Source organism: Corynebacterium mastitidis DSM 44356 (assembly GCF_000375365.1).
Taxonomy (GTDB): Bacteria; Actinomycetota; Actinomycetes; order Mycobacteriales; family Mycobacteriaceae; genus Corynebacterium; species Corynebacterium mastitidis.
This window is the reverse complement of record NZ_AQXB01000005.1, coordinates 1-225854: the sequence shown is the minus strand read 5'-3', so window position 1 is coordinate 225854 and position 225854 is coordinate 1. Positions and strand designations below refer to the sequence as shown.

The 225854-nt window shown below is 70.1% G+C and carries 214 protein-coding genes, 5 tRNA genes, 2 pseudogenes and 1 riboswitch (1 of these 222 running past the window's edge); of the genes and pseudogenes, 155 read left to right on the top strand and 66 right to left on the bottom strand.

Annotated features, from left to right (window positions below; translation table 11 throughout):
* The 5 genes in view from B140_RS0107640 to B140_RS0107620 are tightly spaced (at most 51 nt apart) and all read right to left on the bottom strand, a layout consistent with a single transcriptional unit that may run on beyond the window.
* A protein-coding gene (locus B140_RS0107640) for an ABC-2 family transporter permease (protein ID WP_018118771.1) crosses the window boundary here: on the bottom strand, positions 1-1048 show its 5' portion. Its footprint begins 410 nt before the window's first position; only the first 1048 of its 1458 coding nucleotides appear in the window; its start codon is at positions 1046-1048; the stop codon falls past the left edge of the window.
* Positions 1048-1785: an ABC transporter ATP-binding protein gene (locus B140_RS0107635; protein WP_018118770.1), complete on the bottom strand. Its 738-nt coding sequence runs from the start codon at positions 1783-1785 to the stop codon at positions 1048-1050. The genes B140_RS0107640 and B140_RS0107635 overlap by 1 nt, the downstream gene beginning before the upstream one ends.
* A 51-nt stretch (positions 1786-1836) precedes the next feature.
* Positions 1837-2529, bottom strand: coding sequence for a response regulator (locus B140_RS0107630; protein WP_018118769.1), 693 nt, complete (start codon positions 2527-2529; stop codon positions 1837-1839).
* The gene (locus tag B140_RS0107625) at positions 2526-3701 is read right to left on the bottom strand and encodes a sensor histidine kinase (RefSeq protein WP_018118768.1); all 1176 of its coding nucleotides are present in this window, start codon (positions 3699-3701) and stop codon (positions 2526-2528) included. The genes B140_RS0107630 and B140_RS0107625 overlap by 4 nt, the downstream gene beginning before the upstream one ends.
* A gap of 19 nt (positions 3702-3720) precedes the next feature.
* Positions 3721-6054, bottom strand: coding sequence for an ATP-binding cassette domain-containing protein (locus B140_RS0107620; RefSeq protein ID WP_018118767.1), 2334 nt, complete (start codon positions 6052-6054; stop codon positions 3721-3723).
* A gap of 44 nt (positions 6055-6098) precedes the next feature.
* Here B140_RS0107620 and B140_RS0107615 point away from each other — a divergent pair, with 44 nt between their 5' ends.
* The gene (locus tag B140_RS0107615; RefSeq protein WP_211208152.1) at positions 6099-8030 is read left to right on the top strand and encodes a BCCT family transporter; all 1932 of its coding nucleotides are present in this window, start codon (positions 6099-6101) and stop codon (positions 8028-8030) included.
* A 37-nt stretch (positions 8031-8067) separates the two neighbouring features.
* Here the strand turns inward: B140_RS0107615 and B140_RS0107610 are convergent, their stop codons facing one another.
* On the bottom strand, positions 8068-8955 hold the full coding sequence (locus B140_RS0107610) for a patatin-like phospholipase family protein (protein WP_026166131.1): 888 nt from the start codon (positions 8953-8955) through the stop codon (positions 8068-8070).
* A 69-nt stretch (positions 8956-9024) separates the two neighbouring features.
* On the opposite strand from B140_RS0107610, the gene B140_RS0107605 reads away from it, so the two are divergent.
* The 10 genes from B140_RS0107605 to B140_RS14560 all read left to right on the top strand — a co-directional run bounded on the left by B140_RS0107605 (position 9025) and on the right by B140_RS14560 (position 18286).
* The gene (locus B140_RS0107605; RefSeq protein ID WP_018118764.1) at positions 9025-9375 is read left to right on the top strand and encodes a DUF2218 domain-containing protein; all 351 of its coding nucleotides are present in this window, start codon (positions 9025-9027) and stop codon (positions 9373-9375) included.
* Positions 9376-9391: 16 nt separating this feature from the next.
* Positions 9392-9506, top strand: a riboswitch (TPP riboswitch).
* Positions 9506-10099, top strand: a complete 594-nt coding sequence (locus B140_RS0107600; RefSeq protein ID WP_018118763.1) for an ECF transporter S component — start codon at positions 9506-9508, stop codon at positions 10097-10099. (Overlaps the previous riboswitch by 1 nt.)
* 74 nt (positions 10100-10173) lie before the next feature.
* A complete protein-coding gene (locus tag B140_RS0107595) occupies positions 10174-11550 on the top strand; it encodes an ABC transporter ATP-binding protein (protein WP_018118762.1) in 1377 nt (458 codons plus the stop codon).
* Positions 11547-12308 (top strand): energy-coupling factor transporter transmembrane component T family protein, encoded by a 762-nt coding sequence (locus B140_RS0107590; RefSeq protein ID WP_018118761.1) that lies wholly within the window; start codon positions 11547-11549, stop codon positions 12306-12308. The genes B140_RS0107595 and B140_RS0107590 overlap by 4 nt, the downstream gene beginning before the upstream one ends.
* Entirely contained in the window at positions 12305-12832 is a 528-nt protein-coding gene (locus B140_RS0107585) for a nucleoside/nucleotide kinase family protein (protein WP_018118760.1), read from the top strand. The genes B140_RS0107590 and B140_RS0107585 overlap by 4 nt, the downstream gene beginning before the upstream one ends.
* Positions 12777-13247: an NUDIX hydrolase gene (locus tag B140_RS0107580; RefSeq protein ID WP_018118759.1), complete on the top strand. Its 471-nt coding sequence runs from the start codon at positions 12777-12779 to the stop codon at positions 13245-13247. The genes B140_RS0107585 and B140_RS0107580 overlap by 56 nt, the downstream gene beginning before the upstream one ends.
* A gap of 54 nt (positions 13248-13301) precedes the next feature.
* A complete protein-coding gene (locus B140_RS0107575; RefSeq protein ID WP_040426225.1) occupies positions 13302-14873 on the top strand; it encodes a peptide ABC transporter substrate-binding protein in 1572 nt (523 codons plus the stop codon).
* Positions 14870-15796, top strand: a complete 927-nt coding sequence (locus B140_RS0107570; RefSeq protein WP_018118757.1) for an ABC transporter permease — start codon at positions 14870-14872, stop codon at positions 15794-15796. The genes B140_RS0107575 and B140_RS0107570 overlap by 4 nt, the downstream gene beginning before the upstream one ends.
* Complete coding sequence (locus B140_RS0107565; RefSeq protein ID WP_018118756.1) at positions 15789-16727, top strand: ABC transporter permease; 939 nt, start codon at positions 15789-15791, stop codon at positions 16725-16727. Before B140_RS0107570 ends, B140_RS0107565 begins: the two co-directional genes overlap by 8 nt.
* Entirely contained in the window at positions 16724-18286 is a 1563-nt protein-coding gene (locus B140_RS14560) for a dipeptide ABC transporter ATP-binding protein (RefSeq protein WP_018118755.1), read from the top strand. The genes B140_RS0107565 and B140_RS14560 overlap by 4 nt, the downstream gene beginning before the upstream one ends.
* A gap of 11 nt (positions 18287-18297) precedes the next feature.
* On the opposite strand, the gene B140_RS0107555 is transcribed toward B140_RS14560, so the two are convergent.
* The gene (locus tag B140_RS0107555; RefSeq protein WP_018118754.1) at positions 18298-18693 is read right to left on the bottom strand and encodes a hypothetical protein; all 396 of its coding nucleotides are present in this window, start codon (positions 18691-18693) and stop codon (positions 18298-18300) included.
* Positions 18694-18915: 222 nt separating this feature from the next.
* Between B140_RS0107555 and B140_RS0107550 the strand changes: the two genes are divergently transcribed.
* A complete protein-coding gene (locus B140_RS0107550) occupies positions 18916-19518 on the top strand; it encodes a cation efflux transmembrane domain-containing protein (protein ID WP_018118753.1) in 603 nt (200 codons plus the stop codon).
* 112 nt (positions 19519-19630) lie between these two features.
* Here B140_RS0107550 and glcB read toward each other — a convergent pair whose 3' ends face one another.
* A complete protein-coding gene (gene glcB, locus B140_RS0107545) occupies positions 19631-21832 on the bottom strand; it encodes a malate synthase G (protein ID WP_018118752.1) in 2202 nt (733 codons plus the stop codon).
* Between the two features lie 514 nt (positions 21833-22346).
* Between glcB and aceA the strand changes: the two genes are divergently transcribed.
* Positions 22347-23642: an isocitrate lyase gene (gene aceA, locus B140_RS0107540; RefSeq protein WP_018118751.1), complete on the top strand. Its 1296-nt coding sequence runs from the start codon at positions 22347-22349 to the stop codon at positions 23640-23642.
* A 158-nt stretch (positions 23643-23800) separates the two neighbouring features.
* On the top strand, positions 23801-24307 hold the full coding sequence (rraA, locus tag B140_RS0107535; protein ID WP_018118750.1) for a ribonuclease E activity regulator RraA: 507 nt from the start codon (positions 23801-23803) through the stop codon (positions 24305-24307).
* Here rraA and B140_RS0107530 read toward each other — a convergent pair.
* Positions 24288-24839 carry a ribonuclease FAU-1 family protein gene (locus B140_RS0107530; RefSeq protein WP_018118749.1) on the bottom strand — a complete coding sequence of 184 codons (552 nt, stop codon included), beginning with the start codon at positions 24837-24839 and terminating at the stop codon, positions 24288-24290. The two genes, rraA and B140_RS0107530, sit on opposite strands and share 20 nt — an antisense overlap.
* Positions 24829-25512 (bottom strand): Rv1157c family protein, encoded by a 684-nt coding sequence (locus B140_RS12250; protein ID WP_018118748.1) that lies wholly within the window; start codon positions 25510-25512, stop codon positions 24829-24831. The genes B140_RS0107530 and B140_RS12250 overlap by 11 nt, the downstream gene beginning before the upstream one ends.
* Positions 25513-25816: 304 nt before the next feature.
* Between B140_RS12250 and typA the strand changes: the two genes are divergently transcribed.
* The 7 genes from typA to B140_RS0107490 all read left to right on the top strand — a co-directional run bounded on the left by typA (position 25817) and on the right by B140_RS0107490 (position 32920).
* A complete protein-coding gene (gene typA / locus B140_RS0107520) occupies positions 25817-27730 on the top strand; it encodes a translational GTPase TypA (RefSeq protein ID WP_018118747.1) in 1914 nt (637 codons plus the stop codon).
* A gap of 66 nt (positions 27731-27796) precedes the next feature.
* Positions 27797-29398, top strand: coding sequence for an ABC transporter family substrate-binding protein (locus B140_RS0107515; RefSeq protein ID WP_018118746.1), 1602 nt, complete (start codon positions 27797-27799; stop codon positions 29396-29398).
* Positions 29395-30282: an N-acetyl-1-D-myo-inositol-2-amino-2-deoxy-alpha-D-glucopyranoside deacetylase gene (mshB, locus tag B140_RS0107510; RefSeq protein ID WP_026166127.1), complete on the top strand. Its 888-nt coding sequence runs from the start codon at positions 29395-29397 to the stop codon at positions 30280-30282. The genes B140_RS0107515 and mshB overlap by 4 nt, the downstream gene beginning before the upstream one ends.
* Positions 30275-30682 carry a hypothetical protein gene (locus tag B140_RS0107505; RefSeq protein WP_018118744.1) on the top strand — a complete coding sequence of 136 codons (408 nt, stop codon included), beginning with the start codon at positions 30275-30277 and terminating at the stop codon, positions 30680-30682. Before mshB ends, B140_RS0107505 begins: the two co-directional genes overlap by 8 nt.
* Positions 30683-30798: 116 nt before the next feature.
* Positions 30799-31122 (top strand): ferredoxin, encoded by a 324-nt coding sequence (gene fdxA, locus B140_RS0107500; protein WP_026166126.1) that lies wholly within the window; start codon positions 30799-30801, stop codon positions 31120-31122.
* 21 nt (positions 31123-31143) lie between these two features.
* Positions 31144-32253 carry a succinyldiaminopimelate transaminase gene (gene dapC, locus B140_RS0107495; protein ID WP_018118742.1) on the top strand — a complete coding sequence of 370 codons (1110 nt, stop codon included), beginning with the start codon at positions 31144-31146 and terminating at the stop codon, positions 32251-32253.
* A gap of 73 nt (positions 32254-32326) precedes the next feature.
* Complete coding sequence (locus tag B140_RS0107490; RefSeq protein WP_026166125.1) at positions 32327-32920, top strand: GtrA family protein; 594 nt, start codon at positions 32327-32329, stop codon at positions 32918-32920.
* Here B140_RS0107490 and B140_RS0107485 read toward each other — a convergent pair.
* The 5 genes from B140_RS0107485 to B140_RS0107465 all read right to left on the bottom strand — a co-directional run bounded on the left by B140_RS0107485 (position 32917) and on the right by B140_RS0107465 (position 37555).
* Positions 32917-33384 (bottom strand): hypothetical protein, encoded by a 468-nt coding sequence (locus tag B140_RS0107485; RefSeq protein ID WP_018118740.1) that lies wholly within the window; start codon positions 33382-33384, stop codon positions 32917-32919. The genes B140_RS0107490 and B140_RS0107485 overlap by 4 nt on opposite strands.
* Positions 33381-33611, bottom strand: coding sequence for a helix-turn-helix transcriptional regulator (locus B140_RS0107480; RefSeq protein WP_018118739.1), 231 nt, complete (start codon positions 33609-33611; stop codon positions 33381-33383). Before B140_RS0107480 ends, B140_RS0107485 begins: the two co-directional genes overlap by 4 nt.
* 193 nt (positions 33612-33804) lie before the next feature.
* Positions 33805-34773 carry a 2,3,4,5-tetrahydropyridine-2,6-dicarboxylate N-succinyltransferase gene (gene dapD, locus B140_RS0107475; RefSeq protein ID WP_026166124.1) on the bottom strand — a complete coding sequence of 323 codons (969 nt, stop codon included), beginning with the start codon at positions 34771-34773 and terminating at the stop codon, positions 33805-33807.
* A complete protein-coding gene (locus B140_RS0107470) occupies positions 34770-36155 on the bottom strand; it encodes an amino acid permease (protein ID WP_018118737.1) in 1386 nt (461 codons plus the stop codon). Before B140_RS0107470 ends, dapD begins: the two co-directional genes overlap by 4 nt.
* The gene (locus tag B140_RS0107465; RefSeq protein ID WP_018118736.1) at positions 36152-37555 is read right to left on the bottom strand and encodes an amino acid permease; all 1404 of its coding nucleotides are present in this window, start codon (positions 37553-37555) and stop codon (positions 36152-36154) included. Before B140_RS0107465 ends, B140_RS0107470 begins: the two co-directional genes overlap by 4 nt.
* Positions 37556-37668: 113 nt before the next feature.
* Here B140_RS0107465 and dapE point away from each other — a divergent pair, with 113 nt between their 5' ends.
* The 7 genes from dapE to B140_RS0107430 all read left to right on the top strand — a co-directional run bounded on the left by dapE (position 37669) and on the right by B140_RS0107430 (position 42795).
* Complete coding sequence (gene dapE / locus B140_RS0107460) at positions 37669-38823, top strand: succinyl-diaminopimelate desuccinylase (protein ID WP_040426219.1); 1155 nt, start codon at positions 37669-37671, stop codon at positions 38821-38823.
* Between the two features lie 73 nt (positions 38824-38896).
* Complete coding sequence (locus B140_RS12245; RefSeq protein ID WP_018118734.1) at positions 38897-39721, top strand: LOG family protein; 825 nt, start codon at positions 38897-38899, stop codon at positions 39719-39721.
* A complete protein-coding gene (gene folP / locus B140_RS0107450) occupies positions 39718-40572 on the top strand; it encodes a dihydropteroate synthase (RefSeq protein ID WP_244874404.1) in 855 nt (284 codons plus the stop codon). The genes B140_RS12245 and folP overlap by 4 nt, the downstream gene beginning before the upstream one ends.
* A complete protein-coding gene (locus B140_RS0107445) occupies positions 40569-41327 on the top strand; it encodes a glucosyl-3-phosphoglycerate synthase (RefSeq protein ID WP_040426217.1) in 759 nt (252 codons plus the stop codon). Before folP ends, B140_RS0107445 begins: the two co-directional genes overlap by 4 nt.
* Positions 41328-41345: 18 nt before the next feature.
* Complete coding sequence (locus B140_RS0107440) at positions 41346-41645, top strand: DivIVA domain-containing protein (protein ID WP_040426274.1); 300 nt, start codon at positions 41346-41348, stop codon at positions 41643-41645.
* 45 nt (positions 41646-41690) lie between these two features.
* On the top strand, positions 41691-41867 hold the full coding sequence (locus B140_RS13365; protein ID WP_083912272.1) for a DUF3117 domain-containing protein: 177 nt from the start codon (positions 41691-41693) through the stop codon (positions 41865-41867).
* A 61-nt stretch (positions 41868-41928) separates the two neighbouring features.
* A complete protein-coding gene (locus B140_RS0107430; protein WP_018118729.1) occupies positions 41929-42795 on the top strand; it encodes a methyltransferase domain-containing protein in 867 nt (288 codons plus the stop codon).
* 55 nt (positions 42796-42850) lie between these two features.
* Here the strand turns inward: B140_RS0107430 and B140_RS0107425 are convergent, their stop codons facing one another.
* Genes B140_RS0107425 through B140_RS0107415 form a run of 3 tightly spaced genes read right to left on the bottom strand, consistent with a single transcriptional unit; the run spans position 42851 to position 45838 of the window.
* Positions 42851-44347, bottom strand: a complete 1497-nt coding sequence (locus B140_RS0107425; protein ID WP_018118728.1) for a GH32 C-terminal domain-containing protein — start codon at positions 44345-44347, stop codon at positions 42851-42853.
* Between the two features lie 18 nt (positions 44348-44365).
* Positions 44366-45106 carry an acetolactate decarboxylase gene (budA, locus tag B140_RS0107420; RefSeq protein ID WP_018118727.1) on the bottom strand — a complete coding sequence of 247 codons (741 nt, stop codon included), beginning with the start codon at positions 45104-45106 and terminating at the stop codon, positions 44366-44368.
* Positions 45107-45160: 54 nt separating this feature from the next.
* Positions 45161-45838, bottom strand: a complete 678-nt coding sequence (locus tag B140_RS0107415; protein ID WP_018118726.1) for an O-methyltransferase — start codon at positions 45836-45838, stop codon at positions 45161-45163.
* Between the two features lie 127 nt (positions 45839-45965).
* Between B140_RS0107415 and sigE the strand changes: the two genes are divergently transcribed.
* Genes sigE through tatB form a run of 3 tightly spaced genes read left to right on the top strand, consistent with a single transcriptional unit; the run spans position 45966 to position 47526 of the window.
* Positions 45966-46607: an RNA polymerase sigma factor SigE gene (gene sigE / locus B140_RS0107410; protein ID WP_018118725.1), complete on the top strand. Its 642-nt coding sequence runs from the start codon at positions 45966-45968 to the stop codon at positions 46605-46607.
* A gap of 29 nt (positions 46608-46636) precedes the next feature.
* Positions 46637-47032, top strand: a complete 396-nt coding sequence (locus B140_RS0107405; protein ID WP_040426272.1) for an anti-sigma factor — start codon at positions 46637-46639, stop codon at positions 47030-47032.
* A 17-nt stretch (positions 47033-47049) separates the two neighbouring features.
* A complete protein-coding gene (gene tatB / locus B140_RS0107400; RefSeq protein ID WP_026166123.1) occupies positions 47050-47526 on the top strand; it encodes a Sec-independent protein translocase subunit TatB in 477 nt (158 codons plus the stop codon).
* Positions 47527-47547: 21 nt separating this feature from the next.
* Here the strand turns inward: tatB and B140_RS0107395 are convergent, their stop codons facing one another.
* Genes B140_RS0107395 through B140_RS0107385 form a run of 3 tightly spaced genes read right to left on the bottom strand, consistent with a single transcriptional unit; the run spans position 47548 to position 50579 of the window.
* Positions 47548-48684 carry an Mrp/NBP35 family ATP-binding protein gene (locus B140_RS0107395; RefSeq protein WP_018118722.1) on the bottom strand — a complete coding sequence of 379 codons (1137 nt, stop codon included), beginning with the start codon at positions 48682-48684 and terminating at the stop codon, positions 47548-47550.
* A 20-nt stretch (positions 48685-48704) separates the two neighbouring features.
* Positions 48705-49274 (bottom strand): DUF1003 domain-containing protein, encoded by a 570-nt coding sequence (locus B140_RS0107390; RefSeq protein ID WP_018118721.1) that lies wholly within the window; start codon positions 49272-49274, stop codon positions 48705-48707.
* Positions 49275-49298: 24 nt separating this feature from the next.
* Entirely contained in the window at positions 49299-50579 is a 1281-nt protein-coding gene (locus B140_RS0107385; protein WP_026166122.1) for a magnesium transporter MgtE N-terminal domain-containing protein, read from the bottom strand.
* 91 nt (positions 50580-50670) lie between these two features.
* Here B140_RS0107385 and B140_RS0107380 point away from each other — a divergent pair, with 91 nt between their 5' ends.
* Entirely contained in the window at positions 50671-51171 is a 501-nt protein-coding gene (locus B140_RS0107380; RefSeq protein ID WP_018118719.1) for a YflT domain-containing protein, read from the top strand.
* An 11-nt stretch (positions 51172-51182) separates the two neighbouring features.
* Positions 51183-51866 (top strand): hypothetical protein, encoded by a 684-nt coding sequence (locus B140_RS0107375; protein ID WP_018118718.1) that lies wholly within the window; start codon positions 51183-51185, stop codon positions 51864-51866.
* A 179-nt stretch (positions 51867-52045) separates the two neighbouring features.
* Here B140_RS0107375 and B140_RS0107370 read toward each other — a convergent pair whose 3' ends face one another.
* The 3 genes from B140_RS0107370 to B140_RS0107360 form a co-directional block, all read right to left on the bottom strand.
* Positions 52046-55741, bottom strand: a complete 3696-nt coding sequence (locus tag B140_RS0107370; RefSeq protein WP_026166121.1) for a multifunctional oxoglutarate decarboxylase/oxoglutarate dehydrogenase thiamine pyrophosphate-binding subunit/dihydrolipoyllysine-residue succinyltransferase subunit — start codon at positions 55739-55741, stop codon at positions 52046-52048.
* A gap of 160 nt (positions 55742-55901) precedes the next feature.
* Complete coding sequence (locus B140_RS0107365; RefSeq protein WP_018118716.1) at positions 55902-56570, bottom strand: hypothetical protein; 669 nt, start codon at positions 56568-56570, stop codon at positions 55902-55904.
* Positions 56570-57385 (bottom strand): shikimate 5-dehydrogenase, encoded by an 816-nt coding sequence (locus B140_RS0107360; RefSeq protein ID WP_018118715.1) that lies wholly within the window; start codon positions 57383-57385, stop codon positions 56570-56572. Before B140_RS0107360 ends, B140_RS0107365 begins: the two co-directional genes overlap by 1 nt.
* A gap of 131 nt (positions 57386-57516) precedes the next feature.
* Here B140_RS0107360 and B140_RS0107355 point away from each other — a divergent pair, with 131 nt between their 5' ends.
* From B140_RS0107355 to B140_RS13360, 5 genes are all read left to right on the top strand, one after another.
* On the top strand, positions 57517-58308 hold the full coding sequence (locus tag B140_RS0107355) for a hypothetical protein (RefSeq protein WP_018118714.1): 792 nt from the start codon (positions 57517-57519) through the stop codon (positions 58306-58308).
* Positions 58305-59243, top strand: coding sequence for a nucleoside hydrolase (locus tag B140_RS0107350; RefSeq protein ID WP_026166120.1), 939 nt, complete (start codon positions 58305-58307; stop codon positions 59241-59243). Before B140_RS0107355 ends, B140_RS0107350 begins: the two co-directional genes overlap by 4 nt.
* Before the next feature lie 112 nt (positions 59244-59355).
* On the top strand, positions 59356-60093 hold the full coding sequence (locus tag B140_RS0107345; protein ID WP_018118712.1) for a hypothetical protein: 738 nt from the start codon (positions 59356-59358) through the stop codon (positions 60091-60093).
* A gap of 22 nt (positions 60094-60115) precedes the next feature.
* Entirely contained in the window at positions 60116-60808 is a 693-nt protein-coding gene (locus B140_RS13760; RefSeq protein ID WP_018118711.1) for an energy-coupling factor transporter transmembrane component T family protein, read from the top strand.
* Complete coding sequence (locus tag B140_RS13360; RefSeq protein ID WP_018118710.1) at positions 60805-61989, top strand: ATP-binding cassette domain-containing protein; 1185 nt, start codon at positions 60805-60807, stop codon at positions 61987-61989. The genes B140_RS13760 and B140_RS13360 overlap by 4 nt, the downstream gene beginning before the upstream one ends.
* 14 nt (positions 61990-62003) lie before the next feature.
* On the opposite strand, the gene B140_RS0107330 is transcribed toward B140_RS13360, so the two are convergent.
* Entirely contained in the window at positions 62004-62498 is a 495-nt protein-coding gene (locus tag B140_RS0107330) for a hypothetical protein (RefSeq protein WP_018118709.1), read from the bottom strand.
* Positions 62499-62788: 290 nt separating this feature from the next.
* On the opposite strand from B140_RS0107330, the gene B140_RS0107325 reads away from it, so the two are divergent.
* Positions 62789-64747, top strand: coding sequence for a DEAD/DEAH box helicase (locus B140_RS0107325; protein WP_026166119.1), 1959 nt, complete (start codon positions 62789-62791; stop codon positions 64745-64747).
* An 88-nt stretch (positions 64748-64835) separates the two neighbouring features.
* On the opposite strand, the gene B140_RS0107320 is transcribed toward B140_RS0107325, so the two are convergent.
* From B140_RS0107320 to putP, 3 genes are read right to left on the bottom strand one after another with little or no spacing between them, the layout of a single operon-like run.
* Complete coding sequence (locus B140_RS0107320) at positions 64836-65318, bottom strand: hypothetical protein (protein ID WP_018118707.1); 483 nt, start codon at positions 65316-65318, stop codon at positions 64836-64838.
* Positions 65319-65351: 33 nt separating this feature from the next.
* Positions 65352-66017, bottom strand: a complete 666-nt coding sequence (locus tag B140_RS0107315; protein ID WP_018118706.1) for an HNH endonuclease family protein — start codon at positions 66015-66017, stop codon at positions 65352-65354.
* A 35-nt stretch (positions 66018-66052) separates the two neighbouring features.
* A complete protein-coding gene (gene putP, locus B140_RS12235) occupies positions 66053-67567 on the bottom strand; it encodes a sodium/proline symporter PutP (RefSeq protein ID WP_040426213.1) in 1515 nt (504 codons plus the stop codon).
* 244 nt (positions 67568-67811) lie between these two features.
* On the opposite strand from putP, the gene B140_RS0107305 reads away from it, so the two are divergent.
* The 4 genes from B140_RS0107305 (at position 67812) to B140_RS14640 (ending at position 75485) form a co-directional block, all read left to right on the top strand.
* On the top strand, positions 67812-70889 hold the full coding sequence (locus B140_RS0107305) for a DEAD/DEAH box helicase (RefSeq protein WP_018118704.1): 3078 nt from the start codon (positions 67812-67814) through the stop codon (positions 70887-70889).
* Positions 70890-70962: 73 nt separating this feature from the next.
* Positions 70963-71751 carry an SWIM zinc finger family protein gene (locus B140_RS0107300; protein ID WP_018118703.1) on the top strand — a complete coding sequence of 263 codons (789 nt, stop codon included), beginning with the start codon at positions 70963-70965 and terminating at the stop codon, positions 71749-71751.
* 10 nt (positions 71752-71761) lie between these two features.
* Positions 71762-72910, top strand: a complete 1149-nt coding sequence (locus tag B140_RS0107295; protein ID WP_018118702.1) for a metallophosphoesterase family protein — start codon at positions 71762-71764, stop codon at positions 72908-72910.
* A 1-nt stretch (position 72911) separates the two neighbouring features.
* Positions 72912-75485 (top strand): AAA family ATPase, encoded by a 2574-nt coding sequence (locus tag B140_RS14640; RefSeq protein WP_018118701.1) that lies wholly within the window; start codon positions 72912-72914, stop codon positions 75483-75485.
* Here B140_RS14640 and B140_RS0107285 read toward each other — a convergent pair.
* Positions 75472-76011, bottom strand: a complete 540-nt coding sequence (locus B140_RS0107285) for a YceI family protein (protein ID WP_018118700.1) — start codon at positions 76009-76011, stop codon at positions 75472-75474. The two genes, B140_RS14640 and B140_RS0107285, sit on opposite strands and share 14 nt — an antisense overlap.
* A gap of 157 nt (positions 76012-76168) precedes the next feature.
* Here B140_RS0107285 and B140_RS0107280 point away from each other — a divergent pair, with 157 nt between their 5' ends.
* A complete protein-coding gene (locus B140_RS0107280) occupies positions 76169-76681 on the top strand; it encodes a MarR family winged helix-turn-helix transcriptional regulator (RefSeq protein ID WP_026166118.1) in 513 nt (170 codons plus the stop codon).
* A gap of 47 nt (positions 76682-76728) precedes the next feature.
* On the opposite strand, the gene panD is transcribed toward B140_RS0107280, so the two are convergent.
* From panD to B140_RS0107250, 6 genes are all read right to left on the bottom strand, one after another.
* Entirely contained in the window at positions 76729-77151 is a 423-nt protein-coding gene (gene panD / locus B140_RS0107275; RefSeq protein WP_018118698.1) for an aspartate 1-decarboxylase, read from the bottom strand.
* A gap of 38 nt (positions 77152-77189) precedes the next feature.
* A complete protein-coding gene (locus B140_RS14555) occupies positions 77190-77777 on the bottom strand; it encodes a YdhK family protein (protein WP_018118697.1) in 588 nt (195 codons plus the stop codon).
* A gap of 27 nt (positions 77778-77804) precedes the next feature.
* Positions 77805-78092: a hypothetical protein gene (locus B140_RS0107265; protein WP_018118696.1), complete on the bottom strand. Its 288-nt coding sequence runs from the start codon at positions 78090-78092 to the stop codon at positions 77805-77807.
* A gap of 74 nt (positions 78093-78166) precedes the next feature.
* Positions 78167-78242 (bottom strand) — tRNA-Arg (locus B140_RS0107260).
* Positions 78243-78298: 56 nt separating this feature from the next.
* Positions 78299-79060 (bottom strand): AAA family ATPase, encoded by a 762-nt coding sequence (locus B140_RS0107255; protein ID WP_018118695.1) that lies wholly within the window; start codon positions 79058-79060, stop codon positions 78299-78301.
* The gene (locus tag B140_RS0107250) at positions 79053-79769 is read right to left on the bottom strand and encodes an AAA family ATPase (RefSeq protein ID WP_018118694.1); all 717 of its coding nucleotides are present in this window, start codon (positions 79767-79769) and stop codon (positions 79053-79055) included. The genes B140_RS0107255 and B140_RS0107250 overlap by 8 nt, the downstream gene beginning before the upstream one ends.
* Positions 79770-79877: 108 nt before the next feature.
* Between B140_RS0107250 and B140_RS0107245 the strand changes: the two genes are divergently transcribed.
* The 6 genes from B140_RS0107245 (at position 79878) to thrB (ending at position 87773) form a co-directional block, all read left to right on the top strand.
* Positions 79878-81443 carry an L-lactate permease gene (locus B140_RS0107245; protein WP_342341592.1) on the top strand — a complete coding sequence of 522 codons (1566 nt, stop codon included), beginning with the start codon at positions 79878-79880 and terminating at the stop codon, positions 81441-81443.
* A gap of 76 nt (positions 81444-81519) precedes the next feature.
* Entirely contained in the window at positions 81520-83175 is a 1656-nt protein-coding gene (gene argS, locus B140_RS0107240) for an arginine--tRNA ligase (RefSeq protein WP_026166115.1), read from the top strand.
* Positions 83176-83352: 177 nt separating this feature from the next.
* The gene (gene lysA / locus B140_RS0107235; RefSeq protein WP_018118691.1) at positions 83353-84723 is read left to right on the top strand and encodes a diaminopimelate decarboxylase; all 1371 of its coding nucleotides are present in this window, start codon (positions 83353-83355) and stop codon (positions 84721-84723) included.
* A 13-nt stretch (positions 84724-84736) separates the two neighbouring features.
* Entirely contained in the window at positions 84737-85258 is a 522-nt protein-coding gene (locus B140_RS0107230; RefSeq protein ID WP_018118690.1) for a DUF1707 SHOCT-like domain-containing protein, read from the top strand.
* Between the two features lie 195 nt (positions 85259-85453).
* Positions 85454-86788, top strand: a complete 1335-nt coding sequence (locus tag B140_RS0107225) for a homoserine dehydrogenase (RefSeq protein WP_018118689.1) — start codon at positions 85454-85456, stop codon at positions 86786-86788.
* A 55-nt stretch (positions 86789-86843) separates the two neighbouring features.
* A complete protein-coding gene (thrB, locus tag B140_RS0107220; RefSeq protein ID WP_018118688.1) occupies positions 86844-87773 on the top strand; it encodes a homoserine kinase in 930 nt (309 codons plus the stop codon).
* Positions 87774-87781: 8 nt separating this feature from the next.
* Here thrB and B140_RS14550 read toward each other — a convergent pair whose 3' ends face one another.
* Both B140_RS14550 and B140_RS0107210 read right to left on the bottom strand, forming a co-directional pair.
* On the bottom strand, positions 87782-88459 hold the full coding sequence (locus tag B140_RS14550) for a helix-turn-helix transcriptional regulator (protein WP_051069269.1): 678 nt from the start codon (positions 88457-88459) through the stop codon (positions 87782-87784).
* Positions 88460-88519: 60 nt separating this feature from the next.
* Complete coding sequence (locus B140_RS0107210; RefSeq protein ID WP_018118686.1) at positions 88520-90193, bottom strand: long-chain fatty-acid--CoA ligase; 1674 nt, start codon at positions 90191-90193, stop codon at positions 88520-88522.
* A 412-nt stretch (positions 90194-90605) separates the two neighbouring features.
* Between B140_RS0107210 and rho the strand changes: the two genes are divergently transcribed.
* The 27 genes from rho to B140_RS12220 all read left to right on the top strand — a co-directional run bounded on the left by rho (position 90606) and on the right by B140_RS12220 (position 116369).
* A complete protein-coding gene (gene rho, locus B140_RS0107205; protein WP_425304662.1) occupies positions 90606-92396 on the top strand; it encodes a transcription termination factor Rho in 1791 nt (596 codons plus the stop codon).
* Position 92397: 1 nt separating this feature from the next.
* Positions 92398-93471 carry a peptide chain release factor 1 gene (prfA, locus tag B140_RS0107200; RefSeq protein WP_018118684.1) on the top strand — a complete coding sequence of 358 codons (1074 nt, stop codon included), beginning with the start codon at positions 92398-92400 and terminating at the stop codon, positions 93469-93471.
* Positions 93468-94298 carry a peptide chain release factor N(5)-glutamine methyltransferase gene (gene prmC, locus B140_RS0107195; RefSeq protein WP_018118683.1) on the top strand — a complete coding sequence of 277 codons (831 nt, stop codon included), beginning with the start codon at positions 93468-93470 and terminating at the stop codon, positions 94296-94298. Before prfA ends, prmC begins: the two co-directional genes overlap by 4 nt.
* A 34-nt stretch (positions 94299-94332) precedes the next feature.
* Positions 94333-95007: an L-threonylcarbamoyladenylate synthase gene (locus tag B140_RS0107190; RefSeq protein ID WP_040426210.1), complete on the top strand. Its 675-nt coding sequence runs from the start codon at positions 94333-94335 to the stop codon at positions 95005-95007.
* On the top strand, positions 95008-96183 hold the full coding sequence (locus B140_RS0107185; protein ID WP_018118681.1) for an MraY family glycosyltransferase: 1176 nt from the start codon (positions 95008-95010) through the stop codon (positions 96181-96183). It begins immediately after the preceding gene.
* Positions 96184-96203: 20 nt separating this feature from the next.
* Entirely contained in the window at positions 96204-96620 is a 417-nt protein-coding gene (locus B140_RS0107180; protein ID WP_018118680.1) for a Cg1360 family ATP-synthase-associated protein, read from the top strand.
* Positions 96621-97072: 452 nt separating this feature from the next.
* Entirely contained in the window at positions 97073-97891 is an 819-nt protein-coding gene (atpB, locus tag B140_RS0107175) for a F0F1 ATP synthase subunit A (RefSeq protein WP_026166111.1), read from the top strand.
* 116 nt (positions 97892-98007) lie between these two features.
* The gene (locus tag B140_RS0107170; RefSeq protein WP_018118678.1) at positions 98008-98250 is read left to right on the top strand and encodes an ATP synthase F0 subunit C; all 243 of its coding nucleotides are present in this window, start codon (positions 98008-98010) and stop codon (positions 98248-98250) included.
* 33 nt (positions 98251-98283) lie between these two features.
* On the top strand, positions 98284-98856 hold the full coding sequence (locus tag B140_RS0107165) for a F0F1 ATP synthase subunit B (protein WP_026166110.1): 573 nt from the start codon (positions 98284-98286) through the stop codon (positions 98854-98856).
* 5 nt (positions 98857-98861) lie between these two features.
* Positions 98862-99674: a F0F1 ATP synthase subunit delta gene (locus tag B140_RS0107160; protein ID WP_026166109.1), complete on the top strand. Its 813-nt coding sequence runs from the start codon at positions 98862-98864 to the stop codon at positions 99672-99674.
* Between the two features lie 60 nt (positions 99675-99734).
* Positions 99735-101375 carry a F0F1 ATP synthase subunit alpha gene (gene atpA, locus B140_RS0107155; RefSeq protein ID WP_018118675.1) on the top strand — a complete coding sequence of 547 codons (1641 nt, stop codon included), beginning with the start codon at positions 99735-99737 and terminating at the stop codon, positions 101373-101375.
* Between the two features lie 61 nt (positions 101376-101436).
* Positions 101437-102399, top strand: coding sequence for a F0F1 ATP synthase subunit gamma (locus B140_RS0107150; RefSeq protein ID WP_018118674.1), 963 nt, complete (start codon positions 101437-101439; stop codon positions 102397-102399).
* Between the two features lie 2 nt (positions 102400-102401).
* Positions 102402-103853 (top strand): F0F1 ATP synthase subunit beta, encoded by a 1452-nt coding sequence (gene atpD / locus B140_RS0107145; protein ID WP_026166108.1) that lies wholly within the window; start codon positions 102402-102404, stop codon positions 103851-103853.
* A gap of 7 nt (positions 103854-103860) precedes the next feature.
* Positions 103861-104232, top strand: coding sequence for a F0F1 ATP synthase subunit epsilon (locus tag B140_RS0107140; protein WP_018118672.1), 372 nt, complete (start codon positions 103861-103863; stop codon positions 104230-104232).
* Between the two features lie 119 nt (positions 104233-104351).
* The gene (locus B140_RS0107135; protein WP_018118671.1) at positions 104352-104819 is read left to right on the top strand and encodes a DUF2550 domain-containing protein; all 468 of its coding nucleotides are present in this window, start codon (positions 104352-104354) and stop codon (positions 104817-104819) included.
* Positions 104820-104841: 22 nt separating this feature from the next.
* Entirely contained in the window at positions 104842-105534 is a 693-nt protein-coding gene (gene nucS, locus B140_RS0107130) for an endonuclease NucS (protein ID WP_026166107.1), read from the top strand.
* A complete protein-coding gene (locus tag B140_RS12225) occupies positions 105534-105809 on the top strand; it encodes a hypothetical protein (RefSeq protein WP_040426208.1) in 276 nt (91 codons plus the stop codon). Before nucS ends, B140_RS12225 begins: the two co-directional genes overlap by 1 nt.
* Positions 105810-105834: 25 nt before the next feature.
* The gene (locus B140_RS0107120) at positions 105835-106143 is read left to right on the top strand and encodes an MTH1187 family thiamine-binding protein (protein ID WP_018118668.1); all 309 of its coding nucleotides are present in this window, start codon (positions 105835-105837) and stop codon (positions 106141-106143) included.
* Positions 106144-106983, top strand: coding sequence for a tetratricopeptide repeat protein (locus B140_RS0107115; protein WP_018118667.1), 840 nt, complete (start codon positions 106144-106146; stop codon positions 106981-106983).
* Between the two features lie 34 nt (positions 106984-107017).
* The gene (locus B140_RS0107110) at positions 107018-107851 is read left to right on the top strand and encodes an ABC transporter ATP-binding protein (protein WP_026166105.1); all 834 of its coding nucleotides are present in this window, start codon (positions 107018-107020) and stop codon (positions 107849-107851) included.
* A gap of 22 nt (positions 107852-107873) precedes the next feature.
* Complete coding sequence (locus B140_RS0107105) at positions 107874-108641, top strand: NUDIX hydrolase (RefSeq protein WP_018118665.1); 768 nt, start codon at positions 107874-107876, stop codon at positions 108639-108641.
* Positions 108642-108650: 9 nt separating this feature from the next.
* A complete protein-coding gene (locus B140_RS0107100; protein WP_018118664.1) occupies positions 108651-109793 on the top strand; it encodes a THUMP-like domain-containing protein in 1143 nt (380 codons plus the stop codon).
* 69 nt (positions 109794-109862) lie between these two features.
* Positions 109863-110651 (top strand): electron transfer flavoprotein subunit beta/FixA family protein, encoded by a 789-nt coding sequence (locus B140_RS0107095; protein WP_026166104.1) that lies wholly within the window; start codon positions 109863-109865, stop codon positions 110649-110651.
* 31 nt (positions 110652-110682) lie between these two features.
* Entirely contained in the window at positions 110683-111618 is a 936-nt protein-coding gene (locus tag B140_RS0107090; protein WP_026166103.1) for an electron transfer flavoprotein subunit alpha/FixB family protein, read from the top strand.
* A complete protein-coding gene (locus B140_RS0107085; RefSeq protein ID WP_018118661.1) occupies positions 111615-112742 on the top strand; it encodes a cysteine desulfurase family protein in 1128 nt (375 codons plus the stop codon). The genes B140_RS0107090 and B140_RS0107085 overlap by 4 nt, the downstream gene beginning before the upstream one ends.
* A 34-nt stretch (positions 112743-112776) precedes the next feature.
* Positions 112777-113967 (top strand): alpha/beta hydrolase, encoded by a 1191-nt coding sequence (locus B140_RS0107080; protein ID WP_026166102.1) that lies wholly within the window; start codon positions 112777-112779, stop codon positions 113965-113967.
* Complete coding sequence (locus tag B140_RS12220; RefSeq protein ID WP_156801689.1) at positions 113964-116369, top strand: bifunctional lysylphosphatidylglycerol flippase/synthetase MprF; 2406 nt, start codon at positions 113964-113966, stop codon at positions 116367-116369. The genes B140_RS0107080 and B140_RS12220 overlap by 4 nt, the downstream gene beginning before the upstream one ends.
* Here B140_RS12220 and B140_RS0107070 read toward each other — a convergent pair.
* Entirely contained in the window at positions 116314-118329 is a 2016-nt protein-coding gene (locus B140_RS0107070) for a PTS sugar transporter subunit IIABC (protein WP_018118658.1), read from the bottom strand. The genes B140_RS12220 and B140_RS0107070 overlap by 56 nt on opposite strands.
* 57 nt (positions 118330-118386) lie before the next feature.
* The gene (locus tag B140_RS0107065) at positions 118387-119235 is read right to left on the bottom strand and encodes a spermidine synthase (protein ID WP_018118657.1); all 849 of its coding nucleotides are present in this window, start codon (positions 119233-119235) and stop codon (positions 118387-118389) included.
* 95 nt (positions 119236-119330) lie between these two features.
* Here B140_RS0107065 and mnmA point away from each other — a divergent pair, with 95 nt between their 5' ends.
* Both mnmA and B140_RS12215 read left to right on the top strand, forming a co-directional pair.
* Positions 119331-120413, top strand: a complete 1083-nt coding sequence (gene mnmA, locus B140_RS0107060; RefSeq protein WP_026166100.1) for a tRNA 2-thiouridine(34) synthase MnmA — start codon at positions 119331-119333, stop codon at positions 120411-120413.
* Positions 120413-121306 (top strand): uroporphyrinogen decarboxylase/cobalamine-independent methonine synthase family protein, encoded by an 894-nt coding sequence (locus tag B140_RS12215; RefSeq protein ID WP_018118655.1) that lies wholly within the window; start codon positions 120413-120415, stop codon positions 121304-121306. The genes mnmA and B140_RS12215 overlap by 1 nt, the downstream gene beginning before the upstream one ends.
* On the opposite strand, the gene B140_RS0107050 is transcribed toward B140_RS12215, so the two are convergent.
* From B140_RS0107050 to B140_RS0107040, 3 genes are all read right to left on the bottom strand, one after another.
* Complete coding sequence (locus tag B140_RS0107050; RefSeq protein ID WP_018118654.1) at positions 121276-121509, bottom strand: heavy-metal-associated domain-containing protein; 234 nt, start codon at positions 121507-121509, stop codon at positions 121276-121278. The two genes, B140_RS12215 and B140_RS0107050, sit on opposite strands and share 31 nt — an antisense overlap.
* A gap of 96 nt (positions 121510-121605) precedes the next feature.
* On the bottom strand, positions 121606-121986 hold the full coding sequence (locus B140_RS12210) for a hypothetical protein (protein ID WP_018118653.1): 381 nt from the start codon (positions 121984-121986) through the stop codon (positions 121606-121608).
* A 95-nt stretch (positions 121987-122081) separates the two neighbouring features.
* Entirely contained in the window at positions 122082-122762 is a 681-nt protein-coding gene (locus B140_RS0107040; protein WP_018118652.1) for a 3'-5' exonuclease, read from the bottom strand.
* Positions 122763-122827: 65 nt separating this feature from the next.
* On the opposite strand from B140_RS0107040, the gene ligA reads away from it, so the two are divergent.
* Together ligA and B140_RS12205 are read left to right on the top strand one after the other, a co-directional pair.
* Positions 122828-124882 carry an NAD-dependent DNA ligase LigA gene (gene ligA / locus B140_RS0107035; RefSeq protein ID WP_018118651.1) on the top strand — a complete coding sequence of 685 codons (2055 nt, stop codon included), beginning with the start codon at positions 122828-122830 and terminating at the stop codon, positions 124880-124882.
* A gap of 444 nt (positions 124883-125326) precedes the next feature.
* Positions 125327-125605 (top strand): hypothetical protein, encoded by a 279-nt coding sequence (locus B140_RS12205; RefSeq protein ID WP_018118650.1) that lies wholly within the window; start codon positions 125327-125329, stop codon positions 125603-125605.
* On the opposite strand, the gene B140_RS0107025 is transcribed toward B140_RS12205, so the two are convergent.
* A complete protein-coding gene (locus tag B140_RS0107025) occupies positions 125602-126270 on the bottom strand; it encodes an ACT domain-containing protein (protein ID WP_018118649.1) in 669 nt (222 codons plus the stop codon). The genes B140_RS12205 and B140_RS0107025 overlap by 4 nt on opposite strands.
* A 171-nt stretch (positions 126271-126441) precedes the next feature.
* On the opposite strand from B140_RS0107025, the gene gatC reads away from it, so the two are divergent.
* Together gatC and gatA are read left to right on the top strand one after the other, a co-directional pair.
* Entirely contained in the window at positions 126442-126735 is a 294-nt protein-coding gene (gatC, locus tag B140_RS0107020) for an Asp-tRNA(Asn)/Glu-tRNA(Gln) amidotransferase subunit GatC (protein ID WP_026166097.1), read from the top strand.
* Between the two features lie 4 nt (positions 126736-126739).
* A complete protein-coding gene (gatA, locus tag B140_RS0107015) occupies positions 126740-128224 on the top strand; it encodes an Asp-tRNA(Asn)/Glu-tRNA(Gln) amidotransferase subunit GatA (RefSeq protein WP_018118647.1) in 1485 nt (494 codons plus the stop codon).
* Between the two features lie 43 nt (positions 128225-128267).
* Here the strand turns inward: gatA and B140_RS0107010 are convergent, their stop codons facing one another.
* Positions 128268-128594, bottom strand: a complete 327-nt coding sequence (locus tag B140_RS0107010; RefSeq protein WP_026166096.1) for a hypothetical protein — start codon at positions 128592-128594, stop codon at positions 128268-128270.
* Between the two features lie 104 nt (positions 128595-128698).
* Between B140_RS0107010 and B140_RS0107005 the strand changes: the two genes are divergently transcribed.
* Both B140_RS0107005 and B140_RS0107000 read left to right on the top strand, forming a co-directional pair.
* The gene (locus B140_RS0107005) at positions 128699-129730 is read left to right on the top strand and encodes a 6-phosphofructokinase (RefSeq protein WP_026166095.1); all 1032 of its coding nucleotides are present in this window, start codon (positions 128699-128701) and stop codon (positions 129728-129730) included.
* A 62-nt stretch (positions 129731-129792) separates the two neighbouring features.
* Complete coding sequence (locus B140_RS0107000; RefSeq protein ID WP_018118644.1) at positions 129793-130731, top strand: bile acid:sodium symporter family protein; 939 nt, start codon at positions 129793-129795, stop codon at positions 130729-130731.
* A 5-nt stretch (positions 130732-130736) separates the two neighbouring features.
* On the opposite strand, the gene B140_RS0106995 is transcribed toward B140_RS0107000, so the two are convergent.
* A complete protein-coding gene (locus B140_RS0106995; RefSeq protein ID WP_018118643.1) occupies positions 130737-131180 on the bottom strand; it encodes a CAP domain-containing protein in 444 nt (147 codons plus the stop codon).
* A 279-nt stretch (positions 131181-131459) separates the two neighbouring features.
* Here B140_RS0106995 and gatB point away from each other — a divergent pair, with 279 nt between their 5' ends.
* The 3 genes from gatB to mgrA all read left to right on the top strand — a co-directional run bounded on the left by gatB (position 131460) and on the right by mgrA (position 135489).
* Positions 131460-132968 carry an Asp-tRNA(Asn)/Glu-tRNA(Gln) amidotransferase subunit GatB gene (gene gatB / locus B140_RS0106985; RefSeq protein ID WP_026166094.1) on the top strand — a complete coding sequence of 503 codons (1509 nt, stop codon included), beginning with the start codon at positions 131460-131462 and terminating at the stop codon, positions 132966-132968.
* A 147-nt stretch (positions 132969-133115) separates the two neighbouring features.
* Entirely contained in the window at positions 133116-134408 is a 1293-nt protein-coding gene (locus B140_RS0106980; RefSeq protein WP_083912268.1) for a YkvI family membrane protein, read from the top strand.
* Between the two features lie 13 nt (positions 134409-134421).
* Positions 134422-135489 carry an L-glyceraldehyde 3-phosphate reductase gene (gene mgrA / locus B140_RS0106975; RefSeq protein ID WP_018118640.1) on the top strand — a complete coding sequence of 356 codons (1068 nt, stop codon included), beginning with the start codon at positions 134422-134424 and terminating at the stop codon, positions 135487-135489.
* Here the strand turns inward: mgrA and B140_RS0106970 are convergent, their stop codons facing one another.
* Positions 135490-136164 (bottom strand): LysE/ArgO family amino acid transporter, encoded by a 675-nt coding sequence (locus tag B140_RS0106970; protein ID WP_018118639.1) that lies wholly within the window; start codon positions 136162-136164, stop codon positions 135490-135492.
* 133 nt (positions 136165-136297) lie between these two features.
* On the opposite strand from B140_RS0106970, the gene B140_RS0106965 reads away from it, so the two are divergent.
* From B140_RS0106965 to B140_RS12980, 3 genes are read left to right on the top strand one after another with little or no spacing between them, the layout of a single operon-like run.
* Complete coding sequence (locus B140_RS0106965) at positions 136298-137170, top strand: LysR family transcriptional regulator ArgP (protein ID WP_026166093.1); 873 nt, start codon at positions 136298-136300, stop codon at positions 137168-137170.
* 43 nt (positions 137171-137213) lie between these two features.
* Positions 137214-137936 (top strand): HNH endonuclease family protein, encoded by a 723-nt coding sequence (locus tag B140_RS0106960; protein ID WP_156801687.1) that lies wholly within the window; start codon positions 137214-137216, stop codon positions 137934-137936.
* Between the two features lie 55 nt (positions 137937-137991).
* On the top strand, positions 137992-139137 hold the full coding sequence (locus tag B140_RS12980; RefSeq protein ID WP_018118636.1) for a DoxX family protein: 1146 nt from the start codon (positions 137992-137994) through the stop codon (positions 139135-139137).
* Here the strand turns inward: B140_RS12980 and B140_RS0106950 are convergent.
* From B140_RS0106950 to B140_RS0106940, 3 genes are read right to left on the bottom strand one after another with little or no spacing between them, the layout of a single operon-like run.
* On the bottom strand, positions 139121-140377 hold the full coding sequence (locus B140_RS0106950) for a glycosyltransferase family 87 protein (RefSeq protein WP_018118635.1): 1257 nt from the start codon (positions 140375-140377) through the stop codon (positions 139121-139123). The two genes, B140_RS12980 and B140_RS0106950, sit on opposite strands and share 17 nt — an antisense overlap.
* Positions 140378-140403: 26 nt before the next feature.
* A complete protein-coding gene (gene ilvD, locus B140_RS0106945) occupies positions 140404-142245 on the bottom strand; it encodes a dihydroxy-acid dehydratase (RefSeq protein WP_018118634.1) in 1842 nt (613 codons plus the stop codon).
* A gap of 38 nt (positions 142246-142283) precedes the next feature.
* On the bottom strand, positions 142284-142778 hold the full coding sequence (locus B140_RS0106940; protein WP_026166092.1) for a PH domain-containing protein: 495 nt from the start codon (positions 142776-142778) through the stop codon (positions 142284-142286).
* Between the two features lie 421 nt (positions 142779-143199).
* Between B140_RS0106940 and B140_RS12195 the strand changes: the two genes are divergently transcribed.
* The 10 genes and pseudogenes from B140_RS12195 to B140_RS14635 form a co-directional block, all read left to right on the top strand.
* Entirely contained in the window at positions 143200-145026 is a 1827-nt protein-coding gene (locus tag B140_RS12195; protein ID WP_040426247.1) for an acetolactate synthase large subunit, read from the top strand.
* Positions 145026-145550 (top strand): acetolactate synthase small subunit, encoded by a 525-nt coding sequence (gene ilvN / locus B140_RS0106930; RefSeq protein ID WP_018118631.1) that lies wholly within the window; start codon positions 145026-145028, stop codon positions 145548-145550. Before B140_RS12195 ends, ilvN begins: the two co-directional genes overlap by 1 nt.
* Positions 145551-145669: 119 nt before the next feature.
* Positions 145670-146683 (top strand): ketol-acid reductoisomerase, encoded by a 1014-nt coding sequence (gene ilvC / locus B140_RS0106925; RefSeq protein WP_018118630.1) that lies wholly within the window; start codon positions 145670-145672, stop codon positions 146681-146683.
* 55 nt (positions 146684-146738) lie between these two features.
* The gene (locus B140_RS0106920) at positions 146739-147626 is read left to right on the top strand and encodes a cation diffusion facilitator family transporter (protein ID WP_018118629.1); all 888 of its coding nucleotides are present in this window, start codon (positions 146739-146741) and stop codon (positions 147624-147626) included.
* 24 nt (positions 147627-147650) lie between these two features.
* Positions 147651-149423, top strand: coding sequence for a DUF262 domain-containing protein (locus B140_RS12190; RefSeq protein WP_051069270.1), 1773 nt, complete (start codon positions 147651-147653; stop codon positions 149421-149423).
* Complete coding sequence (locus tag B140_RS0106910) at positions 149420-151147, top strand: hypothetical protein (protein ID WP_018118627.1); 1728 nt, start codon at positions 149420-149422, stop codon at positions 151145-151147. Before B140_RS12190 ends, B140_RS0106910 begins: the two co-directional genes overlap by 4 nt.
* An 83-nt stretch (positions 151148-151230) precedes the next feature.
* Positions 151231-152817 carry a phosphoglycerate dehydrogenase gene (gene serA / locus B140_RS0106905; RefSeq protein ID WP_026166090.1) on the top strand — a complete coding sequence of 529 codons (1587 nt, stop codon included), beginning with the start codon at positions 151231-151233 and terminating at the stop codon, positions 152815-152817.
* A gap of 17 nt (positions 152818-152834) precedes the next feature.
* The gene (locus tag B140_RS0106900; protein ID WP_156801686.1) at positions 152835-153542 is read left to right on the top strand and encodes a type III secretion system chaperone family protein; all 708 of its coding nucleotides are present in this window, start codon (positions 152835-152837) and stop codon (positions 153540-153542) included.
* A 40-nt stretch (positions 153543-153582) separates the two neighbouring features.
* Positions 153583-154593 (top strand): 3-isopropylmalate dehydrogenase, encoded by a 1011-nt coding sequence (locus B140_RS0106895; RefSeq protein ID WP_026166089.1) that lies wholly within the window; start codon positions 153583-153585, stop codon positions 154591-154593.
* Between the two features lie 468 nt (positions 154594-155061).
* Positions 155062-155358 (top strand): annotated as a pseudogene (locus B140_RS14635) (hypothetical protein); the annotation flags it as partial.
* 1 nt (position 155359) lies between these two features.
* Here the strand turns inward: B140_RS14635 and B140_RS0106890 are convergent.
* Together B140_RS0106890 and B140_RS13355 are read right to left on the bottom strand one after the other, a co-directional pair.
* Entirely contained in the window at positions 155360-155731 is a 372-nt protein-coding gene (locus B140_RS0106890; protein ID WP_018118623.1) for a hypothetical protein, read from the bottom strand.
* The gene (locus tag B140_RS13355) at positions 155728-155922 is read right to left on the bottom strand and encodes a hypothetical protein (RefSeq protein ID WP_083912266.1); all 195 of its coding nucleotides are present in this window, start codon (positions 155920-155922) and stop codon (positions 155728-155730) included. Before B140_RS13355 ends, B140_RS0106890 begins: the two co-directional genes overlap by 4 nt.
* Positions 155923-156293: 371 nt before the next feature.
* Between B140_RS13355 and B140_RS14630 the strand changes: the two genes are divergently transcribed.
* From B140_RS14630 to B140_RS13350, 3 genes are all read left to right on the top strand, one after another.
* Positions 156294-156527, top strand: a complete 234-nt coding sequence (locus tag B140_RS14630; RefSeq protein WP_425304661.1) for a DUF6973 domain-containing protein — start codon at positions 156294-156296, stop codon at positions 156525-156527.
* 4 nt (positions 156528-156531) lie between these two features.
* Positions 156532-157026: a hypothetical protein gene (locus B140_RS13755; RefSeq protein ID WP_156801685.1), complete on the top strand. Its 495-nt coding sequence runs from the start codon at positions 156532-156534 to the stop codon at positions 157024-157026.
* A gap of 179 nt (positions 157027-157205) precedes the next feature.
* Positions 157206-157415 carry a DUF2283 domain-containing protein gene (locus B140_RS13350; RefSeq protein WP_083912265.1) on the top strand — a complete coding sequence of 70 codons (210 nt, stop codon included), beginning with the start codon at positions 157206-157208 and terminating at the stop codon, positions 157413-157415.
* 997 nt (positions 157416-158412) lie between these two features.
* Here B140_RS13350 and B140_RS0106885 read toward each other — a convergent pair.
* Positions 158413-159951, bottom strand: a complete 1539-nt coding sequence (locus tag B140_RS0106885) for a cation:proton antiporter (RefSeq protein WP_018118622.1) — start codon at positions 159949-159951, stop codon at positions 158413-158415.
* Between the two features lie 90 nt (positions 159952-160041).
* Here B140_RS0106885 and B140_RS0106880 point away from each other — a divergent pair, with 90 nt between their 5' ends.
* Positions 160042-160827, top strand: coding sequence for a fumarylacetoacetate hydrolase family protein (locus B140_RS0106880; protein WP_026166088.1), 786 nt, complete (start codon positions 160042-160044; stop codon positions 160825-160827).
* 69 nt (positions 160828-160896) lie between these two features.
* On the opposite strand, the gene B140_RS0106875 is transcribed toward B140_RS0106880, so the two are convergent.
* Positions 160897-162081: an alpha/beta fold hydrolase gene (locus tag B140_RS0106875; protein WP_018118620.1), complete on the bottom strand. Its 1185-nt coding sequence runs from the start codon at positions 162079-162081 to the stop codon at positions 160897-160899.
* A gap of 97 nt (positions 162082-162178) precedes the next feature.
* Between B140_RS0106875 and gltX the strand changes: the two genes are divergently transcribed.
* The 7 genes from gltX to B140_RS12180 all read left to right on the top strand — a co-directional run bounded on the left by gltX (position 162179) and on the right by B140_RS12180 (position 166526).
* Positions 162179-163654, top strand: a complete 1476-nt coding sequence (gltX, locus tag B140_RS0106870) for a glutamate--tRNA ligase (RefSeq protein WP_051069266.1) — start codon at positions 162179-162181, stop codon at positions 163652-163654.
* A 96-nt stretch (positions 163655-163750) separates the two neighbouring features.
* Positions 163751-163822: transfer RNA gene (locus tag B140_RS0106865), tRNA-Gln, on the top strand.
* A 19-nt stretch (positions 163823-163841) separates the two neighbouring features.
* Positions 163842-163917, top strand: a tRNA-Glu gene (locus B140_RS0106860).
* A gap of 144 nt (positions 163918-164061) precedes the next feature.
* Positions 164062-164601: a YagU family protein gene (locus B140_RS0106855; protein ID WP_018118618.1), complete on the top strand. Its 540-nt coding sequence runs from the start codon at positions 164062-164064 to the stop codon at positions 164599-164601.
* A gap of 90 nt (positions 164602-164691) precedes the next feature.
* Positions 164692-164764 (top strand) — tRNA-Glu (locus B140_RS0106850).
* A gap of 191 nt (positions 164765-164955) precedes the next feature.
* On the top strand, positions 164956-165573 hold the full coding sequence (locus B140_RS0106845; RefSeq protein ID WP_018118617.1) for an NAD(P)H-dependent oxidoreductase: 618 nt from the start codon (positions 164956-164958) through the stop codon (positions 165571-165573).
* 77 nt (positions 165574-165650) lie between these two features.
* The gene (locus B140_RS12180) at positions 165651-166526 is read left to right on the top strand and encodes a CE1 family esterase (RefSeq protein WP_018118616.1); all 876 of its coding nucleotides are present in this window, start codon (positions 165651-165653) and stop codon (positions 166524-166526) included.
* Here B140_RS12180 and B140_RS0106835 read toward each other — a convergent pair.
* The gene (locus B140_RS0106835; protein ID WP_018118615.1) at positions 166523-167230 is read right to left on the bottom strand and encodes an IclR family transcriptional regulator; all 708 of its coding nucleotides are present in this window, start codon (positions 167228-167230) and stop codon (positions 166523-166525) included. The genes B140_RS12180 and B140_RS0106835 overlap by 4 nt on opposite strands.
* A 126-nt stretch (positions 167231-167356) precedes the next feature.
* Here B140_RS0106835 and leuC point away from each other — a divergent pair, with 126 nt between their 5' ends.
* Both leuC and leuD read left to right on the top strand, forming a co-directional pair.
* Positions 167357-168781, top strand: a complete 1425-nt coding sequence (gene leuC, locus B140_RS0106830; protein ID WP_018118614.1) for a 3-isopropylmalate dehydratase large subunit — start codon at positions 167357-167359, stop codon at positions 168779-168781.
* 14 nt (positions 168782-168795) lie between these two features.
* Positions 168796-169401, top strand: a complete 606-nt coding sequence (gene leuD, locus B140_RS0106825; protein ID WP_018118613.1) for a 3-isopropylmalate dehydratase small subunit — start codon at positions 168796-168798, stop codon at positions 169399-169401.
* On the opposite strand, the gene B140_RS0106820 is transcribed toward leuD, so the two are convergent.
* Positions 169379-170341 (bottom strand): NUDIX hydrolase, encoded by a 963-nt coding sequence (locus tag B140_RS0106820; protein ID WP_018118612.1) that lies wholly within the window; start codon positions 170339-170341, stop codon positions 169379-169381. The genes leuD and B140_RS0106820 overlap by 23 nt on opposite strands.
* A 147-nt stretch (positions 170342-170488) precedes the next feature.
* On the opposite strand from B140_RS0106820, the gene B140_RS0106815 reads away from it, so the two are divergent.
* Together B140_RS0106815 and B140_RS0106810 are read left to right on the top strand one after the other, a co-directional pair.
* Positions 170489-171484, top strand: a complete 996-nt coding sequence (locus B140_RS0106815; RefSeq protein ID WP_018118611.1) for an NAD(P)H-dependent glycerol-3-phosphate dehydrogenase — start codon at positions 170489-170491, stop codon at positions 171482-171484.
* 8 nt (positions 171485-171492) lie between these two features.
* Complete coding sequence (locus B140_RS0106810) at positions 171493-172551, top strand: D-alanine--D-alanine ligase family protein (protein WP_018118610.1); 1059 nt, start codon at positions 171493-171495, stop codon at positions 172549-172551.
* Here the strand turns inward: B140_RS0106810 and B140_RS12175 are convergent.
* Entirely contained in the window at positions 172538-173443 is a 906-nt protein-coding gene (locus tag B140_RS12175) for a DUF3515 domain-containing protein (RefSeq protein WP_018118609.1), read from the bottom strand. The genes B140_RS0106810 and B140_RS12175 overlap by 14 nt on opposite strands.
* A 30-nt stretch (positions 173444-173473) precedes the next feature.
* Between B140_RS12175 and B140_RS0106800 the strand changes: the two genes are divergently transcribed.
* Genes B140_RS0106800 through coaD form a run of 6 tightly spaced genes read left to right on the top strand, consistent with a single transcriptional unit; the run spans position 173474 to position 179529 of the window.
* Entirely contained in the window at positions 173474-174430 is a 957-nt protein-coding gene (locus B140_RS0106800) for a thiamine-phosphate kinase (RefSeq protein ID WP_018118608.1), read from the top strand.
* Between the two features lie 3 nt (positions 174431-174433).
* The gene (locus B140_RS0106795; protein ID WP_026166085.1) at positions 174434-175093 is read left to right on the top strand and encodes a uracil-DNA glycosylase; all 660 of its coding nucleotides are present in this window, start codon (positions 174434-174436) and stop codon (positions 175091-175093) included.
* Between the two features lie 11 nt (positions 175094-175104).
* On the top strand, positions 175105-176421 hold the full coding sequence (locus B140_RS0106790; RefSeq protein WP_018118606.1) for a DAK2 domain-containing protein: 1317 nt from the start codon (positions 175105-175107) through the stop codon (positions 176419-176421).
* A complete protein-coding gene (locus B140_RS0106785; protein WP_018118605.1) occupies positions 176421-178478 on the top strand; it encodes an ATP-dependent DNA helicase RecG in 2058 nt (685 codons plus the stop codon). Before B140_RS0106790 ends, B140_RS0106785 begins: the two co-directional genes overlap by 1 nt.
* Positions 178479-178489: 11 nt before the next feature.
* Positions 178490-179059 (top strand): RsmD family RNA methyltransferase, encoded by a 570-nt coding sequence (locus tag B140_RS0106780; protein ID WP_018118604.1) that lies wholly within the window; start codon positions 178490-178492, stop codon positions 179057-179059.
* Complete coding sequence (gene coaD / locus B140_RS0106775; protein WP_026166084.1) at positions 179056-179529, top strand: pantetheine-phosphate adenylyltransferase; 474 nt, start codon at positions 179056-179058, stop codon at positions 179527-179529. Before B140_RS0106780 ends, coaD begins: the two co-directional genes overlap by 4 nt.
* 184 nt (positions 179530-179713) lie before the next feature.
* On the opposite strand, the gene B140_RS0106770 is transcribed toward coaD, so the two are convergent.
* From B140_RS0106770 to B140_RS0106740, 7 genes are all read right to left on the bottom strand, one after another.
* Positions 179714-180481 carry an amino acid ABC transporter ATP-binding protein gene (locus B140_RS0106770; RefSeq protein WP_018118602.1) on the bottom strand — a complete coding sequence of 256 codons (768 nt, stop codon included), beginning with the start codon at positions 180479-180481 and terminating at the stop codon, positions 179714-179716.
* A 1-nt stretch (position 180482) separates the two neighbouring features.
* On the bottom strand, positions 180483-181415 hold the full coding sequence (locus B140_RS0106765) for an amino acid ABC transporter permease (RefSeq protein ID WP_018118601.1): 933 nt from the start codon (positions 181413-181415) through the stop codon (positions 180483-180485).
* Positions 181408-182301 (bottom strand): ABC transporter substrate-binding protein, encoded by an 894-nt coding sequence (locus tag B140_RS0106760; RefSeq protein WP_018118600.1) that lies wholly within the window; start codon positions 182299-182301, stop codon positions 181408-181410. The genes B140_RS0106765 and B140_RS0106760 overlap by 8 nt, the downstream gene beginning before the upstream one ends.
* Positions 182298-183152, bottom strand: a complete 855-nt coding sequence (locus B140_RS0106755; RefSeq protein ID WP_018118599.1) for a DUF368 domain-containing protein — start codon at positions 183150-183152, stop codon at positions 182298-182300. Before B140_RS0106755 ends, B140_RS0106760 begins: the two co-directional genes overlap by 4 nt.
* A gap of 226 nt (positions 183153-183378) precedes the next feature.
* The gene (locus B140_RS0106750; RefSeq protein WP_018118598.1) at positions 183379-183894 is read right to left on the bottom strand and encodes a hypothetical protein; all 516 of its coding nucleotides are present in this window, start codon (positions 183892-183894) and stop codon (positions 183379-183381) included.
* A 207-nt stretch (positions 183895-184101) separates the two neighbouring features.
* The gene (locus B140_RS12975; protein ID WP_018118597.1) at positions 184102-184581 is read right to left on the bottom strand and encodes a hypothetical protein; all 480 of its coding nucleotides are present in this window, start codon (positions 184579-184581) and stop codon (positions 184102-184104) included.
* A gap of 295 nt (positions 184582-184876) precedes the next feature.
* Positions 184877-184950: transfer RNA gene (locus B140_RS0106740), tRNA-Leu, on the bottom strand.
* 81 nt (positions 184951-185031) lie between these two features.
* Between B140_RS0106740 and polA the strand changes: the two genes are divergently transcribed.
* The 8 genes from polA (at position 185032) to B140_RS0106700 (ending at position 195537) form a co-directional block, all read left to right on the top strand.
* Complete coding sequence (gene polA / locus B140_RS0106735; RefSeq protein ID WP_018118596.1) at positions 185032-187602, top strand: DNA polymerase I; 2571 nt, start codon at positions 185032-185034, stop codon at positions 187600-187602.
* Between the two features lie 207 nt (positions 187603-187809).
* Positions 187810-189261 carry a 30S ribosomal protein S1 gene (gene rpsA / locus B140_RS0106730; RefSeq protein WP_018118595.1) on the top strand — a complete coding sequence of 484 codons (1452 nt, stop codon included), beginning with the start codon at positions 187810-187812 and terminating at the stop codon, positions 189259-189261.
* 116 nt (positions 189262-189377) lie between these two features.
* A complete protein-coding gene (locus B140_RS0106725; RefSeq protein ID WP_040426203.1) occupies positions 189378-191417 on the top strand; it encodes a glucose PTS transporter subunit IIA in 2040 nt (679 codons plus the stop codon).
* Entirely contained in the window at positions 191417-192019 is a 603-nt protein-coding gene (gene coaE, locus B140_RS0106720; RefSeq protein WP_018118593.1) for a dephospho-CoA kinase, read from the top strand. The genes B140_RS0106725 and coaE overlap by 1 nt, the downstream gene beginning before the upstream one ends.
* Positions 192020-192036: 17 nt before the next feature.
* The gene (locus B140_RS0106715) at positions 192037-192462 is read left to right on the top strand and encodes a VOC family protein (protein WP_018118592.1); all 426 of its coding nucleotides are present in this window, start codon (positions 192037-192039) and stop codon (positions 192460-192462) included.
* A gap of 9 nt (positions 192463-192471) precedes the next feature.
* A complete protein-coding gene (gene uvrB / locus B140_RS0106710) occupies positions 192472-194556 on the top strand; it encodes an excinuclease ABC subunit UvrB (RefSeq protein WP_026166083.1) in 2085 nt (694 codons plus the stop codon).
* Positions 194557-194586: 30 nt separating this feature from the next.
* Complete coding sequence (locus tag B140_RS0106705; protein ID WP_018118590.1) at positions 194587-195054, top strand: universal stress protein; 468 nt, start codon at positions 194587-194589, stop codon at positions 195052-195054.
* Between the two features lie 39 nt (positions 195055-195093).
* Complete coding sequence (locus B140_RS0106700) at positions 195094-195537, top strand: universal stress protein (protein ID WP_018118589.1); 444 nt, start codon at positions 195094-195096, stop codon at positions 195535-195537.
* A gap of 1 nt (position 195538) precedes the next feature.
* Here the strand turns inward: B140_RS0106700 and B140_RS0106695 are convergent, their stop codons facing one another.
* The 3 genes from B140_RS0106695 to B140_RS0106685 all read right to left on the bottom strand — a co-directional run bounded on the left by B140_RS0106695 (position 195539) and on the right by B140_RS0106685 (position 199136).
* Complete coding sequence (locus tag B140_RS0106695) at positions 195539-197674, bottom strand: HelD family protein (RefSeq protein ID WP_018118588.1); 2136 nt, start codon at positions 197672-197674, stop codon at positions 195539-195541.
* An 80-nt stretch (positions 197675-197754) separates the two neighbouring features.
* On the bottom strand, positions 197755-198480 hold the full coding sequence (locus B140_RS0106690) for a DoxX family protein (RefSeq protein ID WP_018118587.1): 726 nt from the start codon (positions 198478-198480) through the stop codon (positions 197755-197757).
* Between the two features lie 56 nt (positions 198481-198536).
* The gene (locus tag B140_RS0106685) at positions 198537-199136 is read right to left on the bottom strand and encodes an MBL fold metallo-hydrolase (protein WP_040426233.1); all 600 of its coding nucleotides are present in this window, start codon (positions 199134-199136) and stop codon (positions 198537-198539) included.
* Between the two features lie 104 nt (positions 199137-199240).
* On the opposite strand from B140_RS0106685, the gene uvrA reads away from it, so the two are divergent.
* The 25 genes and pseudogenes from uvrA to galK all read left to right on the top strand — a co-directional run bounded on the left by uvrA (position 199241) and on the right by galK (position 225430).
* Positions 199241-202093, top strand: a complete 2853-nt coding sequence (gene uvrA / locus B140_RS0106680; protein WP_018118585.1) for an excinuclease ABC subunit UvrA — start codon at positions 199241-199243, stop codon at positions 202091-202093.
* Between the two features lie 33 nt (positions 202094-202126).
* Entirely contained in the window at positions 202127-203032 is a 906-nt protein-coding gene (locus B140_RS12165) for a serine hydrolase (RefSeq protein ID WP_018118584.1), read from the top strand.
* Positions 203033-203301: 269 nt separating this feature from the next.
* On the top strand, positions 203302-203805 hold the full coding sequence (gene infC, locus B140_RS0106670; RefSeq protein ID WP_236881075.1) for a translation initiation factor IF-3: 504 nt from the start codon (positions 203302-203304) through the stop codon (positions 203803-203805).
* 37 nt (positions 203806-203842) lie between these two features.
* On the top strand, positions 203843-204037 hold the full coding sequence (gene rpmI / locus B140_RS0106665; RefSeq protein WP_018118582.1) for a 50S ribosomal protein L35: 195 nt from the start codon (positions 203843-203845) through the stop codon (positions 204035-204037).
* Positions 204038-204089: 52 nt separating this feature from the next.
* Positions 204090-204479, top strand: a complete 390-nt coding sequence (gene rplT, locus B140_RS0106660; RefSeq protein WP_018118581.1) for a 50S ribosomal protein L20 — start codon at positions 204090-204092, stop codon at positions 204477-204479.
* Between the two features lie 71 nt (positions 204480-204550).
* Positions 204551-204883: a TM2 domain-containing protein gene (locus B140_RS0106655; protein ID WP_018118580.1), complete on the top strand. Its 333-nt coding sequence runs from the start codon at positions 204551-204553 to the stop codon at positions 204881-204883.
* 33 nt (positions 204884-204916) lie between these two features.
* Positions 204917-205735 (top strand): TrmH family RNA methyltransferase, encoded by an 819-nt coding sequence (locus tag B140_RS0106650; RefSeq protein ID WP_026166080.1) that lies wholly within the window; start codon positions 204917-204919, stop codon positions 205733-205735.
* Between the two features lie 46 nt (positions 205736-205781).
* Positions 205782-206834: a phenylalanine--tRNA ligase subunit alpha gene (gene pheS, locus B140_RS0106645; protein ID WP_018118578.1), complete on the top strand. Its 1053-nt coding sequence runs from the start codon at positions 205782-205784 to the stop codon at positions 206832-206834.
* Positions 206835-206851: 17 nt separating this feature from the next.
* A complete protein-coding gene (gene pheT / locus B140_RS0106640) occupies positions 206852-209326 on the top strand; it encodes a phenylalanine--tRNA ligase subunit beta (protein ID WP_018118577.1) in 2475 nt (824 codons plus the stop codon).
* An 87-nt stretch (positions 209327-209413) separates the two neighbouring features.
* Positions 209414-211002, top strand: a pseudogene (locus B140_RS14605) (ATP-binding cassette domain-containing protein).
* An 8-nt stretch (positions 211003-211010) separates the two neighbouring features.
* Complete coding sequence (locus B140_RS0106630; protein ID WP_018118576.1) at positions 211011-211595, top strand: TetR/AcrR family transcriptional regulator; 585 nt, start codon at positions 211011-211013, stop codon at positions 211593-211595.
* 35 nt (positions 211596-211630) lie between these two features.
* Positions 211631-212668, top strand: a complete 1038-nt coding sequence (argC, locus tag B140_RS0106625) for an N-acetyl-gamma-glutamyl-phosphate reductase (protein WP_018118575.1) — start codon at positions 211631-211633, stop codon at positions 212666-212668.
* Between the two features lie 20 nt (positions 212669-212688).
* A complete protein-coding gene (gene argJ / locus B140_RS0106620) occupies positions 212689-213837 on the top strand; it encodes a bifunctional glutamate N-acetyltransferase/amino-acid acetyltransferase ArgJ (RefSeq protein ID WP_018118574.1) in 1149 nt (382 codons plus the stop codon).
* 10 nt (positions 213838-213847) lie between these two features.
* Positions 213848-214759, top strand: coding sequence for an acetylglutamate kinase (gene argB / locus B140_RS0106615; RefSeq protein WP_018118573.1), 912 nt, complete (start codon positions 213848-213850; stop codon positions 214757-214759).
* Positions 214743-215924 carry an acetylornithine transaminase gene (locus B140_RS0106610; protein WP_018118572.1) on the top strand — a complete coding sequence of 394 codons (1182 nt, stop codon included), beginning with the start codon at positions 214743-214745 and terminating at the stop codon, positions 215922-215924. Before argB ends, B140_RS0106610 begins: the two co-directional genes overlap by 17 nt.
* A gap of 9 nt (positions 215925-215933) precedes the next feature.
* Complete coding sequence (locus B140_RS0106605) at positions 215934-216413, top strand: arginine repressor (RefSeq protein ID WP_026166079.1); 480 nt, start codon at positions 215934-215936, stop codon at positions 216411-216413.
* 29 nt (positions 216414-216442) lie between these two features.
* Entirely contained in the window at positions 216443-217639 is a 1197-nt protein-coding gene (locus B140_RS0106600; protein ID WP_018118570.1) for an argininosuccinate synthase, read from the top strand.
* A complete protein-coding gene (gene argH / locus B140_RS0106595; protein ID WP_018118569.1) occupies positions 217640-219061 on the top strand; it encodes an argininosuccinate lyase in 1422 nt (473 codons plus the stop codon).
* A gap of 10 nt (positions 219062-219071) precedes the next feature.
* Positions 219072-219254, top strand: coding sequence for a Trm112 family protein (locus B140_RS0106590; RefSeq protein WP_018118568.1), 183 nt, complete (start codon positions 219072-219074; stop codon positions 219252-219254).
* Positions 219251-220513 (top strand): tyrosine--tRNA ligase, encoded by a 1263-nt coding sequence (gene tyrS, locus B140_RS0106585; protein ID WP_018118567.1) that lies wholly within the window; start codon positions 219251-219253, stop codon positions 220511-220513. Before B140_RS0106590 ends, tyrS begins: the two co-directional genes overlap by 4 nt.
* Entirely contained in the window at positions 220510-221376 is an 867-nt protein-coding gene (locus B140_RS12155) for an aldose epimerase family protein (RefSeq protein WP_018118566.1), read from the top strand. Before tyrS ends, B140_RS12155 begins: the two co-directional genes overlap by 4 nt.
* Positions 221351-222997, top strand: coding sequence for a sodium:solute symporter family protein (locus tag B140_RS0106575; protein ID WP_040426200.1), 1647 nt, complete (start codon positions 221351-221353; stop codon positions 222995-222997). The genes B140_RS12155 and B140_RS0106575 overlap by 26 nt, the downstream gene beginning before the upstream one ends.
* 12 nt (positions 222998-223009) lie before the next feature.
* Entirely contained in the window at positions 223010-223237 is a 228-nt protein-coding gene (locus tag B140_RS0106570; RefSeq protein ID WP_026166078.1) for a hypothetical protein, read from the top strand.
* The gene (gene galT, locus B140_RS0106565; RefSeq protein WP_018118563.1) at positions 223230-224309 is read left to right on the top strand and encodes a galactose-1-phosphate uridylyltransferase; all 1080 of its coding nucleotides are present in this window, start codon (positions 223230-223232) and stop codon (positions 224307-224309) included. Before B140_RS0106570 ends, galT begins: the two co-directional genes overlap by 8 nt.
* Positions 224306-225430: a galactokinase gene (gene galK / locus B140_RS0106560; protein WP_018118562.1), complete on the top strand. Its 1125-nt coding sequence runs from the start codon at positions 224306-224308 to the stop codon at positions 225428-225430. Before galT ends, galK begins: the two co-directional genes overlap by 4 nt.
* Positions 225431-225854: the final 424 nt, after the last annotated feature.

Genomic DNA, 225854 nt, shown 5'->3' with positions numbered 1-225854 from the left:
CCGGGCGGCGCGGCACCGCGATGCGCCACGCGGGGGCGAGCCCGCCCCACGCCATCATCGGCAGTATCGCGGTGCCCAGGGGGAGGACGAGGAACGTGGTAAGCCCGGTGACCACGAACGGCGGGTACACGGCGGCGGCGTAGGCGAGCACCGCGAGCGTGGCGAGGAGCAGCGGGTAGACGCCGCGACGTCGGGCGGCCAGCACGGGGACGCACAGCAGGCCCAGCCGCGTGGGGCGGGCGGCGGAGCCGCCGGGGGAGTAGGCGATTCCGGCCGAGGCGTCCCCGCTTTGGTGGCCACGCCCCGGCGCCCTCCACCACGAGCGCGGGGCGCAGGCGACGGCGGCCGCGAGGGCCACCGCGTTCAGGAGCGTGCAGGCGGCCAGGACCGGCCACGGGTGGGGGATCGGCTCGCCGGGGGAGAAGGGGACGAGGCTGGCGTGCGTGCCCAGAAGCGGCAGTTCGAGGCGCACGGGCCAGGCCGGGGGAACCGCCCACCAGTGCGGCCACTCCGCGCAGAGCAGCCCGGCGGCCTGCCAGGCCACGGCACACAGCAGGGGCGCGACGGCGCCGGTGGACCGGCCCAGCAGTAGGAAAACGCAGAGCACGCCCACCTGGCCCCACCAGGAGGCCAGCCCGGCGAGGAGGATCGCGCCCGCCCCGTCGTAGCCCCGAAGCAGGGCCGCGCACCAGGACGGCCCGAAGGTCAGCGCCGTGAAGGCGCCCAGCAGGCCCGCGAGCACCAGCACCCGCGCGGCGCGCTGGGCCGCCGGGGAGAAGGGGCGCCACTGCGTGCCCCCGCAGCGGGCGGCGCGCTCGCGCCTTTCCGCGAGCACGCAGAACAACGCGGTCAGCGGCGCGGCCATGCCAGTGATGTACATGCTCTGCCAGGAGAGCAGGACGGCGGCGTCGCGTCGGTCGGAGGCCACGGCGGGGAGAACGGCGCTCAGCCCGCCGATGAGGAGGCCGAGCAGCGGCAGCCACGCGACCGCGCTGCGCCGGGTGCGCAGCAGCTCCGCGCGCAGGGCGCGGGGAAGGGATTGGAGCATCAGTTCCGCCCCTCCCGCGCGTGGGCGGATGCGTCCGCGCCGGAGGTCAGGGTGAGGAACCGCTCCTCCAGCCGCTCCGGCGGGGCGAAGTCGGTCAGCGTTCCGGCGTATTGGGTGCGCCCGTGGGCGAGCACCGTGAGGTCGTCGGCCATGTGGGTGACCTCCCCGAGCTGGTGGGAACTCAGGAGCACCGCGCCGCCGCGGCGCGCCCACTGGAGCAGGAAGCCGCGCAGCTCCACGATGCCCTGGGGATCGAGGCCGTTGTGGGGCTCGTCGAGCAGCAGGACCTTGGGATCGCCCAGCGTGGCGATCGCCAGGGCCAGCCGGGCCTTCATGCCGGTGCTGAAGGCCGAGGCGCGCTTGCGGGTATCGGGCAGGCCCACCGCGCGCAGCGCCCGCAGCGCCTCGGAGCGGGGCAGCCCCAGCAGGTGGCAGTGGATCGCGAGGTTCTCCACGGCGCTTAAGTGCGGGTAGAGCGCGGGGCCGTTGATGCTGGCGCCGATGTGGCGCAGGCTCTCGCGGGTGCGCGGAGCGCCGAGGACGGTGACCTCGCCCGCATCGAGCCGCAGCAGCCCCAGGATGGCCCTGTAGGCGGTGGACTTGCCCGCCCCGTTGCGCCCGATCAGGGCGTGGACGCGGCCGGGGCGAACGGTGAGGTTGAAGTGGTCGAGAATGCGCTGCCCACCGAGGCTGACGCGCAGGCCACGGCAGGTAAGGGAGGGAACATCGGTAGTCATGACCGCTACTATCGCCCGCGCGCGGCGCGGCGTGATCCCCGCGCGGGGTGATTATGGGGAGGGAGATTCTCCCCCGTCGGGGGGAGGGGCCAGGCCCGCGCGGTGCGCGAGCAGCACCAGGGCCACCCGGTCCCGGCAGTGCAGCTTGGCGAGGAGGTGGGAGACGTGGGTCTTCACGGTGGCGGCCCCGATGGTCAGCTCGGCGGCGATCTCGGCGTTCGTGTGGCCCGCCGCGATGAGGGAAAGGATCTCGAGCTCGCGCGCGGTGAGCAGGCTCAGCCCCTGGCGCTGGTGGGCTGGCAGGACGCTCGCGCCCGCCACGGCACGCCGGTAGGCGCGCAGCACGTGCCCGGTCACCCCGGCGCTGAGCACGGATTGCCCCCGGTGCACGCTGTGCACCGCCCGGACCAGCTCGGCCGGGTCCGCGTCCTTGAGCAGGAACCCGGAGGCGCCCGCGCCGATGGCCTCGCGGATCAGGGAGTCCTCGTTGAAGGTGGTCAGCATGAGCACGGCCACGCCGTGCGGGGCCAGGGCGCGCGCGGCCTCGATCCCGCCGACCCTGGGCATGCGGATGTCCAGCACCGCCACGTCCACCCGGTGCTCCCGGGCGGCGCGCAGCGCCTCCTCGCCGTCGTGGCACACGGCCACCACGGCGATGTCCTCCTCGGCGGACAGGATCGTGGCGAGCGCCGAGGCGAGCAGCGGTTGATCGTCAGCCAGCAGCACGCGGATGGGCGGGGTCATCGGGGTTCTCCTAACGGAAGTTCGGCGCGCACGAGCCAGCCGCGCTCCGTGGGGCCGGCGCGCAGCGTGCCGCCGAGCGCCGCGGCGCGCTCGCGCATGCCCACCAGGCCGGTACCGCACCCGGCGGGCATGCCCGGGCCGGAGGGCGCGGAGGTGAGCGAGCGCGGCGCCCCGACGCTCTCCACCGTCAGGGCCAGGCCGGAGGCCTCCTCGGTCAGGCGGTAATCCACGGCCGTGCCCGCCCGCTGGTGGCGCAGCACGTTGGTGAGGGCCTCGGCGGTGATGCGGCACACCGCCAGGGCGTGCTGGGCGGGCAGGCGGGAGAGGAGATCGGCGGGATAGTCCGCGCGCACGGCCAGGCCCAGCCCGCGAAAGCCCTCCACGATCTCCGCGAGGGTGGCGGGCCCCTCCGGCGCGGCTGCGGGCGCGCCGGGGGAGCGCAGGGCGGCGACGATCCCGCGCACCTGCGCCAGGGCCTCCGCGCTGACGTCTCGCACGGTGCCCAGCGCCGCCACGGCCGCCTGGGGGTCGGTGCGCGCGCCGATGATCCCGGCGGAGGACTGCACGTTGATGAGGGTGAGGTTGTGGGCGAGGACGTCGTGAATCTCCCGGGCGATGAGGAGGCGCTCGCTTTCCCGCGCCGCCTCGCGCTCCCGCTCGCGCCGCCGCTGCTCGGCGCGCCAGTGCAGCGCCCACAGGAAGGCCACGCCCAGCAACGCCCAGTGCAGCGCGAGGAAGCCGAGGAGGGAATCCCCGGAGCGATAGTGAAGATCGTCCGGGCCCCGCAGCTCCCACATGAGCGGGCTGGCGGGCGCGGCCGCCGCGCAGGCGAGGAGCGCTCCCCAGGCGAGGCGGCGATCCGGGGCGTGGCGGGTCAGGGAATAGACCGCCATCGGCGCGGCCATGAGGTACGGGGGAAAGCCCGTGTTGGCGGGCGTGGCGGCGATGAACGCGAGGCACCAGGCCGCGAGCAGCCCCAGCAGGGCCCCGGCGGCGGGGATGACCCGGGTGCGCCACAGCGCTAGGGCGGGGACGAAGCCGAGGGAGAGCGCCGCCTGCGCGCACAGCACCGGGGTGGGGTGTGCGGCGGCGATGCTCACGTACATCGCGGCGAGGACGCAGCCAAGGAGCGCCGCGACGGCGTCGCCGCGCCGGAGCCGCAGTCTCCGCATGCCTTTCATGGCCGCCTCCCTAGCCCACAAACTCCGCCAGGTACCGCCCCGTGGTGGTGCCGGAGGCGGCGAGGTCGGCGGGGCTGCCGCTGAACACCACCCGGCCGCCCTCGGAGCCCGCGCCCGGGCCGAGGTCGATCACGTGGTCGGCGCGCGCGATCACCGAGAGCGAGTGCTCCACCACGATCACGCTGGACCCCGCGTCCACCAGGCGATCCAGCACGGAGATCAGGTTCTCCACGTCCGCCAGGTGCAGGCCGCGCGAGGGCTCGTCCAGCATGTAGCGGGTGGCGTTCTCCGCCATGTGGGTGGCGAGCTTGAGGCGCTGGCGCTCGCCCCCGGACAGCTCCGTGAGCGGCTGGCCCAGGGTGATGTAGCCCAGGCCCACGTCCCGCAGCCTGCCGCAGATCTTTGCGGCGGCGGGCACCCGGGAGTCCTTGGCGGCAAAGAAGTCCGCCGCCTGGGCGGCGGTGAGCTCCAGCACGTCCGCGATGGTCAGGCCGCCCAGGGTGTACTCCAGCACGGATGGGCCAAAGCGGCGCCCCTCGCACACCTCGCAGGGGGTGGCGATGCCGGACATGATGCCGAGGTCCACGTAGATCACCCCGGCGCCCTTGCAGTGCGGGCAGGCGCCGTCGGAGTTGGGGGAGAACAGCCCGGGCTTGACACCCCCGGCCTTGGCGAAGGCCTTGCGGATGGGGTCGAGCGCCCCGGTGTAGGTGCCGGGGTTGGAGCGGCGCGAGCCCTTGATGGCGCCCTGGTCGATGTACACGGTGGACTCGTCGCGCGGCAGGGCGCGCACCAGGGAGGACTTGCCCGAGCCCGCCACGCCGGTGATGGCGGTGAGCACGCCCAGGGGGACGTCCACGTCCACGTCGCGCAGGTTGTTGTGGCGCGCCCCGCGTACCTTCAGCGCGCCCGTGGGCCTGCGGACCTCGGCCTTGAGGCTGCCCTTGTCCCGCAGGTGCGCGCCGGTGACGGTGCCGGAGGACTCCAGGCCGGACACCGGCCCGGAGTAGCACACGGTGCCGCCCTCGGAGCCCGCGCCGGGGCCCATGTCCACCACGTGATCGGCGGCCAGGATGGTCTGCGGGTTGTGCTCCACCACCAGCACGGTGTTGGAGTTATCGCGCAGGCTCGCCAGCAGGCCGTTCATCTTGTCCACGTCGTGGGGGTGCAGCCCGGCGGTGGGCTCGTCAAAGACGTAGGTGATGTCCGTGAGCGGGGAGCCCAGGTGCCGGATCATCTTGGCGCGCTGCGCCTCGCCGCCGGAGAGCGTGGAAGTGGGGCGGTCCAGGGTGAGGTAGCCCAGGCCCACGGCGATGAAGTTATCGAGGGTGGCGCGCAGGGCGTCGAGAAGCGGCGCGAGGTTGGGGTGCTCCAGGCGGGCGGCCCACTCGCGCAGCTCGGTGATCTCCATGGAGCAGAGCTGGGCGATGTTGGCGCCGTCGATGGTGGATTCCAGGGCGTGCGGGGCCAGCCGCGTGCCGCCGCAGGCGGGGCAGGGGATGAAGGTGACGGCGCGGTCCACGAACGCCCGGATGTGCTTTTGCATGCCCTCGCGCTCCTTGGACAGCATGGAGCGGCGCAGCCGGGGCAGCAGCCCCTCGTAGGTCATGTTGATGCCCGCGATCTCCCTCTTGGTGGCCTCCTTGTCCAGGAAGTCCGCGCGCTGCTGCGGCGTGAAGTCCGCGATGGGCACGTCCGCCGGGAACAGCCCGGACTCCGCGTACATGCGGTAGGACCACCCGCCGGTCTTGTAGCCCGGCACCTTCAGCGCGCCCTCCTGCAGGCTCAGCGCGGGATCAAAGACCTCGTCGAGGTCGAAGTCCGTGACGCGCCCGGTGCCCTCGCACTCCGGGCACATGCCGCCGGTGCGGTGGAAGTCCTGCCGCTCCTTCTTGCCCCCGTTGACGGACATCGCCCCGGAGGCGCTCACCGAGGGGACGTTGAAGGAGTAGGCTCCCGGCCCGCCCGCGCTGGGAGAGCCCATGCGGGAAAAGGCGATGCGCAGCATCGCGGTGGCGTCGGTAGCCGTGCCCACCGTGGAGCGCGGGTTGGCCCCCAGGGGCTCCTGGTCCACCACGATGGCGGTGGTGATGCCCTGCAGCAGGTCCACGTCCGGCCGGGGCAGCGAGGGCATGAAGCCCTGCACGAAGGACGAATACGTCTCGTTGATGAGCCGCTGGGACTCCGCGGCGATGGTGGAAAAGACCAGGGAGGACTTCCCGGAACCGGACACCCCGGTGACCACCGTCAGGGAGCGTTTGGGCAGCTCAAGGCTGACGTCGCGGAGGTTGTGCTCGCGCGCGCCAAAGACGCGGATGGTGTCATGCAGGTCGCTCGTGGTCATGCCCGCGATCCTACTAGGGGCCCGGGACGGTTATGTTCGAATGTATGTCTGTTACTCACGACGCCCCCGAGGGCCAGCCGGAAAGCCAACCCGACAACCCCGAAAGACCCGCGCGCGGCGGACGCGCCCGCGCCTTTCTGCGGGAGGTGACCTACCCGCACAGCATTCACCCCGCGCTGGTGCCCGGCGTGAGCGTGGAGGACCAGCGCATCCGCTACCGGATCGACCGCCCCATCACGCTGATGGTGGGCGGTCTGATCCTCGCGTTCGTGGCCTGGGGGATCATCGCCCCCGCCCAGGTGCTCGACGTCTCCACCGTGGCCCTGGACTGGGTGATGGTCAACCTCGGCTGGGTGTTTACCACCCTCGCCATCGGGCTGGTGGCGGTGCTGCTGGCGCTGGCGTTCTCCCGCTACGGGCGCATACCGCTGGGCCTGGACGGCGAGGAGCCGGAATACTCCACCCTCTCCTGGGCGGCCATGCTCTTTGCCGCCGGCATCGGCATCGCCATCATCTTCTTCGGCCCCTTCGAGCCTATGAGCTTTTACCTCAGCCCCCGGCCCGGCGCCTACGAGGCCGCCTCCCAGGAGGCGGTGCTGGGCGCGCTGGCGCAGTCCGCGCTGCACTGGGGGATGAACGCCTGGGCCATCTACGCGGTGGTGGGCCTGTCCGTGGGCTACGTCTCCTACCGGCGCGGGCGCGTGCCGCTGATGAGCTCCATCCTCATGCCGCTGCTGGGCAACCGCCCCACCACGTCCGCCCCGGCGCGGATCATCGACTCCCTGGCGATCATCGCCACGCTCTTTGGAACGGCGGCCTCCCTAGGCATCGGTGCGCTGCAGATCGGCACCGGAGTGGAGGTGGTCACCGGGTGGTCGCGCGAGGGCAACGCCCTGGCCATCGGGGTGATCGTGGTGCTGACCATCGGCACCATCGCCTCCGCCGTCTCCGGGGTGGCCCGGGGCATCCGCTGGCTCTCCAACATCAACCTCGTGCTGGCCATCGGCCTGGCGCTGTTCTTCTTCGTGGCCGGACCCACGGCCTTCCTTATCAACATGCTGCCCGGCGTGCTGGTCACCTACCTGGGCTCCATGCCGGATATGCTGGCGGCCAACATGGGGCAGGGGGAGGAGATGCGGCGGTTCCTCTCCGGCTGGACCACCTTCTACTGGGCCTGGTGGGTCTCCTGGTCTCCCTTCGTGGGCGTGTTCGTGGCCAAGATCTCGCGCGGGCGCACCATCCGGCAGTTCGTGCTGGGCGTGCTGTTCATCCCCTCCACCATCATCATCCTGGCGTTTAGCATCCTCGGCGGCACCGCGATCTGGCTGCAGCGCCGCGACGGCGACATCGCCCCCGGCGACGACCCCGCGGCGCTGCCCGACCCCGAGCACATCTTCTTCGTGGTCCTCGACCACCTCCCCGGGGCGCAGGTGGTGGCGCCCATCGTGATCGTGATGCTCGCCGTGTTCTTCATCACCACGGCGGACTCCGCCTCCCTGGTCAACTCCCAGCTCTCGCAGCAGGGCAACCCCCAGTCCCGGCGCCGCGTGACGGCCTTCTGGGAGCTGTGCATGGCGGGCATCGCGGTGGTGATCCTGCTCGCGGGCGGGGACAACGCGCTTAAGGGGCTACAGAACCTCATCACCATCACGGCCCTGCCCTTTGCGGTGATCCTGGTGGGCATGGTGGTGGCGCTGCTCAGGGAGCTGCGGCACGACCCCGCCGTGATCCGCCAGGACTACCAACACCGGGCCGTGGCCAACGCCGTGGTGCACGGGGTGCGCGAGTACGGGGACAACTTTGCGCTGGCGGTGGAGCCCAGCGAGGCCGGGGAGTACGCCACCGGCGCGGACTTCGACTCCGCGGCCGAGGAGGTCGTGGAGTGGTACGCGCGCACCGACGAGGAGGGCAACCGCGTGGGGTATGACTACGAGACCGGGGAATACCTGGAGGAGCCCAACGACGGCCCGGCGTAGGCTCAGCGGCGGCGAGGCGGCGCTGAGCCTACGCTCGCTACGCCCCCTCCGCCTCGAGGAACCGCCGCCACTGCGGCCACTCGCGGGCCGACTGCAGGGCCCCTCGGTCGAAGGACCCCTTGAGCTTGTCCCCGTTGAGCTCGGTGGAGGCCACGAGCCTGCCGGTGGGGTAGAAGAGGTAGGCCCTGCCCTGGCGCTCGTACTCGAGCAGCCGTGCCATCGTGCGGTTGTACCGGGTGTGGCGGGTGATGAGCCGCTCGGCCACCACCGGATAGTTGTTGAGGAGGCTGCGCAGCAGCCCGGGGCGTCGGATGGGGGTCTTGGTGTAGCCGCGCGGGTGGGTCAGCACCACGAAGAAGCGGGTGTAGCCGTCCGCCTCGGCGGCATCCAGGGGAATCCCGCCGGAGGGCCCCAGCGCGCCGTCCACGTAGGAGACGCCGTCGATCTCCGGGAGGGGCATGAGCAGCGGCAGCGTGGAGGAGGCGCGCACGCGGGCCAGGAGGGCCTCGGAGCTGTCCACGTCCGAGCGACCCCAGTACACCGACCGGCCGGTGTGCGCCTCCACCGCGCCGATGCGGTACTCGGTGGGGGATTGGGCGATGGCCTCGTAGTCCAGCGGGCCGGGGAGGTTGAGCGTGGGGGCGCGGCCGTAGATGTATTCGGCGTTGAAGTAGCCGCGCCCGCGCAGCAGGGAGGTAACGCCCCCGAATTGGGGATCTGCGGCGAAGTCCACAAAGTTGTGCCGAGTGCGTTCGCGCTCACCAGAAAGGTAGTTCACGGTGTGGGTGGCCCCGGCGGAGATTCCGCCGACCCATCCGAACTTCACGCCTTCTGCCAGTAATTTATCCACGACGGCCGCCGTGTAGGAGGCGCGCATTCCCCCGCCTTCGAGGACGAGCGCGGTGTTGGGCGCATCGATCGTCATGGTGCCACGGTACCCGTTCGGCGCCCCGCTCGCGGCCCGACGAGGGGCGCGAAAGGTACATTGCCAGGTATGACCTCCTCCACAGCCCGGGTGAGCACGCAGCGTCCCTCTCGCTACGCCAAGCAGTTGGCCGAGCACTTTGGCCGCAAGATCACCGCGGACTGGGACGCGCAGGCGGGGCGCGGATCCCTGATCTTCGATCACCCGGAGCGCCCGGTGCGCGGGGAGGTGTCGCTGGTCGCGGGCGAGGGGGTGCTGCTGATGCACCTGGAATGCCCCACAGAGGGCGAGTGCGAGGAGCTGGAGCGCGTGGTGGCCCTGCACCTGGTGCGCTTTGGCGCCAGGGACGAGCTGCGGGTGCGGTGGCGCCGCGCGGGCGGCGCGGAGGGCAGCGCCTGGGGCGTGGAGGACCTGGATTAGCCTATAATCTTGCGCAAAGACATAACACGGGTGCCCGGCCGAGCGCTGGGCTGAGATGCCGCGCTGCGCGGCAAACCGTATGAACCTGATCCGGTTAGTACCGGCGCTAGGGAGGATGAATATGGGTGGGATGGGTGTGCGCGTCACGCCGTGGCGCGTGGTGGACATCGTGGTGGCCGCCGTGCTGGGCCTGGCCTGCGGGCTGATCTTTGTGACGTGGAACTTCCTGGGGTCGCTGTGGCTCAACGCGATGGACGCGCTCACCCCGGGCCTGGGCGGGCTGGCCACGGGGATCTGGCTGATCGGCGGGGTCCTCGGCGGGCTGGTGATCCGCAAGCCCGGCGCGGCGCTGTTCGTGGAGGTCCTCGCGGCGATCGCCTCCATGCTCCTGGGCAGCCAGTGGGGGGTGAGTACCATCTATTCGGGCATCGCCCAGGGACTCGGGGCGGAGCTGGTGTTCGCGCTGACGCTGTATCGCTCCTTCCGGCTGCCCACCGCCGCGCTGGCGGGGGTGGGGGCTGCGGCGGGGGCCTTCCTCCTGGAGCTGTTCACCGCCTCGAACCTCGCCAAGAGCCTGGAATACAACCTCATCTACCTCTCCTGCCTGCTGGTCTCCGGGGCGCTGCTGGCGGGGGTGCTCGGCCACGCCCTGGTCGGGGCCCTGGCGCGCACGGGCGCGCTGGATCGCTTCGCCGCCGGGCGCGAGGCGCGCGGGGTCGCATGACGCGGGGCAGGCAGGGGGCACGCAGGCGGGGGGCGCGGACCCCGCGTCCGGCCCATCACCCGCGCGGGGCGGGGGTGGAACCGGGGGCCATCCGCGCGCGCGGCTTCGGCTGGCGCCACGCCACCCGCGCCCGGGCGGCCCTGGCGGGCATCGACCTCGACGTGGCCCCCGGCGAGCGGATCGTGCTCACCGGGGACTCCGGGGCCGGAAAGTCCACGCTGCTGGGGGCGCTCGCGGGCGTGCTCGGCGGGCAGGACGAGGGGGAGCGCTCGGGCACCCTGGACGTCGGCGGCGTGGTGGGCCTGGTGCTGCAGGACCCGGACTCCCAGGTCATCGCCAGCCGCGTGGGGGACGACGCCGCCTTCGGCTGCGAGAACCTCGGCGTGCCGCGCGCGGAGATCTGGCCGCGCGTGCGCCGCGCGCTGGACCTCGTGGGCCTCGACCTGCCCCTGGACGCCCCCACCCGGTACCTTTCTGGGGGGCAGAAGCAGCGCCTGGCGCTCGCCGGGGTGGTGGCGATGGGCGCGGACGTGGTGCTGCTGGACGAGCCCACGGCCAACCTCGACCCCGAGGGGCGTCGAGAGGTGCGCGGGGCCGTGGACGCCCTGGTGGCGCGCACCGGGGCCACGGTCATCGTGGTGGAGCACCGCCCGGAGCCGTGGGGCGACCTGGCCACGCGCTTTCTCCACCTGGGCGCGGACGGCCTGCGCGAGATCACCGCGCGGGAGCTGCCGAGGCGCCCCCACCTGCCCCCGGCCCGCCCGGAGCTGGCCCGGGGCGAGGACCTGCTGCGGGCCGAGCGGGTGCGCACGGCGGCGGGGCGGGAGCACTCGCTGCGCCTGCCGCGCGGGGCCTCCACGGTGATCACCGGCCCCAACGGGGCGGGCAAGACGCAGCTCGCGATGGTGCTCGGCGGGCTGGTGGCCCCGCGCGCGGGGCGGCTGCTCCTGCACCCGGACCTCGCCCGGGGCCTGAGCGCCCCGCCGCACCGCTGGCGCTCCCGGGACCTCGCGCGGCGCATCGGCACCGTGTTCCAGAACCCGGAGCACCAGTTCGTGGCCCGCACCGTGGAGGAGGACCTGCTGGTGGGCGGACCCGCCGCGCGCGCCGAGGAGCTGATGGAGCGCCTGCGGCTGACCCGCCTGCGCGGGGCCAACCCCTACACGCTCTCGGGGGGAGAGAAGCGCCGCCTCTCCGTGGCCACGGCCCTGATGGGTGATCCCGCCCTGGTGGTGCTGGACGAGCCCACCTTCGGCCAGGACGACGCCACCTTCGCGGAGCTGGTCGGCCTGCTGCGGGGGCTGACCGAGCGGGGCACCACGGTGGTATCCATCACCCACGACGAGGAATTCGTGCGCGCCCTGGGCGATCAGCACCTGCACATACCCGGGCGGAGCGAGGGCCACGGCAACGACGGAGGCCACGGCGCGCCGGGAGGGGAGCGGCCATGAGGCTCATGCGCGGGGTCAACCCCGTGACTCGGCTGGCGGCCATGATGGCGTCCACCACGCCGCTGCTGCTGAGCCTGGACTGGCTCTCTGCCCTCGTGGCCATCGCCCTGACCGTCGCGCTGGCCCCTGCGTGCGGCCTGCCGCTGCGCGCGCTGGTGCGGCGCGCCCTCCCGCTGCTGGCGATCGCCCCGGTCACGGGCCTGTCCATGCTGCTCTACGGGCGTCCCGGCGGCCGGGAGCACTTCTCCTTCCTCACCGTTCACGTCACGGATAACTCCCTCTCGCTCGCCCTGGCGGTGGTGCTGCGCGTGCTCGCGCTGGGCCTGCCGGTGATGGTGCTCTCCGCCCGCGTGGACCCCACGGACCTGGGCGACGGCCTGGCCCAGGTGGCGCGCCTGCCCGCGCGCTTCGTCATCGCCTCCGTGGCGGCGGCGCGGCTGGTGACCCTGGTGCGCGACGACGCCGCTTCGCTGCGCCGGGCGCGCCGGGCCCGCGGTGTGGCGGATGGGGGTCGGGTGCGCGGCGCGCTGGGTCTGCTGTTCGGCCTGCTGGTCTCCTCGCTGCGCCGGGGCGCCAAACTCTCCGTGGCGATGGAGGCGCGCGGCTTCGGGCACACCGATACCGCCCGCACCTGGGCGCGGGCCGCCACCGTGGGCCGCCGCGACGCGCTGGCCCTGGCGGTGTGGGCGCTGCTCCCGGCGATCGCCCTGGGCTGCGCCTGGGCGGCGGGCACGTTCCGGCTGCTGGGGGTGGCATGATCCGCACCTGGCTGATCGACGGCCCCTCGGGCTCCGGCAAGACCACCCACGCCGCCGCGCTGGGTGCGCGCCTGGGGCACCGGGTGGTGCACATGGACGATCTCTATCCGGGGTGGTGGGGCCTGGCGGAGGGCTCGCGGATCGTGGCCGAGGAGGTGCTGCGCGTGAGGGCGCCGGGCTACCATCGCTGGGACTGGGAGCGCGACCGGCCCGGGGAGTGGGTGGCGCTGCCCGAGGGGGAGCCGCTGATCGTGGAGGGGGTGGGCGCGATGACGCCCGCGACCGTGGCGGCGGCGCGGCGGCGCGGGGCGGTGCGCACGGTGCTGGTGACCGCCCCGGAGGGGCTGCGGCGGCGTCGGGCCCTGGCGCGCGATCCGTATTATGAGCCGTGGTGGGAGACGTGGGCGCGGCAGGAGCGCGCCCATTTTGCCGCCGTGGCGGGCCTGGAACCGGACGAGAGGATCGACAATGGCGAGGACGGCGGCCCCGGGAGCGTCGGGGGAACCGGCGGAGCCGGGGGATGAGCGGCGCGGGCCGATCCGCGTCGCGGCGGTGATCCTGCGCAACGCGGTGGGGGAGGTGCTCACGGTGCGCAAGCGCCACACGGGGTCCTTCATGTTTCCGGGCGGGAAGCGGGAGCCCGGCGAGGAGGCGGTGGAGACGGCCCGCCGCGAGATAGCCGAGGAACTGGGCCTGAACCTGCGCGCGGAGGACCTGACGCCGCTGGGTGCGATGTCCGCCCCGGCGGCCAACGAGCCCGGGCGGCGCGTGGAGTGCGAGGTCTTTGAGTGGGGCGGGCGGCTAGACCGGCTACCCGGGGTGCGCGCGGAGATCGCCCAGGCGCGCTTTTACCCGGTGGGCTCCGCCGCCGCGGAGCTGGCGCCGCTGACGCGCGACGTGGTCTTCCCATTGTTGTTAGGTACCTACCAGGAAGATTAGGCCTATAGCAGGCTTCACAGACTATGCTGTCTGAAAAAGTGTGAAGGAGACAGCATGGTGTGGAAAAGGGTGATCGCCGTTGCTGCGGCGGTCGGAATATCGGCGGGGGGATTGGTAGCCTGCGGCGCGGAGGACCCCACGGACTACATCACGGCCAACGGCTTGGAGCCGCAGAACCCGCTGATCCCGGCCATGACCAACGAGAACGGCGGGGGCAGGGTCATCGAGCTGCTGTATTCCGGGCTCGTCTCCTACGACGCCGAGGGCAACCCCTACAACGAGCTGGCGGAGTCCATCGACTCGCCGGACGGGAAGAACTACACCATCCGGATCAAGCCCAGCTCCTTTGCCGACGGCACCCCGGTGCGCGCCCAGAACTTCGTGCGCGCCTGGAACTACGCGGTGGAGCACTCCCAGACCCTGGAGTACGCCTTCGAGGGCATCGAGGGCTACGCGGAGGGGGTGGCCGAGCTCAGCGGCCTGAACGTGGTGGACGATTACACCTTCACCGTGGCGCTCAAGGACGTGCAGACGGACTTTGCCACCCAGCTCGGCTACCAGGCCTACTTTCCGCTCCCGGACTCCGCCTTCGAGGACATGGAGGCCTTCGGCCAAAAGCCGGTGGGCAACGGCCCCTACGCGGTCAAGGAGTGGACGCACTACGACAGCATCCGCCTGGTGCCCAACGAGCACTACGAGGGCTCCAAGCGGGTGCACAACGACGGCGTGAAGTTCCTCTTCTACGCCACCCTGGACGCGGCCTACGCGGACCTGCTGGCCAACAACCTCGACGTCCTCGACACCCTCCCGGACACCGCCTTTGCCACCTACCAGGAGGAGCTGGAGGGACGGTCGGTGAACCAGCCGTCGGCGGTGTTCCAGGGCTTCATCGTGCCCGAGCGCCTGGAGCACTTCTCCGGGGAGGAGGGCAGGCTGCGCCGCCACGCTTTGTCCCGGGCGATCAACCGCGAGCAGATCACGGACCTCATATTCGAGGGCACCCGGACCCCGGCCACGGACTTTACCTCCCCCTCGGTCCCCGGGCACGCGGACGATCTTCCCGGGGTGGAGGCGGTGGACTACGACCCGGAGGAGGCGCGCCGCCTGTGGGCCCAGGCGGACGCCCTTTCCCCGTGGAGCGGGGAGTTCACCATCGCCTACAACGCCGACGGCGGCCACCAGGCCTGGGTGGACGCGGTGACCAACCAGATCCGCAACGCGCTGGGCATCGAGGCGGTGGGCAAGCCCTACCCGGACTTCAAGTCCCTGCGCGACGACGTCAAACAGCGCGCCACCAGCGGCGCCTTCCGCTCCGGGTGGCAGGCCGACGTCCCCGTGCTCAGCGACTTCCTCCAGGCCACCTTTGCCACCAACGGCAGCGGCAACGATAGCGACTACTCCAACCCCGTGGTGGACGAGCAGCTCGCCCTGGGCAAGGCCTCTGCCACGGCGGAGGAGGCCAACGAGCACTACAACCTGGCCCAGGAGCAGTTGTTCAAGGACCTGACCACCATCCCGCTGTGGTACGCCAACACCGTGGGCGGGCACAGCGAGGACGCCGAGTCCGTGGTGTTCGCCTGGAACGGCCTGGCGATGCTCAACGACGTCAGGAGGGTCCAGCGATGATGCGCTATGTGGGCCGCCGCCTGCTTCAGATGCTCCCCGTGTTCTTCGGGGCCACCTTCCTCCTGTACTCCCTGGTGTTCCTCATGCCGGGCGACCCGGTGGCCGCCCTGGGCGGCGATCGGGGCCTCTCCGAGGCCGCGCGCCAGGCCATCGAGGAGGAATACCACCTGGACAAGCCCTTCCTGGTGCAGTACCTGCTGTACATCAAGGGGATCTTCGCCCTGGACTTTGGCACCACCTTCTCCGGGCAGCCCGTCTCCGAGGTCATGGCGCGGGCCTTCCCGGTGACCATCGTGCTGGCCGTGATGGCGCTGATCTTCGAGGCCGTCTTTGGCGTGCTCTTCGGCGTGATCGCCGGGGTGCGCAAGGGCGGGATCTTCGACTCCACCGTGCTGGTGCTCTCCCTGCTCGTCATCGCCGTGCCCTCCTTCGTCATCGGCTTCGTCCTGCAGTTCCTGGTGGGCGTCAAGTGGGAGCTGCTGCCCGCCACGGTGGGCAGCAACGAGTCCCTCGCGGCGCTCATCCTCCCCGCGGTGGTGCTCGGGGCCCTCTCCTTCGCCTACGTGTTGCGGCTCACCCGCCAGTCCGTCAGCGAGAACCTCCAGGCGGATTACGTGCGCACCGCCCGGGCCAAGGGCCTTTCCTCCCGCCGCGTGATGACGCACCACGTGCTGCGCAACTCCCTCATCCCGGTGGTCACCTTCCTCGGCGCGGACCTGGGCGCGCTCATGGGCGGGGCCATCGTCACCGAGGGCATCTTTGGCATCAACGGCGTGGGAGGGGCGATCTACCAGGCGATCCTCAAGGGGGAGCCGAGCACCGTGGTCTCCATCGCCACCGTGCTGGTGATCGTGTACATCCTGGCCAACCTGCTCGTGGACATCATCTACGCCGTGCTCGACCCGAGGATTCGCTATGCCTAACTACCCCCACCAAGAGCATTTCGTCGCGGACGTCAATCCCCCCGCACAGGATCGCGCCACCGCGCAGGCCCCGGCCGCGCCCCTTTCCCAGTGGGCGGTGGCGTGGTCCTACCTGCGGCGCCGCCCGCTGTTTTGGGTCAGCGCCGCCCTGATCCTCCTGGCGGTGCTCGTGGCCGCCTTCCCGCAGCTCTTTAGCTCGGGCGACCCGCGCGCCTGCGACCTGGCCCGCTCGCTCGCCGGGCCGGAGTCCGGACACCCCTTCGGGTTTGACCGCCAGGGCTGCGACATCTACGCCCGCACCGTCTACGGGGCCCGGGCCTCGGTGGCGGTGGGCGTGCTCACCACGGCCCTCGTGGTGCTCATCGGCACCCTCGTGGGCGCCGTGGCGGGGTACTTCGGGGGCGTGGCGGACGCCGTCCTCTCCCGCCTCACGGACGTGTTCTTCGCGGTGCCCCTGGTGCTCGCGGCGGTCGTGGTCATGCAGATGTTCCGCGACCACCGCACCATCCTGACCGTGGTGCTCGTGCTGGGGATCTTCGGCTGGACCAGCATCGCGCGCATCACGCGCGGCACGGTGATGAGCGTGAAGAACGAGGAGTATGTCACGGCGGCCCGCGCGATGGGCCAGCCGGGGTGGAAGACCCTGGCCACCCACATCGTGCCCAACTCCGCCGCCCCCATCGTGGTCTACGCCACGGTGGCCCTGGGCACCTTCATCGTCGCGGAGGCCACCTTGTCCTTCCTGGGCATCGGGCTGCCCTCCACCGTGGTGTCCTGGGGCGGGGACATCTCCGCCGCCAGGAGCAGCCTGCGCACCAAGCCGATGGTGCTGTTCTACCCCTCGGCGGCCCTGGCCCTGACCGTTTTAAGTTTCATCATGATGGGCGACGTGGTGCGTGACGCCCTCGATCCGAAGGCGAGGAAGCGATGAGCGCGACCGACGCAACGCAAGAAGTTCAGCCGCTGCTGCAGATCAGCGACCTCCACATCACCTTCGACGCCGCCGGGCCGGTGCACGCCGTCAAGGGCGCCAACCTCACGGTCTACCCGGGGCAGTCCGTGGCCATCGTGGGGGAGTCCGGCTCCGGCAAGTCCACCACCGCGATGTCCGCGATGGGGCTGCTGCCCCCGAGCGCCCGCGTCACCGGCGGCTCGGTGCTTTTCGACGGCCGCGACGTCACCCGCTACACCGAGAAGCAGTGGCAGGAGGTGCGCGGCCGCCAGATCGGCCTCGTGCCGCAGGACCCCATGAGCAACCTCAACCCCGTGTGGCGCGTGGGCTACCAGATTGCGGAGGCCCCCGGCGACGAGGACGTGGTGGCCCTGCTGGAGGAGGCCGGCCTGGAGGACGCCGCCCGGCGTGCCCGGCAGTTCCCCCACGAGTACTCCGGCGGCATGCGGCAGCGCGCGCTCATCGCCATGGGCCTGGCCGCCCGCCCCAAGCTGCTCATCGCGGACGAGCCCACCTCCGCCCTGGACGTGACGGTGCAGAAGCTCATCCTGGACAACCTCGAGGCCCTGACCCGCGAGCTGGGCACCGCCGTGCTTTTTATCACCCACGACCTCGGCCTGGCCGCCCAGCGCGCCGAGCACCTGGTGGTGATGAGCCAGGGCCGCGTGGTGGAGTCCGGACCCAGCCGCGAGATCCTCTCCGACCCCCAGCACCCCTACACCCGCCGCCTGGTGCAGGCCGCCCCGGCCGTGGGCACCCCCGGCGCGCCCCGGCGCCGCCCCGGGGAGGAGAAGGTCATCAGCGTGGAGAACCTGACCAAGGACTTTGGCAAGAATCGCGCGGTGGACGACGTCTCCTTCTACGTGCGCACCGGCACCACCACGGCGGTGGTGGGGGAGTCCGGTTCCGGCAAGTCCACGGTGGCCAACATGATCCTCGGGTTGCTGCAGCCCACCTCCGGGATCGTGCGCTACAAGGGCAGGAACCTCGACGAGCTCTCGCGCCGGGAGAAGTTCGAGATGCGCCGCCGCATGCAGGTGGTGTTCCAGAACCCCTACGGCTCGCTCGATCCCCTGTACTCCATCCAGCGCTGTATCGAGGAACCCATGCGGATCCACGGGATCGGCCGCAAGGAGCGGGAGCGGCGGGTGGGCGAGCTGCTGGAGATGGTGGCCATGCCCGCCGCGACGGCCCGGCGCTACCCCAACGAGCTCTCCGGCGGGCAGCGCCAGCGCATCGCGATCGCCCGCGCGCTGGCCCTGGACCCGGAGGTGATCGTGCTCGACGAGGCGGTTTCCGCCCTGGACGTGGTGGTGCAGGACCAGGTGCTGAGCCTGCTGGGCCAGCTCCAGGAGGACCTGGGCCTTTCCTACCTCTTTATCACCCACGACCTCGCGGTGGTGCGCCACACCGCGGACGACGTGGTGGTGATGCGCGGCGGCAGGATCGTGGAGCGCGGGGACACCGAGCAGATCTTCCGCAACCCCGCCGAGGAATACACCCGCAACCTCATCGACTCCGTGCCGGGGTGGGGGTAGGCGGCACCGGTTTATTGTTCCCGCGCGGTGTCGGCGTTTTCGGGGTAAAAGAGATTCTTTACCTCCCTTACCCCGTACCGCTGAAACTTGACCTTCTCGATCTCTATGGTGATCGGCTCCTCGGGGTCGATCTTCCTATAGGCGTCCCCCGCGGAGGGGCAGGAGTTGATGCGGGTGGGGGAGAACCACTCCACGAGGGGCTCCTTTTCCTCGTCGCGGAATTTCACGCCTATGCCGGTGTTCGTTTCCCATGCCATATAGTTTCTGTCGATGCTGTAGAAGCTCTTGCGATCAAACCCCAGTTCCTCCCCGCGTTCCTCGTTGGCGTAGGTGCAAAACACGTAGGCCTCCGCGATGGGCTCCTCGAATACCTGGCTCAGGCTAAAACTCTCCTGCGTGCTGAGCACGGTATCCGTGATCTTTCCGCCCGTGCTGGGGGAGCACCCCGTGAGAAGGGGGAGTAACGCTAAAGCCGCGTATCTTTTGATATGTCCCGGTGCGTCTGGCCGCATGATGATCTCCGTGTTTTTTCGTGTTCTGGTGCGGGTGGTGGGCATGGCGCATGCGGCGGGAATGGGCCGTGGATGATTCCTTCCGAGGAGCCGGGAGGCCCGGTATAAGATCCTTCGATGATGCTCTCCTCCTCTTCCCTTGATAACAAATCTCGGCGCAGCGTGGCGGTGGTGGCCGGGCTGAACGGCGCCGGTTTCCTCCTGGATATGGCGATGGCCTTCCTCATCGGATCGGCGGCGCTCTTTGCGGACGCCGCCGATTTCCTTGAGGACTTTCTGATTAACGTTCTGGTGCTCAGCGCCCTGGGGTGGGCGGTGAGCAAGCGCCGCAGGGCCAGCTATGCGCTGGCCGGGCTGATCCTGATTCCGGGTATCGCCGGGTTTGCCACGGCGGCCTGGAGGATCTTCTCCGGGCAGCCGCCGGAGCCCGCCGCGCTCTCGTGGACCGCCCTGGCCGCCGCCGCGATCAACCTGGCCTGCGCCCTGCTGTTGGCCCGCCTGCGCGGGACACACAGCGCCCTGGTGCGCGGCGCGTGGCTGGCCGCGCGCAATGACGTGGCGGCCAACGCCTTGATTCTGCTCGCGGGGCTGCTCACGGCGTGGTGGTGGAGCGCGTGGCCGGACGCGATCGCGGGCGTGGTGATCGGCCTTATCAATCTTTTTGCGGCCAAGGAGGTATTCGAGCAGGCGCGGGCGGAGGACCCGGAGCTGGAGGAATAGAATCCACCGTCTCGCCCGGCAGCCAAAGGCACCCCGCCGAACCGTGAGAACATGCGGTCGGCGGGGTGCCCTCTGCGCGGCGCTTCTGGATCAGGCGAGGATGAGGTCCGGATCAGGCGATGCCCTCGCGCTCCTTGAACTCGCGGCGGCGGGCGTGCAGGATCGGCTCCGTGTAGCCAGCGGGGGACTCGGTGCCCTTGAGGATCAGGTCCTTGGCGGCCTGGAAGGCGATGGAGTAGTCAAAGTCGCGGGACATGGGCAGGTAGGCGGCGTCGCCCTCGTTCTGCTTATCCACCACCGCGGCCATGCGCTGCAGGGAGTCGATCACCTGCTCCTGGGTGATCACGCCGTGGCGCAGCCAGTTGGCCAGGAGCTGCGAGGAGATGCGCAGCGTGGCGCGGTCCTCCATGAGGTCGATGTTGTGGATGTCCGGCACCTTGGAGCAGCCGATGCCCTGTTCCACCCAGCGCACCACGTAGCCCAGGATGGACTGGCAGTTGTTGTCCACCTCCTCCTTGATCTCCTCGGGCGTCCAGGAGACTTCCCCGGCCACCGGGACGGTGAGCAGGTCCGCGAAGGTGTCGCGGCGTCCGGCCTCGCGGAGCTGGCGCTGCACCTCGGCCACGTCCACCTTGTGGTAGTGCGTGGCGTGCAGGGTGGCCGCCGTGGGGGAGGGCACCCACGCGGTGTTGGCGCCCTCGCGGAGCTGGCCGATCTTCTGGTCCACCATCTCCGCCATCAGCTCGGTCTTGGCCCACATGCCCTTGCCGATCTGCGCGCGGCCGGAGAGTCCGCGTTCCAGGCCCGCGTCCACGTTGTTGTCCTCGTAGGCCTGCTTCCAGGGGGCGGTCTGCATGTCCGCCTTGCGCACCATCGCGCCGGCCTCCATGGAGGTGTGGATCTCGTCTCCCGTGCGGTCGAGGAAGCCGGTGTTAATGAAGGCCAGGCGGTGGCTGACGGCCTGGATGCAGGCGTCCAGGTTGGCGGAGGTGCGGCGCTCCTCGTCCATCACGCCCACCTTCAGGGTGTTGGGCTCCAGGCCCAGCAGCTTTTCCACGCGGCCGAACAGCTCGTCGGTGAAGGCCACCTCCTGCGGCCCGTGCTGCTTGGGCTTGACGATGTAGATGGAGCCGGTCACGGAGTTGCGCAGCGGGTTGTCCTCGCGGGTGCCGGGGATGGCGCAGGCGGCGGTGATCACGGCGTCCATGATGCCCTCGTAGATCTCCTCGTCGTCGATGAGGATGGCGGGGTTGGTCATCAGGTGGCCCACGTTGCGCACCAGCAGGGTGGAGCGCCCCTTGAGCACGGTCTGGGAGCCGGTGCGGGCGATGTAGGTGCGATCCGGGTTCAGCTCGCGGGTGAACGTCTTATCGCCCTTGGTCACCTCCTCCTTGAGGGTGCCGGTGTTGAGGCCAAACCAGTTGCGGTAGCCCAGGGTCTTGTCCGTGGCGTCCACCGCGGCCACGGAGTCCTCGAAGTCGATGATGGTGGAGGTGGCGGCCTCTAAGAAGATGTCCTCCACGCCCGCGCGGTCCGTCTTGCCCACGGGGGAGGTGGGGTTGATGCGGATGTCGATGTGCAGGCCGTTGTTGTACAGGATGATGGAGGAGGGATCCCCGAAGTCGCCCACGAAGCCCTTGTAGGCCTTGGGGTTCTTCAGCGGGATGCACTCGCCGTCCACGCGGGCGCACAGGCTGCCGCGCACCACGCTGTAGCTTTCCACCTCGGCGTGGCTCGCGCCGTCGAGGGGCACCACCTCGTCGAGGAAGGCCCGGCCCCAGGCGATGACCTTGGCGCCGCGCACCGGGTTGTAGGGCCCGGAGCGGTGCGCGCCGTTGTCCTCGGGGATGACGTCCGTGCCGTAGAGGGCGTCGTAGAGCGAGCCCCAGCGGGCGTTGGTGGCGTTGAGGGCAAAGCGGGCGTTGAGAACCGGCACCACGAGCTGGGGGCCGGCGATCTCGGAGAACTCGGGATCGGTGTTCTCGGTGCGGATCTCGGCCTTGTCCGGGGTGGGCTCGAGGTAGCCGATGGAGCGCAGGAACTCCTCGTGCTGCTGGGGGTCGGGGCGGCCGGGGTTGGCCCGGAAGTAGTCGTCGAGCTGGCGCTGCAGCTCCTCGCGCTTGGCCAGCAGCTCCTTGTTGCGCGGGGTCAGGTCCGCCACGATGTCTGCGAATCCCTGCCAGAACTGAGCCGCGTCCACGCCGATCTCGGGCAGTACCTCCTCGACAAGGAAGTCGTGGAGGACACGGGCAACGTCCATTCCGGCGACCTGGACGCGGTCGTCCTGGGGGCTGGGGGCCGTGGTCGTAGGCATCGGGGATCTCCTCAATGATGTGGCGAACGATGAAAGCGCGACGTGACTGTCGCTTGGTGGCTCATCGTAAGTGGGTGGCATCACTATGAAAAGTATTTCGCCCAATTTCCCTTCGGGCTACCCCCGGTCCGATCGGGGGTTGGCCGGGACGGGTGCGGGGGTAGCAAAAGAGGTTTTGAATAGGATAGTAGGGTGCGTGACGAGCGGTTTTGTGTGGCGCGTCACGGGGTGGGGCGGGGGTAATTTGCGGGGGAAGAACTAACATCTCGCTAATTTCTTCCGCCCGTTCTTCTACCCCCGTTGGGAAAAATATTCGGGAGATTCATTGACGTGGGCCGCCATTGCTGCCATTCTGTGAATCACGCCACCGGATGTGGTGTGACGAGGGTTCCACCCCGAGGCGACTATCGCCCCGAACGCCCAGGGCGCGCGGCGGCGCAGGGCCGCCGAGGCACGGCAGGAGCCCGGCAGTACCCCATTTTTCAAGTCCGACCTTAAGGAAGTTGGTGCGATTATGACCGCTACCGGCAAAGCCCGTACAGCCGAGGAAATTCAGAAGGATTGGGATGAAAACCCGAGGTGGTCCGCCATTCAGCGCGACTACACGGCTGAGCAGGTAGCCAAGCTCCAGGGCACCGTGGTGGAGGAGCACACCCTGGCGCGTCGCGGTGCCGAGATCCTCTGGGAGGGCATCAACAAGGGCGGCGGCGAGTACATCAACGCCCTCGGCGCCCTCACCGGCAACCAGGCCGTGCAGCAGGTGCGCGCGGGCCTGAAGGCGGTGTACCTTTCCGGCTGGCAGGTCGCGGGCGACGCGAACCTCTCCGGCCACACCTACCCGGACCAGTCCCTCTACCCGGCCAACTCCGTTCCCCAGGTGGTGCGCCGCATCAACAACGCGCTCCTGCGCGCCGACGAGATCGCCCGCGTGGAGGGCGATGACTCGGTGGACAACTGGCTCGTCCCCGTGGTGGCGGACGCCGAGGCCGGCTTCGGCGGCGCCCTCAACGTCTACGAGCTGCAGAAGGCCATGATCGCCGCGGGCGCGGGCGGCACCCACTGGGAGGATCAGCTCGCCTCCGAGAAGAAGTGCGGCCACCTGGGCGGCAAGGTGCTCATCCCCACCCAGCAGCACATCCGCACCCTCTCCTCGGCCCGCCTGGCGGCCGACGTCGCCAACGTGCCCACCGTGATCGTGGCCCGCACCGACGCCGAGGCGGCCACCCTGCTGACCTCCGACGTGGACGAGCGCGATCACGAGTTCCTCACCGGCGAGCGCTCCGCCGAGGGTTACTACTACGTCAAGAACGGCCTGGAGCCCTGCATCGCCCGCGCCAAGAGCTTCGCCCCCTACGCGGACCTGATCTGGATGGAGACGGGCACCCCGGACCTGGAGCTGGCCAAGAAGTTCGCCGAGGGCGTGCGCTCCGAGTACCCGGATCAGCTCCTGGCCTACAACTGCTCGCCCTCCTTCAACTGGTCCGCGCACCTGGAGGCGGACGAGATCGCCAAGTTCCAGAAGGAGCTGGGCGCGATGGGCTTCGTGTTCCAGTTCATCACCCTGGCGGGCTTCCATGCCCTCAACTACTCCATGTTCGACCTGGCCCACGGCTACGCCCGCAACGGCATGACCTCCTTCGTGGACCTGCAGAACCGTGAGTTCCAGGCGGCCAAGGAGCGCGGCTTCACCGCCGTCAAGCACCAGCGCGAGGTGGGCGCCGGTTACTTCGACGCCATCGCCACCACCGTGGACCCCAACTCCTCCACCACCGCCCTGAAGGGCTCCACCGAGGAGGGCCAGTTCCACTAGGAACCAGCCGCTGAGCCGCCCCGGGCGGCCCGTCGGCACGCCGATATCGCCCCGCGCCGAGAGGCGCCGGGCGATGTCTGCTATCGGGACCCCGCCGACCGCACCGCCGGAGGCGGGCCCGGCGGGGTGGCCCAAGCAACGAGTTAGGAGACAGGAACATGACGCAAAGCGTGCAGTTTATCCCCACGGCGGACCTGGTGGACATCATCGGGGAGTCCGTGCGTAGCTGCGACACCCAGCTGCGCACCATCGGTGGCCGGACGCAATTCTGCGGCAGGATCACCACCATCCGCTGCTTCCAGGACAACGCCCTGGTCAAGCAGACCCTCCACGAGGAGGGCGGGGGCGGGGTGCTGGTGATCGACGGCGACGCCTCGGTGCACACCGCGCTGGTGGGCGACCTCATCGCCGCCGCCGGGCGGGACCACCACTGGTCCGGGGTGATCGTCAACGGCGCGGTGCGCGATTCCGCCGTGATCGCGGAGCTGGACTTCGGCTGCAAGGCGCTGGGCACCAACCCCCGCAAGTCCGGCAAGGAGGGCACGGGGGAGCGCGACGTCACCGTGCACTTCGGCGGCGTGGACTTCGTGCCCGGGCACTACCTCTACGCGGACGCGGACGGCGTGGTGGTCACCGAGAACCCGATCACGCCTCCGGCGGAATGAGAGTCACCTCGTCCGCCCAGGTGAGGACCACCCCGTGCGCGGCCAGCCACGCCTGGGGATCCTCGCCGTAGCGGGCGCTTCCCGCCACGGCGGTAACCGTGGCGGACAGGGCCAGCTCGGCCTCCGGGGCGTCGATCAGCCCTGCGGAGGTGGCGGCGGCCAGCTCGTCGAGATCGAGCACCTGGAGCGGGGCCGGGGGATTGCTCACCAGGTCCACGTAGAGATCCCGGGTGTGCCAGCGGTCCCCCTCGCGGGAGATCGCCGCGACGTCGATGTAGAGGTGCTGGCGCACCGCCACGCCGGGGCGGAAGTGGAAGATGTTGGCCCGCAGGTGCCACTCCGGCAGCAGCCAGGATTCCAGGTAGCCAAAGCGGGGGTGGTTGGCCCCGCGCGCCATGTAGAGGCCAAAGTCGGTGACCTCGAAGCGGTCCACCGCGCGCACGAAGCCCTTGGGGTCCGTGTTGGTCATGGCCTGCGGGTCGAAGGTCTCCCGCTTGACCGGGTGCAGGTCCGCCACGGGGTCAGCGGGCATTATTAACGATACCCGCGGTGGGCAGATAGGTGCAGGTGCCCTCCTTGGTGTTGACCGCCCCGGTGATCACGGCCACGATGGTGCCCGCGCCGGTGTCCACCGTGGCGGAGAGCGTGGCCGGGCCCTGGGGGTTAATGCCGTTGTTGCGCAGGGGCGCGGTGCCGGAGGCCAGGGTGTTGAGGTTGAACCAGTGCACGCTCATGGAGTCCTGCTCCTCGGCGGCCGCGGCGGTGCCCAGGCCGGTGAACAGGAAGGCGGTCTGCCCCTCGGCGGCGCCGGGGGCGGGGATGCGCGCGGGGCCGGGGACGCCGATGGCGGTGCCCACGGAGTTGAGCTGCCCGCCGATGCAGTTGCCCGCCACGGTGGGCCAGTAGAACTGGGCGAAGTGCGGGGCGTTCTCCGGCAGCTCCACGGCGCCCTCGGAATCCCCGTTGCCCTCGTAGAAGTCCGCGGCGGCGCGGATCGCGGCGGCGAAGTCCTTGGGAACCCAGGGCTGCCCGGCGAAGGCGCGGGCCTGGTCCACCTGCTCCTTGGAGGGCAGGTAGAGGGGGCCCTCGGGCAGCGGGGGAACCGGCAGGCTCACGGCGCCTGCGGTGGGGGCGCCCACGGCGAGGGCGAGCGCGGTGGCCAGGCCGGTGAGCCCGGTGGCGAGGCGGCGTCGAGAGGGCAGCACGAGGCGTCAACCTTCCGTTGGGAAAAGCATTCGGGAAAATATCAGGTGCCACTCTAGTACCGCGGCCGCGATTTGTCGCCCCCGCGCCCTCATGGGGGCCTCGCTGCGTTCTCGCGGCCCTCGCGCGCTCCCCGGGGCGCCGGACGCCCCGCCCGCCGCGGCGGGCGATAGGCGGCGGGGCAGGGGCGAGGGCGCGGGGGAGAAATGAGGCACGCAAGGCGCCTCCTCAACGTGCGCCGGTGCCGCTCGCGGAGTAACCTTTTTTCAGTTCGCATATCCCCGTTGTGCTAGGAGTACCCCCGTAGTGAGCCACCCAGAGTTCCGTAACGTCGCCATCGTCGCGCACGTTGACCACGGCAAGACCACCCTTGTTAACGCCATGCTGGAGCAGTCCGGCGTCTTTGGCGACCACGAGGAGGTGGCCGATCGCGTGATGGACTCCGGCGACCTGGAAAAGGAAAAGGGCATCACCATCCTGGCCAAGAACACGGCGATCCGCCGCAAGGGCCTGGGCAAGGACGGCAACGACCTCATCATTAACGTCATCGACACCCCCGGCCACGCGGACTTCGGCGGCGAGGTGGAGCGCGCGCTGTCCATGGTGGACGGCGTGGTGCTGCTGGTGGACGCCTCCGAGGGGCCGCTGCCGCAGACGCGCTTCGTGCTGGGCAAGGCCCTGGCCGCCAAGATGCCGGTCATCATCCTGGTCAACAAGACCGACCGCCCGGATGCGCGCATCGACGCCGTGGTGGAGGAGTCCCAGGACCTCCTGCTGGAGCTGGCCTCCGGCCTGGACGACCCGGAGGCCTCCGAGGCCGCCGAGCAGCTCCTCGACCTGCCCGTGCTCTACGCCTCCGGGCGCGAGGGCAAGGCCTCCACCGAGAACCCCGGCGACGGCAACGTGCCGGAGGCCGAGGACCTCCAGGCGCTGTTCGACGTGATCTACGACGTGCTCCCCGAGCCCACCGCCACCCTGGACGGCCCGCTGCAGGCGCACGTGACCAACCTGGACTCCTCCTCCTTCCTGGGTCGCATCGGCCTGGTGCGCATCCACTCCGGCGCCCTGAAGAAGGGCCAGCACGTGGCCTGGATTCACTACGACGAGGAGGGCAACCAGCACGTCAAGGACGTCAAGATCGCGGAGCTGCTGCGCACCGAGGGCGTGAACCGCGTGCCCACCGACCAGGTGATCGCGGGCGACATCGCCGCGGTGTCCGGCATCGACGAGATCATGATCGGTGACACCCTGGCGGACCTGGAGAACCCGGTGGCGCTGCCGCGCATCACCGTGGACGAGCCGGCCATCTCCATGACCATCGGCGTGAACACCTCGCCCATGGCGGGCCGGGGCGGCGGCGATAAGCTCACCGCCCGCCTGGTCAAGGCGCGCCTGGATCAGGAGCTGATCGGTAACGTGTCCATCCGCGTGCTGCCCACCGAGCGCCCCGACGCCTGGGAGGTGCAGGGGCGCGGCGAGATGGCGCTCTCCGTGCTGGTGGAGACCATGCGCCGCGAGGGCTTCGAGCTGACCGTGGGCAAGCCCCAGGTGGTCACGCAGACCATCGACGGCAAGCTGCACGAGCCCTACGAGATCATGGTGATCGACATCCCCGCCGAGCACCAGGGCGCGGTCACGCAGCTCATGGCCGCCCGCAAGGGGCAGATGCAGGCGATGGACACCACCCCGGGCTCCGACTGGATCCGCATGGAGTACCGCGTGCCCGCGCGCGGCCTCATCGGCTTCCGCACCACCTTCATGACGGAGACGCGTGGCACCGGCATCGCCAACTCCTACTCCGACGGCATGGACGTGTGGGCCGGGGAGATCAAGGATCGCCCCAACGGCTCGCTCGTGGCGGATCGCTCCGGCCAGGTCACCGCCTACGCGCTCACGCAGCTCGCGGATCGCGGCGACTTTTTCGTGGAGCCCGGCGCGGAGACCTACGAGGGCATGGTCGTGGGCGCCAACAACCGCGACGAGGACATGGACATCAACATCACCAAGGAGAAGAAGCTGACGAACATGCGCTCGGCCACCGCCGACGCCACCGTCACGCTGGCCAAGGCCCGCACCCTCTCCCTGGACGAGGCGATGGAGTTCTGCGGGAACGACGAGTGCGTGGAGGTCACCCCCGACGTGCTGCGCGTGCGCAAGGTGGTGCTGGGGGCGACCGAGCGCGGCCGGGCGCGCGCCCGCGAGAAGGCCCGCAACAAGTAGGCCCCAGCGGTAAGGCCCGAGCGCGCCTCGGCGGGGTGGGCCCGCCGTGCGCTAGCCTTTTCTAGCGTGTACCCCGTAACCAACACAGCGCGCGCCGTAGCGCTGAGGCTGCTGGCGGCCTCGGCGGTGGTCGTGGCGGGTTGCTCCGCCAACCCCAGCCCGCCGCCGGTGGAGGAGAACCCGCCGCACACCAGCGCGGAGACCACCACGGCGCCCCCGCGCTCCGCGCGGGAGGAACCCGTGCGCACGTCGCTCAGCATCGGGATCGACCCGCTGCGCAACGGCTTCAACCCGCACCTGGCGCGGGACTCCACTGCCTTTGTGGACTCCCTGGCGGACCTCGTCCTGCCCTCGGCCTTCGTGGCCGGGGAGATGAACGCGGACCTGCTGGTCTCCGCGGAGCCCATCGAGACCCCGGGGCCGCAGGTGGCCCAGACGGTGCGCTACGTCCTCAACCCCGAGGCCCAGTGGTCCGACGGCACGCCGGTCAGCGGCAACGACTTCGTGTACCTGTGGCAGTCCATGCGCGATACCCCGGGGGTGCGCGGGGAGGCGGCCTACCGCGCCATCGCGGACGTGCGCACCACGGGCGGGGGCAAGACCGTGGAGGTGGACTTCCACCAGCCGGTGGCGCAGTGGCACGAGCTGTTTTCCCATCTCCTGCCCGCCCACGTGATGCAGGGGACGGGCTTTGCCGAGGGGCTGCGGGAGACGATCCCGGCCTCGGCGGGGCGGTACATGGTGCGCTCGGTGGATCGCGCGCGCGGCACGGTGGAGCTCAGCCGCAACGACCGCTTCTGGGGGCAGAACCCGGCGGTCACCGAGCTGCTGGTGTTCCGCCCGGTGCGCGGCACCACGGAGGGCACCGATCAGCTACGCAGCCACCAGCTCAGCTACCTGGACATCACGCCCGCCGAGACCTCCGAGCAGGCGTTCTCCCTGGTGCCGGAGAGCCGCCTGCGCCAGGTCACCACCGGGCGGGAGCTGGCGCTGACCCTTTCGGTGACCTCGCCCGTGCTCTCCGACGCCGCGCTGCGGGAGGCCCTGGCCGGGCTGATCGACGCCCCCGCCCTGGCCCGCCTGGCGGCCGGGCGTAGCGCGGACGTGACGGTGCCGGAGCGTGCGGCGGCGGAACCGGACGAGGGGGCGCTGGCGGCGCTGCGCGAGCGGGCCGCCGCCCAGCCGCTGCGCATCGCCGCCGACCCCGCCGACGCCGCGGCCTCGGCGGCGGTGCGGGGCGCGGTGGACAGCCTCACGCGCGCGGGCGTTCCCGCCCAGGTGGTGCCCACGGACCTCGGGGACCTCACCGCGCGCGGGCTCGCGGAGGGGGAGGCGGACGCCGTGGTGGCCTGGCGCGAGGGGGAGCCTTCCGCCGCGCAGGCCGCCGGGCGCTACCTCTGCCCGCAGGGGCCGACGCGGGGGAGTAACCTCTCGGGGTATTGCGCCCCGGAGACGGACGCCGTGGCCGGGGAGGTCCTGGCCGGTGCCACGCCCCCGGAGGCGCTGCACGAGGTGGAATCGCGCGAGCACCTGAGCGTGCCGCTGCTGCGGGAGACGCGCCTGATGGTGGCGGGCCCGGAGGTGGTCGGCCTGCCCGAGGACCCGGAGCAGTGGCAGGGGCTTTCCAGCGTGGCCCAGTGGGAGAAGCGAGGAGAAGAGCAACGATGAATCTAGCGGGAGCCCGCGTGGTGGCCGTGCACGCCCACCCGGACGACGAGGCCATCTGGACGGGCGGCGCGCTGGCCCGGCTGAGCGCGCTGGGCGCCCAGGTCACGGTGGTCACCTGCACCCTGGGCGAGCAGGGCGAGGTCATCGGCGGCACCTACGCGCACCTGGTGGCCGAGGAGGCCGACCAGCTCGGCGGGTTCCGGGTGGGGGAGCTGCGCTCCTCCCTGGCCCACCTGGGCGCACGCGGGAGGTTCCTGGGCGGGGCCGGGCGCTACCGGGACTCCGGCATGGCGGGCAGCCCGTCCGCGAGCCACCCCCGGGCGTTTGCCGCCTCCGGGGAGGGTGCCGTGGCGGACCTCGCGGAGATCCTGGGGGAGATCGGACCGGACCTGCTCATCACCTACGGGCCGGACGGCGGCTACGGGCACCCGGACCACGTGCGGGCCCACGAGATCGCCCACGCGGCGGCGCGGCGCGTGGCCGTGCCCGGCATCCTCTGGGCGGTCACCCTCGAATCGGAGCTGGACGCGGGCCTGGCGGCCATCGAGTCCGTGCCGGAGGGCTGGCGGCGCCCGGAGCCGGGGGAGATAGCCTGCGTGCCGGAGGCGGACCTCGCCGTGGAGATGACGCAGGCCGAGATGGCGGCCAAGACGGCCGCCATGCGCGCGCACGCCACCCAGTTGTGGATCGCGGACGGCTCGGTCAGCGCCACCAACCCGCGCGCGGCGTATGCCGCGCTGCGCCACCCGGGCCCCGCCGCGCACGCCTTTGCCCTGTCCAACCTCATCGCCCAGCCGCTGACGTGGCGGGAGCACTACGCGGTGGGCGCGGGCACGCCCCTGATCCGGGGCGTGCGGTGGTGGGAGGAGCGGCCCCGTGGCTGAGCGGCAGGAGGACGCCCCCATCGTGCGCACGGACTTCTCCCGGGGCGAGGCCGCGCTGGGCCTGCTGTGGCTGGCCATCGCGGCCCTGGTCTCCGTGCTGCTGGAGGTGGTGTACGTGGGAACCTGGATCACGCTGCCCGGCGGGGCCAAGATCCCCTTCCCGTACATGATCGCCGTGGCCTTCGCCTTCAACCGGGTGCTCAGCCGCACGGCCCTGCTGTGGACCCGCCACGCGGGCGTGGCGGGGATACCGCTGTGGACCTGGCTGGCGGGCTACGTGGCCCTGACCGTGGGGGTCGCCATCAGCGGGGACCAGTTGGTGGGCAATAATATTCGCAGCGTAGCGCTGCTCATCGCGGGCATGATCGGAGGCGGTTGGCCGCTGGTGATAAGAAGGTGACATACTATCCGGTGTCACTGCGCCAGTGCGCGCCACCGTGCGGCTGCGCCGCAGCCACGCACTGTGACCGCGCAGACCGCGCATGAGTTTCCCGTAATTGGAGTACCCGATACACGATGACTTATACAATCGCACAGCCCTGTGTGGATGTTATGGACCGCGCCTGCGTGGAGGAATGCCCCGTGGATTGCATCTACGAGGGCAAGCGCTCCCTGTACATTCACCCCGACGAATGCGTCGATTGCGGTGCCTGCGAGCCTGCCTGCCCGGTGGAGGCGATCTTCTACGAGGACGACGTCCCCGACGAGTGGCTGGAGTACAACGACGCCAACGCGGCCTTCTTTGACGACCTCGGCTCCCCGGGCGGGGCGCAGAAGCTGGGCCCGCAGGACTTCGACCCGCCGATGATCGCCAACCTCCCGCCGCAAAACACCGACTAACGCCCGAGAGGGGCCAACCTCATGACTCGCACTCCGCTGGGACGCAGCCTGCCCGACTTCCCCTGGGACTCCCTCGCACCCGCCAAGCGGCGGGCCGCCGAGCACCCGGAGGGGATCGTCAACCTCTCCGTGGGGTCCCCCGTGGACGAGGTGGCCCCCGGTATTCAGCTCGCCCTGGCGGAGGCGGCGGCGCACCCCGGATACCCGCAGACCATCGGCACGCCGCAGTTGAGGCGCGCCATCGTGGACGCGGCGCAGCGCCGCTTCGGCATCGCCGGCCTGGACGAGTCCGCCGTGCTGCCGGTGGTGGGCACCAAGGAGGCCATCGCGTGGCTGCCCACCGCGCTGGGCCTGGGCGGGGGAGACGCGGTGGTCATCCCCGAGCTGGCCTACCCCACCTACGAGGTGGGCGCCCGCCTCGCGGGCTGTCAGACCGTGCGCACGGATTCCACCGTGGCACTCGGACCGCGCCGCCCCGCACTGTTCTTCCTGAACTCCCCGTCTAACCCCACGGGCCGGGTGCTCGGGGTGGAGCACCTGCGCAAGGTGGTGGAGTGGGCCCGCGAGCGCGACGTCATCGTCGCCTCCGACGAGTGCTACCTCGGCCTGGGCTGGGACGACGCCCGCCGCCCCCTCTCCCTGCTCCACCCCAAGGTCTGCGGCGGGGACCACCGCAACCTCCTGGTCATCCACTCGCTGTCCAAGACCTCCAACCTCGCCGGGTACCGGGCGGGCTTCCTCGCGGGCGACCCCGCCCTGATCGCGGAGCTGACCCTCGTGCGCAAGCACGCCGGGCTGATGGTGCCCTATCCCATCCAGGCCGCCATGACCGCCGCCCTGGAGGAGGACTCCCAGGAGCAGGTGCAAAGGCTGCGCTACGCCACCCGCCGCGCCACGCTGCTGCGCGCCCTGACGGGGGCGGGGTTCACCGTGGAGCACTCCGAGGCCGGGCTGTACCTCTGGGCCACCCGGGGGGAGGGCTGCTGGGACACCGTGGAGTGGTTCGCCCAGCGCGGCATCCTCGTGGCCCCGGGCGAGTTCTACGGCCCGGCGGGCGCGCGCCACGTGCGCGTCTCGCTCACCGCCACGGACGAGCGCATCGACGCCGCAGCCACCAGGCTAGGAGACTAGGGGGCCGTGCGGCTAAAATAGATCGGTCAGCCCACCGAGCCACCCCCTGTTCTCTCCTGGAAGTCGAGGCCCGATCGCAGTGCACCCTGGTAGTTCCTCCGCGCGACTCTCGCGCAACCTCCGGCAATTCCTCTCCTTTGGAATCATCGGTGGCTCCGGAACCGCGGTGAACCTGCTGGTCACGGCGCTGTCCAAGAAGATCGCCGGATGGACCGCGGGCATCTCGGAGCACGACGCCTTCCTCAACCTCCTGGGCACGCAGTTTCACATCCGCTGGTACCACGTGTTCATGGTGATCGGCTTCCTCTTTGCCAACACCTGGAACTACCAGCTCAACCGGGCGTGGACGTTTAGGGGGATGAGCATACGCAGTTGGTGGCGGGGCTTCTTCCCCTTCCTCTTCACCGGGCTCGGAGCCCTGGTGGTCAGCAGCATCGCGGCCACCTTCCTGATGAACCCCACCTCGGTGATCGCGCTGCCCTCCGACATCCTCGACGACTCCTCGGGGCTGCGCACCAAGCTCTACTGGGCCACCGCCATCTCCATCGTGGTGGCCATGCCGGTGAACTTCGTGCTCAACAAGCTGTGGACCTTCCGCAGGCGCAAGGCCCCGCTGACCGTGGTGGCCGACGTCGCCCCGGCGGCGCCGGGGGAGGGCCGCGCCTAGTCCTCCGCCTGCTCCGCGTCGAGCGCCCGCCGGTCGGCCTCGCGGCGCGCCCCGGAGCGCCGGTAGGCGTAGTAGCTGCCGGTTAATCCGCCCAGGAGGGGGAGGAAGGAGAACGGATCCTTGGGCCAGCCGAGGTTATGGTAAAGCCCCACGGCGATGATCGCCATGGCGGCCACCATGCCCAGGAACTCCCCCTTGGAGGGCACCGCGTACCGGGGAAGCGGGACGGTGCGGCGCATCCACTGGATGCCCAAGAATCGGGAGAAGCTTAGGGGGACGATGGCGATGAGCCCGGCGAGCGCGTAGTTTCCGGGCAGCAGCCAGACGAGGGCGGCGCAGGCGGCCAGGATGAGCCAGTCGTTATAGGACAGCGCCACGGTGGCGGACTTGTGCAGCATGGCGCGCTCGAACTCGTCGTCCACCAGGCGTTCCTGGCGGCGGATCACATAGTCTCCGTAGCTCATTGCGGGGGCTCCTTTGCGGTGGGTTCTTCCGATCCAAAGATGTGTTCCACGGTGTGGTGCAGCTCGCGGCAGAGGGCCAGGGCCAGGTGCACGGAGGGGGAGTAGTTACCGCGCTCGATGTTGGCGATGGTCTGCCGGGAGACTCCCACCCGCTGCGCCAGCTCCGCCTGGGACAGCTCGTGCCAGCGGCGGTACTTGCGCACGAGGTTGGGGGGCGGCTGTTCCATAGCGTTCCTTTCCTGCCGGGCGGGCGGTGTCGCGGCTACATGGCATAGTGTAAAAGAAACTTGTCATTTTGTCGAGGATGCTGCCTCCCGGGGCGTCCGTGGCGGAGGCGCAGGAAGGCACGAAAAGCCGGGCCCCTCCTCCCCGCGAGGAACCGCGAGGCGGGAGGGGCCCGGCTTGTGGGGAATAGAGCGCCTAGTTGGCGTGCAGCTCCTCGTTCAGGGAGACCGAAGAGGTGTAGGGGGTGGCCTCCACGGCGCCGGAGACGGAGTTGCGGCGGAAGAGAACCCCGGACGCCCCGGAGAGGGCGGAGGCCTTGACGGCCGCGCCCTCCTCCACGCCCGCGGCCTGCGCCACCGCCCCAAAGACGGACACCTTGGTGCCCGCCGTGACGTAGAGGCCCGCCTCCACCACGCAGTCGTCCCCCAGGGAGATGCCCACGCCTGCGTTGGCGCCGAGCAGGCAGCGCTCCCCGATGGAGATGACCTCCTTGCCGCCGCCGGACAGGGTGCCCATGATGGAGGCCCCGCCGCCCACGTCGGAGCCGTCGCCCACCACCACGCCGGCGGAGATGCGGCCCTCAACCATGGAGCTGCCCAGGGTGCCGGCGTTGAAGTTCACGAAGCCCTCGTGCATCACGGTGGTGCCCTCCGCGAGGTGCGCGCCGAGGCGCACGCGGTCGGCGTCCCCGATGCGCACGCCGGTGGGCACCACGTAGTCCACCATGCGGGGGAACTTGTCCACGGAGTACACCGTGACGGGGCCGCGCGCGGAGAGGCGGGCGCGGACCATCTGGAAATCGGCGGGGGTGCAGGGGCCGTAGTTGGTCCAGACCACGTTGGCCAGCAGGCCGAAGATGCCGTCCATGTTCTGCCCGTGCGGGCGCACCAGGCGGTGCGAGAGCAGGTGCAGGCGCAGGTAGGCGTCGTAGGCGTCCGCCGGGGCGTCCTCCAGGGAGGCGATGCGGGTCTCCACCGCCACCCGGGCCACGCCGCGATCCTCGTCCGGGCCGGTCAGCGGGGCCAGGTGGGCGGGGGCCTGCTCGAGGCGATCGGTGCCGGGGGTCAGGGGGCCGTCGTGCAGCTTCGGGGCCGGGAACCAGACGTCCAGCACGGTGCCGTCGTGGGTGAGGGTTGCTATTCCTTGCGCTGATGCAGAAGTCATGCCCTTGAACCTACCTGAGAGGAACGGCGGTTCGTGACAAAGGACAGGGCCACGAGGACGGCCATGACGATGAGCACAGAGAAGATCTGGGACCGGGAGGCGTCGTCGAAGAGCATGAGGGCCACGAAGGCCACGAGCGCCGCGATGGTGGCCCAGCCCACCCAGGGGTAGCCCCACACGCGCACCGTGGTGATCTCGCCGTTGCGCTCCAGGCGCGGGTGCAGCTTGAGGTAGCTGGCGGCCACCATGATCCAGATGACGATGAGGATGCCGCCCACGGCGTTGAGCAGGAAGTCCAGCAGCCCCGTGGGGTTCCACCACTGCAGGCCCACGGAGGCGAAGGCAAAGACCATCGAGAGCAGCACCGCGTTGAAGGGCACGTTGTCCTTGCTGAGCCTGCCCAGGGCGGCGGGGGCGTTGCCCTCGGCGGCCAGGGAGTACGCCATGCGCGAGCTGGCGTAGATCTGCGCGTTGAACGCGGAGAGGAGGGAGACCACGATGACGGCCTCCATGAATCCCACCACGCCGGGGATGTCCGCGATCTTGAGCACCTGGGTGAAGGGGGATTCCGCCGCGGTCTCGGCGTCGTGGATCTGCGCGGTGGGGAGCATGAAGGTGATGACCAGGACGGAGCCGACGTAGAACAGGCCGATGCGCCACAGCGCGGAGCGGATGGCGGTCTTGATGGCGTCCTGTGGGTTCTCGGACTCCGCGGCGGCGATGGTCACGATCTCGATGCCGCCGAAGGCGAAGGCCACGGCTAGCAGGCCTGCGGCGAGCCCGGGCAGGCCGTGGGGCATGAACCCGCCCTCCCCGAGGAAGTTGTCGGTGCCCACGAACTCGTGGCCGGGAAGCAGGCCAAAGACCAGGAGGATGCCGAGGATCAGGAACAGCACGATGACGCCCACCTTGATGAAGGCGAACCAGAACTCGAACTCCCCGAAGCCGCTGACCTTCGCCAGGTTCACCACGGCGAAGAACACCACGCAGACCAGGGCGGGTATCCACGGGTCCACCCCGAACCACGAGGCCATGATCGCGGCGGCGCCGGTCATCTCCGCGCCGAGCACCATGATCATCATGAACCAGAAGAGCCAGCCCAGGGTGAAGCCCGCCCACGGGCCGAAGGCCGCGCGCGCGTAGGTGGCAAAGGAGCCGGGGGCGGGGCGGGCCGCCGCCATCTCGCCCAGCATGTACATCACGGCCATGACCACGGCCCCCGCGATGACGTAGGCGATGAGGATGGAGGGCCCGGCGGTGCGGATGCCCACGCCGGTGCCCAGGAAGAGCCCCGCGCCCACGGCGGAGCCGAGCCCCATCATGGTGAGGTGGCGGGTTTTAAGCCCGCTGCCCAGTTGAGTTGCGTCGTTTTTATTGGTCATTCCTGATCCTTGTGCTGCGATACTTTCGTTCCGACTAATCTATCCGCTCGGTGCGTCAAAGACGCTATCGCGAGGATCACCGCGCAGATGAGCACCACCGCGTACACCTGGGTGCGGGCGGCGGGATCGGAGATCATCAGCGCCACGATGACGGCCACGCCGAGGAGCGTGGCCCAGGCGGCCCACGGGTAGCCCCACATGCGCACCCCGGCGATCTCGCCGGAGCGCTCGAGGCGCGGGTGCAGGCGGAGGTAGGAGGCGATGATGGAGACCCAGATCACCACGAGGCAGCCGCCCACGGCGTTGAGCAGGAAGTCCAGCAGCCCCGTGGGGTTCCACCACTGCAAACCCACGGAGGCGAAGGCGAAGAACACCGAGAGTACGAGGGCCGCGGTGGGCACCTGGTTGTCCCCGGTGCGGGCGAAGATCGAGGGGGCGTCTCCCCGCGTGGCCAGCGAGTAGCACAGGCGGGAGGAACCGTAGAGCTGGGCGTTGAAGGCGGAGAGCAGGGCCACCACGATCACGGCCTCCATGAATCCCACCACGCCGGGGATGCGCGCCTGCTCGAGCACCAGGGTGTAGGGGGAGTCCGCCGCGCTGTTCGCCCCGCCCAGGGTGTCGAAGGGCAGGAGGAAGGCGATCACGAGCACCGAGCCGATATAAAAGACGCCGATGCGCCAGATCACGGAGTTGACCGCCGTGGTGATGGAGCGCTGCGGGTCCTCGGACTCCGCCGCCGCGATGGTCACCATCTCGATGCCGCCGAAGGCGAAGGCCACGGCCAGCAGCCCCGCGGCCACCCCGGACCACCCGTGCGGCATGAAACCGTGGTCGCCCAGGAAGTGCCGGGTGCCCACGAACTCGTGGCCGGGCAGCCAGCCGAGGATGAGCAGCCCGCCGATGACCAGGAAGGCGATGATGACCGCGACCTTGATGAAGGCGAACCAGAACTCGAACTCCCCGAAGCCGCGCACGGAGAGGAGATTGATGGCGGCCAGCACGCTCACGCAGGCCAGCGCCGGAATCCAGGAGGGGACCCCGAACCACGCGCCCATGATCGCGGCGGCGCCGGTCATCTCCGCGCCCATGATCATCACCATCATGAACCAGTAGAGCCAGCCGACGCTGAAGCCCGCCCAGCGGCCGTAGGCCTGCTCGGCGTAGTCGGAGAAGGTCCCGGCGGAGGGGCGGGCCGCGACCATCTCCCCGAGCATGCGCATGATGAGCACGGTGATGACGCCCGTGACAAAGTAGGCGATGAGGACGGCGGGCCCGGCCGCGCGGATACCGACCCCGGTGCCAAGGAACAGCCCCGCGCCAATGGCGGAGCCCAATCCCATCATCGTGAGGTGCCGGGTGCGCAGGCCGTGGCCCAGTCCGGTGTTTGTCGAGGTGGACATGCGTAAAACTGTATAACCGCCCTGTGCCCGGTCGATACCGGGTACCCCCATCTGTTCGACTCGCTACCGCCGACGGCCCCGCGCGTCCCGCCCGCCCTCTACCCTCGGAGGGCATGAATCCTTCCCACGCATCCCTGAACCTGTTGGCCGATCCGGTGGAGCTGACCGCCGCGCTGATGGACATCCCCAGCCCCTCCCACGAGGAGAAGGACATCGCGGACGCGCTCGAGGCGGCGCTGCGCGGCGCGGTCTCCGCCGAGGTGGAGGTGCTGCGCTACCGCAATAACGTGCTGGCGCGCACCCGCCGCGGGCTGGGCTCGCGGGTGATCCTGGCGGGGCACGTGGACACCGTGCCGCTGGCGGACAACGTGCCGCATACCCGTGGCGTGGATGCCGAGGGGCGCGACGCCATCTTCGGCTGCGGGGCGGTGGACATGAAGTCCGGCCTGGCGGTGTACGCGCACGCCTTTGCCCGGCTGGCGGACTCCGCGGACCTGCGCCACGACCTCACCTTCCTCGCCTACGAGGGCGAGGAGGTGGCCACGGAGTTTAACGGACTGGGGCATATCCAGGAGGAACACCCGGAGTGGCTGCGCGGGGACGTCGCGCTGCTGGGGGAGCCCTCCGGGGGAGTGATCGAGGCCGGGTGCCAGGGCTCGATCCGCCTGCGCGTGCGGGCCACCGGCACCCGGGCGCACTCCGCGCGCGCCTGGCTGGGGGCCAACGCCATTCACCGCCTCACCCCGGTGCTCGAGCGGGTGGCCCGCTACACCCCGCGCGAGGCCGTGGAGATAGACGGCTGCGTCTACCGGGAGGGCCTCAACGCGGTGCGCATGGAGGCCGGGGTGGCCAACAACACGATCCCGGACGAGGCCTGGTTCTTCGTCAACTTCCGCTTCGCCCCGGACCGCACCTGCGAGGAGGCGATGGAGCACCTGCTGGGGGTGCTCGCCCTGGACGGGGAGGAACACCTGAGCTACGAGGTGGACGACGTGGCCGCCCCCGCGGCCCCCGGCCTGAGCGTCCCGGCGGCGCGGGACCTGGTGGCGGCGCTGGGGGGACGGGTCCGCGCCAAGTACGGCTGGACGGACGTGTCCCGCTTTGGGCAGCTCGGCATTCCCGCCGTGAACCTGGGGTGCGGAGATCCGGGCTTTGCGCATAAGAAGGACGAGCAGTGCCCCGTGGCACAGATCGAGGAGGTCTCCGCCGCCCTGCACCGCTACCTCACCGGGACCACGGGGGAGGCGGCGCAGGGCGGGGGCCGGTAGCGCCCGGGGCCGAGGAGCGCGGCCCGGCGGCACGCGCGGCGCGGACACCCACCATCGGCTAGGTTCGGAGATCATGGCGGAACAGAAAGCAGAACAGAAAACGGGCTCCCCGGCGAACAACGGCGAGCGGCAGCACAGGACCCTCCGGGGGCCGCTGCTGCTGAGGTCGCCGGGGGACCAGGAATCCACCTACGATCAGCGGCTGCTGGAGCTGCGCGCCGATCACGACTGGATGCACGCGGACCCCTGGCGCATCCTGCGCATCCAGTCCGAGTTCGTGTCCGGCTTCGACGCGCTGGCGGACCTCCCGCCCGCCGTGAGCGTCTTTGGGTCCGCACGCGTGGCCCCCGAGCACCCCTACTACGCGCTGGGCATGGAGCTGGGGCGCGCCCTGGCGGAGGCGAACTACGCGGTGGTCACCGGGGGCGGCCCCGGCCTCATGGAGGCCCCGAACAGGGGCGCGCGGGAGGCGGGCGGGCTCTCCGTGGGCCTGGGCATCGAGCTGCCGCACGAGCAGCGCCTCAACGAGTGGGTGGACGTGGGCCTGAACTTCCGCTATTTCTTCGTGCGCAAGGTGATGTTCCTCAAGTACTCCCAGGGCTTCGTCTGCCTGCCCGGGGGCATGGGCACGCTCGACGAGCTGTTCGAGGTGCTCTGCATGGTCCAGACGGGGAAGATGAGCGATTACCCCATCGTGCTGCTGGGCACCGAGTACTGGGGCGGGCTGATCCGCTGGCTGCGGGAGCGCCTGGTGGCGGAGAAGATGATGTCCCCGCAGGACGCGGAGCTGTTCCTGGTCACCGACTCCGTGGCGGAGGCCGTGGCGCACATCAAGGCGGCGTCGCGCCCGCGCGGCCCGCAGCGGGAGCGCACTGCGGACGGGGGCGCCGGGGAATGAGCGCTGCGCAGGGCGGCGGCGCAGGGCTGCCCCGGATCATGGCGATCGTCAACTGCACCCCGGACTCCTTTTACGACCGGGGCGCCACGTATCGCCACGAGGAGGCCCTGAGCCGGGCCGAGGAGATGCTGGCCCAGGGGGCGTCGATCATCGACGTCGGCGGTGTAAAGGCGGGCCCCGGGCCCACGGTGGACGCGCGGGAGGAGATCGAGCGCGTGGTCCCCGTGATCGCCCAGCTTCACCGCGACCACCCCGAGGCGCTTATCTCCGTGGACACCTGGCGCGCGGAGGTGGCCCAGGAGGCGATCGCCGCGGGGGCGGGCCTGGTTAACGACACCTGGGCGGGGGCGGACCCGGAGCTGGTGGAGGTGGCCGGGGCGCACCGGGTCGGGTACGTGTGCTCGCACACCGGCGGGGCGACCCCGCGCACCCGCCCGCACCGGGTGCACTACGACGACGTGGTGGCCGACGTCATCGCGGAGACCACGGCCCTGGCCGAGCGCGCGGTGGCCTGCGGGGTGCCGGGGGAGAAGATCTTTATCGACCCCACGCACGACTTCGGCAAGAACTCCTTTCACGGCCTGGAGCTGCTGCGCCGGGTGGACGAGCTGGTGTCCACCGGGTGGCCGGTGCTCATGGCGCTGTCCAACAAGGACTTCGTGGGGGAGACCCTGGATCGCCCCCTGCGCGAGCGCGTGGCGGGCACGCTGGCGGCCACCGCCTGGGCGGCGGCGCGCGGCGTGGCGGCCTTTCGGGTACACGAGGTGGCGCAGACCGCGGACGTGGTGCGCATGACCGCCGCCATCCAGGGCACGATGGCCCCGCTGGCCACGATCCGGGGCCTGGTATGACGGCACGGTGCTCGGTCAGCGTGGTCATCCCCGCTCTGAACGAGGAGGCCACGGTGGCCCGGGTGGTGCGGGCGGCGCTGAGCGACGAGCCCGCCGAGGTGGTGGTGATCGACGCGGACTCGCGCGACGCCACCGCCGCCCGCGCCCGCGAGGCCGGGGCCCGGGTGCTCAACTGGCGCGAGGCCCTCCCCGGGGTAGAGCCGGTGCCGGGCAAGGGGGAGTCCCTGTGGCGCGGCGTGGCGGCCACCACCGGGGAGGTGGTGGTGTTCCTCGACGCCGACCTCACCGCCCCCGCCTCGGGCATGGTGCGCGCCCTGAGCGAGCCCTTTGGCGATCCCGCCGTGGCCCTGGTCAAGGCGGACTACGCGCGGCTGTTGGACGGGCGGCGCGGGGCCGGGGGTCGCGTGACGGAGCTGACCGCCAAGCCGCTGCTGCGGGCGCTGTTCCCGCAGCTCGCTCACGTGCGCCAGCCCCTGGGCGGGGAATACGCGATCCGGCGCGGCGTGGCCGTAGAATTGCCCTTTGTGGCGGGATACGGAGTGGAGGCGGGCCTGCTGATCGACGTCGCCCTGTGCCACGGCGCGGGGGCCATCGCCCAGGTGGACCTCGGCGCGCGGCGGCACCGCAACCGCCCCCTGGAGGAGCTGGGGCCGATGGCCGACGTCGTGGCGGCGACGATCCTGGATCGCGCCGGGGTGGGCGGGGCCTCGGTGCCACAGCGTCCCCCGCTGTCCGGCCGGTGGAAGTCCGAGTAAGGAGTACAGGGAGCAGTGATGGTTTTGATGTGGGTGCTCTTGGTCGTGGTGCTGTGCGCCCTGACCGTGGTGGGCACCTGGGCCTGGGGCCGGATCTTCGGGCGCGGCGAGGTGGAGGCCCCGATGGAGGAGAGCCCGCGCGTGCGGGAGAAGAACCGGGAGGCGCTGGCCCGGGGCGACCTCGACGACGTGCGCTTTGACCTGGTGATTCGGGGCTACCGCCCGGATCAGGTGGACGCCGTGATCGAGGAGCTGTGGCGGCGCGTGGAGGAGCTGGAGGCGCAGGCGGCCCAGCGACGCGCCGCCCAAAGTGACTAGGCTGGGTTCACGTACCTGTAGAAACACCCAAGGAGCCTTGTTCAAATGGCAGCGATGAAGCCCCGCACCGGCGGCGGACCGATGGAAGCCGTGGTGGAAAACCGCAAGATCGTCATGCGCATTCCCTCCGACGGGGGCGGGAGGCTCGTGGTGGAGATGTCTCACGAGGAGGCCGCGGAGCTTAGCGAGCTGCTGAGCCAGGCCGCTGATGCGGGCCACTAGGCCCACCCGATATTCTGTGGGAGGAATCACCCACGCGCACCGACAGGAGTAGCCGCCCCCTATGCTTCACGATGTCATCGACGTTTTGGCCGACCCGATCGACGGCACCCCGCTGCGGGGCGAGGACGATTACCGCCGCCTCGTCTCCGAATCCGGCCACAGCTATGACATTGCCCGCCAGGGCTACGTCACGCTCGCCGGGGGCGCCGGGCTGCGGCACTCCGGGGACGACGTGGAGATGATCCGCAACCGCGAGACCTTCCTAAGCCGGGGACACTTTGCACCCTTTGTGGAGGCGGTCACCCACGCGGTGGACGACGCCCTGGAGGACGCGGGCGTGCCCGACGACGCCCACCCGGTGATCTGCGAGGTGGGCGCGGGAACCGGCTACTACCTCGCGCACACGCTGGACACCGTGGTGGGCGCGCGGGGCGTGGGCCTGGACGTCTCCGTGCCCGCCGCCCGCCACCTGGCCAAGTGCCACCCGCGCGTGGGCGCGGTGGTGGCGGACGCCTGGTCGCGCCTGCCGCTGCGCGACTCCTCCGTGGACGTGCTCACCGTGATCTTCGCGCCGCGCAACGCCGAGGAGTTCGCCCGCGTGCTCACCCCCGGCGGCGAGGTCGTGGTGCTCACCGCGGACGCGGGGCACCTCTCCGAGCTGCGCGAGCCGCTGGGGATCATCGACGTGGAAAAGGGCAAGGTGGATCGCCTGATCGAGCAGGCCGCCGGTCACCTCGCCGTGACGCAGGAGCCCCGCACGATCGAGTTCCCCATGACCCTGGACCAGGCCTCCATCGGCGCGCAGATCGGCATGAGCCCGTCCGCCCGCCACATCGAGCCCGCCGAGCTGCGGCGCCGGATCGAGGCGCTGCCCCCCACCATGACGGTCACGGCGCGCGCCACCATCACCCGCCTGGGCCGCGCCTAGTCGCCCCCCCGCTGGCCGCCGCGCCCGGACCAGGTATTCCCGGGCCCAAGGGCCCTTAAAACTCGGCGTCGAGCTCCTCCTCCGCCCAGTCCGGCAGCCGGGAGGAATCCAGGGACCCGGCGGAGCGCGCAAAGCTGCGCTCCACGCTCGCCTCGCCGCGCTCGGTCACGCGGATCTCCGCGCACCCGCCCTCGATGTACACGCGGCTCGCCATGGACACGGCCCCGCCGTCGGCAAAGACCTCCACGGTGGAGCCGTCCGCGATGATGGTCAGGGAATCGGAGTCCCCCTCCGCCAGCTCGGCGGTGGCGGGGGCGTCCCCGGCGTGGTGGGGGTTCATCGAGCGGTCCAGCTCGAGCACGCCGCCCCGGTGGGCCACCCGGGCGGCGGTGGCGCCGGCGGCGTCGATCAGCTCGACCATGACCTCCGAGCCATCGGGCACCTCGCACAGCCCGGTCCAGGACTGCGCGCTGCGCGTGTGCGTGATCTGCTCCACGAGCCCCGCGGCGGGGGTCTGGAACAGCACCCCGCCCTGCAGCGTGGTCACGCGCGGGATGGACATGGCGTTGGCCCAGCCCTCCGCCGCCAGGCTGCGGTGCGCGGTGGGATCGTCCAGGCGGCCCACGCCGTTGAGCAGCCCCACCACGGCGGCGCGGTCAAAGCGCTCGTCCTCCTCGATGGTGCCGGGGGTGAAGGTGGTGTTGCGCGGCCGGGTGAAGTCGTGCCCGTAGTCCATGCGGCGGAAGGGGCGGCCCACGGTGAACACCGCCTGGTGCAGGCGGCCCACCAGGTAGCCGGAGACGTCGATGCCCTCGCTTTCCAGGGTCACCAGCAAAACGTCGTGGATCTTGCCGTCCACCTCGTCGCGCAGGCGCAGGATGCGGGGGGAGACGATGCGGGCCTCGGGGTCGATGCCGGTGGCGCCCTCGAAGCGCAGGGGGCCCTGCAGCGTCCAGTCCACCCCGTTGGAGGAGTGCAGCATGGCCAGGTCGGGCCGCTCCATGGTGCCGGTGACCGCCAGCATGAGCCAGCCCGCGTGGCCCTCGTCCCGGTCCTCGTGGGTGACCCAGTCCGGCACCACGCAGGGGGAGCGGAAGTTGGTGATCCCGGCGCTCGCCCCCAGGTCGTCGCCCACCACGCTCCCGAGGCGGCGCACCTGGGGGTCCAGGGCCAGGGGGTCCTCGGAGAGGTCGGCGGTGGTGGCCGGGAGGTTCTCGATGCGGGCCAGGTGGATCTCCGTGGTCTGGTGGGTGTCCTGCTGCTGGGCCACGGAGGTGAAGTACAGGCTCAGCCCGCCGTCGATCGCGGCCACGGAGCCCGCGCGCACCTTGGCCTCCTCCTCGCCGGGGGCCAGGACGTCGTCGCACTCCTCCCACTCGTAGGGGGTGTCCTCCGAGAACTGGTGCCCCCACCGGGCCGGGGCCTGCGGGTGCGGGCGGTACTGGTGAAAGACGTGCCAGGTATCGCCGTCGAGGAGCACGGCGGCGGGGGCGTCGAGCACGCCCACCTCGGCGGTGAGGTGAAGCTCGGGGCGGTACTGATCGATGCTCATGGGGGCGCCTTTCTGGGGTTACTTTTTAATCTCGGTGGTGTGGATTTGGTGGTCGAGGTCCTCGGGGGCCAGCGCCGCCCGGGAGAAGTCGCTGGTCAGGGGCAGCCGCAGGGAGAGGTCCGTGCCGGGGCACAGCTCCACCGCGCCGGAGCCCAGGGTGAAGTCCAGGACGTGCCCGCCCTTGGTGCGCGCGGAGTCGATGAAGTGCGCGTGGCAGCCGGGCACCCCGATGCCCTTCTCATAGACCGGGGTGCGAAAGCCCGCGACGGTGCCCTCCACGTCGCGGAAGCACAGCTCGGCGTCGTCCCCGGTGGCCTCCACCATGGGGCGGTAGGGCTTGGACTGCCGGGTCACCGTGCGCACGCGCACCTCGCTGAACCGGCCGGTGATCCGCACCGCGTACATGTAGTTCTCGCTGGGTTGCAGCTCGTCGATGAACCCGGCCAGCTCCTCGCGGCGCAGCCCGGGCGGAGGGGTGGCGGCGATGTGGGGAACAAAGTTCGTCATCACCGTGAACGGGGAGCGCTGCTCCAAGGCCGCCCGGGCGGCGCTGCCGTCGCCGCGCACCTGGTAGCAGACCCCGTCGAGAACGATCATCTCCCCATCCAGGGCGTCGAAGGTGCCGATGCCGAAGTTCCCGTGGCCCAGCAGCTCGCCCACCGTCATCTCGCCGTCGTAAATGCCATCCAGCAGCGCGGTCATGAGGGAGTTTTGGAAGATGGTGTGCCGCTGGGTGGGGAAAGATCGTTGCGTTCCCATGCCGCCCGAGGATAGTCACGTCGGCGGCTTCCTGCATGAGGGCCCGAGGGGGACCTACGGCAGCCTCGTGACCAGCGTCATTCCGGCCCCGAGCGGGAGGTGAGACACCACGGCGCGCCCCTCAAAGGTGCGCAGGTGTTCCTGGGCGGCGCGGGCGGCGGAGGTGGACTGATCCTTGCGGGAGGCGTCGGCCACCGTGGCGTCCAGCAGGGCGTCGGCCAGCACCAGCGTGCCGCCGGGGGTCAGCAGCGGCCAGGCGGCGTCGATCACCGCGCGCAGGTCCACCGGGTCCACCTCCGCGTACACCAGGTGATAGCTGGCCGGGGCCATGCGGGAGAGCACGTCCACCGGGCGGGAGGGCAGGAAGCGGCCGCGCGAGGGGCCAAAGCCCGCCGCGCGGAAGGCCTCCCTGGCCTGGCGCTGGTGCTCGGCCTCCGGGTCGATGCAGGTCACCGTGCCCTGATTCGGCATGCCGCGCAGCAGGTAGAGCCCGACCACCGCCAGCGAGGGGGTCAGGGCGATGGCGCCCGTGGGCTTGGGGCCCCCGGCGGCGGCCGCGAGCGTGCTCAGGAGCATGCCGGTGAGATGGTCGGGGGCGGCAAGCCCGTACTCCTCGGCGTCGCGCCGCGCCGTGGTGATGGCCTCATCGATGCTCGCTTCCGGCCCCTCGCCGTGGGCGGCGGGGAGGGAATTGATGAAATCTCGGAGGGAATCGAAGGCTGTTTCAGTCACGCCCCTTAGTGTAGGGCGGCGACCGCGCCGCCAGCGGCAGGGCGCGCGCGGGAGGGCCGCCGGGTTCACAGAGATCTCTACGCGGGCTCAATGGCCTTTGGGAGGCGTCCTTGGCAAGATAGAGCCCATGATGACCCACGACGGCGATGAGCTGGCCGCGCCCGGCACGGGCACCCACGAGGACGAGGCGCTCACCGGCACCGCGGCCTTCGACGCCGGAACGGGGGACATGCCCTCCTGGGGGGAGCTGGTGGCCGAGCACGCGGACAGCGTCTACCGCCTGGCCTACCGGCTCAGCGGCGACCAGCACGACGCGGAGGACCTCACGCAGGAGACCTTCATGCGCGTCTTTCGCTCCCTCAAGCACTACCAGCCGGGCACCTTCCGGGGGTGGCTGCACCGCATCACCACCAACCTCTTCCTGGACATGGTGCGCCACCGCAACAAGATCCGCATGGAGGCGCTGCCCGAGGACTACGAGCGGGTGCCCGGCACGGACATGACCCCGGAGCAGGCCTACCACGTCAACCACCTCAACCCCGTGCTGCAGGAGGCCCTGGACCAGCTCGCCCCGGACTTCCGGGTGGCCGTGGTGCTCTGCGACGTGGTGGGAATGAGCTACGAGGAGATCGCGGACACCCTGGGCGTCAAGATGGGTACCGTGCGCTCCCGCATCCACCGGGGACGCTCGCAGTTGCGCGCCAGCCTGGAAAGCGCCGCCGAGGGCAGCGAGGACGCCCGCCTGCTGCTGCCGAGCGTGCAGCGCTAGGCGCCGGGAGAGGGGTAGCGTTGGGCACCATGAGCTTCGAGACGCACGGGTGGGAGCGCCGGGCGCGGCGGCCCCGTGTCTTTGCCTCCGTGGATCACCTCAACCCGGAGGCCGTGGCGGCCTTCGTGGACGGCGAGATGTGCGACGGCGCGCTCCACCGCGCCCGCGCCCACCTCGTGCACTGCGGCGAGTGCCGCCGCGAGGTGCACCGCCAGCGCCTGGCCGCTAAGGCCCTGCACGAGGCGAACTGGACCGCCGACGTCCGCGCCCCCAGCGAGCTGCTGGGGCGGCTGCACGACATCGCCAAGGGGGCGTGCGCGCCCGGTCCCGGTGCGGAGGAGATTCCCACCCCGCGCCCGGAGACCATGCTGGACAAGGTGGAGGTGTTCATGCGCACCGTGCGGAAGAACACCGGTTTGCGTTGATCCCTTAAGGTTGAAGAGTGTTCTCAAGCATTGGGTGGACGGAAGTCTTTGCGATCCTCGTACTGGGGTTGATCGTGATCGGTCCCGAGCGCCTGCCCGGGCTCATCCAGGACGTGCGCGCCGCCGTCTACGCCGCGCGCAAGGCCATCAACAACGCCAAGGCCGAGCTGAGCGGCGACCTGGGGGAGGAGTTCGAGGAGTTCCGCAAGCCCCTCTCCGAGGTGGCCAAGTGGCAGCGCATGGGGCCGCGCGCGGCGCTGACCAAGGCGCTGTTCGACGGCGACGAGGAGTTCATGGACTCCTTCGACCCCAAGAAGATCATGGCGCAGGACACCGCCGGGCAGGCCCACCGCCGCAAGCAGCGGGCCGAGGATCGCGCCAAGGAGGCCCCCTCCGGCACCGGCGGCACCCCTGCAGCCCCCGCGCGGCCGACGGCCCCCCGCGCGGAGGGAGCCGGGAACGACGGCGGCTTCGACTGGGCGGACATCATGTGAGCGCGGGCGCTAGCGCGGGTCCTAGGGCCTCCGCTGCACGCCCAGCCCCAGGGGCTTTCCCGCCAGCGAGTGGCGGCGCACCGCGATCTTCTCCGCCAGCGCCGCGCAGGCCCGCCCGGCGGGGGAGTCCGGCTCGCTGATCGCCACCGGGGTGCCGGTGTCCCCGTGCACCCGCAGCGCGGGGTCGAGGGGGATCTGCCCGAGCAGCGGCACCGTGGCGCCGGTCAGCGCGCTCAGGCGCTCCGCCACGCGCTCGCCGCCGCCGGAGCCAAAGACCTCCATGGTGCTGCCGTCCGGCATCACCATCGCGGACATGTTCTCCACCACGCCCGCCACCCGCTGCCGGGTCTGCTGGCTGATCGAGCCCGCCCGCTCGGCCACCTCGGCGGCGGCGGCCTGCGGCGTGGTGACGATGAGCAGCTCCGCGTTGGGCACCAACTGCGCCACGGAGATGGCCACGTCGCCGGTGCCGGGGGGCAGGTCGAGCAGGAGGACGTCCAGATCCCCCCAGAACACGTCGGTGAGGAACTGCTGGATGGCGCGGTGCAGCATGGGGCCGCGCCACACCACCGGGGCGTTGCCCTCCACGAACTGCCCGATGGAGATGAACTTGACGTCGTGGGCGATGGGCGGCAGGATCATGTCCTCCTCCATCACCGTGGGGGGCTGCTCGGAGCCCATGAGGTGCGGCACCGAGTGCCCGTAGATGTCCGCGTCCACGATGCCCACGCGCAGCCCGCGCGCGGCCAGGGCGGTGGCGAGGTTGACCGTCACGGAGGACTTGCCCACCCCGCCCTTGCCCGAGGCCACCGCGAACACGCGGGTGGTGGAGTCCGGCTGGGCGAAGGGGATGACCGGCTCGGCGCCGGAGCCGCGAAGCCGGGTGCGCAGCTCCCGGCGCTGCTCGTCGCTCATCACGTCCGTGGTCACCGTCACGGACTCCACGCCGTCCAGCTCCGCCACGGCGGCGCGGGTGTTGGTCTGGAGGGTGTCGCGCATGGGGCAGCCCGCGATGGTCAGGTAGATCTCCACGGCCACCGCGCCGCCCTCGATGGAGATGGACTTGACCATCCCCAGCTCCGTAATGGGCCTGCCCAGCTCGGGGTCCTCCACCCGGGACAGGGCCTTGCGTACATCAGATTCGCTCAGGGTAGACATCACGTTTATCCTACTCCCCGCTAGGGACGAGGCTCCTCGCTCAGGTCGCCCTGCGTGGGCTCCCGCAGCTCCAGCGGGGACTCCATGGCCTGCGCGGCGGCGTCGTCCAGCTTGGCCTCGATGCGCTCGAGCAGGGCGTGGACGTCCTCCAGCTCGTGGCGCAGGTAGTCGCGGGAGACCATGTCGCCCACCGCCAGGCGCACGCCCGCCAGCTCCCTGACCAGGAACTCGGTGTCCGCCTTGGTCTGCTCGGCCCGGCGGCGGTCGTTGTTCAGCGCCACCTTGTCCCGGTCCTCCTGGCGGTTCTGGGCCAGCAGGATCAGCGGGGCGGCGTAGGCGGCCTGGGTGGAAAAGGCCAGGTTCAGCAGGATGAAGGGGTAGGGGTCCCAGTTCCACCAGAACGCGCCCACGTTGAGGGCGATCCACACGATCACCACCACGGTCTGCCACATGAGGTAGCGGCCCGTGCCAAAGAAGCGGGCCACCTTCTCCGCCATGGCGCCCACGGCGTCGTCATTGATGGTGATGAGCCTTCGCCTGGTGCCCGCCACCGGGGTATCCAGGAAGTGCGTGCGCTCGCGCTCGGCCATGATGGTTCTCCTCAGCTCGGGTGGTTAGGGGGCGGGGTTCTCCGGGCGCAGGCCGTGCTCGCGCCAGTTCTCCGGCAGCAGGTGATCGAGCAGGTCGTCCACCGCCACCGCGCCGAGCAGGTGCTGGTCCTCGTCGATGACCGGGCCGCACACCAGGTTGTAGGTGGCAAAGTAGCGCGCGGCGGTCTCCTGATCGTCGTCCGCGTACAGCGGCGGGAGATCTGGGTCGAGGATGCCGGAGATGAGGGTGGACGGGGGCTCGCGCAGCAGCTTCTGGAGGTGCACGCAGCCCAGGTAGCGCCCGGTGGGGGTGGCCGTGGGCGGGCGCACCACGAACACGAGGGAGGCCAGCGAGGTGGGCAGCTCCGGGTTGCGGGCCAGGGCCAGGGCCTCCGCCACGGTGGTCTGCGGGGAGAGGATGAGCGGCTCCGGGGTCATCAGCGCGCCCACGGTGTCCGGGGAGAAGCTCATCAGGCGGCGCACGGGGGCGGACTCCTCGGGGTCCATCAGCTCGAGGAGCACCTCGGCGGTGTTATCGGGCAGCTCCTGGAGGATGTCGGCGGCGTCGTCCGGGTCCATCTCCTCGAGCACGTCGGCGGCGCGCTCGATGTCGAGGGTCTCGAGCAGCTCGGCCTGGCGCTCGTCGGGCATCTCCTGGAGGATGTCCGCCAGGCGGTCGTCGTCGAGCTCGTTGGCGAGCTGGTTGCGCTGGGAGGAGGGCAGGGAGTGGAGGTAGTTGGCCACGTCCGCCGGGCGCATGTCCTCGAAGGCCGCGATGGTATCGGCCAGCGTGCTGGACCGGCCCACGCCCGCCGCCGTGATGCCGTGCACGTACTGCCAGTCCACGGTGAACAGCTCGCGGGAGCGGAAGCCCTGCCGCGCGCCGAACACCGCCACGCGGGAGAGCACCCAGTCGCGGGTGCGGGTGCGCTCCAACTCCACGTCCGCGATCTCCACGGCCCGGCCGTGCAGGTGCTCCAGCTCCGGCTCGTCCGTGTGCACCTTGGAGCCCACCAGGTCGCCCATGATGGTGAGCTCCCCGGCGCGGGGCTGGAAGGACCGCATGGACACGGAGCCGGTGGCCAGCGTGATGTCTCCGGGCTCGATGGCGGCGATGCGCAGCATGGGCACGAAGATGCGCCGCTTGTTCACCAGCTCCACCACCAGACCCAGGGCTCGGGAGACGTGCCCCTCGGGGCGGATGGTGACCACGACGTCGCGCACGCGCCCGATGGCGTCCATATCGGGGCCGCGCACCACCATGCCGGAGAGCCTGCCGGAATAGACGCGGGTGACTGCACTCATGGGGCCACAGTTTAGCAGCGGGGGAACTTTTGTTCCCCTGGCGGCGTTCACCATAGAGCATGATCACCGATTCGAGCGAAGGATGATCCCCATGACGACGCCCCCGCGCGGCCGCAACCCCCTCCTCCGCGAGCGCCCCTCCGGCTGGCCGGTGGGCAGCTTTGAGAGCTACGCCCGGGCGCAGCGGGCGGTGGACACCCTCTCCGATCAGAACTTCCCCGTGGACAAGCTCACCATCGTGGGCGTGGACCTCATGGAGGTGGAATCGGTCACGGGCCGGTTGACCTGGGGCCGCGTGCTCGGCGGGGGAGCGATGTCCGGTGCCTGGATGGGCGTGTTCATCGGCCTGCTCCTGGGCATCTTCAACTCCACCTACGCCGCGCCGATCCTCACCGGCATCGTCATGGGCGCGGTCTTTGGCGTGGTCATGGCCGCCGTGCCCTACGCGCTGAGCCGGGGACAGCGGGACTTCACCTCCGCGACCACCATCGTGGCCGGGCGCTACGACGTCCTCTGCGAGCCGGACCTGGCCCCGCGGGCGCGCGACGCCATCGCCCGGATGAACCTGGGTGGGGCCGGCGCGGGGGAGTAGGCTTAGCGGGCATGAACAGCCGCCGGTCCCTCCCGTTTTCCTTCGTGGCCGCACCAGCGATTCTCGCCGTGGCGCTGACGTCGTGTACCTCGGCGGAGCCGGAAAGCCCCGACGTCACGGACGTGCCCGCGGGCATCCGCATCGCGGCGGCCACGGATTCCCCGGAGCAGCAGGCGCTGGCGCACCTGTACCGCATGGCGATGGCGGAGGAAAACGTGGCCGCCACCGTGGAGGTGCGGGACTACCCCGGCAAGGACCGGCTGCAGTGGCTGCTCGACCCCGAGGTGGACATGGTGGTGGGGTGCACCGGGGAGCTGCTCTCCCACTCCTCCCCGCACCAGGCGGAGGAGCTGAGGGAGGAGATGGGGGGAGACGACAGCAACCCGAACTCCCAGGAGGGGCTCGAGCGGACCTACGAGACCCTGATGGGCACCCTGGGCTACGAGTACGGGGTGCCCGACCCCTCCCCGGCCCAGGGCTGCGCGGACGAGGTCCCGGAGGACGACGTGCTGCCGCAGAGCATCCTGCCGGTGTTCCGCAAGCTCAGCGTGGGACGGGAGGGGCTCAAGGAGATGAACCGCCTGACCCGCCTCATCACCACGCACGACGTGGAGACCCTGGTGGAGGAGGTGCGGGAGTCCGGGGACGTGCGGGCCACGGCGGAGCAGTGGTACCGGGACAACGCCTCCGTCTAGGCGCCCGGGGCCGGGGTGTCTGGGGAGTGGGCGGAGGGTGCGCGCGGCCCGTCGCGCCGTGGGGCCGGGAACCCCCTCGACGAAGCCCCTGCGAGCGCGGAACACAGGCACGGGGCATAGACGAGGCGGGAGCGAGCCGGACACCGACTCGCTCCCGCCTTATCCTCGCGCGGCCGCGCCTAGCGCTTGAATACCTCGTTGAGCAGTTGCTCCTGCTCCGCCTGGTGCACCTTGGCGATGCCGGTGGCGGTGGAGGACTGCGCGCGGCGAGACACGCGGCGCAGCGGCAGCAGATCCGGGATCAGCTCCGGCAGGTGCTCGTGCAGGAAGGGCCACGGGCCCTGGTTGGCGGGCTCATCCTGGCAGAACACGATCTCCTCGGCGTTCGGGTAGCACGCGAAGGCCTCGCTCAGGCGGTTGAAGGGGATCGGGTGCAGCATCTCCACGCGCACGATCGCCACGTCCTCGCGCCCCTCCTTGGCCCGGCGCTTCTCCAGCTCCCAGTAGAGCTTGCCGGAGACCAGCAGGATGGTGCGCACCTTCTCGGTATCGCCCACGGCCTTGCCGGAGCGATCCACCTTGTTCGGATCGTTGATCACGGACTGGAAGGCGGTGACCTCGGTGAAGTCCTCCGGCGCGGAGACCGCGGCCTTGTTGCGCAGCATGGACTTCGGCGTGAACACCACCAGCGGGCGCTTCATGGTGCCCAGCGCGTGGCGGCGCAGGAGGTGGAAGTAGTTGGCCGGGGTGGAGGGCTGCGCGATGGTCATGGAGCCCTCGGCGGCAAGCTGCAGGAAGCGCTCGATGCGGGCGGAGGAGTGGTCCGGCCCCTGGCCCTCGTAGCCGTGGGGCAGCAGCAGCACCACGGAGGAGAGCTGGCCCCACTTGGCCTCGCCGGAGGAGACGTACTCGTCGATGATGGTCTGGGCGCCGTTGGCGAAGTCGCCGAACTGCGCCTCCCAGGCCACCAGCGCGTCCGGGTTGCCCACGGAGTAGCCGTACTCGAAGCCCATCCCGGCGTACTCCGTCAGCGCGGAGTTGTACACCAGGAAGCGCCCGCCGTTGCCCTTGCTGGCGGCGAGGTCCGCCAGCGGGTTCGCCTCGGCGCCGGTGTTCGGGTCGAAGAGCACCGCGTGGCGCTGGGTGAAGGTGCCGCGGCGGGAATCCTCGCCGGCCAGGCGCACCAGCTTGCCGGAGTTGGCCAGGGAGGAGAAGGCGATCAGCTCCGCCCAGCCCCAGTCGATGCCGCCCTCGCGCACGGAGGCGGCGCGCTGCTCGGCGACCTTCTGCACGCGGCGGTGCAGCGTGAAGCCCTCGGTCGGGTGGGCGTAGGCCTCTCCGATCTCTACCAGCTCGGAGCGGGAGATGGAGGTGTCCAGGCCCCGGGTGAGCTGCTGGGAGGAGGTGATGCCCGTCTGCTCCTGGGCGCCCTTCTTCTCGCTCTCCTTGACCTCGTTGAACACGGACTCCATCTGATCGTGGAAGTCGCGCGCGGCGGCCTCGGCGTCCTCGGTGTTGAGGTCGCCGCGCCCGATGAGGTCCTCGGTGTACTGGGCGCGCACCGAGGGGCGGTTCTCGATCTGGGCGTACATGGTGGGCTGCGTCATCGAGGGGTCGTCCGCCTCGTTGTGGCCGCGGCGGCGGTAGCAGATCAGGTCGATGAACACGTCCTTGCCGAAGCGGCGGCGGTACTCGGTGGCGAGGTTGCCCACCCACACCACGGCCTCCGGGTCGTCTCCGTTGACGTGGAACACCGGGCAGTCGTACGCCTTGGCGAGGTCCGTGGAGTAGTAGGAGGAGCGGCTGGAGTCCGGCGTGGTGGTAAAGCCGATCTGGTTGTTCACCACCACGTGCACGGTGCCGCCCACGGTGTAGCCGCGGAGCTGGGCCAGGTTGAGGGTCTCCTGCACGATGCCCAGGCCGGCGAAGGAGGCGTCGCCGTGCAGCATGAGGGGCATGACGGAGTAGCCGTCCTCGCCCTTGTCCAGGATGTCCTGCTTGGCGCGGGCGATGCCCTCCATCACCGGGTCCACGGCCTCCAGGTGAGAGGGGTTGGCGGTGAGGGTGACCTTGATCTCGCCGTCGCCGAACATCTGCAGGTGCTCGCCCTCGGCGCCGAGGTGGTACTTCACGTCGCCGGAGCCGCCGATCTGCCCCTGCTTCATGTTGCCCTCGAACTCGTTGAAGATCTGGGCCAGCGGCTTGCCCACGATGTTGAACAGCACGTTGAGGCGACCGCGGTGGGGCATGCCGATGACCACCTCGTCCAGGCCCTGCCCGGCGGCGGTGTCGATGGAGGCGTCCATGAGCGGGATGAGGGATTCCGCGCCCTCCAGGGAGAAGCGCTTTTGGCCCACGTACTTGGTCTGCAGGAAGTTCTCGAAGGCCTCGGCGGCGTTGAGCTTCTGCAGGATGTACTTCTGCTCGGCGGTGGTGGGCTTGGGCATGCCCGCCTCCAGGCGATCCTGGAGCCAGTGGCGCTCGTCCTTGTCCATGATGTGCATGTACTCGGAGCCCACCTTGAGGGTGTAGGCGGCGCGCAGGCGCGAGAGCACCTCGCGTAGCGTCATGGTCTCCTTGCCGCCGAAGCCGCCCACGTTGAACATGCGGTCCAGGTCCCAGATGGTCAGGCCGTGGGACTCGATGTTGAGGTCGCTGTGATCGGGGACGGGGAGCCCGGGCTGCTGCCAGTGCAGCGGGTTGGTGTCCGCGATGAGGTGCCCGCGCGAGCGGTAGGCCTCGATGAGCTGGATCACGCGGGTGTTCTTGTCGATGCCCTGGTTGGGCACGTCCTGGGCCCAGCGCATGGGGGAGTAGGGGATCCCCATGGCCTTGAAGATCTCGTCGTAGAACTCGTCGTCCACCAGCAGGCGGGACATCTCGCGCAGGAACTCGCCGGACTCCGCGCCCTGGATCACGCGGTGATCGTAGGTGGAGGTGATGGTCACGAGCTTGCCCACGCCCAGCTCCGCCAGGCGGTCGGTGGAGGCGCCGGCGAACTCGGCGGGGTAGTCCATCGCGCCCACGCCGATGATGGTGCCCTGGCCCTTGGTCAGGCGGGGGATGGAGTGGCGGGTGCCGATGCCGCCGGGGTTGGTCAGGGAGATGGTCACGCCCTGGAAGTCGTCCATCGTGAGCTTGTTCTTGCGGGAACGCGCCACGATGTCCTCGTAAGCGTCCACGAACTCGTGGAAGCTCATCTTTTCCGTTTCCTTGATGGCGGCCACCACCAGGGCGCGCGCGCCGTCCTTCTGAGGGAGGTCGATGGCCAGGCCCAGGTTGATGTGCTCGGGGTTGACCACGGTGGGCTTGCCGGAGTCGTTGACCTCGTAGCGCACGTTCATCGAGGGGTGAATCTGGGTGGCCTTGATGAGCGCCCAGCCGATGATGTGGGTGAAGGAGATCTTCCCGCCGCTGGTGCGGCGCAGGTGATCGTTGATGATCGCGCGGTTTTCGAACATGAGCCGGGCGGGCATGTCGCGCACCGTGGTGGCGGTGGGAATCGCCAGGGATTCCTCCATGTTCTTGGCGATGGCCTTAAAGGTGCCCTTGAGCGGGGTGGCCCCGGGCTCGGGCAGCTCGGTGATGTCCGAGAGCGGGGACACCGGCTTGGTGCGCACGGGCTTGGGCCGGTCCGGGGAGCCGCTGCGCGGGGCGGACCCGGCGGTGCCAGCGCCGCCGCTCTTATCGCTGAGGTTTGTAGCTGGCTCCGCAGGGGCGGGCGCGGCGCCGGTGGACGCGGGCGCGGGGGTAGCGCCCTGCTTGGCAAAGAGATCGCGCCATTCCTGATCCACGGACTGCGGATCCTGCTGCCACTGCTGGTACATCTGGTCAACTAGCCATTGATTCTGGCCGAAGTTGCTCGTGCTGCTCACGGCAGTTACTCGCCTCATTTCATTGATGGGTTGTACTCGCGTACTCAACTTTAATCGTCTACTGTAATCATCTTTGAGAATCTCTGGGTCGGGCCCCAGGATTAGCACGTCACGCCACCCGCCCTTTACCCCCGAATGTGGGGGTTAGGCGCGGGCCTTTTTAGGATTTGAGGTCCGCCATGGCCTCGCGGGTGTGGCGGATCATCCGCTTGGCGATCTTGCGGTTGGCGATCAGACCGACCACGGCGCCGATGCCCAGCGGCATGAGCTTGCCCACCCACATCCCGGCCATGCGCTTGGTGGTGCGGCTGAGCACGGTGCGCAGCAGGCGATTGTTGATCTGCCCCAGGGCGGAGCCGGAGAGCCGGGACACGCTCGGCGCGGAGAGCTTGTCCGTCCCGGCGGGCAGCAGCGTGTCCACCACGGCGGTGCCGGAGGCGCCCAGCAGGCACATCATCACGATCATGCGGCGGCGCTCCGGGTCGCGCACGTCCACGCCGTGCGCGTAGGCGCTGGCCACGGCGTAGAAGGCGGCGGCGTCGAGGAACACCAGGGACTCCGCGCTGATGGCGGCGGCGCCGGTGAGCAGGCCCACGCCGGGGATGGCGGACGCGCCGCCCGCCCCCGCGCCGGAGCCGGAGACCAGGCGCATGAAGTGCGTGTCCAGGGCCTCCTGGATCTCCTCGGGGGAGGCCCCCGGGTTCTTACGCTGCAGGCGCTCCACGTAGGCCTCGATGGTGGAGGCCTGGATGCGCACGGCCCGATCGAGCCCGGTGACGAGGGCGCGGGCGGCGGGGTTGCGGGGGGTATCGGTGGACGTGTGCGGCATTACTGATTCTCCTGTGCGTATTCCTCGGCCGCGCGTACCTGCGCGGGGGTGGGGGTGATACCGGTGTAAAGGGCGAACTGCTCCGCGGCCTGGAGCGCGATGATCTCCCCGCCGTGGATGACGGGGATGCCCAGGGTGCGGGAGCGGCAGATCAGGGGGGTGGTCACGGGCATGGCCACGGCGTCGCAGACCACCGAGGCGTGGGCGAGGTCGGCGTCGCTAAACGCCTGCACCGACTCCTCCGCGCCGCGCATCCCCAGCGGGGTGACGTTGACCAGGAAGGTGGCCTCCTGGGGCACCTCGGTGGAAAATTCCCACCCCAGGCGCGCGGCGAGGCGGGAGCCGGTCATGTGGTTGCGCGCCACGATGGTCCCCGCAAAGCCGAGGTCCTTGAGCGCCGTGGCCACTGCGGAGGCCATGCCCCCGGAGCCGCGCAGCGCCACCTGGTGGCCGGGGTCCACCCGGTGGGTCTGGATCAGGGACTTCACGGCGATGTAGTCCGTGTTGTAGCCGGTGAGCCGCCCCTCGTCGTTGACGATGGTGTTGACGGCGCCCAGCCGCTGCGCGGAGGGGTCCAGGGCGTCGAGGAGGTCGATGACCTCCTCCTTGTAGGGCATGGAGACGCCCGCGCCGCGAATGCCCAGGCCTCGGATGCCCACCACGGCGGCGGTGATGTCCTCCGGGGCGATGGACTTGTACAGATAGTTCAGCCCGAGCTGGGAATACAGCCAGTTATGAAAGCGCACTCCGTGGTTGGAGGGGCGCTCCGCGAGGGAGATACACAGCGTTGTATCGCGGTCAACGAGGTTTACCATGCATCCCACCGTAGAACATGGGCGGGACCGGCTGCATGAACTGGGCCGATGGCGGCGACGGGCGCGCGGTGCCCGGGCGGGCTAGGCTGGGGCGTGTTCATTCCTTGTCGCTGGGAAGGTGTCTAAAGACCATGAGCTTCTTTGAGGATATCGCCGCCGCCCTCGATGCCGACGGCATCGAGTCCCGCGTGGGGGGCGAGGTGCTGTTTGTCCCCATCACCTCCGAGGTGGAGATCCAGTTCGTTGAGATCGACGCCCTCCTGCCCGCCGCGAACGTCTACATCGCCGCCGCCGACGTGGACGAGGACGACGAGGACTTCGAGGCGGTGCTCGTCTTCGTGGTGTTCTCCGTGGAGGACGCGGTGGACACCGTGGCGCACCACATCGCCACGGATCAGGTGGTCACCGTGCTGCGCGACCTGCTGGAGGGCACCGACGAGCGGATCGGGGAGCTGGAGTTCTATCAGGACGCGGTGGAGCCGAACCTGGTGCGCGCGGAGGTGGCGGAGAACTCCGAGATCCACGTCCTGGTGGAGCTGATCGACGGCCGCCCCACCGCGCGGGTGAGCTTCCTCAGCGCCGGGGAGACCTTCGACGACCTGGTGGATCAGGCCATCGAGGAGCTGTGGGAGTCCGACGGCAACGCCGTGCTCTCCGAGGAGGACCGGCAGCGGCTGTTTAGCGACCTCAGCGAGGGGGCTGACCTGGGGGAGGACGAGGTGCTGGAGCTGGGTGACTTCACGGACTTCGACCGGCTCTTCGACGTCCTGGCCCTGGCCGCCGAGCAGGCCGAGAGCTGGGAGGAGCAGTTGTTGCCCTTCGACGAGGAGGATTACGAGGACGAGGAACCGGAGACCTACGACCCCGCCGAGGGCGAGACGGAGGACGAGCTGGAGGACGACGAGCCGGAGGACGAGGAATAATTCCCCAGGTCATCCTCGACTGCGACACCGGGATCGACGACGCCCTGGCGCTGATGTACCTCGCCGGGCTGCACCGCGCCGGGGAGATCGAGCTGTGCGCGGTCACCTGCACCGCGGGCAACACCACCGCCGAGCAGGCCGCGCGCAACAGCCGCTACGTCCTGCGCCGCTGCGGGATCGAGACCGTCCCCGTGGTGGCCGGGGAGGCCACGCCCCTGGGCGTGGATCTGGTGACCACCCCGGAGACGCATGGGCCCACGGGCCTGGGCTATCTCCGCGCCCCGGGCGGCGCCGAGGAAGCCGCCCGGCACCCGGGGCGGACGTGGCGCGAGGCGTGGCGGCGCCATCCCGAGGCGCAGGTGATCGTGGTGGGCCCGGCCACGCACCTGGCCCTGTGGGGCCCGCGATCGCGGGTGACGCTCATGGGCGGCGCCTACCTGTACCCGGGCAACACCACGCCCACGGCGGAGTGGAACTCGTGGGTGGACCCCCACGCCGCCAAGCGGGTGTTCGCCCAGGCGGTGGAGCCGATCACCGTGTGCTCCCTGGGGGTCACCGAGCGCTTCACCCTCGACCCGGCCTCCCTTGAGGCGGCGATCTCGGCGCTGGGCAGCGCCGAGATCGCCCGCGACCTGCCGGAGCTGTTGCGCTTTTACTTCGAGTTTCACCGCGCCCAGGGCGAGGGGTACCTCGCGCAGATCCACGACCTGTTCACCTGCATGATCGCCCTGGGCCGGGTCCCGTTTACGGCGCGCGAGGTGCGGGTGGATGTGGAGGCGGACTCGGAGCTGCTGCGCGGGACCACCGTGGCGGACCTGCGCGGGCACTGGGGCGGGAAGCCGAACGCCCGGTTGGTGCAGGACGCGGACGTGGCGGCGGCGCACCGGGAGCTGCTGCGGGCGGCGGCCCTGCTGGCGCCGCGATCCGCGCGGTGACCCGCGCCGCGCCCTCGGGCGGTGCGGTATGATCCTGGCTACGCGGCTTCGCCCCGAGGTGACATAGGGGCGGGCCCTGATCCCGTATCCCCGCAAGGAGCTTTCCGTAACTATGAGCTTGTCACAGCGTATCCTGGCCGCCCTCGGCATCCTCAGCATCGCGGCCACCTGGCTCTATCTGGTGCTCGAGCGCCCCGCGGATTGGGAGTCCGTGGGAGGCTCCGCGCCTGCCTTTATCACCCTGGCGGGCTACGTGGGCGGGGCGGCGCTGCTGCTCGCAGCCACGCTTCCCGCCCTGCCGGTGCGGACCATCGCGTTTATCCCCATCGCGCTCGTGCTCAACATTGTGGTGGGGGAGATCGTGGGCAGCATCGGCATTCCGCTCTACGTGGACGCGGTGGGCACCATCCTGGTGGCGGCCCTGGCGGGTCCCCTGATGGGGCTGGTCACCGGCACCCTGAGCTCCGTGGTGTGGGGCCTGATTAACCCGGCGGCCCTGCCCTTCGCGGCGGCGAGCGCCCTGACCGGCGGCCTGGGCGGCTGGCTCATCTCCCGGGGCGCGCTGCGCAGGTGGTGGACGCTCGCCCTCTCGGGGGCCGTGGTGGGCGTGGTCTGCGGCATGGTGGCGGCCCCGGTGGCGGCCTTCGTCTATGGGGGAACCGCCGGGGTGGGCACGGGGGCGCTGGTCTCCGCGTTCCGGGCGATGGGCAACAGCCTGCTGGCCTCGGTCACGCTGCAGTCCTTCGTCTCCGATCCCCTGGACAAGATCCTGGTGTTCGCGCTGGTGCGCCAGGCCATCGCGGCGCTGCCGCAGCGCACCGTGGCGCAGTTGCGGGGCGAGGGTGCCTAACGCCCCCGGCCGGGGTGCGCCCGTGCACCCCTTTACCTGCCTGTCCCTGGCCGCCTGCGGGTGGGTCCTCGTGGTGGGGCTCAACACGGCCTGGGTGTCCCTTGTTCTCATCGTCCTGTCCTGGGGCGCGGGGGCGCTGGCGGGCGGGCGGCCCCGGTGGCGCGTGGCGGCGTGGAGCCTGGCCTTAAGCGCCCCCGTGGCGGTGTCCATGCTCATCATTCACGCCCCGCACGGGCGGCAGCGGATCGCCCCGCTGCTCAGCGGGGACGGCCTCCTCCTGGCGCTGGTGCTGTCCCTGCGCTTTACCGCCCTGGTCTCCACGGTCCTGGCGGCGGTGGCCTGGGTGCGGGTGGCGGACCTGGCCAAGGCCCTCCAGGCCTCGGGCGCGCCGAGCGCGCTGGCCTACGCGGTGGCGGCCACCCTCCAGCTGGCCCCGCAGGCGCGCGCCGCCGCGCGCACGATCCGGGAGGCCAACGCCCTGGCGGGCCGCTCTGTGTGGGGGCTGCGCGCGGTGCCCCGGGTGGCGGTGCCCCTCGTGGTGGTCCTGATGGGCAGGGCGGCGCGCAGCGGAGAGACCCTGGCGGCCCTGGGCGTGGGGGACACGGGCCCCCGCACGGTGCTGCGCCCCGTGCCGGATTCCACGGCGCAGCGCTGCCTGCGGTGGCTGGCCCCGGTCTGCTGCGCGGTCGCGGTGGCGGGGAGGGCCGCCCTGTGAGCGCGCGGTGTGGCGCCGGGGCGCTGGACACGCTGGTGCGGCCCGGGCGCGTCGTGCAGGTGGTGGGCGATTCCGGCAGCGGGCTGTCCGGGCTCGCCCGGGACATGGTGCGCGGGCGCGCCGACGCCGCGATGGCGGGTCAGGACGCCGAGGGGGCGCTGAGTGGCCTCCGAGATACCGTGCGCGAGGAGGCCGCCTTCGGACTGGAGCAGCGCGGCACCCCGGTGGGCGAGATGGAGCGGCGTGTAACAGCGATGCTGGGGCGCTTGGGATTGAGCGAGGTGGCGGAGCGCTCGCCCGCCGCCCTGTCCGGCGGGCAGACCCGGAGGCTGGCCCTGGCCACCACGGCGGCGCTGAGTCCCGGGGTGCTGGTGCTGGACAACCCCGGCGCGGGGCTGGACGCGGAGTCCCTGAGCGCGGTGCGGGGACTGTGCGTAGAGATCGCGCGGGCGGGCGGCTGCGTGCTGGTACTCGGCTACGCGCCGCTGGAGGGGCTGCCGGGGGAGGCGTGGTGGTGGGACGGCCTCGGCCTGAGCCCCGGCGTGCCGGAGCGAACCTTCGATCTTCCCGCCCCCGTGGCCCCGGGGCGGGACCGGGAGGTCTTTGCGGGGCTCGTGGCCGAGCGGGGAGGGGACTTCCGGCTGGGCCCGGTGACCGTGGGCGTGCGCCGTGGGGCCGTGACGTGGCTGCGCGGGCCCAACGGCTGCGGCAAGACCTCCCTGCTGCGGGTCATGGCGGGGCTCGACGGGCGCGCGCGGGCGGGCCTGCCGGGGATCGGCAGGCGGCGCGAGCCCGCGCGCCGGGTGGCGCTGGCGCTCCAGCACAGCGCGGATCAGGTGATCGACAGCGCCGCCGGGGCGATGGTGGGCAGCGCGGCCGAGTGTCGGCGCTGGGGGATCGACCCGGAGGCGCACCCCCTGGATCTTTCGGCCAGCGACCTGCGCTGCGCCCAGGTCCTGGGGGCCGCGAGCCTGGGCAGGCCGGTGCTGGCGCTCGACGAGCCGGACGTGGGCTGCGATGCCCCCGGCTGGCAGCGCCTGCACCGGATTCTGGCCGAGCGCCTGCGCGCGGGCGCGGGCGTGGTTCTCACCTGCCACAACCCCCGCTTCATGGAGCAGGTGGGCCGGTACGCGCTGGTGGAGGCCCACGACCTCGGGGAGGGCGCCGGGGCCGAGGACTAGGTGGGGTAGGCGGGCTAGGCGGCGTCCGCAAACAGCGAGGCCGGGGAGGCCACGGGGCGAAAGAACGCATCCACGCACCAGCGGTAGGTGGGGGCGGGCTCGCGGGGGAACTCGTGGACCGCGGCGGCGTCCTCCCCGGCGAGCAGGGCCCGCACCCAGGCCTCGGCGGCGGCGGGCTGCGCCGGGTGGCCGTCGGGGCGGCTGAAGCGCGCGGAGATCAGGTAGGCGGCCCGCCGGGAGGGGGCGAAGCCGCGGATGCGGGCGCGGGCGCGCGGCCCCATGCGGTGCCGGGTCAGGGCCACGACGAGGTCCCCGCCGGAGAGCGGGTCGGGGAGCGTGAGGGTGGGCGGGCGCCACGTGGAGGGCGTGCGCGCCAGGCAGCGGGGGTGCCGCAGGACGGCGCGCATGCGCCCCAGGGCGTCCGGGTATCGATCCCGCAGGTGCGGGGCCAGGGCCTGGCTGAGCGCGGGGTTGGGTAGGACGGTGACGGTGGCGTGTGATTTCTTCATGCCGCGAACCGTAGCGCGGGGTTGGGACACCTGCAGGGCGGAGGGGAACACATGTTCTAATGATGGAGGCTCGCGCGCATTATCGCGGGCGACGTAATTGTGACGCGCCCTACTCGTGGGCGGGGGTTCCCGGGGCGTGGATTTTGCGGATACCGGGCCGTTTCTTCCGTCGGGCCGCGGGCGGCGCTGGCCTGGTCGGGGGAGGGGTCTGCCCGGCCCGCATCGGTGTTTCCGCTTTTTACCTGCGCAATGCGTAAAAATGCCTCGCGGTAGCGTATTCTGGTTTAACAATGAGCATTACCGATAACGCCACCGGCGGCGTGAGCGAGCCGGATACCATGACAGCGTCGGAATCTCAGGAACTATCGCAGGGTGGGGAACAAGACACCAGGGACGCGATGACTTCTGAGGCTACCGACTCCGCAGCGGCGGACAACGATCAACCTACCTTCGATAGCCTCGGGCTCCCCGAGAACGTTCTCAAGGCCGTCTCCACGGTGGGCTTTGAGAATCCCTCCCCCATCCAGGCGCAGACCATCCCCCTCCTGATGGAGGGCAACGACGTGGTGGGCCTGGCCCAGACCGGCACGGGCAAGACGGCGGCCTTCGCGCTGCCGATCCTCTCCCGCATCGACGTCTCCCAGCGCTCCCCCCAGGCCCTGGTCCTGGCGCCCACGCGCGAGCTCGCGCTCCAGGTGGCGGACTCCTTCCAGTCCTTCGCGGATCACCTGGGCAACATCCACGTGCTGCCCATCTACGGCGGTCAGGCGTACGGGATTCAGCTCTCCGGCCTGCGCCGCGGCGCCCAGATCATCGTGGGTACCCCGGGCCGCGTCATCGACCACCTGGAGAAGGGCTCCCTCGACATCTCGGCGCTGCGCTTCCTCGTGCTCGACGAGGCCGACGAGATGCTCAACATGGGCTTCCAGGAGGACGTGGAGCGCATCCTGGAGGACACCCCGGAGGACAAGCAGGTGGCGCTCTTCTCCGCCACCATGCCCTCGGGCATCCGCCGCATCTCCAAGCAGTACCTTCGCGAGCCGCGCGAGGTCACGGTGAAGTCCAAGACCCGGACCAACACCAACATCACGCAGCGCTGGCTGCACGTGGCGCACCGCAACAAGCTCGACGCCCTGACCCGCATCCTCGAGGTGACGGAGTTCGAGGCCATGATCGTGTTCGTGCGCACCAAGAACGAGACGGAGGAGGTGGCGGAAAAGCTGCGCGCCCGTGGCTTCTCCGCCGCCGCGATCAACGGCGACATCGCCCAGGCGCAGCGCGAGCGCACGGTGGACCAGCTCAAGGACGGCCGCCTGGACATCCTCGTGGCCACCGACGTGGCCGCGCGCGGCCTGGACGTGGAGCGCATCAGCCACGTGCTCAACTACGACATCCCGAACGACACGGAGTCCTACGTGCACCGGATCGGCCGCACGGGCCGCGCCGGGCGCTCCGGCGAGGCGATCCTCTTTGTCACCCCGCGCGAGCGCCGCATGCTGCGCTCCATCGAGCGGGCCACCAACGCCCCGCTCACGGAGATGGACCTGCCCACCGTGGACGAGGTCAACGAGTCCCGCAAGGCCAAGTTCGCGGACTCGATCACGCAGTCCCTCGAGGACCCGCAGATCGAGCTGTTCCGCGCCCTGGTCAAGAGCTACTCGGAGAAGAACGACACCCCGCTGGAGGACATCGCCGCGGCCCTGGCCACCCAGGCGCAGGCGGGCGACGAGTTCCTGATGAAGGAGCTGCCCAAGGAGTCCCGGAAGGACCGCCGGGATCGCTTCGAGCGCGAGGACCGCCGTGGCGGACGCCGCGAGGGCCGCCGCGACGATCGCGGTGACCGCGGCGGGCGCGGGCGCTTCGAGGCGGAGCCGGGCAAGAAGATGTACCGCCTGGCCGTGGGCAAGCGCCAGCACGTGCGCCCCGGGGCCATCGTGGGCGCCCTGGCCAACGAGGGCGGGCTTAACTCCCGGGACTTCGGCCGCATCTCCATCTTTGGCGATCACACCCTGGTGGAGCTGCCGCAGGGCCTGCCCCGCGAGGTATTCGACCGGCTGGCCGATACCCGCATCTCCGGGCAGCTCATCAACATCGAGCCGGATAACGGGCGTCCGCCCCGGGATCGCGGCGGCTACCAGCGCGGCGATCGGCACGACCGGGGCGGCAAGCGCGACTTCAAGCGCCGGGGCGACCGCCACGAGCGCGGCGATCGGCGCGGCCGCTACGAGGGGCGCAAGGAGCGCTACTAGCGGCGGAAACGCGTAAATTAAGGGCGGGTGCTACTGAGCACCCGCCCTTATTGTGTGCCGCGCCCCTCGGAGGGGCCTCGGGCAGAGATTAGAGGAACATCAGCACCAGGATGATGGCCCACAGGAGGCTGAAGATGCCGCCGAACATGGAGAGCTGGCCCTTGGCCTTGTTCCAGTTGGCCACCGGCGCGGGGTTCTTGGCGCTCTCGGGGGCCTCGTCGGCGTCGAGCAGCCCGAGCGCGCCCATCATGGCCTTCTGCCGGGGCAGGATCAGGAAGAAGAGGATCGCCCAGGCGATGAGGGCCAGGAGCAGGGCGGCGTGGAAGACGCCGTTCTTCCAGTACACGCCGGGATCGGTGAACATCACGGCCACGCCGAGCAGCGGCGCCAGCAGCGAGAGCACGCCGTAGGTGTTGGTGATGCGGTGCATGAGCTGGGTCAGGCCGGCGGCGGAGGCGTCACCCTCCTTGGCCTTGACCGCGTGCACCTGGAAGGAGGAAACCGCCACGGTGACGGGGCCGAGGAACAGCACGGCCGTGAGTACGTGCAGGATAAGCAGTACGGTGTACAAAAAATCACGCCTTTCGGGGGTACAGTGTATCCCTTAGCCTAATGATCGCGCCGGGAGTTCCCTAAACCGGCACTGGGCGCGCAGGGCGGCGGCGTCGTGCCGGGGCAGGGGGAGGCCGTACTCCGCCGCCACCTGGGCCAGCCTGCGCGCGTACCAGCAGCGCGAGGTGGGCAACGGCGGCAGCCACCGGGAGGGGAGCTGGTCCGATTTCTCGCGGTTCTGCTCGCGGGAGACCGCCACGAGGTTGATCGGATCGTTGGCAAAGCGCCGCCGCCGCTGCGGGGACCAGGCGTGCGCCCCCATGTCCCAGGCGGCGGAGAGCGGGTAGAGGTGGTCGATGTCCACGGACGCGGGGTCCAGCGGCTCCCCGGAATAGGGGTCCGTCCCGGCGGAGACGATGCGGCAGCCGCGCACCGATCCCGGCCCGAACTGGGCCTGGGCCACGGCCTCGCGGGTGCTGCACCCGGCGGGGTGGGCGGCCCAGCCCGCGCCGAAGGCCTCGCGCTCGTAGCCGAGCACGGTGACGCGCTGGGGGAGCAGCGGAACCCGGGGCAGGGTGCGCGACAGCTCCGGGCCCGGCGCGGTGCCCTCCGGGGTGCGCGCGGGGCGCAGCAGGGCGGGCCCAGCCCACAGGGCGAGGGTGGCGGCGAGGAGCAGCAGGCCGAGGGAAAGGCGATGGCGGCGCGCGGCGGAAACCATACCCCCTTAGACTCCGCCCGGGGCGGGGTGGTTCCCTACGCCAGGGCGGCGCGCTCGGTGGCCGCCCGGAACTCTTCGCGGGTGGACTGCCCCGGGGCGGCGGTGGCCAGGGAGACCAGCCAGATGGCCAGGGCGGAGAGCGCGAAGCCGGGGATCAGCTCGTAGAGGTCGTCGGAGAGCGGGGACATGCCCCAGGCGAAGGACACCACGGCGCCGGTGATCATGCCCGCCAGCGCGCCCTGGGAGTTCAGGCGCGGCCAGTACAGGGCGAAGAGCATGAGCGGGCCGAAGGCCGAGCCGAAGCCGGACCAGGCGAAGCCCACCAGCCCCAGGATCGAGTCGCTGGGGTGGATGGCCCAGAGCGCGGCGAAGAGGGAGACCGCCACCACGGCCGTGCGGGAGAGGTTGATGAGCACGTGCTCCGCGGGCTTCTTCTTGGCAAAGATGCGGTAGAGATCCTCGATGAGGGAGGAGGAGACCACGAGGAGCTGGGAGCTCATCGTGGACATGATCGCCGCGAGCACCGCCGTGAGCACCAGGCCGGCGATGAGCGGGTGGAAGAGGATGCGGCCCATGTCCAGGAAGATCGTCTCGAAGTTGGTTTGATCCGTCACCGAGATCTCCGGGTTCTGGGCAAAGAACACCGTGGCCACCACGGCGGAGGCCACGACGCCGACGATGCACAGCGTCATCCAGGCGATGCCGATGCGGCGGCTGCCCTTCGCCTCGGCGGGGGTGCGCAGCGCCATGTAGCGCACCACGATGTGGGGCTGGCCGAAGTATCCCAGCCCCCAGGCGAGGTTGCTCACGATGGCGGCGAGGGAGGTCCCGCCCACCAGGCTGAAGAACGCGGGGTTGCCGGTGCCCCCGGTGTGGGGGCCGTAGTCGTGGTGGGTGGCCCAGGTGAAGATGTCCCACGGGTCGTCGAGTGCGATCAGGGCCATGGCGGGCACGATCAGCAGGGCGGTGAACATGATGAGGCCCTGCACCACGTCGGTGAGCGAGACCGCGAGGAAGCCGCCGATGAAGGTGTAGCCCACGGTGACGGCGGCGATGATGATCATGCCGGTGAGGTAGTCCCCGCCGAAGGTGGCCTCGAAGTAGCGCCCGCCGGAGACCATCCCGGAGGAGACGTAGAAGGTGAAAAAGACGATGATGATGGCGGCGGAGACCACGCGCAGGGCACGGGAGCGGTCGTGCAGGCGGTTCTCGAAGAAGCTGGGCAGGGTGATCGACGCGCTCACCTCGGAGTAGGAGCGCAGGCGCGGTGCCACGAGGGACCACGAGGCGTAGCAGCCTATGAGCAGGCCGATGGCGATCCACAGCTCGGAGAGCCCGGAGACGAACAGCGCGCCGGGCAGGCCCATGAGCAGCCAGCCGGACATGTCCGAGGCCCCGGCGGAGAGGGCGGCGACGAAGGGGTTGAGGGAGCGATCGGCCAGCACGTAGTCGTCGTATTTATCCGTTCGCCGGTAGCTCCAGTAGCCGATGGCGAGCATGGCGAACATATAGATGATGATCGCCAGCACAAACCATGTTGTCTCAGTCACGGGGGTGCTCCTTGGTGAGGCTATGAACAAAAAAGATCAGTGTGATTGTAGAGCACCCCGGCGCGGCGCTACCCCCGCGCGGGTGCTCCGGGCTCCGGGTGCGGGGGCGCGCTCGCGCCTGTGGTCTAGCTTGGTCTAGCCCCGTCCCGGCGCGGAGGAGGCTCGTGGCGATGGCACAGCTTTCTCACATAAAAGGAGTACGGAGCGGGGGCCACCTCCCAGGCAAGATGGTAGGTTGGCACCTATGGCCGATTTCCTGCTGCACGGACTGTGGGTGCAACAATCCGGGTTGCACCTATGGATCGAGCAGGTAGAGGGGCATCGCATCGTGGTCCCGGATCAGGTTCCGGAGGGGACCTTTCCCCCCAGCGTGGCCGCGATCCTAGAGCGCAGCAGCTTCCGCCATCGGCTGCGCGCCACCCTGCGCACGCCCAAGGGGCGCGAGGTCTCCCTCGTCATTCCCACCTCGGCCTGCACCCCGGAGCAGGCGGTGCAGGTTTTGGCCCAGATGGTGTTCCTGGACGAGGAGAGCCCCGCCGCCACCTCCGCCCAGCGCTCCGCGATCGCCCCCGACTTGCGCTGGCTCATCCGCATGTACGCGGGGCTGCGCCGCTTTGTGCAGGCGGGCCGGGTGACGCTGCGGCTGGCTTACCAGGACGATCAGTGGTGGCCGCAGTGGCAGCTCTCCCAGGGGCTCGGGGAGCGCGGCTGGATCGCGGAGATGATGGCCGCCGCGCCCGGCATACTCAGCCTGAACAACCGCAACCTGGACGAGGACCTCACCGAGGTGCTCCCGCACTGGATCGCCTCGGCGGAGCTGGCGGGCCTGCGCGAGGCCCCGCGCTCGCACCCCTGGCACGATTTTTCCGCGTCCCTGCTGGGCAACCAGCCGGTGCGCCGTGGCGGGGTGGGGCTGCTCAACCGGCTGCGGGAGTGGAAGGACTCGATCACGGCGGTGGACATGCAGCCGGTGCTCATCGTGGAGCAGCCGCCCGCGGAGGACACCGGCGGCGGGGATGACGCCGTGTGGCCGGTGCGCTTTCAGGTGCGCTCCGGGGTGTCGAGCCCCATGCCGCTGCGGGTCAACCGCTTGGATCGCGGCAGCCTGGATCAGCTTCGGCAGGCCCGGCGCCGCATGCAGGGGCTTTCCGCCCTGCTACGAGACGACGCGGAGGAAGCCGCGCCCTACACCGGAGCCCGGGCGCGGGAGGAGGGGGCCGGGGACTGGGACGTCTACCTGGACACCGCCCAGATCGTGCACTTCATCGCGCACGACGTCCCCCGGCTCAAGCGGGCGGGCGTCACCGTGATGCTGCCCAAGGCGTGGGCGTCGTACGACACCAAGGCCACCCTGGTGACCTCCGAGGGCGAGGGGGCCACGCAGCGGCACATCGGCATGGACAAGCTGGTGGACTACGACTGGAAGATCTCGGTGGGGGACACGGAGCTGACCGAGGAGGAGATGGCCGAGCTGGTGCACTCCAAGTCCGGCCTCATCCGCCTGCGCGGGGAGTGGGTGCTGGCGGACACCTCCTCGCTGTCCAAGATCACCGCGTACATGGAGGAGCTGGCGCAGCGCTCCCGCGCGCGGCAGCAGGCCGCGATGGAGCGCGCCGCCCTGCGCGCGGAGGTGGCCAAGGCACAGGGGGAGCCGGGCTGGGAGCGCCTGGCGGCGGAGGCGGAGCGACTGCGCGCGGAGTTCAACGAGGGGCAGAACGGCCAGGGGCAGGTGTCCGTGGCGGAGCTGCGCCAGATAGCCTTAGAGGCGATGGCCTCGGAGCCGGTGGAGTTCACCGGCTCGACCTGGTACACCTCCCTGCTCGGCGGCACCACGAGCCCGGCCCCTCAGCGGGTGGACGTGCCGGACACGGTGCGCGCGCAACTGCGCGAGTACCAGCGCCGGGGCGTGGACTGGCTGTACTGGATGTCCCGCAACAACCTCGGCGCGGTGCTGGCGGATGACATGGGCCTGGGCAAGACGCTGCAGCTTCTGACCCTGCTGGCGGTGGAGCACGCGCGGGGCGAGGCCACCGGCCCCACGCTGGTGGTGGCCCCCACCAGCGTGGTGGGCAACTGGGAGCGGGAGGCGCGGCGCTTCGTGCCCCACCTGCGGGTGCTGGTGCACCACGGCAGCGCCCGGCTGCGCGGCGAGCGCTTCCGCGAGCGCGTGGCGGAGACGGACCTGGTGATCAGCAGCTACGGGGTGATCGCCAGGGACCACGCGCTGTGCGTGGAGGTGGAGTGGGATCACGTGGTGCTGGACGAGGCGCAGCACATCAAGAACTCCGGCACCCGCTCCGCCAAGGCCGCCCGTGCCATCCCCGCCCGCCAGCGCGTGGCGCTCACCGGCACCCCGGTGGAGAATCGGCTCTCGGAGATGCGCTCCATCCTGGACTTTGTCAACCCCGGCGTGCTGGGCTCCGCCTCCTTCTTCCGCAACCACTTTGCCAAGGCCATCGAGCGCGAGCAGGACGAGCAGATGACGGAGCGGCTGCGCCTGCTCACCGCCCCGTTCATCCTGCGCAGGCTCAAGACGGACCCGGCCATCATCGACGACCTCCCGGAGAAGTCCGAGCAGGTGCGCACGGTGACCATGACCGCCGAGCAGGCGGCCCTGTACACCGCCTACGTGGAGGACGTGAAGCGCAAGCTGGAGTCCACGGAGGGTATCGCGCGCCGGGGGCTGGTGCTGGCCTCGCTGACCCGCATCAAGCAGATCTGCAACCACCCCGCGCACTTTCTTGGGGACGGCTCGCCCGTGACGCTGCGGGGTGAGCACCGCTCCGGCAAGGTGGCGCAGCTCATGGAGCTGCTGGACGAGAGCCTGTCCTCGGGGCACCGCGTGCTGATCTTTACCCAGTACCGGGCCTTCGGAGAGATCCTGCGGCCCTATCTTTCGGACCGCCTGGGCGAGCGGATCGATTTCCTGCACGGCGGGGTGGCCCAGGGCGCGCGGGACCGGATGGTGGAGCGCTTTCAGGACCCGCAGGGCCCGCCGGTCATGCTGCTCTCGCTGAAGGCGGGAGGCACCGGGCTCAACCTCACGGCGGCCTCCGTGGTGGTGCACATGGACCGCTGGTGGAACCCGGCGGTGGAGAACCAGGCCACGGACCGTGCCTTCCGCATCGGGCAGAGCAAAAACGTGCAGGTGTACAAGATGATTACGGCGGGCACGCTGGAGGAGTCCATCCAGGACATCCTGGACGGAAAGACGCACCTGGCCGGGGCCGTGGTGGGCGAGGGCGAGGGGTGGATCACCGAGCTTTCCCCGGAGGAATTGGCCCACCTCATGAGCTATCGTGGACGGGAGGCCTCTGAGTAGCCGGGTAGCCGGGTAGCCGGGGAAGGCCACGAGGCAACACGGTAAAGCACACACAGCAAGGGGGTTGGCAGCCATGTCCACCAGGCCGCGCCAGGGCAACGTGATCTACGCCAACTTTGGCTCCAAGTCCGTCCCCCCGCCCGTGGCCCAGCCGGAGGCCCCGGTCTTTCCCGAGTATTCGCCCGCGGCGCGGTGGCTCATCCGGGAGCTGGGCGAGGCGGATCGCGGTCGCCTGATCCGGGGGCGCGACTACGCGCGCACCGGCCACGTGCTCTCCCTCGAGATGGGCAACGGGGGCCTGAGCGCCCAGGTGGCGGGCAGCCACAACGAGCCCTTCCACGTCAAGGTGACGCTGCCGCATCGCGGCCCGGACGACCTCACCCGCGTGGTGCGTGCGATGGCGAGCACCGCCGGGAGCCTGCGCCGGGCCAAGGAGGGCCACCTCGAGGAGGAGGTGTTGGAGTCCTTGGTGGGCGAGGGCGTGGTGTTCCGCTGCGACTGCCCCGACCCCGCCCCCGTGTGCAAGCACGCCGTGGCCGTGGCGGCGGTGGCGGCCCAGCGCATCGAGGACAAGCCCGAGCTGCTCTTCGAGCTGCGCGGGCTCGACATGGCCTGGCTGGAGCAGCAGATGGTGCAGCAGGCGCGCGAGGTGAGCCAGGAGGCCGCCCGCTCCACGGACGAGCGCTTCTGGCGCGGCCAGGAGCTGCCGGGGCTGCCCACCCCGGCGTCTTCCCCGGCGCTGGACGATTCCGACATGGACCTGCTGCACAAGGCCATGCGCACGGTGTCCTACACCGCCGTGGAGCAGTTGCGCGCGGTGGCGGACATCGAGGAGATGTACGACTACCTCGTGGGGCGCTGAGGAGAACACCATGACCACCACCACCTTTATCCACGCCTCGGACCTGCAGTGGGGGATGACGCGCTGGTTCCTCGACGAGGACGCGCAGGCCCGCTTCGAGGCCGCGCGGTGGGACGCCGTGCGGCGGATCGGGGAGTTGGCCCGGGAGCGCGGGGCGGACTTCGTGGTCATGGCGGGGGACGTGTTTGACAAGAACAGCCTTTCTCCCCGCACCCAGGGGCGCGCCCTCGAGATCCTGGGGGAGGTGGGCGTGCCGGTGCTGCTGCTGCCGGGCAACCACGATCCCCTCGTGGCAGACTCGCCCTTCTACGCCGCCGAGGACGTCCCCGGCGTGATCGTTCTGCGCGACGACCACCCCGTGCCCGTGCTCCCCGGGGTGGAGGTGGTGGGCGCCCCGTTGCGCGCCAAGTACGCCAGCACCGACCTGGTGGCCCAGGCCTTGGCGGGGCTGGAGCCCACCGAGGGGATCAGGATCGCGGTGGGCCACGGGCAGGTCGCCGGGCGCGGGGGACAGGCCGATCCCGCGCTCATCGACCTTGCGGGGGTGGAGCGCGGCCTGGCCGAGGGGGTCGTGGACTACCTCGCGCTGGGCGATACCCACTCCACGCAGCGGGTGGGCGGCACCGGGCGGGTGTGGTTCTCCGGGGCCCCGGAGGTCACGGACTTCCACGACCGGTACGCGGGAAAGAGCGGCGGGGAGACGGACTCCGGCAACGTGCTGTGCGTGACGGTGTCCAAGACGCGCCCCACCGACGCCCGGGTGGAGGTGGAGAAGATCCCCGTGGGGCGGTGGCGCTTCGAGGCGGTGGACGCGGAGCTGAACTCCTCGGAGGAGGTGGAGGACTTCCTGGCGCTGCTGCGGGCCTACCCGCACAAGGACCGCACGGTGGTGAAGTACTCGCTGCGCGGGACGCTGGGCGTGGCGGCCATGCGCGCCCTGGAGGCCGGGCTGGCGCGGCTTGCTCCCGTCTTTGCGGCCCTCTACGAGCGCGAGCGCCTCATGGACCTGCACCTGGAGCCGAGCCCGGAGGAGGTGGCGGAGGCGGACCTGCGCGGCTTTGCCGCCGCCGCCCTCTCCGAGCTGGTGGAGGAGGAAAACTCGGACGCGGTGAACCTCTTACTGCGCCTGAGCGCCGAGGCGGGAGCGGAGGAGCGATAGGATGAAGATCCGCAGTGTGACGGTGAAGAACTTCCGGGGGATCGAGCGCCTCGAGCTCGCGGACCTCCCGGAGCGCGGGGTGGTGGTGATCTCCGGGGACAACGAGCAGGGCAAGTCCACCCTCATGGAGGCCGTGTGGGCGGTGCTGCACGAGCGCCACACGGGCAAGAGCCAGCAGGTCAAGGCGTGGCAGCCCGTGGGCAGCGACGCCGGCCCCGAGGTCCGCCTGGTGGCGCAGATCGGCCCCCACGAGGCGGAGATCCACAAGCGGTGGCTGCGCCGCGCGGCGAGCACCCTGAGCCTGCGCCCGGCGGCGGAGAAGGGCGACTACTCCGGGCGGGAGGCCGACGACCGCCTGGCGGCGCTGCTGGCCGAGCACACCGACGGCGACCTGCTGCGCGCGCTGTTCATGGAGCAGGGAAAAGACACCGAGACCGCCCGCGCCGCCGGTATCCCCTCCCTGACGCGCGCGCTCGACGAGCGCACCGGGCAGGACGCCGCCGACGGCCGCGCGGACACCGCGCTCGTGCGCGCGGCGCACAAGGAGTACCAGCGCTATTACACGGAGAGGGGCGCGCCGCGCGGCGAGTGGAAGGCGGCGCAAGGCGGGCACGAGGCCGCCGAGGAGCGCCTGCGGGAGGCGCGGGAGAAGGTGGACTCGCTTACCGCCACGGTGGAGAAGGTGGAGCGGCTGCACCGCAGGCTGGGGGAGGCCCGGGCGGAGCTGCCGGGGGCGCAGGAGGAGGCCGAGCGGGCCCACGGGCGGCACCTGGCCGCGCAGCAGGCCCGGCAGCAGCGGGAGCGCGCCCAGCGCGAGCTGCGGGATGCCGCCGCGCTATGGGAATCCGCGCGCGCCCGGCAGGAGGAGCGCCGCGCCCTGCGCCGCGAGGCCGAGGAGGCCCGTTCCCGGGTGGCGACCCTGGAGGCGGAATCCGAGGAGATCCTGCGCGCGGCCCGCGAGGACGAGCAGGCCCTGCGGGCCGCGCTGCGGGAGCGCGAGGAGGCTCGGGAGCGCCTGCGGGAGGCGCGGGAGGAGCACGACGCCGCCGTGAAGGGCCTTGGGCTGGCCCGCTCCGCCACCCGACTGGGCGAGGTCAAGGACCAGGTGCGGCGCGTGGCGGAGATCGACGAGAGGCTCGCCGCGCTGGGCAGCCGTAGCGTGAGCGCCCGGCAGCTCGAGGAGATCGAGGAGGCCTACGCGGAGGTGCGCGTGGCCGAGGCTGTGCGCCGCCGGGAGGCCGCCCGCCTGCTCCTGACGGGCCCGGAGGGCGCGCGGGTGACGGTGGACGGCTCCCCGGTGGGCCTGCCGGGGGAGGTGGAGCTGCGGGAGGGAACGAGCGTGACCATCGGGGAGATCACCGCCGTGTACACCCGGGGTGGGGCCACGGAGGAGGCGGACCCGGTGCGGGCGGCGCAGGAGCGGATGGACCGCGCCCTTGAGGCGCTGGGCTGCTCCTCCCTGGAGGAGGCGCGCCGGGTCGAGGACGCCACCCGCCGCCGCGCGGGCCTGGAGCGCGAGCGCGAGGCGGCGCTCGGCGCGCAGCGCCCGGAGGCCCTGCAGGCCGAGCGGGAGGAACTCACCCGCCTGCTCGCCGAGGCGGGGGAGCAGCCGCCGGTGGCCGAGGCGGAGGAGGCCGAGCGCGCGGCCGCCCGGCGCCTCCGGGAGCGCACCGAGGAGGAGGCCGGGGCCGCCGACCGCGTGGAAGGCCTGCGCCAGCGCCCCGGCGTGGCGGCCGGTGCCCGGGCGGAGGCGCGGCTCGAGGCCGCGCGACAGCGCCGCCAGGAGCTGGAGGCCCGCCTGGCGCAGGCCGAGGATAAGCAGGGCGACGCCGCCCTGGCGGAGGCCGCCGAGGCCGCCGGGGCGCGCCGGGAATCCGCGCAGGTGGGCTACGAAAAGGCCAGGGCCGCGGAGGAGGGGGCCGACCCCGAGGAGCGCCGTCGGCTCTGGGAGGGGGCCGTGGCCAGGCGCGACGGGCTGCGCGCGCAGATCACCCAGGACACCGGCGAGCTGGACCGGCTGAGCGGCTTCATCGAGTTCTCCCGGGGCGCGGGGGAGCGGCTCTCCCAGGCGGAGGCCGAGGAGGCCGCGGCGGGGCGTCGATTAGCGGCGGTGCGTCGCCGCGCGGAGGCCGCGCGGGCGGTGTACGAGGCGCTGGTGCGCCACCGCGACGCGGCGCGGGCGCGCTACGCGCAACCCTTTGCCGATCAGCTCACGGGCCTGGCGCGCGGCGTGTTCGGCAGGGACGTGGAGTTCCGGCTCACCGAGGAGCTGGACATCCGCGATCGCACGGTGGCGGGGCGCAGCGTTCCCCTCGACGATCTTTCGGGGGGCGCCCGGGAGCAGGTGGCGCTGCTCACCCGCTTCGCCATCGCCGGGCTGGTGGGGCAGGACGCCCCGGTGTTCATCGACGACGCCCTGGGCAGCACCGATCCCGAGCGCCTGGAGCACATGGCGGCGCTGATTACCCGGGTGGGGGAGCGCCGCCAGGTCTTTGTGATGACCTGCGTGCCCCAGCGCTATGCCCACGTGGTGGGGCGGAGGGAATACCCCATCGAGGAGCTTAAGAGTTCTTAACCGCCGAGCCCTCGATCTCGATGGCGATCTCCTCTGAGAGCATGAGCCCGCCGGCCTTCATGGGCATCTGGAAGTCCACGCCAAAGTCCTTGCGGTTGATGGAGGCGGTGGCGCTGAAGCCCAGGCGGGTAGCGCCCATCGGGTCCTCCGCCTGGCCAAAGACCTCCACGTCGAGGGTGACGGGCCTGGTGGTGCCCTTGATGGTGAGGTCGCCGGTGACGGTGCCGGTGGCCTCGTCCCGCACGTCGAAGGAGGTGGCGGTGAAGGTCATCTCGGGGAAGTTCTCGGCGTCGAAGAAGTCGCCGCCCTTGACGTGGGCGTCGCGGTCGGCGTTGCCGGTGTCGATCGAGTCGATCTGGATGGTCGCGGAGGCCGAGGAGCGGGCCTGATCCTCCGAGTCCACGGTGAGGGTGGCGTCAAAGGAGCGGAAGTACCCGCGGACCTTGGAGATCATGGCGTGGCGGACCACGAAGCCCACGGTGCTGTGGGTGGAGTCGAGGGTGTAGGTGCCGTTGAGGTCGGACATGATTTTCCTTTCCGTTGCTGCGATGCCGCCGTTGTGCGCGGCCTGGTGCCGAGCATACCCGCAATGAGTGATACGTCAACAAAAGCGGGGTTTATTGGTTTATGTTGTCCAGGTAACACTTTGTGGTGGCATTGCGGTGGTGGCATAATCTGGGGGCATGGCAGTTGCACCGAGGTGGCTCACGGAAGATGAGCAGGCCTTATGGCGCCTCCTCCTGGCGGCCATGAGGAAGATCGATCGCGTCTTGGACGAGACGCTTCAGGTGGGGCAGGACCTGTCCAGCTCGGAGTTCGCCGTCCTGGCCACCCTCTCCGAGGTGGAGGGGTGCAGCATGCGGCTGCGCGACCTGTGCTGCTCCCTGGACTGGGACCGCAGCCGGGCCTCGCACCTGGTCACGCGCATGGTCAAGCGGGGCCTGGTGACCAAGGGGCGCAGCGAGGGGGACGCCCGGGGGGTGGAGGTCTCCGTGACGGGGGAGGGGATGAGGCGGCTGCGCAGCGCGGCCCCCGAGCACGTGGAGAGCGTGCGGCGGCTGATCTTCGACCACCTCGACGCGGGGCGGGCCGACGCCCTCGCGGGGTTCCTGCGCGGGGTGCTCGCGGTGGAGAACGTGCCGGGGGTACCCGGCTTCGAGGGGACCCTCTGCGCGGACGTGGAGCGCGCCGAGTAGGGGGCGTGCGTGGCGACGCCCCCGGCGCGGGGCCGGGCGGGCCGGTCCTAGCCGCGCCCGGCGGGGCGGCGCGGATCGAGCAGGCCGGAGCCCTCCGGCGCGCGGGCGGGATCGCCGCCGCGCTCTACCTGGCGGTTCTCGGCGTCCACGAACACCACGCGCGGGGAGTACCCGGCTAGCTCCTCCTCCGAGTACATCGCGTAGCCGATGATGATGACGAGGTCGCCCGGGCTGATGAGGCGGGCGGCGGCGCCGTTGATCCCGATGATCCCGCTGCCGCGCTCCCCGGCGATGGCGTAGGTGGTCAGGCGGTGCCCGTTGTCAATATCGACGATGTCGATCTGCTCGCCCTCCAGGAGCCCCGCCGCGTCCATGAGGTCCAGGTCGATGGTGCAGGAGCCCACGTAGTGCAGGTCCGCCTGGGTGACGGTGGCGCGGTGAATCTTTGACTTGAGCATGGTGCGAAACACGATTGCCAACCCTACCCTGGGGGCGCGCCCGGGCGGAACTAGCCCAGAGGCTCCATCTCGCTTTCCACCACCCACTTGTGGTTCTGCACCCGCTGGTTCCCGGACCCGTAATCCACCATGTACACCGTCTCGTCCGTGGAAAAGTCCACGGTGGCCGAAGCCCCCTCCATGCCGGGCATGTGATCCGCCGCCAGGCGAACCTCGGCGCCATCGGGCAGGCGGGCATCCCCCGCGCCCTCGATCTCCTCCTGCACCACCCACTTGTGCGCGGTGCCCTCCGGGGTGGGGGCGTAGGTGACCGCGTAGGCGTACGTGGAGTACGCGCCCGAGACGGTGGCCTCCACACCCTGCATCCCGGGCATGTGATCGGCGGTCAGCCGCACCGCGGTGCCCACCGGGTAGGTCGGGTTGGTGGCGGGGGCGATCCCCTCGGGGGCCGGGCCGCCGTCGGCGTGGTGATGGTGCCCCTGCGCGTGCGCGGCGTCCGTGGGGGCGTGCTCCGGTGAGGGGGAGGAGTCGGTGGAGGCTGTGGAGGCGTCGGTGCTGGTGGTGTTGGTGGCGTCGTTGCCGCAGGCGGCGAGGGGAAGGGCCAGGGTCAGGCCGGCGGTCAGGAGTATCTTCTTCATTCCTCCACCGTAATCGCGGGCGGCGGGCTATATCCAGGCGATGTGTCCAAGATTCAGCACGTACAGGACCTGGGTCAGCAGCAGCGCCGCCCAGAACAGCAGGAAGGGGGAGAATAAGGCGGCGAGGGCGAGCAGGCCCGCCCGGAGGCTGCGGGCCGCCACGCCCGCTACGAGCGCCGCGCCGCCGAGCGCCAGCGGGTATCCGGCGTGATCGATGGGTCCGTCCTGTGCGCTCAGGGCCACCGCGAGGACCACGAGGAGGGCCGCGGCGGAGAGGGCGTAGGACAGGCGCGCGAGCCGGGAACGGGAGATCATGCCTCCATTGTGGGCGTCGGGCGAGGAAAACGAAAGGCCCGGGCTCCCTACTTATAGGGAACCCGGGCGGGACATGGTGCCCCCGACAGGAGTCGAACCTGCGACCTACGGTACCGGAAACCGGCGCTCTATCCACTGAGCTACGGAGGCGGAAGCCCCGCTTACCGGGGCAACGCAGCGATTCTATCACCGGGTGCGGGGCAAACCTAACCGAGGGCCTCGGGGTCCTGCGCCACCACCCTCATCATGTAGTCCGCCACCCCGTGCGGGTCCTCGTAGAAGTCCCGCAGGGCGCGAAACGCCGTGGTCTCGCGCAGGGTGGTGCGCACCAGGCCCGCCTCGATGATCTCCCACACGGCGGCCCCGGGGTAGGAGAGCAGGATGGGCGAGTGCGTGGACACGATGATCTGCGCGCCGCGCTGCACGAGCGCGTGGAGCTGGCCCAGCAGCGCCATCTGCCGGACGGCGGAGAGCCCGGCCTCCGGCTCGTCCAGGATGTAGAGGCCGCGGGGGTGGAAGTAGCGGTCGATGGCGCTCATCACGGACTCCCCGTGGCTCTTGCCCTCGAGGAGCGCGCGCAGCTCCGGGGCCTTGAGGAAGTTGCCCGGCACGTTGATGTGGGATTCCGCGCGCAGGTAGTAGCCCTCCATCGCGCGCGGCCCCCGTGTCACCGAGGCCACGCCCTGGAAGGGGCTCTCGCCCCGGGTGGTGTCGCGGGGCGAGGGGCCGCCGCGCAGCCCGTAGGGCCCGCCCTCGATGCTGAAGCCGCAGGCCACGGCGATGGCCTCGATGAGGGTGGACTTGCCCATGCCGTTTTCCCCGGTGATGAAGGTGGCGGGGGAGCGCAGCGGCAGCGGGCGGCGCTCCACGGCCAGGATGGAGGGAACCTCGGTCACCCAGTCCGGGAGGGCGCGCCTGCGCAGGTGTGGCGGGAAGAGGAAGAAGGACTCCACGAAGAGGTCAGCCACGATCGCCCTCCAGGAGGTAGCGGGCGGTGCCCTCCGGGTCGGCCACGAACTCCTCGGTGGCCTGCACGGCCTCGGCGCGGCGGAAGTCCACGGGGGCGATGCCGCCGGGGCCTATCTCGAAGAGAGCGGAGCCCGGGATGGCCATGAGGACGGGGGAGTGCGTGGCGATGATGAACTGCGCGCCCTGGGTGGACATCCGCGCGATGTGCCCGAGCAGCTCCAATTGGCGCAGCACGGAAAGGCCGGCCTCCGGCTCATCCAGAATGAATAATCCGCCGCCGTGAAAGCGGTGCCGGATTATCTGCATGAGCGATTCCCCGTGGCTCATGTGGTTGAGGTGTTGATCCCCCGGGGCCTCGTCCCCGTAGGCGACGGCCACATTAAAGTGCGTTTCTCCGCGCAGAAAGTATCCGTCGCTGGGATTCCGGGAACGCACCAGGGTGAGGTGCTCGTGGAGGCAGGAGACGTCGTCTATCCCCGGGGCGTCGAGGTTGCGGGTGCCACCCTGGGGCTTGAATCCCATTCCCGTGGCGATGGCCTCGATCAGGGTGGACTTTCCGGCGCCGTTTTCCCCGGTGAGCACGGTGACCGAGGCGGAAAGATCCAGGGGGTGCCGGGCGAGGTGGCGCACGGCGGGCAGCCGGGCCACGTAGCCCTCCTGGATGCGGGAGAGGGGGACGTCGATGCGGGCGGCGCGGAGAAATCCCATGACGCACAGGTTACCGCACGCGCCCGTGAGTGAGCCTCATCACTAAAGTTCTGGTGCGGCCTATTGCGTCTGCGATACTGGACGCACTGGAAGAAAGGTAATCACATCGTGGATTCGCTCGCGCTCGCCGCGCTGGCGGGAGTTACCCCGCTCATTACGTTTTTTGTTCTGCTCATGGGGCTTAAATGGAAAGCGCTCTGGGCCGCCCTGGGATCGGTACTAGTGGGTTTCCTACTGGCCGTTACCCTTTTTGACACCCCGGCCGTGGAGGCCGCCCTGGCCTTTGCCCAGGGGGTTTCCTTCGGCATCTTCCCGGTGATCTACATCATCATCGCCGCGGTGTGGATCTACGACCTCACGGTGTCCTCCGGGCGCTTCGAGGACCTGCGCCTGGTGTTCTCCAAGATCGGCAGGGGAGACATGCGCGTGCAGGCCATGCTCATCGGCTTCGCCTTCGGCGGGCTGCTGGAGGCCCTGGCCGGGTTCGGCGCGCCGATCGCCATCGTGGCCGCCATGCTCTACGCCATCGGCATGAAGCCGCTGAAGGCGGCCCTGGTCACGCTGGTGGCCAACGCCGCCCCCGTGGCCTACGGGGCGATGGCCATCCCCGTGACCACCGGCGGCGCGCTGGCGGGCCTCCCGGCGGAGGGCGTCGCGGGGCTCGTGGGCAGGCAGGTCTCCGTGCTGGCCCTGGTGGTGCCCTTCGTGCTGTGCCTCATCATGGATGGCTGGCGCGGCCTGCGCCAGGTGTGGCCGATGGCCCTGGTGCTGGGGATCTCGTTTGGCGGCGGGCAGTTCCTGGCCTCCAACTACTTCGCCTACGAGCTCACCGACGTGGTGGCCTGCCTGCTCTCCCTGGCCGCGGGCCTGGCGCTGCTGCGGGTGTGGGACCCCACCACCCCGGAGGATCAGGCATCGCAGTCCACCGGGGGAGCGGCGGTGCTCAGCCCCGGCAAGATCGCCCTGGCCCTGTTCCCCTACGTGCTCATCGTGGCGGTGTTCGCCGTGGCCAAGCTGTGGCGCTGGGGCGTGGACATCCCGGCGGCGCTGACCGGCACCGACGTGCTCATCGAGTGGCCGCGCCTGGGCACCACCTTTACGCTTAACTGGCTCTCCGGCCCCGGCACCATCCTCATGGTGTGCGCGGTCATCACGGTGGCGGTGCTCAGCGCCTTCGACGGAAACGGCGAGTACCGCCTGGGCTGGCGGGGCGGCTTCGCGCAGCTCGGCGGCGGGATCCTGCGCATGCGGATGTCCTACTTCACCATCGCCGCCGTCATGGGCCTGGCCTACGTCATGAACCTCTCGGGGCAGACCGCCGCCATCGGGGCGCTGCTGGCCTCCACGGGCGCGATGTTCCCGCTCATCTCCCCGGTGCTGGGCTGGCTGGGCACCTCGGTGACCGCCTCGGCCACCTCCTCCAACGCGCTCTTTGCGCAGATGCAGGCCACCACCGCCACGCAGGTGGGGGCCGATCCCTCCCTGCTGGTGGCGGCCAACACGTCCGGCGCCACGCTGGGCAAGATGCTCGCCCCGCAGACCGCCGCCATCGCGGCCGCCGCCACGCACATGGAGGGCGGGGAGTCCAGGATCCTCGCCGCCGCGGTGCGGTACTCGCTGCCCCTGCTGGCGGGGATGTGCCTCCTGGTGTTCCTCCAGTCCACCCTGGGGTAGGGGCACGGGGCCCGGAGGCGTCGATAGTGCCAGGCTCGGGGCGGCCGCGCCGGGAGTGTGGGCTAGACTCCCGGTTATGACCCCTGTTGAGCTTTCCTCTTTGATTCGCCGCCACGCTGCTTCGGTGCTGTCCGAGCACGACCTCGACGCCTCGGTGCTGCCGGAGCAGGTCACCGTGGAGCGGCCGCGCAACCCCGAGCACGGCGATTACGCCACCAACCTCGCGCTTCAGGTAGCAAAGAAGGCGGGGGCCCAGCCCCGGGAGTTAGCCCAGTGGCTCGCGCAGTCCCTCGCCACCGAGGAGTCCGTGCTCTCCGCGGAGATCGCCGGGCCGGGCTTTTTGAACCTGCGCCTGGCCGCCGCCGCGCAGGGCGAGATCATCGCGCGCGTGTGGGAGCAGGGGGCAGACTACGGCCGCAGCGACCTCTACCAGGGCCTCACGGTGAACCTGGAGTTCGTCTCGGCCAACCCCACCGGCCCCATCCACCTGGGCGGTACCCGCTGGGCCGCCGTGGGGGATTCCCTGGGCCGCGTGCTGGAGGCCTCCGGCGCCGCCGTGACCCGGGAGTACTACTTTAACGACCACGGCGAGCAGATCGACCGCTTCGCCCGCTCCCTGGTCGCCGCCGCCAAGGGGGAGCCCACCCCGGAGGACGGCTACGGCGGGGACTACATCAAGGACATCGCCGCCGAGGTGCTCAAGCGGCGCCCCGACGCCCTGGACCAGGAGCCCGCGCAGGCGCAGGAGACCTTCCGCGAGCTGGGCGTGGCGATGATGTTCGAGCACATCAAGGAGTCCCTCCACGAGTTCGGCACGGACTTCGACGTGTTCTTCCACGAGAACTCCCTCTTCGAGTCCGGCGCGGTGGACTCCGCGATCGCCACCCTGAAGGACAACGGCAACCTCTACCCCAACGAGGGGGCCTGGTGGCTGCGCACCACCGAGTTCGGGGACGATAAGGACCGCGTGGTCATCAAGTCCGACGGCAACGCCGCCTACATCGCGGGCGACATCGCCTACATCGGGGACAAGATCGGCCGGGGCCACGACCTGTGCATCTACATGCTGGGCGCGGATCACCACGGCTACATCAAGCGCCTCAAGGCCGCCGCCTCGGCGCTGGGCTACTCCGCCGACCAGGTGGAGGTGCTCATCGGCCAGATGGTCAACCTGCTCAAGGAGGGCACGCCCGTGCGCATGTCCAAGCGCGCGGGCACCGTGATCACCCTGGACGACCTGGTGGAGGCCATCGGCGTGGACGCCGCGCGGTACTCCCTGGTGCGCTCCTCGGTGGATTCCTCCCTGGACATCGACCTCGGGCTGTGGGCCTCCCAGTCCGCGGAGAATCCCGTCTACTACGTGCAGTACGCGCACGCGCGGCTGTGCTCCCTGCACCGCAAGGCGAGCGCCGTGGGCGCCCCCGAGGACGCCGCCCCGGACTACTCCCTGCTCACCCACGAGCGGGAGGGCGACCTCATCCGCACGCTGGGCGAGTACCCGGCCGTGGTGAAGGCGGCCGCCGAGCTGCGCGAGCCGCACCGCCTGGCCCGCTACTGCGAGGAGCTCGCCGGGGTGTTCCACCGCTTCTACGACCGCTGCCAGATCCTGCCCAAGGAGGACGAGCAGTGGCAGCCCATCCACACCGCCCGGCTCTCGCTGGCCGGGGCCAGCCGCATCGTGCTCGCCAACGCCCTGAACCTGGTGGGCGTGCGCGCCCCGGAGCGCATGTAGCCCGCACGTAGCCCGCGCGCACGGGGCGGAGCGGGAGGCGGAAAAGTAGTGTATGAGCGGGCACACGGTGTAGCGTAGCCCGGGTGTACCTACCGCGCGGTAGGTGATGGAATACAGGACGCGGCAATACGCGGGTGCAGCCCGGGGCCGCCCGAGCGCAGAGCATATAAGGAACGCATGGACGCCGATAGGTTCAACGAGCTGCCGAGCCACGTGTGGCCCGCCCACGCCCGCCGCCAGGAGGACGGGGTGGTGACCATCGCCGGGGTGCCGCTCCCGGAGATCGTGGAGGAATACGGCAGCCCCGCCTTCGTGATCGACGAGGCGGACTTCCGCTCGCGCTGCCGCGCCATGGCCGAGGCCTTCGGCGGGCCGGGCAACGTCCACTACGCCGCCAAGGCCTTCCTGACCCGCGCGGTGGCCCGCTGGGTGGACGAGGAGGGGCTCTCCCTCGACGTCGCCTCGGAGAACGAGCTGCGCATAGCCCTGGCCGCGGGGTTCCCGGCCGGGCGCATCGCGGCGCACGGGAACAACAAGTCCGAGGGCTTCCTGCGGCTCTGCGCGGACTGTGGGGTGGGCCACGTGGTGCTGGACTCCTTCCAGGAGATCGAGCGCCTGGCCCGTATAGCCGAGGACGCCGGGGTAATCCAGCCGGTGCTGGTGCGGGTCAAGCCCGGGATCGAGGCGCACACCCACGAGTTCATCGCCACGGCGCACGAGGATCAAAAGTTCGGCTTCTCCCTGGCCTCCGGCTCCGCCCTGCGCGCGGCCCGGCTGGCCTTGGAGAGCCCGCACCTGCGCCTGGTGGGGCTGCACTGCCACGTGGGCTCCCAGGTCTTTGACGCGGAGGGCTTCTCCCTGGCCGCCGAGCGGGTGCTGGGCCTGCTGGGGGAGCTGCTGCGCGAGTGCGGCCCTGGGCACCCCGAGGGGCCCGAGGGTCTGGCCCGCCAGCTCTCCACGCTGGACCTGGGCGGCGGCTACGGCATCGCCTACCTAGACGAGGAGAGCCCCCTGGACGTGGCCGCCGTGGCCGCGGACCTGCTGGCCAAGGTGCGCGGCCACGCCGAGGAGCTGGGTCTGCCCGCCCCCACCGTCACGGTGGAGCCGGGGCGCGCCATCGCGGGCCCCTCCACGGTGACGGTGTACACGGTGGGCACCGTCAAGGACGTGCACGTGGAGGACGACCGCCTGCGCCGCTACCTCTCCGTGGACGGCGGCATGTCCGATAACATCCGCCCGGCGCTCTACGGCGCCCGCTACGAGGCGCGGGTGGTGTCCCGCTTTGTGGACGGCGCCCCGGTGGACAGCCGCGTGGTGGGCTCCCACTGCGAGTCCGGGGACGTCCTCATCGACTCCGCGCCCCTGCCGGACGACATCGGCGCGGGCGACCTCCTCGCCATCCCCGCCACCGGGGCCTACTGCTACGCGATGTCCAGCCGGTACAACGCCTTCGGGCGTCCCCCGGTCATCTCCGTCTCCTCGGGCAAGGCGAGCGTGATGCTGCGCCGGGAGACGGTGGAGGACCTGCTGGCGCTGGAACAGGACTGAGAAGGGGAACCGAGTGTCCGAGCAGCACGAAGGCGACGCCGCGATCCGCGTGGGGGACCGGGAGCGCGGCGCCGCGCTGGAGTCCCTGACCGAGTATTTTGTGCGCGGCTTCATCGACGCCGCCGAGTTCGAGGAGCGCACCGGCCAGGCCGCGGCGGCCCGCACCCGGGGCGAGGTGACCGCCGTGCTGGGGGATCTGCCGGAACTCGCGCCGGAGGAGGCCGCCGCCGAGGCCGAGCGCAGGGGTCAGCGCGAGCTAGATTCTCTGCTCAAGCGCGGATACAAGATACAGTCCATCGATGCCGTGGCCGGCACGGTGGCCGCGGCGGCGTTACTGAGCCTGATGTTTGTGAGCTGGGGATGGTTGTGGGCGGTGGTGATTGGCTCCCTTGCTCTTCCCTATGTGTGGCGGGCGCTGCATTCCTATAGCGACGAGGACGAGAAGATCTTCAGCGAGCTACAGGAGGACGAAAAGAAGAGAAGGTCCGAGCGGCTGCGCATGGCCGCCCGGCGGCGTCGGGAGTTGGGGGCCTAAGTATTCCCCGGGGGAATTATTTTCATCGCCCGCCCGGGCGTTTTTCCGCCCCGCGCGGCTGGGGCCTGCACCGGCGCGGCCCCCGAGGGCGCGTGCCCGCCGCCGGGGCGCGCTCGCCTGCGTCCTGACCGGGGAGATCGCTATAGTTAGCGGAAAAGACACACAAGGGTACGAGCAACGATTTCTGGGAGAACTATGAGCACCACCAGCGAGGTAACCGCCACGTCGGACGCGCCGCAGGGCCGCGAGGTGGGCGTTGCCATCCTCGGCCACGGCACCGTCGGCTCCGAGGTGCGCCGCCTCATGGAGGCCAACGCGGAGGCCTTCACGCACCGCATCGGCGGCCCGCTGGCCCTGCGCGGGGTGGCGGTGTCCAACCCCACCAAGCACAGCCGCACCGTGCCTGAGGAGCTGCTCTTTGACGACGCCATGGAGCTGATCGCCCGCGAGGACGTGGACGTGGTGGTGGAGGTCATCGGCGGCATCGACTATCCCCGCAAGCTCGTCCTGGCCGCGCTGAACGCGGGCAAGTCCGTGGTCACCGCCAACAAGGCGCTGGTGGCCGCGCACGCCGACGAGCTCGCGGAGGCCGCCGAGGCCGCGGGCGTGGACCTGTACTTCGAGGCCGCCGTGGCGGCGGCGATCCCCGTGGTGGGGATGCTGCGCAGATCGCTGGCGGGCGATCAGATCCAGCGGATCTCCGGCATCGTCAACGGCACCACCAACTTCATCCTGGACGCGATGGACAACACCGGCGCGGGGTATGACGAGATGCTGGCCGAGGCCACCCGCCTGGGCTACGCGGAGGCCGACCCCACGGCGGACGTCGAGGGCTACGACGCCGCCTCCAAGGCCGCGATCATGGCCTCGCTGGCCTTCCACACCCGGGTGACGGCCTCCGACGTGCACTGCGAGGGCATCACCAAGGTCACCGCCGAGGACATCGAGGCCGCCAAGAGCGCGGGCTACACCATCAAGCTCCTGGCCATCTGCGAGCGCATCGCCCACGAGGAGGGCAAGGACTCCGTGTCCGCCCGCGTGCACCCCACGCTGGTGCGCCGGGACCACCCGCTGGCCAGCGTGAGCGGCTCCTACAACGCCGTGTTCGTGGAGGCCGAGGCCGCCGGGCGGCTGATGTTCTACGGCAACGGCGCGGGCGGTAACCCCACGGCCTCCGCCGTGCTGGGCGACCTGGTGGGCGCGGCGCGCAACAAGGTCCACGGGGGCCGTGCGCCGGGCGAGTCCACCTACGCCCACCTGCCGCTGGCGGACTTCGGGGAGGTGCCCACCCGCTATCACATCGACATGCACGTGCGCGACCGCGTGGGCGTGCTGGCGGAGATCTCGGCGGTGTGCGCCCAGCGCGGCATCTCCCTGCGCACGGTGCGCCAGGAGGAGCGCGAGGACGCCGCGCGCCTCATCCTGCTCACCCACACGGCCCCGGAGCAGGACCTGAGCACCACGGTGGAGGAGCTGTCCCGCCTGGACGACGTGCTCAGCGTGGACACGGTGATCCGGCTGGCGGAGTGACGGGCCGAACGCGAGCGGGACGGCCGGAAAAGACACAAGCGGTAAGGAGCGCAGCATGAGCGTGGAACTAGAGGTGGGCCGCCGCGCAGTGGTGCGGGTGCCCGGGTCCACGGCCAACCTGGGGCCGGGCTTTGACACCCTGGGCATGGCGGTGAGCATCTACGACACGGTGGAGGCGGAGGTCATCCCCGCCGGCCTGGAGGTGGAGATCCACGGCGAGGGGGAGGAGGACCTGCCGCGCGACTCCTCGCACCTGGTGGTCAAGGCCCTGCAATCTGGCCTGGCGGCGGCGGGGGCCACGGCCCCCGGCCTGCGCCTGGTGTGCACCAACGCGATCCCGCAGTCGCGCGGGCTGGGCTCCTCGGCCGCCGCCGCCGTGGCCGGGGTGCTGGCCGCCAACGCCCTGGCGGGCTTCCCCCTGGACCGGGAGCGCCTGGTGCAGTTGGCCTCCACCTTCGAGGGGCATCCGGACAACGCGGGCGCCTCGGTGCTGGGCAGCGCGGTGGTCTCCTGGACGGAGATCCCCGTGGACGGCCGCAGCCAGCCGGCGTACCGTGCGGTGTCCGTGCCGGTGCACCCGGAGATCCGCGCTACCGCGCTGGTGCCGGACTTTCACGCCTCCACGCAGGCGGTGCGCCGGGTGCTGCCCAGCCACGTCACGCACACGGACGCGCGCTTTAACGTCTCGCGCACGGCGGTGATGACGGTGGCGCTCCAGAGCCACCCCGAGCTGTTGTGGGAGGGCACCAGGGACAGGCTGCACCAGCCCTACCGCGCGGACGTGCTCCCGGTCACGGCGGAGTGGGTCAACCGCCTGCGCAACCGGGGCTACGCGGCGTATCTTTCCGGGGCGGGCCCCACGGTCATGGTGCTCTCCACGGGGCCGGTGGAGCCCGCGATCCTGGCGGAGGCCCGCGAGGCCGGGCTGGTGGTCCACGAGCTGGAGGTGGCCGGGCCCCCCACCGTGGAGGTGGGCACCGCCTGAGCCGCCGCTCAGGCGGGGTCGCGGAACTCCTCGGGGGAGGTCGCGGCGTCGTCGCCGGTGCTCAGCACGATGGTGCAGGTGCAGTTGCTGCGCAGCGGCAGGAAGCGGATGCCCTCGGGGGCGCCGAGGTACTCCTGGAAGAAGCCCTCGTGCAGGCCGCACACGGAGGGGTGCGGCGGGTTCTGGTTGTGGATGAAGGGGCAGGCGCGCAGGTCGATGGCGGTCCTGTCCTCGCGGAGCCGGGGGTCAAAGCCCAGCGTGCGCAGCTTTTCCATCAGCTCGTCCACCGTCCCCGTGCCCTTGGACCGCGCCCAGAGCCGACCCACCTCCTTGGCCTGCTCCACGTCGATGACCTTGGTGAGGTGGGTGATGAGGTCGATGTACTCCTCGGCCACGGCCCGGGTATCGGGCACCCGCGCCTGGTAGATGAGGGTGGGGCGGCCCCGGCCCTGTGCCGGGGCGGCGCGCTGGCTCACCGCCTGCTGGGCGATCAGCTCCTCGAGGTGCCCGCGCACGGTGTTGGCGTGCATGCCCAGGCGCTCGGAGAGCTGGGTGGCGCTGGCCCCGTGGGGGAACTCGCGGAGGACCCCCAGCACGGCGTTTTGCTTGGGGCTGAGCGCAAGACTCTCGGGGAAGAGGTCGGTGACAGCGCGGGGCGCGCGCTGCGGTGCCTGAGTCGCGGGCATGGTCCTCCTGGTCCGTGGTACTGCTACGAGTCCGTCATTGTAGCGATAAGGCCTGAAAGCCTAGCCCTCAGCCCTGTTCCCGGGCCCCGGCAGCGCGATGACCTCAAACTCCCCGGCGGCGAGGTGCTTGCGCAGGTCCTTCTTGTCAAACTTGTTCACGGAGGTCTTGTCGATGCTGCGCACGAAGGTCCAGTACTCCGGCAGCATCCAGTGCGGCAGGGCGGAGCGCAGCCGGTCGCGCAGCAGGCGCGCCGTCTCCTCGGTGGGGGCGTGGGGGGCGTGCAGGACGGTGACCACCAGGGGCCGCTCGCCCCACTTCCTGTCCGGGTAGCCGATCACGGCGGCCTCCACCACCTCGGGGGCCTCCATCACCAGGTTCTCCAGCAGCGCGGAGTAGATCCACTCCCCGCCGGAGCGGATCACGTCGCGGGCGCGGTCGTGGATGGTGAGGTAGCCGTCGGAGGTCACCGAGCCCACGTCCCCGGTGCGCAGCCAGCCGTCCGCGGTGAACTGCTCCGGCGGCTGCTCGCCTCGGGGGTCGTAGTAGCCAGCGGCCACGAGGTTGCCGCGCACCTGGATCTCGCCCTGGTTGCGGTCGGTGGCGGAGACCACCTTGCCGTCGTTGACCACCCGGTATTCCAGCGCGGGGGGAAAGCGCCCCTGGCTGATGCGGTAGGCCCAGCGCGCCTCCCCGGACGCCCCGGCGGGGGGACGGGCCACGGTGCCCACCGTGGAGGTCTCCGTCATGCCCCACACGTGGATCACGTCCACGCCGTAGCGCTCCTCCCACATGCGGATGAGGATGGGCGGGGCGGGGGAGCCGCCCACGTAGATCTCCACCAGGGACATCCGCTCCGGCGGGTGGTGCAGGTAGTGGACGATGAGCTGCATCCACACGGTGGGCACGCCGTGCGCCACGCGGGGGTGGGTGGCGGCGATCAGCTCGGCCAGGGTGGCGGGGGAGAGGTCCGGGCCGGGGAAGATCAGGGGGGTGCCCGCCATGAAGGCGGCGTAGGGCACGCCCCAGCTCAGCACGTGGAAGATGGGAACGCAGCACAGGAAGGACTCTCCCTCGGTGAGGGCGAAGGACTCCGTGGTGCGCAGCTCCATCGCCATGAGGTACATGGAGCGGTGGGAGTAGGCCACGGGCTTGGCCGGGCCGGTGGTGCCGGTGGAGTAGCACAGGGCGGCGGCGGTGGTCTCGTCGAGGGTGGGCCACTCGTAGGCGGTGGGGCGGGCGTCGAGAAGCGCCTCGTAGGAGTGCACCGCCACGGACTCGGGCAGGAGGTCGTGCGGCAGGGGATCCAGCCCGGTAAACAGCACCGCGCGCACGCCGGGGCAGCCCGCCACGACCTCCGCCAGCCGAGGGGCCAGGCGCGGGTCCGCCACGATGACCTCCACCTCGGCGTGGTTGACGATGTGCCGGATCTGGCCGACCATGAGGTTCTTGTTCAGCGGCGTGATCACGGCCCCCATCGCGGGCACCGCCAGGATCGCCTCGAGGTGCTCGGAGCAGTTGTCCATGAACGTCCCCACCCGCTGATCCCCGGTGATGCCGAGGTCGTCGTGCAGCGCGTGGGCCAGGGCGGCGGCGCGCGCGCCCACCTCCGCGAAGGTGGTGGGGGTGCCGCGACCCTCGTCCCAGGTGGTGACCCGGGTATCCCCGTGCACGGAGGCCCCGTAGGCGAGGATACTGGCGACGGACAAGGGAATGTCCTGCATCGTGGACTGCATGTGGTCTACTGTAATCCGGCAGGCACCCCGGCGGGTACGCGCGATCCCGGCGATGGGCTACACTGGACGAGGATCAACCCCCGAGGCCGCCCGCACACGAGGCGGCGGGAGCCGCGAGGGCGTGCATGGGGGTTGTGTATTTCCCACGGGGCTTGCGGTTTTTCTTGTGCCCGCGAGGCCTCATACAGGTCTAGCCCGTGCCCCGCGCCGAGCGCGGGGCGGCGAGTTCCGCCTGCAGAACACAGAAAAAGGCTTCCGGTACGCCGGAGAACGGGCGCCTTCTGCCCGGACCTTCTCACATCACTTCCGGTCAAGCGATGAAAGGACATCTGTGACCACACCGGAGAACGCCGCCCAGGGGGGCGGCTCCGAGCAGAACCTTGCGACCCTGCGTATCCCCGAGCTGCGCGCCATGGCCGCGCAGATGGGGCTCAAGGGGGTATCGGGTTTGCGCAAATCCGACCTGATCGACGCCATCCAAGGACGGGGGTCGCGCGCCGCGCGCCGCAGCGCCCCCGAGAAAACATCTGTCAAGGAGTCAGAAGCATTGGTGGACCACACCGCACAGGGGGATTCCCACAACGACCAGGCCGCCGGGGGCAGCGCGGGGGGCGACGCCGCCCGGGCGCGCACCCGGGACGCGGGGGAGTCCGGGGCCAGGAACGAGGCGGCCGCTGAGGAGCGCACCGAGCGCACCGAGCGGTCGGATCACTCGGCGCAGTCCGAGAACCGCGAGGAGCACGGCTCCGACAACGGGCACTACGAGTCCCGCTCGGCGGCGCGGCGCGCCCGCCGGAACCGGGCGCGCCAGCAGCACCGCGGGGAGGATTCCGCGGAGCGCCGCGAGGATAACGGGCGCGGCGAGAACAACCGCAGCGGGGGAGACTCCGACGGCGAGCACCGGGACTCCCGGGAGCAGCGCGGCGGGCGGGGCCAGCGCCGCAACAACCGGCGCAACAACCGCCGCGGCCGGAACAACGGCAACAACGGCAACGACGGCGGGCGCGAGCACAGCGAGCAGCTTCTGCCGGAGGAGCTGGAGCAGGTGGCGGGCATCCTGGACATGGTGGACAACAACGTGGCCTTCCTGCGCACCACCGGCTACCATCCCTCGTCCGCGGACGTGTACGTCAGCGGCCAGCTCATCCGCAAGTGCGGGCTGCGCGGCGGCGACGCCATCGTGGGCCAGGTCAAGCAGGGGCAGACCCAGACCCGGGGCCACGGCCGCAACAAGCAGAAGTACAACAACCTCGTGCGGGTGGACACCGTCAACGGCATGGCGGTGGAGGAGGCCCGGCAGCGCCCCCACTTTGCCAAGCTCACCCCGCTGTATCCCAACCAGCGCCTGCGCCTGGAGACGGAGCAGAAGATCCTGACCACCCGCGTGATCGACCTCATCATGCCCATCGGCAAGGGGCAGCGCGCGCTCATCGTCTCCCCGCCCAAGGCGGGCAAGACCACGATCCTGCAGAACGTGGCCAACGCGATCTCCGTGAACAACCCGGAGTGCTACCTCATGGTGGTGCTGGTGGACGAGCGCCCGGAGGAGGTTACGGACATGCAGCGCTCCGTCAACGGCGAGGTGATCGCCTCCACCTTCGACCGCCCCCCGAGCGAGCACACCGCCGTGGCGGAGCTGGCCATCGAGCGCGCCAAGCGCCTGGTGGAGCAGGGCCGCGACGTGGTGGTACTGCTGGACTCCATCACCCGCCTGGGGCGCGCCTACAACAACTCCTCCCCGGCCTCGGGGCGCATCCTCTCCGGCGGCGTGGACTCCAACGCGCTCTACCCGCCCAAGCGCTTCCTGGGCGCGGCCCGCAACATCGAAAACGGCGGCAGCCTGACGATCATTGCCACGGCGATGGTGGAGACGGGCTCGGCGGGCGATACCGTGATCTTCGAGGAGTTCAAGGGCACGGGCAACGCGGAGCTGAAGCTGGACCGCAAGATCTCCGAGCGCCGGGTGTTCCCCGCCGTGGACGTGGGACCCTCCGGCACGCGCAAGGACGAGCTGCTGCTCGCCCCCGAGGAGGCGCGCCTGGTGCACAAGCTGCGGCGTATCCTGGCGGCGTTGGACAACCAGCAGGCCATCGACCTGCTCATCAAGCAGTTGAAGAAGACCAAGAACAACGGCGAGTTCCTCATGCAGGTGGCCTCGTCTGCGCCGATGGCCGCGCGGGATGATGAGGAGGACTATTCCTAACATGGCCGATCAGGTTTCAGCCGTCGATGACGTGCTCTCCGAGTACCAGGGCATCGAGGCGCAGATGGCCGACCCCGAGGTGATCGGGGATCAGGCGCAGTTCCGCAAGCTCTCCAAGCGCTACACGCAGCTTCAGCCCATCGTCAAGGTGGCCACGGACTTAGAGGGCGTGCGCGCGGACCTGGAGGACGCCCGCGAGATGGCCCGCGAGGACCGCGAGTTTCAGGCCGAGGCCGAGCGCCTGGCGGAGGCCGAGGTGGAGCTGGAGGAGAAGCTCGCGGACCTGCTGGCCCCGCGCGACCCACACGACGCCGACGACATCATCATGGAGATCAAGGCCGGCGCGGGCGGCGAGGAGGCCGCGCTGTTCGCGGGCGACCTCGTGCGCATGTACGAGAAGTACGCGGACAAGCACGACTTCACCTACGAGGTGCTGGGCGTGGCGGAGTCCGACCTCGGCGGGGTCAAGGACATGACCTTGTCCATCCGGGCGAAGAACCCCTCGCGCGACGGCGCGTGGAGCGTGTTTAAGTTCGAGGGCGGGGTACACCGCGTGCAGCGCGTGCCCGTCACGGAGTCCCAGGGGCGCATCCAGACCTCCGCCGCGGGCGTGCTCGTCTACCCCGAGCCCGACGAGGTGGAGCAGGTGGAGATCGACGACAAGGACATCCGGGTGGACGTGTACCGCTCCTCAGGCAAGGGCGGGCAGGGCGTGAACACCACGGACTCCGCCGTGCGCATCACCCACCTGCCCACGGGCCTGGTGGTGACCTGCCAGAAGGAGCGCTCCCAGATCCAGAACAAGGCGCGCGCCATGCAGGTGCTGGCCGCGCGCCTGCAGCAGATGAAGGAGGACGAGGCCGAGGCGCAGGCCGCCGAGGGGCGCGCCAAGCAGGTGCGCACCATGGACCGCTCCGAGCGCATCCGCACCTACAACTGGCCGGAGAACCGCATCTCCGACCACCGCATCGGGTTTAAGGCCAACAACCTCGACCAGGTGCTCGACGGCAACCTGGACGACCTCTTCACCGCGCTGCAGGCGGCCGAGCGGGCCGAGCGCCTCGAGGCCGAATGACCCTGCGCGAGGACATCGCCCGCGCCCGCGACGCCCTGGCGCGCGCGGGGGTGCCCAGCCCCGAGGTGGACGCCCGCGAGCTGGCGGCCCACCTGCTGGGCTGCTCGCCCCTGGAGGTCACCCTGCGCGGCGGCGAGACCCCGGAGGGCTACGCGGAGCTGGTCGCCCGCCGGGCGCAGCGGGAGCCGCTGCAGCACATCCTGGGGCGGGCGGCCTTCGGACCGCTGGACCTGGCGGTGGGGCCGGGGGTGTTTATTCCCCGGCCGGAGACCGAGGTGCTGGCGGACTGGGCGGTGCGCCGGCTCCGGGGCGTGGAGAACCCCCTGGTGATCGACCTGTGCACCGGCTCCGGGGCGCTGGCGGCCTACGTGGCGCACCAGCGCCGCGACGCCACGGTGGTGGCCGTGGAGCGCAGCGCGGAGGCGGCCGCGTGGGCGCGCCGCAACCTGGACCCCCTGGGCGTGGAGCTGCGCCTGGGCGACGCCACCGATCCCGCCCTGCTGGCCGACCTTAAGGGGCGGGCGGACCTGGTGGTGAGCAACCCGCCCTACGTCCCGGAGAGCGGGGACCTCCCGGCGGAGGTGTACCACGACCCGCACGAGGCGGTCTTTGCCGGGGCGGACGGCATGAGCGTGATCGACCGCCTCATAGACCCCGCCGCGGCCCTGCTGCGCCCCGGGGGCTTCCTGGGCATCGAGCACGACGACGCCACGGCGCGGGCGGTGGCGCGGCGGGTGCAGCGGTGCCCCCTGCTCGGGGCGCCCAGCCCGCTGCGCGACCTCTCGGGTAGGGAGCGCTTCGTGATAGCGAGTAAGCTGAGCTACTGATTCCACACCGCCACAACCGGAAGGGGGCAGCCTCATGGGGGCCGTCGTTAGTTGCATGGACGCCCGCACGCGCTCGAGCGTGATCGCCGCAGCGGCCCGGAGCGCGCGGGAGGGCAGGCTCGTGGTGCTGCCCACGGACACCCTCTACGGCATCGGGGCGGACGCCTTCAACAACGACGCCGTGGCGGCCCTGCTGGCGGCCAAGCGCCGGGGCCCGGACCACCCGGTGCCGGTGCTGGTGGGCTCTTGGGACACCACGGCGGGCCTGGTGGCCTCGATGACGGACACCCTGCGCACCCTGGTGGAGGCGTTCTGGCCCGGCGGGCTCTCCCTCGTGGTGCCGCAGGCCCCCTCGCTGCCCTGGAACCTCGGGGACACCAACGGCACCGTCATGGTGCGCATGCCCAATCACCCGGTGGCGCTGCAACTGCTGCGCGAGGTCGGGCCGATGGCGGTCTCCTCCGCGAACCTCCACGGGCACCAGCCGCCCACCACGGCGGGCGAGGCGCAGCGCCAGCTCGGGGAGGCGGTGGATACCTACCTCGACGCGGGGCGGGCCACGGTGGGCGAGCCCTCCACCATCGTGGACCTCACCGGGGCCGCGCCGCGCATCCTGCGCGAGGGGGCGATCGGCGCCGAGCGGATCGCGGAAGTGCTGGGGCTGGACCCGGACGAGGTGCGCGGGCGCGACCCCGAGGGAGCGGCCTAGATGGGGGTCGGCGCGGAGGGCATGCCGCTGCGCGAGCTGGGCCTGGTGGTCCTGGTGGCGGCGGCCGTCTCCTTCCTGAGCACCGGCGCCGTGCGCTACCTGGTGCTGCGCTCGGGGCGGGTGGCCGAGGTCCGCGCCCGGGACGTCCACGCGCAGCCCACCCCCAGCCTGGGCGGGGTGGCGATGTTCACCGGCTTTTTGTCCGCGGTGCTGGTGGCCAACCAGCTCCCCGCGCTCACCCGGGGCTTCATGCCGGTGACCCCGGAGATGAACGCGGTGGTGTGGGCCGGGGCGGTGATCGTCATGGTGGGCATCGTGGACGACCTCTACGAGCTGGACGCGCTGACCAAGCTCGTCGGCCAGCTCCTCGGCGCCGTGGTGATGAGCCTTTTGGGGCTGTCCTGGACGCTGCTCTACCTCCCGGTGGGGGAGGGAACCACCGTGGTGCTCGATCAGGTCCAGTCCACGGTCTTGACCGTTTTCCTCACGGTGCTGCTGGTCAACGCCGTGAACTTCGTGGACGGGCTCGACGGCCTGGCCGCCGGGCTGGGGATGATCGCGGGCGGGGCCATCCTGCTGTTCTCCCTGACCGTGCTCCACGACCAGGGCGGGGCGGTGTCCGCCTACCCGCCCGCCATCATCGCGGCGGGGCTGGTGGGCATCTGCGCGGGCTTCCTGCCGCACAACTTCGAGCCCTCCCGCATCTTCATGGGGGACTCCGGCTCCATGCTCATCGGCCTGCTCCTGGCGGCGGCCTCGACCTCGGCCTCCGGCAAGATCAACATGTCCCTCTACGGCGCGGTGGACGTGGTGGCCCTGATGAGCCCGCTGATCGTGGTGCTCGCGGCGGTGTTCGTGCCCGTGCTGGACCTGGTCATGGCGGTGGTGCGCCGCCTGTCCAAGGGGCGCTCGCCCTTCTCCGCGGACCGCCTCCACCTGCACCACCGGCTGCTCTCCCTCGGGCACACGCACCGGCGCACGGTCCTGGTGCTGTACCTGTGGGTCTCCGTGGTCGCCTTCGGCGCGGTGTCCTTCTCCGTGGTGCCGCCCGCGGCGGCGCTGGCGGGCACGGTGGTGGCCCTCCTGATCGCCGCCGCCTGCACCGCCGTGCCCCTGCGGTGGGGGCGCCGCGCCCGCCGGGGCGGCGGCGCGGGAGGGCTCACGCGCGGTGGGTAGACTCGTGCCCCGTGAGTGATGTGCGAGAAGAAAACTTTGACGATCCCCGCCGCCCCCTGCTGCGGGCCCTGCGGCTGGGGAGCCTGGCCCTGCTGGTGATCACCGTGGTCTCCCTGGCGCTGTGGGGCGCGGTGGCGGGCCTCCCGGGGATCTGGGGCGTGCTGGTGGGGGCCGCCGTGGGCGGGGGATTCGTCCTGATGACGGCGGCCAGCGTGCTGCTGACCGCCCGCACCTCGCCGCAGACCACCGGGGCGGTGGTGCTCGGCGGGTGGCTGCTCAAGCTGGTGGTGGTGCTGCTGGTGATGTGGGGCATCTCCGGGCTGGACTTCTACGACCGCTGGGCGCTGCTGGTCACCGTGGTGCTGGTGCTCGTGGTGGTGCTGGCCAGCGAGACCTGGGGCGTGATTACCTCGCGGGTCACCTACGTGGAGTCCTAACGGGACCTCGGCGCCCGGGGGAATCGGGGCGGACCTTCGCCGGGGCGCGGCACCGGGGGGCTGGCGTGTGCGGCGTGGGCGCCAGGCCGAACTGGGGGCGGGGGAGTCGGCAGGGCGGCGGTAGGGCTGCGGTAGGACGGTGACGGGGGTATGCAGGGGAGTCGGGCGGGCGGGGCGCGGCGATCCGTGGCTCACCCAAAAACGGGGGTGAAGCCGGATAAGGGATTGGTCCCAACACCTGATACTATGTAGCCCGGGTAACCCGGTCATCGTTTTCTCGGTGGTTCTTGCCGCTCGGGATACGGGGCCGTTCCCGGTTGCCCCTGGTTTCGTACCGTAGACGTGCGACGGAGTCCACGGCGGAGCCAGTGAGCATGTAAGACGTCCATCGCACCGTAGGAGTCTGCCTCCCTACGGCCCGAACACGGGAGAGATCGCTGAGCGTTACAACTTTGGCCTTTAAAGGCGAGTTTCACCCGCCTTCACTGGATCACGAATTCTTCCCGGGGCATGCGAACGAGGACGGCGATGCCGTCAACATGTGGTTGACCGGCTTTGCCAACGACCTCTTCGCGCTAGACCGTCTGATGTTTATCCGCCTCCTGATGGCGGCTATCGTTGCACTCTTTTTCGTCATAGCCATGCGGAACCCCAAGCTGGTTCCGTCCGGGCTGCAGAACTTCGCGGAGATGTGCCTGGACTTCGTTCGGGTTCACATTGCCGAGGACATCCTGGGCAAGAAGGAGGGGCGTCGCTTCCTTCCCTTCATCGCCACGGTGTTTTTCCTCGTCTTTGCCATGAACCTGCCCGCGGTCATTCCGGGCCTGAACGTCTCGCCCAACGCCCGCATCGGCATGCCGCTGGTGCTGGCCGTCGCGGGCTACCTGGTGTTCATCTACGCGGGTGCGAAGCGCTACGGGTTCTTCAAGTTCGTGAAGTCCTCCGTGGTGATCCCGAACTTGCCTCCGCTCCTCCACGTGCTGGTGGTGCCGATCGAGTTCTTCTCCACCTTTGTCCTGCGTCCGGCCACGCTCACCATTCGTCTCATGGCGAACATGCTGGCCGGTCACATGATTCTCGTTCTGCTGTTCTCCGCCACGAACTTCTTCTTCTTCCAGTTCAACGGCTGGACGGCTATGTCGGCAGTGACCCTCGTTGCCGCCGTTGCATTTACGCTCTTCGAGCTACTGGTCATCTTCTTGCAGGCGTACATCTTCGCTCTGCTCTCGGCCGTGTACATCGAATTGTCGTTGCATGCAGATGAACACTGATCCTTATCGTCCCGATCAGGGACGGCCCTAACCCCATACACTTCTCGCTCGGCTGCGGAACCTACCTTGGATAGACACCCTCTGGGGCCGAGTAACACGAAAGGGAAAGACTAGAAATGCAAGACATCATCCTCGTTGCCGCTGACGAAGCCACCAAGGCCACGGGTTACGGCGCTATCGGCTACGGCCTGGCCGCCATCGGCCCCGGCATCGGTATCGGCATCCTCGTGGGCAAGGCCCTGGAGGGCATGGCCCGCCAGCCCGAGATGGCCGGCCAGCTCCGCACCACGATGTTCCTGGGTATCGCCTTCACCGAGGCCCTCGCCCTCATCGGCCTTGTTGCCGGCTTCATCCTGTAACAAGTCAGCCACGAAACGAAGGGTCATTTACAGATGACGGACGTATTAAGCGTTCTGGCGGCGGGAGATGACCGCGCGTTGCCGCTCTCCGAGGGCAACAACCCGATGCTGCCCATGCCGTATGACATCTTCTGGTCCGCCGTTTGCTTCCTTGTTGTCCTGGTGCTCTTCTGGAAGCTCGTTCTTCCGAAGTTCCAGGAGGTTCTGACCGAGCGCGAGGACAGGATTCAAGGTGGAATCCAGCGCGCGGAGGCCGCCCAGGCGGAGGCCAAGGCGGCGCTAGAGAAGTACAACGCCCAGCTTTCCGACGCCCGTGCGGAGGCCGCGGAGATCCGCGAGCAGGCCCGCGAGCGCGGCAAGCAGATCGAGGCGGAGCTGAAGGCCCAGGCCACGGAGGAGTCCAACCGCATCATCGAGTCCGGCGAGAAGCAGCTTCAGGCCTCCCGCCAGCAGGTGATCACGGAGCTGCGTCAGGAGATGGGGCAGAACTCCATCAACCTCGCGGAGAAGCTGCTTGGCGGCGAGCTCTCCGAGGCCACCAAGCGCTCGGGCACCATCGACTCCTTCCTGGCGGACCTCGACTCCGTTGTCCCGGCAGGAAAGTGAGCGATATGCACGCAGCGAGTCGCACAGCACTGGCAGAGGTAGCACGCAGCCTGGACGAGCAGATCTCCGGGTCCGTGGTCACGGCGGCCACCCTGGGCGCCGAGCTCTTTGACGCCGTCGAGTTCCTCGACGATCACCGGGGCCTGCGCGTGGCCGTGGCGGAGGCTTCCTCCACGCCGCAGCAGCGCCAGGGCCTGATCAGCGACGTCTTCGCGGGCAAGGTCTCCGAGCACACGCTAGCGGTGCTCAAGGAGGCCGCCGGCGCGCGCTGGTCTACCCCCCGGGAGTTCCGCACCGGCCTGGTGTCCCTGGGGCGTCGGTCCCTGCTGCGGGGCGCGGAGATTGAGGGCACGCTGGAGCAGGTGGAGGGCGAGCTGTTCCAGCTCAGCCGCCTGCTGGAGCGCCACCCGGAGCTGACGCAGTTGCTGTCGGAGCGCGCCGCTGCGCGTTCCCGGCAGCGCGGGCTGCTGGCCACCGTGCTCTACGGAAAGGTGAGCAAGTACACCGAGGCCCTGGCGCTGCAGGTGATTGGCCGCCCGGAGCACAACCCGATCGACGACATCGCGGCCCTGGCCACGGAGGCGGCGCGCCTGCGCGGCCGCATGGTGGCCAAGGTGACTGCGGCCGGCCCGCTGAGCGCGGAGCAGGAGCAGGCGCTGGCCCTCAAGCTCGGCCGCATCTACGGCCACGAGATGGATGTGTTTACCGAGGTGGACGAGTCCCTCCTCGGCGGCATGACCATCCGGGTGGGCGACGAGCGCATCGACGGCTCCACGGCCGGCAAGATTCGCAAGCTGCGCGCCCAGTTGGCGGGCTAAGCGGGTCCAGGACCAGAGAAAATTGACGATTTGCACGATTCAACCGAGAGCAGGAAGAACATGGCGGAGCTGACGATCTCCTCCGATGAGATTCGTAGCGCGATAGCGAACTACACCTCGAGCTTCTCCGCGGAGGCCTCCCGTGAGGAGGTCGGCGTGGTCATTTCCACGGCTGATGGCATTGCCCAGGTTTCGGGCCTGCCTTCCGCGATGACCAACGAGCTGCTTGAGTTCCCCGGCGGCGTGATTGGCGTCGCGCAGAACCTCGAGACCGATTCCATCGGCGTGGTGGTTCTGGGTAACTTCGAGTCGCTCAAGGAGGGCGACGAGGTCACCCGGACCGGCGAGGTCCTTTCCATTCCGGTCGGAGACGAGTTCCTCGGCCGCGTTATTAACCCCCTGGGTCACCCCATCGACGGCCTCGGCGCGATCAACGCCGAGGAGAACCGCGTGCTGGAGCTGCAGGCCCCCACGGTGCTGCAGCGCCAGCCCGTGGAGGAGCCGATGCAGACCGGCATCAAGGCCATCGACGCGATGACGCCGATCGGCCGCGGCCAGCGCCAGCTCATCATTGGCGACCGCAAGACCGGCAAGACGGCCGTCTGCATCGACACCATCTTGAACCAGAAGGCCAACTGGGAGTCCGGCGACAAGAACAAGCAGGTGCGCTGCATCTACGTGGCGGTGGGCCAGAAGGGCTCCACGATCGCCGCGGTGCGCCGCACCCTGGAGGAGAAGGGCGCGCTGGAGTACACCACCATCGTGGCGGCCCCGGCCTCCGACGCCGCTGGCTTCAAGTGGCTCGCCCCCTTCGCGGGCGCGGCGCTTGGCCAGCACTGGATGTACCAGGGCAACCACGTCCTGGTGATCTACGATGATCTGACCAAGCAGGCCGAGGCGTACCGCGCGATCTCGCTGCTGCTGCGTCGTCCCCCGGGACGCGAGGCCTACCCCGGCGACGTGTTCTACCTGCACTCTCGCCTCCTCGAGCGCGCCGCCAAGCTGTCGGATGACATGGGCGCGGGCTCCATGACGGCCCTGCCGATCATCGAGACGAAGGCGAACGACGTCTCCGCCTTCATTCCCACCAACGTGATCTCTATCACGGACGGCCAGGTGTTCCTGGAGTCCGACCTGTTCAACCAGGGCGTGCGCCCGGCCATCAACGTCGGCGTGTCCGTGTCCCGCGTGGGTGGCGCGGCGCAGACCAAGGGCATGAAGAAGGTGGCGGGCTCGCTGCGTCTGGACCTCGCGGCCTACCGCGACCTCGAGGCCTTCGCGACCTTCGCCTCCGACCTCGACGCCGCGTCCAAGGCGCAGCTCGAGCGCGGTCAGCGCCTGGTGGAGCTGCTGAAGCAGCCGGAGAGCTCCCCGCAGCCCGTGGAGTACCAGATGGTGTCCATCTGGCTGGCGGGCGAGGGTGTGTTCGACGTGGTCCCGGTGGCCGACGTCCGCCGCTTCGAGGTGGAGCTGCAGGAGTACCTGCAGGCCAACGCCCCGCAGGTGTTCGAGCAGATCCAGGGCGGCGCGGCGCTGAGCGACGAGTCCAAGCAGGCGCTGCTGGCGTCCGCCAAGGACTTCACGGCGTCGTTCCGCACCAGCGACGGCACCCCCGTGATCAACGAGCCGGAGGTGGACGCCCTGAATTCTTCCGAGGTGAAGAAGAACCAGCTCAACGTCTCCCGCTCCAAGACGGCGTAAGTACCGGAGATGATTCCGAATACCATGACCGTCATCAAGCAAGAAGGGAGGAGGGTGTTCCATGGCTAATCTTCGAGAACTGCGCGACCGCATCCGGTCCGTCAATTCCACCAAGAAGATCACCAAGGCCCAGGAGCTGATCGCCACCTCGCGCATCACCAAGGCGCAGGGTCGCGTGCAGGCCGCCGCGCCGTACGCGACGGAGATTCAGAGCGTGGTGGAGCGTCTCGCGTCCGCGAGCTCGCTCGATCACCCGATGCTCCGCAAGCGCGAAAACGGCAAGGTTGCGGCCGTCCTCGTGGTGACCTCGGATCGCGGCATGTGCGGTGGCTACAACCACAACGTGCTCAAGAAGGCGGCCGAGCTGACCCGCATGCTGGAGGACAGCGGCTACGAGGTCGTGCGCTTTGTCACGGGCACCAAGGGAATCGGCTACTACGACTTCCGCGGCGAGGCCGTGGCGGGCGCGTGGTCCGGGTTTTCCCAGGACCCGAGCTGGGACGCCACGCACGACGTGCGGCAGCACATCGTGCAGGGGTTCCTGGCGGGCTCCGAGGGCACCGCGGACACCCGCGAGGGCGTGGCCGATGCCCACGGCTTCGATCAGGTGCACGTGGTGTACACCGAGTTTGTGTCCATGCTGACGCAGACGGCGCGCGCACACCAGTTGCTGCCCATCGAGCCGGTCTTCGAGGACGTTCCCCTGGAAAAGGGCGAGGACCTTCTTTCCTCGGCGGGCCCGGCGGAGCCGGACTACGAGTTCGAGCCGGACCCGGACACCCTGCTGGAGGCGCTGCTGCCCAAGTACGTCTCCCGCAGCCTGTTTTCGATCTTCCTCGAAGCCGCCGCTGCGGAGTCGGCCTCGCGCCGCACCGCCATGAAGTCTGCTACTGACAACGCTACGGCGCTGGTCAATGACCTTTCCCGCGTGGCCAACCAGGCCCGTCAGGCGCAGATTACCCAGGAAATCACAGAGATCGTCGGTGGCGCTGGCGCGCTCGCCGAAAGCGGAGAAAGTGACTAATTATGAGTACAGCTCTCAGTGAGCACAATGCACAGCAGGCGACTACCGCCGGCCGTGTTGTGCGCGTCATCGGTGCTGTCGTCGACGTGGAGTTTCCGCGCGGCGAACTCCCGGCGCTGTACAACGCGCTGACGGTCGAGGTTGACCTCGAAGCGGTCGCCAAGACCATCACCCTCGAGGTGGCCCAGCACCTGGGCGATAACCTCGTGCGCACCATTTCCATGGCCCCCACCGACGGCCTGATCCGCGGCGCGGAGGTCAAGGACAGCGGCGCCCCCATCTCGGTGCCGGTGGGCGACGTGGTCAAGGGCCACGTCTTTAACGCCCTGGGCGACTGCCTGGATGCCCCGGAGATCAACAGCGACGCCTCCGTGGAGCGGTGGGGCATTCACCGCGATCCGCCCCCCTTCGACCAGCTGGAGGGCAAGACCGAGATCCTGGAGACGGGCATCAAGGTCATCGACCTGCTCACCCCGTACGTCAAGGGCGGCAAGATCGGCCTGTTCGGCGGCGCCGGCGTGGGCAAGACGGTGCTCATCCAGGAGATGATTACCCGTATCGCCCGCGAGTTCTCCGGCACCTCCGTGTTCGCCGGCGTGGGCGAGCGCACCCGTGAGGGGACGGACCTCTTCCTCGAGATGGAGGAGATGGGCGTGCTGCAGGATACGGCCCTCGTGTTCGGCCAGATGGACGAGCCGCCGGGAGTGCGTATGCGCGTGGCCCTGTCCGGCCTGACCATGGCGGAGTACTTCCGTGACGTGCAGCACCAGGACGTGCTGCTGTTCATCGATAACATCTTCCGCTTCACCCAGGCCGGCTCCGAGGTGTCCACGCTGCTGGGCCGCATGCCCTCGGCCGTGGGCTACCAGCCCACCCTGGCCGACGAGATGGGCGTGCTGCAGGAGCGCATTACCTCCACCAAGGGCAAGTCGATTACCTCGCTGCAGGCCGTGTACGTGCCCGCGGACGACTACACCGACCCCGCCCCGGCCACGACCTTCGCCCACCTCGACGCCACCACGGAGCTGGACCGCTCCATCGCGTCGAAGGGTATCTACCCGGCCGTGAACCCGCTGACCTCCACCTCTCGCATCCTCGAGCCCAGCATCGTGGGCGAGCGGCACTACGAGGTGGCCCAGCGCGTGATCAACATCCTGCAGAAGAACAAGGAGCTCCAGGACATCATCGCCATCCTCGGCATGGACGAGCTGTCCGAGGAGGACAAGATCACGGTGCAGCGCGCCCGCCGCATCCAGCGCTTCCTGGGCCAGAACTTCTTCGTGGCCCAGAAGTTCACCGGCGATCCGGGCTCCTACGTCCCGCTGACGGAGACGATCGACGCCTTCGAGCGGATCTGCAACGGCGAGTTCGATGCCTACCCCGAGCAGGCCTTCAGCAACCTGGGCGGTCTGGACGACGTCGAGGCCGCGTACAAGAAGCTGACGGAGAAGTAGGAGAGACATGGCTGTCATCACCGTAGAACTGGTCTCCGTGGAGAAGAAGCTGTGGCAGGGCGAGGCCAGCATCGTCACCGCCGAGACCACCGAGGGTGAGATCGGCGTGCTTCCCGGCCACGAGCCGATGCTCGGCCAGTTGGTGGAGAACGGCGTGGTGACCATCCGGCCCGTGGACGGGGACCGCCTCGTCGCGGCGGTGCAGGGTGGTTTTCTCTCCGTGTCGGCGGAGAAGGTCATTATCCTCGCCGACTACGCAGTGTGGGCCACCGACGTGGACGTTGCCGCCGCCGAGGCGGAGCTGGGCTCGCAGGAGGAGCTGAAGCGCACCCGCGCGGAGGCCGCCCTGAAGGCCCATCGTCGCCTGGCGCAGGCATAAGCCCGCCCCTCCCACCATCGTTGAAAAAGCCCTCCCTCGGGTTCGCCCGGGGGAGGGCTTTTTAGTACAATCCACCTCATATATTGGCTGCTTATGGCGCGAAAAGAGGTGTGTGCCGCGTGGATATCCTCGCCGTGTGGTTGATGGTGGCGCTCCTGGTCGGCGTGCTCGCGCTGCTGGGGGCCTGGCGCTTCTTCGGGCTGCGCTCGCGGGGAACCACCGTGGTGCTGCGCCGCCTGCCCGCCGCGGGAACCCACGGGTGGCGCCACGGGCTCATCCGCTACGAGGGGGAGGAACTGCGCTACTACAAGCTGCGCTCCCTCGCCCCGGTGGCGGACATCATCTTCGATCGTCAAGCCTTAAGCCTTGCCTCGCAGCGCGACCTCACCGCGCGCGAGGCTTCTTTTATGGCCGAGGGCATCCGCGTGCTGGAGCTGCGCCACGGCAACGAGTCCTGGGAGGTCGCGGCGGACTCCCGCACGGAGATGGCGCTGCGGGCGTGGCTGGAGTCCGCCCCGCACGAGCGCCAGCAGCGCCCGGATTATCGGGTGCTCAAGCGCCGCATTACCCACCTGCGGCAGCGGTGATCCCCTCCGATAGGGTGGGGGCATGCGTTTAGTTATCGCCCACTGCTCGGTGGATTACGTTGGCCGCCTCGACGCCCACCTGCCGCTGGCGGATCGCCTGCTGCTGGTCAAGGCGGACGGCTCCGTGAGCGTGCACGCGGACGACCGCGCCTACAAGCCGCTCAACTGGATGACCCCGCCGTGCACCCTGAGTGACATGCCCCTTGAGGGCGAGGACGGGGAGGAGACGGGCGCCCGGCTGTGGATCGTGGAGAACTCCAAGGGCGAGCAGCTTCGCATCACCATCGAGAAGATCCACCACGAGGCATCCTTCGACCTGGGGGAGGACCCCGGCCTGGTCAAGGACGGGGTGGAGGCCCACCTGCAGAAGCTCCTCGCGGAGCACATCGACACCCTGGGGGAGGGCTACAGCATGATCCGCCGGGAGTATCCCACGGCGATCGGCCCGGTGGACATCCTGTGCCGGGACGAGAACCAGGCCACGGTGGCGGTGGAGATCAAGCGCCGGGGCGGCATCGACGGGGTGGAGCAGCTCAGCCGCTACCTGGAGCTGCTCAACCGGGACTCGCTGCTGGCCCCGGTGCGCGGGATCTTTGCGGCCCAGGAGATCAAGCCCCAGGCCCGCACCCTGGCGGAGGATCGCGGCATCCGGTGCGTGGTGCTGGACTACCAGGAGCTGCGGGGCATCGAGAGCGACGAATTGCGGTTGTTCTAGTGCCCCGGCGTCGCGCGCGCCGCGCACACGGCCCCCGGAGCGGCGTTTCGCGCCGCGAGGAGCACCGGCCCCTGGGCGCGGTGTGGCAGGCCGCGCGGGTGGACGGCTACATGGTGCGGCCCATCACGGCGGAGCGGGCGGCCAAGGAGTACCGCTGCCCGGGCTGCCACCAGAGGATCCCGCCGCGCGTGGCCCACGTGGTGGCCTGGCCGGTGGAGGGCGGGGCCGAGGAGCGCCGCCACTGGCACCGGGCGTGCTTCGAGCGGCTGCGGTAGCGGCGTCGATAGTAGAGTGGTGCGCATGATCGTAGCCTTTTCTGTGGCTCCCACGCAGACCCCGGGGCGGGATGCGGAGATGGTCGACGCGGTGGCCGAGGCCGTGCGCGTGGTGCGGGAGTCCGGTTTGCCCAATGAAACGAATGCCATGTTCACCCTCGTCGAGGGAGAGTGGGACGAGGTGATGGCGGTGGTCAAGGCCGCCTCCGAGGCGGTGCTGGCGGTCTCCCCGCGGGTGTCGCTGGTGCTCAAGGCGGACATCCGCCCCGGGCATAAGGATCAGATGACGCGCAAGGTGCGGTCCGTGGAGGAACGCCTGAAAGGAGAGCGATAGATGACGGCCCCCGATAGGTTCATGTACGGAGCGGTGGATCTCAGCCAGGTCAAGGCGTCCGCCGAGGAGCGGGACACCCCGGCCGGGCAGATCCCGGCGCTCACGGAGGTCACGGCCGCGAACCTGGAGTCCGCCGTGCTCCGGCGCTCCACCCAGGTGCCGGTGGTGGTGCTGGTGGGCACCGCCCGCAGCCCGGAGTCCGAGCAGCTCAAGGCGGACCTGGAGGCCCTGGCCACGGAGTCGCGGCGCGGCTTCCTCGTGGGTTACGTGGACGCGGATCGCGCCCCGGAGGTGGCCCAGGTGTTCGGCGTCCAGGCCCTGCCCACGGTGGTGGCCGTGGCGGCGGGGCGCCCCGTGACCTCCTTCGAGGGCGGCCAGCCGCTCGAGGCCCTGCGCCAGTGGACGGACGCCCTGGTGGCCCAGGTGGGCGGGCAGCTCGCGGGCCTGGGCGAGGAGCCGGGGGACGCCGAGGCCACAGAGGCCACGGGGAACCCGGAGGAGCCCAGTGAGCTGGACTACGCCATCGCGCTGGCGGCCCGGGGGCAAGCCGAGCAGGCGGAGCAGCTCTTTGCCGCCCTGGCCCCGCAGGAGCCGCGCGCGGCGGCCTACCTGGACCTGCTGGCCCGCCTGCGGGAGGAGCCGGAGGACCCGCTGCGCGCGGCGGACGAGGCGATGCTTGCCGGGCGCGCCGAGGAGGCCTTCGACCACCTCCTCGGCCTGCTGCCCACCGAGCGTCGGGACGCCGCGCGCACGCGCCTGCTGGAGCTGTTCCGGCTGCGCGAGGCCTCCGATCCCGAGGTGGCCGCCGCGCGCACGAGGCTGGCCAGCGCGCTGTTTTAGCGTCGGTCACACGGGCGGGGCAACCTATGCAAAGATGGGGGCTGTGAATGAGCAACGCCAGGACTTGTTGATTGATTTCCGCGAGGTGTCCGTGATCCGGGGCGGCACCACCATCCTCGGGCCGGTGACCTGGCAGGTCGCGGACGGGGAGCGCTGGGTGATCGTCGGCCCCAACGGGGCGGGCAAGACCACCCTCGTGAGCATCGCCTCCGCCGGGGAGTACCCCTCCCGGGGCACCGCCACCATCCTGGGCGAGCGCCTGGGCCGCACGGACCTGCGGGACCTGCGCACCGCCATCGGCATCTCCTCCTCCGCCCTGGCGCACCGCATCCCCGCCGAGGAGCGGGTGGGGGACCTGGTGGTCTCCGCCGGGTACGCCGTGCTCGGGCGCTGGCGCGAGAGCTACGACGAGCAGGACTTCGAGCGCGCCCACGAGATCCTGGAGCAGGTGGGGGCCATGCACCTCATCGAGCGCCGCTGGGGCACCCTCTCCGAGGGGGAGCGCAAGCGGGTGCTGCTGGCCCGCGCCCTCATGATCGACCCGGAGATCCTGGTGCTCGACGAGCCCACCGCCGCGATGGACCTGGGCGGGCGCGAGGACCTGGTGGCCTACCTCGGGGAGCTGGCGCACCTGCCGGGCGCCCCGGCCACGGTGATGATCACGCACCACGTGGAGGAGATCCCCAGCGGCTTCACCCACGCCATGCTGCTGGACGAGGGCTCGGTGGTGGCCCAGGGGCCCATCGGGGAGGTGCTCACCAGCGCCAACCTCACCACCGCCTTCCACCAGCCCATCGAGCTCAGCGAGATCGACGGGCGCTACTTCGCCCGCCGCACGCGCCGGGGTGGGTCGCACCGTCACGCCTAGGGGGCGGATAAGATAGACGAGCATGAACGCCCCCACACTGCTCGCCGCCACCGTGCTCCTGGTGCGCGATGGCGCCCGGGGGATCGAGGTGTGGGCGCAGGAGCGGGTGCCCACCATGCCGGACTACCCGGGCATGACGGTCTTTCCCGGCGGGCGCGTGGACGAGCGGGACCGCAGCGAGGCCCACACGGTGTGGTCGGGCAGCGCGGGGGCGGAGATCGCGCGCTCGCTGCGCACGGATCCCGGCACCGCGCAGGGGCTCGTGCTCGCCGCCGTGCGGGAGCTCTTCGAGGAGACGGGGACGCTGCTGGCGGTGCACTCCAACGGGGCCACGGTGGGGGATGCCGCACCGTTTCATCGGGAGCGCCTGGCCCTGGAGTCCCACCGGCTCTCCCTCACCCAGGTGCTGCGCCGCAACGACCTGCGCGTGCACGCCGATCTCCTGCGCCCCTGGGCGCGCTGGGTGGGCACCTCGGAGAAGGGGCGGCGCTTTGACACCTACTCCTTCCTCGCGGTGCACCCCGTGGGGCAGGAGGCGGACGACTCCTCCTCCGAGACGGACTCCGGCGGCTGGTTCCCTCCCGGCCTGCTCATCGAGGGATGGCGGCACGGCCTGGTGCGCCTGGTCATCCCCACCTGGGCGCAGCTTATGCGCCTGTCCGGGTGTTCCTGCGTGGCCGAGGCGGTGGCGGAGGCCGAGCGCTCCGACATGACCCCGGTGGTCGGGGACCCCCGGGACGATCCCCGCTACCGCGAGTTCTACACCACCCCCTTTCACGAACGGATCTAGCCCGCGCCCATGTCTTTTACCCTCGCCGAGGCGGAGTTTCTGCACCACCACCGCGCCCAGGTCGCCGCCCTGGCCCCGCACCTGGGGCTGAGCAAAAAGAGCACCCTGGACGACGCCCAGCGCGCCCGCGCGGAGCTGGGCGAGCGGGGCCGCGCGGCGGTGGAGCTGCTCACCGCCAGGCGGGCCGGGGCGGGCAAGTTCCCGGAGACGTGGCTGGCGGATCACGACGCCGCCCAGCAGGCCACCCCCGCCCCGGTGGCCCGCGAGCGGGCCCGCAGGCTGGCACGCCACGGCGCCGTGGTCCACGACGTCACCTGCTCGATCGGCACCGAGGGGCCGGCCTACCAGGAGGCGGGCCTGGGCTACATCGGCTCCGACCTCGACCCGGTCCGGGCGTACATGGCGGCCCGGAACCTGCCGGGGGCGCTCATCGCGCGCGCCGACGCCCTGACCCCCAGCAGCGCCGCGGAGATCGTGGTGGTCGATCCCGCCCGCCGCGCGGGCGGGCGCCGGATCAGCGACCCCGCCCGCCTGCTGCCCCCGCTGCCCGAGGTGGAGCAGGCGCACGCGGGCCGCCACCTGGCGATCAAGTGCGCGCCGGGGATCGACTACTCGCGGTGGTCGGGCCTGGTGAGCGTGTCCAGCGTGGCGGGGGCCGTCAAGGAGGCCTGCCTGTATTCCTCGGGCCTGAGCGAAGGGCTCAGGCGGGAGGCGGTGATGATCGACGCCGCCGGCGGGGTGGACCGGATCGACGACTCCTCCCCGGCGGAGCCCGGGGCCGGCGAGCCCGGGCGCTACATCCTGGACCCGGACGGCGCGGTGGTGCGCGCCGGGCTGGTGCGCCACTACGCGGCGCGGGAGGGGCTGTGGATGCTTGACGAGCGCATCGCGTACCTGACGGGGGATCGCCTGCCGCGCGGGCGCAGCGGATTTAGTTTCATCGAGTCCGTGCCGCTGCGGCGGGCCCGCGCGGCGCTGAAAAAGCACGACGCGGGGGCGCTGGAGATCCTGGTGCGCGGGGTGGACGCGGACCCGGACCTGCTGCGCAAGCAGTGGAAGCTCAAGGGCAGCAACCCCATGACGGTGGTGTGCACCCGCGTGGGGCGGCAGGGCGTGGCCCTGATCTGCGGTCCCCGCGTGTGGGAGGGTTGACTACACTGGCGGCGGTATTCACCCGTCGAACAAGCGATGATGATGCAACGGAGAAGAAAGGGGATTGCAGTGCCTGCAATCGTGGTGTTGGTCAAGAGCGTGCCGGATACCTGGTCTACCAAGGCCCTGGAGCCGGATTACACCATCGATCGGGTCAACGCGGATACCGTGATTGACGAGATCAACGAGTACGCCGTGGAGCAGGCGCTGCGCCTGCGGGACGCCCACCCGGAGGCGGGCTACCGGGTGATCGCCCTCTCGGTGGGCCCGGACTCGGCGGACGCCGCGCTGCGCAAGGCCATCGCCATGGGCGCCGACGACGCCGTGCACGTGGTGGACGAGGCCCTGGCGGGCTCCGACGTGCTGGGCACCACCTGGGCGCTGACCAACGCGATCAACACCGTGGCGGACGTGGCGCTGGTGGTGGCGGGCGATGCCTCCTCGGACGGCGCCACGGGCGCGCTGCCGGGCATCCTCGCGGAGTACCGCCAGGTGCCCGCGCTGACCTACCTGCGCGAGGTGCGCCTGGAGGAGGGCGCCGTGGTGGGGGTGCGCGAGGACCACCGGGGCACCTGGGAGCTTCGGGCCCCGCTCCCGGCGGTGATCTCCGTGACGGACAAGGCGGACAAGCCGCGCTTTGCCAACTTTAAGGGGATCATGGCGGCCAAGAAGCACCAGATCACCACCCTGGACCTGGCGGGCATCGGGGTGGCCCCGGAGCAGGTGGGCCTGGCGCACGCGGCCACGGCGGTCACGGGCGCGGCGCAGCGTCCCCCCAGGGAGGCCGGGCGCGTGGTGCGCGGGGAGCGGGCCGCGGCCGAGGTAGCGCAGTTCCTGTCCGACGAGAACCTCATTTAACTCGACCCTAGCTGCAAGGAGAATCACGATTATGACGAATGCTTACGTTTTGGTCGAGCACAACGGCGCGACCCTGGAGCCGGTGACCGGCGAGCTTATCACCGCCGCCCGGGTCTTTGGCGAGGTCACCGCCGTGCTGGTGGGGGGAGACGCGCAGGCGCTCGCGGGAGAGCTGGCGGAGCTGGGCGCGCACACCGTGGCCGTGGCCCCCGCCGCCCCGGAGCGGCTGCTGCTGGCGGAGGCGCAGGCGGTGCAGTCCCTGGCGGCCGCCGCGCCCGCCCCGATCGTGGTCGCGGCCACGCCTTCCGGCAACGAGATCGGCGGGCGGCTCGCGGCGCGCCTGGCCTCCGGGCTGCTGCGCGACGTCGTGGGGATCAACGCCGACGGCACCGCGAGCCAGTCCATCTTCGGGGATACCGTGCAGGTCAGCGCGGCGGTGGGGGGAGGCAGCCCGGTGTACACGCTGCGCCCCGGCGCGGTGGAGGCCGTCCCGCAGGCCGCGCCCGGGACGCTGCTGGAGCTGCCGGAGCTGCCGGCCGGCCCCACGGACGTGCAGGTGACCTCCTTTAGCCCCGCGCAGCGCGGGGACCGCCCGGAGCTGACCCAGGCCAAGATCGTGGTGGCCGGCGGGCGCGGGGTGGGCGATCAGTTCCCGCAGGTCGTGGAGCGCCTGGCGGACGCGCTGGGGGCCGCCGTGGGCGCCACCCGCGACGCGGTGGACCTGGGGCACTGCGACGCCCAGTATCAGATCGGCCAGACCGGCGTGACGGTGGCCCCGGATCTCTACATCGGCCTGGGGATCTCCGGCGCGATCCAGCACCTCTCGGGCATGCAGACCGCCAAGAAGATCGTGGTGGTCAACAACGACGAGGACGCCCCCATCTTCCAGATCGCGGACCTGGGCGTGGTGGGCGACCTCTTCGAGGTGGTGCCGGAGCTGATCGAGGAGATCGCGCGGCGTCGATGAGCCACTACTTCGATCACGCGGCCACCAGCCCCATGCGTGAGGCCGCGCGGGAGGCCTGGCTGCGGCACGCGGGGCACCGCAACGCCGGGGGGCAGTACGCCTCCGGGCGGGCGGCTCGGGGGGCGCTGGAGGGCGCGCGGGAGGAGATCGCGGCGCTGCTGGGGGCCGAGCCGGTGGAGGTGGTGTTCACCGGATCGGGCACGGAGGCCGATAACATCGCCGTCCTGGGCCTCTACCGCGCCAGCCCCCTGAACCGCGTGGTGGGCAGCGCGGTGGAGCACCCCGCCGTGCGCGAGGCGCTGGCCCACCTGGACAGCCGGGAGGGCGCGGAGGTGGAGTGGCTGCCGGTGGACGCGGGCGGCCACGTGTGCGACCTGAGCGCGCTGGACCGGCCCGCCGCGCTGGCCACCTGCATGTACGCCAACAACGAGACGGGCGCGCTGCAGCCGGTGGAGCGGGTGGTGGCGGCCGCGCGCGCCGTGGGCACCCCGGTGCACATCGACGCCGTGCAGGCCCTGGGCCGCTGCGCGGTGGACTTCCGCGCGCTGGGGGCCACGACCCTGGCGGGCAGCGCGCACAAGTTCGGCGGCCCCCGGGGGGTGGGGCTGCTGCTGGCCCGCCGCTCCCCGGCGCCGCAGCCCCCGATCTTCGGCGGCGGCCAGGAGCGCGGGCTGCGCCCCGGGACGCAGGACGTGGCCGGGGCGGCGGCCACGGCGGCGGCGCTGCGCGAGGCGCTGGCGCAGCGCGAGGCGGAGGAGCGGCGCCAGGGTCGGCTGCGCGATCGCTTGCTGCGCGAGGTGCTCGCCACGGTGGAGGACGTGCGGGTCAACACCGCGCGGCCCGCCCTCCCTGGGCATCTCAGCCTCTCCTTCCCCGGAGCGGAGGGCGATAGCCTCATCATGCTGCTGGACTCCCTGGGCATCGAGGCCGCCACCGGGTCCGCCTGCCACAGCGGGGTCAACCGCGCCTCCGAGGTGCTGCTGGCGATGGGGGTACCCGAGCGCGAGGCGCGCGGCACCGTGCGCTTCACGCTCGGCCCCGAGACCTCGGAGAAGGACGTGGAGTACCTGGCGGCGCGCCTGCCGGGGGTAGTGCGCCGGGCCCGCGCGGCGGGCATGGCCTAGTCTCCATGACCGCGAGGGGGTAGAACATGACCCTATGGATTGGTTGTGGTCCCTGTCCCTGACGGACGGGGTTGCGCAGGCGGTGTTCCTCGCCTGCGGGGTCGCGGGAGTGGTCCTGGCGGCGCGGGGTCGCCGCCGAGGGTGGGCGGCGGGGGCGTCGCTGCTCGCGGTGGGCGGCGCCTGGCTGCTCCTGGATGTGTGGTGGCGGCCCTTCCCGGACCGGGTGGACTGGCGGATCTACGCCGCGGCGGCGGGGGTGTTCTTCAGCCTGGCCTGCCTGGCGCTGCAGCGCCGGGGCGTGGTGCTCGCCTCCGTGGCGCTGAGCGCCGTCGCGGGGCTCGGCGCGGTCAACGTGGTGTTCCAGGAGTATCCCACCGTGCGGGCCTTCGATCCGCAGCCGGTGGCCGTGTCCATGAGCTACGCCGATTTTAGCGCCCGGGAGCAGGCGCCCCGGCTCGGGGATCGGGAGGTGGGCGCGCTGGTCGCGGTGGACCTCCCGGGTTCGGGTTTTAGCCCGCGCCAGGCGGTGGCGTACGTGCCCCCGGCCTATTGGCGCGGGGAGCGGCTGCCTGTGATGGTGCTCATGCCGGGCAACCCGGGAAGCCCGGATCAGTGGTTCAGCAGCGCGGACGCGGCGCGCACCGCGGACGCCTACCAGGCCCGGCACCACGGCGTTTCCCCGATCGTGGTGAGCGTGGACGCCACGGGCTCGCTCACCGGCAACCCGCTGTGCATCGACGGCCCCGAGCAGCAGGTGATGACGTACCTGACCCGCGACGTCCCCGCCGGGATGCGCAGCCGCTTTAGGGTGCTCGACGACCCATCGCGCTGGATCATCGGCGGCCTGAGCTACGGGGGCACCTGCGCGCTCCAGGTGGTCACCTCGCACCCGGAGGCCTATGGCACCTTCCTGGACTTCTCGGGGCAAAAGGAGCCCACCACGGGGGATCACGAGGACACGGTGCGGCGCTTCTTCGGCGGGGACGAGGCGGCCTTCGCCGCCCACAACCCGGCGGACCTGCTGGCCCGCGCTGATTACTCGGGGCTGCGCGGCCGCTTCGTGGCGGGGGAGCGCGACGCGGAGGCGGTGGAGGCGCTGGGCCGCCTCGACGAGCTGGCCCGCGCGGCGGGCATGGACACGCGCATGATGACGGTGCCGGGCGGGCATTCCTTTCAGGCGTGGCGGGTGGCCCTGGCGGAGACCTTCGAGTGGGCGGCCTCATGATCCGCCGCTACGCCCTGGGCGCGCCGTGGGCGGCGTGCATGATTCTCACGATGTGGGCCCTGCACTGTGCGGCCCCGCCCGGGGCGCTCGCGCTGCGCGCGTCCCGGGGCGTGGGCCAGTGGCAGCTCCTCAGCGCGGGGCTGACCACCGGGTCCGTGCGCGGCCTGCTGCTCGCCTCCGCGGCGGTGGCGGCGCTGATCGTTCCCGCCGAGCGCATCCTGGGCACCGCCAGGGCGATCGCGGTGGCCGCGGCCACGCACCTGGCCTCCGTGGCCCTGGGCTTGGGGCTGGCCCGCGTGCTCGCCGCCCAGGGGTTCCACCGCTGGGGCGGCGATCTCCTGCACGCCAGCCTGCTCTCCCCGGTGTCCTGGCTCTGCGGCACCGCCGCCTTTGCCAGCACGGCCATGCCCCTGCTGTGGCGCCGCCGCATAGGGGTGTGGTTGGTGGCCCTGTGCGCCACGCTGGTGCTTTTCTCCGGGAGCCTGGCGGACGTGGTGGCCGCGTCGAGCACGGCCCTGGGGCTGGCGGCGGGCGCGGTGGCCCACGGGCGGTCCCGCCGCCACCTCGGCTCGGTGCGGGAGGTGCGGGTGCTGGTGGGCACCCTCCTGGCCGCCGTGGCCTGCGGCCCCGTGGTGGCCAGCGCAAACCCCGGGTCCGCCAGCCCGTTGGCGGCGGTGGGGTCGCTGGCCTGGCTGCCCGCGCGGGCGGGGTACGAGGCGGCCCTGGCGTGCCAGGGAAGCCACGGGATTCTCGGCGGGCTTGGCGGGCACGCCTGCCGCGAGGCGGTGGCGGCGGCCCAGCAGGCGGGCGTGGGACCCTCGCTGGCCAACCTGGTGCCGCTGGCCGTGCAGGCGGTGATCGTGGCGGGCCTGTTCAAGGGGCGTCGCCTGGCCTGGTGGCTGGCCCTGGCGAGCCAGGCGGCGGCGATCTGTGCCGTGGGCGCCCAGATGTGGGCCCTCCACCGGGAGGCCCCGCACGCGGCGAGCCCGCTGAACCTCGCGGCGGTGTGCCTGCCCTGGCTGTGTGGACTGGCGGCGCTGCTGGCCACCCGGAGGCACTTTCGGGTGTCCGTGTCCGCCCGGCGCGTCCGCCGCTTCGGGGCGGCGATGGCCGGGGCGCTGGCGGGCACCTCGGCGCTGTGGCTTGCCGCCTCCGCGCTGCTGCGGCTGCCGCTGTCCGCCCAGTGGGCGTTGCTGCCGCTGCGGTACCTTCCGCCAGCCCTGGCCCCGTTTTTCCCTCCGGGGCTGGCGGTGGGCCGCCCCGCCGCGTGGCTGCTGCACGAGTGGGTCGGGGCGCTGTTCGGTTTCTTCGCGGCGATCGCCCTCTATCGCCTGCTCATGAGCGTTCCGGACGAGGGCAACGCGCAGGACCGCGAGCGGGCGCGCGGGCTGCTCACCCACGGCGATCACCTTCAGGCCATGACGCTGTGGGAGGGCAGCCGGTACTGGTTTGGAAGGCACGAGGGCCGGGAGGGCTACGTGGCCTACCGCGTGCATCGCGGCGTGGCGGTGACCGTGGGGGAGCCGGTGGGCGCCCCCGGCCTGGCGGCGGGCTTCGAGGCTTTCGCGGCCAGCCGGGGCTGGACGGTGGCCTGGTACTCCGTGGGCGCGGACTTTGCCCACACCCTGCCGGATCACCAGCGCATCCACGTGGCGGAGGAGGCGGTGCTGCCCACCGAGCGCGCCGAGTTCCGCGGCAAGAGGTTCCAGAACGTGCGCACCGCCCGTAACCGCGCGGCCAAGGAGGGGATCGAGGCGTACTGGACCACCTGGGAGGAGGCCGGGATGGGGCTGCGCCAGCGCATCGCGGAGCTCTCCGAGGAGTGGCTGGCGGGCAAGGAGCTGCCGGAGATGGGCTTCACGCTGGGCACCCTGGCCGAGCTGTCCGCCCCCGGCACGCGCCTGCTCGTGGCGGAGGACGCCGGGGGCCGCCTCCACGCGGTGACCAGTTGGCTGCCGGTGTACGAGCGCGGCGAGCTTGTGGGCCTCACGCTGGACTTCCTGCGGCGCGACGCGGCGGGCTTTAAGTCCGTCGTGGAGCTGTTGATCTCGCAGGCGCTGATCGACGCCGCCGGGCAGGGGCTGGGCTGGATCTCGCTCTCGGGGGCGCCGCTGGCGCGCACCACCCCCGCCGAGGGGCTGGTGGACCAGGCCCTGGACCGCGTGGGCTCCTCCATGGAGCCGTTCTACGGCTTCCGGTCCCTGGCGGCCTCCAAGCACAAGTTTCACCCGGAGTATCACCCCTGGTACGTGCTGTGCCGCGACGAGCTGGCCCTGCCCTCGGTGGCGCTGGCGGTCTCCCAGTGCTACCTGCCGCAACTGCGGGCCGGGCAGGCGGCCCGGCTGCTTAGGATGTGGCTGAGCGCTGCACTGGTTCGCGGCGGCCAAGGCGGATCTTCTTGACCTCGCGGCCGTTGTCCACGTCGGCGTCGCTGAAGCCGAAGAGGTAGGTGAGCACGAAGGCCACGGTGGCCGCGGTGCCCGAGGCGATCCAGAAGCCCCAGAAGCTAAAGTCCAGGCCCTCCGGGTTGATGAAGGAGGTGAAGCCGATAAGCGAGCCGGTGAAGCCCCACATGTTGACGTTGAACAGGCCGGTGAGCAGGCCGCCGCAGGCGCCGCCGAGGGAGGCCATGAGGAAGATCCGGCCGTACTTGAGGTTCACGCCGTACATGGCGGGCTCGGTGATGCCGCAGAAGGCCGCGATGGCGGCGGAGCCGGAGAGCTCCTTGATCTTGAGCACCCGGGACTTCACAAAGACGGCGAGCACGGCGCCGCCCTGGGCCACCATCGTGGCGGAGATGATGGCGTTGAGGGGGGACTGCCCGGTCAGGGCGATGTCCTGGGCCACCAGCGGGATGACCGCCCAGTGCAGGCCGAAGATCACGAGGGTCTGGTAGAACCCGCCGATGAGCAGCCCGGAGACGGAGGGGGAGAGGTCGTAGAGGGCCTGGATGCCGTTGGCGATGCCGGTGGAGACGAAGGTGACGGCGGGGCCGAGGACGAGCAGGATGGCCAGGGAGACCACCACCACCTCCACGAGGGGGAGGAAGATCATGCGCACGGTGGCGGGGATGATCCTCTTGAGCCACGGCTCGATCACGGAGGCCAGCCAGGCGCCCACGATGATGGGGAAGATGCTGTAGCTGTAGCCCGCCATGTGGTAGGGCACGCCGAAGAAGTCCGCGTTGAGCGCCATGCCCAGGACGCCGCGCTGCCCCTCGGCGGAGGAGAGCTCCACGATCTGCGGGTAGGTGAGCACCCCGCCCACGATGGCCACGATGATGGGGTCCGCTCCGAGCCGCTTGGCGGCGGTAAAGCCCACGAAGATGGGGAGGAAGAAGAACACGGCGTCGCTGAGCGCGTTGATGACCAGGTAGGTATCCGAGCTGTCCGTGACCAGGTCGAAGGTGGTGAGCAGGGAGAGGATTCCCTTGATGATGCCGGAGGCGGCCAGCAGGCCGATCACCGGGATCATGGAGCCGGTGATGACCCCGATGAGGGAGGAGAAGCCGCGCTTGGCCCAGCCGAGGGGCGTGGTGGGGCGCGGCTGCTGCGGGGCCTCGGGGGCGGGGTCGGTGGACTCGCCCAGCGCGGCGGCGACCTCCGCGTAGACGTCCTCCACGCCGGGGCCGATCACTACCTGGTATTGGCCCCCGGCCCGGATCACGTCGATCACCCCGTTAAGGTCGCGCACGGCGGCGTCCTGGGGGATCTGCTCGTCGCGGAGGTAGAAGCGCAGGCGGGTGATGCAGTGCGTCACGCTGCGGATGTTCTCCGCCCCGCCCACGGCGGCGATGAGGGTCTCGGCCCTGGAGCCCTCAGCGTTCTTGGAGTCCTCAGCGCCGTGGGGGTCGCCGGAGCCGCCCGCGCTTTTGGCCTGGGGCCGGGCCGCCTCCAGGCCCGCCTCGATGGGGCCGGTGTGGACGGCCACCCCGGAGGCGACGGCGGCGGAGTTGGTGATGGTCACGATGGTGCAGGTGGACTTGCCGGCCCCGGCGATGGCGGCGGCGTCCATCCGGGCGATGGCCTCGCCGGCGCGCACCTCCTGGCCCTTGGACACGGAGACCTCGAAGGGGTCGCCGGAGAGCTCCACCGTGTCGATGCCCAGGTGCACCAGCACCTCCAGGCCCTCTGCGGTGCGGATGCCCAGCGCGTGCTTGGTCTTGGCGATCATGGTGACGGTGCCGGAGACCGGGGCGTGCACGGTGCCGCCGGGGGTGTCCACGATCCCGAAGCCCTCCCCGAGGTTGCCCTTGGCAAAGACGGGATCGGGAACCTCGCTCAGCGGGACGATCGTGCCGGAAAGGGGAGCGATCAGCGGCGGCAGCGGGGACGCCCCGCCGGAGCGATCTTGAGTGTGCATGGAGAAACTCCTCACAGGCGGATAATCTTCGGTTCAGATTAACACCGCCTGCCCGTTTCACCCCGCAGTCGTCTCCCCTCGGGGGTGGTCCCGGCGCGGGCGCACGCCGGAGGAAAGCCGGGCCGTCCAGGCGCTCTCGCGCGACTGCGCGGGGGTGGCCCCGCCCAGGAGGCGGCGGTGCAGGCCGGGGCGGTCGGGGGTGGCCGCGCGGCTGGCGGTCAACACGATGTTGCCGTACCGCTTGCCCTTGAGCATGGCGGGGTCCGCGATGGCCTCCACGTGTGGAAACGCCTCGCGCAGCCCGGCGATCTCCGCGCGGGCCTCCGCGAGGTCGGCGCGGGTGCCGCAGTTGAGCACGAGGAGCCCCTCGGGGCTGAGCGCTCGGGCGCAGCGCCGGTAGAACTCCACGGTGGTCAGGGGGCGCGGGGTGGCGGTGCCGGAGAACACGTCCCGGATGATGACGTCGCGGGAGGAATCGACGAAGGTATCCGTCACGGCGCGGGCCTCCCCCACGCGGATCTTCACGCTCGGCGCCCGGGGGATGTCGAACCACCGGCGGGCGTAGGCGGCCAGGGCGGCGTCGATCTCCACCACCGTGTTGCGCGAGCGCGGGTACGCGGCGGCCATGTAGCGGGCCAGCGTGCAGGCAGCGCCGCCCAGGTGGGTGACGCGCAGCCGCTGCGCGTCCAGGCGGTGAGCCACCGCGTGATCCACGGCGGCGGCGATCCACCGCATGTAGTCGAAGTGGAGCGCGCGGGGCTCCCCGAGGACGACGTGGCTGGAGATCGCCCCGTTGACCAGAAGGGTCCAGGAATGCGCGGCGGTGTCGTCGCGTTGCAGGGTGGCGGTGCCGGTGTCGATCTCGTAGGTTCCCGCCTGCGGGGCGGGGCGCTGCTGGCGGGCCATGAGGGCCATCCTAGGCGGTGGCGCTACACTGGCCACGAATTGCACGCGGCTTCCCCACGGCGGGGAAGAGGCAACACGAGGAAAGGGGCCGCGGTATGCGGGTATTGGCCGCCATGAGCGGAGGGGTGGACTCCTCCGTGGCCGCCGCGCGGGCGGTGGAGGCCGGTCACGAGGTGGTGGGGGTGCACCTGGCGCTGTCCCAGGATCCGCAGGCGGTGCGGGAGTCCTCCCGGGGGTGCTGCTCCCTGGAGGACTCGGCGGACGCGCGCCGGGTGTGCGACAAGCTCGGCATCCCCTTCTACGTGTGGGACTTCTCCGACCGCTTCAAGCAGGAGGTCGTGGAGGACTTCGTGGACTCCTACGACCGGGGCGAGACCCCCAACCCCTGCCTGCGCTGCAACGAGAAGATCAAGTTCGCGGCCCTGCTGGAGCGCGGCATCGCCCTGGGGTTCGACGCGGTGGTCACCGGGCACTACGCCCGGATCACCCCGGACGGCTACCTGCGGCGCGCCATCGACCCGCGCAAGGATCAGTCCTACGTGCTGGGCGTGCTGGGCGCCCGGGAGATCGCGCACTGCATGTTCCCGGTGGGCGATACCCACAAGCCGCAGATCAGGAAGGAGGCCGCCGCCCACGGTTTTTCCACCGCCGCCAAGCCGGATTCCTACGACATCTGCTTCATCCCGGACGGCAACACCACCGCCTTTCTGGGCGCGCGCATCGGCACGCGCCCCGGCATGATCGTGGACGGTGAGGGCGCGCCCCTGCGCGAGCACGAGGGGGTGTACGGGTTTACCATCGGCCAGCGCCGGGGCCTGGACATCAAGACGCCCGCCGCCGACGGCCGCCCCCGCTACGTCACGGACATCGACGCCGCCACCGGCACCGTGACGGTGGGCTCCCACGAGGACCTCAGCGTGCGCGCGATCGAGGCGGACCGCCTCAAGTACCTGCACCCGGGCATGGACGGGGAGGTGGAGTGCCAGGTGCAGGTGCGCGCCCACGGCGGGCTGGTGGCCTGCCGAGCGCGGATCGACCGGGGGGCGGACCGCATGAGCCTGGAGCTGCGCGACCCGCTCTACGGCGTGGCGCGCGGCCAGGCCGCGGTGCTCTACCTCCCGGACGAGGGCGGGGACATCGTGCTGGGCTCCGGCACCATCTGCGGGACGCGGCGCTGATGCGCGCCTACGGGCTGGGCCCGCTGCCGGGCGTCTCCGTGCGGGAGGCCGCGCAGATGGTGCTGGGGGAGACGGGCGACCTCGTGCACCTGCCGCAGTTGCCGCAGCGGGGCCTGGATTCTCACCCGGTGGGGCGCACCGCCTGCCTGCTGCCGGGCATCCCGGTGGATCGGGGACCGCGCGGATGGGTGCTGCGCCCCGGCAACCTGCGGCTTCTCGATCGCCTGCGCCGCGACCTCGACGCCTGCGAGGAGGAATGGGCGGGCGCGGCGCGCGCCGTCAAGGTGCAGGTGATGGGCCCGTGGAGCCTGGCCGCCAGCCTGGAGACCCCGAGGGGGCACCGGGCGGTGTCCGACGCGGGCGCGCTGCGCGACCTCACCCAGGCCCTGGTCGAGGGCGTGGCCGAGCACGCCGGGGAGGTGGCCCGCCGCATGGGGGCCACGGTGTGCGTCCAGCTCGATGAGCCCCTGCTGGCGGCCCTGGCCGCCGGGAGCGTGCCGGGCACCCACGACTTCGACCCCCTCGCGCCCATCCCGGAGGAGGAGCTGGGCGCGCGCCTGCACGAGGTGATGGGCCGGGTGCGCGAGGAGACCCTGCTCAACCTCTGCGGGCAGGTCCCGCCCTGGACGGCGGCGCGGCGCAGCCAGGCCGCCACGGTGCAGGTATCGCGCGGGGCGATCCGAGGAACCGCCCTGATCGACGCGGTGGGCGAGCACCTGGACGAGGGCGGTCGCCTCGCGGTGACGGTGGGGCCGGGCGACCGGGACCTTCCCGAGGTCATCCGGGAATATTCCCCGGCGGAGGATGCCCTCGACGTCGTGGCGGAGGGCCCCTGGGAGAGCCTTTCTCGGGCCGTGGAATCCTACCGGACGGCGGCGCGGCTGGCTCGGTAGCCCGCCTCCTCCACGGCCGCCGCGACGGCGGCGTCCAGGCGGGCGGCTGTGGCCTCTGGGGCGTCGGGAGCCTCCACGACCAGCGTGCCCTCGCGGGCGCTGACCTCGGCCACGGCCACGCCGGGCAGGGCGGATACCTCCTCGCGCACCGCGTTCTCGCAGTGCGCGCAGGTCATTCCGGTGACGGTGTAGGTAATCATCATGCCCCCACCCTATACCCCGGTGGGGTATCCGGGGAATAAGAAAAAGCGGCGGGTGGTCCCGCCGCCGTAAGCCGCGCCCGGTCGCGCCGGTGGGGCCTACTGCGCCACCAGCGGGGCGGTGGTCATGGAGATCTGGTCGTAGCCGTTGATCTTGAGCACCTCCACGATGCGATCCAGGGCGGCGGCGTCCTTCTCGGCGTCGAAGGTGGCGGCCTGCTGGATCTTGGCGGAGTGATCGCCGGTGAAGTCGATGGTCACCAGGTCGTGCCCGGCGGCCTGCTCCTCCTGGAACACGGCGCGGTTCACGGCCAGCTTGCCGCTGTGGATGAAGTAGCCGGGGTCCACCACCTCCTGCTCCTGCGCGGCGGCCTCGGAGGAGGAGCCGGGGGCGATGTCCGGGATGTGATCCGCGGGGGAGAGGAAGGGGTTGAGGGCGAGCAGGCCGGAGAGGGCAGAGGAAAGAAGAGTGCCGATCATGGCTACCTCCATAGAACGAGAAAAAGAGGAAGCAAGGCGGGCGCCTTGCCACTAGGAACGGTGAAGAACCTTACTCCGGGGGCGGGCCCGCGCCCCTAGGCGCTGCGCATGGGCCAGGCCGTGTGGACGTCGCTGGCGTCCCGGTCGCGGTTGCGCAGATACCTTTGGAACTCCACCTGCATCTCGTAGTAGCCCACCGCCTGGAACTCCATCAGCTCCTCGGCGGACATCTCCAGCAGCTCAGGGTATATTTTCGTCTGCTTCCACGCGATGCGGGCCGCCGCCAGCGCGTCCGAGGTGGCCTCGTGGGCGTTATCAATGCGCACCCCGTAGTGTGACGCCATATCGCTGAGGGTCCTTTTGCCTTTTCGGTAACGGTCCTTGAGCTTGTCCACCACGAAGGGGTCAAACACCGCGCCCGTCACCGTGAAGTCCCCGGTCAGGCGGCGCAGCACCGTGAGATCGTAGGCCGCGTTGAACACGATGAGGGTCAGGCCGTCCTCCCACCCCGCCCGGATGGTCTCCACCGTGGTGCGCAGCACCTCCTCGTGGGGCTGGCCGTGCTCGCGGGCGTGCTCCGTGGTGATCCCGTGCACCTGCTGGGCGGCCTCGGGGATCTCCACCCCGGGGTCCGCCAGCAGCTCCGTGGGGTGCGCCCCGGAGGCGTCGATGCGCACCATCGCGGAGGTGACGATGCGCGCCTCCAGCGGATTCGCGGAGGTGGTCTCCAGGTCAAAGGAGAGCATGGCGCCGGGATTGAAGTTGCTCATGCCCATTACAGTACCGCCCGCCTCGGCGCGCGGCGCGGGGGCCGATACAATCGGTGGGCGTGAGTGAGGACGTGACAGACAGCGCCGGGACGCCCGCCGGCGACCACGAGGATCAGGCCCACCTGCGCCGCCGGTGGGAGGAACTGGCTCGGGAGATCCGGCGCCACCGCGAGCTCTACGACAACGAGCAGCCCGCGATCCCCGACGCGGACTACGACGCCCTCTTCCAGCGTCTGCTGGCCCTGGAGCGCGAGCACCCCGAGCTGGCGGTGCCGGATTCCCCCACCCAGCAGGTGGGCTCCCCGGTGCCCACGTCCTCGCAGTTCGCGGACGTGGAGCACCCGCAGCGCATGTACTCCCTGGATAACGCCTTCTCCGAGGAGGAGCTGGCGGAGTGGATGGCGCGCACCCCGGCGCAGGCCTACCTCACCGAGCTGAAGATCGACGGCCTCTCCATCGACCTCATCTACGAGAACGGCCGCCTCACCCGGGCGGCCACCCGGGGCGACGGCGCGGTGGGGGAGGACATCACCGCGAACGCCCGCGTGATCGCGGACATCCCGCACGAGCTGCACGGGGAGGACGTGCCCGCGTTCGTGGAGGTGCGCGGCGAGGTGTTCATCGCGGTGGAGGACTTCTCCGAGGTCAACGCCCTGCGCATCGCCTCCGGGGGCAAGCCCTTTGCCAACCCGCGCAACGCCGCGGCGGGCTCGCTGCGCCAAAAGAACGTGGAGGACGTGCGCAACCGCCGCCTGCGCATGATCTGCCACGGCATCGGCGCGCGGGAGGGCTTCGCCCCGGGGACGCAGTACGAGGCCTACCAGGCGCTGCGGCGCTGGGGGCTGCCGGTGTCCCCCTACACCCGGCTGGTGCACTCCCAGGAGGAGGTCTACGCGCAGGTCCGCCACTGGGAGGAGCACCGCCACGACGCGCTGCACGAGATGGACGGCCTGGTGGTCAAGGTGGATTCCCTCGACCGGCAGCGCCAGTACGGCTTTACCAGCCGCGCCCCCCGCTGGGCCATCGCCTACAAGTACCCCCCGGAGGAGGTCACCACCGAGCTGCTGGACATCCGCGTGGGCGTGGGCCGCACGGGCCGGGTGACCCCCTTTGCCGTCATGCGCCCGGTCACGGTGGCCGGCTCCACCGTGGCCATGGCCACCCTGCACAACCAGACGGAGGTCAAGCGCAAGGGCGTGCTTATCGGGGATACCGTGGTGATCCGCAAGGCCGGGGAGGTGATCCCGGAGGTGTTGGGCCCGGTGGCGGAGCGCCGCGACGGCACCGAGCGCGCCTTCCTCTTTCCCACCCTGTGCCCGGTGTGCGGCACCCGGCTGGCCCCGCAGAAGGAGGAGGACGCCGACTGGCGCTGCCCCAACCACCGCAGCTGCCCCGCGCAGCTGACCGCCCGTTTGACCTACCTCGCCGGGCGCGGCGGCTTCGACATCGAGGCGCTGGGGGAGAAGGGCGCGGAGGACCTCATCCGCACCGGGGTGCTGGCGGACGAGTCCGCGCTCTTCGACCTCACCGAGGAGGACCTGCGTGCCTCGGCGGTGTACACCACCACCAAGGGGGAGGTCAACGCCTCCGGGCGCAAGCTCATCGCCAACCTGGAGCGGGCGCGCCGGGCCGACCTCTGGCGCGTGCTGGTGGCGCTGTCCATCCGCCACGTGGGCCCCACGGCGGCCCGGGCGCTCGCCCGGCGCTACGGGGACATGGAGGCCATCCTGTCCGCCCCGGTGGACGAGCTGGCCGAGATCGAGGGCGTGGGCCCGGCCATCGCGGCCTCCGTGGCGGCCTGGGCGCAGGTGGACTGGCACCGCCGGATCGTGGATCGCTGGGCCGCCGCCGGGGTGACCATGCGCGAGGAGGCGGGCGATCGCCCCGCGCAGGTGCTGGAGGGCATGACCGTGGTAGTCACCGGCACCCTGGAGCGGTTCAGCCGCGACGAGGCCAAGGAGGCCATCGTCTCCCGGGGCGGCAAGGCCGCCGGGTCGGTGTCCAAGAAGACCACCTACGTGGTGGCGGGGGAGAACGCGGGCTCCAAGGAGGCCAAGGCGCGGCAGCTGGGCGTGCCGGTGTTGGACGAGGCCGGGTTCGAGGCGCTGCTGCGCGGGGAGGCGTAGCGCGGGGCTGGCAGGGGTGTCGATGGGCGATCCGCCAGCCCTGCAAGGCCGGGATGTGAAAGGCCTGGCGTTGGGGTGCGGAAGGCGCTGGAAATTCTTCCATATGTAACCCATTGTTCAGGCTAATTTCACTTCCTTTGCCTACGTTAGGCATGCAAGTTCTTAACGAGGTTGATGTGAAAAATCTCCACGATTTTTGTCTCGATCCTCGTTTCCCCTTCGGTATCCGCGGCCGAGGAAAGCGCGGATGACGAGGGGATTCGGGTGCTGAACCTCCTGGCGGGGAAGGGCTGCAAAAGATACTTTGTGAGCAGTCCGAGGGAACTTACTCGGGATGGGCTAGGGCGTATCTTGAAGCTGCCATTATTGCAGTCCCGGCATGGCATGGTTGCCGTGTATGAGAAAACGCGAGGTGTAGTTTTGTTGAGAGAGGAGGGTTGAGCGTTGAAGCAGGCTGAGGGAAGCAACGCCGCCGTGGGCTGGGTTGCCGCGTTGGCGGCCATGCTCCTGGGCTACCTGTCGTGGACGCTGCCGGATTCCTGGCATGAGGCGATGGGCGGGGCGATGGATTACGCCCTGATCGTGGCCCTGGTGGCGCTCGCGGGCGTCGGCGGTTGGTATGCCTGGCGTACCCGTTCGATCGGGTTAGCGGTGGCCTCGGTGATCGGGTTGTTCTCGCCGCTCGTCGTGATCGTGGCGGCCATGCTGATCGTGGGGCTTTAGCGCCGCGCCAGGATCGCCCCGCACACCGTGGCCAGGTTGCCCAGGTGGGTGACCTCGCTGGCCAGGAAGTCCGGGCCGCCCAGGCGCCCGATGATGACCACCAGGTCGGTGCCGGGCAGGGGCGCGGCGGCCAGGGCGGAGTCGAGCAGCGCCCAGGCCTCGGGCACCCACTCCTCGCTGTCCGGGTGCAGCGTGCGCGCGGAGGCCACGGGGATCGCGCCGGGGTTGTCCCGGTTGTCCTCCGGGGCGGCGGGGGAGGCGGCCACCCGGGTCACGGGGGAGCGGGTGTCGAGCACGATCGCCCACGAGGAGGTCATGGAGCGCGGCAGCACCCGCACCAGCTCCTCCATCGCCCGGGGCACGTCGGTGGCGTTGCAGGCGACGTCGGCAAGCATCTCGATCTGCCCGCGCCGGTCCACCCGCCCGGAGAAGGGCCGGATGGAGTCCACCAGCACCCCGTCCACGGACTGCGCCGCGGAGACGAGGGTGTCGGCCAGGGTGCCGCCGGGCAGGTCGATCACGAGGTCGTCCATCACGGTGCCGTCGGGGAAGGTCTCCACCACGTCCACCGACTGGATGTTGGCGTCGATGGCGCCGAAGGCGCGGGTGAGCACGCCGAGGCTGCCGGGGGCATCCGGGAGGAGAACGCGGATCAGGTAGGGCACGGGTCTGGCCTTCCGAGCGGTCCGGGGAATGGGTTACCAGGACATGGTAGCCGCTGGCGGGGCACCGGGGCGGACTTAGCGGTCAGCGCTTGGCCCCGGGCGCCCGGCGCGGCGGGGTGCATTATCATGGGCGGGAGTCTGGAACGAACGAGCCGAAGAAGGATGTACAGCGTGCCCAAGATTTCGCGCGACGAGGTGGCCCACCTCGCAGAACTAGCCCGCCTGGCGCTCAGCGAGGAGGAGTTGGCGCAGTATGCCGAGCAGATCGACGGCATCGTGGCCAACGTTTCCGGGGTGCAGCAGGTGGCGGCCCAGGGCGTGGAGCCCATGAGCCATCCGCACTCCATCAGCACCACCATGCGCGCCGACGAGCAGGAGAGCACGCTCAGCGCGGAGCAGGCGCTGGACCAGGCGCCCAAGGTGGAGCAGCAGCGTTTCGTCGTACCGCAGATCCTGGGGGAGTAGACACATGACCACGTACATCAAGCCCGAGGAGGGCCTGACCGCCCTGAGCGCCGCCGAGCTGGCCGGCAAGATCCACGCCCGCGAGGTCACCTCCCGCGAGGTCACCCAGGCCCACCTGGACCGCATCGAGGCCACCGACGCCGCCCTGCACGCCTTCCTCCACGTGGGCGCGCGGGAGGCCCTGGAGGCGGCCGACGCCGTGGACGCCGCCCTGGACGCGGGCGAGGCCCCGGCCTCCCCGCTGGCGGGCGTGCCGCTGGCCCTCAAGGACATCTTCACCACCACCGACGCCCCCACCACGGCGGCCTCGAGGATGCTGGAGGGCTACCGCGCCCCCTACGACGCCACGGTGACGCGCAAGATCCGCGAGGCGGGCATCCCCATCCTGGGCAAGACCAACCTGGACGAGTTCGCCATGGGCTCCTCCACGGAGAACTCCGCCTTCGGCCCCACGCACAACCCCTACGACCTGGAGCGCACCGCGGGCGGCTCCGGCGGCGGCACCTCGGCCGCCCTGGCCGCCGGGCAGGCCCCGCTGGGCATCGGCACGGACACCGGCGGCTCCATCCGCCAGCCCGCGGCCCTGACCAACACCGTGGGCGTCAAGCCCACCTACGGCACCGTCTCGCGCTACGGCCTCATCGCGTGCGCCTCCTCCCTGGACCAGGGCGGGCCCTGCGCGCGCACCGTGTTGGATACCGCGCTGCTGCACGAGGTCATCGCCGGGCACGACCGCTTCGACGCCACCTCCGTGGACAAGCCCGTGGCCCCCGTGGTGGAGGCCGCGCGCCGGGGCGCCTCCGGGGACCTCACGGGGGTCACGGTGGGCGTGATCAAGCAGTTCGACCGCGAGGGCTGGCAGCCAGGCGTGATGGACAACTACCACGCCGCGCTGCGCCAGTTGGAGTCCCAGGGCGCGGAGCTGGTGGAGGTGGACTGCCCGCACTTTGACGACGCCCTCAACGCCTACTACCTGATCCTGCCCTGCGAGGTGTCTTCCAACCTCGCGCGGTTCGACGGCATGCGCTACGGCAAGAGGGCGGGCGACGACGGCTCCCGCTCCGCCAACGAGGTCATGGCCCTGACCCGCGCCGAGGGCTTTGGCCCCGAGGTCAAGCGCCGCATCATCCTGGGCACCTACGCGCTGTCCGTGGGCTACTACGACGCCTACTACCTGCAGGCCCAGCGGGTGCGCACGCTGATCGCCCAGGACTTCGCCAAGGCGTACGAGAAGGTGGATATCCTGGCCTCGCCCACCACCCCCACCACGGCCTTCAAGCTGGGGGAGAAGGTCTCCGACCCGCTGGCCATGTACAACTTCGACCTGTGCACCCTGCCGCTGAACCTGGCGGGCCTGTGCGGCATGTCCGTGCCCTCCGGCTTCGCGGAGGACACCAACCTTCCGGTGGGCCTGCAGCTCATGGCCCCGGCCTTTGCGGACGACCGCCTCTACCGGGTGGGCGCGGCCTTCGAGGCGGGCCGGGCCTAGTTTTTTGGTCTCACCTTGTTCCTAGCCCCGCCCGGGGACGCGGCTAGGAGCGGGAGTCCGCCAGCGCGTAGGCGGCACCCGAGGCCACCCCGGTGACCGCGAGCACCGCGGGCCAGGAGCCGATCTTCTTGGCCAGCGGGTGGCTGGCCCCGAACCCGGCCACGTAGGTGGCCGTGAGCCCGGCGGTGACGGCGGGGCTGGTGGTGCGCCACCAGTTGTGCGCCGCCCACGCCCCGGCGGCGGCCAGCACGGCCCCGCCCAGGGGGCGAATCCCCGTCTCCCGGGCGGTGAGCCAGCCGCCGATCAGGCCGGTGGCCACCACGGTGGCGGTGCTAACATCCTGCGGTTGCTTGAGGTCCATCATTCCCATGCGCACCGATCATAGCCGCGCCGTGGCCGCATCGTAGCCGCGCGGGCGGCTACGGGAGGACCGCGCGGTGCCGTGGGGACACGGCTGCTACTAGAATGGTCTCCATGCGTATTGCGACCCTCACCTCCGGTGGTGACTGCCCTGGCCTCAACGCTGTGATCCGTGGCATCGTGCGCACGGCCAGCTCCGAGTTTGGATCGACGGTGGTCGGTTACGAGGACGGCTGGGTGGGCCTCATGGAGGATCGCCGCGTGCAGCTCTACGACGACGAGCGGATCGACAAGATCCTGTTGCGCGGCGGTACGATCCTGGGCACCGGGCGCCTCCACCCCGATAAGTTCAAGGAGGGCCTGGACCAGATCAAGGCCAACCTGGAGGACGCCGGGGTGGACGCCCTGATCCCCATCGGCGGCGAGGGCACGCTCAAGGGGGCCAAGTGGCTCTCCGATAACGGAATCCCGGTGGTGGGCGTGCCCAAGACCATCGACAACGATGTCAACGGCACGGACTACACCTTCGGCTTCGACACCGCCGTGTCCGTGGCCACGGACGCCATCGACCGCCTGCACACCACCGCGGAGTCCCACAACCGCGTGATGATCGTGGAGGTCATGGGGCGGCACGTGGGGTGGATCGCCCTGCACGCCGGGATGGCCGGGGGCGCGCACTACACGGTGATCCCGGAGGTGCCCTTCGACATCGCGGACATCTGCAAGGCGATGGAGCGCCGCTTCCAGATGGGGGAGAAGTACGGCATCATCGTCGTGGCCGAGGGTGCGCTGCCCGCCGAGGGCACGATGGAGCTGCGCGAGGGCGAGGTGGACCAGTTTGGCCACAAGACCTTCACCGGGATCGGCCAGCAGATCGCGGACGAGGTCCACGCCCGCCTGGGCCACGACGTGCGCACCACGGTGCTCGGGCACATCCAGCGCGGCGGCACACCCACCTCCTTCGACCGGGTGCTGGCCACCCGCTACGGGGTGCGCGCCGCGCGCGCCTGCCACGAGGGGCACTTTGGCAAGACCGTGGCCCTCCACGGGGAGAACATTGAGATGATCCCGCTCGCGGAGGCGGTGGGAACCCTCAAGGAGGTGCCGCTGCGCCGCTACGAGACGGCCCAGGCCATGTTTGGATAGGGGCCGCCACCGGCTAGAGTGACATCCATCATTACCGCCGAGTCAGCGCAGGGGATGTCACCATGCCGCAGCCTAAGCCCGCCCGGGGCGCGCACGTCGCCGCCCTGGGCTTTCCCCTTCTCGTCCTGCTCGGCGGGGCCGTCGGCTTCCTCGCCCCCGCGAGCGTTGCGCCCCTGTCCGGGGCTACCCCCTGGCTGCTGGGGCTCGTCATGTTCGGCATGGGGCTGAGCCTGCGCCCGGGGGACTTCCGCCCCGTGCTCGCCCGCCCCCTGCCGGTGCTGCTGGGGGTGGCGGCCCAGTACGTCATCATGCCGGCGGCGGCCGTGGCGGTGGTGCGGCTGCTGCGGCTGCCCCCGGAGATCGCCGTCGGGGTGATCCTGGTGGGCTGTGCCCCGGGCGGCACCAGCTCCAACGTGGTCTGCCTGCTCGCGCGCGCCGACGTCGCGCTGTCCGTCACCATGACCTCGGTGTCCACGCTGTTGGCCCCGCTGCTCACCCCGGCGCTCACGCTGTGGCTGGCGGGGCGGTACATGCCGCTGAGCGCGGGGGAGATGGCCGCCTCCATCGTGCAGATGGTGCTCGTCCCCGTGGTGGGCGGCCTGCTGGTGCGGCGGTGGTGCGGGGGCCTCGTGGCCCGCCTCCTCCCGGCGCTGCCCTGGTTCTCCGTGGCCGCCATCGCGCTCATCGTGGCGATCGTGGTGTCCGGCTCGCGGGACCGCCTCGCGGAGGCGGGAGCGCTGGTGATGGCGGCGGTGGTGCTGCACAACGCCCTGGGCTATGCGCTCGGCTACGCGGTGGCCAGGGCCACCCGGCAGCCGGTGCCGGTGCGGCGCACCGTGAGCATCGAGGTGGGAATGCAGAACTCGGGGTTGGCGGCCGGGCTGGCCGCCCGGTACTTCGATCCCGCCTCCGCCCTGCCCGGAGCGCTTTTCTCCGTATGGCATAACATTTCCGGGGCCATAATCGCCGCGCTGTGCGGGGCGGCGGATCGGAGAAAATAGGGGCGTTAGCGGAATCGCTGCACCGAATGGGTCCCGTTGGCGTCGTAATGTATCCCGATCCCCATTTCCGTGGCGTTGGGGTCCAGGATGTTATCGCGCTGCCCGTCGGTGTTCATCCAGGCGGATAGGATGGCCTCCGGGGCGTCGAGCCTGGGGGAGAAGGCGAGGTTTTCCGCGGGCGCGTCGGGGCTGTGGTGGAACGCGCCGCTGATGCTGAGCAGCTCTCCCCAGTCGTGGGATTCGAGGGAGAGCGCGTGGTCCAGGCGCAGCTCGGGGAGCCCGTGCTGCGTGCGCTGCTCGTTGGTGAGGCGCAGGAGCAGCGCGGCGGCGGTCTCCTCGCGGGCGGTGTCGTGCGGGGCGGGGATGTCCGCGCCAGCGGGGGCGGCGCTGGCGGCGGCCAGGGCGATCGTGGGCAGGAACAGTGCTGCGTGTTTCTTGCGTTTGTGCACGCCGGTAACCTCTTTTCTCGTGGGGCTATACCGTGAGGGGATCTTTCCTTCCCCTGCAATTTTCAGCCTAATATTTCCCTGTTAAGGCGGCAATGTTTTTGCCATTTATCACATTTTATTTTGCCCGCCGGGAAATGCCGGGTAAACGCCCGATGAAGTATTTTTCCCGGCGCGCGCGGCGGCGTCGCGGACGGGGAGCCGAGGAGGGGGCCGGGCGCGGGCGAGGTCGGCCCCGCCCGCCGTGCCGCGGGACCGGCGCGCGCACTACACTGTGTGGCTATGACTGCCGCGAGCTATGACCTGATGGATTTTGACGAGGTACTGGAGAAGTTTGACCCGGTGATGGGCCTCGAGGTGCACGTGGAGCTGGCCACGAACACCAAGATGTTCTCCTCCTCCTCCGCGCACTTCGGCGCGGAGCCCAATACCAACGTCGATCCGGTGTCCCTGGGCCTGCCGGGCGCGCTGCCCGTGGTCAACGCCAAGGGCGTGGAGTGGGCCATCAAGATCGGCCTGGCGCTGAACTGCTCCATCGCGGAGTCCTCCCGCTTCGCGCGGAAGAACTACTTTTACCCCGATCAGCCCAAGAACTACCAGATCTCCCAGTACGACGAGCCCATCGCCTACGACGGCTACCTCGACGTGGTGCTGGACGACGGCACCCCGTGGCGCGTGGAGATCGAGCGCGCCCACATGGAGGAGGACACCGGCAAGCTCACGCACCTGGGCGGCGCGGACGGTCGCATCCACGGGGCCACGGCCTCGCTGGTGGACTGCAACCGCGCGGGCATCCCGCTCATCGAGATCGTGACCAAGCCGATCGAGGGGGCGGGCGAGCGCGCCCCGGAGGTCGCCCGCGCCTACGTCTCCGCGCTGCGCGACCTGGTCAAGGCGCTGGGCGTGTCCGACGCCCGCATGGACCAGGGCTCCATGCGCGTGGACTCCAACCTCTCCCTGCGCCCGGTGGGCACCACGGAGTTTGGCACCCGCACGGAGACCAAGAACATCAACTCGCTGAAGTCCGTGGAGCAGGCCGTGCGCTTTGAGATGCAGCGCCAGGCCGCCGCCATCGAGGCGGGCGAGGAGATCGTGCAGGAGACCCGCCACTACCAGGAGTCCGACGGCACCACCTCTAAGGGCCGCCCCAAGGAGACGGCCGAGGACTACCGCTACTTCAACGACCCCGACCTGCCCCCGGTGCTCGCCCCGCGCGAGTGGGTGGAGGAGATCCGGGCCACGCTCCCGGAGCTGCCCTGGGTGCGCCGCGCCCGGATCCAGAAGGAGTGGGGCCTCTCCGACGCCGAGATGCGCGACCTCGTCAACGCCGGTGCGCTGGACCTCATCGTGGAGACCACCGAGGCGGGCGCCAGCGCCGACGAGGCGCGCGCCTGGTGGGTGTCCTACCTCTCCCAGAAGGCCAACGAGGCCGGGGTGGAGCTGGACGCCGTGGGGATCACCCCGGCCCAGGTGGCCCGCGTGGCCGAGCTGGTGCGCGAGGGCAAGCTCACCAACAAGCTCGCCCGCCAGGCCGTGGACGGCGTGCTGGCGGGCGAGGGCGGCGTGGACGAGGTCGTGGCCGCGCGCGGGCTCGAGGTGGTGCGCGACGACGGCGCCATCGAGGCCGCCGTGGAGGAGGCCCTGGCGGCCAACCCGGACATCGTGGAGAAGTACAAGGCGGGCAACACCAAGGTGACCGGGGCCATCGTGGGCGCGGTGATGAAGGCCACCCGGGGCAAGGCCGATCCCAAGCAGGTGAACGAGCTGATCGCCCGGAAGCTTCAGGCCTAACTGTCGCTGCGCTGAAGAAACAGCTACCCTGGTACCTCGTTCGTACCCCGCCTTCTGCGCGGTGGCGCGCCCGGGGGAGGCGCGCTGCCCCGGGCGGGGCCCGGTGGCGCGGGGATGTCGATAAGCTTTGAGGAGCTGTTTCTTGCTGTGAGGAAGTCAATATCGATCGCTTTGTCGTTCGTGGGTCTGCTGGTGGGAGCCGGCTTTGCCACGGGCGCGGAGGTCATTCAGTACTTCATATCGTTCGGAAGCGTGGGCATCGTCGGCGCGGTGATCTCGGGCATCATCATGACCGTCGCGGGAGCGGTGATCCTGGGCCTGGGTAGTTACTTCATGGCCGACGAGCACAACATGGTGTTCCGCAACGTGGCGCACCCGGTGATGTCCCGCATCCTGGACATCGGCGTGACGGCCACGCTCTTTGCCATCGGCTTTGTCATGCTCGCCGGGGCGGGCGCCAACCTGGAGCAGCAGTTTGGCCTCCAGGCGTGGCTCGGCTCCGGCATCATGACGCTGATCGTGATGGCGGTGGGCCTGCTGGACGTGGATAAGGTGTCCAAGATCATCGGCGGGATCACCCCGCTGATCATCGTGGCCGTCATCGGCGTGTTCGTCTACACCATGCTCAACCTCCCGGAGAGCACCGAGGGCATCAGCGAGCTGGCGCAGCAGACAGACTCCCCGGTGAGCCCCTGGTGGCTGTCCGCCCTGAACTACAACGGCCTGGCCCTGCTGCTGGGCGTGTCCATGTGCCTGGTCATCGGCGGCAACCACTCGGACCCCCGCGCCGTGGTGCGCGGCGGCATCATGGGCGGGCTGACCTACATGGTGCTGCTCGTGGTGGCGGCCGTGGTGCTCTTCCTGAACTTCCGCGAGGTGGGCAGCGCGAGCGTGCCCATGCTCTCGCTGTATGAGAGCATCTCCCCGGCGCTGGCGCTCATCATGGCGCTCATCATCTTCGCCATGATCTTCAACACGGCCATCGGCATGTTCTACGCCCTGGGCCGCCGCATGACGGCAGGCAACCCCGGCAAGTACAAGCCCGTGTACCTGGTGCTGTGCCTGATCGGGTACGGCATTAGCTTCTTCGGCTTCGAGGCCCTGATGAACTACGTGTACCCGGCCATCGGCTACACCGGCATCGTTATGGTGGGCATGCTGGTGTACTGGTGGGTGAAGAACCGCTCCGTGATCAAGGAGGAGATCGAGCGCCGCGACCGCATCCGCGAGCTGACGTACAACCGCGAGCACCCGGACGAGGACTTCTCCCGCGCGGACGCCCACGAGCTGCGACAGCACGTGCAGGACTCCAACATCACCGACGAGATGCTCACCACCTCCATCGAGGAGGAGGTGACCACGGAGCTGATCGAGGACGACTCCGTGGATTACGACGGCCCGGAGGAGACCCAGGCCACCGGGGCGGGCGAGCCCCGCTAGAAAAGCGCGTAGGGTGGCGGGCATGAGTTATCAGCCTGCCGCCAACCGCTACGAGAACATGCCGTACCGCCCGGTGGGGCGCTCGGGATTAAAGCTCCCGGCGATCTCCCTGGGCCTGTGGCACAACTTCGGTGAGGATAAGCCGCTGGAGACCCAGCGCGCCATCCTGCACCGCGCCTTCGATCGGGGGATCACGCACTTCGATCTGGCCAACAACTACGGCCCGCCCGCCGGGAGCGCGGAGGAGAACTTCGGCCGCGTCCTGCGGGAGGACTTCTCCGCGCACCGTGACGAGATGATTATCTCCTCCAAGGCCGGGTGGTACATGCACCCCGGGCCCTACGGCTTCGGCGGCTCCCGCAAGTACCTGGTCAGCTCGCTCGATCAGTCCCTGCGCCGCCTCGGGGTGGACTACGTGGACATCTTCTACCACCACCGCCCGGACCCTGATACCCCGCTGGAGGAGACGATGTACGCCCTGCGGGACATCGTGGCCTCCGGCAAGGCCCTCTACGTGGGCATCTCCTCGTACGGCCCGGAGCTGACCGAACGCGCCGCGGAGATCATGGAGGAGGAGGGCTGCCCGCTGCTGATCCACCAGCCCAGCTACTCCATCCTCAACCGCTGGGTGGAGGAGCCGGGGGAGGAGTCCGGGGAGTCCCTGCTGGAGACGGCCGCGGACAACGGCCTGGGCGTCATCGCGTTTTCCCCGCTGGCGCAGGGGCTGCTCACGGACCGCTACCTGAATGGCGTGCCCGAGGGCTCGCGGGCGGCGAGGGGCGCGAAGTCCTTCCAGGACGCCATGCTCTCCGAGGAGAACCTGAACATGGTGCGCGCGCTCGACGGGATCGCCAAGCGGCGCGGTCAGAGCCTGGCGCAGATGGCCATCTCCTGGGTGCTGCGCCGCCCGGAGGTCACCTCGGCGCTGCTGGGTGCCTCCTCCGTGGAGCAGCTCGACGCCAACCTGGAGGCGCTGAACAACCTGGACTTCTCCGAGGAGGAGCTGGCCGAGATCGACGCCGCCGCCAGCGACGCCGGGATCAACATCTGGGCGGGCGCCACCGCCTCCAAAAAGCGCTGATTACATCAGGGCGAGCTTGACGCACAGGGCGATGAGGATGACGCCGAAGGCGGCGTTGAGCACGCGCCACACCCGGGGGTTGGACAGCGGGCGCGAGAGCGCGCCCGCCCCGTAGCCCACGGAGGTAAACCACAGGAGGCTGGCGGCCAGGGCCCCGGCGATGAAGGCCCACCGCCCGCCGGGTCCGTACTGCAGGGAGATGCCGCCGACCATGACCATCCCGTCCAGGTAGGCCCCGGGGTTGAGCCAGGTGAGGGCCAGCGCGGCCAGCGTGGGGCGCACCCACGCCCGCGCGCGGGCGGGCGAGCGGGTGAGCACCGCCGTGCTGCCGGGGGCGGCGTCGGGCTCCTCCAGGGGCTCGCGCCGGTCCACCACGGTCACCTCGCCGCCGTGGCGGGGGAAGAGGGCGTCGCGCAGGGAGCAGAAGGCGAACCAGGCCAGGTACACGATGCCGACGATCCGGAGCGCGTCGAGCGCCAGGGGGTAGCGCTGCGTAATGACCCCCATGCCCAGGGCCCCGGCGGTGTACAGGAGGGCGTCGGAGAGGAAGCACACCAGGATCACCGCCGTGATGCCCTCCCGGCGGATGCCCTGCTTGATGAGCAGGATGTTCTGCGGACCCATCGCCACGATGAGGGAGATGCCGAGCAGGAAACCGGAGAGAGCTATGGACATGACAACAGTCTCCGCGAGCGGGCCCATGAAGTAAATCTTGCATTTCGTTATGATGTGAAGGCGTGCTTCATCTGCTGTGTCCTCCCTGGGTATTCGAGGGGGAAAGAGTGACAAATATCATTGAGGGGGTGCGGTGAATCCCATACACATGGCCACGCTGCTGGCCATCGTCGATACCGGCAGCTTCGAGGCCGCGGCCGCCGACCTCGGCGTCTCCCCGTCCGCCGTGAGCCAGCGGGTCAGGGCGCTGGAGGGCGAGATCGGCCGGGTGCTGCTGCGCCGCACCGCGCCCGTGGCTCCCACCGAGGCGGGCGAGGTGTTGGTCCAGGCGGCGCGCCGCATGGCGCTCCTGGAGGCGGAGACGGACGCCCAGATGGGGCGACGCATCGGCAGGGTGCCCCTGGCGGTGGCCATCAACGCGGACTCCCTGGCCACGTGGTTTCGCCCCGTCCTGGCGCGCGCGGCGGCGTGGCGGCACACGGCGCTCCGGCTCCGCCTGGAGGACGAGGCGCACACGCTGGCCCTGCTGCGCCGGGGCGACGTGCTCGGGGCGGTGACCCGGGAGGCCACGCCCGTGTCCGGGTGCCACGCGGTGCCCCTGGGCACCGTGCGCTACCGCGCGGTGGCCACCCCGCACCTGCGCAGCCGCTACAGCACCCTGGAGGGTGTGGACTGGGCGCGGATGCCGGCGCTGCGGTTCGGCCCCCGCGACGGCCTCCAGGACGTGGACCTCGAGGGACGCCTCGACCCCTCGGTGCGCCGTCAGCGCCGGGTGAGCCACGTCCCCTCCTCCGAGGCCTTCGTGGAGGCCACCCGGGTGGGCCTGGGCTGGTCCCTGCTCCCGGAGCAGCAGGCCGCGCCGCTGCTCGGCAGCGGCGAGCTGGTGTTCCTGGACGAGCGGGTGCAGGAGGTGCCGCTGTTCTGGCAGCGCTGGCGGCTGGAATCCGCCGCCTTATCCGAGCTGAGCGCCGCCGTCCTCGACGCCTCCGCCGAGCTGCGCGAATGAGCCTCGAACGGCCCCGTCCCACCCCCTTGTTAGCGTGAGGGGCATGATGAGAAAGATGGTCACCGCCGCGGTGGTGACGCTCCTGTGCGTCCTCGGGGTCTCCTACTATCACCCTGGGGAGGTCATGCCGGGGGAGGTCCCGCCGGGCGAGGAGGCCCCCGGCGGCGCGGTTCCCGGCCAGGGCGGGGCCCCGGCGGGGGAGGAATACCTGGCGCGGCTCGACTCCCTCCCGGTGAAGGGGCGCGCGCCCATGACTGGCTACAGCAGGGAGGCCTTCGGCCAGGCGTGGTCGGACGACGTGGAGGTGGACGGCGGGCACAACGGCTGCGATACGCGCAACGACATCCTGCGCCGAGACCTCACCGGCGCGGTTATCAAGCCGGGAACGCACGGCTGCGTGGTGGCCTCCGGGGTGCTACAGGACCCGTACTCGGGCCGTCCCATCGACTTCGTGCGCGGGGTGGACTCCTCCCGGGCGGTGCAGATCGATCACGTGGTGGCCCTGGCGGACGCCTGGGTCAAGGGGGCCCAGCAGCTCGACGAGCAGGCCCGGCGCAACCTGGCGAACGATCCGCTGAACCTCCTGGCGGTCGATGGCGGGCTCAACAACCAGAAAGGGGCGGGGGACGCGGCCACGTGGCTGCCGCCGAATAAGGCCTTTCGGTGCGAGTACGGGCGCAGGCAGGTGGACGTCAAGCAGCGCTACGGCCTGTGGGTGACCCCGGCGGAACGGGACGCGCTGGCCGGGATTCTGTCCCAGTGCTAGGCGCACCGGCGCGCCAGCGGCGGCGGGCTAAGGCTGCTTGGTTATCCTGGCACACATGAGCCACGATTCCATCCCCGACCGCGCCGACAAGGCGGACGGCGACGACCTGGACGTTCCCACCTTCACCCCGTCCGCCGCCACCCCTGCGTCCAAGCCGACGCCCACCGACCCCTATAAGAAGGTGGGGCGCGCCGCGCCGCAGGAGATCCGCCCGCGCGACCCGCAGGCCGAGAGGGCCACCGTGTCCGAGGTGCCCGAGGCGCCCGAGGCGCCCGAGGCTGCGGGGGAGAAGAAGGAACCGAAGCAGGAGCCGAGGAAGGCCGAGGGGGATCGCAGCGCCCCGCTGCTTTCCGACGCCCCCACGCGGACCCTCGAGCGCCCCGACAGCACAGCGCGCCCCGAGAGCGCCAAGAGCGCCGCCGCCGAGGCGGCGTCCACGGGTGCCGCCAAGGCCGGGGACAAGACCCCGGAGGGCCAGCCCGGGAAGAAGGCGGCCGAGAAGGCCGCGAACGAGCGGCCCAAGGAACCCGAGACGCCCGCCCCCGCCCCGGGGCGCGCGGATACCGTCCGGATTCCCGCGGACCCGGCGGCCCCCGCCGCCCCGGGCCGCGCCGAGGAGCCCTCGGCGGCGTACGCGGGGGCCTCGGCCCCCGTGGTGGAGGAGCAGCCGGAGGAGCTGGAGCACCGGCGCGGCACCCTCGATCTCGGGCTGCTGCTGTTGCGCTGCGCCGTGGGGTTCTGGCTGATCCTGCACTCCATGAGCGTGTTCTTCCACCTCGGGGACTCCCAGGGCCTTTCCGGCCTGGAGGCCCAGTATTCCGCCTACGCGGAGCCGCGCCTGCTGTCCATCGCGGTTCCCTCCGTGGGGCTGGCCGCCGGGGTATTCCTGGTGCTGGGGTTGATGACGCCGTTGTTCGCCGCCGCGGCGGTGGCGGTCACCGGCTTTAGCGCGCTGGACGCCCTGGCGCACGCGCACGTCGGCATGGACGTGTTCTCCTGGCCGGATGCGCTGTGGCTCCCCGTGATCCTCGGCGGCGGCGCGGCGGCGCTGCAGTTTACCGGCCCCGGCCTGTATTCCCTGGACTTCTCCCGGGGCTGGGCGCGCCGCCCGCTGGGCAGCGCCTGGCTCGGGGCGATCCTCGGGGTGCTCGGCGCGGCGGCCGCGTGGTGGTTCGGCGCGGGGATCAACCCGCTGGCGTAGCCGCCCGCGCGCTCCCGCGTTCGCGCGGGGCGGGCACCGCCAGGGCCGCTGCGGGGAGCAGGAGCAGGGCCATCCACACGTAGTCGGAGACGAGGAACCGCTCCAGGGGGGAAAGCTCCGCGTAGCTCACGCCGTCGCCAAACCACCACTTGGGCGGGTTGGAGATGACCATGAGCACCCAGGCACCGGTGACGGCGCCGAGGGGCCAGCGGGAGCGCAGCGGGGCGGTGCCCAGGTGCCAGGCCGCCACGGGGAGGACCACGGCGAGCCACACCCAGTGGTGCGACCAGGACACGGGGGAGATGAGCAGCATGACGAGGCTGTTGATGAGCCACGCCTCGGTGGGGCGCTGCGCGCGCAGCAGGCGCAGCATCACCCAGGAGCCGCAGAGGATCACCGCGAGGGCGCACGCCGCCCACGCCAGGGTGAGCAGGGAGGCGTGATCGCGGGCCCAGGCCTCGGTGGGGGACCACCGGGTGAGCATGGCCTGCAGGGAGCTGTTGGAGGTGTAGGTGGGGTCCACGCCGAAGTCCTCCCCGGAGCCCATGCCCAGGAGCACGGAGCCGAAGTACTCGGCGGTGGAGTCCCACCGCACCAGGGCGCCGATCCCGGTGGCCGCCAGGGCGGAGGCCCCGGCCACGAGGATCGGGCGGAGCCGCCCGCGCAGGAGGAAGTACAGGAGCATGGCGGCCGGGGTGATCTTGATGGCCACGGCCAGGCCGATGAGCCAGCCCTGGGGCAGGCGGCGTCGCCGGGGCACCAGGTCCAGGATCACGAGGGCCATGACGAGGATGTTGATCTGGGCAAAGCCGTTGTTGAGTTCCACCGGCTCCCAGCCCAGCACCGCCCCCCAGGCCAGGGTGGACAGCGGCCAGGCCCAGGGGCGGTGCGCGGGGGAGACCACGGCGCGCAGCACCAGGTATAGGCACAGCAGGAGCAGCCCGTTGGAGAGGGCCACCATGAGGTCGCCCGCGAGGTCGTGGCCTATCCACGGGGCGGAGAAGGGGGCCAGCGCCAGCGCGCCGAAGGGCGGGTAGATGAAGGGCAGCTCGGTGTCCCCCGCGAGCATGGGAACGGAGTACACCTCGCGCCCCGAGAGGAAGGCCCATACCCCCTCCCGGTAGATGATCATGTCCACCGGGAAATCCGTGGCGCCCCACTGGCGGAAGGTGGCGCCGAGGCCTATGACCAGGCCCAGGATGGTAAGAATGCAGCGAAGATGAGGGGGAGGGGAAGGCATAGTGGCGGCTATCTTACCGCCCGGGCCTACTCCACGTGCCGCACGGCTCCCTTATCCGCCGAGGTGGCCATGGCGGCGTAGGCGCGCAGGGCCTTGGAGACCGTGCGCTTCCTGTCCACCGGGGTCCACGGCTTCTCGCGGGCCTCCATCGCCGCGCGGCGCCGCTCGATGACCTCCTCGGGGACGTCGAGGGTGAGCAGGCGCTTGTGGACGTCGATGGTGATGACGTCGCCGTCCTCCACGAGCCCGATGAGCCCGCCGTGGGCGGCCTCGGGGGACATGTGGCCCACGGAGAGTCCGGAGGTGCCGCCGGAGAAGCGGCCGTCCGTGATGAGCGCGCACTTCTTGCCCAGCCCGGCCCCCTTGAGGAAGGACGTGGGGTGCAGCATCTCCTGCATTCCGGGGCCGCCGGCCGGGCCCTCGTAGCGGATCACCACCACCTCGCCGGGCTGGACCTGGCGCGCCAGGATGGTGGACACCGCCTGCTCCTGGCTCTCCACCACGCGGGCGGGGCCGGAGAAGCGCCAGAGTTCCTCGTCGATCCCGGCGGACTTGATCACCGCGCCGTCGGGGGCGAGGTTGCCACGCAGGATCACCAGGCCGCCGTCTGCGGTGTAGGCGTGGGCCACGTCGCGGATGCAGCCGTTTTCGGCGTCGGTGTCCAGGGTTTCCCAGGTGTTGGACTGGGAGAACGCCTCGGTGGTGCGCACCCCGCCGGGGGCGGCGTGGAACAGCTCCACGGCGGCGTCGGTGGCCTTGCCGCCGCGCACGTCCCAGTCGTCCAGCCACTCGTCCACGGAGCCGTAGAGGGCGGTGTGCACGTCCTTTTCCAGCAGCCCGGCGCGGTGCAGCTCGCCCAGGATGGCGGGGATGCCCCCGGCCCGGTGCACGTCCTCGATGTGGTAGTCCGAGTTGGGGGAGACCTTGGACACGCAGGGGATGCGGTAGGAAAGCTCGTCGATGTCGCTGAGGGTGAAGTCCACCTCGCCCTCCTGTGCGGCGGCCAGGGTGTGCAGCACGGTGTTGGTGGAGCCGCCCATGGCCATGTCCAGGGCCATGGCGTTGAGGAAGGCCTGCTTGGTGGCGATGCTGCGCGGCAGCACCGCGTCGTCCCCCTCGCCGTAGTAGCGCCGACACATGTCCACGATCATGGAGCCCGCCTGCTCGAAGAGGCGGCGGCGGGCGGTGTGCGTGGCCAGGGTGGTGCCGTTGCCGGGCAGGGAGAGCCCCAGGGCCTCGGTGAGGCAGTTCATGGAGTTGGCGGTGAACATGCCGGAGCAGGAGCCGCAGGTGGGGCAGGCGATGCTCTCCATCGCGGTGAGTCCGGCGTCGGAGACGCTGCTGTCCGCCGAGGCGGTGATGGTGCTGATGAGGTCGGTGGGCGGGTAGGCCACGCCGTCGATCACCACGGCCTTGCCGGCCTCCATCGGGCCGCCGGAGACGAAGATCGCGGGGATGTTCAGCCGCATGGCGGCGTTGAGCATGCCGGGGGTGATCTTGTCGCAGTTGGAGATGCACACCATGGCGTCCGCCGTGTGCGCGTTGACCATGTATTCCACGGAGTCCGCGATGATCTCCCGGCTGGGCAGGGAGTAGAGCATGCCGCCGTGGCCCATGGCGATGCCGTCGTCCACGGCGATGGTGTTGAACTCCTTGGGCACGCCGCCGGCGGCGCGCACGGCCTCGGCCACCACGTCGCCCACGTTCTTGAGGTGGACGTGGCCGGGCACGAACTGGGTGTAGGAGTTCACGATGGCCACGATGGGCTTGCCGAACTCGTGTTCCTTGGTTCCGGTGGCGCGCCACAGGGCGCGGGCTCCGGAGGCATTGCGGCCGACGGTGGTGACTTTTGATCGCAGCGGGATCACGGGAAATCTCCTCTTATAACTGACTGCGCTTTTTTCAGTTAGTTTGACTGTTCCTTGTGCATGGCGGCGTATTCCTCACGGGTGACGAGGACGCGCTCGCCATTGCGACGAACAATGGCTACCTTGTCGTCTACCGCTTCCCGTCCCACGGTCAGTGCGTCGGGGATGCGTCCCCGCGAGGCCTGCGCCAGCCTCGGCAGGGAGTTGAAGCTCACCGCAGGCAGGGAGAACTGCTCCCCCCGGCGGGAGCGGGCAAAGCTCCGCGAGCCCTTGAATCCTATGCCCTCGAAGTCCTCCCAGGACACCGCGCGCGGGCCTCGGAAGGCGTAGCGCGCGGAGATCCCCCGGGCGTCCACGCGCGTGCGGGCGCGCAGCAGCCACCACAGGTACGCCGCGGGCAGCAGCAGGAACCAGGCCAGCAGGGCCGGGGCGTGGCTGATGGGGATGAGCATCATGAGGATCATGAACACCACCACCGCCGCGTGAAAGCGCTCCGGGCGGAAGTCCACGGGGGTCGGTGCGTCGGGATTCATGCCCCACATCGTAGCCAACGGCTGTGACGTTGCTCAAAAGGGCTCACAAGGAAATCGCAGGGGGATCGTGGGGGCAGAGTGGCCTCACCGCCCCATCGCCGCACCGGCGGGGTCGTTCGGGGCGTCGGCAAGCGACGTTGGTGCGGGCACAGTGAATAAAAAGCATGGCACGGGTCACCTCATGGTGTATAGTGCGGAGTCATGCTGATTATTCGACTCGTACTTGTACCCGGGCGGCGCGTGCCGTAGCGGCTGGTTCAGGTCGAAGCGCACGGCGCCCTCCGCAACACCCACCCACGGTGGCTGCGCGAGGGCGCTTCGCATAGCTTGCGGCGCCCGCCACCCCGGGGCGTCCACCCCTTCTGACAACCCGCAGATAACTCCCCATAAATTCATTAAGACCTTAAGGAGCCTGACACACGTGAATGCGCAAGCAAAGCAACCCCCGCTGCCGTCCACGCTTGCTCGCAAGGCCGCGGCGGATCGTCGGCCCCCGGAGCGCATGACCGGGGCGCAGGCCGTGGTGCGCTCGCTGGAAGAACTCGGTGCCGACGTGGTGTTCGGGCTGCCGGGCGGGGCCGTGCTGCCCCTGTACGATCCGCTGTATTCGTCCACCAAGGTTCGCCACGTGCTCATGCGCCACGAGCAGGGCGCGGGGCACGCGGCCGAGGGGTACGCCCAGGTCACCGGCAGGGTGGGCGTGTGCATCGCCACCTCCGGGCCGGGTGCCACCAACCTGGTCACGCCGATCACGGACGCCAACCTGGACTCCGTCCCCCTGGTGGCCATCACGGGGCAGGTGGGCAGCGGCCTGCTGGGCACGGACGCCTTCCAGGAGGCGGACATCCGCGGGATCACCATGCCGGTGACCAAGCACAACTTCATGGTCACGGACCCCAACGACATCCCCCGTGCCCTGGCCGAGGCCTTCCACCTGGCCGCCACCGGGCGGCCCGGCCCGGTGCTGGTGGACATCCCCAAGGACGTCCAGGACGCGGAGATGGACTTCTCCTGGCCGCCCGCGATCGACCTGCCCGGCTACCGGCCGGTGACCACCCCCCACTCCCGGCAGATCGCGCAGGCCGTGGACCTGATCGCCCGGGCCGAGCGGCCGGTGCTCTACATCGGCGGCGGGGTCATCAAGGCCAACGCCGCCGAGCAGCTGCGCGAGTTCGCGGAGGCCTCCGGCATTCCCGTGGTGACCACGCTCATGGCCCTGGGGGCCTTCCCGGAGTCCCACCCCCTGCACATGGGCATGCCGGGCATGCACGGCTCGGTGCCCGCCGTGGGGGCGCTGCAGCGCTCGGACCTGCTCATCGCCATCGGCACGCGCTTCGACGATCGCGTGACGGGCAAGGTGGACGCCTTTGCCCCCGAGGCCAAGGTGATCCACGCGGACATCGACCCGGCGGAGATCGGCAAGATCCGCGCGGCGGACGTGCCCATCGTGGGTGACGCCCGCGAGGTGCTCTCCGAGCTGACCCGGGCCTACCGCGCCGGGCGGGACAAGGGCGTGGAGGGCCCGGACGTGACCTCCTGGATGGAGTACCTCAACGACCTGCGCGAGCGCTTCCCGCGCGGCTACGAGGAGCCCACGGACGGCTTCCTGGCCCCGCAGCGGGTGCTGGAGGCGCTGTCCCGGGAGGCCGGGCCGGAGGCGATCTATGCGGCGGGCGTGGGCCAGCACCAGATGTGGTCCGCGCAGTTCCTGGACTTCGAGAACCCCCGCACCTGGCTGAACTCCGGGGGCCTGGGCACGATGGGCTACGCCATCCCGGCGGCCCTGGGCGCCAAGGCCGGGGCCCCGGAGGCCGAGGTGTGGGCCATCGACGGCGACGGCTGCTTCCAGATGACCAACCAGGAGCTGACCACCGCCGCGGTGGAGGGCATGCCCATCAAGGTGGCCCTCATCAACAACGGCAACCTGGGCATGGTGCGCCAGTGGCAGACGCTGTTCTACGGCGGGCGCTACTCCAACACCAAGCTGCGCGAGCAAAACGAGTACGTGCCGGACTTCGTGGGCCTGTCCGAGGCGCTGGGCTGCGCGGCGCGCCGGGTGACCTCGGAGGAGGAGATCGTTCCGGCGATCCGGTGGGCCCAGCAGATCAACGACCGCCCGGTGGTGCTGGACTTCATCGTCGGCCAGGACGCGCAGGTGTGGCCGATGGTCTCGGCGGGCTCCTCCAACTCGGAGATCCGCTACGCGCACGATTTACGTCCGCTATTTGTTGAGGAGGAGCAGGCCTAATGGCACACACGGAGTTCACTCGCCACATCCTGAGCGTGCTGGTGCAGGACGTCGATGGCATCATTTCGCGGGTTTCGGGCATGTTCACCCGCCGGGGGTTCAGCCTGGTCTCCTTCGTCTCGGCCAAGACCTCCACCCCGGGGATCAACCGCCTTACCATCGTGGTGGACGCGGACGAGGTGCGCATCGAGCAAATCTCCAAGCAGCTCAACAAGATCGTTCAGGTCATCAAGGTGGTGCGCCTGGAGGAGGACGCCACGGTGGCCCGCGCGCTGCTGCTGGTCAAGGTGGAGGTGGATAACCACACCCGGCCGCAGGTGGTGGACGCCGCCACGATCTTCCGCGCACGCGTGGTGGACGTGGCCCCGGACTCGGTGGTCATCGAGGCCACCGGCATGCCGGGCAAGCTGCGGGCGCTGCTCGACGTCCTGGAGCCCTTCGGCATCCGGGAGATGCTGCAGTCCGGGCAGATCGCCCTCCATCGCGGGCCGCGCACGCTGTCCCCGGCGCCCTCCCGCTCCTAATGTTTCATCATGTGAGACATTTATCTTCCATCCATCCCGTATAGTGAAACGTGATCCGGTAGGGTTGACAGCAAGAACCTTCCGGTTACGTCCCAAAAAGAAAGGTGAGAGCAACTCTCATGGCTATTGAAGTTCTCTACGATGCCGACGCCGACCTGTCCATCATCCAGGGGCGCAAGGTGGCCGTGATCGGCTACGGCTCCCAGGGGCACGCGCACGCGCAGAACCTGCGCGATTCCGGCGTGGAGGTCGTGGTGGGCCTGCGCGAGGGCTCCCGCTCCGCGGAGAAGGCCCGCGAGGCCGGGTTCGAGGTCAAGTCCAACGCCGAGGCCGCCGCCTGGGCCGACGTCATCATGATCCTGGCCCCGGACACCACCCAGGCCAGCCTGTTCACCGAGGAGATCGAGCCCAACCTCAAGGACGGGGACGCGCTGTTCTTCGGCCACGGCCTGAACATCCACTTCAAGCTGATCGACCCCCCGGCCAACGTCACCGTGGGCATGGTGGCCCCCAAGGGGCCGGGCCACCTGGTGCGCCGCACCTATGCGGACGGCAAGGGCGTGCCCTGCCTCATCGCCGTGGACCAGGACCCCAAGGGCGAGGGGCGCGAGCTGGCCCTCTCGTACGCCGCCGCCATCGGCGGCGCCCGCGCCGGCGTGATCCCCACCTCCTTCCGCGAGGAGACGGAGACGGACCTCTTTGGCGAGCAGGCCGTGCTCTGCGGCGGGCTGGAGTACCTCATCACCAGCGGCTTCGAGGTGCTCACCGAGGCGGGCTACGCCCCGGAGATGGCCTACTTCGAGTGCCTGCACGAGATGAAGCTCATCGTGGACCTCATTTACGAGGGCGGCCTGAAGAACATGAACTACTCCGTGTCCGACACCGCCGAGTACGGCGGCTACCTCTCCGGGCCGCGCGTGGTGGACGAGGGCGCCAAGGACCGCATGCGCGAGGTGCTCAAGGACATCCAGGACGGCACCTTCGTCAAGGCGCTGATCGCCAACGTTGAGGGCGGCAACAAGGACCTCGAGGAGCGCCGCGAGAAGATCGCCTCGCACCCCATCGAGGAGACGGGCGCGAAGCTGCGCGACCTGATGAGCTGGGTGAAGACCCCGCTGAACGAGACGGCCTAGGGGATATTCTCAAAAGGCTTTCAATAAGCGCGGCGGGGCGCTACCATCGTGGGGCATGAGCGGTCATGCCCACCATCACGCCCCCTCCTCGCTGAGGTCCCTGCTGGGGGTTATCGCCCTCACGGGGACCATCTTTTGCGCCGAGCTGATCGCGGGCCTGCTCTCCGGCTCCCTGGCGCTGCTGTCCGACGCCATGCACATGCTCTCGGACTCCACGGGGCTCATCCTCGCCCTGGTGGCGATCCTGATCGGGCGACGCCCGCCCAGCCGCCGGGCCACCTTTGGGCACCGCCGCGTGGAGGTGCTGGCCGCCGCCGTCAACGCCGTGGCCGTGACCGCCATCTCCGTGTGGATCGTGGTGGAGGCCCTGGGCCGCTTCCGCAGCACCGCGCAGATCGATACCACCACCATGCTCCTCGTGGCGGTCATCGGGCTGGCGGCCAACGGCGCCTCCGCCATGATCCTCACCCGCCGCCAGCACGATAGCCTCAACATGCGCGGGGCCTACCTGCACGTGCTCTCGGACCTGCTGGGCTCGGTGGCGGTGATCGCCGCGGGCCTGATCATCCGCTTCACCGGCTTCCTGGCCGCCGATACGATCGCCTCCCTCGTCATCGCGGCCCTGGTGATACCGCGCTCGGTGAGCCTGGCCAGGTCCTCGGTGCGGGTGCTGCTCAACCAGGCGCCCGAGGGCGTGGACACGCGCGAGGTGGAGGAGCGGCTGCGCGCGGTGCCGGGGGTCAGCGAGGTCCACGACCTCCACCTGTGGTCCACGGACGGCAATCACCCCCTGGTCACCTGCCACCTCGTGGCGCGCCAGGGCGGCTATGCGCGGGTGCTGGACGCCGCCCAGGCCGCGCTGCGCGAGATCGGCATCGACCACGCCACGATCCAGGTGGAGGAGCCGGGCCACAGGGGTCATGAGCAGGTATGCGGGGGTTAGCCGGGGCGCAGTAGCATGGGCGGCATGGGATTTTCCACGCCGAGCTATGGCCTCTTAGACCTCTTTGCCCGTATTGATCGAGGCGACATCCAGCTCCCCGATTTTCAGCGCGACTACGCCTGGGACGTCGATCGCATCCGCTCCCTGGTGGTCACGGTGCTGCGCGGTTATCCGGTGGGCTGCTTCATGGCGCTGGATACCCGCAACACCCCCATGCGCTTCCGCCCCCGCCCCATCGAGGGAGCCCCGGACACCGGCAACGCCCCGGGCATGCTGCTTCTCGACGGCCAGCAGCGCCTGACCACCCTGTACCACACCCTGCAGGGCGACGGCTTTGCCACCGGGGTGGACTTCCGGGGCCGCCCGGTGCGCCGGGCCTTTTACGTGGACGTGGAAAAGGCCACCTCCGCCGACGTGCTGCCGGACGAGGCCGTGTTCGCCGTGGCCGAGGACGGCACCATCTGCTCGCACTTCGCCCCGGAGACGGTGGGCAGGCAGTGCATCCCCGTGTCTACCCTGCTGGGGGAGGGGGCCACGGACAAGCTCTTCGACCTCATCGACGGGGCGGACGAGGCCACGCGCTCGGCGGTCAAGGCCTTCTATCAGAGGATCGTGTACCCCCTGGCCGCCTACAGCGTGCCCATGATCCGGCTCTCGCGGGAGACGGCCCGCTCCGGGGTGGGCTCCATCTTCGCCCAGGCCAACTCGGCGGGCCTGCAGATGGACGTCTTCGAGCTGCTCACCGCCGTCTTTGCCACGGAGGACGAGGACTTCTCGCTGGCCCAGGACTGGGCGGACACGCGGCGGGCGCTGCGCAAGTACCCGGCGCTCGACGGCGTGGATCGCACGGCCTTCCTCACCGCCGTCTCCCTGCTGGCCACCGCGCGCCGGGGGCACGCGGCGGGCAACCGGGAGGACATCCTGGGGCTGAGCCTGGGGGAGTACCGCAGGGCCGCCCACGACATCCGCATCACGCTGCGCGAGGCCGCCGAGTTTCTCATCCAGCGCTGCATTTTCGACCTCACGCAGGTGCCCTACCGCGCGCAGATCGTGCCGCTGGCGGTGATCCTCGCGCTGCTGTCCGATACCCCCGCCGCGCTGACCACGTCCAAGGCCTGGGACCGGCTGGATCGGTGGTTCTGGTCGGGCGTGCTCGGAGAGCTGTACGGCTCCGCGGCGGTGATTAACCGCATGGCGCACGACGTGGATCAGGTCACCGCCTGGATCAGGGAGGAGACGGACCAGGAGCCCAAGACGGTGCGCGACGCCGTGTTCCACGAGGAGCGCCTGTACACGGTGGACGAGGGCTCCGGGGTGTTCCACGGCATGTACGCGCTGCTCATGAACAGCGGCGCGCGCGATTGGCGCACCTCCGCCCCCTTCGATCGGTGGACCTTCCGGGACCTCAACCCCACGTACGCGCAGATCTTCCCCGCGCAGTGGTGCCGGGACAACGGCGTAGAGGCGCTGCTCGTGGGCGGCGTCATCAACCGCACCCCCATGGGCAAGCGTACCGAGGTGGTGCTGGACGGATTCAGCCCGGCGCGGTACCTGCCCAGGGTGCAGTCCAAGTCCCTGATGGAGGACGAGGAGTTCGACGCGATCCTGGCCACCCACCACCTCGACCCGGAGCTGCTGCACGCGGGCCGGGTGCGGGAGTTCTTCGAGGATCGCGCCGAGCGCCTGCTGGCGCTTATCTCGCGGGCGATGGGCAAGGAGGTCATCCGGGCGGGATCGGCGGAGTTGGCTACCATGAGCGAGGTAGACAACAACGAGGAAGAGGGGACAGTCGAGTGAAGTTTCGTGGAAAGCTGAGCCTTCTCACCGCGGTGGGAATGAGCGCCGGGCTGCTGGTGGCGTGCTCCTCTGAGGGGGACCAGGCCGAGGGCCAGGGGGTGGTGGACAGCGGGGCCGCGCCCGCGGACTCCGTGGAGGCCGCCAAGGCGGAAAACCGCAGCCGCAACGTGGAGGAGCGCTTTGGGGATCGGCCCCGGGTGCTCGCCGGTGAGGATCGCTCGGGCGTGGAGTCCTCCCAGCTCTTCTTCGAGAACTCCGAGACCGCCGTGGTCGTCGGCGGAGCCGAGCCGGAGCGCCTGCGGGCGGTCTCGCTCAGCCTGGCCGCGCACGCCCCGGTGGTGGGGCTGACCCCGGACAACGCCGAGGAGGTGAAAAAGGAGCTTTCCCGCCTGGGCGCCACCACGGTGCTCGCCGTGGGCGACGTGGATCTTCCGGGCCTGGACTCCGGGATCACCCTGGTGCGCGACCCCGGCACCGAGGAGGCGCTGAGCGCGCTGACCTCCCTGCGCTTCGGGGAGTCGGCGGTGGCCGCCCCGCAGGACATGGCCAAGGCGGTGGCGGACTACAACCCCTCCGAGCCCACCGAGCTGACCGCCGGCTGGCTCCCGGAGGCGGGGCCCGAGGATGCGGGCGCGGACGAGGGGCGCTCGGACGAGGAGCCCGGCACCTTCCCCGTGCAGAGCGCGCGGGACGGCGCCACGGCCCCCGTGGTGGTGGCCTCCCCGCAGTCCCCGATCCTGGACGTGGCCAACGCCCGGGCCTACGGCGCGCAGGTGCGGATGATGGACTACCCCGATCCGCGCGTCAGCGAGGACGCCACCAAGATGGTGGCCGGGCTGGAGGATCACCCCTTGGTGGCCCTGGGCGCGGGCTTTGGCACCGGTGAGCAGCTTTCGGAGAAGATCACCCTGGCCCAGAAGGTGACCACGCAGTTGCCCGGCGGCGGCACCATGGTCTTTCCCGGGCGGCGCATGATCGCGCTCTACGGCCACCCCTCGGGCGGCGCGCTGGGCGTGATGGGCGAGCGCAGCCCGGAGGAGTCCGTGGCCTACGTGCGGGATCTGGTGGCCCAGTACCAGGACCTCAACCCGGCGGAGCCGGTGATCCCCGCCTTCGAGATCATCGCCACCGTGGCCTCGGAGTTCCCGGGCGAGGACGGCGACTACTCCAACGAGGCCGCCCCCGAGGAGCTGCTGCCGTACATCGACGCCATCGTGGAGGCGGGCGGCTACGCCGTGCTGGACCTGCAGCCGGGCAAGGCGAACTTCCTGGATCAGGCCAAGCGCTACGAGGAGCTGCTCAAGCGGCCCAACGTGGGCCTGGCCCTGGACCCGGAGTGGCGCATCGGGCAGGACGAGCAGCCGCTGAGCCGCGTGGGCAGCGTGGAGGCCGAGGAGGTCAACGCCGTGGCGGACTGGCTGGCGGACCTCACCGAGAAGAACAACCTGCCCCAGAAGGCCTTTGTTCTCCACCAGTTCCAGTTGCAGATGCTGCGGGATCGGGAGAACATCCGCACCGATCACCCCGAGCTGGCCTACGTGCTGCACGCCGACGGCCACGGGGTCGAGGCGGAGAAGTTCGATACCTGGAACGTCATGCGGCAGGGGCTGAGCCCGGACTGGTTCATGGCCTGGAAGAACTTCTTCGACGAGGACACGCCCATGTTCACCCCGGAGCAGACGTACGCGGTCGATCCGCGCCCGTGGTTCGTTTCCTACCAGTGAATAGAAAAAGGGGACACGGAGGCCGCGGCGTCGTAGAATGACGGGAAGTATTCGCCGCGACCAAACAAGGAGAGTCGTTCCCCGTGTCCCGTCCCGTTGTTCTTATTGCCGATAAATTGTCCCAGTCCACCGTCGACGCGCTCGGGGATTCCGTGGAGGTGCGGTGGGTCGATGGCCCCAATAGGCAGGAGCTTCTCGCCGCCGTGCCGGAGGCGGACGCCCTGCTGGTGCGCTCCGCCACCACCGTGGACCGGGAGGTGCTCGAGGCGGCCCCCAAGCTCCAGATCGTGGGCCGCGCCGGGGTGGGGCTGGACAACGTGGACGTGGAGGCCGCCACGGAGCGCGGCGTGATGGTGGCCAACGCCCCCACCTCGAACATCCACTCCGCCTGCGAGCACGCCATCGCCCTCCTGCTGGCCACCGCGCGCCAGATCCCGGCGGCGGATCGCACGCTGCGCGAGGCCACCTGGAAGCGCTCCGACTTCAAGGGCGTGGAGATCTTCGGCAAGACCGTGGGCATCGTGGGCTTCGGGCACATCGGGCAGCTCTTTGCCCAGCGCCTTCAGGCCTTCGACGTCGCCACGATCCTCGCCTACGACCCTTACGCCAACCCCGCGCGGGCCGCCCAGCTCGGGGTGGAGCTGACCGACCTCGAGGATCTCATGGGCCGCAGCGACTTCGTGACCATCCACCTGCCCAAGACCAAGGAGACGGCGGGGATGTTCGGCACCGAGCTGCTGGCCAAGGCCAAGGAGGGGCAGATCCTCATCAACGCCGCGCGCGGCGGGCTGGTGGACGAGCAGGCCCTGGCGGAGGCGATTACTTCCGGGAGGATCCGGGGCGCGGGCTTTGACGTGTACGCCACCGAGCCCTGCACGGATTCCCCGCTGTTTGGCCTCGACGAGGTCGTGGTCACCCCGCACCTGGGCGCCTCCACGGTGGAGGCCCAGGATCGGGCGGGCACCGACGTGGCGGCCTCCGTGCTCAAGGCCCTGGCCGGGGAGTTCGTGCCGGACGCGGTGAACGTCTCCGGCGGGCGCGTGGGCGAGGAGGTCGCCGCCTGGATGGAGCTGACCCGCAAGCTCGGCGCGCTGGCGGGCTCCCTGCTGGGGGCCGCGCCGGACACGGTGATCGTCTCCGCCCGCGGCGAGCTGTCCACGGAAAAGGTGGACGGCCTGGGGCTCTCCGCGCTGCGCGGCCTCTTCTCGGGGATCTCGCAGACCCCGGTGACCTTTGTGAACGCCCCGCGCATCGCGGAGGAGCGCGGCGTGAAGCTGAAGGTGGAGACGCACTCGGAGTCCGCCTTCCACCGCTCCGTGGTGGAGGTCAAGGTCATCGGCGCAGATGGTGCCCAGGCTAGCGTGATCGGCGCGCTGCCCGGCCTGGAGCGCGTGGAAAAGATCGTGCGCATCAACGGCCGTGGCGTGGACATGCGCGCCACCGGGCTCAACATCTTCCTGCGCTACACCGACGCCCCGGGCGCCCTGGGCACCGTGGGCTCCATGCTGGGGGAGCGCGGCATCAACATCGAGGCCGCCGCGCTCACGCAGGCCGCCGACGGCGACGAGGCCATGCTCATCCTGCGGGTGCAGGACGAGGTGCCGGAGGACCTGCTGGCGTCGATCGCGGACGCGCTGAAGGCCACGGCCTTCCAGCTTTCCCTGAACTAACGGAAAGGACGGTGCCGGTGGAGGCAGAGCAGGGCGTAGAGAGGCTCCTGGGAACCACGGATCGCGGGGCCTACGGGTTGTCCTACAGCGAGCGGGACGGGTGGGCGCGCCTGGAGGCGCGCTGGCGCGGCGGCTTCGCGGAGGCGGAGCGCCAGCGGGCGTACGCCGTGGCGCACCGCCTGAACACCGCGGGCCCCTGGCCCAAGGTCTACGTGGAGGAGGATCAGGCGCTTGCGGTGGTGCACCACCCGCTGCCGCTCACGGAGGCGCAGCTTCGCTCCTTTACCTCGGCCGGGCTGGCGGCGGGGGTGGAGATGTCCGCCGCCTTTGCCGCCGATTTCCCCGGCAGGATCAGCGCGGAGGCCCCGGCCCCGCAGTCCCTCGACCTCGTGGGCGCCCGGGTAGAGCCCGGGGTGACCGCGCGACGCTGGGAGGCGTGGTGCGCCGAGCACGGCGAGCCCGAGGGAATCGCGGCGGATGCCTCCGACGCCGGGCTGCTGGTGCTGGAGGCGCGCGAGGATCTTCCTGGGGTGTCCGAGGAGCTCCTCAACCGCGTGAACGCGCGGATCGACCTCGCCACGGCGTACCGCGACGGGGATTCCGTGGTGGCCCGGGTGGCGGTCCCCGCCGGGGCGGGGCTGACGGAGGAGCAGTTCGACGCCGCGGCGCGCGCCGGGATCGCGTGCCTGCGCCGGGCGCTGTGCGCGGCGGGGGAATCGCTGTAGACTGGCGGGTGTTCACTACGTGAGAAGGGAATCCCGCCAGATGAAAATTGCAGTGATTGCCGGCGACGGCATCGGCCCCGAAGTCACCGCCGAGGCGCTCAAGGTCCTCACCGCCGTGCGACCCGACACGGACGTGACGCAGTTTAACCTCGGGGCGCGCCGCTACCTGGACACCGGGGAACTGCTCACCGACGCCGACCTCGCCGCCCTCCGCGAGCATGACGCCATCCTCCTCGGCGCCATCGGCGCCCCCGGCGAGGTGCCCCCCGGGGTCCTCGAGCGAGGGCTCCTGCTCAAGATGCGCTTTGCCCTCGACCACCACGTCAACCTCCGTCCCGCCGTGCTCTATCCCACCGCCGCCTCCCCGCTCGCCAACCCGGGGGAGATCGACTTCGTGGTCGTGCGCGAGGGCACCGAGGGCCTCTACTGCGGCAACGGCGGCACCCTCCGCGAGGGAACCCCCCACGAGGTGGCCTCCGAGGTCTCCCAAAACACCCGCTTTGGCGTGGAACGCGTGGTGCGCGACGCCTTCGAGCGCGCCACCCGGCGCCGCAAGCGCCTCACCCTCGTGCACAAGACCAACGTGCTCGTCAACGCCGGAGGCCTATGGCAGCGCACCGTTGACGAGGTGGCGGCCGAATACCCCGACGTGACCGTGGAATACCACCACATCGACGCCGCCACCATCTACATGGTCACCGACCCGCAGCGCTACGACGTGATCGTGACCGACAACCTCTTCGGCGATATCCTCACCGACCTCGCCGGGGCCATCACCGGCGGCATCGGCCTGGCGGCCTCCGGCAACATCGACGCCTCCGGGGCAAACCCCTCCATGTTCGAGCCCGTCCACGGCTCCGCCCCCGACATCGCGGGCAAGGGCATCGCGGACCCCACGGCGGCGATCCTCTCCGTGGCGCTCATGCTGCGCCACCTGGGAGACGAGGAAGGCGCGGCGCGGATCGAGCGGGCCGTTGCCGACGACGTGGCCCGGCGCTCCGGGGACCTTGTGACCGCAGAGGTGGGGGATCGCATCGCTGCGGCCGTGTAGGCCCAGAGCAAGTTGTATGTAATATTGGGGGCGGGCTTGTAAAAGCGCAGGTGAGCAAGTGTATTCCCCGCGTATGCGGGGGTGAGCCCCACGTTCACGAGGACGCCCTGAATGAGGCCAAGTATTCCCCGCGTATGCGGGGGTGAGCCCCACGTTCACGAGGACGCCCTGAATGAGGCCAAGTATTCCCCGCGTATGCGGGGGTGAGCCCCACGTTCACGAGGACGCCCTGAATGAGGCCAAGTATTCCCCGCGTATGCGGGGGTGAGCCGTAAGTCTACGGCGGAGGATCAAACCGCCCCGGACGACTCCACGGAGACCGACCCCGGCAGGGGAAACTGGGCCGGATGCTGACCTTGGCGCGGTACTGCCGGTCATCGCCCGCCCCGGATACGCGCCCACCCCAGCGACGTGGGCCTAGACCTACGAGCATGTGCCAGGGTCCGATTCTAACCCGGTAGAAGGACAGCAATCCCCACAGGCGTGCGGGTGGCTATCCCCGAGGAACACGTAGGGTACATCACCCCGCGCTCCGGGATGGCCTCCCAGCGTGGACTGACGGTGCTCAATGCTTCCGACGCAGGCTACTGGGGTGAGATCGAGGTGTTACTGGTGAATCACGGGCACGAAGTGGTGGAGATTGAGGTGGGGCGCGCATCGCCGTTCGTCATCCACTCCATCATCACCCCGAGGTCAAGCAGGTGGACGCTCTGCCCGCGACCGAGTGCGGCGAGGAAGAGTTCGGCTCCACAGGGGCCTAGCTAGGCTAGGCGGCCGCGAGCTTCTGTGCACGCTGGTAGGATACCCCCAAAAGCTCGCCAATGTCCCGCACCGTGAGCCCCTGCTGCGCGAAAGCCCGTGCCGCTTCACGCATAGCTCGGCTGGCGGAGTCCTGGGCGAGCCGGGCGGCCTCCGCTAGCTCGCGGGCGTGTGATGCCTGGGCTTCAATGTCTGGGGAGACGTGGATGATGAATTCGCAGGCTTCCGGGTCGTCTACGTCGTCGGCTAGAAGGGCGATGTCGTAGGCCAGGGCGGGGATTTGATCGAGGCGCCGGGCCTGGGTGGCAAAGCCCTCGATGTCCTTACTGGTGGCGACCCACCACCCCCCATCCCGCCAGGTGTTGATGTGGACTTTCATTCATTTGCTCCAATCTGCTTGCGAATGGCTCGTGCTAGGGATTCTTGGATTTCGTTGTGGCGGGGGATGAAGGTGGTGCGCTTGCCAATTCTGACCTTGGTGTGTGACCCACCTTCGGTGATGGTGATGTCCTGGCCGCTCTCCTTGGCGTAGGTTTTCAGCTCCTTGAGGAGCTTCTGCCTCCTTGTCATGAATGTAGTCTACACCACTAGACAAGATCTAGTCAATATGTGGCGACAACTTTTGCTGAAATACCCCATTAGCGGCAGGAATGGGGTGAAGTCCATGACTAAATGCCTTCGCGTCGGCTGTCCGTATCCTCGTGCAGTACCAGGCTCTGACGGCCTCGGGTTCTGTCCGCCCACTAACGATAAATGCGTTTCGGCGCCATCGGGGTCGACCACATCCCCCGCGTGTGAGAGTGCTCCATCGAAGCCTCGTCCACCTTATCCAGGTATTCCCCGCGTATGCGGGGTGAGACTTTATATCCCTTCAAATGTGAAAAGATACAGAGCCTCGCAGATGAAGTATCGGGATTGTCAAAGAAACTTTCCCTGATTAGATGGGAAGCGTAGGGCAGGGAGATGCGTTCCGCCATTGCTGCTGGAGTGGTATCATGAAGTTGGATATTGGTGAAGAGGTATCTGCATACACTGGAGTAAGTCATGAGGTATTGGGGGTTCCTAACGGCCCTGCGGATTGTGTCATAGCCCTTCATGATAATCTGGAAGGGTTAGAGGTGGTCAATGAAACTAACGGAGATAAGGGGCAGGTTAAGAATATATGCCGCGATTAGGTTGATGATGGAACGCTTAAAATTAACGCCCCTGAGTAGAATTGCAGCGCTGGTATTTGCACCGGGGCTTCTCGTTGCAGGATGTTCTCCTGGTGTAGGTGGAAAAATTACCGATGCCATCCTCAATTCTCAGGATAGTTTCCGTCTGAGCGGCGCTTTCGATGAACCCATTTCAGAGGCCTATGTTTTCTGTGAGTATCACGATGAAGATCGAGGCGAAGGGTTGGGGTTTAAGGAGAGTGATTTTTTCAGCATTAAACGCAATTCCAAATCCTGGGAAACTCATACAGGAATAGGGGTCAAATTTAAAGACGGTAAAGAAGAACCTACGGTTGAGTGGTTTGATCCAACGAAGATAGATGCATGTCCGGGATCGGATTCGTACAAGAAGATTGATCCCGAGAAACCAATCAACATCGAGAAGAGGATTGTTGAATTTTCCAGCGCGGGTTCGTCCCTGGGAGAAAAAGAAGTAAAAGTGGTCCACTACCAGGAGTAGAAATTGACTCCTGTAGGATCTAGCGTAAAAACCTAGACTCCCGCTAACCCTGGTTGTGACATATGGCCGGGGGGGTAGCGTATTGCCTGAATATGCGAGGAAGGGCTAGTTTGACATCCGGCTAGCGCACGTGATCTTAAGATGAATCGTGAAGTCATTTTCCATTGTGGGAGGGTAGTATGAAATTTGAGTATGACTCGGAAGCTGATGCGGCATACATCTGGCTCGCGGGGTGTGGAGAAACATCTGAGAAACAGATATCGGGTATATCCATTGATGGGATGGATGGTGAGATTGAGATTGATCTCAATGGTGAGGGGCGGGTCATTGGCATAGAGTTTGTTGGTGCTTCTTGTATCCTTCCAGTGGAAATGATAGGGAAGAAATAGTTTGCCGTACAAGTATCTCGCGATTTCTATCCTCGTGAGGCCGGTAGGTATCGCCGTACGGCGGGTGCGGGTGTTGCCTAAGTTACCGCGGTCCTCCGCCAGCCCTGCTTCTACCCGGGGACTGTTTCTGGCGCTCCTCGTACGTTCTCGGGTGGGTACCGGTGGGTTCGAGGGTAGGGGAGTGACGGATAGCAACTATCCGTAGAATCGAGGGCTCTTACGAGCAGAAAAGATGACGATTCACGCTTGCGGGAGTCCGCAGCCACGAGGTTAAAAGTGGAAAACGCGGCACGAGGACCGTCCGCTTACAGCACGGATAATCCAACACTGCGGATTCTCCGCGAAGCGCGAGCGGAGGGTGCCTTACCTTGTGTTTGTTGCCTTCGTGTTGTCGCTGTTCCCGCGCCCTTTCCTGTTGAGCAGACATGCGGCCAGGGCGCCTGCGATGAGGCCGGAGATGGGCGCGATTACCTCACTTGGCGCGCCCGTGAGGTGGAGCAACCATCCGGTGACCACGGCCACGGCAACCGCGATTGAGATAGCAATTGCTAGGGCTTTGTTCCTCATATCGTTGTTTGTCTCCTTGTTGTTGTATCTATTACCTACACCATAGGTGCGGCGAGGCAGGCTCTGCTTTCCGCGCCCCGTCTGGGTGTGCGTGAAAAGTCGAATGTGCAGGTGAAGGCCGCATACTTCATGCAGGCGGTACGCGGTTGCCCTCGGTGCGCTCAAGCGGGCGAGCGAGGGCGCCTCTTCTCGCCTCACGCAGGAATTCGTAGCGAAGGACAACGGGAGTGTCACGCGGGGGTCGTCCAGATACCTTGTCATGGGTCACTCTGCCTTTGCCCTCGACTCGTGCCCGTTCCCCCCCCCTCCGAGCGCAGCGGTGATGGATCGGCGGGGCGGAGACCGAAACCCCTGAACACAGGTACTCCGCAGGCCCACGCCCCGCTTCCAGCGTCGGCAAGCAAGAGAGGCAGCATGAGGCTCTGCCTGCCTACCGCCTGGCCGCCACCAGCATCCGGTCGATGGCCCCCAGTACCTCGTCCACGTAGGCGGGGTTGACGCCGCGCTCCCAGCGGGCGGCGAGCAGTTCCTGCTGGGCGGCCTGGAGCGCACCCACTCGCACCCTTCCGGCGGCGTCGCGCCAGCGGGTCAGCTCCTCGTGGCGCTCCTCGTCGCCGTCGAATTGCCTCTCGAGCCACCCGTGCATGGCGGCGGTCGCCTCGTGCGGCAGGGACTCGGACTGCTCCTGAATGTACTGGTAGGAGGCAGTCCAGGCGCGGCGTCGCAAGGCGGCGAGGGCCTGGTCCCCGGCGGCGTCGGGCCCGTATTCCAGGTTCAGCCTTCCCATGAGCCAGGGCAGGGTGAGGCCGGGGATCACCATGGTGCACAGCAGCACGGTCAGGGCGATCACGGCGGCCTCGCGGTGCAGCGTCTCGGAGATGCTGGCGGGGATGGAGAGCACGAGGGCGAGGGTGACCAGCCCGCGCATGCCCGCCCAGGTCATCAGCAGCACCTCCTGGCGCCGCAGCGGGGCGGCGAATTCCCGGCCCCTGCGGGTGTTCCTGCGCAGCGCCAGGGAGAGCCAGGTAAAGCGCACGAGCATGGCCACCAGGGAAAGCGCCACGCCCACCCACACCGCGTGCCAGAGGTCGGCGCCCACCTCGTCGATGGCGGTGCGCACGTTGAGCCCGATTAGCCCGAAGGCCACGCCGGTGAAGAGCATCTCCACGGGCTCCCAGAAGGCCTCGCCGGAGAGCCGGTCCTCCGCGCCGAGGGAGGCGCGCGAGTTCATCTCCACGGCGGCGATCACGATGGCGATGACGCCGGAGGCCGCCACCTCCTCGGCCAGGATGTAGACGGTAAAGGGCAGCACCCAGGTCAGGGAGTTGCGGGCGGCGGTGTTGTCCACGTGGTCGGTAAACCAGGCGGCGGCGCGCCCCACGGCCAGGCCGATGAGCACGGCCCCGGCCACGGACCAGGCGAAGCTCCCGATCCCGTGCAACCAAGAAAGGTCGGAGCCGGCGAGGGCGGCCCCGAGGGCCACGTGGAAGGCCACGATGGAGGCGGCGTCGTTGAACAGACCCTCGGTTTGCAGCGAGGTGGTGATGCGCTTGGGGATTCCCACGGGCTCCGCCACGGCGTCCACGGCCACGGGGTCCGGCGGGGCGAGCGCGGCGGCGAGCACGATCGCCCCGGTGAGTCCCACGCCGGGCAGCAGGAGGAGGACGGAGCCGGTCAGCGCGGCGATGGTGGCAAAGACGAGGAGCACCGACATCCACACGATGGTGGACATCTGGGTCTTGATCACGGACCAGGAGGTGCGCCGCGCCAGGGCCCAGAGCAGCGGGGGAAGGAAGATGGGCAGCATGAGTTCCGCGGGGATGCTCAGGGAGGTATCCCAGGGGAGGAACACGCCGCCGGCGGCGACCAGGGTGAGCAGGACGGGCCAGGGCAGGCCGAGGCGATCGCCCAGGGCTACCACTACCACCGTGGCTAGGAGCAGCCCTGAAAGCATGAGCAGGGTAGTCATAAGTGCCTTTATACACTGGTCCTTTGACATTACGGGTTAATTAATCGGGCCACTCCGCCGCTGCTTGCGCGCGGTTGTACGATGTTCCTCATGCGTTTTGGTCGTATTGCAACTCCCGAGGGCATGTGCTTTTGCGTTATCGACGACGAGGGCACCACCGCCAAGCAAATCGAGGGGACCCCCTTTACCCCGCCCAAGTACACCGGAAAGGAGTGGCCGCTCAGCGAGGTTCGCCTCCTGGCCCCCATGCTGCCGAGCAAGGTGGTGGCCATCGGGCGCAACTACGCGGATCACGTGGCGGAGGTGTTTCAGCAGTCTGCGGAGACCCTGCCGCCCACGCTGTTCTTGAAGCCGCCGACGGCCGTGGTGGGCCCGGGCGCGCCGATTAGGATCCCCGAGTTTGCCACCCGGGTGGAGTTCGAGGGCGAGCTGGCCCTGGTGATCGCCAAGCCCTGCAAGAACGTCAAGGCCGAGGACTGGCGCTCCGTGGTGCTGGGCTACACGGTGGTCAACGACGTCTCCTCCCGCGACCTGCAGTTCTCCGACGGGCAGTGGGCTCGGGCCAAGGGCATCGACACCTTCTGCCCGCTGGGCCCCTGGATCGAGACGCACCTGGAGAACGTGGACGAGCTGCCGATTAAGGCCCGCCTGACCCACGAGGGCGTCACGGAGGTCAAGCAGGATTCCAACTCCAACCAGATGATTATGAACCTGGGCGAGGTCATCGAGTTCATCACGGCCTCGATGACGCTGCTTCCCGGGGACATCATCTGCACCGGCTCCCCGGCGGGCACGGCGGCGATGGAGCCGGGCGATTACATCGAGATCGAGATCCCCGGCGTGGGCACACTGGGCAACCCGGTGGAGCGGGCGTAGGCGCCGCCCGCTCACGGGGCTGCGGGCCCTGGCGGCGCGGTCGACGCCGCCGCGCAGAAAGAACTCCCGCTAGCGCAGCCGCGCGCCCTCGCTGAGGTCAAAGAGGTGGCGCAGCACTTCTCCGCCGCTGGCGCGCAGCCCGTTGTGCTCGTGCTCGCTGGTGATCAGGGTGCGCAGTCCCGGCATGAGGCGGGCGGTGTCCAGCGAGTATTCGAGGGGAACGTAGGCGTCCTTGGCGTAGATCGCGGCCGCACCCTGGGCCTCGCGCAGCGCGTCGGCGTCGTAGAGCCTCGGCCACGGGGTGCGGGCGATGTCCTCGGCCGCCTGCTTCCAGGGGCGGAAGGCGGGCACGGTGTCGAGCCATTCGGGGTGTACGTGCTCGCCGGTGAGCAGGGTGGGGTCCTCCCGGTAGTCCCGGGGCAGCGCGCGGTGGGCCGCCCACCCGGTGGTGGCGCCGTTGGCGTAGCAGGACTCGTGCAGGACGTAGTACAGGGGGTTGCGCCCGCCAAAGGGCAGGGCGGCGGCGAGGTCGTGGGGGAAGGCGGGGCCGTCCCAGGGCAGCTCCAAGAGGTCGTGGAGCTGTAGCCAGCCGTCGTTGGTGCCCAGCAGGTGACCCACGCTGCGCAGGCGCGAGGGGCTGACCACCTCGGAGTCGGGCAGCACCAGCTCCCCGCGCGCGGCGCGCTCCATCAGCTCCGCCATGCGGGGGCGATGCGCGGGGAAGCGCCGGTAGTAGTCCTCGCTGTGCTCGCGCATGGCGGCGTAGGTGGCGGCGTAGATCTCCTCGGGGGAGTGGGTGATCGAGGGCAGCCCGCCGGTGAAGAACGCCCGGTCGAGGGAGCCCGGGTGGGCGCTGAGGTAGCGCAGGGCGCTAAAGCCGCCGAAGGACTGCCCCAGCACGCTCCAGGCGCGCAGCCCCAGGTGTTCGCGCAGGTCCTCGGCGTCCTCCACGATGGCGTCGGCACGCAGGTGGCGCAGGTACTCCGCGGGCCGCGGCGCGCCCACCGGTGTGGAGCGCCCGGTGCCGCGCTGGTCGAGGAGCACCACCTGGTAGCGCTCCAGGGCCACCGGCATCCAGGAGGGCCACAGGCGCGGGGCCTCGCACCCGGGCCCGCCCTGGAGGTAGAGCAGGTGCGGCAGACCCGCGTCCCGGCTGAGCACGCGGGCAAAGACCTCCACGGTGCGCCCGTCGTCGGGGCGCGCCCGGTCGAGCGGCACGGTGATCGTGTGGTCCTGGACGTGAAGGTTTCTCATTGCTCCATGCCTACCGCGCGGCGCGGGCGCGCACAACCGGGCACGCAACCCCTACGGGCGGGTGTGGCGCGGGCCGGGGTGTGGTGAAATAGGGAATATGAGTGACATTCGCGTGAGATTCTGTCCGTCGCCCACCGGCACCCCGCACGTGGGCATGGTGCGCACCGCCCTGTTCAACTGGGCGTACGCCCGGCATACCGGAGGGCGCATGGTGTTTCGCATCGAGGACACGGACGCCGCGCGCGATTCCGAGGAGTCCTACGAGGCGATCATCCGCTCCCTGCGCTGGCTGGGCCTGGACTGGGACGAGGGCATCGACGTGGGCGGCCCGCAGGAGCCCTACCGGCAGTCGCGCCGCATGGACATCTATGCCGACGTGCTGAACAAGCTGATCGACGCCGGGGAGGTCTACCCCGCGTACTCCACGGCCGAGGAGGTCAAGGAGCGCCACATCGCGGCGGGCCGGGACCCGCAGCTCGGCTACGACAACTTCGACCGCGACCTCACCCAGGAGCAGATCGACGCCTTCGAGGCCGAGGGGCGCAAGCCCGTGTGGCGCCTGCGCATGCCGGATCACGACTGGTCCTGGCACGACCTGGTGCGCGGGGACATGACCTTCAAGGCGGAGACGCAGCCCGACTACGTGGTGGCGCGCTCCAACGGCCAGCCCCTCTACACGCTGGTCAACCCCGTGGACGACGCCCTGATGGGCATCACCCACGTGCTGCGCGGCGAGGACCTGCTCTCCTCCACCCCGCGCCAGCTCGCCCTCTACGAGGCGCTGATCCGTATCGGCGTGGCCACCGCCGTGCCGCAGTTTGCGCACCTGCCCTTCGTGATGGGCGAGGGCAACAAGAAGCTCTCCAAGCGCGATCCCGAGTCCAACCTGTTCAACCACGTGGAGGCGGGCATCATCCCCGAGGGCATGCTGAACTACCTGGCCCTGCTGGGGTGGTCGCTGTCCTCGGAGAAGGACATCTTCTCCCGGGAGGAGATGGTGGAGGCCTTCGACGTGGCCGATGTGCTGGGCAACCCGGCCCGCTTTGACCAGAAGAAGCTGGAGGCCATCAACGCCGATCAGATCCGCCTGCTCGACCCGGCGGACTTCCGCGAGCGCCTGCGCGCCTACCTCACCGAGCACACGGACTTCCCCGCGGACTACCCGGAGGACAAGTTCGCCTTTGCCGCCGAGCTGGTGCACACCCGGATCAAGGTGCTGGGCGACGCCTACGGCCTGCTGAGGTTCCTGGTCGTGGCGGACGAGGACCTGGAGCTGGACGAGAAGGCCGCGCGCAAGAACCTCAAGGAGGACGCCGTGGCGGTGCTGGACGCCTCCCTGGAGCGCCTCGAGGCGCTGGGGGAGTGGACCCACCCGGAGATCGAGAAGGCGCTGTCCACCGCGCTCATCGAGGAGATGGGGCTCAAGCCCCGCAAGGCCTACGGCGCGCTGCGCGTGGGGCTGACGGGCGCGGCGGTCTCCCCGCCGCTGTTCGAGTCCATGGAGCTGCTGGGCCGGGAGTCCACGCTGGCCCGCCTGCGCGCCGCCCGCGCACAGACCCCGTTTAGCGCCTAAGAAAACCGCTGCTACCTGGCAGTTTGTCCCCGTTGCGGCGTTGTGGTTATAGTATTCCCCGTTGCACGGCACGGAGACGCTGCCAGTAAGCAACAATGGCCTATGGTGTAATTGGCAACACTACGGTTTCTGGTACCGTCATTCTAGGTTCGAGTCCTGGTAGGCCAGCAGCGATGTTTATCGCCGCGCCCCGTTCGTCTAGCGGCCTAGGACGCCGGCCTCTCACGCCGGTAACACGGGTTCAAATCCCGTACGGGGTACCATCGCATCCCCCACCGATATGCTCGGTGGGGGATTTTTGCGTATCCGTCCCTTGTCCCGTCATGTTGCCGCGTCGCCGTCAAGCCCTGCCGCCGCATTGCTGCGCCGCCGCGCCCCGGCACCACCCAGAAGGAATCATCGTTCCCATGCCTTTCCCGACCGCCCCGACCCAATCCTCCCGACGCCGCCCGGGCGTGGCCCTCCTGGTGGGCCTGCTCGCCGGGCTCCTCTCCGGTATCGTCAAGTTCGGCTGGGAGGTGCCCTTCCCGCCCCGCACCCCGGAGCGCAACGCCACCAACCCGCCGCAGGCGCTCCTGGAGATGCTCGGGATGAGCCCGGAGAGCACCCACGCCACCTACTCCTATCTGGGCAACGATCTGCCCTACGTGAGCTTTATCCTCCACTTCGCCTTCTCCCTCTCCTTCGCCGTGCTGTACTGCGTGGCGGCGGAGTACTGGCCCGCCATCAAGGCGTGGCAGGGGGCCATCTTTGGCGTGGCCGTGTACGCCGCCTTCCACGTGGTCCTCATGCCGGCGCTCGGGGTGGTGCCCGCGCCGTGGGATCAGCCCCTGGGCGAGCACGCCTCGGAGTTCTTCGGGCACATCGTGTGGATGTGGAGCATCGAGATCGTGCGCCGGGACCTGCGCAACCGGATCACGGGGCGGCCAGACGCCGAGGCGGAATGATCCCCGCAGCGGGCCGTTTTTACCGCCTTGAGCAGCGGGTTTGTGCGTGGGCTCGTGCTTACATTACTGTAATCCCAGTCAGCACGACGAGCCCCGTTCGTCTAGCGGCCTAGGACGCCGGCCTCTCACGCCGGTAACACGGGTTCAAATCCCGTACGGGGTACAGTGAACAGCCGCGATCTTCTTGTGAAGGTCGCGGCTTTGTTGTTGTTGTTGTTGGCGTTCCGTGGGGCTGGGGGCTTGTTCTCGTGACCCCGGGCCTGCGTAGGCGATGGGCTTCTTGTAACGGGGAATAACCGCACCGCCCCCGCGCGTTAGGGATATGGTCACCGAGAATCGTACCGAAAGGCAACCGTGAACATCCTGCTCATCAACGCCCACCACGCCTACCCCAACTGGTCCGAGGGCTCCCTGAACCGCGCCGCCGTGGAGGTGGCCAGGGACTTTTTCGTCTCCCGGGGGCACGCCGTGGAGGAGACGATCATCGACGCGGGCTACGATCCCGAGGAGGAGGTGCGCAAGCACCTCGCCGCCGATGTGGTGATCCTGCAGACCCCGGCGAACTGGTTCTCCGCGCCGTGGACGTGGAAGAAGTACGCGGACGAGGTCTTTAACGAGGGGCTGCACCAGCAGTCGCTGCTCACCGGAGACGGCCGTACCCGCTCGGACCTCGGCATTCCCTACGGCTCCGGGGGTAAGATGGCGGGCCGCACGTTCATGGTCTCCGCCACCTGGAACGCCCCGCGCGCGGCCTTCGACGCCCCGGATAACCCCGTGTTCCGGGGCCGCAGCACCGCCGACGCGTGGTCGAGCGTCACCGCCATCTACCGCTTCTGCGGCTACGGCATTGCCCCGGACTTCAACATCTTCGACATCTTTAAGAACCCCACGGTGGGGGAGGACCTGCGCGCCTACGAGGAGCACCTGGGCCGCCACATCCTGGGCGAGGAGAGCGCAGCAGACGAGGCATAGGGCGGTACCGCTTTGCCTCCTTCAGCTCCCTCTCAGGCTTGCGCGGGGGACTCTCCCTTCGTCTAAAGTAGTGCGGTGTGAAGCGCCTTCAATCCACCGTCGCCGCCCTCGCGGCCAGCGTGTCTCTCCTTATCGCAGGCAACGCCAGCGCCTCGGCCCTGGAACTTCCCGCCGAGCTGAGTTCCCTCCCGCAGCGGCTGCTGGGCGGGGAGCTGCGCGAGATCACCCTTCCGGTGCCCAACGGGCCGGATCGCAGCTACCTCGTGAGCGTGAGCCGGAACTACAACCCGCTCAAGCCCGCCCCGGTGCTCCTCGCCTTCGGCGGCTGGGGCGATAGCCCGGAGAAGTTCCGCGGCTATTCCGGGTACGCCGGCTCCGGCGCGGCGGACGAGGCCATCGTGATCTACCCGCGCGGGGTGGAGAACGCCTGGGCCGGAGGTCCCTACGCCAAGACCAGCGCGGAGCAGGACATCGCGGCGGTGCGCCAGATCGTGGATCAGGTCTCCCTGGTGCTCAACGTGGACCGCAGCCGCGTGTACGCGGCGGGCATGTCCAACGGTGGCGGCATGGCGTCCACCCTGGCATGCAAGGCCCCGGACCTGGTGGCGGGCGTGGCGGTGGTCTCCGGCGCCTATTACCTGCCCACGCACCAGGGGTGCGCCGGGGAGGCCGTGCCGTTCATGGACATCCACGGCGACGCCGATCCCATCGCCCCCTACGAGGGCGGCTCGCGGCACGGCGTCCCGGTGGCGCGCACCAGGGACGTGGTGGCCTCCTACGCCGCGCGCAACGGCTGCACGGGCCAGGAGCGCAACGGCACGGCGACCTCGCACACCGGGTGCGCGCGCCCGGTGGAGGAGGTGCTGGTGCCCGGCGGCGGGCACGAGTGGTACTCCAACCCCAGCGCGGCGGACCTGACCTGGAACTTCCTGAAGAACCAGCGCAAGGCCTAGAGCGCCTGGGCGAGGCCGCGGGCGCAGCGGAGGATTTCTTCCCCCCAGAGTTCCCCGGGGCTGGGGCGTAGCCGCTCGGAGACCCCGGAGAGCGAGAGCACGGCGAGGAACTCCCCGGCGGAGTTGTGCACGGGGGCGGACAGGCTGGACAGGCCCACCTCGCGCTCCCCGACGGAGTCCGCCCAGCCGCGCCGCGCGGCCTCGTCGAGGGCGGCGGCGTCGAACGCGGCCTCGGGGAGGATCGCCGCGCGCAGCTCGGGGGAGCCGTAGGCGAGGAAGATCTTGGCGGCGGAGCCCGCCGTCAGTGGCATGCGGGAGCCGATGGGCACGGTGTTTTGCAGCCCGGAGGAGGGCTCGAGGGCCGCGATGCAGGTGCGGGAGGTGCCGGTGAGCTGGTAGAGCTGCACGGATTCCCCGGTCTGCTCCATGAGCGCGGACATGGTGGGGGTGGCGGCGTCGATAAGCTGATTCTTGGATCGGGCGCCGATGGAGGTCAGGGTGGGGCCGATGGCCCACTTGCCGTCGGCCGTGCGGGCGAGGATGCGGTGGGCCTCGAGCGCGGTGGCCAGCCGGTGCGCGGTGGCGCGCGGCAGCTCGGTGGCCTCGCTCAGCTCGGTCAGGCTGCGCGGCTGGTGCGCCACCGTCATCATGATGGAGACGGCTCGGTCGAGCACCTTGATGCCGGAGGCGTCGTAATGTCCCATGCCGCGATCCTATCATTCCGCTGGGTGAGAAGTTAGGGGGACATAAGGTGATCTGGCTCCGGGGATCGGGTAAGCTGTCCCGCACAGTGACACACAGGTTTCACATAATGAAACAGGAGCGCCGTTATGAGTGAGAAGTTAACGCTGGCGGAGAAGGTCTGGCGGGATCACGTGGTCTCCCCGGGCAAGAACGGGGAGCCGGACCTGCTCTACATCGATCTGCAACTGCTCCACGAGGTCACCTCCCCGCAGGCCTTCGACGGCCTGCGCATGGCGGGCCGCGCGCTGCGCCGCCCCGACCTGCACCTGGCCACCGAGGACCACAACGTGCCCACCGAGGGGGTCATCGGCGGCAACCTGCTGGACATCGCGGACCAGACCTCGCGTACGCAGGTGGCCACCCTGCGCAAGAACTGCGAGGAGTTCGGCATCCGCCTGCACCCCATGGGAGACGTCCGCCAGGGCATCGTGCACACCGTGGGCCCGCAGCTCGGGGCCACCCAGCCGGGCATGACCATCGTGTGCGGGGATTCCCACACCTCCACCCACGGCGCCTTCGGCTCGATCGCCATGGGCATCGGCACCTCCGAGGTGGAGCACGTCATGGCCACGCAGACGCTCTCGCTCAAGCCCTTCAAGACCATGGCCATCGAGGTCTCGGGCACCCTCCAGCCGGGCGTGACGGCCAAGGACCTGATCCTGGCGATCATCGCCAAGATCGGCACTGGCGGCGGGCAGGGCCACATCATCGAATACCGGGGCGAGGCCATCCGCAAGCTCTCGATGGAGGCCCGGATGACCATCTGCAACATGTCCATCGAGGCCGGGGCGCGCGCCGGCATGATCGCGCCGGACGAGACCACCTTCGAGTACGTCAAGGGCCGGGAGCTGGCGCCCACCGGCGAGCAGTGGGACGCCGCCGTGGAGTACTGGCGCACGCTGCCCACCGACGAGGGCGCCACCTTTGACACGGTGGTGCACATCGACGGCGACGCCCTCACCCCGTTCGTGACCTGGGGGACCAACCCCGGCCAGGGGCTGCCCCTGTCCGCCAGCGTCCCGGACCCCGAGGACTTCACCAACGAGGCGGACAAGGCGGCCGCCGCCAAGGCGCTCGACTACATGGACCTCACCCCAGGCATCCCGCTGCGCGAGATCGCCATCGACACCGTGTTCCTCGGCTCCTGCACCAACGCGCGGATCGAGGACCTGCGCGCCGCCGCCGAGGTGCTGCGCGGGCGGCGCATCGCCCCGGGGCTGCGCATGATGGTGGTGCCCTCCTCCACGATGGTCAAGCGGCAGGCCGAGGAGGAGGGCCTGGATCGGGTGTTCCTCGAGGCGGGCGCGGAGTGGCGCACCGCGGGCTGCTCGATGTGCCTGGGCATGAACCCCGATCAGCTCCGTCCCGGAGAGCGCTCGGCCTCCACCTCCAACCGCAACTTCGAGGGGCGCCAGGGCCCCGGCGGGCGCACCCACCTCGTCTCGCCCCCGGTGGCCGCCGCCACGGCCATCGCCGGGCACCTGGCCAGCCCCGCAGACATCTCTTCCTAAGGAGGAACCCCGCAATGGACAAGTTCACCACCCACACCGGCGTGGGCGTGCCCCTGCAGCGCAGCAACGTGGACACGGACCAGATCATCCCCGCCGTGTACCTCAAGCGGGTCACCCGCACGGGCTTCGAGGACGGCCTCTTTGCCAACTGGCGGGGCAGCGACCCCTCCTTCGTGCTCAACCAGGACACCTACCGCGAGGGCTCGGTGCTGGTGGCCGGGCCGGACTTTGGCACCGGCTCCTCCCGCGAGCACGCGGTGTGGGCGCTCATGGACTACGGATTCCGCGTGGTGCTCTCCCCGCGCTTTGCGGACATCTTCCGGGGCAACGCCGGCAAGGCCGGGCTGCTGGCCGGGCGGATGGAGGAAGGCGACATCGAGCTGCTGTGGAAGCAGATGGAGCAGGAGCCGGGCCTTAAGCTCACCGTGAACCTGGAGAACCGCACGGTGAGCGCGGGGGAAAACGTGTACCCCTTCGAGGTGGACGACTACACCCGCTGGCGGCTCATGGAGGGCCTCGACGACGTGGGCCTCACCCTGCGCAAGGAGGACGAGATCGCGGAGTTCGAGGCCGCGCGCGCGGCCTTCAAACCGCGTGTTACTTCACCGGCAGCGGGCTAGCCAGGTACTCCGCGCCGATGAGGCTGCACTCCCGGAAGGAGAGCACCCAGCAGCTCGCCTTCTTGGCCTGCACCTCGTCTAGCGGCAGGGTGCCCTGGGCGGCAAGCCAGGCCACCGCCTCCGGGATGTACAGCCCCTGGCTAAACACCACGGAGGTGCCGCCGCGGGAGGCGATCTCCTCCAGGCCGCGCTGCGCCCGCGCCATGCCGGTCACCCAGCCGCGATCCCCGTAGAGCGCGTCCACGGTCACGTCCAGGCCCGTCTCGTCCGCGAGCGGGGCGGCCGTCATCTGGCAGCGGTCAGGCTGGGCGCTGTAGAGGGCCGTGGGCTGGTAGGGCAGGAGCATGGGCACGAGCATCTCCGCTTGACGGCGGCCTTTTTTATCGAGGGGGCGCTTATCGTCGTCCCCGCCCCAGTTGCGGCGCTGGTGGGCGCGGCCGTGGCGCACCAGGATCAGCCGCGAGGTGGCGCGGCGCTCGAGGCGCTTGGCGGCCTTGTCCACCACCTCCACGTCCACGTCGTAGCTCAGCAGGTCGCGGGCCCGGGCCACGCTCACCCAGCGCAGCTCGTCCACCTCGTCGTTGGGGCTAAACCCGCCCCCCGCCACGTGCGCCACCCAGTAGTACACCACCTTGGTGCGCCCGCCCACGGGGTAGGTCACCTTGCCCAGCAGGTTGTCCAGCGCCGCGCGGTAGCCCGTCTCCTCGTAGATCTCGCGGGCGGCGGTCGCGGGCAGGGACTCCCCGGGATCCACCTTGCCCTTGGGCAGCGACCAGTCGTCGTAATGCGGCCGGTGCACCACGGCCACCTCCACGCCGCCCTCCCCGTCCCGCCACAGCACGGCTCCGGCGGCCAGCGTGGTCCTGGCGAACTCGCCCGCCGGGTCCTTGGGAATGTGGTGATACCGGCCGGTGAGATACACGGCGGAGTCTTTGCTCATCAACGTTGTCCTTCCCCTTGGGCGATCGGTCACCGGCCATTGTCCCCCGGGGCGCGCCGCGCGCGCCACTGCGGCGCGCGGAGATCGTTATGCTTCTAGGAAGAAGTTCATTGTGTGCACGCAGCGCGAGGCGAAGGGAGCGGGGCAGTGGTGGCGGTAGCGGTCATGGGCGCGGGGTCGTGGGGGACGACCCTGGCCAAGGTGTTTGCGGACGCGGGCAACGAGGTACGGCTGTGGGCGCGGCGCGCGGAGATCGCCCGGGACGTCAACGAGCGGCACCGCAACCTCTGCTACCTGCCGGAGATCGCCCTGCCGCGGACCATCCGCGCCACCTCCGCCCCGCAGGAGGCGCTCGAGGGCGCGGAGGTGGTGGTGCTGGGGGTGCCCAGCCAGACGCTGCGGGCCAACCTGGAGGCCTGGGGCGGCGCCATCCCCGCCCAGGCCACGGTGCTGAGCATCTCCAAGGGCGTGGAGGCGGGCACGGGCAAGCTGATGAACCAGGTCATCGAGGACTCCGGCATCGCCGCCGGGCGAATCGCGGTGCTCACCGGCCCCAACCTGGCCAAGGAGGTGGCGAGCGAGCAGGTGGCCGCCACGGTGATCGCCTGCCAGGACGAGGCGCGGGCCGTGGCGCTGCAGGGGATCATCGCCACGGACTACCTGCGCCCCTACACCAACACGGACGTGGTGGGCTGCGAGATCGGCGGGGCCTGCAAGAACGTGATCGCCGTGGCCTGCGGCATCGCCACCGGCCTGGGGCTGGGCTATAACACCCTGGCCACCGTCATCACCCGGGGGCTGGCGGAGATCACCCGCCTGGGCCAGGCCCTCGGCGCGCAGCCGCGCACCCTGGCCGGGCTGGCGGGGCTGGGGGACCTCGTGGCCACCTGCTCCTCCCCGCTCTCGCGCAACCACCGCTTCGGGGCGCGGCTGGGGGAGGGCGGCAGCATGGAGGAGGCGCTGCGCGCCACCGAGGGGCAGGTGGCCGAGGGCGTGGTATCCTCCGCCTCCATCGCGCAACTGGCCCGCGAGCATGGCGTGGAGATGCCCATTACCCAGGCCGTTCACGCGGTGTGCCACGATGGAATGGCGGTGGGCACGATGATGACCTCGCTGATGGAACGATCGAAGAAAGCGGAGTAGAAGCAACTATGACGGATAAGATCCGGGTGGCCGTGGTGTATGGCGGGGATTCCCCGGAGCACTCCATTTCCTGTATTTCTGCGGCGGCGGTGATGAGTCACCTGGACGCGCAGCGCTACGAGGTCATCCCGGTGGGCGTGACCCGCCAGGGCCGCTGGGTGGCGGGCACCACCGACCCGGCGGCGGGCCGGGAACTCCCCGAGGTCCAGGACGCCGAGGAGGTGGCCCTGAGCCTGGACCCCGCGCGCCGGGGTGAGCTGCGGTTCACCGGGAGCGGGGCGCTCTATGCCACCGCGGACGTGATCTTCCCGGTGCTGCACGGACCGCACGGGGAGGACGGCACCGTCCAGGGGCTCTTCGAGCTGGCCGGGATGCCGTACGTGGGCCCGGGGGTGCTGGCCTCGGCGTGCGGCATGGACAAGGAATACACCAAGAAGCTCGTGGTGGCCGCGGGCCTGCCGGTCACCGAGGAGGCCGTGCTGGGCGAGGGCGAGGACCTCGACGAGGAGCAGCGGCGGCGGCTGGGCCTGCCGGTCTTTGTCAAGCCCGCGCGCGGCGGTTCCTCCATTGGCATCTCCAAGGTGGAGGCGTGGGAGGACCTGGGGGCCGCCCTGAAGCTGGCCCGTGGGGAGGACACCAAGGTCATCGTGGAGGCGGAGATCGTGGGCGCGGAGGTGGAGGTGGGCGTCCTGGAGCGCCCGGACGGCACCCTGATCGCCTCCGAGCCCGCGCGGCTGATCGGAACGGAGGACTCGGAGGAGGGCTTCTACGGGTTTGACACCAAGTACCTGGACAACGTGGTCTCCGCGGAGATCCCGGCCCAGCTTCCCGCCGAGATCATCCAGAAGCTCAAGGGCCTGGCCCTGACCGCCTTCCGGGCGCTGGGCTGCAAGGGCCTGGCGCGCGTGGACTTCTTTGTCACCGAATCCGGCCCGGTGCTCAACGAGGTCAACACCCTGCCCGGCTTTACCCCCATCTCCATGTACCCCAAGGTCTTTGCCGCCACCGGGATCGGCTACCGGGAGCTGCTGAGCACGCTGGTGGACACCGCCCTTACCCGGCGCTAGGGGCCTCGTCGCCGGGCTTTAAGGCGGCGGCAATCGCCTCGCTGAGGCCTACCACTGGGGCGTCGCCCAGGGCGGAGGGGAGGTGGGCCGCCACGATGGCCTCCCGGCCCAGCGCGTAGGACAGCCCCGTATCGCCGTCGCTCAGCCACGGCACCCCGTTGGTCTGGGTGAGCCGCTCGCCGGGCTCGTAGGCGGCGGGCATGTCCACCCCGCAGGCGATCTGGATGGGCTCGGCCCCGGGCGCGGTCCACACCGCCTTGGTTCCCTCCTTCTCGGTCAGCGCGTGCTCGCCCAGGCGCTCCGGGAGGGCGTCCATGAGGCCGCCGCACCGCCCCTGCTCGGGGGTGGGCGCGGCGTCCAGGGGCAGGGCGGCGGGCTCCTGCTCGGCGCGCGGCAGGCGCGCGGCCTCCCCGGAGACGGCCCCGGTGGGGTTGAACCCCTCGGCGGTGATGGCCACGGCGGGGCTGCGGTCCACGGTGTACCAGGTGCTCAGGTCGGTGTCCGGGTCCGCCACCTGCAGCCAGCGCACGCCGTCCACCGTTTCGGTGTCGGAGACGCGGCTGTACTGCTCGGTGGGGTTGATCCCGCAGCGCAGCGTGACGCGATCCTGCGAGGTGCGGGACCAGGCGGCGGCCCCGGCGGGGGCGGGATCCGCGAGGGGGGCGCGCCGGTAGTCCTCGACGCGCTCCGGCAGGCGTGCGATCAGGTCCGCGCACTCGGGGGAGTCCGCCTGCGGGGCCATGATGGCCGAGAGCGCGACGGGCTGGTGGGCCGCGCGCTCAAAGACCACGCGCGCCCCGATGATCGCCCCGAGGACCGCCAGGATGGACAGGACCAGAGCGATGTAGATGGGCGTGCGGTTAAAATCATGAGCATTGTCCACGTCGTGCATGGCTTGTGAGTCTAATGAAAGGACCCGTTGATGCCGATCTCCCCGTCCGGTCCCTCCCTCGCCGAGGCCGGTGAGAGCCAGGTCATTGAGGAGATCATGGGGGCCGCCCCCTCCCAGGTCAACGGGGACGACGCCGCCGTGCTCGTGAGCGCCCAGCCCAACTCCCGCGTGGTGGTGAGCACGGACATGCTCGTGGAGGGCCGCCACTTCCGCCTGGACTGGTCCACCCCCCGCGAGGTGGGGCGCAAGGCCATCCTGCAAAACTTCGCGGACATCGAGGCGATGGGGGCCCGCCCGATCAGCGCCCTGCTCGCGCTGTCCGCCCCGCCGGAGACCCCTCTCGGCGTGGTGCGCGAGCTTGCGGCGGGCATTGAGGAGGAGGTCTCCCGCTTCTCCGCCGAGCTGGTGGGCGGCGACCTCGCCTCCGGCCCCGGCCTGGTGCTGGCGGTCACCGCCGTGGGATCGCTCGGCGGCGACCGCCGCCCCCTGACCCTCGACGCCGCTCGCCCCGGCCAGCGCGTGGTGGCCGCCGGGGCCATCGGGGACTCCGCCGCCGGGCTCGCGCTCCTGGAGCGCCACGGGCGGGAGGTGCCGGAGGAGTTCGTGGCCTTCCGGGACGCCCACACCCACCCCCACCTGCCGCCGGGCCGGGGGATGATCGCGCGGGCCACCGGGGCCAGCGCCGCCACGGACAACTCCGACGGCCTCGTGGCGGACCTCGCCACCCTGGCTCGGCGCTCCGGGGTGGCCATCGACCTCGACCCCCGGGCGATCGCCCCCGGTGAGGACATGTGGCGCGTGGGGGAGCACCTCGGCGTCGATCCCTGGCGCTGGGTGCTCGGCGGGGGAGAGGACCACACGATCCTGGCCACCACCTCCGGGGACGTGCCCTCGGGGTTCCGCTGCATCGGCACGGTGCAGCGCGGCAGCGGCGTGACCGTGGGGGGACAACCGCCCGCCTACCGGGGCGGGTGGCTAAGCTTTTAAGCCATGAGCCTTCCCGTGCACGAAAGCTGGCAGTCGGCCCTTGCCCCGGTGGCCGATCAGATTCACCGGATGGGGGACTTCCTGCGCGCGGAAAACGCCGCGGGTCGCGGCTACCTGCCCGCGGGCAGCGACGTCCTGCGGGTATTCCAGTACCCCTTCGACGAGGTCAAGGTGCTCATCATCGGGCAGGACCCCTATCCCACCCCCGGGCACGCGATGGGCCTTTCCTTTTCCACCCAGCCGGGCGTGCGCCCCCTGCCCAAGAGCCTGAACAACATCTTCACGGAGCTGGCCGCCGACCTCGGCGTGGACAAGCCCCAGGACGGCGACCTCACCGCCTGGTCGCGGCAGGGGGTGGCGCTGTTTAACCGCGTGCTCACCGTGCGCCCCGGCGCGCCCGCCTCCCACCGGGGCCGAGGCTGGGAGGAGATCACCCAGGCGGCGATCACCGCGCTGGTCGAGCGCAACCGGCCCCTCGTGGCGATCCTGTGGGGGCGCGACGCCCAGACGGCGCGGGCCTTCTTGGGCGCCACCCCGACCATCGAGTCCCCGCACCCCTCGCCGCTCTCGGCCTCGCGCGGCTTCTTCGGCTCGCGCCCGTTTAGCCGGGCCAACGAGCTGCTCGAGCGCAGCGGTGCCGCCCCCGTGGACTGGCGCTTGTAGACTACGCAGTCATGGCCTTACTCCGGGAAATCGACGGCCCCGCCCTCGCGGACTGGGCCAGGCGCGCCGCCAGCCGGCTCGCGGAGCGCAGCCCGGAGATCAACCGGCTCAACGTCTTTCCCATCCCGGACTCGGACACCGGATCGAACATGGCGCACACCATGGCTGCGGCGGTGTCCGCGCTCGCGGAGGTTCCCGGCGACGCCACGGCGGCCCAGGTGGCCACGGCCCTGACCTCCGGCGCGGTGTCCGGGGCGCGCGGCAACTCCGGCATGGTGCTCTCCCAGGTGCTGCGCGGCCTCGCGGAGGCCGCCGGGCGCACCCTGGGCGGGCCCGCCGTCACCGCCGCCCTGGCGCGCGCGCACGCCCTGGTGCGCGCGGCCATCGCCCGCCCCGTGGAGGGCACGGTGCTCACCGTACTGGGCAGCGCCGCCGAAGCTGCCTCGGACCACGAGAGCCTGCCGGAGGTGGTGGGCGCCGCCGTGGAGGCCGCCCGCCGCGCCCTGGCGCGCACCCCGGCCCAGCTTCCGGCCCTCAAGGGGGTGGTGGACGCGGGCGGCCAGGGGCTTGTGGTCCTGCTCGAGGCCCTGAGCGAGAGCCTGGGCGCGGGGGAGGTGGCGCCGGAGGCGAGCCACGCGGCCCCCGCCGAGGCGCACCTGGAGGTGATGTTCTCCTACCGGGGAGACGCCGAGCGGCTTCGCCGGGAGCTGGGCCCGCTGGGCACGAGCCTCGTCGTCGCCCCGGACGCGGAGGGAGCGGCCAGCGTGCACATCCACTCCCGCCGCAGCGGCGAGGTCATCGAGAGGGCCTTCACCCTGGGGAGGGTCACCCGCCTGCGCCTCGAGGTGCTGCCGGAGGCCCCGGAGGATCACCCCGGCGTGATCGCCGTGGTGCCTCGGGGCAGCATGGAGCGCCTGTTCCGCGACGCCGGGGCCGAGGTCATCGCCCCGGGAACGCGCCCGCAGCGCGAGGCCATCGTCCTGCCCAACGGGCTAAGCCGCCTCGACGGCCCCACCGTGGTGCCCACCACCCGGCTGGTGGAGGGCATCGCCGCCCTGGCGGTCTACGATCCCGACCTGCCCGCCGAGCAGGCTGCGCAGGTCATGCGGGAGACCATCGCCTCCATGCACACCGCCGAGGTCACCGACCCCCGCCTGCTGGAGCGGGCCTGCCGGGACCTCCTGCGCCACGGCGGGGAGCTGGTCACCCTGCTCGTGCGCCCCGACGTGGAGATCGACGCCGCCGCCCTGCGCCGCGCCCTCGGGGTGGAGCTCATGGCCTACCGGGCGGACAACCTCCCCGTGGCCGTGGAGATCGGGGTGGAGTAATGCTCGGATGGAGCGACGACCGCCCCTTGGCGGACCTGTTTCCCGCCAAGCAGGCCCGGGCGCTGAAGAAGCACCTCGGGGCCGCCACCGCGCAGGACCTCCTCGAATACTATCCGCGCATGTACTCCCGCCACGGCTCCGGCGTGAGCGTGGAGGGCGCGGGGGAGGGCGAGCACGTCACCTGCGTGGGGCAGGTGCGCGACGTCTCCGAGAGTTACACCCGCGCCGGAAAGCTCCTCACCCGCGTGACCCTCACGGACGGCACGCACGATCTCGTGGCCACGTTCTTCCAGTCCCGGTGGATCAGCCAGCAGCTCACCCCCGGCACCCGGGGCATGTTCTCCGGCAAGCTGCGCTACTACCGCGACGTCCCCCAGCTCCAGCACCCCACCTACGTGCTCATCGGCCCCGCCGCGCGCCGGGGGGACGGGCAGCACGTGGCGCAGGTCCTCGAGGACCGCGAATACCTGCCCGTGTACCCCACGCGCAAGACCCTGACCTCCTGGCGCATCATGGAGGCCATCGACCGGGTGCTCGATACCCTCCCGACCGTCCCGGAGCCCCTCGACGAGGTGGCCCCGGACCTCGTGGGGTTCGACGCCGCCCTGCGCGGCATGCACCGCCCCGGGCCCGAGGGGCCCGAGCCGCACCGGCTCCGGCTGAAGTACAACGAGGCCCTGGCGCTGACCTGCGTCATGGCCCTGCGCCGCGCCGACTCCTCCCACCGGGAGGCCCCGCCCAGTCCGCTGTCGGAGCACGGCCTGCACGCCGAGCTGCGCCGGGCGCTGCCCTTCGACCTCACCGAGGGGCAGGCGCGCGTGGTCGAGGAGATATCCCGGGATCTTGGCCGCCGCAGGCCCATGTCGCGCCTCCTCCAGGGCGAGGTGGGGTCGGGCAAGACCATCGTGGCGCTGCTGGCCATGCTGCAGGCGGTGGACAACGGCCACCAGTGCGCCCTGTTGGCCCCCACGGAGGTCCTGGCCACCCAGCACGCCCGCTCGCTCACGGAGACGCTGCTGCGCGCCGGGGTGGCCGCCTCCGTGGTGCTGCTCACCGGCGCGATGAGCGCCGCCGCCCGCAAGGAGGCGCTGCTGGCCATCGTCTCCGGCCAGGCGGACATCGTGGTGGGCACCCACGCCATCATCCAGGACGCCGTGGAGTTCTTCCGGCTGGGCCTCGTGGTGGTGGACGAGCAGCACCGCTTCGGGGTGGAGCAGCGCGACCGGCTGCGCCTCAAGGGCGGCAGCCCCCACCTGCTGGTGATGACCGCCACCCCCATCCCGCGCACCATCGCCATGACGGTGTTCGGGGACCTCGAGGTATCCACCCTGCGCGAGCTGCCCGGGGGACGCCGCCCCATCCGCACCTGGGTGGTGCCCGAGGCGAAGCCCGCCTGGGTGCGGCGCGCCTGGGAGCGCGTGCGGGAGGAGGTGCGCGCCGGGCGCCAGGCCTACGTGGTGTGCCCCCGGATCGAGGGGGAGGGCGGGGTGCTCGACGTCGGCGCGCGCGTCCTGCCGGACCTGCGGGTGGAGGTGCTGCACGGCAGGCTGCCCGCCGCGGAGAAGGACGAGGTGATGAGCCGCTTTGCCGCGGGAAGCATCGACGTCCTGGTGTCCACCACCGTGGTGGAGGTGGGCGTGGACGTGCCCAACGCCACGGTGATGGTGATCATGGAGGCCGATCGCTTTGGCATCTCGCAGCTCCACCAGCTGCGCGGCAGGGTAGGGCGCGGCGGCTTCGATTCCCTGTGCCTGCTGTGCACCGCCACCACCCCGGAGGACGCGGCCTGGCGGCGGCTCGACGCGGTGGCCTCCACCTCGGACGGCTTCGCGCTCGCGGAGCAGGACCTGCGCCTGCGCCAGGAGGGCGATGTCCTGGGGGAGGCGCAGTCGGGGCGCACCAGGCAGATCCGGCTGCTGGATCTCTTTGAGGATCAGGACCTCATCGTCCGGGCGAGCCGCGACGCGGAGGCCCTGGTGGCGCGCGACCGGGCGCTGGCGGAGTCCATCGTGGCCGACATCGCCCCGGATAGCCAGGGATTCCTGGAGAAAAGCTAGGGTAGGAGCCTATGGCACGTATCATTTCCGGGCAGGCCCGCGGGCGCACCCTCAAGGTCCCCCCGCAGGGCACCCGACCGACCTCCGACAGGGCCAAGGAGGGGCTGTTTTCCTCCCTCCAGGTGCGCTTCGGATTCGAGGGCAAGAAGGTGGCGGATCTCTTCGCGGGCAGCGGCGCGCTGGGCCTGGAGGCCGCCTCGCGCGGCGCCGCCCAGGTGATCCTGGTGGAATCGCACGGCCCCGCCGCCGCGATCATCCGGGAGAACGCGCGGAAGGTGGGCCACCCGGACGTTCAGGTGGAGGAGGCCAAGGTCTCCACCTACCTGGCCCGGGCCCCGCGCGGGTACTTTGACATGGTGCTGGCGGACCCGCCGTACGACCTCGCCCCGGAGAGCGTGCGCGCCATGCTGGAGGCCCTCATCCCCGCCCTCGCGCCGGGGGCGGCGGTGGTGGTGGAGCGCCACGTGGCCTCCCCGGAGACGGACTGGCCGGAGGGCTTCAGCCCCACCGGGCAGAAGCTCAAGAAGCGCACCTACGGCATCGCCAGGATGGACATGGCGGTATGGAGGGACGAGGAATGAAGGCAGTATGCCCCGGGTCCTTCGACCCGGTCACGATGGGCCACGTGGACATCTTCGAGCGGGCCGCCGCGCAGTTCGACGAGGTCACCGTGCTGGTCACGGCGAACCCGCACAAGAACAGCGGCCTGTTTAGCGTGGAGGAGCGCAAGGACCTCATCGCGCGCTCCGTGGCGCACCTGGGCAACGTGCGCGTGGATAACTGGGGCGGGCTGCTGGTGGACTACACCACCGCGCACCGGGTGACCGCCCTGGTCAAGGGACTGCGCTCCTCGCTGGACTACGAGTACGAGCTGCCCATGGCGCAGATGAACCGCCGCCTCTCCGGGGTGGACACGTTCTTTTTGCTCACGGACGAGAAGTACGGCTACATATCCTCCACGCTGTGCAAGGAGGTGGCGCGCTACGGCGGGGACATCTCCGGGCTGCTGCCCCCGCACGTGGCGGAGGCGGTCCGGGCCAAGTACGCTTGACCACCTCGAAAGAAAGGAGGTGGCGCTTGACCCGTGATCGCAGCATGTGGAAGATGAGCCCGGAGCGCCTGCAGGAGCACCTGAAGCTCAAGAACCGCGCGCGCAGAATACCGGATAAAAAGAAAGAACACAGCAAAAGGGCCTGCCGTAAGGCGGGCCCTTGGCCTATCGCGGCCCGTGCGGGTTACTTCAGGAGGGTGGACAGGAAGCTGCGGGTGCGCTCCTGCTGGGGATCGTCCAGCACCCGCTCGGGCGGGCCGGACTCCACCACCGTGCCGTCCGCCATGAACACCACCTGATCGGCCACCTCGCGGGCAAAGCCCATCTCGTGCGTGACCACCATCATGGTCATGCCCTGGCCGGCCAGGTCCTTCATCACGCGCAGCACCTCCCCGACCAGCTCGGGGTCGAGGGCGGAGGTGGGCTCGTCGAAGAGCATGAGCTTGGGCTCCATCGCCACGGCGCGCGCGATGGCCACCCGCTGCTGCTGCCCGCCGGAGAGCTGGGCGGGGAAGGCCTCCGCCTTGTGCGCCAGGCCCACCTGATCGAGCAGGTTCATGGCCTGGGCGCGCGCCTGCTCGGGGTCTATGCCCTTGACGTGCACCGGGGCCTCGATGACGTTCTCCAGCACGGTGCGGTGGGGAAAGAGGTTGAACTGCTGAAAGACCATGCCGATCCCGGAGCGCTGGCGGGATGCCTGGCGCTCGGTGATCTCGTAGAGCACGCCCTTGCGCTCCTGGTAGCCGATGAGCTGGCCGTCCACGTAGAGCCGCCCGGCGGTGATCTTTTCCAGGTGGTTGACGCAGCGCAGCAGGGTAGACTTGCCGGAGCCGGAGGGGCCGATGAGGCAGGTCACGGAGCCGCGCGGCACGGTGAGGTCGATGCCCTTGAGGACGTCGAGCCGCCCAAAGGACTTCCACACCTGGTTGGCCTCGATCATGGGGGTGCTCATGCTACTTCCTCCGTGTTTCCGTGGGGTTGACCACGCTGATGTTGCGCGGCAGCGTGCCTTCCGCGTCGGCCAGCGCGGCGAGCTGCCGCCCGGTCAGCTCCCGGGTGGAGCCCCGCTCGTAGTGCTTTTCCAGGTAGTGCTGGCCGATCATGAGCAGCGAGGTAATCACCAGGTACCACGTCGCCGCCACCAGCAGCATGGGCACCGGCGCGAACAGGGCGTTGGCGATGTCGATGGAGCGCCCGTAGAGCTCCTGCGTGTACGGGATGGCCACCACCAGGGAGGTGGTCTTGAGCAGGGAGATGAACTCGTTGCCCGTGGGCGGGATGATGATGCGCATGGCCTGCGGGAGCACCGTGCGGCGCATGGTGAGCCACCAGCCCATGCCCAGCGCCTTCGACGCCTCGAACTGCCCCTCCGGCACCGCCTGGATGCCGGAGCGCACGATTTCCGCCATGTAGGCGGCCTCGTTGAGCCCGAGGCCCACCACGGCGAGCAGGAAGGCGTTGCTCAGGAGGCTTTCGAGGCTGACCTCCGCCGGGCCCACCCTGATCGCCTCGTACAGGGAGCCCATGAGGCCCCAAAAGACGAGCTGCACGTAGATGGGGGTGCCCCGGAATACCCACAGGAACAGCCAGGCCACGGCGCCGAGCACCGGGTTGGGGGACATCCGCATGACCGCGAGCGCCACGCCTCCGATCAGGCCGATGACCATGCTGAGCAGGGTGATGAGCAGCGTGTGCGCGGCGGCCGTGGCCACCCGGGTGTCCAGGAGGTACGAGCGGTAGACGTCCCACCCGTAGGCCTCGTTGGTGGCGGCCCCGACGATCACCCAGGCGGCCAGGGCCAGGACGATCGCGGCGGCCACCCAGCGGCCCGGGTGCTTCAGCGGAACGGCCTTGATGGGTGCGGGCTGGGGGCTGGGATCAGTCATGGCTAACCGGCTCCTCGTTGATCGTGGCCTGCTCCAGCAGGCCGTCGGTGATGTTCCACTGGGCAAGGATCGTGGCGTACTCCCCGGTCTCGATGAGGTGACGCATGGCGGCGGCCACGGCGGCGCTCAGCTCGGAGTCCTTCGGGGTGGCGAACCCGTAGGGGGCGGCGGCCGTCATCGGCCCCACCTTCTCGATGGCCCCCTCGGCCTTCTCGATGGCCCAGGAGGTCACCGGGGAGTCGGCGGAGAGGGCGTCGGCGCGGCCCACCACCAGGGCCGTGGCGGCGGAGTCCGAGGTGTCGTAGGCCAGCACCTCGATGGGCTTCTCGCCCTTGGCCACGCACTCCTCGCTCTTGGGGCGCACGTCGTCCGTCTCGGAGACGGTGGTGCGCTGCACGGCCACGGTGAGCCCGCAGGGCCGGGCGGGATCTATCGGATCGCCGTCCACCCGCTGCGCCCACTGAATGCCGGCGTAGAGGGTGTTGACGAAGTCGTAGTTCTCCCGGCGCTGGGGGGTGTCGGTAAAGCCCGTGGCGCCCATGTCGATGGTTCCGGCGTCCACGGCGGGCAGGATCTTGGAGAAGTCCTGCTGCACGATCCGCAGTCGCAGCCCCATCACCGAGGCCACGGCGCGGGCGAGGTCCATCTCCACGCCGATGATGGTGCCCGTGGAGTCCTTGAACTCGAAGGGCGGGAAGGGCGGGTTGGTGCCGATCACCAGCTCCCCGCGCGCCTGAAGATCCGCCGGGACGAGCGCCTGCACCTCGGGCGCGGCGGGGGGAGCGATGGCGCGCCAGCCTTCCGGGGTCCCGGGCTCCTGGTTGGTCACGCAGGAGGCCAGCGGGAGGGCACACAGCAGCACCGCCGCGAGGCCGCGCGCCCTCATGCCGCACCCCTGCGCTGACCGGCGATCAGCACGGCCACCACGATCGCCGCGCCCGCGAGGATGGCACCCCACACGGAGAGGTCGGCGCCGGGCAGCGGCCCCTCCCAGGGCCACAGGGCGCGCAGCGAGCCGAGCATCAGGCCCGCCATGACCGTGAGGGTCATGGTGTGGTGATCGCGCATCATGGCATTGAGAACCTTGACGAAGGCCACGACGCCCAGCGCCGCCCCGAGAACAAAGACGGCGATGACGTCCCACTCCCGGTTGCTCAGCGAGCCCATGATGGGCTTGTACAGCCCCAGGGCGAGCAGCAGGAAGGAACCGGAGAGGCCCGGCAGCACCAGCGCGCACACCGCGATCATGGCCGCGAAGAAGATCGCGGGCAGCGGGGGATTGTGCACCGGGTCGGAGGTAAAGCCCGTGGCGATAAAGCTCAGCGCGGCGCAGAGCGCAAAGACCGGCAGGAGCACGGGGAGGCGGCGGCGGATCTCCGTGGCGCCGATCATGCGCAGCGGCACGCTCAGGGAGGCCGCGACCATGCCCAGGAACAGCCCCTTGGCCACGAGGGGGTGCCCCTCCACGAATGAGTGAATCGGCCCGGACAGGAGGAACAGCGCCCCCACCATGCCCACGCCGATGGCGACGAGGAAGGACCAATCGACGGCGCCCAGGGCGGACCGGGAGCGGGTGCGGGCGGCGTCGATGAGGGCGTTTCCGGTGTGCAGCGCCTTCTCGTAGATCCCTACGATGAGGGCCACGGTGCCGCCGGAGATGCCGGGAACCAGCTCGGCCATGCCGATGCCGGCGCCCTTGAGGATGTTCGTTGCCGCCGCAAGCGGGGAGGGGGTCATAGGGGAGTGATTGCCTTCCTGACCGTGGTGGTCGCGGTTATCTCTGCGCGCCCCGGAGGTGGCTCTGCATGGCCGGAGCGACACAATGGATAATTGCGTATTTATGAATAATATCCATTGGGGCCGCGCGGGCCAAACCCGTCCCGGTAGCCGAGGCGTAGGGGGACCAGTGTAATTGAGGCGCGGGGCGCGCAGGGGTGCGGGGCGGAAGGCGCTCCCTAAGCAATCAGGGGAAAGGGATGAAGATCTTGCGCACGATGTGGAGGAGCTTCATCGCGCCCCTGATGAAGGGCTTGACCATCTTGTAGCCCTCCGCAGAGCCCTGGATACCCTCCTTGATCTTCTGCTTATCCGCGTCGCTCAGGGGGGACTTCTTCGCGGGCTTCTCCGGCTGCGCGGCCTCGGAGGGCTCCGCGGGGGCGGCGGGTTCTTCGGCGGGCTCGGCGGTATCGGGGGCGTCGGCCGTGGGGTCGGAGGGCTCGGAAGGCTCCGCGGGCGCCGCCGGGGAGGTGCTGGACTTGTCCTTCTTCTCCTTCTTGGGCTTCTTCGTCTGGGTGGTGCACTGGTCGAAGATGCTCTGTTTCTTACCCAGGAAGTCGTTATCCCCATCGGCGGTGCTCGGGCATTTCGGATCGTCAAAGACGGTCCGCTCCTCGTCTATGAACTCGCCCGCGGAGGCGGGGGCCACGGCCCCGGCGGTCAGGCTGAGGGCGAGGGTGGCGGCGGCAAAGGTACGCTTCATGCGAGGGTTCCTCTCGGGCGGGGACGTCCAGAATACGAGCATAAGGGTAAGGGTTTTTCCGTAGGGTGCAACACAGTACCCCCAAACGGGTTTCTCCCTTTGGCCACGGGGCGGGGTTGCCGGGGGTTCGGCCGGAGGCGCAAGGATAAGGGGCGACGTCGGCCACGCGATTGGTCCCTATTCGCCGCAGCGGTGAACCTCGCGCGACTAGGGGGCCGGGATTTCCTCCCCGGCGTCTTTGGCGTCGCCGTTGCCCGCGCTGGGTATATCGATGGTGCTGTTTGCCCCGCCGTCGCAGGTGACCGTGATGGTGTGGGGTCCATCGTTGGGGCCGGGCCCGATGTTGTTGGGGGCGGTGAGGGTTCCCGTCAAGGGGGAGTCGTCGGTGCCGCGCTCCAGCGTGGCGCTCTCACCGAAGGACGCCACCGCCAAGGCGGATTGGTCCTCTGGGGTGCACGGGGTGGAGACGGTGAGCTTCGCGTTGGGCTTGAAGGTGCCCTCGAGGTTGATCTCGATGGCCGGTCCCGCCGCGCGGTCGCTGCGGACCCGCTCGGCGTTGACGACGGTGGGGTCGGTTGTTGCCGCAGACGCATTGTCAGCGGTGCCGGTGGGATTCTCCTCCGCCGATGTGCATGCGGCGAGGGCGAGAGGAAGCAGGGGAGCGAGGGCGAGGATGCGTTTTTTCATCGGGTGCTCCTTGGTGCGGTTGACGGTAGGCGTGGCAGGCGTTCTTGCGGTCGCGCAGTGTGTAAAGCCTACCAGCGGCCAGCGGTCGGAGTCAATGAGGGGCATGCCTATTTGGACTAGGCGCGGTGGCTATCGGTTCCGTGGCGGAGACGGAGGCTGTGTGGGAATCCGGCTGCACTGTGGCTACCCGGGCGACGGCTCTTGCCGCGTGTGGGTTGGGTGGATCTGCCACGGGGCTGGGCACGAAGAAAACCCGGGAGGCAGGGCGTTTTCCTGATGGTCCCGGGCTGTACGGTGCCCCCGGTGAGACTCGAACTCACACTGAACGGGTTTTGAATCCGTTGCCTCTGCCAATTGGGCTACGGGGGCGCGTTCCTGGAACATAGTAGACCACCGCCTCGCACCACCGGAAATCGCTCGCCGCCCCGCCCTGCCTCTACACTCGTGAGCATGTCCCAACGCCTGCTGCTGATCGACGGCCACTCGATGGCCTTCCGCGCCTTCTACGCCCTCCCGGTGGAGAAGTTTTCCACCGCCGGGGGGCAGCACACCAACGCCGTCTATGGTTTCCTGTCCATGCTGGCGAACCTGCTCAAGGAGGAGCAGCCCACCCACCTCGGGGTGGCCTTCGACGTGGGGCGCTCGACCTTCCGCACCGAGATGTTCCCGGACTACAAGGCGCAGCGGGAGGCCGCCCCGGAGGCATTCCGGGGGCAGGTGGCCCTGATCCAGAAGGTGCTGCAGAGCATGGGGATCACCACCATGACCAAGGAGAACTACGAGGCGGATGACATCATCGCCACCCTGGTCACGGCCACCCCGGAGGGCTTCGATACGCGCATCGTCACCGGGGACCGCGATTACTACCAGCTCGTCAACGAGGCCATCACGGTGCTCTACCCGCGCAAGGGCGTCTCGGAGTTGGATCGCTTCACCCCGGAGGCGGTGGAGGAGAAGTACGGGCTTACCCCGGAGCAGTATCCGGACTTCGCGGCCCTGCGGGGCGATCCCTCGGATAACCTGCCGAACATCCCGGGGGTGGGGGAGAAGACGGCGCAGAAGTGGATTCGCCAGTACGGCACCCTGGCGAATCTCCTGGATCACGCCGAGGAGATCAAGGGCAAGGCGGGTAATAACTTCCGCGAGCGCCTGGACCAGGTGCGCATGAACCGCGAGCTCACGCAGATGGTGCGCGACGTCCCCCTGGACGTCACGGTGGAGCAGTTGGCCCTGGCCCCGGTGGACGTGGCCCGGGTCGCGGAGGTCTTTGACGAGCTGGAGTTCGGCGCGCAGCTGCGCGGCCGGGTGCTCAGCGCGCTGCCCACCTCGGGCGAGCTGCCGGAGCCGGAGGAGGAGCTGCCCCGGGTGACCCTGTCTGCCGAGGGGGTGGGCTGGCTGCGCGGGCGCTCGGGCGTGGCCGTGGCGTTCGACGGCGAGGAGTCCCTGGCCTGCGTGAGCCAGGAGCGCGAGGCCGTGCTGCTCAACCTCGCGGAGCTGGGGCCGGATGGGGAGAAGGAGCTGGAGCGGTGGCTCGCCTCCGACGCCGCCAAGTACATCCACGGCGCCAAGGAGGCGGCGCGGGGGCTGGGCGGGCGTGGCTTTGCGCTGCGCGGCGTGGAGCATGACACGCTGATCGCCGCCTACCTGCTGCGGCCGGGGCAGCGCACCTACGCCCTGGACGAGGTCTATCAGCGCCACGCCAAGCGCAGCCTGGAGGACGGCCTGGTGCACGAGGCCACGGCGGTGCTGGAGCTCTCCGCGATCCTCGTCGAGCAGTTGCAGGGGATCCAGGGCTACGAGCTGTACGCGGACCTGGAGCTGCCTCTTTCGGGAATCCTGGGGCGCATGGAGCGCGCGGGCGTGGCGGTGGACACCGCCGCGCTGGAGGATCAGCTCCAGGGCTTCGTGGAGCAGGTGGAGGAGGAGGTCGCCGCCGCCCGCGAGCTGGCGGGGGACGCGGAGCTGAACCTCTCGAGCCCCAAGCAGTTGCAGGTGGTGCTCTTTGACACGCTGGGCCTGCCCAAGACCAAAAAGACCAAGACCGGTTACTCCACGGCGGCCAAGGAGATCGAGCAGCTGGCCGTCAACCACCCGCACCCCTTCCTCGACCGTCTGCTGGCGCACCGCGAGTACCAGAAGCTCAAGACCACGCTGGAGGGCCTGATTAAGGCGGTGGGGCCGGACGGCCGGATTCATACCACCTTCAACCAGACGGTGGCCTCCACCGGGCGGCTGAGCTCCACGGACCCGAACCTGCAGAACATCCCGGTGCGCACGGGGGCGGGGCGTCGCATTCGCTCGGCCTTCCGGGTGGGCGAGGGGTATGAGACGCTGCTCACCGCCGATTACTCGCAGATCGAGATGCGCGTGATGGCGCACCTCTCCCAGGATCCGGGCCTGATCGAGGCGTACCAGCGGGGCGAGGACCTGCACAACTACGTGGGCTCCCGGGTCTTTGACGTGCCGATCGACGGCGTGACGCCCGAGCTGCGCCGCCGGGTCAAGGCCATGTCCTACGGCCTGGTCTACGGCCTGTCCGCCTACGGCCTCTCGCAGCAGTTGGGGATCCCGGCGGGGGAGGCCAAGCGGATCATGGAGGCGTACTTCGAGCGCTTCGGCGGCGTGAAGCGCTACCTGGACGAGGTGGTGGAGCAGGCCCGCCGCGACGGCTATACCTCCACGCTGTTTGGGCGGCGTCGGTATCTGCCGGAGCTTGCCTCCACGAACCGCGTGGCCAGGGAGAACGCCGAGCGCGCGGCGCTCAACGCCCCGATCCAGGGGACGGCGGCGGACATCATCAAGGTGGCCATGCTCCGGGTGGATCGGGCCTTTGCCCGGGCGGAGCTGCGCTCCCGGGTGCTGCTGCAGGTACACGACGAGCTGGTGGTGGAGGTCTCCCCGGGCGAGTTGGACCGGGTGCGCGAGATTGTGGAGCGGGAGATGGGCCGGGCGATTACGCTGCGGGTGCCGCTGGAGGTCTCCGTGGGGGTGGGGCAGAACTGGGAGGAAGCTGCGCATTAGCCGGTTTTGATTGTTCTGTGCTATGGCGGTATGGTGTAAATCGCGTGTCTAGGTTCTAGGGTGCGTGCGCCTTGATGGGAGGGCGTGGGCGTCCTGGTGCGGGATCGGAAGAACGGCCGGTGGCATACCCTGCTACCTGCGCTTTTGAGAGACTCGCGTATCTGTCCGCTTTCTATATCCTATCTCAATTTCGGAGCACAAGAACATATGCCCAACAGCAACGTCCCTCAGGTAGCCGTCAACGACATCGGCTCCGCTGAGGATTTCCTCGCCGCGGTTGACCAGACCATCAAGTACTTCAACGATGGTGACATCGTTGAGGGCACCGTCGTGAAGGTTGACCACGACGAGGTCCTGCTTGACATCGGATACAAGACCGAGGGCGTGATCCCCTCGCGCGAGCTTTCCATCAAGCACGATGTCGATCCCGATGAGGTCGTCCAGATCGGCGACGAGATCGACGCCCTGGTCCTCACCAAGGAGGACAAGGAAGGCCGCCTGATCCTGTCCAAGAAGCGCGCCCAGTACGAGCGCGCCTGGGGCACCATCGAGCAGCTCAAGGAGAACGACGAGCCCGTCACCGGCACCGTCATCGAGGTCGTCAAGGGCGGCCTCATCCTGGACATCGGCCTGCGTGGCTTCCTGCCCGCCTCCCTGGTGGAGATGCGTCGCGTGCGCGACCTGGAGCCCTACATCGGCAGCGAGATCGAGGCCAAGATCATCGAGCTGGACAAGCACCGCAACAACGTGGTGCTCTCCCGCCGCGCCTGGCTGGAGCAGACCCAGTCCGAGGTGCGCTCCGAGTTCCTGCACCAGCTCCAGAAGGGCCAGGTGCGCAAGGGCGTGGTGTCCTCCATCGTCAACTTCGGCGCCTTCGTGGACCTCGGCGGTGTGGACGGCCTGGTGCACGTCTCCGAGCTGTCCTGGAAGCACATCGATCACCCCTCCGAGGTGGTCACCGTGGGCGATGAGGTCACCGTCGAGGTGCTGGACGTGGACCTGGACCGCGAGCGCGTGTCCCTGTCCCTGAAGGCCACCCAGGAGGATCCGTGGCGCGTGTTCGCCCGCACCCACGCCGTGGGCCAGATCGTCCCGGGCAAGGTCACCAAGCTGGTGCCCTTCGGCGCGTTCGTCCGCGTGGACGAGGGCATCGAGGGCCTGGTGCACATCTCCGAGCTGGCCCAGCGCCACGTGGACGTGCCGGACCAGGTGGTCAACGTGGGTGAGGAGGCCATGGTCAAGGTCATCGACATCGACCTGGAGCGTCGCCGTATCTCCCTGTCCCTGAAGCAGGCGGACGAGGACTTCACCGAGGACTTCGATCCCTCGAAGTACGGCATGGCCGACTCCTACGACGAGCAGGGCAACTACATCTTCCCCGAGGGCTTCGATCCGGAGACCAACGAGTGGCTCGAGGGCTACGACGAGCAGCGTCAGGCCTGGGAGGCCCGCTACGCCGAGTCCGAGCGCCGCTTCCAGCTCCACTCCGCGCAGATCGAGCGCCACCGCGCCGCCGCTGCGGAGGCCGCGGAGCAGGACGCCACGAACTACTCCTCCGAGTCCCAGGACGCAGCTCCGGCGTCCCAGGACGCGGAGGCCGGTTCCCTGGCTTCCGACGAGCAGCTCGCCGCGCTGCGCGAGAAGCTGGCCGGTAACTAATCCCTTAGTTGCCGCCTGACCGCCCGGTTTGACCGCCGGGCGGTTTTTTCATGCTCGGAATCGGGCGTTCTATGATGAAGCGCGTATGTGTCGTTTTGCGGAAAGGGGAACGCCTCATGGCTTCCACAACGGCGACGACGTCCGAGCACATCATCAAGGAAATCGGTGGTGCCGCCAACGTCTCGTCCCTGACTCACTGCGCAACCCGCTTGCGCTTTCAGCTTCACGATCAAGCTAAGGCCGACGTCGCGGCCCTCGAAAAGGACCCCGCCGTGCTCGGGGTGGTCAAGCAGGGCAGCACGGGGCTGCAGGTCATCATGGGCGGGGCCGTGGCGGACTACTACGGCGCCATCATGCGCGACCCCGCGATGGCCGGGCTGGGGGATTCGGATAAGGCCCCCGCGAAGAAGGAATACGGCGGGGTGCGCGGCAAGTACTCCTGGCTGGACTACTCCTTCGAGTTCCTCTCCGACACGTTCCGCCCGGTGCTCTGGGCGCTTTTGGGCGCCTCGCTCATCATCACCATGCTGGTGCTGGCGGATAACGCCCTGCACTGGCAGGACTTCCGCGCGCCGATGAGCGAGCAGCCGCCCACGTACCAGTTCATGCACGCCATGTGGAGGTCCGTGTTCTACTTCCTGCCCATCATGGTGGGGGCCACGGCGGCGCGTAAGCTGGGGGCCAACGAGTGGGTGGGCGCGGCGATCCCGGCCGCGCTGCTCACCCCGGAGTTCATGGGCCTCAAGGACGTGGCCCGGGAGATCCCCACCGCCGTGGAGGGCAGCGTCCAGTACCAGGTGGACGTGTTTGGGCTGCCCATGACCATCCAGGACTACGGTGGCCAGGTGTTCCCGCCGCTGCTGGCGGCCATCGCCCTGTTCTTCGTGGAAAAGGCGCTGAAGAAGATCATCCCCTCGGCGGTGCAGATGGTCTTTGTGCCGTTTATCTCCCTGCTCGTGCTGATCCCCGCCACGGCCTTCATCATGGGGCCGGTGGGCATCGGCCTGGGCAACGCCATCGCGCAGGGGCTGTTCTGGCTCAACGATCTCTCCCCGTTCATCCTGGCCGTGGTCATCCCGCTGCTGTATCCCTTCCTGGTGCCGCTGGGCCTGCACTGGCCGCTCAACGCGATCATGATCGTCAACCTCAGCACGCTGGGGTATGACTTCATCCAGGGCCCGATGGGCGCCTGGAACTTTGCCTGCTTCGGCGTGGTCACGGCCGTGCTGGTGCTCTCCCTCAAGGAGGGCAACAGGCCCATGCGGCAGGTCTCCGCGGGAGGCATGTTCGCGGGCCTGCTGGGCGGTATCTCGGAGCCCAGCCTGTACGGCGTGCTGCTGCGCTTCCGCAAGTCCTACTGGCGCCTGCTCCCGGGCTGCCTCGTGGGCGGCATCATCATGGGCATCTTCAACGTCAAGGCCTACGCCTTCGTGTTCACCTCCCTGCTCACCGTCTCCGCGATGGACCCCTGGCCGGGCTACGGCATCGGCATCGCGGCGGCCTTCGGCACCTCCTTCCTGCTCACCCTGGCGCTGGACTACCGCACCAAGGAGGAGCGCGAGGCCGTGCGCGCCCAGATCGCCGCCGAGCGCGAGGCCGCGAACGCCGAGGAGGAGCGGCGCATCGCCGCCGCGCAGCAGCCCGCCGCGGAACCCACCGGGTCCGCCGATCCCGCCCCCGAGGCAGTGCGCGTCGCCGCCCCGCTCTCGGGGCGGGTCATGCCGCTTGCCGACGTCCCGGACGAGGCCTTCGCCGCCGGGGCGGTGGGCAAGGGCGTGGGCATCGACCCGGACGGGGACACCGTGGTGGCCCCCGGTTCCGGCACGGTGATGGCGGCCTTCCCCACGGGGCACGCGGTGGGGATCAAGCTCGACGGCGGGGTTCAGGTGCTCATCCACATCGGCATCGACACCGTGAACATGGAGGGCAGGGGCTTCGAGCTCCTGGTGTCTAAGGGGGACCGGGTGGAGGCCGGGCAGCCGCTGGTGCGCTTCGATCGGGCCGCCATCGAGGCCGCCGGGTACAGCCCCGTCACCCCGGTCCTGGTGACCAACCACAAGAAGTGGGGCCCGCTTACCGAGCTGCGCGCCCCCGGCGCGGTGCGCGCGGGCGAGGCCCTCCTGGAGGTCCGGCCCAGGGTGGAGGAGCCGGCCTGATGCGCACGGTGGGGTTGACCGGCGGCATCGGCAGCGGAAAGTCCACGGTGGCCGCCCTGCTCGCCCGCGAGGGCATCCGGGTGGTGGACGCCGATCAGATCGCGCGGGACATCGTGGCCCCCGGCGAGCCCGCGCTGCGGGCGCTGGCGCAGGCCTTCGGCCCGGAGATTCTCCTGCCCGACGGCTCGCTGGATCGCCCCGGCCTCGCCGCCCGCGCCTTCGCGGACGAGCGCCACACGGCGTTGCTGAACTCCATCATGCATCCGCGCATCGAGGAGGAGACGCAGCGCCGCTTCGCGGCGGCGGAGCGCGACGGGGAGCCGGTGGTGGTGTATGACATGCCGCTGCTGGTGGACAAGGGCCTGCACCGGGGGATGGACCTCACCGTGGTGGTGGACGCGGATCCGCAGGTGCGGGTGGAGCGGCTGCGCGGCAGGGGAATCCCGGAGGAGGACGCGCGCCGCCGCATGGCCGCGCAGATCGACGACGCCACCCGCCGCGCAGCCGCGGACGTTATCATCGACAACAACGGCTCCCTGGCGGAGCTTAAGGCGCAGGTGCCGCCGCTGGTGGAGCGGCTTGTAGGATCGGGGGCACGCTAACGAGAGGAGAACGACGCATGCCCGACCGCCTGCATCATGAGAGGATCTTTATCAACCTACCGGTGGAGAGCGTCTCCGCGTCCATTCGGTTCTATCGCGCGCTGGGATTCGTGGAGAACCAGGTTTTCCGGGACGAGGCCACCGCATCCTTCGAGGTGAGCGATCATATCGTGGTCATGTTGCTGGATCGTGAGCGTTTTTCTTCCTTCCATTCGCGGGGAACGGTTCCCGCCGGGGGTGCTCGCGAGGTGCTGAACTGCCTCTCCCTGGAGTCCGCGGAGGACGTGGATGAGGTGCTGCGTCGCGCGGGCGAGGCGGGTGGGGAGATCACCCGCGGCCCCGAGGCGCAGGGACCGATGTACGGCGGGGCCTTCGACGACCCCGACGGGCACGGGTGGGAGCTTATGTGGATGGACCCGGAGGCCCTCGCCCGGATGACGTAGTGTTGTGCTATGGCTTTCGCTGCTGAGCATCCCGTTTTATCTCATACTGAGTTCCGCCCGGTGGGCGAGATCGAGCGCGCGGATAACCGCTTTGAGGTGGTCTCCGAGTACGAGCCCGCGGGCGATCAGCCCGCGGCCATCAAGGAGTTGGACGCGCGGCTGCGCAGGGGGGAGCGTGACGTGGTGCTCATGGGCGCCACGGGCACCGGCAAGTCCGCCACGGCGGCGTGGCTGATCGAGCAGCAGCAGCGCCCCACGCTGGTGATGGCCCCGAACAAGACCCTGGCCGCCCAGCTCGCCAACGAGCTGCGCCAGTTGCTGCCGAATAACGCGGTGGAGTACTTCGTGAGCTACTACGACTACTACCAGCCGGAGGCCTACATCGCGCAGACGGATACCTACATCGAGAAGGACTCCTCCATCAACGAGGACGTGGAGCGGCTGCGCCACCGCGCCACCTCCTCGCTGCTCTCGCGCCGCGACGTGGTGGTGGTCTCCTCGGTGTCCTGCATCTACGGCCTGGGCACGCCGCAGTCCTACCTGGATCGCTCGGCGGTGCTCAAGGTGGGGGAGGAGATTGAGCGGGACCGCTTCCTGCGCCTGCTGGTGGACATCCAGTACGACCGCAACGACGTCGCCCTGGCCCGGGGCTCCTTCCGGGTCAAGGGGGACACCGTGGACATCATCCCCGCCTACGAGGAGGTGGCGGTGCGGGTGGAGTTCTTCGGGGACGAGGTGGACGCCCTGTACTACATCCACCCGGTGACGGGCGAGGAGATCCGCAAGGTGGAACAATTGCGTATCTTCCCGGCGACGCATTACGTGGCGGGCCCGGAGCGCATGGAAAAGGCCGTGTCCGAGATCAAGATTGAGCTTTCCGAGCGGCTGGCGGACCTGGAGAATCGGGGCAAGTTGCTGGAGGCGCAGCGCCTGCGGATGCGCACCGAGTACGACCTCGAGATGATCGAGCAGGTGGGTTTCTGCTCCGGCATCGAGAACTATTCGCGCCACATCGACGGCCGCGAGGCCGGGTCCGCCCCGGCCACCCTCATCGACTACTTCCCGGAGGACTTCCTCACGATCATCGATGAGTCCCACGTGACCGTGCCGCAGATCGGCGGCATGTACGAGGGGGACATGTCGCGCAAGCGCAACCTGGTGGAGTTCGGCTTTCGGCTGCCCTCGGCGGTGGACAACAGGCCGCTGACCTTCGACGAGTTCGAGGATCGGGTGGGGCAGACCGTCTACATGTCCGCCACGCCCGGGGACTACGAGCTGGCGGCCTCCGGGGGCGAGTTCGTGGAGCAGGTCATCCGCCCCACGGGCCTGGTGGACCCCACCATCGACGTGCGCCCCACCAAGGGGCAGATCGACGACCTCATGGACGAGATTCGCGCGCGCACCCGAAAGGAGGAGCGCGTTTTGGTGACCACGCTGACCAAGAAGATGGCGGAGGACCTCACCGATTACTTCCTGGAAAACGGCATTAAGGTGCGGTATCTGCATTCCGATATTGACACCCTGCAGCGCGTGGAATTGCTGCGCCAATTGCGCCTGGGCGAGTTCGACGTGTTGGTGGGAATTAACCTGCTGCGCGAGGGCCTGGACCTGCCCGAGGTCTCCCTGGTGGCCATCCTCGACGCGGACAAGGAGGGCTTCCTGCGCTCCGAGCGTTCGCTGATCCAGACCATCGGCCGCGCGGCCCGCAACGTCTCCGGCTCGGTCATCATGTACGCCGACTCCGTGACGGACTCCATGCAGTACGCGCTGGACGAGACGGAGCGGCGCCGCGCCAAGCAGATCGCCTACAACGAGGAGCGCGGCATCGACCCGCAGCCGCTGCGCAAGAAGATCGCGGACATCCTGGACCAGGTCTACGAGCGCGAGGAGGGCGATGCGGGCTCGGTGGCCGCGGTGGAGCGCCCCCGGGCCAAGGACATGCCGGCCCAGGAGGTGCAGAAGCTCATCGACGACCTCACCACCCAGATGGGCGCGGCGGCCCGCGACCTGAAGTTTGAGCTGGCGGGGCGGCTGCGCGACGAGATCGCGGACCTGAAGAAGGAGCTGCGTGGTATCAAAGAGATGGGACTATAGCCCCGCGACGATGTTTTTACGATGCTCTAGGTGATCGGAGAGTCCAACATGATTAGTTACACCACCGTGGCCGCAGGCACGGACGGCTCGGATACCGCCCTGGTGGCGGTGCGCAAGGCGGCGAGCCTGGCCCGCGTGTACCAGGCCAAGCTCGTGCTCATTTGCGCCTACTACGAGGCGTCCGGCTCGGTCCTGAACTCGCCGGGCTCGGAGGCCACCTCGGTGCCCGTGGTCAGCCAGCAGCGCGCGGACGAGTACCTGGAGGAGGCCCGGGCCGTCGCCGCCGAGGAGGGCGCCGAGGACATCGAGCTGTACAAGACCTCGGGCGCGCCCATCGTGGCGCTCACGGAGGCCGCCAAGGAGAAGGAGGCGGACCTGCTGGTGCTCGGGAACAAGGGCATGCACAGCCTGTCCGGGCGGATCTTTGGCAACATCCCCACCGGGGTGGCGCGCAAGTCCCCGGTGGACGTGATGATCGTGAACACCGAGCAGGCGTAACATAGCTGTCGAGTGACGTCGAACGTTGAGGGAAGGTTCATGAGCGAGAACTATCAGAAGATCGTCGTGGGTACGGACGGCTCTAAGTCCTCCATGCTGGCGGTGGAGCGGGCGGCGAAGATCGCGGCGGCCTTTGACGCCACGCTGATCATCGGCTGCGCCTACTACGAGAACAAGGAGGAGGCGTCCCAGACGCTGCGCCAGGACTCCGTGACCATTCTTGGCGACGACCCCGCCCAGAAGAACCTGGACGCCGCGGCGCAGTTCGCGCGCGAGACGGGGGCCAAGAACGTGGAGACGGCGATCCGCCGGGGCACCCCGGTGCAGGCCCTCATGGAGATCGTGAACGAGAACCACGCGGACCTGCTCATCGTGGGCAACCGTGGTATCAACTCCCTCACCGGGCGCCTGTTGGGGTCGGTGCCGGCCGATGTGGCCCGGCAGTCCGACTGCGACGTGATGATCGTTCACACGGTGAAATAGATCATTCCACGATGGTGAGCGTCTGCGTGGCGCGGGTGACGGCCACGTAGAGGTTCTGCAGGCCCTGGGGGGAGGCCGCCACGATGGCCCGGGGGTTGACCACCACCACGTGGTCGAACTCGAGCCCCTTGATCTCGTGGACGTTATCGGGGGTAATCACGGCCCGGGAGCGGCCGTCGTCGGGGCGCGGGGGAACCTCGGTGACGCGAGCGACCGGGACGCCCGATTCCCGGATGGCGGTGGCCGGGGTGGCCTGCGGGTCGATGGAGCGCAAGACCTCGGCGGCCACCTCCATGATCTCCACCGGGGTGCGGTAGTTGACGCTCAGGCCGTGGCGGCGGAAGCGGGAGCCCACGAAGGGCTCCAGCGTCTCCGCCCAGGAGTCCACGCCCGCGGGCGAACCGGTCTGCGCGGTGTCGCCCACCAGCGTCATCCAGCGCGAGGGGCTGCGGCGGAACACCATGCGCCACTCCATCGGCGTGAGTTCCTGGGCCTCGTCCACCACCACGTGCCCGAAGGCCCAGGCGCGATCCGCCCGGGCGCGCTGGGCGGTGGTGCGGGTATCGCGCTCCTCCTGGCGGGCCGCCAGGGTCTCGGCGTCGATGACGTCGTAGGCGCCCAGGTACTCGGCCTCAAAGACCTCGTCGTTGTCCGTCACCGCCGAGCCCTGGAGGATATCCAGCGCCTCCTGGGCCTCCTCGACGCGGCTGTGCGCCGTCTCCGAGACGGAATTCTGCGGGGCGTCGCCCAGGCGGTGGGACAGCTCGTCGAGCGGGGCGGCGTCGGAGGGCGCCCAGCCCGGCTCGGGGCGCAGGAGGGCGCGGCGGGTCTCCTCGTCGTAGTCGTGGGCCGCGCGCGCGATCGCCTCGGGCGAGTCGAGCAGGCCGGAGAGCACCCCCTCCGGGGTCAGGATCGGCCAGAACCGCTCGACCAGCTCCAGCACGGCGGGCTCGTCCGCGAGGTCGTCGTGGAGCTGGTCTACGTCGGCGCGGGAGAGGAGGTTGCCCCCGCCGAGCGGGTCGCCGCCGATGACCTCGGCCATGCGCCGCGCGATCTGTTCGATGAGCTGATCCTGGAACAGCGGGCGCGCCTCGTTGTGGGGGCGGCGGGAGCGCCGGGCCCGGGTCCGGGCCTTCTTCACCATCTCCGGGGTCACCTCGAGGACGAGGGAGTCCACGCGCAGGGGCACCGCCGCCTCCGGGAGGCGCTGATGGTCCTTGACGGCCCGATCCAGGATCACCGCCATCTCCTCGGAGCCCTTGATCTCCTGGACCAGGGCGTCCTCCCGCCGGGTGGGCACCACGCCGGGGTACAGCTCGCCCACCGTGGAGAGCACCACGCCGGTCTCGCCCAGCTCGGGGAGCACGTGGGAGATGTAGTCCAGGAAGGTGCGGTTGGGGCCGAGGATGAGCACGCCGGTGCGGGCGAGTTGCTCGCGCCAGGTGTAGAGGAGGTAGGCCACGCGGTGCAGGGCCACCGCCGTCTTTCCGGTGCCGGGTCCTCCCTCCACCACGAGCACGCCCCGGGTCTCGTCGCGGATGATCTGGTCCTGCTCGCGCTGGATGGTCTCCACGATGTTGCGCATCGTGCCCGTGCGCGCCCGCTGCATGGCGTGCAGCAGGGCGGCCTCCCCGGCCACGCCGTCGCGGACGCCCTCCGCCTCGCCGGTGAGGCGCTCGTCGTCCAGCGCCGTGACCTCGCGGCCCTTGGTGCGGATGTGGCGGCGCAGGTGCACGCCCTCCGGGTGCGCGGTGGTGGCCAGGTAGAAGGGCCGGGCCATGGGGGCGCGCCAGTCCAGGAGCAGGGTGCGGTAGTGGTCGTTTCTGTCGTCGAGCCCCATGCGCCCGATGTAGCGGCGATCCATCCCAGGGGCGATGGGGTTGTCCCCCTCGCCCTCGATGTCGATGCGCCCGAACACCAGCCCCAACTGGGCGAGGTTGAGGCGGTCGATCTTGGCGTTGAGGGAGTGGTACTCGGTCTCGCGCTGCACCAGCGCCTCCGCCTTGGGGTAGGCGGGGTCGATGTTCATGGAGATCTCTCGCAGGCGCTCGTTGGCCTGGGTTACCTCGGCGTCGAGGCGCGCGAACAGGCCGTCCACGTAGTCCTGTTCGCGGCGGATTTCCTCGCTCTCGTGCACGCACGTCCTCCTTGCTCGTATGGAACAGCCAAGGTTACACCGGGGGAGGAGGACGGCGCCGGGAGGCGGTGCTGAGGTGCTTAGAACTCGAAGTTCTTGAGCTTCTTCTGGGCCTTCTTCGCGGCCTTGGCGGCGCGCTTCTGCAGCTTGGTGGCCTTCTTGCTGTTGGCGGCGGCCTCGGCCTTGTCCTGGGCCTTGGCGGCGGCCTTGACCACGCGCTTCTTGGCGGCGTCGGCGTTCTCGCGGGCGGCGGCCAGCCAGTCGTCCTTGTTCTCCTCCACGTAGCTCTTCAGCGCGGAGCCGTTCTCCTCCACGTAGCCCTTGAGCGCGGAGCCGCCCTGGTTGGCGGAGGTGGTGGCGGACTTGACGGCCTCGGAGGCGCGGTAGCTCAGGCCGGGCTTGCCGCCGTTGTCCAGGCTGGTGATGGTCAGCCCGCCGAGCAGCGCCACGTCGGTGAGGAAGCCGTTGCGGCGGGCGCTCTTCTCCGTCTCGTCCTGGGTCTCCCAGAAGGCGTGGCGCCCCACGATGGTGGGCACGGCCAGCACGGCGAGGGTGGTGGCGGAGAGGCGGGGCAGCTTGCCCAGCGCGAGCAGGGAGCCGGCGCCGACCTTCAGGCCGCCCACGGTGCGGGCCACCAGCTCGGGGTCCTGGGGCACCTTGCGCGCGTACTTGCGCGGCAGCAGGGAACGGGTGCGGTTGAGCACGGACTCGGTGGAGTCCACGTGCTTGGCCGTGTTCATCAGGGTATCCGCACCATCGGCCACATACACCGAGGCCAGGGCGGGGCGGGCGAGTTTGCGGATCATTGCGCTCACTCCTTTTGCTATGAGATATAGGTACGAATAGCCAGTCTAGCGCGCTCTTACCAGCGTCGTTCCCACCACACCTGCAGGTGCGGCCGCTCCTCTCCGAGCATGGTGGCCGCCCCGTGCCCCGGGTGCACGAGGGCGGAGTCCTCGTAGACGTCGAAGATCCTGGTGGTGACGTCCTTGTACAGGCGGGCAAAGTCACTCTCGGAGGTGGTCTTGCCCAGGCCGCCGGGAAAGAGGCTGTCACCGACGAAGAGGTGGGTGTACCCGCCGAAGGTGGCGCTCACGGCGGCCCCACCGGGGGTGTGGCCGCGCAGGATGGTCACGGGAAGCTCGTGACCGGCGTGGACGATGGTGTCGCCGTGGTGCAGCTCCACGTCCACCGGGCTGGGCAGCGCCGGGGCGTCGAGGAAGGGCGCGTAGTGGGTGGCTCCGGTGGCCTTGAGCACCTCCGGCAGCGCCCGGGTGTGATCCTTGTGCCGGTGGGTGGTGAGCACCTTGGTGATGCGCACCCCGGCCCGGCGGGCCATCTCCAGCAGCGCGGGGGCGTCGTCCGCGGCGTCGATGAGCAGGCCCTCGCCCTCGGCGCTCAGGAGGTAGCAGTTGTTGTCCATGCTGGACACGGAGATCTGGTGCATGCGCAGTTCGCTCATGCCCACAGAGTAGTAGCACAGCGTGGTAGCGCTGGCGCGGCCGCGCGTATCGTTGGTATGTTCGAGTGTTGTCATGAACATGCGGTGGAAGGATGGGACACGCTGTGGCTGATCGCCTGGTCGTTCGGGGTGCGCGCGAGCACAATCTCAAGGGCGTGGACGTGGACCTGCCCAGGGAGGCGATGGTGGTGTTCACCGGGCTCTCCGGCTCGGGCAAGTCCTCCCTGGCCTTTGACACCATCTTCGCGGAGGGCCAGCGCCGGTACATCGAGTCGCTCTCGAGCTACGCCCGCATGTTCCTGGGCCAGATGGACAAGCCCGACGTGGACATGATCGAGGGCCTGTCCCCGGCGGTGTCCATCGACCAGAAGTCCACCAACCGCAACCCGCGCTCCACGGTGGGCACCATCACGGAGATCTACGACTACCTCCGCCTGCTGTTCTCCCGGGCCGGCACTGCGCACTGCCCCACCTGCGACGCCCCGGTGCAGCGCCAGACTCCGCAGCAGATCGTGGATCAGGTGCTCGACCACGAGGAGGGGATGAAGTTCCAGGTCCTCGCCCCGGTGGTGCGCCGCCGCAAGGGCGAGTTCGTGGACCTGTTCGAGGACATCGCGGCCCAGGGCTACTCCCGCGTGCGGGTGGACGGCAAGGTTTACCCGCTGAGCGATCCGCCCACCCTGAAGAAGCAGATCAAGCACGACATCGACGTGGTGGTGGACCGCCTCCAGGTCAAGGCCTCGCAGAAGCAGCGCCTCACGGAGTCCGTGGAGACGGCCCTGGGGCTGGCCGAGGGCGTGGTGGCCATCGAGTTCGTGGGCCTGGACGAGGACGATCCCCGGCGGGTGCGTCGATTCTCGGAGAAGCTCGCGTGCCCCAACGGCCACGCCCTGCACGTGGAGGAGCTGGAGCCGCGCGCCTTCTCCTTCAACAGCCCGTTCGGCGCGTGCCCGGAGTGCGACGGCCTGGGTACCACCATCGAGATCGACGAGGACCTGCTGATCCCGGACCCCGAGGCCCCCGTGGAGCAGGCGGTGCAGCCCTGGCACACCAGCCCCAACCACAAGTACTTCGAAAAGCTCGTGGCGGCGCTGGCGGGGACGATGGGCTTCCACCCCAAGGACCCGTACTCGGCGCTGACCAAGGAGCAGCGCAAGGCCCTCATCCACGGCACCTCCACCGAGGTGACGGTGCGATACAAGAACCGCTACGGGCGGATGCGGCAGTGGACGGCCCCCTTCGAGGGCGTGATGGGCTACCTCAAGCGCAAGATGGACCAGGCGGAGACGGAGAACCAGAAGGAACGCCTCCTGGCCTACACCCGCCAGGTGGCCTGCCCCGCCTGCAAGGGGGCGCGCCTGCGCCCGGAGATCCTGGCGGTGCGCCTGGCTTCGGAGTCCGGCGAGCTGTCCATCGCGGGGCTCACGGAGCTGAGCATCCAGGACGCCTTTACGTTCCTGGACACCCTGGTGCTGGGCAGGCGCGAGGAGATGATCGCAGGGGCGGTGCTCAAGGAGATCCAGGCTCGCCTGCGCTTCCTGCTCGACGTCGGGCTGAACTACCTCACGCTCAATCGCTCGGCCGGCACCCTCTCCGGCGGCGAGGCCCAGCGCATCCGCCTGGCCACGCAGATCGGCTCCGGCCTGGCGGGCGTGCTCTACGTGCTCGACGAGCCCTCCATCGGCCTGCACCAGCGCGATAACCAGCGCCTGATCGGCACCCTGGAGCGCCTGCGAGACCTGGGCAACACCCTCATCGTGGTGGAGCACGACGAGGACACGATCCGCGCCGCCGATTGGCTGGTGGACGTGGGCCCGCGCGCGGGCGAGTACGGCGGCGAGGTGGTCTACCAGGGCACCCCCGAGGGCGTGGCGGACTGCGAGGAGTCCCTTACCGGGGCGTATCTCTCCGGCCGCCGCGTCATCGGCGTGCCGGAGCGGCGCCGCGAGGTGGATCGCTCCCGCGTGCTCAAGGTCGTGGGCGCCCGGGAGAATAACCTCAAGGGGATCAACGTGGAGATCCCGCTGGGCGTGCTGGCCTGCGTGACCGGGGTGTCCGGCTCCGGAAAGTCCACCCTGGTCAACCAGATCCTGGCCAAGGTGCTGGCCAACGAGCTCAATCGCGCGCGGCAGGTGCCCGGGCGGGCGCGCCGCGTGGAGGGCCTGGAGCACCTGGACAAGCTGGTGCAGGTGGATCAGTCGCCCATCGGGCGCACGCCGCGCTCCAACCCGGCCACCTACACGGGGGTGTTTGACAAGATCCGCAAGCTCTTCGCGGAGACCCCGGAGGCCAAGGTGCGCGGGTACAAGGCCGGGCGCTTCTCCTTCAACATCAAGGGCGGGCGCTGCGAGGCGTGCCAGGGAGACGGCACGATCAAGATCGAGATGAACTTCCTGCCGGACGTCTACGTGCCCTGCGAGACCTGCGGCGGCGCGCGGTATAACCGCGAGACCCTCGAGGTGACGTACAAGGGGAAGAACATCGCGGAGGTGCTCGACATGCCCATCTCCGAGGCCGCCGTGTTCTTCGAATCCATCGGCTCCATTCACCGCTACCTGGACACCCTGGTGGAGGTCGGCCTGGGGTACGTGCGCCTCGGGCAGTCCGCCACCACGCTCTCCGGCGGCGAGGCGCAGCGCGTGAAGCTCGCCAGCGAGCTGCAGAAGCGTTCCAACGGCCGCACCGTGTACATCCTGGACGAGCCCACCACGGGCCTGCACTTCGAGGACATCCGCAAGCTGCTGCTGGTGATCCAGGGCCTGGTGGACAAGGGCAACTCCGTGATTGTGATCGAGCACAACCTGGACGTGATCAAGTCCGCCGACTGGATCGTGGACATGGGCCCGGAGGGCGGCGACGGCGGCGGCCGCGTGGTGGCGCAGGGGACCCCGGAGCAGGTGGCGGCCGTGGAGGGCACCCATACTGGGCATTTCCTCAAGCCTCTGCTCCGAGGATAGGATGAGGCGTTCCCAAGAAGGAGGCCTTACACCGTGAGTCGATGCCGCATCCTCGGCGCGTTCGTCATCGCGAGCACCCTTTGCGCTTCGTGCAGCACCGGCACCGCCGATACCTCGGCTGCCTCGGTGCAGCCGCGCCCCGTGGCGAGCGCCGAAGGGGCTGAGAGGGCCGAGCGTGCCGAGCGCGTCGAGCCCACGGCGGGCGTGGGTCGCCCCGAGGCCCCCGGCTCGGACGGGATCGGGCGGGAGCTGCGGCGCATCGTGGACGGCGCGGCGGCCCACCACGGCGGCCGGGCGGGCATGGCGGTGGTCTCCGACGGCAAGGTCTATTCCGCCGGGGACCCGGGCCACAGCGCCGCGTGGTCCACCATCAAGGTGCCCATCGCCATCGCGGCGTACAAGGCGGGCACGGCGGACGAGGACGCGGCCCGCGCGGCCATCACCTACTCCGATAACGACGCCTCCGTGGAGCTGTGGAACTCCCTGGGCGGCACCCGGGAGGCGGGTGCGGCGGTGCAGGAGGTGCTCTCCGCCGCGGGCGATCCCACGGACGTGGCGCGCCAGTGGGGCCACAGCGGCGACCGGGTCTCCTTCGGCGAGGTGTCCTGGCCGCTGAGCGGGCAGGCGCTCTTCGCCTCCCACGTGCGCTGCATCGAGGGAGCGCAGCCGGTGGTGGACCTGATGGGGGAGATCGCGGAGGACCACAAGTACGGCCTGGGCCTGCTCAAGGGCTCCGCCTTCAAGGGCGGGTGGGGCCCGGACGACGAGGGCGTGTTTACCATGCGGCAGCTGGGCGTGGTGGACGGGGTGGGCATCACCATGTACGTGCACCCGGAGGATGACACGGAGTCGGGCGGCAGGGCCATGCTGGACGACATGGCGCGCGGGCTGCGCGAGCTGCTGGCCGAGGGCGCGCTGCGGGGCGGCGGTTCCTGCTGATTTTGCGCGGGCGTGGCCTCCTGCTATAGTGGCAGGCACTACCGCCCGGAGCATTGTTGCTCGGGCCGCAAGAGGAGATCATCCCACCTTATGCCGCCTCGTCGAGGCAGGTTACAGGTTATGCCACGCGGTTGCGTGGACGTAATGTTCTCCTGCACGGTCACGCGCCGTGCAGGTTTTTCATTGGGTATGTATATCCAAATGTGGTGCGGTACGAATACACTATTTACCCTGCTACTTGAGGAGTACACATCAGCGCTGAAGCTCGCATTAATGAGCGAATCCGAGTTCCCGAGGTTCGCCTCGTCGGCCCCGGCGGGGAACAGGTAGGCATTGTCCGTACTGATGACGCCCGCAAGTTGGCCTACGAAGCCGACCTGGACCTCGTTGAGGTCGCTCCGAAGGCCAAGCCTCCGGTTTGCAAGATCATGGACTACGGAAAGTACCGGTACGAGCAGGACCAGAAGGCCCGCGAGTCGCGCCGGAACCAGCAGCAGACTGTAGTCAAAGAGCAGAAGTTTCGTCCCAAGATCGACGATCACGATTACGAGACGAAGAAGGGTAACGTAGTCCGGTTCCTGGAGAAGGGCTCCAAGGTCAAGGTAACCATCATGTTCCGTGGCCGCGAGCAGTCCCGTCCGGAGCTAGGGTTCCGCTTGCTGGATCGGTTGGCCCAGGACGTCGCAGAGGTGGGCGTCGTGGAAATGAAACCCAAGCAGGACGGCCGGAACATGACGATGGTTCTGGGTCCGGTCCGCAAGGGTAAGAAGTAAGACACACGTTAATTTCAGGGATTGTAAGGATCGAGCCATGAAGCAGAAGACCCACAAGGGCACCGCTAAGCGCATCAAGAAGACCGGCACCGGCAAGCTGCGCCGCGAGCAGGCCGGCCGCCGCCACCTGCTCGAGGGCAAGCCCTCCACGCGGACCCGTCGCCTCAAGGGCACGGTCGATGTGGCAAAGCCGGACACCAAGCGCGTGAAGCGTCTCCTCGGCCAGGCCTAATTAGGCCGTCTGTCCCACATCACCCAACGAGATTTGAAAGAAGAGTATTACCGTGGCACGTGTTAAGCGGTCAGTTAACGCCAAGAAGAAGCGTCGCGAAATCCTGAATTCCGCCAAGGGGTACCGCGGCCAGCGCTCCCGCCTTTACCGCAAGGCCAAGGAGCAGTGGCTGCACTCCATGACCTACTCTTACCGGGATCGCCGCGCCCGCAAGCGCGAGTTCCGTAATCTGTGGATCCAGCGCATCAACGCCGCCGCCCGCATGAACGGCATCACCTACAACCGCCTGATCCAGGGCCTGAAGCTGGCCGAGATCGAGGTGGATCGCAAGATCCTGGCGGAGTTGGCCGTGAATGACTTTGCCACCTTCTCCGCCATCTGCGAGAAGGCCAAGGCCGCCCTGCCGGAGGACGTCAACGCCCCCAAGGCTAAGGCCGCCTAAGGCGTCTCCCGCGCCATGTTTGATCCCCGCCGCCCTGCAGGGCTGCGGGGATTGGTCTATGGTGGGGCCTTATGGTTTCCCCGAGCGATCACTACCCGAGCCATCAGTATCTGGGCTCCCCGGCAGATCGGACGCCGCTTTTCGAGCCGCAGCGCTCGTACATCGTCGCGGCGCTCCTGGCGTTCTTCCTGGGCCAGTTTGGCGTGCACAACTTCTACATCGGGTACCGCAAGAGGGCGATCACGCAGCTTGCCCTGTACGTCGTGGGCTGGGTGCTTTCGTTCGTGCTCATCGGCATCCCCATCGTCATCGCCGTGCACATCTGGTCCTTCGTGGACTTCGTGCTGATCCTGCTGCGCGCTGGCTCCTACGCCACGGACCCCCACGGGCGCGAGCTGGTCTAACCGCCGCCACGTCCTCCGGGTACGGTGGTGGGCATGGCTTGTGACTTTTCGGCTCCCTTCACGGAGCGCACCCCGCGCATCGTCGCGGCGGCAAAACTACACCGCGCCGCGGCGCGCCGTAAGGCAAGGGCCTTCCTGGTCGAGGGGGAAAACGCCGTGGAGGCGGCGGTGACCACGGGGGCCGCCCGGGACGTGTACGTGACGGAGCAGGCGGCCCGGCGCTGCGCGCAGATCGTCACCTCCGCGCAGTACCTGAGCGTGCACGTCCACGCGATCAGCGACAAGGCCGCGCGCTCCCTCTCGGACACGGTGACCACCCCCGGGATCTTCGCGGTGTGCGAGCCGGTGCTGTGGCCCATGAAGCGCGCCCTGGCCGGCTCGCCCACGCTGGTCTCCGTGCCCGTGAACACCTCGGACCCCGGCAACGCCGGGACCCTCATCCGGGTCTCGGACGCCATGGGGGCGGACGCCGTGCTGTTCGCCGGGGAGACGGTGGACCCCCAGGGGCCCAAGGTGGTGCGCTCCTCGGCGGGCTCCCTCTTTCACCTCCCGGTGGTGCGGGAGACCAACACGGAGGCGGTGCTGCAGTCGCTGCGGGGCCGGGGGCTACAGATCCTCGCCACCGCGGCCGACGGCGAGGTGGACCTGGACGACGCCGCCGAGCTGCTGGCGGCCCCCACGGCCTGGCTCTTTGGCAACGAGGCGCACGGGCTGGGGGACGCCCTCCTCGGGCAGGCGGATCACCGGGTGCGTATCCCCATCCGGGGCCGGGCGGAGTCGCTGAATCTGGCCACGGCGGCGTCGATCTGCCTTTACGAGTCCGCGCGCACGCAGGGCCGGGCAGCGGGATAAACTGAGTTGGTCCTTTCCGAGATACAGAAGGCAGGAAGAAAACACGGTGGTTGAGCAACAATCCGATCATTCCGGGATCACGGAGGAATCCCTGCACCGCGCCGCGCAGGCCGCGCAGGCGGCCTTTGCGGCGGCCAAGGATCTGGAGGACCTCGCCCGGGCCCGCCGGGAGCACCTTTCGGAGAGCGCCCCGATCCTGCAGGCCCGCCGCGCGCTGGGCTCCTTGCCCAAGGCGCTGCGCAAGGACGCGGGCCGCATGGTGAACCAGGCGCGGGGCGCGGTGGAAAAGCGCTACGCGGAGGTCAAGGAGGTCCTGGAGCGCGAGCACGCGGAGGCCGTCCTGCGGCAGGAGACGGTGGACGTCACGGTGCCCACCACCCGCCACCAGGCGGGCGCGCTGCACCCCATTACCACGCTGAGCGAGTCCATCGCGGATATCTTCGTGGGCATGGGCTGGGAGGTCGCGGACGGCCCCGAGGTGGAGGCCGAATACTTCAACTTCGACGCCCTGAACTTCATCCCGGATCACCCCGCCCGCACGCTGCAGGACACGTTTTACGTGGGGGCGCGGGACTCCCGCCAGGTGCTGCGCACCCACACCTCGCCGGTGCAGGTGCGCACCATGCTCGACCGCGAGGCGCCGCTGTACATCGCCTGCCCCGGCAGGGTCTTTCGCACCGACGAGCTGGACGCCACCCACACCCCGGTGTTTCACCAGGTGGAGGGGCTGGCGGTGGACCGTGGGCTGACGATGGCCCACCTGCGCGGGACCCTGGACCACCTGGCACGGGAGCTGTTCGGCCCCGGCACCCGCACCCGCATGCGCACCAACTACTTCCCCTTCACCGAGCCCTCCGCCGAGGTGGACGTGTGGTTCCCGAACAAGAAGGGGGGCGCGGGCTGGATCGAGTGGGGCGGCTGCGGGATGGTCAACCCCAACGTGCTGCGCGCGGTGGGCGTGGACCCCCAGGAGTACTCCGGTTTTGCTTTTGGCATGGGGCTCGAGCGCACCCTGCAATTCCGCAACGGGTTGTCGGACATGCGCGACATGGTCGAAGGCGATATCCGTTTCACCCTGCCCTTTGGTATTCAGGCCTAAAGCTCCAAGGAGATCCCGTGCTTATTTCCCAAAACCTCATTACCCGTCAGCTCTCCCGGCATAACCCCGGGTGGTCCGTGAGCCCGGAGGAGCTGGACTCCGGCTTCGTGCGCGTGGGCTTTGAAACGGAGGGCTACGCGCCCCGCCCGGTGACCACCGGCCCCCTCGTGGTGGGGCGGGTGGAGCACATCGAGGAGCTCACCGGCTTTAAAAAGCCCATCCGCTACTGCCAGGTGAACGTGGGGCAGGCCAACGGCACCGGCGAGCCCCAGGGCATCATCTGCGGGGCCAGGAACTTCCGGGAGGGCTCCCTGGTGGCGGTGTCCCTGCCGGGGGCCGAGCTGCCCGGCGGGTTTAAGATCGCTGCCCGCAAGACCTACGATCATATCTCCAACGGCATGCTCTGCTCGGCCACGGAGCTGGGGCTCACGGACAAGCCCACCGACGGCATCATCCTGCTCGACGAGGGCGAGCCCGGCGAGGACGCCCGCCCGCTGCTGGGACTTGACGACGTGATCTTTGACGTCAACGTCACCCCGGATCGCGGCTACGCTCTGAGCGTGCGCGGCCTGACCCGCGAGCTGGCCTCCGCCTTTGACCTGCGCTACGAGGACCCGGCGGGCGCCTCCGCCCTGAGCCCCGAGGGGGAGTGCCTTGCCGTGAGCGTGGAGGAGGACACCAAGGCGCGTCGCTTTGGGCTGCGCAAGGTCAGCGGGGTCGATCCCGCCGCGCGCTCGCCGTTCTGGCTCCAGCGCGAGCTGATGGCCTTCGGGGCGCGCCCGGTCAACGCCGCCACGGACGTGACCAACTACGTGATGTTCCTGCTGGGCCAGCCCATGCACGCCTTCGACGCCGGGATGATCTCCGGCGGGCTCACGGTGCGGCGGGCCCGGGCGGGGGAGACGCTGACCACCCTGGATCACGCGGAGCGAGAGCTGGACCCGGAGGACGTGGTGATCTGCGACGATTCCGGCATCCAGTCGCTCGCCGGGGTGATGGGCGGGGCGACCTCGGAGATCGGGGAGGGGACCACCGAGGTCTACTTCGAGGCGGCCACCTGGGACCCGCTCACGGTGGCGCGCACGAGCCGCCGCCACAAGCTCAGCTCGGAGGCCTCTCGGCGCTTCGAGCGCGGCGTCGATCCCGCCCTGGTGGAGCCCGCCCTGGACCTGGCCTGCGAGCTGCTGGTGAGCATCGCCGGGGGCACGGCGGAGAACACCCGGACGCTGGTGGGGGAGGTCCCCGCCATGCCGGAGATCCGCATGGCCCCCTCCCGCCCGGCGCGCGTGGCCGGGGTGGAGTACCCGGAGGAGACCGTGGTGGGGCGCCTGCGCGAGGTCGGCTGCGCGGTGGAGCGCCGCGACGAGGATCTGCTGGTCACCCCTCCCACCTGGCGCGGGGATCTCACGATGGACGCGGACCTGGTGGAGGAGGTGCTGCGCCTGGAGGGTTTGGAAGACATTCCCTCCATCCTGCCCACCCCCAGGGGCGGGCGCGGCCTGACGCGGGCGCAGCGCAGGCGCCGGGCGATCGGCCACGCGTTGGCCTACCACGGCTACGCGGAGATCCTGCCCTCCCCGTTCATGGCGGCCGAGGTCCTGGATACGTGGGGCGTGGAGGGGGAGGACCCCCGGCGCGCCACCGTGGCGGTGCGCAATCCCCTGGAGTCCGATCACGCGGTGCTCGCCACCACGCTCCTGCCCGCCATGCTGGAGGCGGTGGGCCGCAACGCCGCGCGCGGTCGCGCGGACCTGAGCCTGTTTGGTGTGCAGCAGGTGGCGTTCCGCCGGGGCGAGCGCACCCCCATGCCCTCGGTGGCGGCGCGCCCCTCCGAGGAGGAGCTGCGGGAGGTCGTAGACAGCCTGCCCGCGCAGCCCCTGCACGTGGCCACCGTGGGCGGCGGTCAGATCGAGTACGCCGGCCCCTGGGGGGAGGGCCGGGCCTACAGCTACGCGGACGCCATCGAGTCCGCCCGCGTGGTGGCACGCGCGGCGGGGGTGGAGCTGGAGGTGCGCCAGGGCCAGCAGCGGCCGTGGCATCCGGGCCGGTGCGCGGCCCTCGTGGCCGAGGGGCGCGTGGTGGGCCACGCCGGGGAGCTGCACCCGCAGGTCCTCGAGGCGATGGGCCTGCCGCCGCGCCTGTGCGCGATGGAGCTGGACGTGACGGCCCTGCCCCTGACCCAGGACGCCCCGGCCCCGGTGCTGTCCGCCTTCCCGGCCCTGCACCAGGACATCGCGCTGGTGGTGGACGAGTCCGTGGCGGTCAGCGACGTGCGCGCGGCCCTGGTGGAGGGGGCGGGCGAGCTGCTGGAGGACGTGCGGCTCTTCGACGTGTACCGCGCGCAGGCCGTGGGGGAGGGCAAGAAGTCCCTGACCTTCTCGCTGCTCTTCCGCGCCTTCGACCGCACGCTGACGGACGCTGAGGCCAACGAGGCCCGCCTGGCGGCCGCGGCGCGCGCGGAGGAGCGCTGGGGGGCGCGCCTGCGCGGTTAGCGGGTAAAAGCCGGGTAAAAGCAAGGCCCCGGGTGCCCGGGGTCTTCTTTCCGGCCCTATTTATCACAGGTGTGATAATGTGAGACTATGAGCCTCTCCGTGCATTCCTTGGACTATGTTCTGCCGGACGGAAGCCCCCTGCTGCGGGACGTGTCCTTCCGGGTTTCGGCGGGGGAGAAGGTGGCCCTCGTCGGGGCGAACGGGGCGGGCAAGACCACGCTGCTGCGGCTTATCCTGGGGGGAGCTGGGCCCGGCCGCCGGGACGGTCTCCCGCTCCGGGGAGGTGGGCGTGATGCCGCAGTTCCTCGACCGGGGCACGGTCCGGGACGCCCTTATCTCCACCGCGCCGTCGGGCCTGCGCGAGATCGCCGCGCGGCTGGACCGGGTGCGCGGCACGGGGCTGCGGGGCACGCATCAGCAGATGCGCTACGCGGACCTGCTCGCGCGGTGGGGCGACGCGGGCGGCTACGACCTCGAGGTCCTGTGGGATCACTGCGCTCAGGAGGCCCTGGGGCTGCCGTATGAGCGCTGCGCCGATCGCCCCCTCGCCACGCTCTCCGGTGGCCAGCAGAAGCGGCTCTTCCTCACCGCCCTGCTGCGGGGCGGCCACGGGACGCTCCTGCTCGACGAGCCGGATAACTTCCTGGACGTTCCCGGCAAGAGGTGGCTGGAGCGCGAGCTCTCGGAATGCGCTAAGGCCGTGCTGTACGTCAGCCACGACCGGGAGCTGTTGGCGCGCACGGCCACCTCAGTGATCACCCTCGAGCTGGGCGTCACGGGCAACACCACGTGGGTGCATCACGGGGACTTTCGTGGGTATCGCGCGGCCCGGGAGGCGCGGAGGGAGCGGCTGGAGGAGCGCGGCAGGAGATGGCGAGAGGAGCGGGAAAGGCTGCGCGACCTCGTGCGCGCGTACCGGGACAAGGCCTCCTACAACTCGGACATGACCTCGCGTTACCGCGCGGCGCGGACGCGGCTGGCCCGCTTCGAGCGGGAGGGGCCTCCGCAGGAGCCGCCCCGCAGGAGCGACGTCCGCATCGGGCTGCGGGGCGGGCGCACGGGACGGCGGGCGGTGATGTGCTCGGGCGTGGAGCTGGTGGGGCTGACGGGCACCTGGAGCTTCGAGGCCCGGTACGGGGATCGGGTGGGCGTGGTGGGGCCCAACGGGTCGGGGAAGTCGCACTTCCTGCGCCTGCTTTCCGGTGCCGAGGTGCCGCATCGGGGTGAGGTGCGCCTGGGGGGCGCGGGTGCGGCCCGGGTGGTTCGCCCAGGCCCAGGGGCGGCCCGATCTGCACGGCCGCGCCCTGCTCGACGTCCTGCACGAGGGGGAGGGGAGCAGGGAGGGCTTGCCCGCAGACGAGGCCTACCGGGCGCTGTCGCGCTACGGCCTTGAGCGCTGCGCGCGCAGAGACTTTCGGGCGCTCTCCGGCGGGCAGCGGGCGCGCTTTCAGATCCTCCTTGTGGAGCTGGAGGGGGCCAACCTTCTGCTTCTGGACGAGCCGACGGACAACCTGGACCTGGACTCGGCGGAGGCGCTGCAGGAGGCGCTGCGCTCGTTCCGGGGCACCGTGCTGGCGGTGACCCACGACCGCTGGTTCGCGCGTGACTGCGACCGGTTTCTGATATTTTCTGAGGATGGATCGGTGTACGAGGCGGACGAGCCACGGTGGGAATAGGAGCGGCCATGCCCGCGCGCATTAACGCGGAGGAGCGCCGCAGCCACGTCGTTCGGGCGGGATTTGCGCAGGTCGTCGCGGAGGGGGTGGAGGGGCTCACGCTGCGCAAGGTCGCGGCGCGGGCCGGGCTGAACATCGGGTCGGTGCGGCACTTTTTCGACGGGCACGAGGACCTGCTGGCCGCCGTGGCGCAGGAGGCGGGGGATCGGATGGGGCGCAGGCTGGCGGCCTATCCGCCCGAGCGCCTGAGCGGGCTGGAGGGGGAGGCGGCCGTCGATGCGCTGCAGGAACTCATCGAGCAGGTGCTCCCCGTGGACGCGGCGCGGCGGGAGGAGGCGATCGTGGTGGTGGAGTTTATCCGCGCCTCGCGGGTGCGCGAGGTGTTTGCCCCGGCGGCGGACCGCATGGCCCGTGACTTGCACCGGGTGATCGAGGACGCCCTGTCCCGGGTGGGGGCCGCCGAGAGGACGCGCCACGTTACGGCCGTGATCGGGGGCCTGACCCTGGACGCGGTGACCCCGCACGGCGCGCCGAGCGTGGAGGAGGTGCGCGCGACCCTGCGCGGGGTGCTGCGCCTCGTCGTGACTGCATAATTTGCATAACCTTGTATATATGCTACTGTGGCGTCATGCCGATCACAGTTGCCATCGCCGGAGCCACCGGGTACGCCGGTGGCGAGCTCCTCCGCCTCCTCCTCGGGCACCCCGCGCGCCGCGAGGGCCGCCTGACCATCGGCGCGCTCACCGGCAACTCCTCGGTGGGCGCCACCCACGCCTTTCCCTTCGCCCCGGAGCTGGGCGATCGCGCGGTGGAGGCCACCACCCCGGAGGTGCTGGCGGGGCACGACGTGGTCTTTCTCTGCCTGCCCCACGGGCACTCGGCGCAGTTGGCGGCCCGGCTCTCCCCGGAGACCCTCGTGATCGACTGCGCGGCGGATTTCCGCCTGCGCGACGCCCACCAGTGGCGGCGGTACTACGGCTCCGAGCACGCGGGGAGCTGGCCCTACGGGCTGCCGGAGCTGCCCGGTCAGCGCGCCGCCCTGGGCGCCACCCGGCGCGTCGCGGTGCCGGGGTGCTTCCCCACCGGAGCCACCCTGGCCCTGCTCCCGGCGGTGATCGAGGGCCTGATCGAGCCTCAGATCGCCCTGACCTCGGTCACCGGGGTCTCGGGAGCGGGAAAGAAGGCCGTCACGGGGCTCCTCGGGGCGGAGACGATGGGCACGGTACGCCCCTACAACACCGCCGGGCGCCACCGCCACACCCCGGAGATCCTGCAAAACCTCGGCGCGTTCTCGCAGGCTCCCCTGAGCCTCTCCTTCACCCCGGTGCTGGCCCCCATGACGCGGGGGATCCTGAGCACGGCGGTCGCCCCGTGGCGGGGGCAGGGCGATCCCCGTAAGGCCCGGGAGACCTATGCCCGCTTCTACCGCGACGAGCCCTTCGTCCGCCTGCTGCCGGAGGGCGAGCTGCCCTCCACCAAGAACGTGCAGGGCACCAACATGTGCCACCTCGCGGTGGAGGTGAACGAGGAGGCGGGCACCCTGCTGGTCACCGGGGCCATCGACAACCTCACCAAGGGCACCGCCGGCGGGGCGGTGCAGTGCATGAACATCGCCCTGGGCTGGGAAGAAACCTCGGGCCTGCCCACCGCCGCCGTGGCTCCCTGAGTAGAACAAGAGGAACAACAATGAGCATCACCGCCCCCCGTGGCTTTCGGGCCGCCGCCACCACCGCCGGGATCAAACCCTCCGGCGCCGCCGACATGGCGCTCGTGGTCAACCAGGGACCGCAGCGCCACGCCGCCGCGGTGTTCACCCGCAACAAGGTTTGCGCGGCCCCCGTGGCCCTGAGCAAGGCGGCCGCGCTGGACGGGCGGCTGGACGCCGTGGTGTACAACTCCGGCAACGCCAACGCCTGCACCGGGCGCCAGGGCTACGCGGACGCCGAGGAGATGCAGGGCGCCGTGGCGCGAGGCCTCGGCCTGGACCCTCAGAACGTGGCCTGCTGCTCCACCGGCCTGATCGGGGAGCCGCTGCCCATGCCCCTGGTGCGCGGCGGCATCGACGCCCTGGTCGCGGGCCTCGGCCCGCACGGGGCCGAGGCCGCCCGCGCGATCATGACCACGGACACCGTGCCCAAGGAGGTGCTGGTGGAGGGCGAGGGCTTCCTCCTGGGCGGCATGGGAAAGGGCGTGGGCATGATGGCCCCCTCGCTGGCCACCATGCTCGTGTGCCTGACCACCGACGCCCTGGCCGCCCCGGAGGCCCTCGACGCCGCCCTGCGCCGGGCCACGGCGCGCACCTTCGACGTGCTGGACATCGACGGCTCCACCTCCACCAACGACACGGTGCTCCTGCTGGCCTCGGGCGCGTCCGGCGTGCGCCCTGCCCAGGAGGAGCTCGACGCCGCCGTGGAGCGCGCGTGCCGGGAGCTGGCGCGCGCGATGCAGGCGGACGCCGAGGGGGTGACCAAGCGCGTGAGCATCACGGTCTCGGGCGCGCGCAGCGAGGAGGAGGCGCTGATCGCGGCGCGGACCGTGGGCCGGGACAACCTGGTCAAGTGCGCGATGTTCGGCTCCGATCCCAACTGGGGCCGCGTGCTCGCCGCCGTGGGCATGGCCCCGGTGGAGATGAACCCGCAGGCCATCGGTGTGCGCTTCAACGGGCACCTGGTGTGCCAGGAGTCCACGGCGGTGCCCGGCGCGCGAGAGGTGGACCTCTCCGGGCCGGACGTCGCCGTGGAGATCCACCTGGGCGCGGGTGAGGCCACGGGCACCGTCTACACCACGGACCTCTCCCACGCCTACGTGGAGATCAATTCGGCCTACACCACCTAGGAGACAAGCGATGAAGAACATTCACGGCCTCACGGCCGCCGATCGCGCCGCCGTGCTGGCGGAGGCCCTGCCCTGGCTCCAGCACTTCCGGGATCGGATCGTGGTGGTCAAGTACGGCGGCAACGCCATGGTGGACGAGGGCCTCAAGGCGGCCTTCGCCGCAGACATGGTGCTGCTGCGCACCATCGGGGCCCGCCCGGTGGTGGTCCACGGCGGCGGGCCGCAGATCTCCCGCATGCTGGGGCGCCTGGGCCTTCAAGGGGAGTTTCGCGGCGGCTTCCGCGTGACCACCCCGGAGGTCATGGAGGTGGTGCGCATGGTGCTGTTCGGCCAGGTGGGGCGCGACCTGGTGGGCCTGATCAACTCCCACGGCCCCTACGCCGTGGGCACCTCCGGCGAGGACGCGGGGCTGTTTACCGCGCGGCGGCGCCTGGTGTCCATCGACGGCGTGCCCACGGACATCGGCCTGGTGGGGGACATCGTGGACGTGGACGCCACGGCCCTGATGGACCTCATCGACGCCGGGAGGATTCCGGTGGTCTCCACCATCGCGCCGGGCACCGACGGCCAGGTGTACAACGTCAACGCGGACACCGCCGCCGGGGCGCTGGCGGCGGCGATCGGCGCGGAGCGCCTGCTGGTGCTCACCAACGTGGAGGGGCTGTACACGCGGTGGCCGGAGCGCTCCTCCCTGGTTTCCACTATCACCACCGGACGCCTGCGGGAGATCCTGCCGGGCCTGGACAGCGGCATGATCCCCAAGATGGAGTCCTGCCTGCACGCCGTGGAGTCGGGCGTGCGGGCGGCCCACGTGATCGACGGCAGGCTGAGCCACTCCGTGATCCTGGAACTATTGACCGAGGGCGGCATCGGCACGATGGTGGTGCCGGAGAAAGGAACGAGCGATGACGCAGAACACTAGGACCCTCGAGGACTGGCCCGGGGTGCTCATGGGCACATATCCCACCCCGGCCATCGAGGTGGTGGAGGGGCGCGGCGCGCGGCTGTTCGACGCCCAGGGCAACGAATATATCGACCTGCTCTCCGGGATCGCCGTGGCCTCCCTGGGCTACGGGAACCAGCAGGTGGCCTCGGCGGTGGGGGAGCAGGCGCTGCGCCTGACCCACTCCTCCAACCTGGTGGCCTCGCGCCCGGCGGTGGAGGTGGCGCGGGCCCTGTGCGCGCGCTTCCCCTCGGAGACCGCGCGGGTGTTCCTGTGCAACTCGGGCGCGGAGGCCAACGAGGCCGCCCTGAAGCTCACGCGCCGCACGGGGCGGCACCGGGTGCTGGCGGCGGCCAACGGCTTTCACGGGCGCACGATGGGGGCGCTCTCGCTCACCGGGCAGCCCGCCAAGCGCGCCCCCTTCGCGCCGCTGCCCGGCGGGGTGGAGTTCTACCCCTACGGCGACGCCGCGTACCTGCGCACCCTGGTGGAGATGAACCCGGGCGAGGTGGCCGCCATCTTCCTGGAGCCGATCCAGGGTGAGACGGGCGTGATCCCCGCGCCGGAGGGCTTCCTGCGCGCGGTGCGGGAGCTGTGCGACGAGCACGGGATCCTCATGGTGCTCGACGAGGTGCAGACGGGCGTGGGGCGCACGGGGGACTTCTTTGCCTTCGAGCGCGAGGGGGTCGTCCCGGACGTGGTCACCCTGGCCAAGGGGCTGGGCGCGGGGCTGCCCATCGGGGCCTGCCTGGCCCACGGGCGCGCCGCGAGCCTGCTGGGCGTGGGGGACCACGGGACCACGTTTGGCGGTAACCCCGTGGCCTGCGCGGCGGCCGGGGTGGTGCTCGATACGATAGACGATGGGTTTCTTTCCCAGGTGCGCCGGTCCGGCGCCCGGCTGCGCGCGGGCGTGGAGGCGCTGCCCCAGGTGGAGTCCGTGCGCGGTCGCGGCCTCATGCTCGGCGCGGTGCTGCGCGCGCCCGTCGCCGCCCAGGCGGTGAGCGCGGGCATCCCCGGCGGGCTGATCCTCAACGCCCCCTCGGAGGGGGTGCTGCGGCTGGTCCCACCCCTGGTGATCACGGAGGAAGAGATCGACGAGGCGGTGCGGCGCCTGGGCGCCGTGCTCAACGAGATTGATGCTTAGGAAAGGACGATAGCGGTGACCACCCGCACTGCGCGTCAAGGCAAAATCCTTGACATTTTGGCCTCTACCCGCGTGTACAGCCAGGTGCAGCTCTCCGAGCTGCTGCTGGACGAGGGGATCGACGCCACCCAGGCCACGCTCTCGCGCGATCTCGATGAGCTCGGGGCGCGCAAGGTGCGCCGCGAGGGGTCGCGCTCCTTCTACGCCATCAGCGAGGAGGAGACCACGGCCCCCGGCACCCTCTCCGGCCCCCGGGAGAAGTTGCGCCGGATGCTGGAGGAGCTGGTGGTGTCCGTGGACTCCTCCGCCCACATGGCGGTGCTGCGCACGCCCCCGGGCGCGGCGCAGTACCTGGCGAGCTTCATCGACCGCGTGGGGATGCCGGAGGTCGTGGGCTGCATCGCCGGCGATGATACGATCTTCGTTTTGGCCCGGGACCCGATGACGGGCGCGGAACTCGCGGATCTTCTGCGCACCTGGAACCAATAATTCTTTATAGAAACTAAGGAGAAAGCATTATGACCAACCGAATTGTTCTTGCCTATTCCGGCGGCCTGGACACCTCCGTGGCCATCCCCTACCTGGCCAAGATGATCGAGGGGGAGGTCGTGGCCGTGTCCCTGGATCTGGGGCAGGGCGGGGAGGACATGGAGTCCGTGCGGCAGCGCGCGCTGGACTGCGGCGCCGTGGAGTCCATCGTGGTGGACGCCAAGGACGAGTTCGCGGAGCAGTACTGCCTGCCCGCGGTCAAGGCCAACGCCTTGTACATGAAGCAGTACCCGCTCGTCTCGGCGCTGTCGCGCCCGCTGATCGTCAAGCACCTCGTGGAGGCGGCCAAGGCGCACGGCGGCACGCACGTGGCGCACGGCTGCACGGGCAAGGGCAACGACCAGGTGCGCTTCGAGGTCGGCTTCATGAGCACGGACCCAGACCTTGAGATCGTCGCCCCGGCCCGCGACTTCGCCTGGACGCGGGACAAGGCCATCGAGTTCGCGGAGGAGATCAACCTGCCCATCGAGCAGTCCGCCTCCTCGCCGTTTTCCATCGACCAGAACGTGTGGGGCCGCGCCGTGGAGACGGGCTTCCTGGAGGACCTGTGGAACCCGCCCACCAAGGACCTCTACGCCTACACGGAGGACCCCGGCCTGGGCAACGCCCCCGACGAGCTGATCATCTCCTTCAAGGGCGGCGCCCCGGTGGCCATCGACGGCCGCCCCGTGACCGTGCTCGAGGCCATCGAGGAGCTCAACCGCCGCGCCGGCGCCCAGGGCGTGGGGCGGCTGGACATGGTGGAGGATCGCCTGGTGGGCATCAAGTCCCGCGAGGTGTACGAGGCCCCCGGCGCGATGGTGCTCATCAAGGCCCACGAGGCGCTGGAGGACGTGACGGTGGAGCGCGAGCTGGCGCGCTACAAGCGTCTGGTGGACGCCCGCTGGTCGGAGGAGGTCTACGACGGCCTGTGGTTCAGCCCGCTCAAGCGCTCCCTGGAGGCCTTCATCGATTCCACCCAGGAGCACGTCACCGGCGACATCCGCCTGGTGCTGCACGCGGGCTCCGTGACCGTCAACGGCCGCCGCTCCGATCACTCCCTCTACGACTTCAACCTGGCCACCTACGACACGGGCGATACCTTCGACCAGACCCTGGCCAAGGGCTTCGTGCAGCTGCACGGGTTGTCCTCCAAGATGGCCAACAAGCGGGATCGGGAGGCATAGGTGGAACAGCACGGTACCAACGAGGGCGCCCTCTGGGGCGGCAGGTTCTCCGGCGGCCCCTCGGAGGCGATGTTCGCGCTGAGCGTGTCCACGCACTTTGACTGGGTGCTCGCGCCCTACGACGTGCTGGCCTCCAAGGCCCACGCGCGGGTGCTGCACCGCGCCGGCCTGCTCGGGGAGGAGGATCTGGCCGCCATGCTGGAGGGCCTGGACGCGCTCGGCCGGGACGTGGCCTCCGGGGCGTTTGTGCCCGCCCCCACGGACGAGGACGTCCACGGCGCGATGGAGCGCGGCCTGATCGAGCGCGTGGGCCCTGAGCTGGGCGGGCGGCTGCGCGCGGGGCGCTCCCGCAACGACCAGGTGGCCACGCTCTTTCGGATGTGGCTGCGCGACGCGCTGCGCGAGGTGGCCGTCTCCGTGACGGAACTGGTGGACGCCCTGGTGGCCCAGGCCAAGGCGCACCCGGAGGCCATCATGCCGGGCAAGACGCACTTCCAGGCCGCCCAGCCGGTGCTGCTCGCGCACCAGTTGCTCGCCCACGCGCACCCCCTGCTGCGCGACGGCCAGCGCATCCAGGATCTTGACCGGCGACTGGCGGTCTCCCCCTACGGCTCGGGCGCCCTGGCGGGCTCCTCCCTGCACCTTGATCCCGAGGCCATCGCGGAGGAGCTGGGCTTCGACTCCGCGGCGGATAACTCCCTGGACGCCACCTCCTCGCGGGACTTCGCGGCGGAGGCGGCCTTCGTGCTCGCCCAGATCGCGGTGGACATGTCCCGCCTGGCGGAGGAGATCATCGCCTGGTCCACGCCGGAGTTCGGGTACGTGACCCTGCACGACGCCTGGTCCACCGGCAGCTCGATCATGCCGCAGAAGAAGAACCCGGACGTGCCGGAGCTCACCCGTGGCAAGACCGGCAGGCTCATCGGCAACCTGGCCGGGCTCATGTCCACCCTCAAGGCGCAGCCCCTGGCCTACAACCGGGACCTGCAGGAGGACAAGGAGCCGGTGATCGACTCCGTGGCGCAGCTGCGCCTGCTGCTGCCCGCCATGACGGGCCTGGTGAGCACCCTGGTGTTCCACGAGGACCGGATGCGGGAGCTGGCCCCGCGCGGCTACACCCTGGCCACGGACCTGGCCGAGTGGATGGTGCGCCAGGGGGTGCCCTTCCGCGAGGCCCACGAGGCCTCGGGGGCGTGCGTGCGCATCGCGGAGTCGCGCGGGGTGGACCTGGTGGACCTCACGGACGAGGAGCTGGCCGGGGTGGATTCCCGCCTGACCCCCGCCGTGCGCGAGGTGCTCACCATCGACGGCGCCGTGGCCTCCCGCGATACCCGAGGCGGCACCGCCGGGGTGCGGGTGGCGGAGCAGCGTGAGCGAGTACACACGGAATCCCGGCGACAGCGCGCCTGGGCGGAGGGCTAAAGTTATCACCATGAGCCTTAACTCTGAACTACTGGACGTTCTGGTGTGCCCCAGGGACAAGGGGCCGCTCGTCTACCGCGAGCAGGAGCAGGTGTTGGTCAACGAGCGCCTGGGGCTCGCCTACCGCATCGACCAGGGGATACCGGTGCTGCTGATCGATGAGGCCGTGGAGTGGCCGGGAGGAGACGCATGAACATCATTGACGAGCTGGAGTGGCGCGGGCTGATCAACCAGTCCACCGACCTGGAGGCGCTGCGCGCGGCCACCGAGGAGGGGCCCATCGCCCTGTACTGCGGCTTCGACCCCACCGGGCCCTCCCTCCACGCGGGGCACCTGGTGCCGCTGCTCATGCTCGCCCGCTTTCAGCGTGCGGGGCACCGCCCCCTCGTGCTCGCCGGCGGCGCCACGGGCATGATCGGAGACCCCCGCGACGTGGGAGAGCGTTCCATGAACGACGCCGGGACGGTCTCCGAGTGGGCCGAGCGCATCTCCGGGCAGTTGCGGCGCTTTGTCACCTTCGAGGGGGAGAACGCCGCCGAGCTGGTGAACAACAACGAGTGGACGGGCGGGATGTCCGTCATCTCCTTCCTCCGCGACGTGGGCAAGCACTTCTCGCTCAACACCATGCTCGCTCGGGAGACGGTCAAGCGGCGCCTGGACAACGACGGCATCTCCTACACGGAGTTCTCCTACATGCTGCTCCAGGCCAACGACTACGTGCAGCTCCACACCACCCGGGGGGTCAACCTCCAGGTGGGCGGCGGCGATCAGTGGGGCAACCTCGTGGCCGGGGTGGACCTGGTGCGTCGCATCACCGGCGACCAGGTGCACGCCCTGACCGTCCCCCTGGTCACGGACTCCGAGGGCAAGAAGTTCGGCAAGTCCACCGGGGGCGGGAGCCTGTGGCTCGACCCGGAGATGACCAGCCCCTACACCTGGTACCAGTACTTCATCAACGCCGCGGACGCGGACGTCATGCGCTACCTGCGCTGGTTTACCTTCCTCGACCGCGAGGAGCTGGACCGGCTGGAGGAGGAGGTCGCCCAGCGCCCCCACGCGCGCGAGGCGCAGCGCACCCTGGCCCGGGAGATGACCACGCTGGTGCACGGCGAGCGGGCCACCGAGGCCGTGGAGCTGGCCTCGCAGGCGCTCTTCGGCCGCGCCGACCTCGCGGACCTCGACGAGCCCACCCTGGCCTCCGCCGTCGCGGAGACCGAGGTGCTCGAGCTGGACGAGAACTCCCCGCGCACCATCGTGGACCTCCTGGTGGGCACCGGCCTGGTGCCCTCGCGCGGGGCGGCCCGCCGGGCGGTCAAGGAGGGCGGCGTGTATGTGAACAACGCCCGCGTGTCCGCCGAGGACTGGGAGCCTTCCCCGGAGGACTACCTGCACGGCGCCTGGCTGGTGCTGCGCCGGGGCAAGAAGAACTTCGCGGGGGTTCGACGGGGATGACCATCCCGGAGGCCAGGCTGCGGTGCGGTGACACGGAGGCAGTGATCTGCGCCTCCGGGGCGTCGATACGCTCGCTGCGCCGCGCGGGCAGGCCTTTGCTGAGGGAGTTCTCGGGGGAGCATCCCCCGGAGGCCGCGAACGCGGTGCTCGCGCCGTGGCCCAATCGGGTGGACGGCGCGGCCTTCGAGTTCCGTGGGCGGCCGCACCGCCTGCGGGTCACCGAGCCGAAGCGGGGCCACGCCCTGCACGGCTTCACCCTCGGAACGGTCTTTACGCTGCTGGCGGACCGGGAGCGGGCGCGGCTGCGCGCGGTGCTGGGGCCGGAGGAGGGCTGGCCCTGGCGCATCGAGCTCACCGTGGTGTACGAGGCGCTGCCGGAGGGGCTGCGCGCCCGGCTGAGCGCGCGCAACCTCTCCGAGGCCGCGGCGCCGTGCGCCCTCGGCGCGCACCCGTACCTGGACCCCCAGGGGCGTCCGCTCGACGAGTGCACCCTCCTCTTCGACGCCACGCACCGGCTCCCGCTGGGCCCCTCGCTCATCCCGCTGGGGGAGCGGGAACCCTGGTCGGAGCCCGCGATCGCCATGCGCGGACGCGGCTTTGACGACGCCTTTGTGCACGCCCCGGGCGCCCACGAGGTGCGCCTGATGCACCCGGACGGCCGGGGCGTGGCCCTGCGTTCCGCGATGCCGTGGACGCAGCTTTATACCTCTCCCCAACGATGGCTGGCGGTAGAGCCCATGACGGCCCCGCCGAACGCGCTCAACACCGGGTGCGACCTCGGCGTGCTGGGGCCGGGGGAGATCTTCACTGCGGAATACTCCGTATTAGAGATAAGGAATGAACGTGGATACCTTGCGGCTTAACGCCACCTGGGTGGATTACTCGCTGGTGGCGGCCTATTTTGTGTTTGTTCTGGGGATCGGGTGGGCGGCCAAGCGCCGCGTCTCCTCCTCCATCGACTTCTTCCTCTCGGGCAGGGGGCTGCCCGCGTGGGTCACGGGCCTGGCCTTTGTCGCGGCCAACCTGGGGGCGGTGGAGATCATCGGCATGTCCGCCAACGGGGTGCAGTACGGCATGCAGACCATGCACTACTTCTGGATCGGGGCGGTGCCCGCCATGGTGTTTCTGGGCATCGTGATGATGCCCTTTTACTACGGCTCCAAGGTGCGCTCCGTGCCGGAGTTCATGCGCCGCCGCTTTGGCCCCGGGGCGCACCTGGTCAACGCCCTCTCCTTCGCCATCGCGCAGCTCCTTATCGCCGGGGTGAACCTCATCCTCCTGGCCACCGTGGTGGAGGCCCTCTTGGGGTGGCCCCGGTGGGCCACGCTGCTCATCGCGGCGGTGATCGTGCTCTCCTACATCACCCTGGGCGGGCTGTCCGCCGCCATTTACAACGAGGTGCTGCAGTTCTTCGTGATCGTGGCGGGCCTGGCCCCGCTCACCGTCATCGGCCTGCGCCACGTGGGCGGCTGGGCGGGCCTGAAGGAGAAGGTGGGGGAGGCCAGCCACTTTTCCACCTGGCCGGGAACGGAGCTGTCCGGCTTTGACCACCCGGTGTGGTCGGTCATCGGGATCGTCTTCGGCCTGGGCTTCGTGCTCTCCTTCGGCTACTGGACCACCAACTTCGTGGAGGTGCAGCGCGCCATGGCCTCGGATTCCCTCTCGGCCGCGCGCAAGACGCCCATCATCGGGGCCTTCCCCAAGATGTTCATCCCCTTCCTGGTGGTCATCCCGGGGATGATCGCCGGGACCATCGTCACCCCCATCGCGCAGGGGGAGGCCGCGCCCAACGAGGCCGTGCTCTACCTCATGCGGGATCTGCTGCCTAACGGGCTGCTGGGTGTGGGCATCGCGGGTCTGCTGGCGGCGTTCATGGCGGGCATGGCCGCGAACATCTCCTCCTTCAACACCGTGGTCAGCTACGACCTCTGGCAGACCTACGTGGTCAAGGACAGGGACGATGACTACTACCTTAAGTTCGGCCGGATCGCCACGGTGGCGGCCACCGTCATCGCGGTGTTCACCGCGCTGCTGGCCGCCAACTTCGGCAACATCATGGACTATCTCCAGACCCTCTTCGGCTTCTTCAACGCCCCGCTGTTTGCCACCTTCATCCTGGGCATGTTCTGGAAGCGCATGACCCCGCACGCGGGCTGGGCGGGCCTGGTCGCGGGCACGGCCTCCGCCGTGGCCTTCTGGGCCCTCTCCCTCGGGGAGGGCCCCGTGGTGTCCCTGCCGGGCCAGGGCACGGCCTTCGTGGCGGCGTCGCTGGCCTTCGTCGTGGACATCCTCGTCTCCGTGGCGGTCACCATGGTCACCAGGCCCAAGCCGGACCACGAGCTGGTGGGCTTCGTGCGCTCCGTGACCCCGCGCGAGCAGCTTTCCGACGCCGCGGAGGCCGCGCTGCCCTGGTATCGCCGCACGGTTCCCCTGGGCATCCTCTGCCTGGTGCTGGTCTCGGCTTTGAACCTCATGTTCCTCTAAGGAGTAAAAGACGTGTCTACATTCGATATTCGCAACGTGATTGGGGCGCTCCTGGGCCTGTACGGAGTGGTGTTGTGCGCGTGCTTCTTTTTCCTCGACCCCGGGGTCAACCCGGAGGACATGGCGGCAAAGGAGGCCTCGGACAACCTGTGGACCGGGCTGGGCATGGTGCTGGTGGCCCTGGCGTTCTTCGCCTGGGCCCGGCTGAACCCCATCCGGATGGAGGCCCACGATGCTTAGGGTGACCCGATCGAACCTCTCCGACGGCCGCGAGATCCTCTACTTCGACACCCCCGACACCCCGCCGCGCACCGCGGTAGACGAGCGGGCCCTGCCCACCGTGCGCACGGAGTCCACCATGCGCCGCGACCCCCTCACCGGGCAGTGGTCGCTCTTCGCCGCGCACCGGCAAAACCGCACCTTCCTGCCGCCCGCCAGCGAGGACCCGCTCGCGCCCACGCGTCCCGGCTCCCATCCCAGCGAGATCCCCGAGGCGGACTACCAGGTGGTGGTCTTTGAGAATCGGTTCCCCTCGCTGAGCACCGGGGCGGGGCACTACCCCCTGCACATCGACGACGAGGAGCTCTTCGAGCAGCGGCCCGCCCGCGGGCGCTGCGAGGTGGTGTGCTTTACCCCGCGCCCGGATGGCTCCTTCGCGGACCTCTCCCTGGAACGCAAGCGCATGCTGATCGACGTCTGGGCGCACCGCACGGAGGAACTATCGCGTATCCCAGGGGTGCGGGCGGTGTTCCCCTTTGAAAATCGCGGGGAAGAGATTGGGGTGACCCTCCAGCACCCGCACGGCCAGATCTATTCCTACCCCTTCGTGCCGCCCCGCATGGCCGCCATTGCGGAACAAACCCGTATCCGGCCGAACCTCTTCGACGAGGTTCTCGAGGCGGAATTGCGCTCCGGACAGCGCATTATCACGCGCACGCAGCACTTCGTGGCCTACACCCCGGTGGCGGCCAAATGGCCGGTGGAGGTGATCGTCATGCCGCGCCGGCACGCCCCGGATTTCGCGGCGCTCAGCGAGGAGGAGCGGGAGGACCTGGCCGGCATCCTGCACAGCCTCTTTCCGGCGATGGATCGCTTCTTCGACGGCGTGGAGCGCACCCCTTACATCGCGGCCTGGAACCAGGCGCCTGTGGGGCAGCCGGAGGCAGGCCGCCTGCACCTTCAGCTGTTTTCCCTCATGCGCTCCCCGCACCGCATGAAGTACCTGGCGGGATCGGAATCGGGCATGGGGGCCTGGATCAACGACACCACCCCGGAAACCATCGCGGAGACGTTCAGGAGGATAGGGCGATGATCGTGCGCAGCGCGGAACACCTGGCCCGGGAGGCATCCGCCCTCTACGAGCGGACCTACCACGGCGCCCCGCCCGGGGCCTGGCTTTCCCCCGGGCGCGTCAACCTCATCGGAGACCACGTGGACTACGCCTTCGGAGTGTGCCTGCCCCTGGCCACCACCATGGCCACCGTGGTGGCCGCCGCGCCGCGCGCGGACCGGCGCGTGCGCATGGTGTCCGTCGATCCCACGGGCGCGACCTGGGAGGGGGAGGCCCACCTCGACGACGTCTCGGCGCTGGGCGACTGGCGCGGCTACGTGGCGGGCACCCTCTGGGCGCTGGGAAGCGGGGGCATGGACATCGCGGTGGTCTCGGACGTGCCGGTGGGCTCGGGCCTATCCAGCTCCGCCGCGCTGGAATGCTCCGTGGCGGTGGCCGCCAGGGACCTCTACGGCCTCGACGCCGACCTCGCGGCCGCCGCCATGAGGGCGGAGAACGAGGTGGTGGGGGCCAACACGGGCGGGCTGGACCAGCGTGCCTGCCTCTACGCGCGGCGCGGGAACGCCCTCGCCCTGGACTTCCTCAGCGGCGGCATGGAACAGGTGGAATGCCGGTGGCCGGGCCACCACCTGCTCGTGGCTAACACCAACGCCGCCCACTCCCACGCCACCGGCGGCTACGGCTCCCGACGCGGCCTGATCGACCGGGTCGCCGCCGCCCTGGGCTGCACCTTCCGGGAGGAGGGGCTCGTGGACCAGGCCGTGGCCTGGGCGCTGGGCACCGAGGACGACCCGGAGGTGGTGCGCAGGCGCGTGCGGCACGTGGTGACGGAGACCCGGCGCACCTCCGAGGCGATCGGAGCCCTGCGCGGGGGAGACACCGCGCGCCTGGGCGAGCTGATGAACCAGAGCCACGACTCCCTGCGCGACGACTACGAGGTGGTTACCCCCGAGCTCGAGGCCGCCGTCCAGGCCGCGCGGGCGGCGGGCGCCGTGGGCGCGCGCATGACCGGGGGAGGGTTCGGCGGGAGCATCGTGGCCCTGTGCGAGGACCCCGACGCCGCGAGGGCCGAGATCGTCCGGGCGGTGCCGGAGGCGGACGTGTACATCGTGGAGCCGCAAGACGGCGCAAGGAGGCTCTGACCTGGTTGTTTGTGTGGGTGTGGGTGGGTGTGTAAATTGTTGGGAGTCAGCGTGACCGACACCGCCCCAGCAAAGATGCTTTGTGTGGCGGGAGGAAAACAAGCGTCTGGCGCAAAGCAATAGCTTTTACCCTTCCTTCAGCCAGCACCGTGGTGTGTTGGTGGGTTGTGGTGGTGTTGTGTGAGAACTCGATAGCGTACTGATGCACTTGATGATTATAGGAATCTCTTGTGTGCAGAAACACCCAGCATGCCATATGTTTGTTGGTGTTTTTGTTCATCCATCCACCCCTTATGTTGCCACGCCTGGTGGTGTGGCGCGTGGGGTGTGTGCCAGTCATGGTCGGCAGGCCATGTGAATATCAACATGCATTGTTGAACCACCATGCTCATGCACACTGTTGCGTGGTGTGGTGGTGGCTGAT

Bases quoted from the DNA above. Each gene is read 5' to 3' on its own strand.
- B140_RS0107635 (WP_018118770.1), bottom strand. From the start codon at position 1,785: ATGACTACCGATGTTCCCTCCCTTACCTGCCGTGGCCTGCGCGTCAGC.
- B140_RS0107630 (WP_018118769.1), bottom strand. From the start codon at position 2,529: ATGACCCCGCCCATCCGCGTGCTGCTGGCTGACGATCAACCGCTGCTC.
- B140_RS0107625 (WP_018118768.1), bottom strand. From the start codon at position 3,701: ATGCGGAGACTGCGGCTCCGGCGCGGCGACGCCGTCGCGGCGCTCCTT.
- B140_RS0107620 (WP_018118767.1), bottom strand. From the start codon at position 6,054: ATGACCACGAGCGACCTGCATGACACCATCCGCGTCTTTGGCGCGCGC.
- B140_RS0107615 (WP_211208152.1), top strand. From the start codon at position 6,099: ATGTCTGTTACTCACGACGCCCCCGAGGGCCAGCCGGAAAGCCAACCC.
- B140_RS0107610 (WP_026166131.1), bottom strand. From the start codon at position 8,955: ATGACGATCGATGCGCCCAACACCGCGCTCGTCCTCGAAGGCGGGGGA.
- B140_RS0107605 (WP_018118764.1), top strand. From the start codon at position 9,025: ATGACCTCCTCCACAGCCCGGGTGAGCACGCAGCGTCCCTCTCGCTAC.
- B140_RS0107600 (WP_018118763.1), top strand. From the start codon at position 9,506: ATGGGTGTGCGCGTCACGCCGTGGCGCGTGGTGGACATCGTGGTGGCC.
- B140_RS0107590 (WP_018118761.1), top strand. From the start codon at position 11,547: ATGAGGCTCATGCGCGGGGTCAACCCCGTGACTCGGCTGGCGGCCATG.
- B140_RS0107585 (WP_018118760.1), top strand. From the start codon at position 12,305: ATGATCCGCACCTGGCTGATCGACGGCCCCTCGGGCTCCGGCAAGACC.
- B140_RS0107580 (WP_018118759.1), top strand. From the start codon at position 12,777: ATGGCGAGGACGGCGGCCCCGGGAGCGTCGGGGGAACCGGCGGAGCCG.
- B140_RS0107575 (WP_040426225.1), top strand. From the start codon at position 13,302: ATGGTGTGGAAAAGGGTGATCGCCGTTGCTGCGGCGGTCGGAATATCG.
- B140_RS0107570 (WP_018118757.1), top strand. From the start codon at position 14,870: ATGATGCGCTATGTGGGCCGCCGCCTGCTTCAGATGCTCCCCGTGTTC.
- B140_RS0107565 (WP_018118756.1), top strand. From the start codon at position 15,789: ATGCCTAACTACCCCCACCAAGAGCATTTCGTCGCGGACGTCAATCCC.
- B140_RS14560 (WP_018118755.1), top strand. From the start codon at position 16,724: ATGAGCGCGACCGACGCAACGCAAGAAGTTCAGCCGCTGCTGCAGATC.
- B140_RS0107550 (WP_018118753.1), top strand. From the start codon at position 18,916: ATGATGCTCTCCTCCTCTTCCCTTGATAACAAATCTCGGCGCAGCGTG.
- glcB (WP_018118752.1), bottom strand. From the start codon at position 21,832: ATGCCTACGACCACGGCCCCCAGCCCCCAGGACGACCGCGTCCAGGTC.
- aceA (WP_018118751.1), top strand. From the start codon at position 22,347: ATGACCGCTACCGGCAAAGCCCGTACAGCCGAGGAAATTCAGAAGGAT.
- rraA (WP_018118750.1), top strand. From the start codon at position 23,801: ATGACGCAAAGCGTGCAGTTTATCCCCACGGCGGACCTGGTGGACATC.
- B140_RS0107530 (WP_018118749.1), bottom strand. From the start codon at position 24,839: ATGCCCGCTGACCCCGTGGCGGACCTGCACCCGGTCAAGCGGGAGACC.
- mshB (WP_026166127.1), top strand. From the start codon at position 29,395: ATGAATCTAGCGGGAGCCCGCGTGGTGGCCGTGCACGCCCACCCGGAC.
- fdxA (WP_026166126.1), top strand. From the start codon at position 30,799: ATGACTTATACAATCGCACAGCCCTGTGTGGATGTTATGGACCGCGCC.
- dapC (WP_018118742.1), top strand. From the start codon at position 31,144: ATGACTCGCACTCCGCTGGGACGCAGCCTGCCCGACTTCCCCTGGGAC.
- B140_RS0107485 (WP_018118740.1), bottom strand. From the start codon at position 33,384: ATGAGCTACGGAGACTATGTGATCCGCCGCCAGGAACGCCTGGTGGAC.
- B140_RS0107480 (WP_018118739.1), bottom strand. From the start codon at position 33,611: ATGGAACAGCCGCCCCCCAACCTCGTGCGCAAGTACCGCCGCTGGCAC.
- dapD (WP_026166124.1), bottom strand. From the start codon at position 34,773: ATGACTTCTGCATCAGCGCAAGGAATAGCAACCCTCACCCACGACGGC.
- B140_RS0107470 (WP_018118737.1), bottom strand. From the start codon at position 36,155: ATGACCAATAAAAACGACGCAACTCAACTGGGCAGCGGGCTTAAAACC.
- B140_RS0107465 (WP_018118736.1), bottom strand. From the start codon at position 37,555: ATGTCCACCTCGACAAACACCGGACTGGGCCACGGCCTGCGCACCCGG.
- dapE (WP_040426219.1), top strand. From the start codon at position 37,669: ATGAATCCTTCCCACGCATCCCTGAACCTGTTGGCCGATCCGGTGGAG.
- B140_RS12245 (WP_018118734.1), top strand. From the start codon at position 38,897: ATGGCGGAACAGAAAGCAGAACAGAAAACGGGCTCCCCGGCGAACAAC.
- folP (WP_244874404.1), top strand. From the start codon at position 39,718: ATGAGCGCTGCGCAGGGCGGCGGCGCAGGGCTGCCCCGGATCATGGCG.
- B140_RS0107445 (WP_040426217.1), top strand. From the start codon at position 40,569: ATGACGGCACGGTGCTCGGTCAGCGTGGTCATCCCCGCTCTGAACGAG.
- B140_RS0107440 (WP_040426274.1), top strand. From the start codon at position 41,346: ATGGTTTTGATGTGGGTGCTCTTGGTCGTGGTGCTGTGCGCCCTGACC.
- B140_RS13365 (WP_083912272.1), top strand. From the start codon at position 41,691: ATGGCAGCGATGAAGCCCCGCACCGGCGGCGGACCGATGGAAGCCGTG.
- B140_RS0107430 (WP_018118729.1), top strand. From the start codon at position 41,929: ATGCTTCACGATGTCATCGACGTTTTGGCCGACCCGATCGACGGCACC.
- B140_RS0107425 (WP_018118728.1), bottom strand. From the start codon at position 44,347: ATGAGCATCGATCAGTACCGCCCCGAGCTTCACCTCACCGCCGAGGTG.
- budA (WP_018118727.1), bottom strand. From the start codon at position 45,106: ATGGGAACGCAACGATCTTTCCCCACCCAGCGGCACACCATCTTCCAA.
- sigE (WP_018118725.1), top strand. From the start codon at position 45,966: ATGATGACCCACGACGGCGATGAGCTGGCCGCGCCCGGCACGGGCACC.
- B140_RS0107405 (WP_040426272.1), top strand. From the start codon at position 46,637: ATGAGCTTCGAGACGCACGGGTGGGAGCGCCGGGCGCGGCGGCCCCGT.
- B140_RS0107395 (WP_018118722.1), bottom strand. From the start codon at position 48,684: ATGTCTACCCTGAGCGAATCTGATGTACGCAAGGCCCTGTCCCGGGTG.
- B140_RS0107390 (WP_018118721.1), bottom strand. From the start codon at position 49,274: ATGGCCGAGCGCGAGCGCACGCACTTCCTGGATACCCCGGTGGCGGGC.
- B140_RS0107385 (WP_026166122.1), bottom strand. From the start codon at position 50,579: ATGAGTGCAGTCACCCGCGTCTATTCCGGCAGGCTCTCCGGCATGGTG.
- B140_RS0107380 (WP_018118719.1), top strand. From the start codon at position 50,671: ATGACGACGCCCCCGCGCGGCCGCAACCCCCTCCTCCGCGAGCGCCCC.
- B140_RS0107375 (WP_018118718.1), top strand. From the start codon at position 51,183: ATGAACAGCCGCCGGTCCCTCCCGTTTTCCTTCGTGGCCGCACCAGCG.
- B140_RS0107365 (WP_018118716.1), bottom strand. From the start codon at position 56,570: ATGCCGCACACGTCCACCGATACCCCCCGCAACCCCGCCGCCCGCGCC.
- B140_RS0107360 (WP_018118715.1), bottom strand. From the start codon at position 57,385: ATGGTAAACCTCGTTGACCGCGATACAACGCTGTGTATCTCCCTCGCG.
- B140_RS0107355 (WP_018118714.1), top strand. From the start codon at position 57,517: ATGAGCTTCTTTGAGGATATCGCCGCCGCCCTCGATGCCGACGGCATC.
- B140_RS0107345 (WP_018118712.1), top strand. From the start codon at position 59,356: ATGAGCTTGTCACAGCGTATCCTGGCCGCCCTCGGCATCCTCAGCATC.
- B140_RS0107330 (WP_018118709.1), bottom strand. From the start codon at position 62,498: ATGAAGAAATCACACGCCACCGTCACCGTCCTACCCAACCCCGCGCTC.
- B140_RS0107325 (WP_026166119.1), top strand. From the start codon at position 62,789: ATGAGCATTACCGATAACGCCACCGGCGGCGTGAGCGAGCCGGATACC.
- B140_RS0107315 (WP_018118706.1), bottom strand. From the start codon at position 66,017: ATGGTTTCCGCCGCGCGCCGCCATCGCCTTTCCCTCGGCCTGCTGCTC.
- B140_RS0107305 (WP_018118704.1), top strand. From the start codon at position 67,812: ATGGCCGATTTCCTGCTGCACGGACTGTGGGTGCAACAATCCGGGTTG.
- B140_RS0107300 (WP_018118703.1), top strand. From the start codon at position 70,963: ATGTCCACCAGGCCGCGCCAGGGCAACGTGATCTACGCCAACTTTGGC.
- B140_RS0107295 (WP_018118702.1), top strand. From the start codon at position 71,762: ATGACCACCACCACCTTTATCCACGCCTCGGACCTGCAGTGGGGGATG.
- B140_RS14640 (WP_018118701.1), top strand. From the start codon at position 72,912: ATGAAGATCCGCAGTGTGACGGTGAAGAACTTCCGGGGGATCGAGCGC.
- B140_RS0107285 (WP_018118700.1), bottom strand. From the start codon at position 76,011: ATGTCCGACCTCAACGGCACCTACACCCTCGACTCCACCCACAGCACC.
- B140_RS0107280 (WP_026166118.1), top strand. From the start codon at position 76,169: ATGGCAGTTGCACCGAGGTGGCTCACGGAAGATGAGCAGGCCTTATGG.
- B140_RS14555 (WP_018118697.1), bottom strand. From the start codon at position 77,777: ATGAAGAAGATACTCCTGACCGCCGGCCTGACCCTGGCCCTTCCCCTC.
- B140_RS0107265 (WP_018118696.1), bottom strand. From the start codon at position 78,092: ATGATCTCCCGTTCCCGGCTCGCGCGCCTGTCCTACGCCCTCTCCGCC.
- B140_RS0107250 (WP_018118694.1), bottom strand. From the start codon at position 79,769: ATGGGATTTCTCCGCGCCGCCCGCATCGACGTCCCCCTCTCCCGCATC.
- argS (WP_026166115.1), top strand. From the start codon at position 81,520: ATGACCCCTGTTGAGCTTTCCTCTTTGATTCGCCGCCACGCTGCTTCG.
- lysA (WP_018118691.1), top strand. From the start codon at position 83,353: ATGGACGCCGATAGGTTCAACGAGCTGCCGAGCCACGTGTGGCCCGCC.
- B140_RS0107225 (WP_018118689.1), top strand. From the start codon at position 85,454: ATGAGCACCACCAGCGAGGTAACCGCCACGTCGGACGCGCCGCAGGGC.
- thrB (WP_018118688.1), top strand. From the start codon at position 86,844: ATGAGCGTGGAACTAGAGGTGGGCCGCCGCGCAGTGGTGCGGGTGCCC.
- B140_RS14550 (WP_051069269.1), bottom strand. From the start codon at position 88,459: ATGCCCGCGACTCAGGCACCGCAGCGCGCGCCCCGCGCTGTCACCGAC.
- B140_RS0107210 (WP_018118686.1), bottom strand. From the start codon at position 90,193: ATGCAGTCCACGATGCAGGACATTCCCTTGTCCGTCGCCAGTATCCTC.
- rho (WP_425304662.1), top strand. From the start codon at position 90,606: ATGGCCGCGCAGATGGGGCTCAAGGGGGTATCGGGTTTGCGCAAATCC.
- prfA (WP_018118684.1), top strand. From the start codon at position 92,398: ATGGCCGATCAGGTTTCAGCCGTCGATGACGTGCTCTCCGAGTACCAG.
- prmC (WP_018118683.1), top strand. From the start codon at position 93,468: ATGACCCTGCGCGAGGACATCGCCCGCGCCCGCGACGCCCTGGCGCGC.
- B140_RS0107190 (WP_040426210.1), top strand. From the start codon at position 94,333: ATGGGGGCCGTCGTTAGTTGCATGGACGCCCGCACGCGCTCGAGCGTG.
- B140_RS0107185 (WP_018118681.1), top strand. From the start codon at position 95,008: ATGGGGGTCGGCGCGGAGGGCATGCCGCTGCGCGAGCTGGGCCTGGTG.
- B140_RS0107170 (WP_018118678.1), top strand. From the start codon at position 98,008: ATGCAAGACATCATCCTCGTTGCCGCTGACGAAGCCACCAAGGCCACG.
- B140_RS0107165 (WP_026166110.1), top strand. From the start codon at position 98,284: ATGACGGACGTATTAAGCGTTCTGGCGGCGGGAGATGACCGCGCGTTG.
- B140_RS0107160 (WP_026166109.1), top strand. From the start codon at position 98,862: ATGCACGCAGCGAGTCGCACAGCACTGGCAGAGGTAGCACGCAGCCTG.
- atpA (WP_018118675.1), top strand. From the start codon at position 99,735: ATGGCGGAGCTGACGATCTCCTCCGATGAGATTCGTAGCGCGATAGCG.
- B140_RS0107150 (WP_018118674.1), top strand. From the start codon at position 101,437: ATGGCTAATCTTCGAGAACTGCGCGACCGCATCCGGTCCGTCAATTCC.
- atpD (WP_026166108.1), top strand. From the start codon at position 102,402: ATGAGTACAGCTCTCAGTGAGCACAATGCACAGCAGGCGACTACCGCC.
- B140_RS0107140 (WP_018118672.1), top strand. From the start codon at position 103,861: ATGGCTGTCATCACCGTAGAACTGGTCTCCGTGGAGAAGAAGCTGTGG.
- nucS (WP_026166107.1), top strand. From the start codon at position 104,842: ATGCGTTTAGTTATCGCCCACTGCTCGGTGGATTACGTTGGCCGCCTC.
- B140_RS0107120 (WP_018118668.1), top strand. From the start codon at position 105,835: ATGATCGTAGCCTTTTCTGTGGCTCCCACGCAGACCCCGGGGCGGGAT.
- B140_RS0107115 (WP_018118667.1), top strand. From the start codon at position 106,144: ATGACGGCCCCCGATAGGTTCATGTACGGAGCGGTGGATCTCAGCCAG.
- B140_RS0107110 (WP_026166105.1), top strand. From the start codon at position 107,018: ATGGGGGCTGTGAATGAGCAACGCCAGGACTTGTTGATTGATTTCCGC.
- B140_RS0107105 (WP_018118665.1), top strand. From the start codon at position 107,874: ATGAACGCCCCCACACTGCTCGCCGCCACCGTGCTCCTGGTGCGCGAT.
- B140_RS0107100 (WP_018118664.1), top strand. From the start codon at position 108,651: ATGTCTTTTACCCTCGCCGAGGCGGAGTTTCTGCACCACCACCGCGCC.
- B140_RS0107090 (WP_026166103.1), top strand. From the start codon at position 110,683: ATGACGAATGCTTACGTTTTGGTCGAGCACAACGGCGCGACCCTGGAG.
- B140_RS0107085 (WP_018118661.1), top strand. From the start codon at position 111,615: ATGAGCCACTACTTCGATCACGCGGCCACCAGCCCCATGCGTGAGGCC.
- B140_RS0107080 (WP_026166102.1), top strand. From the start codon at position 112,777: ATGGATTGGTTGTGGTCCCTGTCCCTGACGGACGGGGTTGCGCAGGCG.
- B140_RS12220 (WP_156801689.1), top strand. From the start codon at position 113,964: ATGATCCGCCGCTACGCCCTGGGCGCGCCGTGGGCGGCGTGCATGATT.
- B140_RS0107070 (WP_018118658.1), bottom strand. From the start codon at position 118,329: ATGCACACTCAAGATCGCTCCGGCGGGGCGTCCCCGCTGCCGCCGCTG.
- B140_RS0107065 (WP_018118657.1), bottom strand. From the start codon at position 119,235: ATGGCCCGCCAGCAGCGCCCCGCCCCGCAGGCGGGAACCTACGAGATC.
- mnmA (WP_026166100.1), top strand. From the start codon at position 119,331: ATGCGGGTATTGGCCGCCATGAGCGGAGGGGTGGACTCCTCCGTGGCC.
- B140_RS12215 (WP_018118655.1), top strand. From the start codon at position 120,413: ATGCGCGCCTACGGGCTGGGCCCGCTGCCGGGCGTCTCCGTGCGGGAG.
- B140_RS0107050 (WP_018118654.1), bottom strand. From the start codon at position 121,509: ATGATGATTACCTACACCGTCACCGGAATGACCTGCGCGCACTGCGAG.
- B140_RS12210 (WP_018118653.1), bottom strand. From the start codon at position 121,986: ATGATCGGCACTCTTCTTTCCTCTGCCCTCTCCGGCCTGCTCGCCCTC.
- B140_RS0107040 (WP_018118652.1), bottom strand. From the start codon at position 122,762: ATGGGCATGAGCAACTTCAATCCCGGCGCCATGCTCTCCTTTGACCTG.
- gatA (WP_018118647.1), top strand. From the start codon at position 126,740: ATGACCACGTACATCAAGCCCGAGGAGGGCCTGACCGCCCTGAGCGCC.
- B140_RS0107010 (WP_026166096.1), bottom strand. From the start codon at position 128,594: ATGGGAATGATGGACCTCAAGCAACCGCAGGATGTTAGCACCGCCACC.
- B140_RS0107005 (WP_026166095.1), top strand. From the start codon at position 128,699: ATGCGTATTGCGACCCTCACCTCCGGTGGTGACTGCCCTGGCCTCAAC.
- B140_RS0107000 (WP_018118644.1), top strand. From the start codon at position 129,793: ATGCCGCAGCCTAAGCCCGCCCGGGGCGCGCACGTCGCCGCCCTGGGC.
- gatB (WP_026166094.1), top strand. From the start codon at position 131,460: ATGACTGCCGCGAGCTATGACCTGATGGATTTTGACGAGGTACTGGAG.
- B140_RS0106970 (WP_018118639.1), bottom strand. From the start codon at position 136,164: ATGTCCATAGCTCTCTCCGGTTTCCTGCTCGGCATCTCCCTCATCGTG.
- B140_RS0106960 (WP_156801687.1), top strand. From the start codon at position 137,214: ATGATGAGAAAGATGGTCACCGCCGCGGTGGTGACGCTCCTGTGCGTC.
- B140_RS12980 (WP_018118636.1), top strand. From the start codon at position 137,992: ATGAGCCACGATTCCATCCCCGACCGCGCCGACAAGGCGGACGGCGAC.
- B140_RS0106950 (WP_018118635.1), bottom strand. From the start codon at position 140,377: ATGCCTTCCCCTCCCCCTCATCTTCGCTGCATTCTTACCATCCTGGGC.
- B140_RS0106940 (WP_026166092.1), bottom strand. From the start codon at position 142,778: ATGAATCCCGACGCACCGACCCCCGTGGACTTCCGCCCGGAGCGCTTT.
- ilvN (WP_018118631.1), top strand. From the start codon at position 145,026: ATGGCACACACGGAGTTCACTCGCCACATCCTGAGCGTGCTGGTGCAG.
- ilvC (WP_018118630.1), top strand. From the start codon at position 145,670: ATGGCTATTGAAGTTCTCTACGATGCCGACGCCGACCTGTCCATCATC.
- B140_RS0106920 (WP_018118629.1), top strand. From the start codon at position 146,739: ATGAGCGGTCATGCCCACCATCACGCCCCCTCCTCGCTGAGGTCCCTG.
- B140_RS12190 (WP_051069270.1), top strand. From the start codon at position 147,651: ATGGGATTTTCCACGCCGAGCTATGGCCTCTTAGACCTCTTTGCCCGT.
- B140_RS0106895 (WP_026166089.1), top strand. From the start codon at position 153,583: ATGAAAATTGCAGTGATTGCCGGCGACGGCATCGGCCCCGAAGTCACC.
- B140_RS0106890 (WP_018118623.1), bottom strand. From the start codon at position 155,731: ATGAAAGTCCACATCAACACCTGGCGGGATGGGGGGTGGTGGGTCGCC.
- B140_RS13355 (WP_083912266.1), bottom strand. From the start codon at position 155,922: ATGACAAGGAGGCAGAAGCTCCTCAAGGAGCTGAAAACCTACGCCAAG.
- B140_RS14630 (WP_425304661.1), top strand. From the start codon at position 156,294: ATGGGAAGCGTAGGGCAGGGAGATGCGTTCCGCCATTGCTGCTGGAGT.
- B140_RS13755 (WP_156801685.1), top strand. From the start codon at position 156,532: ATGATGGAACGCTTAAAATTAACGCCCCTGAGTAGAATTGCAGCGCTG.
- B140_RS13350 (WP_083912265.1), top strand. From the start codon at position 157,206: ATGAAATTTGAGTATGACTCGGAAGCTGATGCGGCATACATCTGGCTC.
- B140_RS0106885 (WP_018118622.1), bottom strand. From the start codon at position 159,951: ATGACTACCCTGCTCATGCTTTCAGGGCTGCTCCTAGCCACGGTGGTA.
- B140_RS0106880 (WP_026166088.1), top strand. From the start codon at position 160,042: ATGCGTTTTGGTCGTATTGCAACTCCCGAGGGCATGTGCTTTTGCGTT.
- B140_RS0106875 (WP_018118620.1), bottom strand. From the start codon at position 162,081: ATGAGAAACCTTCACGTCCAGGACCACACGATCACCGTGCCGCTCGAC.
- gltX (WP_051069266.1), top strand. From the start codon at position 162,179: ATGAGTGACATTCGCGTGAGATTCTGTCCGTCGCCCACCGGCACCCCG.
- B140_RS0106855 (WP_018118618.1), top strand. From the start codon at position 164,062: ATGCCTTTCCCGACCGCCCCGACCCAATCCTCCCGACGCCGCCCGGGC.
- B140_RS0106835 (WP_018118615.1), bottom strand. From the start codon at position 167,230: ATGGGACATTACGACGCCTCCGGCATCAAGGTGCTCGACCGAGCCGTC.
- leuC (WP_018118614.1), top strand. From the start codon at position 167,357: ATGAGTGAGAAGTTAACGCTGGCGGAGAAGGTCTGGCGGGATCACGTG.
- leuD (WP_018118613.1), top strand. From the start codon at position 168,796: ATGGACAAGTTCACCACCCACACCGGCGTGGGCGTGCCCCTGCAGCGC.
- B140_RS0106820 (WP_018118612.1), bottom strand. From the start codon at position 170,341: ATGAGCAAAGACTCCGCCGTGTATCTCACCGGCCGGTATCACCACATT.
- B140_RS0106810 (WP_018118610.1), top strand. From the start codon at position 171,493: ATGACGGATAAGATCCGGGTGGCCGTGGTGTATGGCGGGGATTCCCCG.
- B140_RS12175 (WP_018118609.1), bottom strand. From the start codon at position 173,443: ATGCACGACGTGGACAATGCTCATGATTTTAACCGCACGCCCATCTAC.
- B140_RS0106800 (WP_018118608.1), top strand. From the start codon at position 173,474: ATGCCGATCTCCCCGTCCGGTCCCTCCCTCGCCGAGGCCGGTGAGAGC.
- B140_RS0106795 (WP_026166085.1), top strand. From the start codon at position 174,434: ATGAGCCTTCCCGTGCACGAAAGCTGGCAGTCGGCCCTTGCCCCGGTG.
- B140_RS0106790 (WP_018118606.1), top strand. From the start codon at position 175,105: ATGGCCTTACTCCGGGAAATCGACGGCCCCGCCCTCGCGGACTGGGCC.
- B140_RS0106785 (WP_018118605.1), top strand. From the start codon at position 176,421: ATGCTCGGATGGAGCGACGACCGCCCCTTGGCGGACCTGTTTCCCGCC.
- B140_RS0106780 (WP_018118604.1), top strand. From the start codon at position 178,490: ATGGCACGTATCATTTCCGGGCAGGCCCGCGGGCGCACCCTCAAGGTC.
- coaD (WP_026166084.1), top strand. From the start codon at position 179,056: ATGAAGGCAGTATGCCCCGGGTCCTTCGACCCGGTCACGATGGGCCAC.
- B140_RS0106770 (WP_018118602.1), bottom strand. From the start codon at position 180,481: ATGAGCACCCCCATGATCGAGGCCAACCAGGTGTGGAAGTCCTTTGGG.
- B140_RS0106765 (WP_018118601.1), bottom strand. From the start codon at position 181,415: ATGACTGATCCCAGCCCCCAGCCCGCACCCATCAAGGCCGTTCCGCTG.
- B140_RS0106760 (WP_018118600.1), bottom strand. From the start codon at position 182,301: ATGAGGGCGCGCGGCCTCGCGGCGGTGCTGCTGTGTGCCCTCCCGCTG.
- B140_RS0106755 (WP_018118599.1), bottom strand. From the start codon at position 183,152: ATGACCCCCTCCCCGCTTGCGGCGGCAACGAACATCCTCAAGGGCGCC.
- B140_RS0106750 (WP_018118598.1), bottom strand. From the start codon at position 183,894: ATGAAGCGTACCTTTGCCGCCGCCACCCTCGCCCTCAGCCTGACCGCC.
- B140_RS12975 (WP_018118597.1), bottom strand. From the start codon at position 184,581: ATGAAAAAACGCATCCTCGCCCTCGCTCCCCTGCTTCCTCTCGCCCTC.
- polA (WP_018118596.1), top strand. From the start codon at position 185,032: ATGTCCCAACGCCTGCTGCTGATCGACGGCCACTCGATGGCCTTCCGC.
- rpsA (WP_018118595.1), top strand. From the start codon at position 187,810: ATGCCCAACAGCAACGTCCCTCAGGTAGCCGTCAACGACATCGGCTCC.
- B140_RS0106725 (WP_040426203.1), top strand. From the start codon at position 189,378: ATGGCTTCCACAACGGCGACGACGTCCGAGCACATCATCAAGGAAATC.
- coaE (WP_018118593.1), top strand. From the start codon at position 191,417: ATGCGCACGGTGGGGTTGACCGGCGGCATCGGCAGCGGAAAGTCCACG.
- B140_RS0106715 (WP_018118592.1), top strand. From the start codon at position 192,037: ATGCCCGACCGCCTGCATCATGAGAGGATCTTTATCAACCTACCGGTG.
- uvrB (WP_026166083.1), top strand. From the start codon at position 192,472: ATGGCTTTCGCTGCTGAGCATCCCGTTTTATCTCATACTGAGTTCCGC.
- B140_RS0106700 (WP_018118589.1), top strand. From the start codon at position 195,094: ATGAGCGAGAACTATCAGAAGATCGTCGTGGGTACGGACGGCTCTAAG.
- B140_RS0106690 (WP_018118587.1), bottom strand. From the start codon at position 198,480: ATGATCCGCAAACTCGCCCGCCCCGCCCTGGCCTCGGTGTATGTGGCC.
- B140_RS0106685 (WP_040426233.1), bottom strand. From the start codon at position 199,136: ATGAGCGAACTGCGCATGCACCAGATCTCCGTGTCCAGCATGGACAAC.
- rpmI (WP_018118582.1), top strand. From the start codon at position 203,843: ATGAAGCAGAAGACCCACAAGGGCACCGCTAAGCGCATCAAGAAGACC.
- B140_RS0106655 (WP_018118580.1), top strand. From the start codon at position 204,551: ATGGTTTCCCCGAGCGATCACTACCCGAGCCATCAGTATCTGGGCTCC.
- B140_RS0106650 (WP_026166080.1), top strand. From the start codon at position 204,917: ATGGCTTGTGACTTTTCGGCTCCCTTCACGGAGCGCACCCCGCGCATC.
- B140_RS0106630 (WP_018118576.1), top strand. From the start codon at position 211,011: ATGCCCGCGCGCATTAACGCGGAGGAGCGCCGCAGCCACGTCGTTCGG.
- argC (WP_018118575.1), top strand. From the start codon at position 211,631: ATGCCGATCACAGTTGCCATCGCCGGAGCCACCGGGTACGCCGGTGGC.
- argJ (WP_018118574.1), top strand. From the start codon at position 212,689: ATGAGCATCACCGCCCCCCGTGGCTTTCGGGCCGCCGCCACCACCGCC.
- argB (WP_018118573.1), top strand. From the start codon at position 213,848: ATGAAGAACATTCACGGCCTCACGGCCGCCGATCGCGCCGCCGTGCTG.
- B140_RS0106610 (WP_018118572.1), top strand. From the start codon at position 214,743: ATGACGCAGAACACTAGGACCCTCGAGGACTGGCCCGGGGTGCTCATG.
- B140_RS0106600 (WP_018118570.1), top strand. From the start codon at position 216,443: ATGACCAACCGAATTGTTCTTGCCTATTCCGGCGGCCTGGACACCTCC.
- B140_RS0106590 (WP_018118568.1), top strand. From the start codon at position 219,072: ATGAGCCTTAACTCTGAACTACTGGACGTTCTGGTGTGCCCCAGGGAC.
- tyrS (WP_018118567.1), top strand. From the start codon at position 219,251: ATGAACATCATTGACGAGCTGGAGTGGCGCGGGCTGATCAACCAGTCC.
- B140_RS12155 (WP_018118566.1), top strand. From the start codon at position 220,510: ATGACCATCCCGGAGGCCAGGCTGCGGTGCGGTGACACGGAGGCAGTG.
- B140_RS0106575 (WP_040426200.1), top strand. From the start codon at position 221,351: ATGAACGTGGATACCTTGCGGCTTAACGCCACCTGGGTGGATTACTCG.
- galT (WP_018118563.1), top strand. From the start codon at position 223,230: ATGCTTAGGGTGACCCGATCGAACCTCTCCGACGGCCGCGAGATCCTC.
- galK (WP_018118562.1), top strand. From the start codon at position 224,306: ATGATCGTGCGCAGCGCGGAACACCTGGCCCGGGAGGCATCCGCCCTC.